This is a genomic window from Sphaerobacter thermophilus DSM 20745 (assembly GCF_000024985.1).
GTDB classification, from domain to species: domain Bacteria; phylum Chloroflexota; class Chloroflexia; order Thermomicrobiales; family Thermomicrobiaceae; genus Sphaerobacter; species Sphaerobacter thermophilus.
In genome coordinates this window covers 802,212-1,032,897 of sequence record NC_013523.1, presented here as the reverse complement: position 1 = coordinate 1,032,897, position 230,686 = coordinate 802,212, and the positions used below count along the sequence as shown (strand labels likewise).

The 230,686-nt window shown below is 67.9% G+C and carries 208 protein-coding genes, 10 tRNA genes, 1 pseudogene, 1 riboswitch and 1 other annotated feature (1 of these 221 running past the window's edge); of the genes and pseudogenes, 83 read left to right on the top strand and 136 right to left on the bottom strand.

All coding sequences use genetic code 11. The features are described from left to right. The 4 genes from carB to STHE_RS04685 all read right to left on the bottom strand — a co-directional run. A protein-coding gene (carB, locus tag STHE_RS04700) for a carbamoyl-phosphate synthase large subunit (RefSeq protein ID WP_012871420.1) crosses the window boundary here: on the bottom strand, nt 1-2,822 show its 5' portion. The gene continues 421 nt to the left of window position 1, outside the view; 2,822 of the gene's 3,243 nt are visible here — the first part of the coding sequence; it begins with the start codon at nt 2,820-2,822; its stop codon lies beyond the left edge, outside the window. 8 nt (nt 2,823-2,830) lie between these two features. Continuing rightward, nucleotides 2,831-3,991: a glutamine-hydrolyzing carbamoyl-phosphate synthase small subunit gene (gene carA / locus STHE_RS04695; RefSeq protein WP_012871419.1), complete on the bottom strand. Its 1,161-nt coding sequence runs from the start codon at nt 3,989-3,991 to the stop codon at nt 2,831-2,833. Beyond that, entirely contained in the window at nt 3,984-5,270 is a 1,287-nt protein-coding gene (locus STHE_RS04690; RefSeq protein ID WP_245534881.1) for a dihydroorotase, read from the bottom strand. The genes carA and STHE_RS04690 overlap by 8 nt, the downstream gene beginning before the upstream one ends. Nucleotides 5,271-5,971: 701 nt before the next feature. Next, a complete protein-coding gene (locus STHE_RS04685) occupies nt 5,972-7,351 on the bottom strand; it encodes a hypothetical protein (protein WP_041398817.1) in 1,380 nt (459 codons plus the stop codon). A gap of 409 nt (nt 7,352-7,760) precedes the next feature. Between STHE_RS04685 and STHE_RS04680 the strand changes: the two genes are divergently transcribed. Further along, complete coding sequence (locus STHE_RS04680; RefSeq protein ID WP_012871416.1) at nt 7,761-8,576, top strand: N-acyl homoserine lactonase family protein; 816 nt, start codon at nt 7,761-7,763, stop codon at nt 8,574-8,576. Nucleotides 8,577-8,613: 37 nt separating this feature from the next. After that, complete coding sequence (locus STHE_RS04675; RefSeq protein ID WP_012871415.1) at nt 8,614-9,909, top strand: hydroxyacid-oxoacid transhydrogenase; 1,296 nt, start codon at nt 8,614-8,616, stop codon at nt 9,907-9,909. Here STHE_RS04675 and STHE_RS04670 read toward each other — a convergent pair. Continuing rightward, nucleotides 9,900-12,239, bottom strand: a complete 2,340-nt coding sequence (locus STHE_RS04670) for a DEAD/DEAH box helicase (protein ID WP_012871414.1) — start codon at nt 12,237-12,239, stop codon at nt 9,900-9,902. The two genes, STHE_RS04675 and STHE_RS04670, sit on opposite strands and share 10 nt — an antisense overlap. A 195-nt stretch (nt 12,240-12,434) precedes the next feature. Continuing rightward, nucleotides 12,435-12,580, top strand: a riboswitch (cobalamin riboswitch). 134 nt (nt 12,581-12,714) lie between these two features. Here STHE_RS04670 and STHE_RS17820 point away from each other — a divergent pair. The 6 genes from STHE_RS17820 to recA all read left to right on the top strand — a co-directional run bounded on the left by STHE_RS17820 (nt 12,715) and on the right by recA (nt 19,221). Next, nucleotides 12,715-14,238: a prenyltransferase/squalene oxidase repeat-containing protein gene (locus tag STHE_RS17820; protein WP_012871413.1), complete on the top strand. Its 1,524-nt coding sequence runs from the start codon at nt 12,715-12,717 to the stop codon at nt 14,236-14,238. Next, nucleotides 14,238-14,987: a hypothetical protein gene (locus STHE_RS17815; RefSeq protein ID WP_012871412.1), complete on the top strand. Its 750-nt coding sequence runs from the start codon at nt 14,238-14,240 to the stop codon at nt 14,985-14,987. Before STHE_RS17820 ends, STHE_RS17815 begins: the two co-directional genes overlap by 1 nt. Further along, on the top strand, nt 14,984-15,991 hold the full coding sequence (locus tag STHE_RS04655) for a CbiQ family ECF transporter T component (RefSeq protein ID WP_012871411.1): 1,008 nt from the start codon (nt 14,984-14,986) through the stop codon (nt 15,989-15,991). The genes STHE_RS17815 and STHE_RS04655 overlap by 4 nt, the downstream gene beginning before the upstream one ends. Further along, the gene (locus STHE_RS04650; protein ID WP_012871410.1) at nt 15,988-17,628 is read left to right on the top strand and encodes an ABC transporter ATP-binding protein; all 1,641 of its coding nucleotides are present in this window, start codon (nt 15,988-15,990) and stop codon (nt 17,626-17,628) included. The genes STHE_RS04655 and STHE_RS04650 overlap by 4 nt, the downstream gene beginning before the upstream one ends. Nucleotides 17,629-17,718: 90 nt before the next feature. Beyond that, nucleotides 17,719-18,048 (top strand): cyclic-di-AMP receptor, encoded by a 330-nt coding sequence (locus STHE_RS04645; protein ID WP_012871409.1) that lies wholly within the window; start codon nt 17,719-17,721, stop codon nt 18,046-18,048. Between the two features lie 114 nt (nt 18,049-18,162). Further along, on the top strand, nt 18,163-19,221 hold the full coding sequence (recA, locus tag STHE_RS04640) for a recombinase RecA (RefSeq protein WP_012871408.1): 1,059 nt from the start codon (nt 18,163-18,165) through the stop codon (nt 19,219-19,221). A gap of 536 nt (nt 19,222-19,757) precedes the next feature. Here the strand turns inward: recA and STHE_RS04630 are convergent. The 17 genes from STHE_RS04630 to STHE_RS04550 form a co-directional block, all read right to left on the bottom strand. Continuing rightward, a complete protein-coding gene (locus tag STHE_RS04630) occupies nt 19,758-21,041 on the bottom strand; it encodes a C40 family peptidase (protein ID WP_012871407.1) in 1,284 nt (427 codons plus the stop codon). Between the two features lie 425 nt (nt 21,042-21,466). Then, the gene (hisF, locus tag STHE_RS04625) at nt 21,467-22,231 is read right to left on the bottom strand and encodes an imidazole glycerol phosphate synthase subunit HisF (protein WP_012871406.1); all 765 of its coding nucleotides are present in this window, start codon (nt 22,229-22,231) and stop codon (nt 21,467-21,469) included. Nucleotides 22,232-22,237: 6 nt separating this feature from the next. Then, a complete protein-coding gene (locus tag STHE_RS04620) occupies nt 22,238-23,365 on the bottom strand; it encodes a coiled-coil domain-containing protein (RefSeq protein ID WP_012871405.1) in 1,128 nt (375 codons plus the stop codon). Further along, nucleotides 23,349-24,113, bottom strand: coding sequence for a 1-(5-phosphoribosyl)-5-[(5-phosphoribosylamino)methylideneamino]imidazole-4-carboxamide isomerase (gene hisA, locus STHE_RS04615; RefSeq protein WP_012871404.1), 765 nt, complete (start codon nt 24,111-24,113; stop codon nt 23,349-23,351). The genes STHE_RS04620 and hisA overlap by 17 nt, the downstream gene beginning before the upstream one ends. 13 nt (nt 24,114-24,126) lie before the next feature. After that, nucleotides 24,127-24,741, bottom strand: coding sequence for an imidazole glycerol phosphate synthase subunit HisH (hisH, locus tag STHE_RS04610; protein ID WP_012871403.1), 615 nt, complete (start codon nt 24,739-24,741; stop codon nt 24,127-24,129). Continuing rightward, complete coding sequence (locus STHE_RS04605; protein ID WP_012871402.1) at nt 24,738-25,703, bottom strand: histone deacetylase family protein; 966 nt, start codon at nt 25,701-25,703, stop codon at nt 24,738-24,740. The genes hisH and STHE_RS04605 overlap by 4 nt, the downstream gene beginning before the upstream one ends. A 52-nt stretch (nt 25,704-25,755) precedes the next feature. Next, on the bottom strand, nt 25,756-25,986 hold the full coding sequence (locus STHE_RS18970) for an Lrp/AsnC ligand binding domain-containing protein (protein ID WP_012871401.1): 231 nt from the start codon (nt 25,984-25,986) through the stop codon (nt 25,756-25,758). Between the two features lie 62 nt (nt 25,987-26,048). Next, nucleotides 26,049-26,855, bottom strand: a complete 807-nt coding sequence (locus STHE_RS04595) for an inositol monophosphatase family protein (RefSeq protein WP_012871400.1) — start codon at nt 26,853-26,855, stop codon at nt 26,049-26,051. Between the two features lie 44 nt (nt 26,856-26,899). Next, nucleotides 26,900-28,015 (bottom strand): tRNA (adenosine(37)-N6)-threonylcarbamoyltransferase complex transferase subunit TsaD, encoded by a 1,116-nt coding sequence (tsaD, locus tag STHE_RS04590; RefSeq protein WP_012871399.1) that lies wholly within the window; start codon nt 28,013-28,015, stop codon nt 26,900-26,902. Beyond that, complete coding sequence (gene rimI / locus STHE_RS04585) at nt 27,978-28,667, bottom strand: ribosomal protein S18-alanine N-acetyltransferase (RefSeq protein ID WP_012871398.1); 690 nt, start codon at nt 28,665-28,667, stop codon at nt 27,978-27,980. The genes tsaD and rimI overlap by 38 nt, the downstream gene beginning before the upstream one ends. A 57-nt stretch (nt 28,668-28,724) precedes the next feature. Next, nucleotides 28,725-29,432 (bottom strand): tRNA (adenosine(37)-N6)-threonylcarbamoyltransferase complex dimerization subunit type 1 TsaB, encoded by a 708-nt coding sequence (gene tsaB, locus STHE_RS04580; protein ID WP_012871397.1) that lies wholly within the window; start codon nt 29,430-29,432, stop codon nt 28,725-28,727. Next, complete coding sequence (tsaE, locus tag STHE_RS04575) at nt 29,398-29,934, bottom strand: tRNA (adenosine(37)-N6)-threonylcarbamoyltransferase complex ATPase subunit type 1 TsaE (RefSeq protein WP_012871396.1); 537 nt, start codon at nt 29,932-29,934, stop codon at nt 29,398-29,400. Before tsaE ends, tsaB begins: the two co-directional genes overlap by 35 nt. Nucleotides 29,935-30,046: 112 nt before the next feature. Further along, nucleotides 30,047-31,678, bottom strand: coding sequence for a sensor histidine kinase (locus STHE_RS17810; protein WP_012871395.1), 1,632 nt, complete (start codon nt 31,676-31,678; stop codon nt 30,047-30,049). Beyond that, complete coding sequence (locus STHE_RS04565) at nt 31,678-32,400, bottom strand: response regulator transcription factor (RefSeq protein WP_012871394.1); 723 nt, start codon at nt 32,398-32,400, stop codon at nt 31,678-31,680. Before STHE_RS04565 ends, STHE_RS17810 begins: the two co-directional genes overlap by 1 nt. Nucleotides 32,401-32,546: 146 nt before the next feature. Continuing rightward, nucleotides 32,547-33,431, bottom strand: a complete 885-nt coding sequence (locus STHE_RS04560) for an ABC transporter permease (protein ID WP_012871393.1) — start codon at nt 33,429-33,431, stop codon at nt 32,547-32,549. Then, nucleotides 33,424-34,398 (bottom strand): ABC transporter ATP-binding protein, encoded by a 975-nt coding sequence (locus STHE_RS04555; RefSeq protein ID WP_012871392.1) that lies wholly within the window; start codon nt 34,396-34,398, stop codon nt 33,424-33,426. Before STHE_RS04555 ends, STHE_RS04560 begins: the two co-directional genes overlap by 8 nt. A 267-nt stretch (nt 34,399-34,665) precedes the next feature. Next, the gene (locus STHE_RS04550; RefSeq protein ID WP_012871391.1) at nt 34,666-36,075 is read right to left on the bottom strand and encodes an amidase; all 1,410 of its coding nucleotides are present in this window, start codon (nt 36,073-36,075) and stop codon (nt 34,666-34,668) included. 197 nt (nt 36,076-36,272) lie between these two features. Between STHE_RS04550 and STHE_RS04545 the strand changes: the two genes are divergently transcribed. After that, on the top strand, nt 36,273-36,512 hold the full coding sequence (locus STHE_RS04545) for a hypothetical protein (protein ID WP_012871390.1): 240 nt from the start codon (nt 36,273-36,275) through the stop codon (nt 36,510-36,512). A gap of 60 nt (nt 36,513-36,572) precedes the next feature. Here the strand turns inward: STHE_RS04545 and thiL are convergent, their stop codons facing one another. Beyond that, nucleotides 36,573-37,601, bottom strand: a complete 1,029-nt coding sequence (gene thiL / locus STHE_RS04540) for a thiamine-phosphate kinase (protein WP_012871389.1) — start codon at nt 37,599-37,601, stop codon at nt 36,573-36,575. Nucleotides 37,602-37,603: 2 nt separating this feature from the next. Further along, nucleotides 37,604-38,767 carry a glycosyltransferase family 4 protein gene (locus STHE_RS04535; RefSeq protein WP_012871388.1) on the bottom strand — a complete coding sequence of 388 codons (1,164 nt, stop codon included), beginning with the start codon at nt 38,765-38,767 and terminating at the stop codon, nt 37,604-37,606. 213 nt (nt 38,768-38,980) lie between these two features. Here STHE_RS04535 and STHE_RS04530 point away from each other — a divergent pair, with 213 nt between their 5' ends. Next, the gene (locus tag STHE_RS04530; RefSeq protein WP_012871387.1) at nt 38,981-41,869 is read left to right on the top strand and encodes a DEAD/DEAH box helicase; all 2,889 of its coding nucleotides are present in this window, start codon (nt 38,981-38,983) and stop codon (nt 41,867-41,869) included. A gap of 54 nt (nt 41,870-41,923) precedes the next feature. On the opposite strand, the gene STHE_RS04525 is transcribed toward STHE_RS04530, so the two are convergent. The 5 genes from STHE_RS04525 to STHE_RS17805 form a co-directional block, all read right to left on the bottom strand. After that, a complete protein-coding gene (locus STHE_RS04525; RefSeq protein ID WP_012871386.1) occupies nt 41,924-42,334 on the bottom strand; it encodes a carboxymuconolactone decarboxylase family protein in 411 nt (136 codons plus the stop codon). A gap of 140 nt (nt 42,335-42,474) precedes the next feature. Continuing rightward, nucleotides 42,475-42,945: a GNAT family N-acetyltransferase gene (locus STHE_RS04520; RefSeq protein ID WP_041398810.1), complete on the bottom strand. Its 471-nt coding sequence runs from the start codon at nt 42,943-42,945 to the stop codon at nt 42,475-42,477. Next, entirely contained in the window at nt 42,902-44,416 is a 1,515-nt protein-coding gene (gene argH, locus STHE_RS04515; RefSeq protein WP_012871384.1) for an argininosuccinate lyase, read from the bottom strand. The genes STHE_RS04520 and argH overlap by 44 nt, the downstream gene beginning before the upstream one ends. Before the next feature lie 49 nt (nt 44,417-44,465). Further along, nucleotides 44,466-45,479: a DUF1385 domain-containing protein gene (locus STHE_RS04510; protein WP_012871383.1), complete on the bottom strand. Its 1,014-nt coding sequence runs from the start codon at nt 45,477-45,479 to the stop codon at nt 44,466-44,468. A gap of 86 nt (nt 45,480-45,565) precedes the next feature. Then, complete coding sequence (locus STHE_RS17805; RefSeq protein WP_012871382.1) at nt 45,566-46,201, bottom strand: DUF1707 SHOCT-like domain-containing protein; 636 nt, start codon at nt 46,199-46,201, stop codon at nt 45,566-45,568. A 197-nt stretch (nt 46,202-46,398) separates the two neighbouring features. Between STHE_RS17805 and gcvPB the strand changes: the two genes are divergently transcribed. After that, nucleotides 46,399-47,868, top strand: a complete 1,470-nt coding sequence (gcvPB, locus tag STHE_RS04500; RefSeq protein ID WP_012871381.1) for an aminomethyl-transferring glycine dehydrogenase subunit GcvPB — start codon at nt 46,399-46,401, stop codon at nt 47,866-47,868. Nucleotides 47,869-47,989: 121 nt separating this feature from the next. On the opposite strand, the gene STHE_RS04495 is transcribed toward gcvPB, so the two are convergent. Continuing rightward, nucleotides 47,990-49,201 (bottom strand): MFS transporter, encoded by a 1,212-nt coding sequence (locus STHE_RS04495; RefSeq protein WP_012871380.1) that lies wholly within the window; start codon nt 49,199-49,201, stop codon nt 47,990-47,992. Between the two features lie 170 nt (nt 49,202-49,371). Between STHE_RS04495 and STHE_RS04490 the strand changes: the two genes are divergently transcribed. Further along, nucleotides 49,372-49,803, top strand: a complete 432-nt coding sequence (locus STHE_RS04490) for a ferritin-like domain-containing protein (protein WP_012871379.1) — start codon at nt 49,372-49,374, stop codon at nt 49,801-49,803. Between the two features lie 66 nt (nt 49,804-49,869). On the opposite strand, the gene STHE_RS19525 is transcribed toward STHE_RS04490, so the two are convergent. From STHE_RS19525 to STHE_RS04475, 3 genes are all read right to left on the bottom strand, one after another. Then, nucleotides 49,870-52,110: a transglycosylase SLT domain-containing protein gene (locus STHE_RS19525; protein ID WP_012871378.1), complete on the bottom strand. Its 2,241-nt coding sequence runs from the start codon at nt 52,108-52,110 to the stop codon at nt 49,870-49,872. Between the two features lie 96 nt (nt 52,111-52,206). Further along, the gene (locus tag STHE_RS04480; protein ID WP_012871377.1) at nt 52,207-52,875 is read right to left on the bottom strand and encodes a translin family protein; all 669 of its coding nucleotides are present in this window, start codon (nt 52,873-52,875) and stop codon (nt 52,207-52,209) included. A gap of 52 nt (nt 52,876-52,927) precedes the next feature. Beyond that, nucleotides 52,928-53,254, bottom strand: a complete 327-nt coding sequence (locus STHE_RS04475) for a hypothetical protein (protein ID WP_012871376.1) — start codon at nt 53,252-53,254, stop codon at nt 52,928-52,930. A 154-nt stretch (nt 53,255-53,408) separates the two neighbouring features. Here STHE_RS04475 and STHE_RS04470 point away from each other — a divergent pair. Both STHE_RS04470 and STHE_RS04465 read left to right on the top strand, forming a co-directional pair. Further along, nucleotides 53,409-53,481 (top strand) — tRNA-Arg (locus tag STHE_RS04470). 120 nt (nt 53,482-53,601) lie between these two features. Beyond that, a complete protein-coding gene (locus STHE_RS04465) occupies nt 53,602-54,834 on the top strand; it encodes a CinA family nicotinamide mononucleotide deamidase-related protein (RefSeq protein ID WP_012871375.1) in 1,233 nt (410 codons plus the stop codon). Here the strand turns inward: STHE_RS04465 and STHE_RS04460 are convergent. The 4 genes from STHE_RS04460 to STHE_RS04445 form a co-directional block, all read right to left on the bottom strand. Further along, nucleotides 54,811-55,839: a glycosyltransferase gene (locus STHE_RS04460; protein ID WP_012871374.1), complete on the bottom strand. Its 1,029-nt coding sequence runs from the start codon at nt 55,837-55,839 to the stop codon at nt 54,811-54,813. The genes STHE_RS04465 and STHE_RS04460 overlap by 24 nt on opposite strands. Next, nucleotides 55,826-56,287 carry an rRNA maturation RNase YbeY gene (gene ybeY, locus STHE_RS04455; protein ID WP_012871373.1) on the bottom strand — a complete coding sequence of 154 codons (462 nt, stop codon included), beginning with the start codon at nt 56,285-56,287 and terminating at the stop codon, nt 55,826-55,828. Before ybeY ends, STHE_RS04460 begins: the two co-directional genes overlap by 14 nt. Nucleotides 56,288-56,290: 3 nt before the next feature. Next, a complete protein-coding gene (locus STHE_RS04450; protein ID WP_012871372.1) occupies nt 56,291-58,387 on the bottom strand; it encodes an HD family phosphohydrolase in 2,097 nt (698 codons plus the stop codon). A gap of 183 nt (nt 58,388-58,570) precedes the next feature. Further along, nucleotides 58,571-59,044, bottom strand: coding sequence for a GatB/YqeY domain-containing protein (locus STHE_RS04445; RefSeq protein WP_012871371.1), 474 nt, complete (start codon nt 59,042-59,044; stop codon nt 58,571-58,573). A 293-nt stretch (nt 59,045-59,337) separates the two neighbouring features. Here STHE_RS04445 and STHE_RS04440 point away from each other — a divergent pair. Both STHE_RS04440 and STHE_RS04435 read left to right on the top strand, forming a co-directional pair. Further along, nucleotides 59,338-59,413 (top strand) — tRNA-Gly (locus STHE_RS04440). Nucleotides 59,414-59,460: 47 nt separating this feature from the next. Further along, a tRNA-Leu gene (locus STHE_RS04435) sits at nt 59,461-59,543 on the top strand. Nucleotides 59,544-59,784: 241 nt separating this feature from the next. On the opposite strand, the gene STHE_RS04430 is transcribed toward STHE_RS04435, so the two are convergent. From STHE_RS04430 to STHE_RS04360, 15 genes and pseudogenes are all read right to left on the bottom strand, one after another. Then, on the bottom strand, nt 59,785-60,345 hold the full coding sequence (locus tag STHE_RS04430; RefSeq protein WP_012871370.1) for a hypothetical protein: 561 nt from the start codon (nt 60,343-60,345) through the stop codon (nt 59,785-59,787). Nucleotides 60,346-60,669: 324 nt separating this feature from the next. Continuing rightward, the gene (locus STHE_RS04425; RefSeq protein WP_012871369.1) at nt 60,670-61,221 is read right to left on the bottom strand and encodes a hypothetical protein; all 552 of its coding nucleotides are present in this window, start codon (nt 61,219-61,221) and stop codon (nt 60,670-60,672) included. A gap of 175 nt (nt 61,222-61,396) precedes the next feature. Continuing rightward, a complete protein-coding gene (locus STHE_RS18965) occupies nt 61,397-62,497 on the bottom strand; it encodes a hypothetical protein (protein ID WP_012871368.1) in 1,101 nt (366 codons plus the stop codon). A gap of 73 nt (nt 62,498-62,570) precedes the next feature. Next, nucleotides 62,571-63,167, bottom strand: coding sequence for a hypothetical protein (locus STHE_RS04415; protein WP_012871367.1), 597 nt, complete (start codon nt 63,165-63,167; stop codon nt 62,571-62,573). Nucleotides 63,168-63,285: 118 nt separating this feature from the next. Continuing rightward, a complete protein-coding gene (locus tag STHE_RS04410; RefSeq protein ID WP_012871366.1) occupies nt 63,286-63,705 on the bottom strand; it encodes a gas vesicle protein in 420 nt (139 codons plus the stop codon). Nucleotides 63,706-63,773: 68 nt separating this feature from the next. Next, complete coding sequence (locus STHE_RS18425; RefSeq protein ID WP_012871365.1) at nt 63,774-64,241, bottom strand: gas vesicle protein K; 468 nt, start codon at nt 64,239-64,241, stop codon at nt 63,774-63,776. After that, a complete protein-coding gene (locus STHE_RS04400; protein WP_012871364.1) occupies nt 64,238-64,717 on the bottom strand; it encodes a hypothetical protein in 480 nt (159 codons plus the stop codon). Before STHE_RS04400 ends, STHE_RS18425 begins: the two co-directional genes overlap by 4 nt. Nucleotides 64,718-64,811: 94 nt before the next feature. Next, nucleotides 64,812-65,570 (bottom strand): GvpL/GvpF family gas vesicle protein, encoded by a 759-nt coding sequence (locus STHE_RS04395; RefSeq protein WP_012871363.1) that lies wholly within the window; start codon nt 65,568-65,570, stop codon nt 64,812-64,814. Then, on the bottom strand, nt 65,563-65,784 hold the full coding sequence (locus tag STHE_RS04390) for a gas vesicle protein (protein WP_012871362.1): 222 nt from the start codon (nt 65,782-65,784) through the stop codon (nt 65,563-65,565). The genes STHE_RS04395 and STHE_RS04390 overlap by 8 nt, the downstream gene beginning before the upstream one ends. After that, nucleotides 65,784-66,653 (bottom strand): GvpL/GvpF family gas vesicle protein, encoded by an 870-nt coding sequence (locus STHE_RS04385; protein WP_012871361.1) that lies wholly within the window; start codon nt 66,651-66,653, stop codon nt 65,784-65,786. Before STHE_RS04385 ends, STHE_RS04390 begins: the two co-directional genes overlap by 1 nt. Continuing rightward, the gene (locus STHE_RS04380) at nt 66,647-66,931 is read right to left on the bottom strand and encodes a gas vesicle protein GvpG (RefSeq protein WP_012871360.1); all 285 of its coding nucleotides are present in this window, start codon (nt 66,929-66,931) and stop codon (nt 66,647-66,649) included. Before STHE_RS04380 ends, STHE_RS04385 begins: the two co-directional genes overlap by 7 nt. Before the next feature lie 4 nt (nt 66,932-66,935). Continuing rightward, complete coding sequence (locus tag STHE_RS04375; protein ID WP_012871359.1) at nt 66,936-67,709, bottom strand: GvpL/GvpF family gas vesicle protein; 774 nt, start codon at nt 67,707-67,709, stop codon at nt 66,936-66,938. Nucleotides 67,710-68,139: 430 nt separating this feature from the next. Next, nucleotides 68,140-68,394: pseudogene (gvpJ, locus tag STHE_RS19645) on the bottom strand (gas vesicle protein GvpJ); the annotation flags it as partial. A gap of 921 nt (nt 68,395-69,315) precedes the next feature. Next, nucleotides 69,316-70,152 (bottom strand): ABC transporter permease, encoded by an 837-nt coding sequence (locus tag STHE_RS04365; RefSeq protein ID WP_012871357.1) that lies wholly within the window; start codon nt 70,150-70,152, stop codon nt 69,316-69,318. Then, nucleotides 70,149-71,132: a daunorubicin resistance protein DrrA family ABC transporter ATP-binding protein gene (locus STHE_RS04360; protein ID WP_012871356.1), complete on the bottom strand. Its 984-nt coding sequence runs from the start codon at nt 71,130-71,132 to the stop codon at nt 70,149-70,151. Before STHE_RS04360 ends, STHE_RS04365 begins: the two co-directional genes overlap by 4 nt. Nucleotides 71,133-71,716: 584 nt before the next feature. Here STHE_RS04360 and STHE_RS04350 point away from each other — a divergent pair. From STHE_RS04350 to STHE_RS04340, 3 genes are all read left to right on the top strand, one after another. Continuing rightward, nucleotides 71,717-73,273: an SLC13 family permease gene (locus tag STHE_RS04350; protein WP_052295336.1), complete on the top strand. Its 1,557-nt coding sequence runs from the start codon at nt 71,717-71,719 to the stop codon at nt 73,271-73,273. A 208-nt stretch (nt 73,274-73,481) separates the two neighbouring features. Further along, nucleotides 73,482-74,363: a cytochrome c oxidase assembly protein gene (locus STHE_RS04345; RefSeq protein WP_012871353.1), complete on the top strand. Its 882-nt coding sequence runs from the start codon at nt 73,482-73,484 to the stop codon at nt 74,361-74,363. 224 nt (nt 74,364-74,587) lie between these two features. Beyond that, entirely contained in the window at nt 74,588-74,776 is a 189-nt protein-coding gene (locus tag STHE_RS04340; protein ID WP_012871352.1) for a hypothetical protein, read from the top strand. A gap of 97 nt (nt 74,777-74,873) precedes the next feature. Here STHE_RS04340 and STHE_RS04335 read toward each other — a convergent pair whose 3' ends face one another. The 3 genes from STHE_RS04335 to STHE_RS04325 form a co-directional block, all read right to left on the bottom strand. Beyond that, on the bottom strand, nt 74,874-75,602 hold the full coding sequence (locus tag STHE_RS04335; RefSeq protein WP_012871351.1) for a response regulator: 729 nt from the start codon (nt 75,600-75,602) through the stop codon (nt 74,874-74,876). A gap of 244 nt (nt 75,603-75,846) precedes the next feature. Beyond that, on the bottom strand, nt 75,847-76,440 hold the full coding sequence (locus tag STHE_RS04330; protein WP_012871350.1) for a GNAT family N-acetyltransferase: 594 nt from the start codon (nt 76,438-76,440) through the stop codon (nt 75,847-75,849). A 96-nt stretch (nt 76,441-76,536) separates the two neighbouring features. Next, on the bottom strand, nt 76,537-76,980 hold the full coding sequence (locus STHE_RS04325) for a PPC domain-containing DNA-binding protein (protein ID WP_012871349.1): 444 nt from the start codon (nt 76,978-76,980) through the stop codon (nt 76,537-76,539). A gap of 164 nt (nt 76,981-77,144) precedes the next feature. Here STHE_RS04325 and STHE_RS04320 point away from each other — a divergent pair, with 164 nt between their 5' ends. Next, on the top strand, nt 77,145-77,528 hold the full coding sequence (locus STHE_RS04320; RefSeq protein WP_012871348.1) for a PRC-barrel domain-containing protein: 384 nt from the start codon (nt 77,145-77,147) through the stop codon (nt 77,526-77,528). Between the two features lie 48 nt (nt 77,529-77,576). Here STHE_RS04320 and nadA read toward each other — a convergent pair whose 3' ends face one another. Both nadA and STHE_RS04310 read right to left on the bottom strand, forming a co-directional pair. After that, on the bottom strand, nt 77,577-78,587 hold the full coding sequence (nadA, locus tag STHE_RS04315; protein WP_012871347.1) for a quinolinate synthase NadA: 1,011 nt from the start codon (nt 78,585-78,587) through the stop codon (nt 77,577-77,579). An 85-nt stretch (nt 78,588-78,672) separates the two neighbouring features. Then, nucleotides 78,673-79,371 carry an NUDIX hydrolase gene (locus STHE_RS04310; protein WP_041398802.1) on the bottom strand — a complete coding sequence of 233 codons (699 nt, stop codon included), beginning with the start codon at nt 79,369-79,371 and terminating at the stop codon, nt 78,673-78,675. A gap of 187 nt (nt 79,372-79,558) precedes the next feature. Here STHE_RS04310 and STHE_RS04305 point away from each other — a divergent pair, with 187 nt between their 5' ends. Next, nucleotides 79,559-80,584: a methyltransferase gene (locus tag STHE_RS04305; RefSeq protein WP_012871345.1), complete on the top strand. Its 1,026-nt coding sequence runs from the start codon at nt 79,559-79,561 to the stop codon at nt 80,582-80,584. Here the strand turns inward: STHE_RS04305 and STHE_RS04300 are convergent. Next, a complete protein-coding gene (locus STHE_RS04300; protein WP_012871344.1) occupies nt 80,581-81,753 on the bottom strand; it encodes a glycosyltransferase family 2 protein in 1,173 nt (390 codons plus the stop codon). The genes STHE_RS04305 and STHE_RS04300 overlap by 4 nt on opposite strands. A gap of 137 nt (nt 81,754-81,890) precedes the next feature. Between STHE_RS04300 and STHE_RS04295 the strand changes: the two genes are divergently transcribed. From STHE_RS04295 to STHE_RS04280, 4 genes are read left to right on the top strand one after another with little or no spacing between them, the layout of a single operon-like run. Continuing rightward, on the top strand, nt 81,891-82,955 hold the full coding sequence (locus tag STHE_RS04295) for a glycosyltransferase family 2 protein (RefSeq protein ID WP_012871343.1): 1,065 nt from the start codon (nt 81,891-81,893) through the stop codon (nt 82,953-82,955). Continuing rightward, nucleotides 82,948-83,931 carry a class I SAM-dependent methyltransferase gene (locus tag STHE_RS04290; RefSeq protein WP_012871342.1) on the top strand — a complete coding sequence of 328 codons (984 nt, stop codon included), beginning with the start codon at nt 82,948-82,950 and terminating at the stop codon, nt 83,929-83,931. The genes STHE_RS04295 and STHE_RS04290 overlap by 8 nt, the downstream gene beginning before the upstream one ends. Before the next feature lie 60 nt (nt 83,932-83,991). Continuing rightward, on the top strand, nt 83,992-84,690 hold the full coding sequence (locus tag STHE_RS04285; protein ID WP_012871341.1) for an iron-sulfur cluster assembly protein: 699 nt from the start codon (nt 83,992-83,994) through the stop codon (nt 84,688-84,690). 3 nt (nt 84,691-84,693) lie between these two features. After that, a complete protein-coding gene (locus tag STHE_RS04280; protein WP_012871340.1) occupies nt 84,694-85,692 on the top strand; it encodes an amidohydrolase family protein in 999 nt (332 codons plus the stop codon). A 64-nt stretch (nt 85,693-85,756) separates the two neighbouring features. Here the strand turns inward: STHE_RS04280 and STHE_RS04275 are convergent, their stop codons facing one another. Next, a complete protein-coding gene (locus STHE_RS04275; protein WP_012871339.1) occupies nt 85,757-86,266 on the bottom strand; it encodes a helix-hairpin-helix domain-containing protein in 510 nt (169 codons plus the stop codon). Between the two features lie 158 nt (nt 86,267-86,424). Here STHE_RS04275 and STHE_RS04270 point away from each other — a divergent pair. Then, nucleotides 86,425-86,498: transfer RNA gene (locus tag STHE_RS04270), tRNA-Glu, on the top strand. A 266-nt stretch (nt 86,499-86,764) separates the two neighbouring features. Here STHE_RS04270 and ggt read toward each other — a convergent pair. The 7 genes from ggt to STHE_RS04235 form a co-directional block, all read right to left on the bottom strand. Then, nucleotides 86,765-88,396: a gamma-glutamyltransferase gene (gene ggt, locus STHE_RS04265; RefSeq protein WP_012871338.1), complete on the bottom strand. Its 1,632-nt coding sequence runs from the start codon at nt 88,394-88,396 to the stop codon at nt 86,765-86,767. Nucleotides 88,397-88,478: 82 nt separating this feature from the next. Then, the gene (locus STHE_RS04260; RefSeq protein ID WP_012871337.1) at nt 88,479-89,279 is read right to left on the bottom strand and encodes a class I SAM-dependent methyltransferase; all 801 of its coding nucleotides are present in this window, start codon (nt 89,277-89,279) and stop codon (nt 88,479-88,481) included. Then, the gene (locus tag STHE_RS04255; RefSeq protein WP_245534880.1) at nt 89,269-90,606 is read right to left on the bottom strand and encodes an SH3 domain-containing protein; all 1,338 of its coding nucleotides are present in this window, start codon (nt 90,604-90,606) and stop codon (nt 89,269-89,271) included. The genes STHE_RS04260 and STHE_RS04255 overlap by 11 nt, the downstream gene beginning before the upstream one ends. A gap of 64 nt (nt 90,607-90,670) precedes the next feature. Further along, nucleotides 90,671-92,005: a glycosyltransferase 87 family protein gene (locus tag STHE_RS04250; protein ID WP_245534879.1), complete on the bottom strand. Its 1,335-nt coding sequence runs from the start codon at nt 92,003-92,005 to the stop codon at nt 90,671-90,673. After that, entirely contained in the window at nt 92,002-92,967 is a 966-nt protein-coding gene (locus STHE_RS04245; RefSeq protein WP_012871334.1) for a lysylphosphatidylglycerol synthase transmembrane domain-containing protein, read from the bottom strand. The genes STHE_RS04250 and STHE_RS04245 overlap by 4 nt, the downstream gene beginning before the upstream one ends. Beyond that, nucleotides 92,964-94,145 carry a glycosyltransferase family 4 protein gene (locus STHE_RS04240; protein WP_012871333.1) on the bottom strand — a complete coding sequence of 394 codons (1,182 nt, stop codon included), beginning with the start codon at nt 94,143-94,145 and terminating at the stop codon, nt 92,964-92,966. The genes STHE_RS04245 and STHE_RS04240 overlap by 4 nt, the downstream gene beginning before the upstream one ends. Nucleotides 94,146-94,241: 96 nt before the next feature. Further along, a complete protein-coding gene (locus STHE_RS04235) occupies nt 94,242-95,582 on the bottom strand; it encodes an aspartate aminotransferase family protein (protein WP_012871332.1) in 1,341 nt (446 codons plus the stop codon). A gap of 207 nt (nt 95,583-95,789) precedes the next feature. On the opposite strand from STHE_RS04235, the gene STHE_RS04230 reads away from it, so the two are divergent. Beyond that, complete coding sequence (locus STHE_RS04230) at nt 95,790-96,077, top strand: hypothetical protein (protein ID WP_012871331.1); 288 nt, start codon at nt 95,790-95,792, stop codon at nt 96,075-96,077. Nucleotides 96,078-96,475: 398 nt separating this feature from the next. Here the strand turns inward: STHE_RS04230 and groL are convergent, their stop codons facing one another. Both groL and groES read right to left on the bottom strand, forming a co-directional pair. Further along, the gene (gene groL / locus STHE_RS04220; RefSeq protein ID WP_012871329.1) at nt 96,476-98,101 is read right to left on the bottom strand and encodes a chaperonin GroEL; all 1,626 of its coding nucleotides are present in this window, start codon (nt 98,099-98,101) and stop codon (nt 96,476-96,478) included. 59 nt (nt 98,102-98,160) lie between these two features. Beyond that, a complete protein-coding gene (gene groES, locus STHE_RS04215; protein ID WP_012871328.1) occupies nt 98,161-98,466 on the bottom strand; it encodes a co-chaperone GroES in 306 nt (101 codons plus the stop codon). A 378-nt stretch (nt 98,467-98,844) separates the two neighbouring features. Here groES and STHE_RS04210 point away from each other — a divergent pair, with 378 nt between their 5' ends. From STHE_RS04210 to STHE_RS04200, 3 genes are all read left to right on the top strand, one after another. Then, nucleotides 98,845-100,014, top strand: coding sequence for a pyridoxal phosphate-dependent aminotransferase (locus STHE_RS04210; protein ID WP_012871327.1), 1,170 nt, complete (start codon nt 98,845-98,847; stop codon nt 100,012-100,014). Nucleotides 100,015-100,196: 182 nt separating this feature from the next. Then, entirely contained in the window at nt 100,197-100,925 is a 729-nt protein-coding gene (locus STHE_RS04205) for an MBL fold metallo-hydrolase (protein WP_012871326.1), read from the top strand. Beyond that, nucleotides 100,915-101,487 carry a TetR/AcrR family transcriptional regulator gene (locus STHE_RS04200; RefSeq protein ID WP_012871325.1) on the top strand — a complete coding sequence of 191 codons (573 nt, stop codon included), beginning with the start codon at nt 100,915-100,917 and terminating at the stop codon, nt 101,485-101,487. Before STHE_RS04205 ends, STHE_RS04200 begins: the two co-directional genes overlap by 11 nt. A gap of 115 nt (nt 101,488-101,602) precedes the next feature. Here the strand turns inward: STHE_RS04200 and STHE_RS04195 are convergent, their stop codons facing one another. Next, the gene (locus STHE_RS04195) at nt 101,603-102,430 is read right to left on the bottom strand and encodes a hypothetical protein (protein WP_012871324.1); all 828 of its coding nucleotides are present in this window, start codon (nt 102,428-102,430) and stop codon (nt 101,603-101,605) included. A 140-nt stretch (nt 102,431-102,570) separates the two neighbouring features. Further along, a complete protein-coding gene (locus STHE_RS04190; RefSeq protein ID WP_012871323.1) occupies nt 102,571-102,876 on the bottom strand; it encodes an antibiotic biosynthesis monooxygenase family protein in 306 nt (101 codons plus the stop codon). Nucleotides 102,877-103,089: 213 nt separating this feature from the next. On the opposite strand from STHE_RS04190, the gene selD reads away from it, so the two are divergent. The 4 genes from selD to STHE_RS04170 all read left to right on the top strand — a co-directional run bounded on the left by selD (nt 103,090) and on the right by STHE_RS04170 (nt 107,050). Further along, entirely contained in the window at nt 103,090-104,142 is a 1,053-nt protein-coding gene (selD, locus tag STHE_RS04185; RefSeq protein WP_012871322.1) for a selenide, water dikinase SelD, read from the top strand. A 17-nt stretch (nt 104,143-104,159) separates the two neighbouring features. Beyond that, nucleotides 104,160-105,041 carry a 16S rRNA (adenine(1518)-N(6)/adenine(1519)-N(6))-dimethyltransferase RsmA gene (gene rsmA, locus STHE_RS04180; RefSeq protein ID WP_012871321.1) on the top strand — a complete coding sequence of 294 codons (882 nt, stop codon included), beginning with the start codon at nt 104,160-104,162 and terminating at the stop codon, nt 105,039-105,041. Next, on the top strand, nt 105,028-105,924 hold the full coding sequence (gene ispE / locus STHE_RS04175; protein WP_012871320.1) for a 4-(cytidine 5'-diphospho)-2-C-methyl-D-erythritol kinase: 897 nt from the start codon (nt 105,028-105,030) through the stop codon (nt 105,922-105,924). Before rsmA ends, ispE begins: the two co-directional genes overlap by 14 nt. 118 nt (nt 105,925-106,042) lie before the next feature. Next, nucleotides 106,043-107,050, top strand: a complete 1,008-nt coding sequence (locus STHE_RS04170) for a 3'-5' exoribonuclease YhaM family protein (RefSeq protein WP_012871319.1) — start codon at nt 106,043-106,045, stop codon at nt 107,048-107,050. Here STHE_RS04170 and STHE_RS04165 read toward each other — a convergent pair. Beyond that, on the bottom strand, nt 107,013-107,492 hold the full coding sequence (locus tag STHE_RS04165) for a PaaI family thioesterase (protein ID WP_012871318.1): 480 nt from the start codon (nt 107,490-107,492) through the stop codon (nt 107,013-107,015). The two genes, STHE_RS04170 and STHE_RS04165, sit on opposite strands and share 38 nt — an antisense overlap. A 317-nt stretch (nt 107,493-107,809) precedes the next feature. Here STHE_RS04165 and STHE_RS04160 point away from each other — a divergent pair, with 317 nt between their 5' ends. After that, nucleotides 107,810-109,687: a protein kinase domain-containing protein gene (locus STHE_RS04160; protein WP_012871317.1), complete on the top strand. Its 1,878-nt coding sequence runs from the start codon at nt 107,810-107,812 to the stop codon at nt 109,685-109,687. 678 nt (nt 109,688-110,365) lie between these two features. Further along, nucleotides 110,366-110,593: a hypothetical protein gene (locus tag STHE_RS04155; protein ID WP_041398799.1), complete on the top strand. Its 228-nt coding sequence runs from the start codon at nt 110,366-110,368 to the stop codon at nt 110,591-110,593. Here STHE_RS04155 and STHE_RS04150 read toward each other — a convergent pair. Further along, entirely contained in the window at nt 110,566-111,315 is a 750-nt protein-coding gene (locus STHE_RS04150) for a dienelactone hydrolase family protein (RefSeq protein WP_012871315.1), read from the bottom strand. The two genes, STHE_RS04155 and STHE_RS04150, sit on opposite strands and share 28 nt — an antisense overlap. A gap of 120 nt (nt 111,316-111,435) precedes the next feature. Further along, nucleotides 111,436-112,650, bottom strand: coding sequence for a M20 family metallopeptidase (locus STHE_RS04145; protein WP_012871314.1), 1,215 nt, complete (start codon nt 112,648-112,650; stop codon nt 111,436-111,438). Between the two features lie 242 nt (nt 112,651-112,892). On the opposite strand from STHE_RS04145, the gene STHE_RS17800 reads away from it, so the two are divergent. Next, nucleotides 112,893-113,387 carry a GNAT family N-acetyltransferase gene (locus STHE_RS17800; RefSeq protein WP_012871313.1) on the top strand — a complete coding sequence of 165 codons (495 nt, stop codon included), beginning with the start codon at nt 112,893-112,895 and terminating at the stop codon, nt 113,385-113,387. A gap of 13 nt (nt 113,388-113,400) precedes the next feature. Here the strand turns inward: STHE_RS17800 and STHE_RS04135 are convergent, their stop codons facing one another. Continuing rightward, nucleotides 113,401-114,312, bottom strand: a complete 912-nt coding sequence (locus STHE_RS04135; RefSeq protein ID WP_012871312.1) for a CvpA family protein — start codon at nt 114,310-114,312, stop codon at nt 113,401-113,403. A gap of 371 nt (nt 114,313-114,683) precedes the next feature. On the opposite strand from STHE_RS04135, the gene STHE_RS04130 reads away from it, so the two are divergent. Further along, nucleotides 114,684-116,423 carry an RNA-binding domain-containing protein gene (locus tag STHE_RS04130; RefSeq protein ID WP_012871311.1) on the top strand — a complete coding sequence of 580 codons (1,740 nt, stop codon included), beginning with the start codon at nt 114,684-114,686 and terminating at the stop codon, nt 116,421-116,423. A gap of 106 nt (nt 116,424-116,529) precedes the next feature. On the opposite strand, the gene STHE_RS04125 is transcribed toward STHE_RS04130, so the two are convergent. From STHE_RS04125 to STHE_RS04105, 5 genes are all read right to left on the bottom strand, one after another. Continuing rightward, nucleotides 116,530-117,828 carry an FAD-dependent oxidoreductase gene (locus STHE_RS04125; protein ID WP_012871310.1) on the bottom strand — a complete coding sequence of 433 codons (1,299 nt, stop codon included), beginning with the start codon at nt 117,826-117,828 and terminating at the stop codon, nt 116,530-116,532. A 65-nt stretch (nt 117,829-117,893) separates the two neighbouring features. After that, nucleotides 117,894-118,892, bottom strand: a complete 999-nt coding sequence (locus STHE_RS04120; RefSeq protein ID WP_012871309.1) for an electron transfer flavoprotein subunit alpha/FixB family protein — start codon at nt 118,890-118,892, stop codon at nt 117,894-117,896. Nucleotides 118,893-118,925: 33 nt separating this feature from the next. Further along, entirely contained in the window at nt 118,926-119,684 is a 759-nt protein-coding gene (locus tag STHE_RS04115) for an electron transfer flavoprotein subunit beta/FixA family protein (RefSeq protein ID WP_245534895.1), read from the bottom strand. A gap of 80 nt (nt 119,685-119,764) precedes the next feature. Beyond that, nucleotides 119,765-120,538 (bottom strand): enoyl-CoA hydratase-related protein, encoded by a 774-nt coding sequence (locus STHE_RS04110; RefSeq protein WP_012871307.1) that lies wholly within the window; start codon nt 120,536-120,538, stop codon nt 119,765-119,767. A gap of 159 nt (nt 120,539-120,697) precedes the next feature. Beyond that, nucleotides 120,698-121,909 carry an acyl-CoA dehydrogenase family protein gene (locus STHE_RS04105; protein WP_012871305.1) on the bottom strand — a complete coding sequence of 404 codons (1,212 nt, stop codon included), beginning with the start codon at nt 121,907-121,909 and terminating at the stop codon, nt 120,698-120,700. Between the two features lie 282 nt (nt 121,910-122,191). Here STHE_RS04105 and STHE_RS04100 point away from each other — a divergent pair, with 282 nt between their 5' ends. After that, nucleotides 122,192-122,470, top strand: a complete 279-nt coding sequence (locus tag STHE_RS04100) for a hypothetical protein (RefSeq protein ID WP_012871304.1) — start codon at nt 122,192-122,194, stop codon at nt 122,468-122,470. 270 nt (nt 122,471-122,740) lie between these two features. On the opposite strand, the gene STHE_RS04095 is transcribed toward STHE_RS04100, so the two are convergent. The 8 genes from STHE_RS04095 to STHE_RS04060 form a co-directional block, all read right to left on the bottom strand. Continuing rightward, nucleotides 122,741-123,034 carry a GYD domain-containing protein gene (locus STHE_RS04095; RefSeq protein WP_012871303.1) on the bottom strand — a complete coding sequence of 98 codons (294 nt, stop codon included), beginning with the start codon at nt 123,032-123,034 and terminating at the stop codon, nt 122,741-122,743. 158 nt (nt 123,035-123,192) lie between these two features. After that, complete coding sequence (gene mutL / locus STHE_RS04090) at nt 123,193-124,929, bottom strand: DNA mismatch repair endonuclease MutL (protein WP_012871302.1); 1,737 nt, start codon at nt 124,927-124,929, stop codon at nt 123,193-123,195. Nucleotides 124,930-124,951: 22 nt separating this feature from the next. Then, nucleotides 124,952-127,555, bottom strand: a complete 2,604-nt coding sequence (gene mutS, locus STHE_RS04085; RefSeq protein WP_245534878.1) for a DNA mismatch repair protein MutS — start codon at nt 127,553-127,555, stop codon at nt 124,952-124,954. Between the two features lie 237 nt (nt 127,556-127,792). Next, complete coding sequence (locus tag STHE_RS04080) at nt 127,793-128,329, bottom strand: biotin--[acetyl-CoA-carboxylase] ligase (protein WP_012871300.1); 537 nt, start codon at nt 128,327-128,329, stop codon at nt 127,793-127,795. A gap of 1 nt (nt 128,330) precedes the next feature. Next, nucleotides 128,331-129,605: a hemolysin family protein gene (locus tag STHE_RS04075; protein ID WP_012871299.1), complete on the bottom strand. Its 1,275-nt coding sequence runs from the start codon at nt 129,603-129,605 to the stop codon at nt 128,331-128,333. 120 nt (nt 129,606-129,725) lie between these two features. Continuing rightward, on the bottom strand, nt 129,726-130,664 hold the full coding sequence (locus STHE_RS04070) for a ribose-phosphate diphosphokinase (protein WP_012871298.1): 939 nt from the start codon (nt 130,662-130,664) through the stop codon (nt 129,726-129,728). Nucleotides 130,665-130,670: 6 nt separating this feature from the next. Beyond that, nucleotides 130,671-132,065 (bottom strand): bifunctional UDP-N-acetylglucosamine diphosphorylase/glucosamine-1-phosphate N-acetyltransferase GlmU, encoded by a 1,395-nt coding sequence (gene glmU, locus STHE_RS04065; protein ID WP_012871297.1) that lies wholly within the window; start codon nt 132,063-132,065, stop codon nt 130,671-130,673. A gap of 59 nt (nt 132,066-132,124) precedes the next feature. Next, nucleotides 132,125-132,195 (bottom strand) — tRNA-Gln (locus STHE_RS04060). A 305-nt stretch (nt 132,196-132,500) separates the two neighbouring features. On the opposite strand from STHE_RS04060, the gene STHE_RS04055 reads away from it, so the two are divergent. The 4 genes from STHE_RS04055 (at nt 132,501) to STHE_RS18700 (ending at nt 136,190) form a co-directional block, all read left to right on the top strand. Next, the gene (locus tag STHE_RS04055) at nt 132,501-134,057 is read left to right on the top strand and encodes a DUF2207 family protein (RefSeq protein ID WP_012871296.1); all 1,557 of its coding nucleotides are present in this window, start codon (nt 132,501-132,503) and stop codon (nt 134,055-134,057) included. A gap of 310 nt (nt 134,058-134,367) precedes the next feature. Further along, complete coding sequence (locus STHE_RS04050) at nt 134,368-135,456, top strand: sensor histidine kinase (RefSeq protein ID WP_012871295.1); 1,089 nt, start codon at nt 134,368-134,370, stop codon at nt 135,454-135,456. A 269-nt stretch (nt 135,457-135,725) separates the two neighbouring features. Beyond that, on the top strand, nt 135,726-135,917 hold the full coding sequence (locus STHE_RS04045) for a Flp family type IVb pilin (protein ID WP_012871294.1): 192 nt from the start codon (nt 135,726-135,728) through the stop codon (nt 135,915-135,917). Nucleotides 135,918-136,016: 99 nt separating this feature from the next. Beyond that, nucleotides 136,017-136,190 carry a Flp family type IVb pilin gene (locus STHE_RS18700; RefSeq protein WP_012871293.1) on the top strand — a complete coding sequence of 58 codons (174 nt, stop codon included), beginning with the start codon at nt 136,017-136,019 and terminating at the stop codon, nt 136,188-136,190. Nucleotides 136,191-136,276: 86 nt separating this feature from the next. Here STHE_RS18700 and STHE_RS04040 read toward each other — a convergent pair whose 3' ends face one another. Together STHE_RS04040 and STHE_RS04035 are read right to left on the bottom strand one after the other, a co-directional pair. Beyond that, nucleotides 136,277-137,860, bottom strand: a complete 1,584-nt coding sequence (locus STHE_RS04040) for a glycosyltransferase family protein (protein ID WP_012871292.1) — start codon at nt 137,858-137,860, stop codon at nt 136,277-136,279. A 91-nt stretch (nt 137,861-137,951) separates the two neighbouring features. Next, complete coding sequence (locus STHE_RS04035) at nt 137,952-139,289, bottom strand: glycosyltransferase family 87 protein (RefSeq protein WP_012871291.1); 1,338 nt, start codon at nt 139,287-139,289, stop codon at nt 137,952-137,954. 297 nt (nt 139,290-139,586) lie between these two features. Here STHE_RS04035 and STHE_RS04030 point away from each other — a divergent pair, with 297 nt between their 5' ends. Beyond that, the gene (locus tag STHE_RS04030; RefSeq protein WP_012871290.1) at nt 139,587-140,918 is read left to right on the top strand and encodes a glycosyltransferase family 87 protein; all 1,332 of its coding nucleotides are present in this window, start codon (nt 139,587-139,589) and stop codon (nt 140,916-140,918) included. A gap of 68 nt (nt 140,919-140,986) precedes the next feature. On the opposite strand, the gene STHE_RS04025 is transcribed toward STHE_RS04030, so the two are convergent. Next, nucleotides 140,987-142,465 carry an aldehyde dehydrogenase family protein gene (locus tag STHE_RS04025; RefSeq protein ID WP_012871289.1) on the bottom strand — a complete coding sequence of 493 codons (1,479 nt, stop codon included), beginning with the start codon at nt 142,463-142,465 and terminating at the stop codon, nt 140,987-140,989. Between the two features lie 274 nt (nt 142,466-142,739). On the opposite strand from STHE_RS04025, the gene STHE_RS04020 reads away from it, so the two are divergent. Both STHE_RS04020 and STHE_RS04015 read left to right on the top strand, forming a co-directional pair. Further along, the gene (locus STHE_RS04020) at nt 142,740-143,156 is read left to right on the top strand and encodes an SH3 domain-containing protein (protein ID WP_148219894.1); all 417 of its coding nucleotides are present in this window, start codon (nt 142,740-142,742) and stop codon (nt 143,154-143,156) included. Between the two features lie 243 nt (nt 143,157-143,399). Further along, complete coding sequence (locus tag STHE_RS04015) at nt 143,400-144,449, top strand: prephenate dehydrogenase (protein WP_012871287.1); 1,050 nt, start codon at nt 143,400-143,402, stop codon at nt 144,447-144,449. 14 nt (nt 144,450-144,463) lie between these two features. Here the strand turns inward: STHE_RS04015 and STHE_RS04010 are convergent, their stop codons facing one another. Next, nucleotides 144,464-144,946 (bottom strand): hypothetical protein, encoded by a 483-nt coding sequence (locus tag STHE_RS04010; protein ID WP_012871286.1) that lies wholly within the window; start codon nt 144,944-144,946, stop codon nt 144,464-144,466. A gap of 191 nt (nt 144,947-145,137) precedes the next feature. On the opposite strand from STHE_RS04010, the gene STHE_RS04005 reads away from it, so the two are divergent. From STHE_RS04005 to xseB, 14 genes are all read left to right on the top strand, one after another. Continuing rightward, a complete protein-coding gene (locus STHE_RS04005) occupies nt 145,138-146,184 on the top strand; it encodes a ThiF family adenylyltransferase (protein WP_052295258.1) in 1,047 nt (348 codons plus the stop codon). 8 nt (nt 146,185-146,192) lie between these two features. Next, on the top strand, nt 146,193-147,356 hold the full coding sequence (locus STHE_RS04000) for an aminotransferase class V-fold PLP-dependent enzyme (protein ID WP_012871284.1): 1,164 nt from the start codon (nt 146,193-146,195) through the stop codon (nt 147,354-147,356). 9 nt (nt 147,357-147,365) lie between these two features. Next, nucleotides 147,366-147,773: a hypothetical protein gene (locus STHE_RS03995; RefSeq protein WP_012871283.1), complete on the top strand. Its 408-nt coding sequence runs from the start codon at nt 147,366-147,368 to the stop codon at nt 147,771-147,773. A 255-nt stretch (nt 147,774-148,028) separates the two neighbouring features. Next, nucleotides 148,029-148,490: an NUDIX hydrolase gene (locus STHE_RS03990; protein WP_012871282.1), complete on the top strand. Its 462-nt coding sequence runs from the start codon at nt 148,029-148,031 to the stop codon at nt 148,488-148,490. A gap of 150 nt (nt 148,491-148,640) precedes the next feature. Further along, entirely contained in the window at nt 148,641-150,242 is a 1,602-nt protein-coding gene (locus STHE_RS03985) for a thiamine pyrophosphate-dependent enzyme (protein ID WP_012871281.1), read from the top strand. 93 nt (nt 150,243-150,335) lie between these two features. Continuing rightward, nucleotides 150,336-152,330, top strand: coding sequence for an excinuclease ABC subunit UvrB (gene uvrB, locus STHE_RS03980; protein ID WP_012871280.1), 1,995 nt, complete (start codon nt 150,336-150,338; stop codon nt 152,328-152,330). Nucleotides 152,331-152,456: 126 nt separating this feature from the next. Beyond that, nucleotides 152,457-153,623, top strand: coding sequence for a hypothetical protein (locus tag STHE_RS03975; RefSeq protein ID WP_012871279.1), 1,167 nt, complete (start codon nt 152,457-152,459; stop codon nt 153,621-153,623). Nucleotides 153,624-153,691: 68 nt separating this feature from the next. After that, nucleotides 153,692-155,374, top strand: a complete 1,683-nt coding sequence (locus tag STHE_RS03970; protein ID WP_012871278.1) for a glycosyl hydrolase family 18 protein — start codon at nt 153,692-153,694, stop codon at nt 155,372-155,374. After that, a complete protein-coding gene (gene aroQ / locus STHE_RS03965; RefSeq protein WP_012871277.1) occupies nt 155,371-155,856 on the top strand; it encodes a type II 3-dehydroquinate dehydratase in 486 nt (161 codons plus the stop codon). Before STHE_RS03970 ends, aroQ begins: the two co-directional genes overlap by 4 nt. After that, entirely contained in the window at nt 155,849-156,937 is a 1,089-nt protein-coding gene (locus tag STHE_RS03960; protein ID WP_012871276.1) for a M24 family metallopeptidase, read from the top strand. The genes aroQ and STHE_RS03960 overlap by 8 nt, the downstream gene beginning before the upstream one ends. Before the next feature lie 41 nt (nt 156,938-156,978). After that, entirely contained in the window at nt 156,979-157,539 is a 561-nt protein-coding gene (efp, locus tag STHE_RS03955) for an elongation factor P (RefSeq protein WP_012871275.1), read from the top strand. 32 nt (nt 157,540-157,571) lie between these two features. Next, nucleotides 157,572-158,072, top strand: coding sequence for an acetyl-CoA carboxylase biotin carboxyl carrier protein (accB, locus tag STHE_RS03950; protein WP_012871274.1), 501 nt, complete (start codon nt 157,572-157,574; stop codon nt 158,070-158,072). A gap of 17 nt (nt 158,073-158,089) precedes the next feature. Continuing rightward, nucleotides 158,090-159,334: an exodeoxyribonuclease VII large subunit gene (gene xseA / locus STHE_RS03945; protein WP_012871273.1), complete on the top strand. Its 1,245-nt coding sequence runs from the start codon at nt 158,090-158,092 to the stop codon at nt 159,332-159,334. Then, nucleotides 159,303-159,641 carry an exodeoxyribonuclease VII small subunit gene (gene xseB, locus STHE_RS03940; protein ID WP_012871272.1) on the top strand — a complete coding sequence of 113 codons (339 nt, stop codon included), beginning with the start codon at nt 159,303-159,305 and terminating at the stop codon, nt 159,639-159,641. Before xseA ends, xseB begins: the two co-directional genes overlap by 32 nt. Nucleotides 159,642-159,647: 6 nt before the next feature. Here xseB and STHE_RS03935 read toward each other — a convergent pair whose 3' ends face one another. Continuing rightward, nucleotides 159,648-160,385: a hypothetical protein gene (locus tag STHE_RS03935; protein ID WP_012871271.1), complete on the bottom strand. Its 738-nt coding sequence runs from the start codon at nt 160,383-160,385 to the stop codon at nt 159,648-159,650. Nucleotides 160,386-160,579: 194 nt separating this feature from the next. Continuing rightward, nucleotides 160,580-160,927, bottom strand: a complete 348-nt coding sequence (locus tag STHE_RS03930) for a histidine triad nucleotide-binding protein (protein WP_012871270.1) — start codon at nt 160,925-160,927, stop codon at nt 160,580-160,582. A gap of 65 nt (nt 160,928-160,992) precedes the next feature. On the opposite strand from STHE_RS03930, the gene mutM reads away from it, so the two are divergent. Beyond that, entirely contained in the window at nt 160,993-161,829 is an 837-nt protein-coding gene (gene mutM, locus STHE_RS03925; RefSeq protein ID WP_012871269.1) for a bifunctional DNA-formamidopyrimidine glycosylase/DNA-(apurinic or apyrimidinic site) lyase, read from the top strand. On the opposite strand, the gene STHE_RS03920 is transcribed toward mutM, so the two are convergent. Continuing rightward, nucleotides 161,819-163,066, bottom strand: coding sequence for a threonine synthase (locus STHE_RS03920; RefSeq protein WP_012871268.1), 1,248 nt, complete (start codon nt 163,064-163,066; stop codon nt 161,819-161,821). The genes mutM and STHE_RS03920 overlap by 11 nt on opposite strands. 162 nt (nt 163,067-163,228) lie before the next feature. Next, complete coding sequence (locus tag STHE_RS03915) at nt 163,229-163,735, bottom strand: dirigent protein (RefSeq protein WP_148219893.1); 507 nt, start codon at nt 163,733-163,735, stop codon at nt 163,229-163,231. 243 nt (nt 163,736-163,978) lie between these two features. On the opposite strand from STHE_RS03915, the gene STHE_RS03910 reads away from it, so the two are divergent. Both STHE_RS03910 and STHE_RS03905 read left to right on the top strand, forming a co-directional pair. Next, nucleotides 163,979-164,051 (top strand) — tRNA-Gly (locus tag STHE_RS03910). Nucleotides 164,052-164,440: 389 nt separating this feature from the next. Continuing rightward, entirely contained in the window at nt 164,441-165,859 is a 1,419-nt protein-coding gene (locus STHE_RS03905) for an aminomethyltransferase family protein (protein WP_012871266.1), read from the top strand. 178 nt (nt 165,860-166,037) lie between these two features. On the opposite strand, the gene STHE_RS03900 is transcribed toward STHE_RS03905, so the two are convergent. The 3 genes from STHE_RS03900 to STHE_RS18955 form a co-directional block, all read right to left on the bottom strand. Then, complete coding sequence (locus STHE_RS03900; RefSeq protein ID WP_012871265.1) at nt 166,038-166,484, bottom strand: nuclear transport factor 2 family protein; 447 nt, start codon at nt 166,482-166,484, stop codon at nt 166,038-166,040. Nucleotides 166,485-166,725: 241 nt separating this feature from the next. After that, a complete protein-coding gene (sugE, locus tag STHE_RS03895; protein WP_012871264.1) occupies nt 166,726-167,046 on the bottom strand; it encodes a quaternary ammonium compound efflux SMR transporter SugE in 321 nt (106 codons plus the stop codon). Nucleotides 167,047-167,186: 140 nt separating this feature from the next. Further along, a complete protein-coding gene (locus STHE_RS18955; protein WP_012871263.1) occupies nt 167,187-167,360 on the bottom strand; it encodes a hypothetical protein in 174 nt (57 codons plus the stop codon). Nucleotides 167,361-167,864: 504 nt separating this feature from the next. Here STHE_RS18955 and STHE_RS03890 point away from each other — a divergent pair. Continuing rightward, nucleotides 167,865-167,937 (top strand) — tRNA-Ala (locus STHE_RS03890). A gap of 181 nt (nt 167,938-168,118) precedes the next feature. Continuing rightward, nucleotides 168,119-168,382: a hypothetical protein gene (locus STHE_RS03885; protein ID WP_012871262.1), complete on the top strand. Its 264-nt coding sequence runs from the start codon at nt 168,119-168,121 to the stop codon at nt 168,380-168,382. 124 nt (nt 168,383-168,506) lie between these two features. On the opposite strand, the gene ftsH is transcribed toward STHE_RS03885, so the two are convergent. From ftsH to tilS, 3 genes are all read right to left on the bottom strand, one after another. Continuing rightward, nucleotides 168,507-170,468 carry an ATP-dependent zinc metalloprotease FtsH gene (gene ftsH / locus STHE_RS03880; protein WP_012871261.1) on the bottom strand — a complete coding sequence of 654 codons (1,962 nt, stop codon included), beginning with the start codon at nt 170,466-170,468 and terminating at the stop codon, nt 168,507-168,509. A gap of 130 nt (nt 170,469-170,598) precedes the next feature. Next, a complete protein-coding gene (gene hpt / locus STHE_RS03875) occupies nt 170,599-171,156 on the bottom strand; it encodes a hypoxanthine phosphoribosyltransferase (protein ID WP_217155849.1) in 558 nt (185 codons plus the stop codon). 15 nt (nt 171,157-171,171) lie between these two features. After that, a complete protein-coding gene (gene tilS / locus STHE_RS17795) occupies nt 171,172-172,578 on the bottom strand; it encodes a tRNA lysidine(34) synthetase TilS (protein WP_012871259.1) in 1,407 nt (468 codons plus the stop codon). A gap of 178 nt (nt 172,579-172,756) precedes the next feature. On the opposite strand from tilS, the gene STHE_RS03865 reads away from it, so the two are divergent. Then, nucleotides 172,757-173,251, top strand: coding sequence for a TspO/MBR family protein (locus tag STHE_RS03865; RefSeq protein WP_012871258.1), 495 nt, complete (start codon nt 172,757-172,759; stop codon nt 173,249-173,251). A 37-nt stretch (nt 173,252-173,288) separates the two neighbouring features. On the opposite strand, the gene STHE_RS17790 is transcribed toward STHE_RS03865, so the two are convergent. After that, entirely contained in the window at nt 173,289-173,636 is a 348-nt protein-coding gene (locus STHE_RS17790; RefSeq protein ID WP_012871257.1) for a recombinase family protein, read from the bottom strand. Nucleotides 173,637-173,861: 225 nt separating this feature from the next. Here STHE_RS17790 and STHE_RS03855 point away from each other — a divergent pair, with 225 nt between their 5' ends. After that, nucleotides 173,862-174,872, top strand: a complete 1,011-nt coding sequence (locus STHE_RS03855) for an SDR family oxidoreductase (protein ID WP_012871256.1) — start codon at nt 173,862-173,864, stop codon at nt 174,870-174,872. Between the two features lie 136 nt (nt 174,873-175,008). On the opposite strand, the gene STHE_RS03850 is transcribed toward STHE_RS03855, so the two are convergent. Then, nucleotides 175,009-175,080, bottom strand: a tRNA-Met gene (locus tag STHE_RS03850). A 159-nt stretch (nt 175,081-175,239) separates the two neighbouring features. Between STHE_RS03850 and STHE_RS03845 the strand changes: the two genes are divergently transcribed. The 3 genes from STHE_RS03845 (at nt 175,240) to STHE_RS19335 (ending at nt 182,331) form a co-directional block, all read left to right on the top strand. Further along, entirely contained in the window at nt 175,240-177,453 is a 2,214-nt protein-coding gene (locus STHE_RS03845) for an ATP-dependent helicase (RefSeq protein ID WP_148219891.1), read from the top strand. 98 nt (nt 177,454-177,551) lie between these two features. Further along, complete coding sequence (gene ppdK / locus STHE_RS03840; protein ID WP_012871254.1) at nt 177,552-180,185, top strand: pyruvate, phosphate dikinase; 2,634 nt, start codon at nt 177,552-177,554, stop codon at nt 180,183-180,185. Between the two features lie 496 nt (nt 180,186-180,681). Beyond that, nucleotides 180,682-182,331, top strand: coding sequence for a hypothetical protein (locus tag STHE_RS19335; protein WP_012871253.1), 1,650 nt, complete (start codon nt 180,682-180,684; stop codon nt 182,329-182,331). Nucleotides 182,332-182,447: 116 nt separating this feature from the next. Here STHE_RS19335 and STHE_RS03830 read toward each other — a convergent pair. Beyond that, nucleotides 182,448-182,529: transfer RNA gene (locus STHE_RS03830), tRNA-Leu, on the bottom strand. A 229-nt stretch (nt 182,530-182,758) separates the two neighbouring features. On the opposite strand from STHE_RS03830, the gene STHE_RS03825 reads away from it, so the two are divergent. Further along, on the top strand, nt 182,759-182,992 hold the full coding sequence (locus tag STHE_RS03825) for a hypothetical protein (RefSeq protein WP_041398791.1): 234 nt from the start codon (nt 182,759-182,761) through the stop codon (nt 182,990-182,992). Between the two features lie 112 nt (nt 182,993-183,104). On the opposite strand, the gene erpA is transcribed toward STHE_RS03825, so the two are convergent. From erpA to STHE_RS03780, 9 genes are all read right to left on the bottom strand, one after another. Further along, complete coding sequence (gene erpA, locus STHE_RS03820) at nt 183,105-183,470, bottom strand: iron-sulfur cluster insertion protein ErpA (RefSeq protein WP_012871251.1); 366 nt, start codon at nt 183,468-183,470, stop codon at nt 183,105-183,107. Between the two features lie 164 nt (nt 183,471-183,634). Beyond that, nucleotides 183,635-184,750 (bottom strand): 3-isopropylmalate dehydrogenase, encoded by a 1,116-nt coding sequence (leuB, locus tag STHE_RS03815; RefSeq protein ID WP_012871250.1) that lies wholly within the window; start codon nt 184,748-184,750, stop codon nt 183,635-183,637. After that, a complete protein-coding gene (locus STHE_RS03810; RefSeq protein WP_012871249.1) occupies nt 184,747-185,265 on the bottom strand; it encodes a 3-isopropylmalate dehydratase small subunit in 519 nt (172 codons plus the stop codon). The genes leuB and STHE_RS03810 overlap by 4 nt, the downstream gene beginning before the upstream one ends. A gap of 59 nt (nt 185,266-185,324) precedes the next feature. Next, on the bottom strand, nt 185,325-186,581 hold the full coding sequence (gene leuC / locus STHE_RS03805) for a 3-isopropylmalate dehydratase large subunit (RefSeq protein ID WP_012871248.1): 1,257 nt from the start codon (nt 186,579-186,581) through the stop codon (nt 185,325-185,327). Between the two features lie 2 nt (nt 186,582-186,583). Then, a complete protein-coding gene (locus tag STHE_RS03800; RefSeq protein WP_012871247.1) occupies nt 186,584-188,110 on the bottom strand; it encodes a 2-isopropylmalate synthase in 1,527 nt (508 codons plus the stop codon). Nucleotides 188,111-188,381: 271 nt separating this feature from the next. Continuing rightward, nucleotides 188,382-188,609: a binding site (T-box leader), on the bottom strand. 142 nt (nt 188,610-188,751) lie between these two features. Continuing rightward, complete coding sequence (locus STHE_RS03795) at nt 188,752-189,399, bottom strand: MarR family winged helix-turn-helix transcriptional regulator (RefSeq protein ID WP_012871246.1); 648 nt, start codon at nt 189,397-189,399, stop codon at nt 188,752-188,754. A gap of 3 nt (nt 189,400-189,402) precedes the next feature. Continuing rightward, entirely contained in the window at nt 189,403-189,990 is a 588-nt protein-coding gene (locus tag STHE_RS03790) for a protoglobin domain-containing protein (RefSeq protein WP_012871245.1), read from the bottom strand. Nucleotides 189,991-190,134: 144 nt separating this feature from the next. Next, nucleotides 190,135-190,437 (bottom strand): hypothetical protein, encoded by a 303-nt coding sequence (locus tag STHE_RS03785; protein WP_012871244.1) that lies wholly within the window; start codon nt 190,435-190,437, stop codon nt 190,135-190,137. A 179-nt stretch (nt 190,438-190,616) separates the two neighbouring features. Continuing rightward, on the bottom strand, nt 190,617-190,910 hold the full coding sequence (locus STHE_RS03780) for a hypothetical protein (protein ID WP_012871243.1): 294 nt from the start codon (nt 190,908-190,910) through the stop codon (nt 190,617-190,619). Between the two features lie 405 nt (nt 190,911-191,315). On the opposite strand from STHE_RS03780, the gene STHE_RS19640 reads away from it, so the two are divergent. The 3 genes from STHE_RS19640 to STHE_RS03765 all read left to right on the top strand — a co-directional run bounded on the left by STHE_RS19640 (nt 191,316) and on the right by STHE_RS03765 (nt 193,638). Continuing rightward, entirely contained in the window at nt 191,316-191,879 is a 564-nt protein-coding gene (locus STHE_RS19640; protein WP_012871242.1) for a hypothetical protein, read from the top strand. After that, nucleotides 191,852-193,453, top strand: coding sequence for an FAD-dependent monooxygenase (locus STHE_RS03770; protein WP_012871241.1), 1,602 nt, complete (start codon nt 191,852-191,854; stop codon nt 193,451-193,453). The genes STHE_RS19640 and STHE_RS03770 overlap by 28 nt, the downstream gene beginning before the upstream one ends. Before the next feature lie 109 nt (nt 193,454-193,562). After that, a tRNA-Arg gene (locus tag STHE_RS03765) sits at nt 193,563-193,638 on the top strand. Between the two features lie 221 nt (nt 193,639-193,859). Here the strand turns inward: STHE_RS03765 and STHE_RS17785 are convergent. From STHE_RS17785 to STHE_RS03740, 5 genes are read right to left on the bottom strand one after another with little or no spacing between them, the layout of a single operon-like run. After that, nucleotides 193,860-195,035, bottom strand: a complete 1,176-nt coding sequence (locus STHE_RS17785; protein ID WP_012871240.1) for a ferric reductase-like transmembrane domain-containing protein — start codon at nt 195,033-195,035, stop codon at nt 193,860-193,862. A gap of 1 nt (nt 195,036) precedes the next feature. Continuing rightward, nucleotides 195,037-195,978 carry an FAD:protein FMN transferase gene (locus tag STHE_RS03755; RefSeq protein WP_012871239.1) on the bottom strand — a complete coding sequence of 314 codons (942 nt, stop codon included), beginning with the start codon at nt 195,976-195,978 and terminating at the stop codon, nt 195,037-195,039. Between the two features lie 14 nt (nt 195,979-195,992). Further along, on the bottom strand, nt 195,993-196,352 hold the full coding sequence (locus STHE_RS03750; protein ID WP_012871238.1) for a hypothetical protein: 360 nt from the start codon (nt 196,350-196,352) through the stop codon (nt 195,993-195,995). A gap of 19 nt (nt 196,353-196,371) precedes the next feature. Further along, nucleotides 196,372-196,650 carry a ferredoxin gene (locus STHE_RS17780; RefSeq protein WP_012871237.1) on the bottom strand — a complete coding sequence of 93 codons (279 nt, stop codon included), beginning with the start codon at nt 196,648-196,650 and terminating at the stop codon, nt 196,372-196,374. Then, the gene (locus tag STHE_RS03740; RefSeq protein WP_012871236.1) at nt 196,637-197,965 is read right to left on the bottom strand and encodes an NADH-ubiquinone oxidoreductase-F iron-sulfur binding region domain-containing protein; all 1,329 of its coding nucleotides are present in this window, start codon (nt 197,963-197,965) and stop codon (nt 196,637-196,639) included. Before STHE_RS03740 ends, STHE_RS17780 begins: the two co-directional genes overlap by 14 nt. Before the next feature lie 288 nt (nt 197,966-198,253). Between STHE_RS03740 and STHE_RS03735 the strand changes: the two genes are divergently transcribed. Together STHE_RS03735 and STHE_RS17775 are read left to right on the top strand one after the other, a co-directional pair. Next, nucleotides 198,254-198,928 carry a response regulator transcription factor gene (locus STHE_RS03735; protein ID WP_012871235.1) on the top strand — a complete coding sequence of 225 codons (675 nt, stop codon included), beginning with the start codon at nt 198,254-198,256 and terminating at the stop codon, nt 198,926-198,928. Between the two features lie 11 nt (nt 198,929-198,939). Then, nucleotides 198,940-200,328 (top strand): sensor histidine kinase, encoded by a 1,389-nt coding sequence (locus STHE_RS17775; protein WP_148219890.1) that lies wholly within the window; start codon nt 198,940-198,942, stop codon nt 200,326-200,328. 130 nt (nt 200,329-200,458) lie between these two features. On the opposite strand, the gene STHE_RS03725 is transcribed toward STHE_RS17775, so the two are convergent. Next, a complete protein-coding gene (locus STHE_RS03725) occupies nt 200,459-201,178 on the bottom strand; it encodes a hypothetical protein (protein ID WP_012871233.1) in 720 nt (239 codons plus the stop codon). A gap of 182 nt (nt 201,179-201,360) precedes the next feature. On the opposite strand from STHE_RS03725, the gene STHE_RS03720 reads away from it, so the two are divergent. Further along, nucleotides 201,361-202,059, top strand: coding sequence for a molybdenum cofactor biosynthesis protein (locus STHE_RS03720; protein WP_012871232.1), 699 nt, complete (start codon nt 201,361-201,363; stop codon nt 202,057-202,059). Nucleotides 202,060-202,402: 343 nt separating this feature from the next. Here STHE_RS03720 and STHE_RS03715 read toward each other — a convergent pair whose 3' ends face one another. Further along, nucleotides 202,403-202,753: a cupin domain-containing protein gene (locus STHE_RS03715; RefSeq protein ID WP_041398786.1), complete on the bottom strand. Its 351-nt coding sequence runs from the start codon at nt 202,751-202,753 to the stop codon at nt 202,403-202,405. A 68-nt stretch (nt 202,754-202,821) separates the two neighbouring features. Further along, complete coding sequence (locus STHE_RS18695) at nt 202,822-203,571, bottom strand: CBS domain-containing protein (protein ID WP_012871230.1); 750 nt, start codon at nt 203,569-203,571, stop codon at nt 202,822-202,824. Nucleotides 203,572-203,815: 244 nt separating this feature from the next. On the opposite strand from STHE_RS18695, the gene STHE_RS03705 reads away from it, so the two are divergent. After that, on the top strand, nt 203,816-205,180 hold the full coding sequence (locus STHE_RS03705; protein WP_012871229.1) for a M20 family metallopeptidase: 1,365 nt from the start codon (nt 203,816-203,818) through the stop codon (nt 205,178-205,180). Nucleotides 205,181-205,333: 153 nt separating this feature from the next. On the opposite strand, the gene STHE_RS17770 is transcribed toward STHE_RS03705, so the two are convergent. The 10 genes from STHE_RS17770 to nosZ all read right to left on the bottom strand — a co-directional run bounded on the left by STHE_RS17770 (nt 205,334) and on the right by nosZ (nt 216,783). Continuing rightward, nucleotides 205,334-205,894, bottom strand: coding sequence for a phosphate-starvation-inducible PsiE family protein (locus STHE_RS17770; RefSeq protein WP_012871228.1), 561 nt, complete (start codon nt 205,892-205,894; stop codon nt 205,334-205,336). Nucleotides 205,895-206,136: 242 nt separating this feature from the next. Beyond that, on the bottom strand, nt 206,137-208,104 hold the full coding sequence (locus STHE_RS03695) for a S9 family peptidase (protein ID WP_012871227.1): 1,968 nt from the start codon (nt 208,102-208,104) through the stop codon (nt 206,137-206,139). Between the two features lie 42 nt (nt 208,105-208,146). After that, on the bottom strand, nt 208,147-208,572 hold the full coding sequence (locus STHE_RS03690) for a hypothetical protein (RefSeq protein ID WP_012871226.1): 426 nt from the start codon (nt 208,570-208,572) through the stop codon (nt 208,147-208,149). Further along, nucleotides 208,562-209,047 carry a hypothetical protein gene (locus tag STHE_RS03685; RefSeq protein WP_012871225.1) on the bottom strand — a complete coding sequence of 162 codons (486 nt, stop codon included), beginning with the start codon at nt 209,045-209,047 and terminating at the stop codon, nt 208,562-208,564. Before STHE_RS03685 ends, STHE_RS03690 begins: the two co-directional genes overlap by 11 nt. Continuing rightward, complete coding sequence (locus STHE_RS03680) at nt 209,044-210,282, bottom strand: molybdopterin molybdotransferase MoeA (RefSeq protein WP_012871224.1); 1,239 nt, start codon at nt 210,280-210,282, stop codon at nt 209,044-209,046. The genes STHE_RS03685 and STHE_RS03680 overlap by 4 nt, the downstream gene beginning before the upstream one ends. 105 nt (nt 210,283-210,387) lie before the next feature. Further along, nucleotides 210,388-210,846: a nitrous oxide reductase accessory protein NosL gene (locus STHE_RS03675; RefSeq protein WP_012871223.1), complete on the bottom strand. Its 459-nt coding sequence runs from the start codon at nt 210,844-210,846 to the stop codon at nt 210,388-210,390. Beyond that, the gene (locus STHE_RS03670) at nt 210,846-211,676 is read right to left on the bottom strand and encodes an ABC transporter permease (RefSeq protein WP_012871222.1); all 831 of its coding nucleotides are present in this window, start codon (nt 211,674-211,676) and stop codon (nt 210,846-210,848) included. The genes STHE_RS03675 and STHE_RS03670 overlap by 1 nt, the downstream gene beginning before the upstream one ends. Next, complete coding sequence (gene nosD / locus STHE_RS17765) at nt 211,658-214,051, bottom strand: nitrous oxide reductase family maturation protein NosD (RefSeq protein ID WP_012871221.1); 2,394 nt, start codon at nt 214,049-214,051, stop codon at nt 211,658-211,660. Before nosD ends, STHE_RS03670 begins: the two co-directional genes overlap by 19 nt. Continuing rightward, on the bottom strand, nt 214,038-214,697 hold the full coding sequence (locus tag STHE_RS18950) for a hypothetical protein (RefSeq protein WP_012871220.1): 660 nt from the start codon (nt 214,695-214,697) through the stop codon (nt 214,038-214,040). The genes nosD and STHE_RS18950 overlap by 14 nt, the downstream gene beginning before the upstream one ends. Nucleotides 214,698-214,764: 67 nt before the next feature. Beyond that, nucleotides 214,765-216,783 (bottom strand): Sec-dependent nitrous-oxide reductase, encoded by a 2,019-nt coding sequence (gene nosZ / locus STHE_RS03650; protein WP_012871219.1) that lies wholly within the window; start codon nt 216,781-216,783, stop codon nt 214,765-214,767. 395 nt (nt 216,784-217,178) lie between these two features. On the opposite strand from nosZ, the gene STHE_RS03645 reads away from it, so the two are divergent. The 3 genes from STHE_RS03645 (at nt 217,179) to STHE_RS03635 (ending at nt 220,973) form a co-directional block, all read left to right on the top strand. Next, nucleotides 217,179-219,425 (top strand): RelA/SpoT family protein, encoded by a 2,247-nt coding sequence (locus STHE_RS03645; RefSeq protein ID WP_012871218.1) that lies wholly within the window; start codon nt 217,179-217,181, stop codon nt 219,423-219,425. Between the two features lie 5 nt (nt 219,426-219,430). Further along, a complete protein-coding gene (locus STHE_RS03640; protein ID WP_012871217.1) occupies nt 219,431-220,417 on the top strand; it encodes a carbohydrate kinase family protein in 987 nt (328 codons plus the stop codon). Between the two features lie 172 nt (nt 220,418-220,589). Then, complete coding sequence (locus STHE_RS03635) at nt 220,590-220,973, top strand: rhodanese-like domain-containing protein (RefSeq protein ID WP_012871216.1); 384 nt, start codon at nt 220,590-220,592, stop codon at nt 220,971-220,973. Nucleotides 220,974-221,068: 95 nt separating this feature from the next. On the opposite strand, the gene STHE_RS03630 is transcribed toward STHE_RS03635, so the two are convergent. From STHE_RS03630 to lysA, 4 genes are all read right to left on the bottom strand, one after another. Next, nucleotides 221,069-221,674: a GyrI-like domain-containing protein gene (locus tag STHE_RS03630; protein WP_012871215.1), complete on the bottom strand. Its 606-nt coding sequence runs from the start codon at nt 221,672-221,674 to the stop codon at nt 221,069-221,071. A gap of 23 nt (nt 221,675-221,697) precedes the next feature. After that, nucleotides 221,698-223,098, bottom strand: coding sequence for a GTPase ObgE (gene obgE, locus STHE_RS03625; protein WP_012871214.1), 1,401 nt, complete (start codon nt 223,096-223,098; stop codon nt 221,698-221,700). 310 nt (nt 223,099-223,408) lie between these two features. Next, a complete protein-coding gene (rpoD, locus tag STHE_RS19610; RefSeq protein ID WP_083776024.1) occupies nt 223,409-224,959 on the bottom strand; it encodes an RNA polymerase sigma factor RpoD in 1,551 nt (516 codons plus the stop codon). A 159-nt stretch (nt 224,960-225,118) separates the two neighbouring features. Beyond that, entirely contained in the window at nt 225,119-226,444 is a 1,326-nt protein-coding gene (lysA, locus tag STHE_RS03615) for a diaminopimelate decarboxylase (protein WP_012871212.1), read from the bottom strand. Nucleotides 226,445-226,852: 408 nt separating this feature from the next. Here lysA and STHE_RS03610 point away from each other — a divergent pair, with 408 nt between their 5' ends. After that, nucleotides 226,853-228,817 (top strand): ABC-F family ATP-binding cassette domain-containing protein, encoded by a 1,965-nt coding sequence (locus STHE_RS03610; RefSeq protein WP_012871211.1) that lies wholly within the window; start codon nt 226,853-226,855, stop codon nt 228,815-228,817. Then, nucleotides 228,814-229,434 (top strand): dephospho-CoA kinase, encoded by a 621-nt coding sequence (gene coaE / locus STHE_RS03605; RefSeq protein ID WP_012871210.1) that lies wholly within the window; start codon nt 228,814-228,816, stop codon nt 229,432-229,434. The genes STHE_RS03610 and coaE overlap by 4 nt, the downstream gene beginning before the upstream one ends. A gap of 234 nt (nt 229,435-229,668) precedes the next feature. Here the strand turns inward: coaE and STHE_RS03600 are convergent, their stop codons facing one another. Further along, complete coding sequence (locus STHE_RS03600) at nt 229,669-230,439, bottom strand: enoyl-CoA hydratase/isomerase family protein (RefSeq protein ID WP_012871209.1); 771 nt, start codon at nt 230,437-230,439, stop codon at nt 229,669-229,671. Nucleotides 230,440-230,686 lie beyond the last annotated feature (247 nt).

The window sequence follows — 230,686 nt, the reverse complement described above, 5'->3', positions numbered from 1 at the left end:
GGCAGCGCCATCCCGGCCGCGAGCAGCGCCTTGTAGAACGCCGGGGCAAACGACCGGTCGATCCCCATCGCTTCTCCGGTGGACTTCATCTCCGGACCGAGATGCACCTCGACGCCGCGGAGCTTGGCCATCGAGAAGACCGGCGCCTTGACCGCCACCAGCGGCTGCCGCGGCCACAGCCCGCCCTCGTATCCCTGCTCGCGGAGGCTGCGGCCCAGCATGGCGTTCGTTGCCAGCCGGATCATCGGCACGCCGGTCGCCTTGCTCAGGAACGGCACGGTGCGGCTGGCACGCGGGTTCACCTCCAGCACGTAGATCCGCCCGGCGTGGATCACGTACTGGATGTTGATCAGCCCGACCGCCCCGAGCGCGAGGGCGATCTGGGTCGTGTGCTCGACGATCTTGTCCACCTCGCGCGGGTAGAGGTTCAGACCTGGGTACACGGCGAAGCTGTCCCCGGAGTGGACCCCGGCGCGCTCGATGTGCTCCATGATGCCGGGGATCAGGACCTCCTTGCCGTCGCAGATGGCGTCGACCTCGACCTCCTTGCCCTGGAGGTACTTGTCGATCAGCACCGGGTGGCCGGTGTCGAAGGTCACCGACGTCTCCAGATAGCGCGCCAGGTACTCCCTGGAGTGGACGACCTCCATGGCGCGCCCACCCAGCACGTACGACGGCCGGACCAGCACGGGATAGCCGATCCGCTCCGCCACCTCGATCGCGGCCTCCAGCGAGGTCACCGCATCGCCCGGGGGCTGCGGGATCCCCAGATTGGCCAGGAAGCGCTCGAACCGCTTGCGGTCCTCCGCGATGTCGATGGCCTCGCGCGCGCTGCCGAGGATCGGTACCCCACGCGCTGCCAGCGGCTCGGAGAGGTTGATCGCCGTCTGTCCGCCGAACTGGAGGATGACCGGCACATCGGGCGCGCGACCGTCGCTGCCCGACTCGTGGCGCAGCACCTCGAAGACGCTCTCCTCGTCCAGCGGCTCGAAGTAGAGCCGGTCGGAGGTATCGAAGTCGGTGGAGACCGTCTCCGGGTTGCTGTTGATCATGATCGAGGCATGACCCGACTCCCCGAGCGAGGTCGCCGCCTGGACGCTGCAGTAGTCGAACTCGATCCCCTGCCCGATCCGGATCGGGCCGGAGCCGACCACCACCGCCTTGGCGCCTGGGAGCGGCTCAGCCTCATCTTCTTCCTCGTAGGTGCCGTAGAAGTAGGGGGTGGCCGCCTCGAACTCCGCCGCGCAGGTGTCGACCATCTTGTAGACCGGCTCGATCCCCGCCTCGCGGCGGCGAGCCGTGACCTCGTCAGGAGTCAGGTTGGCCAGCGCCGCGATCCGCGCGTCGGAGAAGCCCATACGCTTGGCCGTCCAGAGGAGTTGTGGAGTCAACTCCTCCTCGGCCAGCCGCCGCTCCATCGCCACCAGACCGGCCAGCTTCCGCGTGAACCAGGGATCGATACCGCTCAACCGGCTGACGGTCTCCGGGGTCCACCCGCGACGCAGCGCCGCCATCATGGCCCAGAGGCGCAGGTCGTTCGGCCGCTGGATCTGATCCTCGAGCGCGGACTCGTTTTCGGACCACAGTGGGTCTTCCCAGCCCAGGTCCTCCTGGTCGGTCTCCAAGGAGCGGACTGCCTTCTGCAGCGCCCCCTCGAACGACCGATCGATGGCCATGACCTCACCGGTGGCCTTCATCTGGGTGCCGATGGTGCGCTCGGCCCGGCGGAACTTGTCGAAAGGCCAGCGCGGAATCTTCACCACGCAGTAGTCCAACGCCGGCTCGAACGCCGCCGTCGTCTGGCGTGTTACCGAGTTCATCAGCTCATCGAGCCGCCGGCCGACCGCGATCTTGGCGGAGACTCGGGCGATCGGATAGCCGGTCGCCTTGGACGCGAGCGCCGAGCTGCGGCTGACCCGCGGGTTGACCTCGATGACGTAGTACTGCTCCGAGTTGGGGTCGAGCGCGAACTGCACGTTGCAGCCACCCTCGATCCCGAGTGCGCGGATGATCTTGAGCGCCGCGTTGCGGAGCATCTGGTACTCGCGGTCGGTGAGCGTCTGGCTCGGCGCGACGACGATGCTGTCGCCGGTGTGGACCCCCATCGGGTCCATGTTTTCCATGTTGCAGATGGTGATGCAGGTGTCGCTCGCGTCCCGCATCACCTCATACTCGATCTCTTTCCAGCCGAGCAGGGAGCGCTCAAGTAGCACCTGATTGATCGGGCTGGCGGCCAACCCCGCGACGACGATGCGGTCCAATTCCTCCGGTGTGGTGGCAATGCCGCCGCCGGTGCCGCCCAGGGTGTAGGCGGGGCGGATGATCAGGGGCAGCGGAACTTCCCGCGCGAACTCCCGCGCTTCGGTGAGGCTGTGGACGATCGTGCTCTCGATGACCGGCTCGCCGATGTCGAGCAGGAGCTGCTTGAACAACTCCCGGTCCTCGGCCTTGCGGATGGCATCGAGGGGCGTCCCGAGTAGCCGCACGCCGTAACGGTCCAGGATGCCCGCCTCAGCCAGCTCCACCGCCAGGTTGAGGCCGGTCTGACCGCCCAGTGTCGGCAGCAGTCCATCGGGCTGCTCCCGGATGATGACCCGGCGCAGGACGTCGAGTGTCAACGGCTCGATGTAGACCACGTCGGCCACATCTTCATCGGTCATGATCGTGGCCGGATTGGAGTTGACCAGGACGGATTGAATCCCCTCCTCGCGCAGCGCCCGGAGCGCCTGCGTCCCGGCGTAGTCGAACTCCGCCGCCTGGCCGATGACGATCGGTCCGGAGCCGATCACCAGCACCTTCGAGATTGGCTTGGTCGATTGCACGTCGTCCGCTACTCCTGCACCCCGCCGATCCGCGTCCCCGTCGTCACCGGCGCCTCCCGCCGGGAGCCCGCGGCGCGAACGCGGTCGAGAAATCGATCGAAGACACCCTGACTATCGAGCGGCCCGGGCGACCCCTCCGGGTGGTACTGGATGGAGAAGAACGGCAGTGAGACGTGCTCCAGCCCCTCCACGGTCCCGTCGTTCAGGCTCACCTGGGACACACGCCAGCCTTGTGCGACCGGCACACTGCCGGCATCTACGTAGTAGCCGTGGTTCTGCGAGGTGATGCGCACCACCCCGGTTTGGAGATCCTTCACCGGATGGTTGCCGCCCCGGTGGCCGAACTTCAACCGTCGCGTCTCGGCGCCGATGGCACGTGCCAGCAACTGGTGGCCGAGGCAGATCCCGAGGAACGGGACTCCCGCCCCGAGAATGCCCTGCACGGTCTCCATCGCCGCCTCTGCCTGTGCCGGATCGCCCGGTCCTGGCGAGGTCACCACGCCATCCGGTGCCAGCGCCAGAATCTCGGATACCGGCGTCGTTACCGGAACGACCGTAATACGAGCACCACGCCGCTTCAGCGACGAGATGATGCCCTCCTTCAGACCACAGTCGAGCACGACGACGTGCGGGCCAGGGCCGTCGATCACCTGCGGCTCTGGCGTCGTGACGGTCGAGACAACTTCATGTTCGCCCGGCGTCCATGCCCGCCGTGCCCGCTCGATCAGCTCCTCATCGCTTCGTCCCGCGCGGTCGGAGACGAGCAGCGCACGCATCGCCCCGTGCCGGCGGATATGCCGGGTCAGGGCACGGGTGTCGACCGAGTGGAGCGCGGGAATGCCGTGCCGGCGCAGGTACTCCGCCAGCGTGCCGGTCGCACGCCAGTGGCTCGGTTCGTCGCAGTACTCACGCACGATCAGCCCGGCCACCCACGGCCGGCGCGACTGGTCATCCTCAGCGTTGACGCCGTAGTTACCGATGAGCGGGTAGGTCAGGCAGACGAGCTGCCCGTAGAAGGACGGATCGGTCGCGATCTCCTGGTAACCCACCATGCTGGTCGTGAAGACGGCCTCCCCCTCGGCATCGACTTCGGCGCCGAAGGGCTCGCCACGGAAGATCCGACCGTCTTCGAGCACGAGTGCCCCCCGGGAGGCGAGAAACTCAGCCACGATACCGCACCTCCCCTGCGATCATGGTCATGCGAACCGCACCCCGCAGCGTCATCCCGACCAGCGGGGTGTTCTTGCTCTTCGACGCGATGGTCTCCGGGCTTACGACCCACTCAGCGGCCGGGTCGAAGACGGTGAGGTCAGCCACGCCGCCCGGGCGGAGGCTCCCGCCCGGGAGGCCGAAGAGCCGTGCCGGAGCGGTCGAGAGCCGGTCGATCACCGTTATGAGCGGCAGCCGCCCAGCCTCGACGAGACGCAGTAGCAGCGGCAATGCCACCTCGAGACCGATCATCCCCGACGCCGCCCGCCGCAGGTCGGCCGGCTTGTCCGACGCAGCGTGCGGCGCGTGGTCGGTCGCAATGATGTCGAACGTTCCATCCGTCACGCCATCCAGCAGCGCACGAGCATCGGCCTCTGGCCGGAGCGGCGGATTCACTTTGGCGTTCGGGTCCGGGCACGGACCTGACACGACGGTATCCTCCCAGACGAAGCGACGCCGCCCGGCGACCCACTCGTAGCTCAGCAGCAGGTGGTGTGGCATCACCTCAGCGGTGACCCGTAGCCCATCGCGCTTCGCCGCCCGGACCATGTCGAGCGCATGCGCCGTGCTGACGTGCAGCACGTGCAGCCAGCCGCCGGTGAGCCGCGCGAGTTCGATGTCGCGCCCGGTGATGATCTCCTCGGCCGCAGCCGGGATGCCGGGCAGGTCAAGCTCTCGCGAGACGTCGCCCTCGTGCATCACCCCACTAGGCGCCAACGTCCAGTCCTCGGCGTGCACCATGATCGGCAGACCGGAGTCGGCCGACCACGCCAGCGCCTGGCGCATGACCGCACTGCTCCGTGTGCTGTCGCCGTCGTCGGAGAACCCGATCGCCCCCGCTGCGGCCATGCCTGCCCAGTCCGCCGGCTCCGTTCCGGCACGGCCGATCGAGATGGCACCGATCGGGTAGATACGAACCGGCAACCCGGCTGCCCGCTCGACCACGTCGGCGATCCGCTCCGGGGTATCGAGCGCCGGATTGGTATTGGGCATGCAGCACACCGTGGTGAAGCCGCCCCGCACCGCCGCGGCCGCTCCCGTTTCCAGCGTCTCCTTCTCCGGGAAGCCTGGATCACGCAAGTGGACGTGCACGTCGATCAAGCCGGGAGTCACCACCAGGCCACTCGCATCGACCACCTCGGCGCCCGCCGGGGCAGCCAGGCCCACGCCGACCGCAGCAATCTGCTCGCCGACCACCAACACGTCGGCGACCGCGTCCAGCCCCTGCGACGGGTCCACAACGCGACCACCCCGGATCAGGATCGGGCGGCCTCCACGGTGTCCGTGTACCTCATACGAAAAAAGCCTTTGGGTTCGGCCGGAACCCAAAGGCCTTGAACGATCAACTTCAGATGGCAGGAAGCCCTCGAATTGTTCTGCGGACTGGCGCAATCTGACCGTTCCCTGTGTTCGTACAACCCCGCCAGTTCTCAATCCGGCGAAGTATACCCCGCCGCACCCCCCTGGTCAAGCACAGGCGCTACCAGCATGTCACCCCGCGAGGCATCTGCACCAGAGAGAAGCGCTCCACGTATCGCGTGTCCCACGGGTGATTGGGTTGAACTTACACGAAGGAACTACGGTAGCAGCACGTGCCCGGGGTTCACCCCCGGGCTGACAAACGAAGCCCGCTTTAGCGGGCTGGAGCCGCGGCGTCCGGTAGAAGGCCGGATCGGATACGCCTGCGGGTAGGCACCACAGCCCCTTAAGTGGGCTCGCCCTTATTCAGCCCGGCGGCTCTAGCCCCGGGCACGGACCACAACGCGGGACCAGTATCAACCTCCATCAACCACCGAGCACGCGCCGATTCATGTATGACGTATGACGCATGACGCATCACCCCTACCGCCGTGCGAGCTGCCACGCACGCCCCGCCAGCGCAGCGGCGGTTCCGAGCAGCAACGCCGGGACGAGCAGCACGAGGTCCCCGTGGGTGCGCGTCAATCGCACCCAGAGATTGTCGACAGAGCCCCAGTCGATCTCAGCCCGTGGGCTCCATCGCTCCAGGAACTGCCATGCGCCGTAGGGCGGGAAGGCATCGATCCGCCAACTACCGTGCGGCCCGTCCGCCAGCAGGCCGTACCCCCGAGCAGATCGGTGACGATACCGGGTGCCGCCCAGGCGATCCCGGCGAGCAAGAGGAGCCCCGGCATCCAACGGCGCGTGCGCGGCCCGAGCGCTGAGGCGCCGAACCCGGCGAGCACTGCCAGCAAAGGGATGGCTGGACCGAAGAGGCGCAGGCCCCAGTTCCAGCCGCCCCACCACATCAACCAGGTCGCCACGTTGGCCAATTGCACGCCCGCCAGCGCGACCATCGCCACCGCGACCCAGCGGGCAGAGGTACGCCACAGTGCCCGGAAACCGAGCGGGGCCAACACCAGCGCCGGGAACTCCCAGATGATCCCCCTGGCCGGGCTGACCAGCACGCCGAGGACACGCGTCGTGTCCGGCATCCGCCACCCCTCTTGCGGCTCGTAGCCGGTCACGAACGGGGATCCGAAGCGTGCCCAGTTCACCAGCAGGGTGATGGCGAAAGCCAGTCCGTAGAGCCCGACGACGGGCAGTGCCGTTCGGATGCGGATCGACGGCCGCTCGCCCGGCCGCAGGTCGAGGGCAACGAGGGCGAGCACCGCAGGAACCAGCAGGCTTCCCTCGACTGGGCGGGTAAGCACCGCATACCAGACCGCCGCGGACGCAAGCCACACGTCCCGCCGCGCCCCGGTCTGCCGGAACCGCGCCGCAGCCAGGAATGCCGCGACCCAGCACAATCCCTCCAGCGGCTGAGCGAAGTCCCCTTTGGCGTAGACGAAGGCGGAAGAGCCGAGGCCGTAGAAGAGCATCGCCCAGACGCCAGCCCGCCGCGAGCCGCCCAACTCCGCGACGAGCCGCGCCAGGAGGTAGGCGGTCACGGCGACGACAACGGCGTGCACCCAGGCCCCGCCCACGGTGTAAAGCCGGTCGAGGTACAGCTCGCTCCAGTAGAACTGGTCGAGCGGCTCCGGCCGGGTGAGCGACACGGGAGTGCTGTCGCCGAACCAGCGCCGGAAGAGCAGGATGCCCGGGAGGTACAACAGCGACAGCCCGATACCGTACTTGCTGTTCCAGACCGGGTCCGGCTTCCAGATCCAGACCGGAGTCTCAAACCGGATCGAGTGGTCGAAGGCGATGGCCCACGCCTGCCGGTACATGAACAGGCCGTCCATGCTGTAGAGCCGCCCGCTCATGACCGCGAAGTAGACGCACATGAGAGCCACCGCGACCAGCAGCTCGACTCGCCGCCGCGAGGTACGCTCTGGCGACGCTTGGCCTCGCTCCTCCACCCTCTCCTGCAGACCCGTCAACGTCGTCCCGCTTCCGTGCTCACCGACAGTGCGCATCGCCTTGGCTCAGACTTGGCGCCACTCGCCCGTCTCGACGGTCTCCCAACCGTCCGTGCGGGAGGCTACCACGACCACGGCCGCGTTAGCTGGGTAGCAGCGATGGAGCTCGTCTGCCGCTATGCGCGACTCCGCCGGGCCGGTGCCCTCCATGATGTCACCACGCGGGCAGTGGTGACTTGGAGGCACAAGAACCCTTTTCGCGGCCTCCGAGGCTTTACTTCCTGTGTCGTTAGCATATACTGGGATCAAGGGCACAACCCAATAACACCGGGGCAGAGCGGAACGCCGGCACCGCTTGAGCCTTGCCTGCTTGTCGACACGTCGCATCCGTGCAGGAAGGAGCTCGGCCGTGAAACTCTTCATCCTCGACAACGGCACGCTCGACCTCGACCTCGCCTGGCTGGTGCTCAACCCGCACACCGGTACCGTCGACAATCCCAACCCGCCCGCGGAGTGGGTCACAATCCCCACGTACACCGTCCTGATCGAGCACCCGAAGCTCGGATGGGTCCTCTACGACGCCACCTGCCACCCCGAGTGGGAGCAGCGCTGGCCTGAAGCCTTGCGACCCGTCTTCCCCTACCGAGCCAGCCCGAAGCAGCTCCTGCCTGCGCAGTTGGAGCAACTCGGCCTCCGCATGAGCGACATCGACATCGTTGTCATCTCGCACCTGCATGTGGACCACTGCGGCTGCCTTGACTTCTTCCGCGGGACCAAGGCCGGTAGCCGGGGGATTATCGTCCACGAGGACGAGCTGGCGCACGCCCTGAAGGTGACCCACACCGGCCCGCTCGATTTCGCCGGCGCCTATGCCAAGGTCGAGTTTGACCTGCCGAATCTGAACTACGACGTCATGATGAGTAACCACCTCGAACTGGCGCCGGATCTGCACCTCTTCCATTGGCCGGGCCATACCCCTGGTCTGATCGGTATGGTCGCCCATACCCAGCACTCGGGCACCTTCATCTTCACCTCGGACGCCATCTACCTGGAGCGCAACCTCAACGAGTGGCGGCTGTCGGGTATCGTCTACGACACGGTTGCCTACTATCGGTCGATGTACGCCATCAAGCAGATCGCGCGGAAGTACGAGGCCACAATAGGCTTCGGGCACGACATGGAGGCGTTCCAGCGGCTCAAGAAGGCGCCCGAGTACTACGAGTAACCGCCCGCCACACGCCAGACAGGAGAGGAGGCACGCGGTGGCGACCGAGCGTCTCATCCCCACCGAGACGATCATCGCGCTCGACACGGTCCCGATCCGCTTCGGGCTCGGCGCGACCGAGGAGCTGGGATACGAGTTGGATCGGCTCGGCATCCGCCGCGCCATGCTGGTCACCGACCGCAACCTCCGGCAGTTCGGTCTCGTCGAAAAGGTGGAGGGCATCGCCCGCGACGCCGGGGTCGAGCTGGAGATCTTCGACCACATCCATGTCGAGCCAACCGATGTCTCGCTGCGCGAGGCGATCGAGGTGGCACGCAAGAGCAGGCCGGAAGCGTTCATCTCGCTCGGCGGCGGCAGCACGATCGACACCGCCAAGGCGATGAACCTCTTCAGCACCCACGAGGGGGAGCTGCTCGACTACATCAACAAGCCGATCGGGGCCGGCAAGCCGGTCCCCGGCCCCCTCAAGCCCCACATCGCGCTCCCGACCACAGCCGGGACCGGCAGTGAGACGACTCCGGTTATCGTCCTCGACCTGCTGGACCAGAAGGTGAAGACGGGCATCTCGCACCGCTACATCCGTCCGACCGTGGCCGTGATCGATCCGCTCAATACGCTGCACTGCCCACCGATGGTGACCGCCTCGGTCGGCTGCGATGTGATCTGCCACGCGGCCGAGTCGTTCACCGCCCGCCCGTACGACACCCGGCCACGGATTCCCAACCCGGCGGAGCGCCCGGCTTACATCGGCTCGAACCCGATCGCTGACCTGTGGAGCCAGCAGGCGATCCGGTGGTGTGCCACCTACCTGCGGCGGGCGACCTACAACCCCCTCGACATCGAGGCACGCAGCTACATGCTGCTCGCCAGTACCTTCGCCGGGATCGGCTTCGGCAACGCCGGTGTCCACATCCCGCACGCCATGGCCTACCCGGTCGCCGGGATGGTCAAGGAGTACTGGCCGCCCGACTACGACGTCGATGAGCCGCTGGTGCCCCACGGGCTGTCGGTCATCATCAATGCGCCGGCCGCCTTCCGCTACACCGCGGCGGCGTGGCCGGAGCGCCACGCCGAGCTGGCAGAGCTGCTCGGGGTCGACACCCGCGGCATGCCTGTGCGGGCCGCCGCCGAGGCAGCCGCCGACGCAATCCAGCAACTGATGCGGGACGTGGGAATCCCCAACGGACTAGAGGAGCTGGGCTATGGCGAGGCCGACATCCCCGGTCTGGTCGAAGGTGCCATGAAGCAGCAGAGGCTGCTGGTCGGCTCCCCCCGGCCGGTCGACGCCGATGCTCTTGCCGGCATCTTCCGGGACGCGATGCGCTACTGGTAGCCATCCGCGCGCTCCACGCCGCGTCCGCGCCCGTTGGCGCCGGACGCGGCACCCCGCATGATGCGGAGGAGCGCCAGCGTGTTGGCCTTCCCGGATTCTCCGACCTCCGTCATCGGCCCGACGCACGACGGGCAGCCCGACTGGCAGCCGCAGCCACGCACGAGGTCGTAGGCCGCCCTGAGCAGTTCGTGGTGCAGGTCGTACAGCTTCGGGCTGAAGCCGATCCCGCCAGGGATCTGGTCGTAGACGAAGATGGTGGACCGCTGGGTGAAGGGCGAGCGCACCTGCGGATAGACGCCGATGTCGCGCGGGTCGCACATGAGGAAGAGCGGCGCCACGTTCCCGACCACGTTCGCCAGGCCGACTAGCGCGCCCTGCAGGTCGGCCGAGCGCATGCGCGCAGTCGCATGCTCCGGCAGCGAGAACCAGTAGGCAGACGTGTGCATCTGTTGCTCGGGCAGGTGGACCCGACCCCAGCCGATGTTCTCGTGGGTGTACAGTTTGATCTTCTTGTACTGGGTCACGATGGCCCCCACCAGCACCTCGCCGTGGTGCCGCTCGGCCCAGGGCTCGCCCTCCGAGAACTGTTCGATGACCTGCACCCGGACCGACATGCTCGCGTCGGTGTAGTAGTCCACATCAACAGGGTGGACGTAGGCTTTCTTCTCGTCCCAATCCAGCCGGTCGACGTGGTACTGCTGCCCCTCGTGCATGTAGATGGCTTCTGTGTGGACCAGCATCGGCGCCGCGAAGCTGTCTACCTCGCCGATCACCCGCGGCTTTCCCGGCTCTCCGGTGTCGATGATGACCACGTTGTCGCGCGCCGCCGTGCGCAGGCTAATCTCCTCTGCCGGGTAGGTGTCGGCTGTCCAGTACCAGGTGTCGCCCGCATGGTGGAGCACACGCTCCTCTTCGAGGTACTCCAGCACCTCCGTGGGGTCCACGTTCCCGAAGCGCTGCCCGTCCTTGAACGGCAACTCGAACGCGGCGCACTTCAGGTGGTCCACCAACACGAGCAGGTTGTCCGGGTTGATCAATCCGTGCTCGGGCGGGCGTTGGAAGAAGTAGTCCGGGTTCTGCACGATGAACTGGTCCAGTGGGTTGGACGATGCAACCAGCACCGCCAGCGACGGCGCATCCCGTCGCCCGGCGCGCCCCGCCTGCTGCCAGGTGCTCGCCACCGTACCGGGGTAGCCGGTCATGACGCAGGCGTCGAGCGAGCCGATGTCGACCCCCAGCTCCAGCGCATTGGTCGACACTACGGCGCGGACGCGCCCTTCACGCAGGCCGCGCTCGATCTCCCGCCGCTGCCGCGGCAGATAGCCGCCGCGGTATCCCCGGATGCTCTCCTCGGTGCCGATTCCCGAGGGCAGTGCCTGACGCAGGTAGGTCAGCATCACCTCCGCCGTGGCCCGCGCCCGTGCGAACACGATGGTGTGGACACCGGCCCGCACCAGTTCGCTGGCGATCCTGGTCGCCTCCAGCACCACCGACCGACGGATGCCCAACTGCTGATTCACCACCGGCGGATTGAAGAAGGCGAACTCCCGCCGTCCGTGGGGTGCGCCGTCCCGATCAATGACGTGCACGTCCTCCTCGATGAGCCGCCGCGCAAGCTCCTCCGGGTTGGCGATCGTCGCCGACGCCAGGATGAAGACCGGGCTTGACCCGTAGTGCTGGCAGATTCGCTTCAGCCGCCGGATCACGTTGGCAACGTGCGAGCCGAAGACGCCCCGGTAGCCGTGCATCTCGTCGATCACCACGAAGCGCAGGTTCTCGAAAAGGTTGTGCCACTTGGTGTGGTGCGGCAGGATGCCCGAGTGCAGCATGTCGGGGTTGGTGATGACGACGTGGCCCGCCGTACGGATGATCCGCCGGATGTTCGCCGGGGTGTCGCCGTCGTAGGTGTGGGTCTTGATGTCCGCCCCCGCAGCCTCGATCAGGGAGTGAAGGTTGGCGTACTGATCCTGCGCCAGGGCCTTGGTCGGGAAGAGATACAGCGCACGCGCCGTCGGGTCCCGCAGGATCGCGTCGAGCACTGGCAGCGTGTAGCACAATGTCTTGCCCGAGGCCGTACCGGTGACGACGGCGGTGTGCCGCCCCTGGCGCACGCTGGCGAACGCCTCGGCCTGGTGGGAATAGAGCTGCTGGATCCCCCGCGCCCGCAGCGCCTCCGCGAGACGCGGCTCAAGGTCCTCCGGGAGCGGCACTGTCTCCGCCGGGCGTTCAGGGATCGTGCGCCAGGCGGTGATGCATGAGGCAAAGCGTGGGTCGGTCCGGAACCGCTCGATGACGGCGGCAATCCCACCACTCTCCCGCTGCACCGGCATCCCCTTCCTGCCCCTGCTGCGGCCCGTCCCAGGCACACGAACATGTATTCTAACGCCGCCGCGATTATAGCACCCGGTTCCGGTCGTCCTCGTCGGCTCCGTCCCCAAAGGGCTGGCTGAACTGGCCACGCGGCGCTTGACGTGGCCGCAAAACGGTGCCATATTAACGGGAGTCCACATCGTGGACAGCAATGGAGAATCCCCGACGGCAGCGGGTACCGGCCTAAGCCTGGCCGGTCCACCCGGGGGAACACCGGTGAAAGTCCGGGGCTGTGCCGCAACTGTGACGCCGCGCCTCGCCGCGGCGAAGCCAGATTACCCGCCGCTGCCGTGTCCGAACCGCCTCGAGCCAAGGAGGGAGGACACCATGGTGCCCACGCTACGCCGAACCTAGCCCCCCAATCGCTCACCTCTGAGCGGCCTCATCGTGAGGACGCAGACGGCCCATTGTCTGCCGTACACTGGGGGGACCTCCATGCAACGAACGATTCCGACCCTGGTGCTGGCGAGCCCGCTCTGGCTCGGTCTGGCACCGCCAGCGCGCGGGAGTCCCAGCCTGCCGGTGACCCGCGCGGTTGACTGGCTGCGTACCCAGCAGCAGCCGGATGGCGGGTTTGCCAGCCAGTCGGGTGACAGCGAGCCGGGGATCACCGCCGACGCCGCCCTCGCCTTCGCCGCGGCCGGGGTTGACCCGGATCTCGTGGCAGCGGGCGGTCCGTCGATCATCGACTACCTGCGCGCCGTGGCCGGCGACTATGCCGACACGCCGGTCGGCGCTGCGAAGTTGACGCTGGTTGCGGTCGCCAGCGGCGTAGACCCGCGCGACTTCGGCGGGATAGATCTGCTCGCGCGCCTCACGGCGAACTTTGACCCCGCGACCGGCCTGTTCGACCCGCAGATCGTCAACCATGCCTTCGCCGTCATGGCGCTGGCGGCGGCAAGGCAACCGGTCCCGGCTGCCGCAGTCAACGCGCTGATCGATGCTCAAGCGATCGACGGGGGCTGGTCTTCCCTCCCGGAACAAGGATCCCGCCGGAGCGACAGCCGCACGACGGCGCTCACGATCCAGGCGCTTGTTGCGGCCGGGGAGCGGGGCACCACCGCGGTCGATCGCGGCATCGGATACCTCCTGGCTGCGCAGACCGACGATGGTTCGTTCGTCGCCCAGGTCGGAGCCCAGGTCCCGGCCGTGGGCGACGCCACGTCGAGTGCGTTCGCGATCCAGGCGATGCTCGCAGCGGGCGAGCGCGCCACGTTGGACACCGTGGCGGTCGGAATGGCCGCGCTGGAGCGCCTGCAGAACGACAGCGGCGCGCTGCGCGCCTGGGCTGACGAGCCCGGCGACAACCTGCCCGTGACGGCCCAGGCAGTCCCGGCGCTGGCCCTCCAGCCGCTCCCGGTGCCGCCTCACACAGGTTTCGGGCGCACCACTGCCATTGAGCGCGCGATGCAACCGGCCTCGCCGAAGGAGAGCTGCGCCTACTACGCGGCGACGGGCCACAACCTGTGCGCCGGGTTCCTCTCCTACTGGCTCGCGTACGGCGGGCTCGCCGTCTACGGCTATCCGATCACCGAGGAATTCATCGAGGACGGCCGCACGGTCCCGTACTTCGAGCGTGCCCGTTTCGAGTGGCATCCCGGCGTCGCTCCGGAGCGCTTCGACGTGCTACTCGGGCGAATCGGCTCCGAGCACACCGCGGGCCGCGCCAGCTCGCCACCATTCGCTCCGGCTGAGCCGATCGAGCAACCTGACTGCCTCTACTTCCCCCAGACCCAACACAACCTCTGTGGCGGGTTCAACGACTACTGGCAGCGCTACGGCGCGCTCTCGGTCTACGGCTATCCCATCAGCGAGGAGGTCGTCGAAGACGGCCGCACGGTTCAGTACTTCGAGCGGGCACGGCTGGAGTGGCATCCAGGTGCCGCATGGTCGCACTATGACGTTCTGGTCGGGCGACTGGGTGTTGAGCTGCTGACCCGCTCACGTGAGGTGAACTGATGAGTACCGACACCATTCTCCCACCCGGCCGCCGCGGTTCGGGGCGCCCGGGGGTGATGCTTTCAACCCGCGTGCTCGGCGCGCTGGCGGCGCTCGCCATGCTCGCCGCACTTGTGTTCTCCCCTAGAGCCGCCGCCGCTGACACGAACGCGGCGGGACTGGTGGTCCGCCACGGTGACGGGCGCCTGGTCTACGTCTACGTCGAGTTCACCGAGCCCGAGCTGACAGGGATGGAGCTCCTCACCCGATCCGGGCTCGCAACGGAGGTGACCACCTTCAGCGGCCTTGGCAGCGCTGTCTGCTCACTCGACGGCGAAGGCTGTCCCTCCGATGACTGCTTCTGCCAGAGCGACGACAACCCCTCCTACTACTGGCAGTACTTGAGCCTGACACCGGACGGGACGTGGAACCTCCAGATGAACGGCCCGGATAACCGTACCGTCCGCGACGGGGATGTCGACGGGTGGTCCTGGGCCGCTGACGACCCCCAACTGCCTGCCATATCGATCGACGAGATCGCTCGACTGAACGGCGTCGACGGACAGGGTGCCGGGGACGGGGCAGAGCCGAGGGTGCTGGCCGTCGAGGTCGACCCCAGCGGTCAGGTCACCACCCGCACCGCCCAGCCGGAGGAGGACGACGGGTCGATGCCGACAACCTACCTGGCCTTCGGTGCGCTGCTGATCGCAGCCGCAGGTGTGGCGATGGTCACCGTGCTCCGGCGGCGACGGAGCGGGAGCCAGGCATGAGCCAGCGCGTGAACCCCGTTTCCTGGCTCGCGTGGGCGGGCGCATCTGCCCTGCTGGTGGTGACCACCCGCAACCCGCTCTACCTCATGCTCGCCACGGCGGCCCTGGCGGCGGTTCTGCTCTCACTGGACCGCCGCTCCGTGGCCCAGGCTGCATGGGGGACTGTGCTCCGCTTCGGAGCCGTGGTCGCTGCGATCAGCGTGCTCTTCAACATCCTGACCGTGCACACTGGGGACCGGGTGCTCGCGCGCCTGCCCGACTCGATCCCCATCGTGGGCGGCCCGGTGACACTCAACGCCTTGGTCTACGGCCTCGTCTCGGCGCTAGCGATCTTCGATCTCCTGCTGCTGGCGGCAGCGTTCAGCGCGGCGGTCGATCGGGCGGCGCTCCTCCGGCTGGTTCCTGGTCCGCTGGCGGCCGTCGGGGTCGCCGCCATCATCGGCCTGAGCATCTTCCCGCAGACGCTTCGCGCGGTTCGGGAGGTCCGCGAGGCCCAGATGGCTCGCGGGTTCCGTATCCGCTCGATCCGCGACGTGCCGCCGCTCCTGGTTCCCGTCCTGACCCTCGGGCTGGAGCACGCCTTCGACTTGGCCGAGACAATGGAGAGCCGCGCCTTCGGCGCCGGGCGCACAGCGCGCATCCCGGCACACTGGGCAATCCCGGCGGTCGCAATCGCGGCCGCATCAGCCGTGGCGGTCGGGCTGGGGTACCGCCTCGCCGCGGCGGTGTTCCTCATCCCCATCGTCGGACTGGTCGTGGCCGCGCGGCGGGGAACGCACGGGCGCGGCCGCTATCGTCGCTTGAGTTGGGACTGGTGTGATGCCGCGATCCTGGCGACAGCGACGCTGGGCGTGCTCCTGGTCGTCGCCTCGATCGCAACTGCCGCCCTGAACTACTCCCCCTATCCGCGCCTTACCTGGCCACCGTTTGCGCTGGCCCCTGGCGTGGCCGGCCTCCTGATTGCAGCGCCCGCGCTGCTCTCAGAGGGACGGCGGCCAGCATGATCCACCTCGATCGGCTGACCTACCGCTACCCACGGCGCTCGACGCCGGCGCTCAGCGCCATCACCGAGGAGATGGCCCCCGGCTCTTACACCGTCGTGGCCGGACCTTCCGGCGCGGGGAAGTCGACCCTGCTGCGCGCGCTCAACGGGCTGGTGCCCCACTTCTACGGCGGTGTCTTCGGCGGCCGGGTGCTCGTGCAGGGGATCGATACCCGCCGAGTGCAGCCGGCCGACCTCGGCCGGATCGTGGGCTTCGTCGGCCAGGACCCGGAGCGCCAGACGGTCATGGACCGGGTCGAGGATGAGATCGCCTTCGGGCCGGAAAATTACGGGCTGCCACGCCACGAGATCCGCCTGCGCGTCGAGGAGGCGCTAGACCTGCTCGGGATCGCGCCGCTCCGCGACCGGGAGATCGCGTCCCTCTCCGGCGGTGAGCGCCAGCGCGTCGTGATCGCCGCGGCGATGGCGATGCGTCCTCCGGTACTGGCGCTGGACGAGCCGACCTCGCAGCTCGACCCCTGGAGCGCTGAAGCGGTCCTTTCCGTCCTCGACCGCCTGCACGCCGACCTCGGGACGACGGTCGTGATCGCCGAGCACCGCCTTGATCGCGTCCTGCCCTCCGCCGAACGCGTCCTGTTGCTCGGCTCGGACGGGAGCATCGTCGCGAGCGGTCCGCCTCGCAGCGTGGCCGCGGCACTTCAGTATCCTCCCCCGCTCGTGCGGCTGGGCCTGGCACTCGGCTGGGACCCGCTCCCGCTCACGGTGCGGGAGGGGCGCCGCCTGGCGCAGAGCATGCCGCCCCCGGTCACCCCACTGAACGACCCATCGGCCGGTGGCGACGTCGTCCTTGAGGTGCAGGGGGTCACATTCCGCTACGGCGAGCGCACCACGCTGCGGGACGTCTCCGCTGTCTTCCGTGAGGGCACCGTCACCGCCCTGATGGGCAGAAACGGCGCCGGAAAAACCACCCTGCTCAAGCATCTCAACGGGCTCTTGCGTCCGGCGGCGGGACGCATCCTCCTGCGCGGCCAGGACATCGCCGGCACCGCGACGCCAGACCTGGCACGCACCGTGGCCTACCTGCCCCAGAACCCCAGCGCCATGCTGTTCAACGAGACGGTCGCGGCCGAGGTGCGTTTCACCCTGCGAGCGCTCGGACTTCCGGGAGATGTCGGCCCCGCACTGGAGATGGCAGGAGTCGCCCACCTCGCAGCGCGCAACCCGCGCGACCTCAGCACCGGGGAACGCCAGCGTGTCGCCCTGGCCGCAGTGCTGGCTAGCGCGCCCGCAGTCCTCCTGCTCGACGAGCCGACGCGCGGGCTCGACGGCGAGGCGCGTGAGCGGCTGATCGCGCTGCTGCGACGCCTTGCTGGTATCGGTACCTGCGTCGTGATGGCCACCCACGATGTAGAGCTGGCGGCTGTCTGCGCCGACCGCGTGCTGCTCCTGGGTGACGGGGAGGTCGTGGCCGACGGCCCGCCGCGACAGGTCCTGACCGGCTCCCTCACCTACGCCACACAGATCAACCGGATCTTCGGCGGCCGTGCGCTCGTCCTCGAAGATATACCCGGCTTCGAGGCGCATCAGCACGCCGTAAGCGATCCGGAGCGCGTCGCGCCGCCCGTTGCCGGTAGTTGAAGCCTCCCGTATACTGCGAGCGGTTGGCCCCCGAGAAACGCAGGCCGTGCTGAGGGCGAATCTCCCGCAGCCCGATCGAGGGGAGCCGAGATGAAGCTCATCGTGGCGGTCGTCCAGGACGAAGACGCCGACAACCTCGTCGACGAACTGGTGGCGTCCCAGTACCGCGTGACTCGCATCAGCAGCACCGGCAGCCTGTTGCGCACTGGAAACACGAGCCTGCTGATCGGCGTTGAGGACTCCGAGGTGCCGCGGGTGCTGGGGATTATCAGCCAGGTCTGCCGCCGCCGCACGCAGGTCGCTGTGCCGTACACCCCTGCGCTAGAACCCGGCCTCCTCTTCCTCAGCGACAGCTTCGAGGTGGAGGTCGGCGGCGCAGTCGTTTTCGTCTTGGATGTGGAGCGGTTCGAGCGACTCTGACCCTGTACGGCCGTTGACGCGGGTCCCTTCGGTTTCGTATGATTAGGGCCGGAATAGAACATTTTTTCTAGGCTGGCGAGCACGCAACCCGACGCGGAAGAGAGGCAGCGGCGAATGTCCGAACGAGACCGAGCGATCGAACTCGCCATGGCGCAGATCGAGCGCCAGTTCGGCAAGGGGTCGATCATGCGCATGGGCGAGGCAGAATCGCGTCTCCAGATTGAGGCGATCCCGACCGGTTCGATCGCCCTCGACCTCGCGCTGGGGGTCGGCGGCATCCCGCGCGGCCGGATCACGGAAATCTACGGCCCGGAGTCGAGCGGTAAGACGACGCTGGCCCAGCACATCATCGCCGAAGCGCAGAAGCTGGGGGGTGTCGCCGCGTACATCGACGCCGAGCACGCCTTCGACCCGGTCTATGCCGAACGCTGCGGCATCAAGCTCGACGACCTCCTGATTTCCCAACCCGACACCGGCGAGCAGGCGCTGGAGATTTGCGAAACGCTAGTGCGCAGCGGCGCCCTCGACGTGATCGTCATCGACTCGGTCGCGGCCCTGGTCCCGCGGGCGGAGATTGACGGCGACATGGGTGACGCCCACGTCGGCCTACAGGCGCGGCTCATGAGCCAGGCACTCCGCAAGCTCACCGGCGCCATCAGCCGGTCGCGCACCGCGGTCATCTTCATCAACCAGCTCCGGATGAAGATCGGCGTGATGTTCGGCAACCCGGAGACGACGACCGGCGGTAACGCGCTGAAGTTCTATTCGTCGGTCCGGCTCGACATCCGCCGGATCGAGACGATCAAGCAGGGCCAGGAGAGCATCGGCATCCGGGCGCGGGTCCGCGTCGTCAAGAACAAGGTGGCGCCCCCGTTCCGCCAGGCCGAGTTCGACATCATGTACAACGAGGGCATCTCGGCCATCGGCAGCATCATCGACGTCGGGACCGACCTCGGTATCATCCGGAAGTCGGGCGCCTGGTTCTACCTGGGCGAGGAGCGGCTCGGCCAGGGCCGGGAGAACGTCAAGGAATTCCTCAAGGCGAATCCGGACATCCTGCGGGATATCGAGCAGCAGATCCGGGCTGCCTCGCCCGAACTGCGCTCGCGCATTAACTACGACGGCACGTCCGCCGAGGCCGAGGAGCTGGCCGAGGACGAAGTTCTCTCCTAGCCTGCGCCGGGCACGTCCAACGCCCTCGAGCGTTTAAGCGGCCGCCTAAGCGCCCGCCCGGGTAGCCATGAAGGCGAGCGGCACCCGCGAAGCCGTGGTGAGCCTGGGCGGGCGTTGTAGTGCCTGCCTCCGGAGCATCCTCGACAGGCGGCCAGGCAACGTACCCATCAGGCGGGACGATCACGTCCCGACCCAAGAATCCGTCCGCCGATCGCTGAAAGGCCATGCCGGGGGAAACAACGCACCCACGCCAACCACGACGTCAGAACCGTGTCATTCCAACTGCACCCGTACCCACCATCCGATGTCATCCTGAGCGAAGCCGGCCGCAGCGGCGCGACGGGCGGCAGAGTCGAAGGATCTGGCTTCAGAGCCACCGTGCAGCGGCGCGAAGGATGACACCCGCGAAACGGGGTTCCTGGACCCGTGAGTCCGGTAGCGCCCAGGCGACGAGTCCCCCATTTCCCTCACAAACACGAACGGACCCGCCTCTCGGGGCGGGTCCGTCACAATGCCCGTTGGGATAGTCGCTCAGGCTAGCCGATGCGGCGTGCCGTGTAGTAGCGGGAGCCCCAGTAGGAGTCCCACAGATTGCTGATGATCACGCCGGTGCTGGCATCGGCCGCGTGGATGAACTTCCCATCGCCGATGTAGATCCCGGTGTGCGACAGCCCCCACTGGTAGGTGTTCTGCTGGAAGACGATGTCTCCCGGTCGCAGATCGTTCGGGTCCACGTAGGTGCCCGAGACCACCTGGCTCTCCATGGCCCGCGGGAAACCGCCTCCCAGAACCTTATTGACGACGTAGTAGGTGAATCCGGAGCAGTCGAAGCCAGCCGGCGTCGTCCCGCCCCAGACGTAGGGGTAGCCCAGGTACTTCATCGCCTCGGCAACGATGGCCGCGCCGATGTCGCTGGCCGGTGCCGATGCCGCCGGCTGCTCATTGCTGCCAGCCAACGCGGGAGCTGGAGCCAGGGTCGGCTCCCGGTCGGTCGGCGCGAGGTACGCGCCCATCATCCAGCCGCGAATGCCCTTATAGTCGACGCCCCACCAGGGGTCACCCGCGGCGTCGTAGCGCGGTCCGTCGATGACGTGGACCACCTCACCCTCGGCGGCCACCGTCGCGATGCCCGCACCGTAGCCCACGTCGTGCCGCAGGTTCAGGCCGGCACCACCGGTGTTCACGACTTCGGCGTTCCCACCGACCACGATCCCCGACGGGGCAGCCTCGGGAGCCGGGTTCGACACCGGCACCGCCTGGACGGCACCGCCAGTGCCGCCCACCGACAGGTAACTCCGGGCAGCGTACCCCGTGAGGCCGCCGTAGCTCACGTGGGCCCAGGTCATGCCCTGATCGTCGGTCTGTTCTGGACCCGCCACACTCACCTCAGCACCTTCGGGCATCACGGTGAGCGTGGCCGCGCTCAGGCTCGGGGCCTCGCGCAGCCGGAGCCCGTGTCCGTCAGTCCCGGACACGATGGCAACCTGCCCGGCCGCAAGCGGCGGCAGCGTCAGGTAATCGCTGACAATCCAGCCCAGGGTGCCGTTGACCTCCACGTTGTACCAGACGGAACCATCCGGCGCGGTGTTCGGCCCCCCGATAACATTGATTGTCGTTGCTTCGGAGACAGTGAACAGGATTGGGGCATCGTACCCGACGGCGCCTCGCAGGTTGACGCCGACACCCTCTGTATTCGCTACGATTGCCTGTCCACCGATTACGAGGTTGGTATCCGCGGCGACTGGCGAAACCCCCGTCACAGCCACCGCCGCAGCGAGAGCGACACCACCGAGCAGGTGGCGTCTCTTTCGAACGCCCAATCGTCCTTCCCTCCTGGAGTCCGTGTGGCCGGCAATACCAGTTGTCCCACTGGAGGTGGGAAACCAGTGCCTGAACCCTCCTCCAATCTCGCGGTGCGCCGCGGGTGGTTGTGCATCGAGATCCCCTCTCGATGCGCCCGCTGCGCCCGGACCGGTGCGCCGCCACAGGCCTCACACACCACATCCCGCCGCGCCCGCTGGCTGCGGGCTTGCGCTCCCGGATCCCCGGGCCGGATGATCGCTTCAGACAGGATGTCGTGCGTCGGCGCCGGCAGCCACTCCGCTGGCTGCGCTCCCCCGAGTGCGGCCAGCCGGACTGCCGTATAGGTCGCAGGCTAGCACATGCGCTTGTTCCTGTCAATCATGTGACAGCGCGTCAGCACGGAGATCGCAACGAATGGGGCGAACGTACGCACCGAGTGAGGTCACTGCCCTTGCCGCACCGGCACGCCACGGGCAGCCAAATAGGCTTTCGCCTCTGCGATTGTGTACGTTCCGTAATGAAAGATCGACGCGGCCAGGACTGCCTGCGCCTTCCCCTCGGTCAATGCCTGATAGAGGTGTTCGAGGGTACCGGCACCCCCCGAGGCAATCACCGGCACGCCGGTCGCTTCGGCCACCGCGCGGGTCAACTCCAGGTCATACCCGTCCTGGGTGCCGTCTGCATCCATGCTGGTCAGCAGGATCTCCCCTGCTCCCAGTTCCACGCCGCGGCGCGCCCACTCCACGGCGTCGAGGCCGGTTGGCACCTGACCACCTCGGGTGTAGACCTCCCAGCCACCTTCCGGCCGCCGCCGGGCATCGATGGCCAGCACGACGCACTGGCAGCCGAAGCGCCGGGCGCACGTCGCGATCAACTCGGGGTTCGCCACAGCCGCGCTGTTCACGCTGACCTTGTCGGCGCCCGCCCGCAGCAGCCGCTGCATGTCGTCCGCGCTGCGCACCCCCCCCCCGACGGTGAGCGGGATGAAGACCTGGCGCGCCGTCTCCCGCACCACGTCCACGATGGTGTCGCGGTCCTCGCTACTGGCCGTTATGTCGAGGAAGACCAGTTCGTCCGCACCGGCCTCGTCGTAGCGCCGTGCCAGCTCGACCGGGTCGCCCGCGTCGCGCAACCCCTGGAACTGGACGCCCTTGACCACCCGCCCCGCCTTCACATCGAGGCAGGGAATAATGCGCCGCGTGAGCATCTGAATCTACTCCCCGGTCCGGTCCTGCGGCCGGCCACCGGCGTCTTCTCGCTCGATGTCGCGCCGGGCCTCCACCACTGCTTCCAGTTCCTGCTGTGCCTGCTCGAACCGCAGCCGCGCCCGCTGCTCGTGGAGGTACCACAATTCCCGCCGCAGCCGACGGTCTACTTGATGCAGCTCTTCCAGCCGGATCTCAATCATCTGCATCCGGTAGGCCAGGTCGCGGTCGACCTCCTCCATCTGGTCGGCACGCTGGACGGCACGCTCGAAGCGCATGTCGTGCCGTTCCTGGATATCGCGGAGCTGCGCGTCGAACTGCTGGCGCAGTTCCTCGATCCGCTCCGCCATGAGCTCGTCGCGCTCCACGGCCTGGGTATGGAACCGATCGATCTCGCTCTCCAGGCGCTCCAGAATGTTCCCGATTGCTTCGAACTGCGGGTCGATCTCCTTCATCGCCTCGCGCAGCTCCTGGAGCTGCGCCTGCACCGCGGCGACCCCGGCCGCCTCCTCGGCGATCCGCGCTTCCAGGTTGGAAACCTCCTGGACAATCTCCGCCACCCGACGCCGCAACTCTTGCTCAACGATCCGAACCGCGTCGTCCGTGCGCATCAGATCCCGCTGGAGGCGCTCAACCTCGGTGCGCAGCGCGTCCACCGAGTCGCGCAAGCCCTGGGAGACAGCCACCTGCCGCTCCCCGTGGGCGCTGAGGTGATCGATCAGGGCGCGGAGCTCGTCGAAGCGCTTGGTGTCGTGACCCACATCCTCCCGCTGGCGGCGCACCGTCTCCAGCAACTCGCTCACGTGGGCCTGCAAGGAGCGGATCGGACGCGCAACGTCGTCGATGCGCTGGTTGAGGTCAGTCAGTTGCTGCCGGAAACGTGCCTCCTCGACCTGGCGCGCCTGGGCCGCCTGGGCGACCTCATGGCGGTGCTGCTCGAGGGCGAGACGATGCTGCGCCAGAGCCGTCTCGGTGGCCTTGATCTGCTCTTCCTCGCGGAGCTGGCGGCTCAGCAACTCGCGGGTGATCTGCCGCAACTCGTCGATCTGTGCCTGCAGCCCCTGGATCTTGGCCTCTTCGCGCTTCCGCCGATCGTCCTCGCGGACACTGTCGGCCAGATCAGTGCGCGCGCTCATGGTCCTCCCCCATACCCGGCAACGACGTGGCAGGCTCCACCCACCAGTCTTCGGCACTTCCGATCGTCAACGCCCCGGTGTACAGTGCCTGCCCGACGATAGCGGCCTCCACCCCCGCGATGGCGGCCAGACGCTCCAGATGGTCTCGGCGGGCCACCCCGCCCGAGGCGATGACCGGCAGACCGACACGCGCGATCGCGGCGATCGCCGCGAAGTTTGGCGCGGTCAGCGTGCCGTCTCGCTCGATGTCCGTGTAGATCACCCGCGGGACCCCCGCATCCCGTGCCTGGGCGATCACATCCTCGGCAGCCAGATCGGACGTCTCCGCCCACCCGCGCACCGCGACCCGGCCACCACGCGCGTCCACCCCGAGCACCACGCGCTCCGGCCCGAACTGCGCGACCGCTTCTCCCATCAGCGAGGGGCGTTCGACCGCAGCAGTACCCAGCACCGCGCGGCTGACTCCGGCAGTGAACGCCGCATCCAGGTCGGCCAGACTGCGCAGCCCGCCGCCCAGCTCGACCGGTACCCCGACCTCCGCGATCGCACGCACCAGATCGAGCTGCATCGGCTTGCCGGCGCGCGCGCCGTCGAGGTCCACCACATGGATCCAGCGCGCACCCAGGTCCGCCCATCGCCGCGCCACCCGCACCGGGTCGTCGTCGTACGCGGTCTCGCGAGCGAAGTCCCCCTGCACTAAGCGTACGCATCGCCCGCCGCGCAGGTCGATCGCGGGAATAATCAGCATTTCGGGCCACCGTTCATCGACCGGCGCCGGCCATCCGCGTGAAGTTCTGGAGCAGTTTCAGCCCCCACCGGCCGCTCTTCTCGGGATGGAACTGAGTCCCCATCACGTTATCGCGCGCGATCGCGCTGGTGAAGCGCAAGCCGTAGTCCGTTGTCGCCGCTGTCCAGCCCTCCACCGCCGGGTCGACGTAGTAGGAGTGGACGAAGTAGAAGTCGGCGCCGTCCGGGATACCGTGGAAGAGCGGGCTCGATCCGACTTGGCACACCTGGTTCCAGCCCACGTGTGGGAGCGGTTGACCACCGGGAAGGCGTCGCACCGCGCCCGGGATCACGCCCAGGCATGGATGCTCCCCGTCCTCATAGCTCACGCTGAAGAGCACCTGCATCCCCATGCAGATGCCGAGGTACGGGGTGCCCGCCGCGATTGTCTCCCGTAGCACGTCGACCAGCCCGTGGCCGGTCAGGTGGGACATCACGTCCGCGGCAGCGCCCACGCCGGGTACGATGACCCCCGCGGCGGTCCTGATAACGTCCGGGTCGCGCGTGACGCATGCATCCGCGCCGACCCGGCTCAGTGCGTTGATGACGCTGGCGACATTGCCAGCGCCGTAGTCGACGACCGCGATCATTCTGCACACTCTTCCGGCGCCGGGAGCGCGTCCAGCGCCCGGATCGTCGCTTCCACGCTCCGGACCAGCGCGCGTTGATTGTAACCGCCCTCAAGCAGCAGGACCAAACGCCCCTCGCTCAGTTGGTCCGCCCACTCGCGTACCCGGCGCGCAATCCCGTAGAAGCCACGCTCAGTCACCTCCATGAGGGCAAGCGGGTCGTCCCGGTGCGCGTCAAACCCTGCCGAGACCAGGATCAGGTCGGGTGCGTACTCGATAAGGCGCGGTCCGATAACGTCGTCGAAGACGCGAGCGTAGTCGGCATCGTCCGAGCCGGGAGGCAGAGGGAGGTTGACGGTGTAGCTCTGGCCGTACGCGACTCCCTCCTCGTCCCGATGCCCGGTGCCCGGAAAGAGGGGCCACTGGTGCACCGAGAAGAAGAGGACCTCGTCGGTGTCGTAGAAGGCCTCCTGCGTTCCGTTCCCGTGGTGGACGTCCCAGTCGATGATCGCCACCCGGCGGAGACCACGGCGCTCGAGCGCATGGCGCGCCGCAACCGCGATGTTGTTGAAGATGCAGAAGCCCATGCCCTGCCGGCGCAAGGCGTGGTGCCCGGGCGGCCGGGGAAAGACGAATACCCGCGGAGCCGCACCGTCGAGGACATAGTCCACAGCCTGGATCGCGGCGCCAGCCGCGAGCATCGCCGTCTCGTAGGTCAGCGGGGAGACATAGGTATCGCTGTCGAGGTAGGCTCCTCCAGCATGGGCGATGTGCTCGATGAACCGGATGTACTCCGGGTCATGCACCAGCGCAATGTCCTCGGGGGTAGCCGGCTCCGGATCGAGCACGGCCCGCTCGTTCATCAGCCCGCACTCGTGCAGGTGACGCTCAATCGCCACCAGGCGCTGGGCATTTTCCGGATGTGCCCCGGTGTCGTGGAGGCGAAATCGATCCGAAAGGATCAGCGCGGTCGGGATGTCCATGCGCCACAGTATATGCCGCCCGGCAATGCGACGGCAATGGCGCCCTGGCCTCCTAGCGGATAGCCATGAGCGTGACCGTGCTCATCACCCCATCGATCTTCTGGATCGGGCCCATGACAAGGCGTCCGATCTCCCGCGCGTCCGCCGCCTCCAGAACGGCGACCACATCGTAGGTTCCAGCCACGATGTTGACGGCGGATACTCCCTCGATGCGCGACAGGGCTTCATAGACGTCGTCGCCTTTGCCGATCTCGGTGGTGATGAGGACATACGCCTTGGTCACGACGCACCTCCGGCCACGCCCGGCATCGAACCAGCTCGATGCCACCGCACGAGCGGCGCCCGTCAATCCGGCAGCGCCGCCATACCCTGCGCCAACACCCGCAGCATCGCCGCGTGAATGACTCCGTTCGATGCAACGCAGTTGGGCCCGTCCAGACGGAACGGCTCCCCGTCGTAGCCCGTAACCGTGCCGCCCGCCTCAGTGACCATCAGCGAGCCGGCTGCCGAGTCCCAGGACGCCAGCCCCTCTTCCCAGTAGCCGTCCAGGCGCCCCGCCGCGACGTGGCATAGGTCGATCGCGGCGGAACCGCTGCGCCGCACCCCCTGCGTCGCGTGGATGAAGTTCTCCCAGTGCGGAAGATTCCGTCCGCGCGTATCCACATCATACAGGAATCCCGTGGCAAGGAGCGACGCGAGCAGGGTGTCCGTCCGGGAGACGCGCAGCGGCTGGCCGTTGAGCCAGGCGCCCCGCCCGCGCTCCGCGACATACAACTCGTCGAGCGTCGGGACGTAGACGACACCGAGGACCACTTCGGCCGCGACTTCGAAGGCAATCGACACGGCGTAGAGCGGGTACCCGTGCGCGTAATTCGTGGTGCCGTCGAGCGGGTCGATCAGCCAGCGGGGCGCGTCGTCGGCACCGCTGAGGGCACCGCTCTCCTCGGAAAGGATCGCGTGTTCGGGAAAGCGGGCGCGAATGGCCTCCAGAATCAGTCGCTCGCTCGCCCGATCGGCTTCCGTGACGAGATCGACCGGGCCCTTGTGCCGCACGTCGTTGACCTGCCCGGCCATCCGCCGTAGCAGCGCCCCGGCCTGGAGCGCCGCGTCGGTCGCTACCGCCCGGGCCGCCTCCAACGTCTCCGTTGTCACCGTGTGCTCCTCACTGCCCGCCTCGACGCACGGCGGGTCTGCGCTCAGTCATCCGGGAATGCGGTCGCCGTGACCAGCGGCAACTGCGGGTGGGCATCGAGGTCCAACCCTGCCTTCACCCCACGCCGCTGCACATAGTAGGCCGCGCCGGCGATCATCGCCGCGTTGTCGGTGCAGAGGATCGGAGGAGGATAGCGGACCGGAATGTCGAGCGCCCCGGTGAGCCGGCGCCGCAGCAGAGTGTTCGCCGCCACCCCGCCGGCGAGCAACACCGTCGCCGCACCCGTCTCGCGGGCGGCGCGGATTGTCTTTTCGGCCAGGACGTCAACGATCGCGTCCTGATAGTCGGCAGCCAGGTCGTTGACCGGCATGTTCGGCGCATACTCCGGCGGCTCGTGGGTGAGGAACGGCTGGTCCCCCTTCTGCCGGCGCTTCCGCGGGCCGGGTCGCCGGTACTTTTCCACCTCCCGCAGGAGCGCGGTCTTCAGGCCGCTGAAACTAAAGTCGTAACTGTCGCCGAGCCATGCCCGCGGGAAGGTGAAGCGCCCGAGCCGCCCTTTCTCAGCCGCCCGCTGGATCGCCGGGCCACCCGGATAGCCCAATCCCAGAATACGCGCACCCTTGTCGAATGCCTCCCCGGCCGCGTCGTCGATCGTACGACCCAGCAACTCGTACTCGCCATGCCCACGCATGAAGACGAGCTCCGTGTGCCCTCCGGAGACGACCAGGCACACGAGCGGAAATTCAGGCGGTGGCACCGGCTCCTCGCCCGGCAGCGACAGCCAGTTAGCGTAGATGTGACCCTCCAGGTGGTTGACCGGCACCAGCGGCAGGCCCCACGTCAGCGCCAGCGTCTTCGCCACGTTGACCCCAACCAGGAGCGACCCCGCCAGACCCGGCCCTTCGGTCACCGCGATGGCGTCGATGTCGTCCCGCGTCACCCCCGCCTGCTCCAGCGCCAGGTCGATGGCTGGGATGATAGTCGTGATGTGACGGCGTGATGCCAACTCCGGCACGACCCCGCCGTAGCGCTGGTGCAGGTCGATCTGCGAGTGGATGACATTGGAGAGGACCTCTCGCCCGTCACGGACGACGGCGGCGGATGTCTCGTCGCAGGACGTCTCAATGCCCAGAATGATTCTGCCCGTGCTCGTCGCCATGCTGACCCGTCACGATCCCTTCTGCCGCGAGGCGCGCGAACAACCGCTCGCGGAGTTCGTCGTAGCGCTGCCGGGACGCCTTGTCGCGCAGCGACGGCGACCACATGATGTAGGCGTCCTCGCCGTTGTCGCTGTAGTAGCGTCGCCGCAGCCCCTGGCGCGTGAACCCGTACTTCTCATACAGCGCCTGCGCCGTCTGGTTCGATACCCGCACCTCAAGCGTCACCCACTCGGCACTCCGCCGGATCGCCTCGTCGAACAGGCTGACAAGCAACAACTCACCGAGCCCACGACCCCGATGGTCGGGATCCACCCCGATCGTCGTGATGTGTGCCTCATCGTAGAGCACCCACATCCCGGCGAATCCGACGATTGGGTCGGTCACCTGCGGCTCCGACCGCTGGATCAGCGGCAGCAGTGCCAGGCGGCCCCGCGGCTCGGGCGCTCCGGCCCCTTCGACGCGCTCACCGCGGTGCCAGCGCAGGACGATGTAGTGGTTGTTGGCAGGGTTGCGAAGCTCGCGCCGGTAAGCCGATTCCGGCCACGGGTTGGTGAAGCAGCGCCGCTCAACGCGGGACACCTCGGGCACGTCTTCGACGCGCATCGGCTGCACGTAGTACCGGCGAGGCCCTGCGGTCGTCTCGTTGTTCACGATGCCTGTCTCTCTCCACCGGTGCCCGCGACACCGTCTCCAGCCTGTAGCGCTGCGTCACCCTGTGGACGCGCGCGGCTCGGGCGCCGCAGCCGTGCTCGCGCTGCCGTGCACATAGACCGGCTCAAGCGTCTCCAATGGGTCGGTATCCCCCTCCAGCCAGCGCCGGTGCGCAACCTCCGCCAGGTACGCCGGTCGCCGCACCCGCAGCGCGGGAGGCGGCACGATGACGAGCGGAGATTCCTCCAGTTTGGCCGCCAGGTCCGCCGGCAACTCTCCAGCAATGATAGTCTTCTCGACCAGCTCGTCCGCCAACTGGTCCATCCGCTCGTTGCGAAGGTCGCTCAGCCGCACCCACCGCCCATTCCGGTACCGGTAGTCAGCATAGACCACCCGGCCCCGCCCGGCCGGGACGACCGCGCGGATCGGGTGGCGCGACCGCACGTGCGGGTAGGCGATCGTATCCAGCGTGCCGATCCCGATGAGCGGCAACCCGAGGCCGTAGCACAGCCCCTTGGCCACGCTCATCCCCACGCGCAGGCCGTTGAACGTGCCCGGCCCGATCGCCACGGCGACGGCGCCGACCTCCGTCAGGTCACGCCCGTTAATGTCGAGCAGGTGCCGGATCTGGGTGAGGAGGGACGCGGTTTGGTTCCGCCCGGCATACCAGGTCAGCTCGCTGACCGTCGCGCCGTCGTAGAGCGCCAGCCCCGCGACCTCGGTCGACGTGTCAATAGCCAGAAGCAGCCGGTCCTCGGCGGGCACCAAACACCTCCACGCGAAAGGCCTCCACCAGCGCCTCGTAGCGCTCGCCCCGTGGGTAAAGGGCGAGCCGGCGCTTCGCATCGGCAATGTATTCGAGGTTAACGAGCAGGTACTCCTCGGGCAGCTCGGCGCTGAGCCGCTCCGGCCACTCAACCACCGTAATCCCCGCCGGGTCGGCAAAGTAGTCCTCGTAGCCGAACGTGACCAGCTCCTCGTTACCCTCCAGGCGGTAGAGGTCGAGGTGGTAGAGCGTCACCGGCCGCCCGTCGGCAGTCCGCCCGGGATGCTCGTGGACCAGGGTGAAGGTCGGGCTCTGCACGTAGCCGGTCACGCCCAATCCCCGCGCAATACCCTGCACCAGCGTCGTCTTGCCCGAACCGATGATGCCGGTGAGCAGGATCACGTCCCCTGGCCGGACGAGCCGGCCGAGCCGAGAGCCGAGCCACCGCGTCTGATCCGGGCTGTGGCTGATCACGTCGAGCGCCGGGCGCTGGGTCACCATCGGGGCAGTGTCCTCCGTCGTGTTGCGCGCCGCAGCGTGCAGGCCTACGCCGGAGTCGCTGAGGCGTGACCCCATCATAGCCAGCACCCGACTGAACCGGCAAGCGCAAGCGTCAGCCGCGCCCCTTGGTCGCCACCGGCAACGTGAAGCGGAACACCGTCCCCTCGCCGGGGACGCTCTCCACGCAGATGGACCCGTCCTGCGCCTCAACCAGTTGCTTGACGATGGCGAGCCCCAGCCCACTCGATTCGCCGAAGCCGGCGCCGTCGCCCAGCCGGTAGTGGCGCTGGAACACGGCGTCCAACTCCTCCTCCGGGATGCCCCCACCGGTGTCGCGGACCGAGACCTCGACCACCCCGTCGCGTTGCTCGGCGCCGACGACGATCAGGCCGCCCTCCGGGGTGTGGCGCAGAGCGTTGTAGAGGAGGTTTCCGAAGATCTGCTGCAGGCGCGTGCGATCCGCCAGCACCGGCGGCAGGCCCGGCGGGAGCATCGCCTCGACCGCGACCTTCCGCTGATCCCACGCCATGGGGCGGACGCCTTCGACCGCGGCTCGCGCCACCTCGTCGATCGCCACCGGAGCCGGCTCGATGTGCAGCGTGGCCTCCTCAATCCGGGCCAGTGTGAAGAGGTCGTTGATAAGGCGCTCCAGGGTGAGCACCTCCTGGTGAACCACAGCGAGCGACCGCGTTTCTTCGTCGTCCAGCTCGCCCAGCGAACCGGAGATCGGGTCAGCGCCCCGGCTCGCCAGCAGCCGTTCAATGTGGCCCCGCACGATCGCGACCGGTGTCCGCAGGTCGTGCGACACGTTAGCCACGAACGCCTTGCGTGCGCGGTCGGTGCGGTCCACGCTGGCGATCATCTCGTTGAAGCGCTCGGCCAGCCGCGCGATCTCGTCTTCCCCCTTGACCGCGACACGGCGCCCGAGATCGCCCTGCGCCATGGCATCGGCCGCCTCGGCCAGGTGCGATACGCGCTTCGATACGCGCCGCGCTCGGAGGATCCCCACCGGCACCGCCACGATGAGCGCCGGGGCGATGAGGACCGCCAGCGTCATGACGATGATGTAGACCAGCCCTGCCGCGAGCGTCGGCGCCGGCAACGACGTCGGGCCCGGTGACGGGTCGAACCGCTCGAGCACGACCAGCCCCTGGAAAACGTCGCCGTCAGACAGGATGGGGTGGACTACGACCGTCTCATTCTCATCGCCGTCCGTGACCCAGAGGTTGCCGTGACCCGACGGCGCGCCGGCCAGTTCCAGACCACGCCGGGCGATACGCACCGTGAGCGGGTTCGGGATTACGTCGACGGTCTGACCAGGCGGCGCCCAGCCTGGGTCGGAAGTGGCCACGATCCGACCGTCGGCGTCCGTGATCGCAATCCGGCGATCACCTCGCCCAGGGTTCCCAACCTCGACTTGGCCTGCCACGAACGCGAGGCGCTGCTGGATGGAATCCAACCGTTCCATGTCCCCGAGCGCCTCCGCGGCGACCGCGTCGGGCCCCGTCGTCCGGGCCACCGTGGTCGCCGTGTTGATCGCAAACGCGTCGATGCCCGAACTCAGTGGAAGCAACCCGGCGTTATAGGCGCCGAGAAAGACCCCGGCCACGGCAAGCTCGATCACCAGGGCCGTCAGCAACACCACCAGGACGTGGGAGACGATGAGTTGGACGCTCAGCCGCTGGCGATAGGCCCGGAAGAACCACCGCACCGCTCGCCACGGCGCGGTGAACACCCGACGCATCACGCCCCTCCGTCACGCGGTCGTTCGTACTTGTAGCCGACGCCCCACAAGGTAACGATCCGCTCGGCCGGGCTACCCGGTCCGCCCAGCTTCTTGCGCAGCCGGAGGATATGCGTGTCCACCGTTCGATCGACGCCGACGTAGTCCTCACCCCAGACGCGATGCAGGAGGTAGTCGCGGCTGAAGACCCGCCCGGGGTTGGCCGCCAGGAGGTGCAAGAGGTCGAACTCTTTGGCCGTCAGGTGCACCGGTTGCCCGCGCGACGTCACTTCCCGCGAGAGGGGATCGATCGTCAGGTCGCCGTGATCGATCCGCGTCGTGCCGTCCTCGGTGCGCGAGAGCGCCCGCATCATCTCCACCCGGCGCAGGATCGCCGAGACGCGCGCCTGCAGCTCCCGCAGCGAGAAGGGCTTGGTCAGATAGTCATCCGCGCCGAGCTCCAGACCGAGCACACGGTCCAGCTCCGTCGACCGGGCCGTCAGCATCAGGATCGGCGTGATCTTCGACTGCCGCACACGGCGGCAGATCTCCAGCCCGTCAACGTTGGGGAGCATCAGATCGAGCACGATCAGGTCCGGCTCCGGCTGGCCAGGACCGGTCAGCCGCTCAAGCGCCGCAGCCCCATCGCGGATGACCTCGACCCGGTGCCCCTCCTCACGCAGCGCCCGCTCAACCAGGGTCGCCAACTCCCGCTCGTCCTCGACGACGACAATATCCGCCACGTCCCCTCAGAACCTCGCATCTAACAACCGTGCAACGCGCAAACAACGCATCCAAGTCAGTATACCAACGCACCGTCCCCGACCCGCGGCGACGGGACGGGCCGCCACTGGATGGTGTCGACCCGTCCGACCGAATCCGCGCGTCCCTAGTCACCGGAGGGGACATCACGCCGCCAGAACACGAGTGCCGCAACGCCGAGGATCAGCACGCTGTAGCCGACGAGCGTCGCGATCGCCCGCTCAGGGCTGAGCAAGCCTTCCGCCGGCGCGGGATCAAATCCGGCCCGCATCGCTAGCGCCTGGAAGCTCGTGTTCGGAAAGAAGTCGACCATCAGCTCGCCCAATCGGCCGAAGACCGCCGGAGCGATCACGGCAGCGATCTGCTGCGCGATCGGCAAGCCAATCCCGACCGCGATTCCGGCCGCCATCGAGCGTCCGAGCATAGCCACACCAAACGCCACGATGACGAGGAAGAAGAGCAGCCCGGTGGTCGTCGCGAAAAGTTGCACGGCATCCGCCACCCAGGCACCGTCGATGACGCTCAGGTCCTGCTCGTATCCGCCGAGCCACCCGCTGCATGCGGCCTCCACGCAGATGAGCACCGCCATCATCAGGACGAAGAGCAGGTCGACCACCAGGAGCGCCAGCAACTTCGCCGCGAACAGGGGGCCACGTCCCACGCCCGTCGCCAGGAGAAGGCGCATCGTGCCCCAGCCGTACTCGGACCCGGCAATGGCTGCACCGATCACCGGGAGGGTCATGTTCCCCATGAGCTGAATCAGTTGGAAGCTGTCCTCAACGATGTTGGGGAAGACGAACGCCTCACGCGAGCCGTCGGTCCCGGCGACGAGCACGAGCACCATAAAGCCCACCGCCGCCAGGATCCCGAGACCGAACGTCACCTTGGTCATGGGACGCTTCCGGAGCTTCCCTAGCTCCATCCGCGTCAGTGCGGCGACGCCCGGGCGGCCACGGATCGCGTCGCTTGCGCTCAGCGTCGCCGCGGTCAGGGTATTGGTTCCACTAGCCACGCCGCACCTCGCTCCCCAGTTCTCCTGTAATCTCGAGGAACGCTTCCTCGAGGGTATTTCCGACCGGCCGGACCTCCTCAACCGCGACACCGGCCTGCACCAACGCGGCCGTCAACGCGGCCCGCTCGCCATCCGTCGCTCGCACGATCAGCGCACCGTCCCGCTCCTCCACGTGCTGCACCACGGGGAGATTCCGCAGGATGTCCGTGGCCCGAAGAGGATCGTCCACCCGCACCAGCGTCTGCTGACCCCGTGCGGTCAACTCGGCCACCGACCCTTCCAGGACCACCTCGCCGCGGCGGAGGATCGCCACCCGGTCGCATACCTGCTCGACTTCGTTTAGCAAGTGGGACGAGAGAAAGATGGTCTTGCCCGCCTCGGACAGCCGGAGGATGAGGTGACGCACCTCCATCATCCCGGCCGGATCGAGACCGTTGGTCGGCTCGTCGAGGATGATCAACTCCGGATCGTGGATCAATGTCCAGGCGATCCCGAGCCGCTGCTTCATGCCGAGGGAGTACTTGCCGAACGGCTTCTTGCCCGCCTCGGAAAGGCCGACCAGTTCCAGCACCTCATGGATCCGCCGGGAAGGGATTCCGCCGCGCAGCGCCGCCAGCACCGACAGGTTGTCGAACCCGGACAGATACGGATAGAAGGTCGGCCGCTCGATGATCGCCCCGACGCGCGACAACGCCTCGCCCCGCCGCTCCGGCCCGAGCCCGAAGAGGTCGATCGTGCCCTCAGTCGGCTCGACCAGCCCCAGGATCATCGCGATGGTGGTCGACTTCCCCGAGCCGTTCGGTCCCAGGAAGCCGTAGACCTCTCCAGCATGAACCGTGAAGCTGACACCGCGCACTGCATCGTGGTTGCCGTAGCGCTTGCGGAGGCCGGTAGCGCGCAGCACCGGCGGGCGCTCGGCCACGGATGCCGAGCTTCGCGTGCGGTCCGGCGCAACTGCTTGCACCATAGATGAACCTCCCCGATACACCGTCGTGACGTGCGGGCCGGAGCGCCTATTGCTCCAGCCACCATCACGAGGGTACGGGGAGGCCGCTACGAAGCTTTGACGGGAATGTCACGGAATTGTGAACGACGAGCTCGGACGCAGCGAATCCGCCGGCACGGGTCATCCCTGCAACGGTCAGCATCCGCTCAGGTCAGGGCCGAACCCCGGTCGCGGTCGCTCGGGTTTGGCGGCCGCGACCGGGGAGGGCGACCTCAAGTAAGCGGATGCTCAGTCGACCGGTGGACGCCGGTCTGCCCACGGGCGCGCTTCCTCAAACGCCGCGGCCGCGCGCAGGACCGTCGCGTCGTCCCGCAGGCGGCCGACGATCTGTAGCCCGACCGGCAGCCCCGCCTCGGTAAATCCGGCGGGCACCGTCGCCGCAGGCTGCCCCGTGAGATTGAACGGGTAGGTAAACGGCGTCCAGCTCAGACGGGTCACCGGCTGCCCGGCGATCTCGCCCGGATTATCGTCACCGGCCCGGAACGCAGCGAGGGGCATGGTCGGGGTCAGGAGCAGGTCATAGCGCTCCATGAACCGCCGCACCTGATCCACGAACTGGCTACGCCGCTGCATCGCCGCGGCGAGGTCCACCCCGCTCACCTGGCGCCCGGCCTCGATCACCCGCACCAGGCCGGGGTCGAGCTGGTCGCGCACCTGCTCGAAGTTGTCACGGAACACGCCCGCCATCGCGGTGCTCCAGATCGCGTCGAGGATCTGGAAGGGATCATCCCATCCGGGATTCACTTCCTCGACCTCGCAGCCGAGGTCCCTGAAGACCGCCGCCGCCCTGGCTGCGATGTCGCCGATCTCCGGGTCAACCACGGCGTAGCCCATGTCCCGGCTCCAGGCGACGCGCAGCCCGGCCACACCGCCGTCACAGGCCGCCACGAAGCTGGGAATCTTGGGATCGAGAGACAGCCGGTCGCGCGGGTCGAAGCCCGCCATCACGTCGAGCATCAGCGCGGCATCGCGCACGGTGCGCGTCATCGGTCCGATGTGCGACAACGACTCGACTGCACTCGGCGGGTAAGAGGGGATCAGGCCGAAGGATGGCTTGAGGCCGAAGATCCCGCAGAAGGCCGAAGGGATGCGGATCGACCCGGCGCCGTCGCTGCCCTGCGCGAGCGGACCCAACCCGGCCGCCACGGCTGCCCCGGCGCCTCCACTGGAGCCCCCCGCCGTCCGACCGTGCTTCCACGGGTTGTGCGTGGGGCCGATCACCCGGTTCCCCGAGTCACCCTTCCATCCCAGCTCGGGAGTGTTGGTCTTGCCGAGCATGACGCCTCCGGCAGCGTAGAGGCGTTCGACAAACGGGGCGTCGAAGTCGGGCACCCAGTCTTTCCATACCAGTGAGCCGCGCGTGGTCCGAATCCCACGGGTCACGGACAGGTCCTTGATCGAAATCGGCACGCCGAGGAGCGGTCTGTCGGCCCGCCCTGCGGCGTAGTCTCGCTCGGCCGCCAGTGCCTGGTCCATCGCCAGGTCAGGCGTGACGGTAATGAACGCGTTCAGGGTCGGGTTGAGTCGCTCGATGCGCTCCAGCACCGCTCGGGTCACCTCGACCGGTGACAGCGCACGCTCCGCGTACAGTCGCCGCAGTTCCGTCGCCGGCAGGTAGCACAGATCGATCGCGTCCACCGTCGCACATCCCTTCCACGCGCCACCGCGCGCCGACTGCCCTGTTCCCCTGATGCTTCGGCCGCATGGTAGCACACCCGGGAGCCATTCCGGCCCACGACTGCGACCGCGGACGCGTTCACGAACTGGCATGTGCTAGGATCGGCAACGAGGGCGACCACACGTGCGGTCAGCCCTACCACGGAGGGAGACGGCCCGTGTCCGACGAGCTCATCGCCGGGGTTCTCTGGACCATTCTGGGGGTATCGGTCCTGCTCGCCCTCGGCGCGCTGGTTCAGCGCTCCTGGACAATGATGCTGATTGCCGGCGTGCTCGCGTTCGTCTTCGCGATCCCCGCACTCCCCAGCATCGGCCTGTTCATCCTCGTGATCGCGGTCGTGGAGATCACCGTGGCGCTCGTCATGCGCCGTCGGGAAGACGAATCCACGACCCCGTAGGGACAAACGATTCGGCCGTCGCCACCGGACGGTGGCGGACGAACCGATCGCCGTCCACCGCTAGCCCCAGTGGGTGTACGCTCCTGATTCGACCTCTTCGACCTTGCCGCTCGCCTCGCGGATCTTCACCTCGGGGCCCTTCGCACCGGCCTTGACGATCTCGCCGATGCGCCACGGTCCATGCAGCCCGGCAAGGCGGAACGCCCGGCACACCCGCGCGAACACCGCCGGCGGCGCGGTGAAGAGCAACTCGTAGTCCTCGCCGCCGCGCAGGGCCAGGTCGAACCAGTCATCGAAGTTCCACTTGATCGCGTTCGGAATGGGCACACGCGCGATGTCAATCACGGCTGAGACGCCGCTGGCCTGGCACATCTTCGGCAGGTCGCCCAACAGTCCGTCGCTGAGGTCCATCGCAGCTCGCACACCGGCGCGGGCCAGGAGCCGCCCCTCGCGAACGCGCGGCTTCGGCCGGCTGTACGCCTCTCGCATGGCCGGGTTACCGTCGAGCGTCAGGAGTTGCTGCTGGAACACCCGCAGCCCGGCTGCGGCCATCCCCAGCGGCCCGGTGACGCCGATGATGTCCCCGGGCCTCGCTCCGTCGCGCGTCATCACCGCGCGACGGCCGGCGGACGTCTCCCCGATGACGGTGACCGACACGATCACGCCGTTCGGGGACGCGCTCAAGTCCCCACCCGCCACCACGACGCCGTGCCGCCTTCCGAGCGCGTTCATGCCCCGGAACAGATCCGTCACCTCACGGTCGCGCTCCGAGCCCGTCAGTGCGAGCGAGACGAGAGCCAGTCTTGGCTGGGCGCCCATGGCCGCCACGTCGCTGAGATTGACCGCCAGTGCCTTGTGCCCCACCGCCTGCCAGTCCATCCAGTCGAGGCGGAAGTGGACGTTCTGCACGAGGATGTCGGTGGTGAAGACGAGGTCGCGGCCCGGCCGTGGGCGCCAGACGGCTGCGTCGTCGCCGATGCCCATCCGAAGCCGCCGCGGCAGTGTGGCGCTGACGACACCGTCGATCATGTCGATGAGGGGAAACTCGCCGACCTCCTTGACCGGCCGGCCGCCGGACGGCACGCGCATCCCTACACCTCGCTCCTCTCCTCCACCCGACCCGCGTCGCACGCGGCGCGGTACACCGCCGCGGTCTCCCGCGCCGTCCGTTCCCAGGAGAACTCCCGCGCCCGCGCCAGCCCGCGCTCCCGCAGCTCAGCCCGCAGCGTAGCATCTCCCATGAGCCGCTCGATCGCCGCCGCCAGCGCATCGACATCGCGCGGGTCGACCAGCAGCGCCGCATCACCCGCCACCTCGGGCAGCGACGACGTGCCCGACGTGATCACGGGCGCGCCGCAGGCCATGGCCTCGAGCACCGGCAGGCCAAAGCCCTCGTACAGGGAAGGGTAAACGAAGACCGTGGCGGCGCTGTACCAGAGCGGCAGATCCTCCGGGTCGGCGTACCCCGCGAAGATGACCCGGTCCTCGACGCCGAGCGCCCGGACCTCGGCGAATACCGGCTCGTACATCCACCCCTTGCCGCCGGCCACTACCAACGGCGCATCGAGCCTCGCCTGCACCCGCGCATAGGCCCGGAGCAAGCCCACCAGATTCTTGCGCGGCTGGAGCGTGCCGAGGAACAGAATGAACTGGTCGGGCAGGCCGTGCTCCTGTCGGAACGCCGCCAGCCGTTCTTCGTCGGTCACCGGCGCGAGCGACGGGTCGACGCCGTTCGGCACCGTCACGACCCGTTCCGGATCGACGCGGTAGAACCGCAGCACGTCGCGGCGCGTGCTCTCCGAGACCGTGATGACCCGCGCGGCACGGCGCACCGACAGGCCGGTGAGCAGGTCGAGATAGCGCTGCTTCGCCCGCGGATACTGCTCCGGGTAGATGCGGAACGCCAGATCGTGCACCGTCACCACGCCCGGCAGGCCATCCAGCAACGGCATTACGTTCACCGGCCCGTGGACCAGATCGACGCCCGCTCGCCGCAGCACCAGAGGCCCGGCCACCTGCTCCCAGAGGATGCGCACCTCCGGCCTCCCGGTCGGCACGCGGCTTGGCCGCCACTGTAGCGACGCAGGGAAGCTCTCGCGGCAATCTCCCGCCTGCGGCCCGGTGAATACCACCGCCTCGATATCCGGCGCGGCCGCCGGGAGCGCTCGCAGCAGGAACTCGATGTAGCGGCTCACGCCCGCCTGCCGATACCCCGGGGCAAACGAGAGGAGATGTCCAAGGACTCCAACCCGCACTCAGCGCCTCCACCGTGGCGGTCCCCGCCACTCTGCCCGGTCCCCCGTGGTCGCCTCGCCTGACCGCCCGGCGCGCGGAAATCGTAGCACAGGGTGGGGTCCCCGACGGCTCTCCCCCGCAGGGACGGGCAGGCCGGGTGCTATAATCACCCGGTGGCCGCGGCTCGGACAGGCTCCGGTACTACGCGGGAAACGATCGAGGACAGGACCTGCATGCACCAGACCAGCGACGTCGCGGGCATCATCGAGCAGTTTTCCGTCTTCTATCCCTTCACGCTCGACCCCTTCCAGCGCGAGGCCATCGAGACCTTCCTGGCTGGCGACTCCGTGATGGTCGCCGCCCCGACCGGCACCGGCAAGACGGTCGTCGCGGAGTTCGGCGTCTACGAGGCGTTCCGCCGCGGCGGCCGGGTGATGTACACGACCCCGATCAAAGCGCTGAGCAATCAGAAGTTCCGCGACCTGCGGGTCATCTACGGCGACAACGTCGGGCTGCTCACCGGCGACATCACCGAGAACGCCGACGCACCGATCGTCGTGATGACTACGGAAGTCCTCCGCAACATGCTGCTGCAGACCCCGTGGGAACTCGACGCGGTCGACTGCATCATCTTCGACGAGGTCCACTACATCGCCGACCCGGAGCGGGGCACCACCTGGGAAGAGGCGATCATCCTCTGCCCGGAGCACATTCAGCTCATTTGCCTCTCGGCCACCGTCTCTAACGCCGACGAGATCGCCCAGTGGATCAGCCGCACCCATCGCCCGATCCATTTGGTGACCCACTACGAGCGTGCGGTACCACTCTCGCTCTATTACTTCCTCGACAAGAAGTTGCACCTGGTCATCGACGAGCACGGGCGCCAGGTGGCGGACTTCCCCAACACCGGCGGCGAGTTGCGGCGCCAGATGATGCGCGGCGGGCTCTCCTCCGAGCAGCGGCGCCAGGCCGAGCAGGCCGAGCCGCCGCCCTGGGAGATCATCCGGGCGCTTCAGACTCAGGACATGCTCCCGGCGATCTATTTCCTCTTCAGCCGGCGCGACTGCGAGGACTATGCGCAGCGCTTCGCCCTGATGCGACCTAACCTGGTCAAAGACGACAAGATCCGGCAGGAGATCAACACGGTCGTCGAGAACTACCTCAGCCAGATGCGCCTTGAGGACCGCGAGCTGGCGCAGGTCCAGCAGATCGCGTCGTTGGCGCAGCTCGGCATCGGCTTCCACCACGCCGGGCTCCTGCCGATCCTGAAGCAGCTCGTTGAGGTGCTCTTCAGCCGGGGATTGATGCAGGTCGTCTTCGCAACGGACACCCTCGCCCTCGGCGTGAACATGCCGGCCCGCAGCGTGGTCATCGGCCGGATGACCAAGTGGGACGGCCGTCGCCGTCGCCCGCTCACCCCCAATGAGTTCCAGCAGATGGCCGGGCGAGCAGGCCGGCGTGGCATGGACGAGCGCGGCTCGGTCGTGGTCCCCTACAGTCCCTGGATGAGCTTCCGCGAGATGCTGGAGATCGCCACCGGCGAGCTGGAGCCGGTGCGAAGCTCGTTCGCCATCCGCTACAACACGGTCCTCAACCTGTGGGACCCGCCGCACGGCACCCGCGTGCGGCACATGCTCCAGCAGAGCCTGTCGCAGTTCCAGACGGCGCGGCGGGTGCGCGAGATCGAGGACCTCATCATCGAGGTCGGCCGCGAGATCGATGCGGTGCCCCAGGGGTGCCTCATCGGCCTCGACGGCGGGGACGAGCTGCTTGACGAATACCGCGGCCTAAACGCCACGATCAATGCTCTCCGCGGGCGCGAGCGGCGCCTCCAGCGCGAGGTGCACGCACTGCGGCTCAACCTGGATCAGCGCCCCTGGCCTGAGCCGGGACGGCAGGCGCTGCGTCGCGCCTTCCGCGAACTCCCGGCCGGGGTCATCGTCCACCTTCGCCGAGGCGGCTGGGCCGTCTACCTTGGCCGTGCCGCGAGCGGCGGGGTTGGTCTCTTCCTCACCGGCCACGAGGTGGTGCTCCTCGCCGAGTACCGCCAGATCGACTACCTCGCGGCGGGAGAGCCGGCCGTCGAGGTGCCCTCACAGTTGACTGAGCTTGAAGAGCCGGTCGAGGACGTTCGGCCGCTGATCGGTCAGGCGGCCCTCGACGAGATCTGGCGGCAGGTCGCCGACCTCGAACTCCCCGACCTGGATGCCCTGCTCGCGGAGCATCGCGCGCAGCAGGAGGCGCGACTTGCGTCGGAGCGCGCCCGGCTGGAGCAGGAGCTGCGCGAGCATCGCGAGCAGCTCCAGGCCATCAACACGGAACGCCGAAACCACCCGTGCCACACCTGCCCGCGCCGCAAGGAGCACCAGAACAACCTGAAGCGCGTGGCGCAGCTTGAACGCGAGCGCGCCGCGCTCCAGGCCGAGCTCGGCCGCGAGCTAACCAACGAAGAAGAGCGGGTACGCCGACTCATCCGCGGCATCCGCGACGTGCTCCACCGGTTCGGGTACCTCTACCGCGGTTACCCGACGGCCAAGGCGGACACGCTCGCCAACGTCTTCGACACCAACGGCCTGGTCATTTGCGAGATGATCGACCGCGGCTTCCTCGACAAGCTCAACCCGGCCGACGTCGCCGAGGTCTTCTCCTGGTTCGCCTACGACCGCGATTTCCGCTTCGCCAACACCTACTCACTGCCGAACCGCCTCGTCCTGCTCCGGCGCCGCCTGGACGACCTTGAGCGCGAGATCCTGATGGCCGAGCGCCAGAACAACCTCTTCATCACGACCGGTCACAACGACGGTTTCTACGGAGCGGTTCGCGCGTGGTGCCATGGCGCCACCGTGTCGCGCATCCTGGAGCAGATCGAGTTGAGCGAGGGCGACCTCGTTCTCACCTTCAACAAGACGCTCGACCTGATGCGCCAGGTCCGTGAGATGCTCGCCCACGCCATGCCCGAACACCCGCTGCGCGACGTGCTGGAGCGTGCCGAGGCGCTGGTCAAGCGCGACATCGTCGAGCAGTCGCTCGCGATCGGCTTCCTGCCGCTCTCTCAGTCGATGTCCGGATCGGTCGACGACGACATCGCCGCCGACGAGGCAGAGATCGACCGAGGCGACTGACACCGACCCCGATGACACCGCTGCATGCACGCGGGCGATGCGGAATCCGGCTCCCTACCCCAGCGCCGCCAGCACCTCCGGGTCCACGTCGTCATCCATCGCCAGCCCGTTTATTACGGCGCTGATGCCAGTGAAGTACTGCAGCACCGACAGGCCCTCGATGATCTGCGCGTCGGTCACCCCGAGCTTCTTCAACCGCGCGGTGTGCACCTTCACTCCGAAAGCGTTGTTCGCGAGCGTGACCGTGGCCCAGGCCAGCCACTCCTTCAGGACGGGATCCAACTCCCCCTCGTCCATGATCCGCGCTCGGTTCTCCACCGCCGCCGCGAGCAGCCGCGGGTTGTTCGCCAGCACCTTGTAGATCGCGGGCACCCGCCCGGCACCGAAGCCAGCCTTGATCTGCTCGTACGCCGCGCGCACCTCCTCTGGGGCTTGCTCCTCCGGCACCATCTTCAGCGTCGCCATCACACCCTCCCCTCGAACTGAACGACTTGCCACCACTCTACCCATAGACAGGCAGCACCCGTCCATACCCAAGCCACACACCCCCTCTCCCCTTGTGGGCTCCGTCCGAGAGGGGGTTGGGGGGTGAGGGGTACGCCCCCTCACATCTCCTTGGCCATGTACTGATGCTCGATGTTGGACATGAAGAAGCGGCGTCCGATGGGGCGGAACCCGAGGGCCTCGTAGAAGGTGAGTGCGTGGGTTTGGGCGTTGAGGGTAACGATACGGCTCCCCTGGTCCCGGGCGAGACGCAGCAGATGCTCCATGATCGCGCGGCCCACGCCCCGCCCACGGTACGGCTTCCGCACCGCGACCCAGACGATCTGCGCCTCGTCACCGTAGAAGGTGATCCGGCCGGTACCCGCCGTCTGCCCGCCCACCGCGCCGAGCACGTGGACACTGTAGCGATCGTCCGGGTCATCGCGCACGCTGCGCGTCAGGTGCTGCTCCTCGACGAAGACCTCATGGCGGATCGCGTAGACCTCGGCCATCTCCGCCAGCGAGGTCACAACCCAGGTGCGCACCTCGTCATCGCGGATTCCGGTCTCCTGGTCCCCCTTCAGGGCCGTCATCAGTGTCCTCCAGCCCGAGACGCCGGGAGACGGCGGCCAGCGCCTCAGCGCGGCCGTCGACCCAGCGGACCCATTCGTCGCGCGCCGCGGCCGCCGCGATCCGGGCGTCGGCCACATGGCGCGCACCCGTCCCGCCGAGCATCTCCCGTGCCGCGATGGCATCGGCCGGCGTCAGCGGCGGGGGACTTTCGACCAAGAGCGGAGAGAAGCGACCCCACTCCTCGGGCGTAAGATCTGGGAGGTCCTTCCCCTGCTCGACACAGTAGGCCACCACCCGACCGACGATCTCGTGCGCCTCACGGAACGGCAGCCCATGCCGCACGAGGTGGTCCGCCACGTCGGTGGCGAGCGTGAAGCCCTCCCCTGCCGCAGTCAGCATGCGGTCGGTGCGGAACCGGGTCGTGCGCAGCATCGGCGGTAGCACGCGGAGGATGAGCAGCACCGTGTCGACCGTGTCGAACGCGCCTTCTTTATCCTCCTGTAGGTCCTTGTTGTAGGCGAGCGGCAGACCCTTGCCGACGGTCAGCATTCCCATCAGGTGACCGTAGACCCGGCCCGTCTTGCCCCGGATCAACTCCGCCACATCCGGGTTCTTCTTCTGCGGCATGATGCTGCTGCCGGTGGCGAAGGCGTCGTCGAGTTCGATGAAACCGAACTCGCTGCTCGACCAGAGGATGATCTCTTCAGCCAGCCGCGACAGGTGCAGCATGATCTGCGCGCAGGCGCTCAGCAGGTCCACCACGAAGTCGCGGTCGGAGACGGCATCGAGGCTGTTGGCGCAGACCCCGTCGAACCCGAGCAGGTCGGCGACGAACTGCCGGTCGATCGGGTAGGTGACTCCTGCCAGCGCGCCGGCCCCGAGCGGCGACAGGTTGACGCGGCGGTAGGCGTCGCGCAGCCGGTCCAGATCGCGGAAGAGCATCTCGACGTAGGCGAGCATGTGGTGCGCCAGCAGCACGGGCTGGGCGCGCTGGACGTGCGTGTAACCCGGCATGATTGCGTCCGGATGGCGCTCCGCGATTTCCAGCAGCGCGCCGATGGTGTCGGTGAGTCCCGCCGCAAGACGAATCAGGGCCTCCCGCGTCCAGAGGCGAAAGTCAAGCGCGACCTGATCGTTTCGGCTCCGCCCGGTATGGAGCCGCCCGGCAGCGGGCCCGATGATCTCGCGCAGCCGCCGTTCGACGCTGAGGTGAATGTCCTCGTCCGCCAGCCGGAACTCGTGCTCCCCGCGTCGGATCTCGTCGTAGATCTGACGCAGGCCCTGCTCGATCTTCGCCGCGTCGTCCTTGGGGATGATCCCCTGGCGGGCGAGCATGCGCACGTGGGCGATCGAGCCCATGATGTCCTGCCGGTAGAGGCGCCGATCGAAGCCGATCGAGGCATTCAACTCATCGACCAGCGCATCGGTCGGGCGGCTGAAGCGCCCGCCCCAGAGCTTGCCTGCCGCGCCACCGGGCTGCGACTCGGTCACCGAAACCCTCCCCACCTCGCGCCGGCCGTGCGGCGGCCGGTCGTCACGCTCACGAACTCGCCTCGATCGCGGGCTCGGCCGCCACCGGGATCCGCTCCGGTTCCAGCACCCGCCCCGTCTCATCCACCGGGACCACGCCAGGGCCGTACACCTCGTCTGCGGAGATCTTCCCTTCGGCCAGGAGCACCCGCTTGAGCGACACGATCGCGGCGACGATCATTCCGTCGTCCGGCTCGCGTGTCGTCAGCCGCTGCAGCGCCATGCTGGGGCTGACCAGCAGCCGCACGAGCCGGTTGTCCATGTGGTTCGCCGTCCACTTGATGAACTCGTAGGCGAGCGCTGCGATGAACGGCACCAGCGCGATGCGGGAGACGACGCGCCAAAACATCGGCGGCCTCCCCAGCAGCGCGAACACCAGGATCGAGAGAAGCACGACGATCAGCAGGAACCCGGTGCCGCACCGCGGGTGGCTGATGCTGTGCCGCCGCACGTGCTCAACGTCGAGCGGGTCACCCGCCTCGTAGGCGTTGATCGCCTTGTGCTCGGCACCGTGGAAGCCGAAGACCCGGCGGATGTCCTTGAGCTGGCCGATGAACAGCATGTAGCCGATCAGCAGCCCGAGGCGGATCAAGCCCTCGATCAGGTTGCTGAGCACGCTACTGCTGATGTAGCGGTCGACGAACCCGACGACCGCCAGGGGAGCCACGAAGAACAACCCAATGGAAAAGAGGAGCGAAACCGCCACCGTCCCCCAGAGGGCGACCCCGGTCAACGTCCCGGCGTCGTCCCGCTCCTGCTCCGCCAGCTTCCCCTCGGTGAGGCTGACGTTGGCCGAGAAGACGAGGGCGCGCATCCCCAGGACCATCGTGTCCCAGAGCATGAACACACCTCGGATGAGCGGGAGTGGGCGCACTCGTTGGGTCCAACTACTACCGGACAACGGCTCGTGGTAAACGGCGATCTCGCCGCTGGGGGCCCGAACGGCAATAGCCATGTCGCGACGGCCTCGCATCATGACGCCTTCCATGACCGCCTGACCGCCGTAGGATGTTCGATCCGACATGGCTCTTCCCCATCAGTTCCGCGTGAGCACGGGCCGACATGCCCGGTGATTGTACCAGAGGGAGGGAGATTGCTCGGAGTCGCGATTCAGCGGTCGAGTCGCTGGGTGGTACGCGCCGCCCGGCGCCGCGCTCGCCGCTGCTCGCGCCCGTACAACATGTCGTTCAGCCGGTCCATGAGTGGCAGATCTTCATCGAGAACCTGGAGCGAGCTCATGAGGGCAAAGCCGGTGATGCGGATGGTCGGCGCGTCGGAGGTCGGGACGACATCCCGTCGGTTCTCCTTGACGCTGCTCATGACCGTCGCCGCCTCCAGCACGACCGGGACGTCCTCGGGCACGTAGATCTTCACATCCGCCATGATCGCATTGACCTGGAGCACCAACTCGCCGCCGACGATCTCGGCGTCGAGAAGGTCGACCTTGCAGTCGGCCATGACCGCGAGCACGTCGACCTGTCCCTCGGCGCGCCAGTGCCCAGCCTGCTTGGTTTCTCCGAGGATCGCCTGGATTCGCCTCGTTGCAGGCAGACTGGTCGCCGGCAGGACGCTCCGGCCGAGGTCACGGGTGACCGCCGCAAGGTCCCCTCGGGTTTGGGCGGTGAGCGCCGCCTCGGTGCGCTCAAGGAGTTCCTCGGTCGTCAGGCGCCCGTCGACGGCCGCTTGGCGAAGGACGATAAGGGCACGCTCCCGTTCCGCGTCGCTGACTCGCGCATGGTCGTCCATGAGCCGCTCCCGTGGCCAGTCTGTCCTGCTTGGGGCAGGGTACGCGACTTCCGGCTGCAGCCGAGTATACCCCGCCACACCGCCCTCCGCGTCTCGTCCGAGGGCACCCGCTTGCCCACCCCGAAGCGCAGTGCTATCCTGGCCCCGCGCCGTCGAGGACAACCGATGCCCGGCGCGGGGTGACATGGAGGATGGGGATGCGAACGGAGCCATTGATCTTCGAGTTGAGCAAGTCGGGCCGGCAGGGCGTGTCGATGCCGCCGCTGGACGTGCCGGAAGCCGAGCTGCCCGCTGACCTGTGCCGCGACAGCTTGCCCCTGCCGGAAGTCAGCGAGGTCGACGTGATTCGGCACTACACGCGCCTCTCGCAGTTCAACCACGCCGTCGACACCGGCTTCTATCCCCTCGGCTCCTGCACGATGAAGTACAACCCCAAGATCAATGAGCTGGCAGCGCGGCTGCCCGGGTTCGCCCAGATCCACCCGCTCCAGGATGAGGAGACGGTGCAGGGCGCGCTGGAGCTGATGTACGGGCTGCAAAGCTACCTGGCCGAGATCAGCGGGTTCGACGCCGTGACGCTCCAGCCCGCTGCCGGCGCCCACGGCGAGCTGACCGGTATTCTGATCGCCCGTGCCTACTTCGAGAGCATCGGCGACACCGGCCGGACCACCGTCCTCGTCCCCGACTCGGCGCACGGCACCAACCCGGCGACCGCCGCCATGGCCGGCTACAAGGTGGTCACCGTGCCCTCGGACAAGAGCGGCAACGTGGACATCGACAAGCTGCGCGAGCTGGTCGGCCCCGACACCGCGGCCCTGATGATCACCAACCCGAACACGCTGGGCCTCTGGGATGAGAACATCGACGAGGCCATCCGCCTGGTCCACAAGGCGGGCGGTCTGGTCTACAACGACGGCGCCAACTTCAACGCCATTCTGGGCATCGCCCGGCCCGGCGACCTCGGCGTGGACATCATGCACTTCAACCTGCACAAGACCTTCTCCACCCCGCACGGTGGGGGCGGCCCCGGCGCCGGCCCGGTCGGTGTGAAATCGCACCTTATCCCGTTCATGCCGGGCCCGGTGGTGGAACGGGTTGAGGGCGAGGAGCCGACTTTCCGCTGGAAGTGGCCGGAAAAGTCGATCGGCAAGATCCACTCGTTCCACGGCAACTTCGGCATGCACGTGCGCGCCTACACCTACATCCGGATGCACGGCGCAGAGGGACTCCGGCAGATCAGCGAGGACGCGGTGCTCGCTGCCAACTACCTCCAGGCACGCCTCAAGGACCGCTACGAGGTGCCGTACGACCGGCGGTGCATGCACGAGTTCGTCGCCAGCGCCAACCGGCAGAAGAAGCGCGGGGTGCGCGCGCTCGATATCGCGAAGCGCCTACTCGACTTCGGCGTGCACCCGCCGACGGTCTACTTCCCGCTGATCGTCGACGAGGCCCTGATGATCGAGCCGACCGAGACGGAGAGCATCGAGACGCTCGACTACTTCATCGACGTCATGCGCCAGATCGCGGACGAGGCCGAGCAGAAGCCGGAGTTCGTGCACGCGGCGCCGCACAACACGTTCTTCAAGCGGCTCGATGAGGTGCGCGCCAACCGGCAACTGAATCTGCGCTGGGTGCCGGAGGAGTCGACACCCGCCGCGGCCGACTAGCCAGCTCACTGGAATCGCATCGCAAGCAGCGGGAGGGCGATGTGCCCTCCCGTTTGCGTGCGTGGTGGTTTGGACCGCAGCCCTACTTGTCCTCACCATGCAGGTGCCCCGAGGCACCGTACTACCCGGGCCGCTCCTCGACCCAGAGCGCCGTCATGGTCCCGCCGACCAGGAGGAGCAGGGCGCCGCTCAAGCCGATGAGGCCGAACCCACCGAGTGGCAGCAACAGGGCATTCCCAATTGAACCGATCACGTACCCCGCCTGCACCACCGCTGCGCGGAGCGCCATCAACGTTCCTCGGTGCGTCGGCGATTGCTGGAGACCGAGGGAGCTCGACGTAGCTCCCCGAACGCCCTGACTGAGCCCAAACGCGACCAGCAGCACGACGGTCAGCGCTAGTGACATCGGCCGCCCCAAGGCAACCACCAGCAGCGCGCCGGACAGCACCGCGGAGACCAGCACAACGAGCGGCAGCCGCCGCCCCTGGCTGACCCGGTGGGCAACCAGACTTCCGCCCACGAAGCCGAGCGCCGTCAGCGACAGCAGCGGGCTCGTCAACCCCGCGCTCAGGTCGTACTGCGAGATGTAGAAGGCGCCGAGGAACGTGAGCGTGCCGGCCCACCCCGTGTACGCACTCAACTCTGCGATGACCCAGATGACGGCCGAGCGGTCACGGATCAGGCTCCCCAGCGCTCCGCCGTGCCCTCGCCGCGTTCCTGGCTCGCGCTCCGCCGCGCGTCGCGGTGCCGGGAGTCGCAGCGCGAAGGCGAGGCCCACAAGGCTGAACGCCATCGGCACCCCGAGAAAGCTCGCCCGCCAGGAGAACGTGTCAGCCAGGAAGCCGATCAGCGGCAGGCCCACGACCCAGGCCAGCGGCTGCCCGACCGTGACCATGCCGATCGCCCAGGCCCGCCGCCCCGGTGGGAAGTAGTCCCCGACCGCGGCGTAGCCCATCGACAGGAGGGCGGCAATGCCCAGGCCGCCCGCAGCCTGCACCGCCAGGAGGACGCCGAATGTGGGAGCCAGCGCACTCCCCAGGCCGGCCAGCCCGACGCCGAACAGGCCGCCGATGATCAGCGGGCGGCTGCCGAGTCGCTCAGAGGCGATTCCCACGAACGGCGCCAGGACCGCCGACACCAGCGCCGACGCAGTCCGAAGCTGCGCGGCTGCCGATACCGATACGTTGAACGCCTCGGCGATGTCCACAACCAGCGGACTGATGATCACCACGCCCGTCTGGTTGACGATCATCGTGACGATCAACGCTCGGAGGACCGACCACTCGCTCGCAACCCGGCCTGCGTCCGTCCCCTGACCTGTGTCGAGCTTCACCCGCGCACCTCACCCCATCTCTGCCGGGCAGAGTATGACACACCCTGCACCGGAACCCCTTGGGTGGCACGGATCATGCCTGTAAGCCTCATAGAGCGATCTGCATTTGGCGTGCGAAAGCCGAGAGCATCAGCACGCAGAGTTGTTCGTAGTATGAAGGGGAGACGCGTATGGATAAGCAGAAGTTGATTGACGGGCTGAACCACGACCTTGCCGGCGAGCTCGCCGCGATCATCCAGTACCTGCACTTCAGCGCCACCGTCACCGGGCTGGATCGGCCGCAACTGAGCGAGTTCTTCGAGAGCGAGATCCCGGATGAGCTGGGGCACGCCAAGTTCCTGGCGAACAAGATCGCCGCGCTTGGCGGGCAGCCGACCACTGAGCCGGGCCCGGTCAAGACGGCCACCGACAGCCGTGGGATGCTGGAGGCGGTGCTCGAGGCCGAGAAGCAAGCTATTGCCAACTATAACGAGCGGATCAAGCAGGCGGAGGAGTTCGGCGACACCGGCCTGAAGGTGCAGCTCGAAGACATCGTGTCCGATGAGACCGGACACAAAGAAGAGGTCGAGAAGCTCCTGGCCAAGCAGCCGGCCGTCGTCTAGCACCTCACTCCGACGATCGCACCGATCCGGCGGGTACGGCGCGGTATGCCGTACCCGCCGTCGCCTTCACCGCTCTCCCGCATCCGGCTGAGCGTACACCCGCAGGAAATGCTGGTAGTTGACGTAGACGCGGCGCACGTAGTCGTACGTTTCCGGGTACGGGATGGACTCGGCGAAGACGTCCGGATCCTCCGCTCCCGGAGCAGCAAGCCACTCGTTGACCGGACTGTCCCCAGCGTTGTAGGCCGCGAGCGCGGCGAACAGGTATCCGTTGTACCGTTCCATCCGCTCGGCCAGATAGCGTGCACCAAACTCCAGGCTCACCTCCGGCCGCAGCAGATCCCGCGGGTTGAAGTCCTGCCATCCCAGGCGGCGGGCGATCTCTCGTCCGGTCTCCGGCATGATCTGCGCAAGCCCGAGCGCTCCCGCCGAGGAGCGTGCCTGCGGGTTGAACCCGCTCTCCTGCCGCACCAACGCTGCCAGCAGCAACGGATCAGCCCCGTGGCGCTCCGCGGCCTCGGATAGCAGATCCAGATACGGGATGGGATAGCTCAACCGCTCTAGGATCGGGGGCAGGCTCCGCTCCTGTCCCTCCTCGACGTTGACCAGCGGAGCCACTGCTTCCGCGGCCGCAGTCGTCTCTCCCCTCTCCGCCAGCACACCGCCGAGTGTCACGAGGCGCTCCACATCCCCGGCGTGCTCCTCAGCCAGCGCGTCGATCTCCCACCCGGCTTCCTGCATCATCCCGGCATCGAGCAAGATCATCGCGCGCCGTAAGCCAGGCTCTGCCTCCAGCGCCTCCCGAGCCGCATTCGGGTCTACCCCTCGCTCCGGGAACCATGATGCGAGCTCACGCCAGACCGCATCCCCAATGACCGCACCAACCAGTGCCTGCCCGGTGCTCGGGACGGGCTCACCGCCGAGCAGATCAGCGGCGCGCAGACCGTAGTAGCCATCGGGTTCCAACCGCGCCGCTTCCTCCCACGCGGCGCGGGCACCCGCGTCGTCCCCCGCGATCTCCCGTGCTTTTCCCAACCAGAAGTGAACGCGGGCGTCTCCGCCATCCGCCCAGATCGTCAGCGCCGCCCCGAAATCGCGCTCCAGGTAACTCATGAAGCCCAGGCGGAACCGAGCCGATGCGGCAGCCCCGGTGTTCCCGTACCGCGCGAGCACCTCCTGATAGACGGCCCGTGCCCCGGCCGTATCGCCGGCGCTCTCCAGCCACCTCGCCGCCTGCTCAAGCGCCCGCCCCGCCAGCTCGCGATCCGACGCGGTGCGTGCCACCTCGCGGAGGTCCTCCACCCCCCCAGGCACGTTCCCCGCGCGGGCACGGCTGAGTCCACGGTAGTAGCGCGCTTCGTGGTTGGTTGGATCGTTCTCCAGCGCAGCGGTGAACGCGACGATCGCGTCTTGATCTCGCCCGGCGTGATAGAGCACCAGCCCGCGTTGATACGGTTCAACAGCATCCGCCGCGTCTTGTGCGATGAGCGCGTCCAGCGCTGCTACCGCATGCGCGCTGTCCGGCGCCGCACTGACCGCAGCCTGCAGGTCGCGGATCGCCGCTTCCCGCTGGCCGATCTGGAGTTCGAACTGCCCGGCCTGGAACGCCAACTGTGCCCGATAGTGGGGGAGCGTCGCTACGTCGAGGAGGCGATGCGTCGTCGCGAGGTACCCATTGCCGTCGTCCAGCTCCGACTGGATCTCCCGCAGCGCTTCCAGCACAGCTACGTGGGTCCGCCGGATCGCCGGGAGCCCCGCCGCGGCCTCAGCAGCATCCTGCGCCGCCTCAAGCTGCCCGCTATCGCGGAGCACTTCGATGCGGCGCAGCGCAGCGTACACTTCGACGCTCGGGTCCCGCTCCGCGGCTCGCCGGTAGGCCGCGAGGGCCTCCGCTGTCTGACCCATTGCCGCGTGCACCCTGCCCAGCAGGAGATCCGCGGCTGCCGCGATTGCCGGCGACCGGTCTCCGTCGCGCAGCGCGGTCAGGACTACCAGCGCCTCGCCCGCCTCCCCCACCGCCAGAAGCGACCGGGCCAGCACGAGCCGCGCCGCGGCGTCCAGCTCCGGAGACGCATCGCCCACGAGCTGCCGCGCCGACGCGGCCGCAGCCTCGGCGTCCCCTTCGGCCAGCATCCGGCGCGCCGGAGCCAGTTCCGCCGCTCCCGGACCGGGGTCCCAGCCCTGCACGCCCTCGCGCACCATCGGGGTCGGCTCACCGTTCCGTTCGGGCAACGCGGTCGTCGCAGCGACCGCCAGGGCGACGAGCAGGACGAAGACCGAGACGAGTTTGACGGGAGCTCGGACCATCAACGCTCCGCGTTTATGTATCCGAATCGCGTTCTAGAGGCTAACAAACCGGCTCTCCTAGTACAACCATGACACTCCGGTCGAGCCGCCAGAGTATCAGGCGCCTTCCCTGTCTCGCTGCTGCTCGCGGAGAAGCGTCTCGGCGCGCCCCAACGCCTCGGTGAGCGCCTGCTGCTGGAGAGCCAGGGTCAGGTCACCGCGCGTGCGCTCGAGGACGCCCCGGACCATGTCGGTCGTGCGTCGCAACCCACCAGTGACCGCATCCGGATAGTCCACCGAGACAAGCAATCCGTAGATCTCGTCCATCACCTGGAGGAGCGCTTCCGCGCGTGAAAGGTCGCCACGACGCATCGCGTCCAGGCAGTAGCGCCGGAACTCCCCTGCCGCTTCCCCCAGACCATTCAGGTAGACCGCATCCTCCACCCCGAGCTGCGCCGGATCGGGGATCGCTCGGCCGCCGATCACCCCTAGCGTGATCCGCGCCTCCGCATATTCCTTGTGCGCGTCCTGCACGTAGCCAGACCAATAGATGCTCGGGTAATCGGCCAGATGGCTCACGAGCGCGTCCTTGAGCTCCTGCGCCTGCCGCAGCAGCTCTTCCGCAACATCAAACTCGTTGCGGTGAACCGCACGCACCGCGTTCGCGCTGAGCCGAATGATCTGGCGGCTCTCCGCCAGCGCCCGCTCGCGGGCGGCGTTGATCCCCTCCAGGCGAACGATCACCGCCTCCCCGATCGACGCGATGCGGTTGATATCTATTTCCACGTTTCGCTATCCCTCCCCTCCAGCCGGCGCACACCGCCTGATCCATGGCCCATCAGCGGGTCAGCCGCGCGATGGTGCGATACAGTTCGCCGAAGCGCTTGAGGTGCTTCTCGATGTCCTGGGGTTTGCCATCCGACATTCCCCCGAGCCGCTCGGCCAGGCGCCAGGCGATGAACATCCGCACCACGTCTGGGTTGTCCGTCTCCGGGAACTCGTCGAACAGATCGGCGAGCAAGTTGGTGTCATCCGAACGCTCGACCTCAGGCTCTGGGTCGACGTCAGCACCGACGCCGGCGATACCACGGCGTACCACCAGCCAGCCGACCGCCGCGAGCACCACTGCGGCCAACACGGGAACAAACCGTCGATCTGGGGTCATGTCGTACCTCCCTGCACCCATCACACGGGTCGAAGCGAGCAGTCGCCTCTCACGACGCTCCACAGCGGGATCGATGCCGCGGACCCGGTGCGCCCGCCTCGCTATGCTATACTTTCCTGAGACATCGCGACAGCGCCGCTGTGCGCGGTCTCATGCCCTCGTAGCTCAACGGACAGAGCACTTGGCTTCGGACCAAGGGGTTGGGGGTTCGAATCCCTCCGAGGGTACGATGAGCGGAGGGGTACCGACCCCTCCGCTATTGCTTCTCCCATCCCTGATCACCCAGCCGGCGCCGACGTGCTATCATGCCGTTCGCAAGCTCGGGCGCGTCAGACGCGGAGGGACGCATGCGCGCGGTGGTTATCTCTGTCGGGTCGGAGTTGCTCGACGGCTTCCTCACGGACACCAACGCGACCTTCCTGGCGCAGGAGATGGCTGCGCTGGGCATTGAGCTCGTCGGCGTGAGCCAGGTCGGCGACTCGCTATCGCGTATCCTCACGACCCTGCGCCGAGCCTGGGACGACGCCGACCTGATCGTCACCACCGGCGGCATCGGGCCGACCGAGGACGACCTGACGCGTGAGGGTGTTGCCGCGCTGCTCGACGAGACGGTGGAGGTCGACCCCGACCTACTACGCGGGATCTCCGAATACTTCGCGGCTCGCGGCCTGGTCATGCCCGAGCAAAACGCCAAGCAAGCCTGGCTCATCCCCTCGGCGAAGGCGCTGCCGAACCCGATGGGGACAGCGCCGGGCTGGTTCGTCGAGCGAGACGGCCACGTGATCGTCAGCATGCCCGGTGTGCCGCGGGAGATGATGCGCATGTGGCGCGAGCAGGTCGTCCCGCGCCTCCTCCCCTACCTCGGTGACCGGGCCGTTGTGTCACGCACCCTGAAGACCATCGGGATCGGGGAATCCGCCGCAGAGCGCCTGATCGTGGACATCATCCAGCGGGGATATCCGATCATCGCGACCTATGCCAAGAACGACGGCGTCCACGTGCGCATCACCGCCAGCGCGCCCGACCGTGCCCGGGCCGAGGCCGCGGTCCAGGCGACGGAGCGGGAGATCCGTGAGGTGCTGGGCGAGTACATCTATGGGGAGGACGACACCAGTCTCGGCGCCGCCCTCCTGGCACCGCTGGCCGCCAAGGGACACTCGCTGGCGATCGCGGAGGATGGGAGCGGCGGCCGGATGACCGGGCTCCTCGCCGAGGAACCGGCGGCCATCGTGGCCTACGACGGTGGGGTCGTCCGCGCCTTCGAACACGCGGCGGCAGAGGCCGGGATCGATGCCAACGCCCCCGGCAGCCCCGCGGCGCTCGCCGACCGGGAAGCACGCCTGATCCGCGAACGCCTGCATGCGGACTACGGCCTCGCGATCGCGGTGCGCCTCATCTCCGGCCAGACCTTGGACGACACACGCGGCGAAATCGCGCTTGCCCTCGACGGCCCATTCGGTAGCCATCACCGTGAACATCAGGTCAAGGGCATCCCGCGGGAGATCCGTCGTCGCGCCGGGCTGTGGGCCGCCGAGTTCCTGTGGGTCGTGCTCCGCTCAGAGCTTGGCGGGACTGCCTGAGGTCGGCTCCTCGGGGATGTCTCGCCAGGTGGCACGCAACCCGTACCGGCGCGCCCGCCAGACGAGTCCTACCGGGTACCCAGCCATTTTCGCCACATCGCCGATGAAGCGCAGCAGTGGCGCCAGCGCCGCCGCGGCCACCAGATCCCGCGCTCGCAGATCCCGGCGCCGGCGCCAGAGGCGCAGCCAGGGTTGGCGCATGTACCACAGCGCCCCGGCCGCCGCAGCTTGTGTCACACGCGGCCACCTGCCGGAAAGGGCGAGCGGAACCAGCAGGCCATACGTCAGGTATCGCGCGGCGTGCCGTCGGGCGAACAGACCGGCCTTCCCGTCGCCCCGCGCGTAGCGGAAGTACTGGTGCCAGAAGGCGCGCACGGAGGGCCGTGGCCGGAACCAGACGAACGCCGAAGGCTGGAAGACGAAGCGCGCCCCGGCCCGCCGGAGGCGCAGATCAAAGATCAGATCCTCGCAGTAGTCCAGCCACTCCGGGTAGCGAATCCCGGCCAGGTACCAGGACCGGCGAAACGCGACCGACCGGCTCGACGGCAGGAACCGTGTCCCGTCGATCTCCTCTTCGTCGGGGAGCGTGGTCACACCGAGGGCCAGCTCGAACAGCGTCCGTGGGTCGGCCCGAAAAAAGCCGGAAACCACGTCGGGCTGCTCACCCTCCCGGGAGAAGGGTTCAACCAGCCGCTCCAGCCATGCCGGGTCGAGCCGCACCCCGGCGTCGGTCACGGCCACGATATCCCCCGTTGCCCGCGACAGCGCCACGTTACGGCCCTGGGAGATGGTCGCGCCGGGAGCCTCGATCACCTGCAGCGGCAGCCGGCCCTCCCATGCGCGGAGCCGCGCCACGGTGCCGTCGGTCGACCCGCCGTCCACGACGATGACCTCATCGGGAAGGTGGGTCTGCCTGGCGATCGACGCCATGAGGTCGTCAATGTTGTCCGCCTCGTCCTTCACCGTCAGGATCAGGCTGACCGACAACCGTTTAGCCCCACTCACCCGGTTCCTCCCGTTCGAACGCGGCAATGAGCTCATCCTGGCGCCGCAGCATCGTGTCCCGCTCGTCGGGCGTGAGGTCGTCGTATCCCGCCAGGTGCAGGAGACCGTGCAGCGCCAAGTACGCGATCTCCCGCTGCGGCGAGTGCCCAGCATCGGCCGCCTGATCCGCCGCGGTGTCGAAGGAGACCGCGATATCTCCCAGGTACGGGCCGTCGGTATTCGTGATGTCAGCGGGGAACGTCAAGACGTCGGTGGGGTCAGGGATGTTCATGAACCGGAGGTGCAGGTCCGCGATCTCCGCGTCGGTGCAGATCCAGACGCCCACGGTCCCGCTGAGCCCCTCGTGGCGGGCGGCGAAGGCCAACACCGCTCGCAGCCGCCCCTGGTCTAAGGACGGCGCTCCCGGGCTGATGGTGAGCTCGACCGATAGACCCCCGTGCTCCGGCATGACCTACGACGGCGCCTCCGTCGCGGTAGCCTCGGGGGCGAGCGATGTACCGGCTACGCGCTTGAGTTCCGGGTATTCGATGCGCGGGTGGTAGATCCCCTCGAGGATCGAGATGAACGTCTGGCGTACCAGTTCGATCTGCTTCAGGGTCAGGTCGCACTCGTCGAGTTGGCCGTCGTCCAGTCGCTCGCGGATCACGCTGTCGACGATCTCCGCCAGCTTTCCGGTTCGCCGCTCCCCACCGGTGCCGTTCCCCTCGGCGCCCTCCTCGAACAGCCGCCCTGCCTGCGCCGCAGCGCGCACCGCCGCCTCAACGCTGTCGGCCAGCATGATGATCCCGGCCTCCCGCGTCTGCGGCCGCGGACCGGGATAGCGGAATTCCGACTCCTCCACGTCCTCTCCCGAGTTGAGGGCGCGGTTGTAGAAGTACTTGATCAACGTCGTCCCGTGGTGCTGCTGGATCACGTCGATGATCGGCTGGGGCAGGCGGGCCTTACGCGCCAGCCGCACACCATCCGAAACGTGCTCCTGGATGATCCGAGCACTGGTGCGTGGGTCGAGCGCCTCGTGGACATTCGCTCGGTTCGCCTGGTTCTCCACGAAGAAACTGGGGCGCAGCACCTTTCCGATGTCATGGTAGAGCACGGCCACGCGTGCGAAGAGCGGATCACCCCCGACGACCTCCACGGCGCTTTCGGCCAGGTTGCTCACCACAATGCTGTGGTGGTACGTCCCGGGGGCCTCACGAGCCAAACGGTAGAGCAGCGGCTGATTCGGGTGCGCCAGCTCCAGCAACTGGAGATGTGTGGTGATCCCGAACACGCGGCCGAACAAGCTGAAGGAGAGAAACGTGAGGCTCGCCGCGAGCGCACCGTTCACCGCTCCGTCGACCATCAGGCTGCCGAACCGCATCATGTCGAGGTTGCCTGATACCAGCGCGAAGAGCGTCGCACTCGCGCCGGTCGCCAGCGCCACGGCGCCGCCGGCCCAGAGGAAGGTCATTGTCCGGTCGGCCCGCCAGATCACCGCCGAGCCCGCCACGCTGGCGACGAAGGTGATGAAGGCGATCTCGTACGACGTACCCGAGATGATGCCCAGGTAGAGCCCGATAACTCCGCCGATCACCGCCGCGATCTGGAAGTCGATCAGGATCGCCAAGAGCATCGCGGCGGCCGCCGCCGGGAACATGTAGCGCAGATCCGGGTGGCCCAGCACGAACCGGCCCACCACCACCGGGACCAGGATCACCAACCCGACCAGGATCAGATGCCGCGCCTGCCAATCCGCGGGAGCGACACGGTAGAGATAGAGCACCAGCGCGGAGGTAAGCAACAGCAGCAGGCTGACGACGCCGAAGAACTGGTCCCACGTCTCGCTGGGAGACAGGAGCTCGAAGTACTCCAGCTTCTCCATCGCTTCGCGGGTCACCGGATCCCCGTCACGGACGATGACCTCGCCCTCCTGCACCGTGACGTAGACCGGCTCGACGGCCTGCGCGGCCGCCTCCCGCGCCGCCTGCGTTCGCTCCTCGTCCACGTGCACATTCGCCTGGACGAACGGCCGGCTCAAGGCCGCGGCGAGCTGCCGCTCCGGGTTGGACAGGAAGAGGCTAGCGCGGCTGAGCATCTGCTCCTTGACCTCAGCCACGTCCTCCGCGCGGATCTGGTTCATCAGGGCGGTGTCGAGCAGCCGCTCCGCCTCAGAACGGACCCGTGCCCAGCTCTCGTCGGAGAGCGACAGGATCGCCTGAGCCTCCTCGGCGGTCAATCCCTCGACCGTACCCCGAATCCGGTCTACCGCACGGGTGCGCTCTTGATTCCGATCGGAGCGCACGGTATCGATCGCCGTGAGCGCCTGGCGCAGCGCGGCGGTCTGGTTGGGAGCCACGGCGGGATCGGTGCGCAGGACGATGTTCCGGACATCGTCGTACGCTTCCTGGCGCTTGGCCTCCGTCCTGGTTTCGCTCACGAAGGTCGCCGTGCGGGGCGCCTTCAAGGTGCGGTCAGCGATCTGCCCGACCTTGAGCGTGAGGGCATCGGACTCCCAGGTGGCATAGAGGACAAGTACGAGGATGGCTAGCAGCGCCAACCCGAATGCCACGAGTTGGAGCGCCTGCCGTCGACGCGAGGCATCGGCGCCGCCTCGACGTGCCAACCAGCCGCCGCGTGCAAGGCTATTGTCGGGCGGGAGAGATGATGTAGTCATAGCTCCGCCAGGAACACGCTGGGCGATAGCCACCAGGCGTCGCGGTCCAGCGACCGTCGCGCCACTCTCACCCAGCGCTTAGGATGCGGCGGATGAGCCCCCTTCGGCCGCCAGCACCTCTCGGACGGCGGTGGCGATGTCGCGGCCTTCGGCACGGGCGCCTACGCGTTCGCGCACCACGGGCATCACGCGCCCCATGTCCTTCGGGCCGGACGCGCCAAGTTCCCCGGCAACCTCCCGCGCCAGGGCCAGCAGCTCCTCCCGCGTGAGGGGCGGCGGGAGGTACTCTTGCAAGATCTCGATCTGACGTGTCTCCGCCTCGACCAGATCCTGCCGATTGCCTTTCGCGAACTGCTCAATGGCGTCGCGCCGCTGCTTGATCTGCCGCTGGATGACGCTCACGATCTCCTCGTCTGTCAGCGGCCGGCCGCGCTCGATCTCCACGTTGTGTACCTCGGCTCGGAGATAGCGCAGCACTTCCCGGCGCGTCGTGTCGGACGCGCGGACAGCCGCCTTGAGATCGTCGAGGAGCCGGGTAGCAAGCTCACTCATCGTCTATTGACACCACTGCTGATCGCGTTACGGTGCGCGCGGAGCGATCCACAACACGCGGGCACTCAGGACGCACCGTCAAGGCCATGCCAATGTCATCGGTCTGGCCCGCGGTTCATGGCATTATAGTCGAGTTGTCAAGGGCCCGTCAACGTGACCAGACCGCGTCCGAACGCACCCTCGCTGCCCCGCCCCGTCCCGTCCCCTTCTGCATGGACGCCGACTATCCTTGACGCTCCCACGCGAGCGGGGTACAATATGGGCGATCCGGCGGCGGGATGACCGCCGCGCAAGCGGAAGTGGCTCAGTTGGTAGAGCATCTCCTTGCCAAGGAGAAGGTCGCGGGTTCGAGTCCCGTCTTCCGCTCCACGGAGTCAGCCGGGCCTCAGGATCGAGGTCCGGTTTCTTGCATTCAGGCGGAAATGGCGGAACGGCAGACGCTGCGGTCTTAAAAACCGCTGGGCTTTCGCCCGTGTGGGTTCGAATCCCACTTTCCGCACCCCGCAGATTCCGCATATAGACGCGGAGAACACCACCGCCCCGGTCCGTACTGCCGGGGCGGTGCGTCGCACCTGACAGTTATCTAAAGGACCAAAGTCGACGCTGTCGACGCCGCGACCAGGTTGCACACAAGGCGTCCACCGTGCTCGCAGCCTCGACGGGGATCGGGTAGCTGTCGGTCACCGAATCCGCCGGCGAGGATACAGGGGTCATCAGGGTGGCTGGGCCGGGGATGCCGGTTAGGGCACGTGGGCCCCGTGGTCGCGGGCGACCAGCCTGGCCAGTCCTGGCCTGATGGCAACCTCGCGGACCGACGCGCTGAATTCCAACGGTACGTTCTGGGCTCGTAGCTGCTCGCCGATGTCGATCTCAAAGGCGAGATCGTCGACTTTGTAGAACCCTGGACGCTCCGCGAGCTGCTCGACAAGCGGAATCAGCAGCAGTGTGAACGGTACCGGTCCTGCCTTCGCCCGCCTAAGGCGCACGAGCAGGCGCCCAGAGGGCGTTGCCTCCAGCGAGGCATGGATGGTGACCGTGGCAGGCATGGGTCCGGCCTTCAGCCGAAGGCTGATCAAGGCACCGCCGTCCACCCACTGGGCGTCGTGGAAGCGGAGCGTCCCGACCGGGGTGGCCCGCTCTTGCCCGAGGATGGTTGCGACAATGGCACGGAACACCTGATCCGTCACTTCGAGTGTGGCAGACCGGATGATCGGCCTCGTTGGCGCGCCATCCTCACCAGTGCTCACGCTGAGGATGAGGTCCGTCAACGTGATCCGTTGGTTGGTCTCGTCCTGCTTCATCACCATGCGCTCCACTTATTGCTGACGCCAAGGACACGGACACGGGCTCCACGATGGTGGGGCCAGCGTGCATCGTGGCTGGCGGTGCACGGTTTGGGCGAGTATCGCGCCGTCCATGACAAGCGGGTCCTGGCAGCGTCCGGCCCCCGGGAAAGGTACCTTCCCTGGGGGCCGGATGCGCGGCAATGCGTCGACGCATCTATGACGAACCAGTCTCCAGGCCGTATTCCTCGCCCACTCGTGCGGTCGTCACGTTGAAAGAAGAGAAGCACATCGCGGCCGACTGAATCGCGGTGCCCCCGGCAGGTCCTTGGATCGCCCGTGTCACCGCCCTGCTTGAAATGAGGTGCGCACCGCTTCCTCCACCTGGCGCAGCAGCTCCTGCCGCAAGGGCTCGAGAGCCTGATCGACTTGCTCCTGTACCTGCTTCCGGACCGGTTCCAGGGCCTGGTCGACTTGCTGCTCGACCTGTTGGAGGATTGCTTGCCGGACCGGCTCCAGCGCCTGGTCGACTTGCTGCTGCAACTCCTGCCGAACCGGTTCCAGCGCCTGGTCGACCTGCTGCTGCACTGCCTCCAAGACGAGCGCTTGAGCCTGCTCTAGCGCCGGCTGAACGGCTTGCGAAATCTGGTCCTGCAACCCTTGACCAAGGTCCTGGTCACTCTGCGGCGACGTCGCAGCCTCAGGCTCCGGCTGAGCCTCAGCGCGCTCTTCTGCCTCAGGCTGGGCCGACTTCGTCTTCTTCTGGTTGCTCTTCCGCTTGCGGCTGGTCCCGCTCTTCCGCTCCGCCTTTGCGTCGCTGGACTGCTCCTCCGCGTTGCCTTCGAGTTGCTGTTGCTCCTGGGGCTCCTGCTCCGACTGGGTCTGCTCGGGCATCGGCCTCTCCTTTCATTCAGCCGCTCCGAACATGATGACGCCGTGTGCGGCATCTGTCTGGGCACCTCGCGCAGTCAGTCCCCGCTGGTACGAACGGGCATACACTCTAGTCACGAGCATCCCGAGCGGTTGTCCTGGGCATGCAAGAGGCCAGAGCCACGCGTCAATCCGACGATCACCGTGATGGTGGGGCGATCGCTCGTGGCCCCCTTGGAGCGCGCCCGGACGGTGGCCTTCCCGAGGGTGGCCGGCCGGACGGTGGCCGGCCGGAGGGAGGATGACCGAAGCCGCCTCGTGGACGCCCCTGGCCGGTGACTGACGAGCGTACTGATTCCTGAATACGCTCCTGCAGTTCCTCCGTGCCCTCTTCGATGAGCTCGCGTAAGGCTTCGACAGCGCGCTTGAGTTCGTCCCGGAGCTCCTCACCCTTCTCCTGCAGCCGATCCTGCACACTATCCGCTTGTTCAGCCAGCTCTTCAGCGGGCTCAGCCACGACGGACTCAAGTCCTTTCTTGATCGCTGAGGTGACGACTTCCTGCAGCGCCGCTGTGACGACCCTAAGGAGGAGTCGCAGCACCTGGTGCCAGTGCTCCTGCAGTACGGCGGAGAAATCGTGGACCAGCGTCAGGACGACGAGCTTGCTCTGCCGGACGGCCTCGGCACTGTCACCGGCGACCAAGGCATCGATGGCACGCTCTGCATGGCCCTCTATGTCGGCTCGCAGCGGACCTGAGAAGATCTGGTCCAGCGTCTCCTGTAATAGCTCATCGAGCGTCCGCTGCAAGTGCATCCTGAGATCATCCCGACTCTCCGTATCCGGAATGACCTCGAGGGTGATGTCGACCAGCTCGCGGAGCGTCGATTCGGCATCGTGCTGGAACCTCGCACGTACCGAGTCAGAGAAGATCGTGTCCAGCGCATCGAGAACCAGCGAGCGCAGTGGCTGCTCCCCTTGCTCACGCAGGACCTCGGGAATGGTCGACACGAGCGGTCGAACGATGGTCCCGACCGTCCCGGTGCCATTTCCGTTGTCGGCGGGTTTCTGTTCGCTAGGCGTGGTGCCGGGCTGAAAGGACTCCTGGAGCTGAGCATGCAATGCCTGAACCGCCTGCTCCTGCACACGTGGCAGGACCGGCTGGATCGCCTCGGCAATCCGCTGCTCAAGCCGTTTGTCGCTCGCTGGAGCGCCCTCCGACTGGTCACCGGGATTCGTCCCTGGCGCCTGGACGTGCCGACGTCGCGGCTCCTGCGATTGTTTGTCCAGGCCACCGATCACAGCATTCTCCTCGCAGAAAGGGGGTTACAACAGCGGACGAACGTCCACTGCTACCGGACCGACGGACCCTGGACTAGCCTGCGGCCGTCGCCTGCTCGGCGTCGGGCCGTCGCTGGCGCAGCGCTTCCAGCCGCTGCTTGCCTTGGTCCTGGACCATTCCAGCACCCTTGTTCACAGCCGTCTTCAAGAGCGGTTTGGCCGCAGCCTTGATGCCCTGCGCCACTGCCGACAGGGCGAGACGGCGAATGGCTGCGATGACCTTCTCGATCCACTCACGTACGGTTTCGATGATGGTCGTTGCCATCTGCCGCACCCAGGCGAACGCCTGCTGTATCGCCTGAGCCGTCTGCGCGAGCGCAGCCTGTAGTCCACCGCCAGCCTGTTCCCCAGGCTCCTGCCCTTGCTCCGACGGCTGTTGCATCTGCTGTTGCAGGGTCTGAGCAATCTGCTGGCGGAGGTCGGTCACTATCGGCTGGATCGCCTGAGCGATCTGCTCCTGAAGCGACGGGCTCACGCCCGTCTCAGCGGTTGCGCCTGTCTGTCCGTCTGATCGTCCCACATCCGCGCTCTCTTCATGCTCATCCGGGCCGTCTGTGCGTTGCGCACTGCTCGACGATGCCTGCGACTCACCATCGCTTCGGGGTTGCTCGTCGATCTCCACGTCTTCCATGTCCCGTACTCCTCGAGCGACTCGACCAGCCGAGGTCCTCCGCACCAGGATCGAGAAAGCGGTCTAGCGAGCGCTCTGCGGATATCTTGGCTGGCAACTGCTACGCAAAACGCACGTTTCATGCCTCGCCGGGACCCGCGTTTCGCGATTCGGCGGGCTCTTCGCTCGGTTGTCGTGCGAGCGCGGCGAGCTGCGCTTCGATGCGGTCGAGCCGTTCGCCCAGCCCATTGGCCTCGAGTTCGGGTGTCCTGGCGTTCGAGGAAAGTGCAGGATCAAACTGCCACCAGTTGATGCCGATCTCCTGGGCCTTGTCGATCGACGCAATCAGCAGTCGGATCTTGAGCGAGAGGACCTCGACGGTACCAAGAGACAGCGTGATGTCACCGGCGACCACGATTCCCTTGTCCAGCACGCGCTCGAGGAGATCGGCCAGGTTGGTCGGTTGGACGCCGGCAGCAGCCCGTGGACTGCCAGGGCGTGGACGATAGGGTGAGTCCTGGTGTCGAGTGATGGCTGGGCGATCGCCGCTGCTACTCATCGGTTACTCCTCTGACGGCTGAACCTCGCAATGCCTCCGGCACCGATGTGCTCCGACACGCGGACCGATTACGGTTCCGACAGCAGGTCCCGGATCGGACCGAGATTCAGCCTGAGATCGTCATCTTCGAGTCCGAACGCGGCCTTGAGCTCGTCCAGCTTCTGGTTGAGCCTCAGGAACGTCTCACCCAACCGCTCGATCTCCGCCTCGCTGAGCGATCCGGCCTCCATGCGTCGAATCGCCTGCTTTTCGAGCACCTGACGGAGGATGTCGACTAAGGTAAGGACGAGCTTTGCCAGGCCCTGCTCAGCGGTTTCGGGGTCCGCATCGATCCGATCCGGCATCATCCCTGCGCCGCTGACCTGTCGATCAGTGCTCGGAACGGTTTGAGCCCGTCCTGAAGTCCTGAGCTGCGACAGCTCGCGAGCGAAATGGTCCAGCGCTTCAAGGTCCCCGCTCAACCGCTCGTCGATCGGCGGCAGAGGCTCGCGCGTGACCGAGTCCACGTCGTCACTCTTCCCGGAGTGGAGCGTCATGCCAGCTCCTCGAGCCGATTGAAGATGCCGAGGGCGGTGTAGTACCGATCCTCGTCGAGCTGTTCCTTCGCCATTTCCAGGAGTTCCTCGGCGGCGGCTCTGGAGGCACCTGTGCACGGATAGCGTTCCATGACCTGGCTGTAGGCGTAGATCGCCGAGTATGTGAGCCCAGCCTCTCTCCAGCGCCGTACGAGCCGCAGACGCTCGACTTTGATTGCGGCACTCGGATCAAAGACCTGCCCATTCGCGACAGGTCGGCGACCAGCCTGAGTGGACCGACGATCGTCGTTGCCGGCTGCTTGCTCTTCCCGCTGACGCTCGTCCGCCGCCTTCCCAGTCCGCTGTTTGGTCTCCTGGGTTTGGCGCTTCGATGCAGCCCGGCTCTGACGGCGGCCTGACGCCTGGGACGCCGAAGACTCGCGATCGGCCTTCTCATCATTCGCGCGTTGGTTGCGTTCCTTGTCCGATGAACTCATAAAAGTCGCTCCTCATCGTCTGCCACGATGGACTCCAGCGTGCGTCGCCCAAGGTGCAAAGGTGTAGCCGCCGTCTCCCACACGGCTCGACACGTCACATGGGCTCTGCCCTCCGGCCTCGTCTCGTCGGGTGCACCTGGTCAGCCTCGCTGGGTTGCGAGACGAAGCTGTACGGAGGCCAGGGACCGCTCAGCAGGAAGCGCAGCTCAGGGTGGTTCGCGCGCAGCGTTCCAAGCGTGTCCTGAAACGACCCGATTCGCGCGGGGTCCACAAGATACGCCGCGCGCAGCAGCAGCCGGGGAGTTGGAAGAATTGTGCTGTGCTGCTCCAGCACATGGGGGTCGAGCGCAGTTTCCAGTTCCCTCACGACTTTCCCGGCGTTGCGCCGTAGCACTGCCTCACGGCGCTGCTCGACGAGCCGCGCCTGGAGATAGCGCGTTCCATCGCCGCTCCCAGCATGGCGCTCGCTCGCGACTTCCTCGCTGGTCACGTCGGGCGGATCCCACAACACCGTGAGGCCGAGCTCGATCTTGGAGCCCAACCGCTCCAGATCGGCGACCAGCACGTGACAGCGCTGGGCAAGCGCCTCCTTGACCGCGTCACCATCGCGGAGCACGGTCCCAAAACGTACAGGCAGGATTGGCCCGACCTCGCGCAGTCGCTCGACGATTGCCGCGTGGCGCAGCACGTTGTCCGGTGTCGGCTGCGGTTCGCCCGGGCTGACGGCGCTCGTCATCCCCGCGAGGTCGCACCAGGTCACAGTGGTCAGAGGAGTGCCGCCCCATCCGGTCAGCCCGGCCGGCGGATGCGCATCGCGTGGGAGAATGGCGTACACGTAGCGAGCGCTAGACATCAGTCACCTTGCCTGCGGTCAACGGCACCGCGCTGCGACGTAACTCATCGGCTCGTTCGACTGAGGAGAGCATGACCCGGAGCCCGAGGTAGACGAGGTCGACCTCAGCCACCGAGATGGTGATGTCCCCGACCAGGATGACCCCGTGATCGAGGACACGGTCCAGTAGTTCAACCAGGCCCACCTCGCGCGTGTCGGATACGACGTTACTCATCACGGTACCTCGTCCCTGGGGGCTGCAAAGCTGTAGGGTGGCCACGGGCCGCTGTACTCACAGCGCACGCCCGTGCCTGAATCCGTGATACTGTCTGCCTCGGACAGGAAGGCCGGCAGATGATGACGCCTGACCAGGAAGGCCGCGCGCAGGATCTCGGCGTCGGGGTCATCGGCACGCACCGGAGAGGTGGTCTCACCGGCAACCGCGTGCCGTTGCAGACGCTCGAAAGCCGCCAGGGCCACGTCGCTCAGCATCGCGTCGGTGGCCGACGCGAGTTCTGCATCGAGTTGACGCTGGAGCAGGTATGCACGGCCCGGACGTGCCGTTTCCACGTCCTCCCTGAGCCGCTGTAGTTCCGGATACGTTTCGCCGACGCGTTGCTCCACCACATCCCGATCAACGTAGAGATGAATGGCCCACTCGTCGCATTCGGTCAGGCGGTCGAGCTGCCGGACGAGGGCGTCGTGTGCCTCCGTCAGTGCCGCTCGGAGATCCTCCTGCGAGCGGAAGACAGATCCGAACTTGGCGGGCAGGATGGCTCGGCCGCGATGGAAGACAGCGATGACATCGTTGTGCGCCCGGACGACCGCCTCCAGCCACGCGACATCCTGGAGGTGCTTCTCAAGTGGCTCGGGGCCGAACTCCTCCGACGACACCGGTCGGACGATCGCCGCCAGGTCGCCGCAGATCAACGCCTGCAGGGCTTCTCCTGCATCCCTCACGTCTGCACGTGTCCGCTCGAGCAGGTCGTGGATCAAGGAGTCAGACCGGGTGACGCCATAGAGATACCAGGCACGGTCGCCACCCACCGTCGCTCCTGCTTCTGGTGTCGGCTGCGGTGCGTTCTGAGACCTCTCCGTCACCATGCGTCACCCTCCCAATATTCGTCTCCTTCTCCACGGCCCTCGTTGGACGCACGGATGGCGTTCAAGTAGTCGAACAGCTCGGCCTCACGTGCTTCGTACTCCTCGTCGGAGATCTCGCCCTGCCTGTAGAGGAGGTCGAGGCTCATCAGCTCCGCCTGTACGGCGTTCTCGTCGAACAACTGCGCGTCCGCCTCCTCACGAATCTGCTCCAGCACGAACCGAAGCCCACGAACGGGCCCGGCAATGGGAAAGAGCAACAGGCCGGAGAGCAGGCCCATTGGGCTAGTCCTCCCAATTCACGCTGGCATCGACGAAATTGAAGGGCGGCAGCGGGCCGACGTACTGGAAGCTCAGGCGCTCAGCATGAGATGCACCGATCTCCTGAACGGCCACGTCGAACTCGGGAACCCTTGTCCGCTCCACCAGGAACGCTGCATTCAGGATCATCATCTCCGTGACGATCGGGTTCAGGACCGTGTCCACGGCAATCGGCTGCAGCTCGCCGAGTATCGCTTCGGCTTCCACGTCGCTCTTCGCGTTGATGACCCACTCAGTCAGCTCGCCCAGCCGAATGCGATCGAACTCCGTAGCCGCCTCCGGGTAGCTGGCGATGCCGTCACGCAGCGCGCGGATCTCGTCGTCTTCAGCGACGATCTCCTCGAAGAGACGCTCGGGCTGCCAGAGTGCGCGGAGCGCGAGCTCGACGCAGCCTCGGATGTAGTCGAGATTCGCGTGCAGGTGGTCGGCCTCGCGCCGGAGGAGCGCCTCACGCACTTCGTCGTCGTTCGCTGCGACAGTGCCGAACGCGACGGGGAGGATATCCGACTGCGCCATCGCCTCTTCAAGCACCCGCTGGTGCGCCAGGAGATTCTCCCGGCTGACGTCGTAGTGCACCGCCGCCGAATCACTCACGACTGCCGCCAGGTCTCCCTCCGCGATGATGCGCACCACCGCGCCATGACCTCCGATGCCTGGTGTCGTGAACGTTGGGCTGCCTTGGCCGAACGACTGGGCAGAGCTGACGCAGTAGACGTAGGTGCCAGCAACGACGTTCACTCATGTCCTCCACATCGCTACCGCCGAGCACCGGTCCATCCAACTGCCGCCACGGCAACGCGGGCACCAAACCGGCATCGTCGCGGGAAGGGGCCGTGTTTCGGCGGGTCGCGCCTCTCACGTCCTCTGCGCAACGCGCTGTGGTGCCCGGCCATTGTTCCCGTCGACCCTAGTCGCTACCACCTGCCTCGATCTGACTCTCTTCGGCAACGTAGTAGAGCCGACGCTCCTCGTCCCGTTGCAGTCGATTTTCCTCAGTCAGGCGGTCGACGATGTCCTCCAGTTCCTGCCGTGATACGTCGAAGTAGGCCTCCAGCTCGCCCAGCCTCACACCACCCCGGTTTTCAGCGACGAATGCGTACACCTCGTCCTCGGATGGGCGCTCTCCTCCTGGGCCGCGTCCATTCTGCTGCCATTGGGCTCCATGCTCCGCAGGAGCCGCCGCGAGCGCCGTGAGGCCGATCGCCTCCGCATAGCGCAGGTACGTATCGATCGACGCCACGACCACACGCGCTTCGATCGTCAGGATCTCAATCCCGACCACCGACACGCGCGCCCAGGCATCGATCACGATGCCCTTGTCGAGGATCACATTGAGCACGTCCGCCAGGCTGGAGGAGCTGCTGGTGCGCTGAACGGGGCGTCCTCGCTGCGCCGGTGCTACTGCGTTGCGTGGCACGGTCATCTGTGCTAGTCCCTTCCAAGGTTTTCCCGATGATGCTCGGGCCCGGCCACTCAGACCATTAGCGGCCGACGCGCCTCTAATACCGTCGTTCACACACCCTAAGGGCAAGTAGCGTGCCGCGGACTATGCTAGAGACGTAATATTACGACGCCTATATTACCTATCTGCGCAAGTGAGCCACGCATCGTGCTGCAGATCGATGCAGCCGTGTCTGTAGAGGTGTCGTCCATGCCGTAAGAGCGGATCAGTCCACGGCCGACGAGCGCGATGGCGCCAGAGGGACGCTCACGGAGGCGACCGACGACGTGCAGGAGGGCGTCGGAAAGATGGCACGCGATGAGAGGCGTGAGGCCGAACGTGGACGGGGCCGGACGACAGGCCACGGGCGTCGAGCGGTCGCCGGGGGTCAGGGCTGAGACGGTGCCTGGGGCGCCGGAGGGTCACTGACCGTCGCGGATCGTACCGGACCATTGCCACGTCAGAGTGCGGATTTTCGTCCGCCTCGGACCACCAGTGTCCAGCCCCGCGAAACGGCAGGACCGCTGCCCCGAACTATGTGGGTTGAAATCTCACTTCCCGCCCCCCGAGATCGCGGCACGGACACGAGATTTGAGGCAGCCCGGCGGCGCGGGTCAATCCCGGCCTCGCGATTTCCCCCAACCGTGGCCCCAACTCGGCCCGCCGTCGAGCACGGAGGCAGGATCTCCCAGGTGCGCGCTATGCTCGCGCGTGAAGGGTAAGGACGCAGCATGCAACCGCGCGGATCGCGCCCATCCCGCATCCCCAAGGCGGAGCACCGACGTCCGCCGCCTACCAGGACGATGACGGCGTGAGAGGCTGCATCGGGGAGCTTTCGACGAGGTAGACACAACCGGCCGGCGCCATTGCGCCGGCCGGCTCTTAGTCACGGGTGCGCCGGCATTAGGTCTGGTTGCGGTAGCGGTACATGGTGATCGGCGCGAAGATCGCCACGATCACGGCGCTCACTGCGAGAACCGCGCCGACCTGACCTGCCGTCGCCGTGCCTGACATCAGGCCGCGCGCCGCCGTCACCATCAAGGTGATGGGGTTGACGTCAACAAAGCGCTGGAGCCACCACGGCATCGTCCGCGGGTCAACGAAAATGTTGCTCGCGAACGTGAGCGGGAACAACACCATCATGCTCGACATCATGACCCCGTTCGGTGTGCGCATGACCAGGCCGAAGAGGGTCCAGATCCAGCCGAGACTGAAGGCGAACACGAGCAGGAGCCCTACGGCCGCCACCACACCAAGCACGCCGCCATCCGGACGGAAGCCGAGTATCAGACCCAGCCCAATGACCATCATCGAGGCGATCGTGTAGCGCACTGCGTCGCCCAGCAGGGACCCGACAAGGGGCGCCGGTCGCCAGATCGGCAAGGACCGAAACCGGTCAAAGATCCCTTTCGAGATGTCGGTGTTCAGGCCGACCGCGGTGTACATGGTGATGAAGACCACGGTCTGGACCACGATCCCCGGGAGGAGGAACTGCAGGTAGGCGCGGGTGGATCCCGCGATCGCACCGCCGAACAGGTAGGTGAACATCAGCGTGAACATGATCGGGAAGGCGGTGACGTCGAACAGTTGCTCGGGGACGTGCCTGATCTTCAGGAGCGCTCGCCATGCGAATGTGAGCGACACAGCGAGCGCGCTCGGGCGCCGCGGCCGGTCACTCGAGAGCGCCGAGCGAACGCGTTCGTCGATCCCGGGGGGTCGGAGGGGCGCCTGTACGGTCATGCGGTAACCTCCTCGGCAGCGTCGTCAGCGGTGGGGTGACCCGTCAGGGCCAGGAAGACCTCATCGAGACTCGGTTGCCCGAATGAGAACGTGGTGACCGGGATGCCGTGGCTGGAAAGCACGGCGAGCGCGCGTGCAACCTCCTCCCCCTCGGACACGCGGGCTGACAGCCTTGCCGGGTCGCCTTCCGAATAGGTCGTCAGATCGAGTGAGCGCGCCAGCACGGCTTCCGCCTCCGGCCGGCGCGCAGGATCGCCCAGGCGAATATGGAGGACGCCTGAACCCACCGACGCCTTGATCTCGTCGACGGTGCCCTCGGCGATGACCCGACCTCGGTCGATGATGGCGAGGCGCTCGGCGAGCTGGTCGGCCTCATCGAGGTACTGGGTTGTCAGCAAGACGGTCGTCCCCTCGGCCACCAACGCACGGACGATATCCCAGAGCTGATTCCGACTCCGTGGGTCGAGCCCGGCCGTCGGCTCGTCGAGGAAGAGGAGGTCCGGGGTCACCACGATGCTGGCGGCGATGTCGAGCCGCCGACGCATGCCCCCGGAGTAGGTCTTCACCTGGCGATCGGCAGCCTCGGCCAGGTCAAAGGCATCCAACAGCGCAGCCGCGCGTTCCCTGGCCCGGGCGCGGGAGTATCCGAGGAGACGCCCGAGCAGCACGAGATTCTCTGCACCGGTGAGGTCGTCGTCGACCGAGGCGAACTGGCCGGTCAGGCTCACCCTCCCGCGCACCGCGTCCGCTTCCCGCACGATGTCGTGTCCGAGGACCCGCGCCGTTCCGGCATCGGGGATGAGCAGGGTGGCGAGCATGCGCAGGGTCGTGGTCTTGCCGGCGCCGTTCGGTCCGAGCACACCGTAGACAGTGCCCGTCCGTACAGTCAGGTCGACCCCATCCACGGCTCGGGTTTCGCCGAAGGACTTGACCAGGCCCGATGCCTCGATCGCGACGGCCGGGGAGGAGCGGATCACCATGAGCTGTACCTCCTATCGCGCACTACACCGCGCGGTGCAGTCGAATGGCACCCATCCCCTAACCGAGACGGAACCGCCGCCTCGGACGGAGGTGGTGGTCATCCGATGTTCGGCTGGTCGTGCGGGTCTAACTGGCGCTAGGCGGCGAGGTCTGCCCGCCGTGTGCGGTACTGGAGCACCAGGTGCAATCCGCCGAGTATAGCATCTCGGGCGGTTGGGTAGTGACCCTGAACGATCCCCAGCTCACTGCAGACCGCGCTCCAGCAGCGGGCACCCATGGGGACGGCCAGAATGGTGTAGACGTGGCCTCGGTAGGCCAGCTCGATCGACTCGTGGGCTCCGGCCTGCATCGGGGGCTCCTCTCGCGGTTCCGACCTGCTCGTGGGACCGGCCGGCGGAACCACTACCATCGGGTGCGAAGAGGCGAACAAATGTTCTATTCCAATGATACTAGTCGGCGCTCTTCCTGTCAACCCCGGCTCCGGTAGACTAGGCCGTGCTGGAACACTGCTCGGCCGGCCTGTCGCCGGGAAATCGTCGGCAGTGCAGTGGTGGCCAACGCGGCGCTGAAGGGTCTGGATGCCATGGCCGAGGAGGAGCGAGAACGATCCCTACGCCTCACCTGGAGCGGACGGTTCCTCGCGCCGATCGTGGCGATAGCCGTCTACGCTACCCTGCATGCACTGGCGCCCGATCTGGGTGAGGAGGGTCGGGCAACCGCCGCCATCGGCGCGTTGATGGCGGTGCTCTGGATCACCGAAGCACTGCCGCTGCCGGTCACCGCGCTCATTCCGGTGGCGCTCTTCCCCCTGGCAGGGGTGCTCTCGATCAGCGAGGCCACCGCGCCCTACGCCAGCGACGTTATCTTTCTCTTCCTGGGCGGGTTCATCATCGCGCTCGCCATCGAGCGGTGGGGGCTGCACCGGCGGATCGCGTGGTGGATCATCCGCATGGTCGGCACGCGGCCGACCCAGATCACTGCCGGCGTCATGGCTGCTACGGGATTCATCAGCATGTGGATCAGCAACACCGCCACGACGCTGATGATGCTCCCCATCGCGACGAGCGTTATCAACCTGGTGGCAACACAGCTTGCACACCGGGGGAATGGCAATCCGGTCTCGACCGCCGACGCTCCGTCCGGCGCGACCACCTCCTTCGCGCCACGCTTTGCGACCGGTCTAATGCTGGGCACCGGCTACGCCGCCAGCATCGGCTCAGTCGGCACCCTGATCGGCACACCGCCGAACCTCCTCATGCGAGGCTACCTCGAGGAGACGTACGGGATCGTCATCGGCTTCGGCGAGTGGATGCTCGTCGGCGTGCCGCTGGCCGTTGTGTTCATGGTCCTCACCTGGCTCTTGCTGACGCAGGTCTTCTTCCGGCCGGAGATCGACCGCATCCCTGGCGGGCGAGAACTCATCGCGGAGGAACTGCGGCGCATGGGCCCGATGTCCCGCGGCGAGCGCGTGGCGGCTACCGTCTTCGTCATCACTGCGGCACTGTGGATCGGTCGCGAGCCGCTTCAGAACTGGGACTGGCTCGTCGCGAGGGTCCCGGCCATCACCGGCCTCACCGACGCCGGCATCGCCGTCATCGCCGCGATCGCCCTCTTCGCCATCCCGGTCGATGTGCGAAACGGGGTGCAGGCCATGGACTGGGAGACGGCCCGCCGGGTGCCGTGGAACGTCCTGCTCCTCTTCGGCGGCGGGCTGAGCCTGGCGGAAGGGATGCAGGCAAGCGGTCTCGATATCTGGATCGGCGAGCGGGTCGCGGGACTTGGGACGTTGCCGCCGGTTGTACTCGTCGCCATCGTCTGCCTGGTCGTGACCTTCCTGTCGGAGCTGATGAGCAATACGGCCCTCGCCGCGACGTTCTTCCCCGTCGTCGGCGGGATCGCCGTCGCGAGTGACATCGAGCCACTGCTGCTGGTCGTGCCCGCCGCGCTGGCCGCAACCTTCGCCTTCATGATGCCGGTCGGAACCCCGCCGAACGCGATCGTCTTCAGTTCTGGGTACGTCACCATCAAGCAGATGGCGACGATCGGGATCTGGTTGAACGTGCTGGGAACGGCCCTGATCACCCTGACGACGGTCACCCTCGCAGCCTGGCTGCTCGGCGGCACCGGTGGCACCCCGTAGCTCGCCGCGGCTCGGCGCCGGCGAGCGCAGATTCGCAGCGCCATCCGGCCCGGCAGGTGTGGCGCGAGTGCCGAAACGGTCTCGCCTGGGCGGGCTGACGCCCGAATGCTATGCTCATGGATGAGGAGAGGAGTCCCGGCCGTGCTCGCTCACTGCTGAACGGCAGGCACGAGCCCTGGCCGCGTCGCACGATCTGAGGATGCCGCGCATGCTGCTACCCGTGCTCGACACCGCCCCCGGCACATCGCTCTGGACCGCCTGGGTCGCCCGACCGCAGGTGATGGCGCCGCTCCTGCTGCTGATCGCGGCCTACACCATCGCCCTGGTCCGGCTCCAGCGGGCAGGCGCGCGCAGACCCGCCGGGTGGCGGATCGGCTCCTACTACGCGGGCATGGCGCTGCTGATCGTGGCGCTGCTTGGGCCGCTCGATGTCTTCAACGACACCGTCTTCTTCCTGCACATGCTGCAGCACATGGTGTTGATTCAGATCGCGGCGCCGCTGATCGCGCTCGGCCAGCCGCTCCAGGTGGTCGTGCGCGCGCTGCCCCCGCGGCAGAGCCGTCGATTGGCGAAGATCGTGGCCGGTCATGGGACGGTGCGACGCTGGGCTGATCGGCTGCTGCACCCAGTGCCCGCGTTCCTGCTCTTCAACATCGTGCATGGGCTGTGGCACATCCCGACCCTGTACCAGGCAGTCCTGGACAATGAGCTGCTCCACGACGTTCAGCACCTGTCGTTCTTCATCACCTCGTATCTCTGCTGGTGGTTGATCGTCGACCCGATGCCGCGGCACCGGAGAGTGCCAATCCCATGGGCGCTCGGTCCCGTGTTTCTGACGTCCATGGCCGCCAGCGCGATCGGCGCCGTCCTGACGCTGGCCGACAACGTTGTCTACCCGCGGTACCAGGCACCGGACAGCCTCTGGGGGCTCTCGGGAGTAGTCGACCAGCAAATCGGCGGGCTGATCATGTGGGTGGGCGGCGGCCTCCTCTACTTCGCCGTGCTGCTCATCATGGTGGGTCGGGCACTCGGCTCCGCAGCCGATGAGCCTAAGCGGGACGACAGCCGCTACCAGCCGAGCGTTCACTGAGCACCCCGATACCGCCCTGCCGGCGTGGGCGAGGCGGGGATCCCCGCTCCCGATGCCACGCTCCAGCCTTCCTCTCCCGGTCAGACGCGCCGGAGCTGTTAGGGTCTTGTAACGCCGTCGGGGCCAACGGCCGCGCGGTTGTGGCGCGCCCCATGGTTACCTGATCAGTGGAGCGTAGGGCAGTTCGCCCGCGCAACCGCGTCACGGTAAGGGGATAGCGATCAATGAACCGGCGTTCACGACAGATCCTGGCACTGACCGCGGCGGCACTGGCCACCTGGACCTTCCCGTTCAACCAGGTGGCGGCCATCGGCTGGCTCACCGTCGCGATCCTCATCCTCCCAACCCCACGCCTGAAACCTGAGGTGGTCCCGCGCCAACGACTGCGCAACTTCCTGCGACGCTTCCGCTAGCGATCGGCGGGTTCGCCTTCTCGTAAGACACTGAGGGCCCGGAGGGGATCACCCCTCCGGGCCCTGGTTCGTTCCGGTGCGGCGCGGCCGGCCGGGACTAGACAGCCGTGGACCTGGCCGATCCGATCTGAACCCACCCCCGTCGGACCGCGCACGTGAGTGCCTGCACCCGGTCCTGCACGTGGAGCTTCTTGTAGACGGCCGTGATGTGGTTCTTGACGGTCTGCTCGGTGATGTAGAGGGTGTTGGCGATCTCCTTGTTCGAGAGCCCCTGTGCCACGCAGTCGAGCACTTCCATCTCGCGCGGCGAGAGCGGCAACAGGCCCGGCGCCAGCGGTGCAGAGGCGCGATCGCCCGGCGCAACGGCGCGCAGCTCCAGGAGCAGCCGACGCGCCAAAGCCGGCCGGCTCACGATGAGCACATCGATCGGGCGCTCGCCCTGGAGAATTCGCTGGATCGTGTCGAGCAGCAGCTCCGGCGCTACGTCTTTGGTCACGAACGCTGCGGCGCCTGCCTGAACCGCGGTGAGGATCAGATCGTCGTCGAGGTCCGCCGAGAGCACGATTGCCGGCATACGTGGGTACTCGTCCTTGAGCGCTCGAACCACGTTGATCCCGGTCACCCCCGTCAGTTGCACATCCACCAGCGCCAGCGCCGGACGGTGCGTGTAGGCCTCCTGCATAGCCTGGTAACCGGTGGATGCCTCAGCCACCACGTGCAGCCCGGCTTCCTCCTCGATGAGGCGGCGCAGCCCGTGCCGGAACAACGGATGGTCATCGACGATGAGCACCCCATTCGAGTCGACGTCGCGGGACGACCGGGCCATTGAGATTCCCTCTCCACGAGCGCTATGTCATCGATATCGCGTACGGGCACCATATGGATTGCCCATCCCCAAAATATTATGACTGAACCCATGTGCGATGCGTAGCATCTGCCGACGATCCGTAACAGATTCGTTGCAAGAAGTCGGTGCACGGTCGAGTGGGCGACTCAGGAGAGGATTGGTCCGATTGCGCATGGGGACCGGGGGACGGCGACGGCGTGCTCAGCGGCTGCGCGTCGCCGGGCTAGAGGATCGGGATGCCGAGGAGGGCAGCGGCCACCGGGCCGCGCTCGATGAGACCTCGCGGGACAAATCCAAGGCCCGCATTGCGCAGCCGCGTGACCTCGCCCACTGTATAGAAACCCGCCTTGAGGATGCCACGCGCTGAGGCCACATTATCGAGGTCGTGGCCCACCCAGAAGCGCGCTGCCGTCGCCTCGCTCCGCAGGATCTTCTGCAGGATGCGGGGGTAGATCCCACGCCCCCGCCAGGGCGGGAGCGTCACGAAGTCCCAGAGGTAGCGGTTGCCGCGTGGCAGCGCGAAGACCAGACCGAGCTCACCGATTGCTGCCTCGCGCGTCGCTGACCAGCCACTCGCCACCGGCGTCCCGTCGAGCCACGCCAGGTACGGCGTATGGCCCTCCTCCATCCGAGCGCGGAGCACCGCAGGGCTGCGCTCCGCAACTGCCGCGAGCGCCGCAAGGTCGGTCGCCGGTTCGATGACTAGCCCCGGAACCGGCGGGAGGTCGGGCAGAGGATCACCCCGCCACCAGGTATAGAGGCGCCCGATTGGGGTTCCCACAGGCTGTAGATCGACCCGATCGTCGGTCACCGGCATGCCCGATCTTCCGCGCGGCCTACGAACAGATGCACGCGTGAGGAACCCTGCGGTGGCGGTGCTCGCCCGCCCTCGCGTCGAGCAGCTCCGCAGCGCTCACGGGAGGTCGATCAGGGTGAGCCCGGTCGTCGGGTCAGGCTTGCGGCGGAGGTGCCCTGGCGCCTCCTCAACGATCACTTCGAGTGTCGGCCGCACGTGCCCGCCGAGAAGATGCCCGCCGTAGGCCGTGCCGTCCCGCTTCCCGACAACGACATGGGCATGGACTTTCGGTCCGCCACCCTCTACAGGGTCAAGTGCGATGTCCCCGACCAGGGAGAGGACTTCGACCTGCTCCTCAATCGGGATCTGCTCGTAGTCCTTCTTGTCCAGGTCGAAGAAGCCCAGCACCACGTCACTGAACGCGCCGACGCCGGTGAAGTGGGCTGCGGTCAAACCCTGCTCGCGGGCGAACTCGGTCAACCCCTCGAATACCTCGTCCCCGCTGTCGAAGATCACCGCGTAGGTCTTCCCGCCGTCCTCCTGGATCAACTGTGCCTTCACCCCGACCTCCTTCGCGTCCACCCTGTCCGGGCTGCTCCCGGGTTCAAAGCGCCAACCGCAGGACCGGCGCCACGTACCGGCGCCGCTGAGGGTCGGCCTGGCACCGGACGTGCCTCAGAGATCGGGCATCGGCTCGGCAGGGAACCGGGGAAGGACTGGAACCCGTGGATCACCTACCCGGCAGCGAGAACGACTGGCAGCAGATCCAGCGGGAGATGGAAGCACACGCCCACCGCTGGGATGCGGACTTCATCCTCTTCGACCCCGACCAGCTCACGGCGCAGCTCCAGCCCGGAATGCGCGTGGTCACCCGGACCGGGGAAAAGCTAGGGACAGTCAGACGGGTTTACCAACCGGTCGGCCTCAACCAGGACGAACCGTATCACTGGGAGATCTTCGTCCACGTCGACCGCGGCCCGTTCCGCGGCGACCTCTTTCTTCCCTCACGCCTGATCGGCGATATCGAGGCCGAGACGGTACGGCTGACGGCCTCGCGCCACGAACTCGACGGCATGGTGCTGGATCGACCGGAGTTCGTGCCGGAGTAACGCGGTTTCGGGGCCGTCGGCCGGCCGACGGCCCCGGATCCGTCAGCGTTAGCGCCCGACCGCGATCATGCGGTCGATGGCGACGCGAGCGCGCTCCGCGATTTCCGGCGGGACGGTGATCGGGTAGACCATGTCGCGCAGCGAGCGGTACACCTTCTCCAGCGTGATCATCTTCATGTAGTTGCACACGGCAGCCTCACGCACCGGATAGAACTGCTTGCCCGGTGCCAGCCGGCGGAGCCGGTGCAGCACCCCGGTCTCAGTCGCGACCAGGAACGAGCCGGCATCGGAGGCCGCGGCGTGGCGCACCATGCCCTCGGTCGAGAGGACGTGGGTCCGCCGGGAGTCGAGCCGCCCCGCCTGGAGATCGAGGAGGCAACGCGAGCCGCAGGCGCACTCGGGGTGCACCAACAGTTCCGCATCCGGATGGGCCTCGCGTGCCCGCTCCACGTCCTCGGCCATGATCCCGGCATGAACGTGGCACTCGCCGAGCCACAGGTGGATGTTGTCTCGGCCGGTGGCGCGCCGCACCCATTCGCCGAGGAACAGATCGGGAAGGAACAGGATCTCCTGGTCCTCCGGGATGCTCCGGACGATGTCGACCGCGTTCGCTGAGGTGCAGCAGTAGTCGCTCTCGGCCTTCACCTCGGCGGTCGTGTTCACGTAGGAGACGACCACTGCGCCCGGGTGCTCGGCCTTCCAGGCGCGCAGTTGGTCTGCGGTGATGCTGGCAGCCAGCGAGCAGCCGGCTTCGAGATCGGGCAGCAGCACTGTCTTGTCCGGGCTGAGGATCGCCGCGGTCTCGGCCATGAAGTGCACGCCACAGAAGACGATCACCTCGGCGTCCGTCGTCGCCGCCTGGCGCGACAGGCCGAGCGAGTCGCCCACAAAGTCGGCCAGGTCCTGGATCTCGGGAATCTGGTAACTGTGTGCCAGGATGACGGCGTTTCGCTCCCGGCGCAGCCGGTCGATCTCGGCCACCAGCGCGGACGTGTCCGACGGAGATTCCGTGCCGTTGCCCGCGATCACGGGGCTGTCAACGAGGCTCAGGGTGCTCATCAAGTATTTCCTTCCGGTGCCGGCGGCGTTCCGCTCCCGGCACCCCACTCACCACGAATCACGTCCACGCCGGGCACCCCGGCGCTCACGCATCCTTTCCATCCTGTTTGTCCGGCGGCCCGGGGATCTCCCGGGCGCCGATGTAGTGGAAGAGCCGCGCCGGCCGTCGCGAGCGTCGGTCGCGCACGCCCGGCAAGGGCGCAAGATCCCAGCGAGCCAGCATCTGTCGCGCGAAGTTGCTGGGATCGTACCGCTCGCCCGCCACCGCCTCGTGCACGGCACGCAGGTCGGCCATCGTGAACCGCTCGGGCAGCAGGTAGAAGGCGAGCGGCGTGTAGTTGATCTTCTGCGCCAGACGCCAACGGGCGTAGGAGGCGATACGCCCGTGGTCGAGGGCAAGCGGGCCCGGCAGCGCGTCGATTGGGAACCAGGCGGCCTCCGCAACCCCCTTGCCCGGTCGCGTTGCCCGGCGCGGCGGGTGCCCCGCGGCCCCCGGTTGGAGGATCGCGTAGTACGCCACTGAGATGGCCCGGCCGCGTGGGTCGCGGCCCGGGTCGCCGAAGGTGTAGAGCTGCTCCAGGTACACGCCCCAGAGCCCGGTGGTGTCGACCAGAATGCGCTGCGCGGCTTCATCCAGCGGCTCGTCCGCCCGCACCGGCCCGCCCGGGAGCGCCCAGGCACCGGCGAAGGGCGCCTCCAACCGCCGGACCAGCAGGATCTGCAACTCCCGCTCGACCAGGGCAAAGCAAGCGATGTCCACCGTCAGTAACAGGTCGCCGCGCATGTCGACCGCGCCCTCCCTCAGGCCGTCCCGCGTATAATAGTCACAAGTACCAAAGACTGTCAACCATCGGTGCTTCCAGGTGCCACGATTCATACGCCGCCCGCCCGCCGTGCGAGTACACTAGCCGCAGGCCGGCTCACCCGGCCCGAGGGCAGGCGGGGTGGCACCCGTACGAGGGGAGGCACCGATGGAGCAGGCGACACCCTTCGACCATTCGCGCCGCATCATGGATCTGCTGCGCGGCTACCGCGAGGCTCGCGTCCTCATCAGCTTCGCCGAACTGGGGATCGGCGACGCGCTGGCCGACGGCCCGCTGTCAGCCGAAGCCGTAGCCGACGCCATCGGCGCCGATCCGGGCGCCACCGCACGTTTCCTGAACGCCGCCCGCTTCCTCGGACTCGTTGAACAAGACGGCGATACGTACCGCCTGACACCGCTGGCCGCCGACACACTGACCAGCGGCGGCGCGTCCTCGGTGCTCAACTTCGCTCGCCGTGAGGCGGCTTTCTACCGCCGATGGGCGCACCTGACCGACGCCGTGAAAATCGGTGGCCGTCCCGCAGCCAGCCTGCAGGAAGAGCAAGACCCGAACTGGGTGCGCGACTTCACCCTGGCCCTCTACGACACCGCCCGCATCGCGGCACCCGGGATCACTGCCGCGCTAACCCCGTTCATCGAAGGGCTCGGCCGTCCGGCCCGGGTGATCGACGTCGGCGGTGGCCACGGCGGCTACAGCATCGACCTCGCCCGCCGCTTCCCTGATCTCGAAGCCACGGTCTTCGACCTGCCGCCGGTCATCGAGGTAACGCGCGAGATCGTCGCCGCATCAGGCGTTGGCGACCGCGTCTCCGTCGTCGCGGGCGACTTCCACCAGGACCCGCTCGGCACCGGCTACGACCTGGCACTCGTCTTCGGCGTGCTCGTTGGGGAGGACCGTGAGGGAAGCGTCCGGCTTCTCCGGACGGTGCGGGACGCCCTCGCACCGGGTGGTGTCGCCGCTGTGCGCAGCCACCACGCCGGCCGCCGCGGCGAGCCGTCGCTCAACGGCGCGCTTTTCGACCTGCAGATGCTCCTGTCGACGCGCGGCGGCGCTGCCCACGAGGTGGCGGACACGGCCGACTGGCTGCGCGAGGCCGGGTTCACGGAGGTCGAGACGCTGGACCTGCCCGCACCCGCCACCGGGATTCTGCTCATCGCCCGGGCACCGGCCTAGGACGCCCCGGCATCCTCATCCACCACCGGCCGGGCGGCGAGGCCGAGGAGCGCGAGCAGCACGTCGGCGATCACCTCCCGGTTGAAGCGGTCCTGCGCCTCCAGTACCGCGACGACCGCCTCGTTGAAGGCCTGCTGCGCCCGCGCGCGTTCTCTGTCGCCCGACCGCCGCCAGGAGCGCGGTGCCGAACCCTCCAGGGCTGTGGACGCCGCGCGCAGCGCCTCGAGCGCCCGCGCATACGCGGCCAGCGGCTCACCATCCAACAGCCCGCGCGGCCGCCCGGGCGGCCGCGCGCCTGCCCGTGCCAGCGCCTCGATCGCCCCGGCGCCGGTCACCGCGGGCCAATCCGGCTCCACCGTCCCGCGCAGCGCGCCGCGCAGCCGCTCGATCTCGGCCGGTACGAACCGCCCCCACCACGCCTCACCGTGCAAGTGCTTGACCGCAAAGCGCAGGCGCCCGCGGTGCCAGTCCTCCACTTGCCCCGATGTCGTGGGAGTGTCGGGCGGCAATCCGCTCGCCCGCAGGGAGGGGTCGTAGCGCACACGCCACCCGGCCTCGCGCAGACGGTAGCACAGGTCGACGTCGGCGTAGGCGCCAGGCGGGAACGCTTCGTCGAAGCCACCCACTTCCTCGACCGCGCGACGCCGGAGCACCATCAGGCTCGCCGGTGCGTAGGCGACCTCCCCCGGCGTGTCCCACCGGCCCTCGACCGGCTGCCCGCGGCCACGATGGCGCGCCATCATGGTCGGCTCGTCGACAGCCCCGCCCGCGCTCACCAGCGTTTGGCCGTCCGGCGCCATGATCTTCCCAGCCGCCGCGCCCAGATTCGGCTGCGCCTCGAAAAGCGTGGCCAGCGCCTCCCCGAACCCGGCTTCAACCACCACCTCAGGCGCGAGGACCGCCACCACCGGCGCCTCGGTCACCGCCAACCCCCGGTTCGCGGCGACTGCCGTCCCCAGGTCGCGACCGATGACCTCCACCATCACCTGGGGCCACCCGGCAAGCTCCGACACGGAATCGTCGGTCGAACCGGTATCGACCACCACGACTTCGGTGGGAGGACATGCGCCGTCGTAGAGCGCCCGAAGGCAGCCATCAAGGAAGACCGCGGCATCGCGGTTCACCACCACCGCGGCCCAAGCGTTCGCCCTGTCCGCAGCCCCGGCCACCGCTGCCCTCCGCTTGCCCCGTGCGACCGTGCTACACTCCACCCGGTGAGTGTATACCGGCACTGCTGGGGGACGCACCGCTCGCGGCAGGCTCCCGCCGCCAAGACCGGGGATTGGGTCGTCCTGGGGGCGCGCTGATGCAGATTCCAGCCAGTCGAACCGAGGAGATCAGGCGACCACGGGTGGCCGTCGAGGCGGACAGCCCTGCCCTGGTCATCGACGACGACCCGCCGATCAACTCAGTCTCAGTCGTCGTCCCGCTCCTGGACGAGGCCGAGAGCCTGCGGCCCCTCTACCAGGAAATCGTGGACGCGCTCGACCCGCTGGGGCTGCCCTACGAGATCATCTTCGTTGACGACGGCAGCACCGACGGCTCCAGCCGGGTGCTCCGCGCGCTCCACGCAGCCGACGAGCGCGTGCAGGTGATCCAGTTCCGACGCAACTTCGGCAAGTCCGCCGCGCTCGCCGCCGGGTTCGCCGCGGCGCGTGGCGACGCCGTCGTAACCCTGGACGCCGACCTCCAGGACGTACCGGCGGAGATCCCGCACCTGCTCGCGACGCTGGAGGAGGGCGCCGACCTGGTGAGCGGCTGGAAGTACCCGCGCCACGACCCACCCAGCAAGCGCCTGCCGTCGGCCGTCTTCAACCGCGTGGTCAGGGCCATGACCGGGGTCCGACTCCACGACTTCAACTGCGGTCTGAAGGCCTACCGCGCCGAGGTCCTGGACGAGATCCACCTCTACGGTGAGCTGCACCGCTATATCCCGGTGCTGGCCCACTTCCGGGGATTCCGGGTGCGCGAGGTGCAGGTGCGGCATCGGCCGCGACAGTTCGGCCGCTCCAAGTTCGGTGCCGCCCGCTTCTTCCGTGGCTTCTTCGACCTGCTTACGGTTCTGTTCCTGACGCAGTACCGGCGCCGCCCGCTCCACTTCTTCGGCTGGTTCGGCCTGATCACGCTGCTGGTCGGTTTCTGCATCAACGCCTACCTGGCCACGCTCTGGTTCCTGGGCAACCCCATCGGCCACCGGCCGCTTCTGACGCTGGGCGTGCTGCTGATGATCATCGGCGCGCAGTTCGTTGTCTTCGGGCTCCTGGCCGAGATGATCGCCCACACCTCGGCCCAGCGCGAGTTCAGCATCCGTCGTCACCTGCGCCACGACACCCCGCTCGACCCGGCACGGAGAGACATCCCTCGTGACTGACCACGTCACCGTCCCGGTCCGGCTGGAACAGGTCGCTTGCGACCTCTGCGGCGCTGACGACGCCGAGCCCCTGCTCGATCTCGACGACATCCTGGCGGGAACCACGCCCGACCGTTTCCGCCTGGTCCGCTGCCGGCGCTGCGGCCTGCGCTACCTCAATCCCCGTCCTGTGGCTGAGGAGCTGGCGCGCTTCTACCCGGAGGATTACGCGCCCTTCACCCGGCGCGGGATCGCGGCCCGCGTGCGCGACTGGCAGCGCCGGCGCGATGTGGCTTCTCTGTGGCGCTACCTGGGGCCGCCGGCACGGGTGCTGGACGTGGGCTGCGGCACCGGCGACCTCCTGCGCGCCATCCGAGACCGTGGGAATCCGGAGGTGCTCGGCATCGAGCCGAGCCCACAGGCGGTACGGATCGCCCGCGAGCGCTGGGATCTCGACGTACGCCAGGGCGACCTCCACACCGTCCAGCTTCCTGCAGCGAGCGTGGACGCGGTCCTGCTCTCCCACGTCATCGAGCATCTCCCCTCTCCCTCGGCCACGCTCGCGGAGATCACCCGCGTGCTCCGGCCCGGAGGCGCGCTCATCCTGTGGCTCCCGAATGCGGCCTCCTGGGCAGCGCGGTTCTGGAGGGAGAATTGGATCGGCTACGACGTTCCCCGCCACCTGTACGCGTTCACGCCCGCAACCCTGGGCGCGCTCCTTGCCCGCCATGGCTTCACCGTGACTGAGATTCGCCACGAGTGGCTCGGCCTGGAGTGGTCCTGGGGGCTGCGCCTGTGGGCGCGTCGCCGCTGGGGTCGCGGCCGGCTCGACCGCGCCTTCGCGGCCTTCCACCCTGCGCTCACCGCGCTGCTCACCCCGTTCTCCGCCGCGGCCGCGCTCACCGGCCATGCCGGCCGAATCCTCGTCGTTGCGCACCGAACAGGCGAGTGTTCGGCACGGGATCTTGACAAACTGATGGCAACAGGCAGACAATAGGTCCACACATCCGAGTGCCGCAAAACGCCGCGCCCTTCGATCACCGGAAGGGACAGACCCGTGGCTGCCATCGACGCTGAGCAGATCCGCCAGCAGCTCGCGGCGCGCATCCGCGACCCCGCCGTCAACCTCACCATCGGCGAGCTCGGGATCATCCGAGACGTCACACTCGCCGGGGACCGCCTGACGGTTCGGATCCAGCCGTGTACCCCGGACTGCTGGCCGCTGGCCATGGCGGGCATCGCCCGCAGCATCCGTCGCTTCGCCGCCGACCACGGCCTCCAGGCCGAGATCGAGCTGGAGCCGGTCATGCTGTTGCCGGAGGCGGAGCTGCGGGAGATGGTCGGGGACGACGTCGAGCAAGACCCCACCCGCCTCCGTGAATTGTGGACCCGGAGCTACACCGTCAGCCTGCTCACCGTCCTCAGCCAGCTTGAGGCAAGCGGGCTTGCCGAGGAAGAGATCGCCACGCTCGACATGGCCGATCTGGCCGCGCGGGTCAACAGCGGGTCATTCTCCAGCCGGATGCTCGACGCGCTTCGCCACTGGCGACGCGATATTGGGCTCCCGGAGTCCGGCCCGGTGCTCGTCGACGCCGCCGGCGAACCGATCACCGACCTGCCCCGCTGGCGCCGCGCCGCTCGCCTGGCCCTGCTCAGTCAGCGGACCTATGGCGCCATCTGTCGGGACACCCGCGACGCTTACCATGCGCCCCCGGTTGCTCCGTCCGACTCGTCCGTGCCGCACGACGGGAGGTGAGCCATGCGCCGAGGCTACCTGGTCATCGACAACCACGTCCACTTCTGGGACGCCAGCCGGGAAAACGCCAACGATCTCGGCGAGCGCTGGATCAAGTGCTTCCACGCCTACCACACCGCCCTGACTCCGACGGCTGAGTACGAGTGGGATCTCGAGTTCTTCCGCAAGCCGGAGCCGGACTGGTATCGCCGCACCCTCTTCGAGGAGAGCGGCGTGGACATCGCCATCCTGCAGCCGACCTACCTCTACGACTTCTACAAGCACGGCTTCAACACGGTCGAGCAGAACGCAGCGATGGCCAAGTCCGCTCCGGGACGGTTCATCCTCAACGGCCGCGTCGATCCACGCGACGGGAGCAAGGCCATCGAGGAGCTGCACCGGCAAAAGGAGGAGTACGGGATCCAGGGGCTGAAGCTCTACACCGCGGAATGGTGGAACGGCATACCGCATGGCTGGCGCGCGGACGACGACATGGCGATGCGGGTCTATGCGGAGTGCGTCAAGCTCGGGATCAAGAACATCCACTTCCACAAGGGCCCGGGCATCGACCCGCTGACGCTCGACGGCTTCGACGTCGGCGACGTCGACGCGGTCGCGATCGCCTTCCCGGAGCTGAACATCATCGTCGACCACGTCGGATTGCCGAAGCTGGACAAGTTCTGCTGGATCGCCGTCAAGCAGCCCAACGTCTACGCCGGGCTCTCGGTGGCCGTCGCCTTCGCCGGGAAGCGGAAGCGCTTCTTCGCCGAGATCATGGCCAACTTGCTGGCGTGGCTCGGGGAAGACCGTATCATGTTCGGCTCCGACTTCAACATCTGGCACCCGGCCTGGGAGATCGATGCCATCATCGACTTCGAGATGCCGGAGGATCTGGCTCGCGACTACGGCGTCAGCGTGACGGACACGACCAAGCGCAAAATCCTGGCTGAGAACGCGGCCAAGCTGTACGGGATCGACCTGGAGACGCTGCGCACGACCCCGCCTCAGCCACTTGTCGCCTAGAAGGACAGGGAGCGGCTCGACGAATCGAGCCGCTCCCTCCCCGTCGCGTGGTGGACGTTTGGAACTAGGCAGCCTGGGGTAGTGCCACGGGCTCAGTGCGCCGCGCGGCGATCGCCGCTCGCGCAGCCTCAGCGAGGTTCGCCTCCAGCTTCTCCCCGAAGCGGTATAGCTTCCGGATGCGGCCTGCCTCTGCCGCCTGGACCACGTCCTCCGGCGAGCCGAGCCCCAGTTCGACATGGAGCCGCAGCGCCCGGCGCGGCCCGATCCCCTCCACTTCCATCAGCCGCAGCAGCTCCTCCGGCAGGCTGTGGTAGAGGTCGCGGTAGAACCGCATCTCGCCCTCGGTGAAGAGTTCGCCCAGCTTACGCCGCAGCCGCGTCCCCAGCCCCGGCAACGCCAGTTCCCCTGAAGGGGTCAGATACTCGGTCGCTGGCTCTCGCAGCGCCAGCAGCCGGCGAGCGGCACGCCGATACGCTCGCACGCGGTAGGGGTTCCCGGCGGTCATCTCCAGGATGGTGGCGATGTTGAGGAGGATCAGCGCCGCCTCATGGTTGGTCACGGTCGATCGGTTCATGATGCTCTCCAGTGCGTCGATTCCGTCAACTCAATTGTACCACCTGGATCTATGTTATGGTAAGTTTTTGCCGCTTGAGGGGGGCATGGGCGCCGATCCTTCGCTCGCCTTGACACCCCGCGGGAAATGGGGTATTCTCTGGCCGACAATCGAAACGTGGCGCATTCGTCTAGTGGCCTAGGACACCGCCCTCTCAAGGCGGAGATCACGGGTTCGAATCCCGTATGCGCTACAACGACACAGGCCCCGGATTGCACCGGGGCTTGTTGTATTCGGCAGCAGCCAGAGCCCGGGGGTGAACCCCCGGGCTCACAACGAAAGCCGGCTAGAGCCGGCTTGGGAGTGCGGCGGTCGCGACCGCCGCATCTCCGCGTGGTCATTCTTCCGCCGGCCAATCGGGAGAGGGTCGGGGGCGCCAGGTCGCGCTCCGCCCTCCCCGTTAGGCCCGAGGCCCCACGCGCAACCGCAACCAGTTGCGACGATCGGCTGTCGCGCCCCCTAGTACCCCAGCGCCAGGCCTTCAGTGCGCGGGTCCGAGCCGCCGAAGAGCGTCCCGGTTTCGGGGTCCACCTCGATGACTTGTGCCGCCCCGCCGGCAGCCCAGTCGCCCAGCACCTCGACGCGGTGACCACGCCGCCGCAAGTCCTCAATCACCTCGGCCCCAGCCCGGCCCTCGATGCGGAGCACGAAGTCGTTCGGCAGGTTGGCCGGGTCGGTGCCGGGGAAGCTCAGCCAGCGCGGGGCCTCGATCGCCTCCTGCACGTTCATGCCGAAGTCGATCAGGTTCGTGATCACCTGCATGTTCCACTGCGGCTGGCCGTCGCCGCCCGGCGTGCCGCCGACCCAGCGCAGCTTCCCGCCCTGGGTGACGAGGTAGCAGTTGAGCGTGTGCATCGTCCGCTTGCCGGGGGCGATGACGTTCGGGTGGCCTTCCTCCAGGGTGAAGCCACGGCCCGCCCGGTTGTTCAGCAGGATGCCGGTGTTCCCCGCCACCACCTGGCTCCCGAAGGCGGCCGAGAGGCTGTGGATGAGCGAGACGGCGTTGCCGTCGCGGTCCACCACGCAGAGGTAGGTCGTGTCGCCCACTTGCTCGGGGATGATCCCGGCATCGCACCGCTCCATCGCCCGGCTCATGTCGATCGCCTTGAAGCGCTCGCGGGCGAATTCAGGGCTTAGCAGGGTTTCCAGCGGCACCTGGATGAACTTCGGGTCGCCGCAGTAGGCCAGCCGGTCGGCAAAGGCGAGCTTTTTGGTCTCGACCATCAGGTGGATGGTGTCGGCGCTGCCTGCACCCATGGCAGCCAGGTCGGCGTTAGAGAGGATGTTGAGTTCCTCCAGCATGATGATGCCCTGGCTTGGGAGACTGGTCTGGTAGACGGTGTAGCCGCGGTACTCGGTCTGGAGCGGCTGGTACACCACCGACTCGTGGCCCGCCAGATCCTCGACGGTCATCAGCCCGCCGTTCTCGGCCATGAACCGGGCGATCTCCTCCGCGATCTCGCCCTGGTAGAAGACCTCCGGTCCGCCCTCGACGATCAGGCGCATCGACCGCGCCAGATTGGGGTTGCGCAGCAGGTGCCCCGGCTTGGGCGGCGCGCCGCCGGGCAGGTAGATCTCAGCCGATGTCGGGAAGCGGCTCATCCCCTCCGCGTAGGCGGCGATCGTCTGGTTGCCTTCGGTCGTGAGGGGGAAGCCCTCCTCGGCATAGCGGATGGCCGGGGCGAAGAGGTCGGCCGGCTCCATCGTGCCGAAGCGCTCCATGGCGGTGAAGTAGGCGTGCACCGCGCCAGGCACCGCGACCGAGAGCAGCCCCGTGAACGGCATCTTCTCGTAGCCCCGCTCCACGAAGTACTCGCGGCTGGCCGCCTGTGGGGCGATGCCCGAGCCGTTGATCGCCGTCACCTCGCCAGTGCGGCCGTCATAGTAGATCATGAAAGCGTCGCCGCCGAGCCCGCACATCGCCGGGAGCGTCACCCCGGTCACGAGCGCCGCGGCGATCGCCGCGTCCATGGCGTTGCCGCCCCGTCGCAGGACGTCCAGCCCCGCCGCCGTCGCCAGCGGGTGGGCCGTCGCCACCATCCCCTCGCGCGCCATCACCACGGCGCGCCGCGTTCCCTCGCCTCGCGTCACGAAACGACCTCCTCCTCGTGCGTTCACCGGTCTCGCGTTCGGGCGCTGCCAGCATAGCCGTTGAACCCTGGCCGCGCCACTCTCACCGCCGCGTCGCCACTACCTCCAGGTGCGGCCGCAGTCCGTTAGGCAGCCAGCCGATCGGTACCTGCGCTGCCAGGGGGCGCAGGCGCGCCACGGGGATCTTCCGCACCTGCGCCTGCGTGAGCCTCGCGGGCGACACGAAGGTGCATTCAAACCCCTGCCGCGCCAGCCTGCGCTCCAACTCGCCCGGCGTGCACATCGACGGGTGCCAGAAGTGGTAGTCGTACAGCCCCCGCAGGCGGTAGTACGCCTCGGCTGGACGGCGGTTCGGCGTCTTGATCAGGTAGTGGCCACCCGGCCGCAGCACCCGCGCGACCTCGGCCAGGTGCCCGTCCACATCTGGCAGGTGCTCTAGCAGGTCACTCGACAGCACCACGTCCACGCTGCCGTCCCCCAGCGGCAGCCGCTCGGCGTCGGCCGCGATCAACCGCGCGCCCGGCACACGCCGCCGGGCCTCAGCAAGGCTGGTCGCTGTGAGGTCCAGCCCGACCAGCCGTCTGAACCCCATCCGCTCCATGGCCCGCAGCGCGAAGCCGCCTCCGGCTCCGATCTCCAGCACCCGCACCGTCCGCGGCAGCGTCGCCAGGAACGCGAGCAGCCCGACGGGAGGGTTGTACTCCTCATAGGTATTCGACCAGGTGGGGTAGACACGGTCGATCGCCTCGTAGAAGCGCCGCCGTACCTCCGCCGGGATCGGTCCGTGGCGGTAGGCGTCGGCGCAGCTTCGGCAGAGGAAGGCGCGGCCGGTAAACCGGGCACCGCAGAGCAGGCACGACCGCTCAGACCGATCAACGACCATCCCGCCACCTCCATGCCGCCCAGCCGAGCCAGCCGCCGGTCCCCACCAGCGCAACGCCGTACAGTGCGAAGAAGGCTGGATCGTGCCGCGCTGCCCGTCCGACGTGGTGCACGACCCCGGCTACCAGCGCCCCCACGTCGAGGTCGGCCCGGTACCCGACGTTGAACACCAGGGCACCCGGCGGTCCTTCCTGGCCGCCCGAGAGCTGCAATTGGTGGCCCCCCTCGGGGAGCTGCTCCGTCCAGGTCACGGGCAAGGGCGCGTGCCCCGCCCGGACGACCAGCCGCAGGGCGCGGCTCGCGGTGTCCGGCACCGGCGCGAATGAAGCCTCCAGCGCCTGCGTCTGCCCGGACAGCACCGCGCGGTCGAGGTCGACCTGGACGAGCGGCTCGCCCTCTGAGTACGCCGGGCGGAAGATCAGGTCGCCTTCGACCGGATCGCCACCTTCGAGGCGCGTCCCATCCGGATAGACATCTCCATCCGCATAGCGGAAGGTGACGGCGTTTCCCGGCGTGGACTCGGGCGACGCGACGGTAAAGCGGTAACGGACGCCCATGGAGTCTGGCAGCGGCTCGAAGCGGAAGGTCACGTGACTGTTGTCGTGCATCTCACTGGCGTTGATCGTCGCCGTCCGGATCGGTTCCGCCTCTCCCTCACGGTACAGGTGTAGCACCACGTCACGGTCATTAACGCGGCTGGGTGCCGGGAGCCGGCTGAACTGGGACAGCTCAACGTAGCCCACCTGCCCGTCCTCCAGCCGTACCTGCGCCCAGCCCTCGGCGCTCCCTTCGACCCGCACGGTGCTCCCACCCGGCAACTCGATGATCCGCTCGCCGTCGACCGGTAGGCGCCGCACCGGCACCGCCGGGCCCTCCCGCAGTTGCCCCTCGCCCGGACTCAGGTCGGCACCAAAGGTGGCCACCCTCAGCGTGATCCCATCCAGGTTCGGGTAGCGCGACACAAACGTCTGCCCGATCTCCCGATCGCCCACCAGCTCTCCGAGCCAGGCGTGTTCGGCGGGCCAGTCATGGAAGTGCCCGTCGGGGTACCCCGGATCGGCCTCCGGCGCGTAGTGAATCTCCAGCGTCGCGCCGCTGGCGAGGCTGTCCACCGCACGGCGGACCGTGGGGCCCGGCGGCACTACGCCCAGGCTGACCCGATCCAGGCCGTCGCTCGGCGACAGGAACACCTGGCTCACCGTGCCTCCGACCATCAGGCTTCCCGCCGCGCCGGGCAACTCGGCCGTCAGCAGGTGCTCGACCCGGCACCCCGCGAGGAGCCAAGACATGAGCAGCAGCACCGCGCCCGCAGCACACCGCCGGAGCATGTCCCGCCCGGTGGCTGTGGCCCGAGGCACCTGCCACCGCGGCAAGCGAGAATGCACGCTCCACCTACGCGCCATGACCGCCCGCCTCCCCGTCAGGACCGAGCGACACCTCCTGCTCAGCCCTGCACAGCCGCTCGCGGACGATGCGGTACGCCATCCACAGCGCGAGCGCGTCGAACAGGCTGCGCACGACGCCCAGGAAGAGTGGCACCGGCACCTGCGCTGCCAACACCGTCCGCGGGTTCGGCAGCGTGGCCACGCCGTCCGGGTCGAGCGGCAGGAACAGGTCGGTCGTCATCTGGGTGTCCCAGTGCAGTGCGAACAGGATCAAGAGAGTCGCCTGCGCCAGGTGGTAGGCGATCAGCCGGCCATCACGGTCGATCGTCAGCGCCAGGAAGGGCACGAGCCAGATTGCGTACGGCGGATGGAAGAACGTGAGCGCGAACATCCCCAGAAACATGGCTGCCCCGGCCGCGACGTAGGCGTCCGTGCCCCGCGCGCCGCGGTCGCTGCGCTCGAAGAACCAGAGCAGGAAGAGCCCGTACGCCAGCGGGAAGACGAAGAGCCGGTCGCCGAAGCGGAGTGGCAGGACGAGATCGGTCAGGTAGTCGACATGCTGGTAGCGCGACAGCAGGGTCAGCGTCGGGCTGCTACCGGTGGCGGCCAGCGCGGTCACCTCGACCGCCAGCCAGACTCCAGCCAGCCCACCCGCGAAGAGCGCAAGGTCGCGCTTCGACCGCCGATAGGCCAGGACAAAGAACGGCGCCAGAAAGAACGGGAAGAAGCGGGTCACAGCGCCCAGCCCCAGCAGTCCCAGGCCGAGGTAGCGCCTCCCCTGGGCCGCCGCGACGAGCGACGCGACGACCAGGAGCACGGCGATGCTGTCATGCCGCCCGAAGACCGCGCTGGTGTAGAGCACGATCGGGTTGAGCAGCCAGAGCGCCAGCACACGCCGTCGGCGCTCAGGCACCACCAGGCGGGTCAGGAGATAACCGGTCCCAAGGTCCGCGACGAGATACGGCAGCTTGAGAAGCAGGAGCGCCCGGAACAGGTGCGGATACCCCAGAAACAGATCACGGAACTCCGAGGGTTGCGCCCCGAGTCCGAACACCGCCGCGGTGGGCGACCAGATCGTCTCGGCCCCCGGCAGCAGCGGCTTGACGAGGAAGAGCCAGATGTTGTGCACCGTCTGGATGGCGAGCTGGCTCGTCCAGACGAACCACTCGCCATGGTAGGCCGCCTGAGCCGCGCGCGAGTAGACGTGGTACAGGTCCAAGTGCACCGTGAACGGCGCCAGCACCAGGCGAATGAGGATGCCCGCCGCCCAGATCGCGGCCAGTCCGGGGGCGATCTGCCGGGTCGCCGGGCGCGGCAGCCGGCGCCACGCGCTCGCCGTCACCGCCACCGTCCATACCCCCGTGCCAGCCGGGCGCCCCCGAGCGCGAGCGGCAGCGCCGCCACCAGCACCCCCCGGTGCAGCACCGCCGCCGCCACGATGGCCGCCACCGGTACCCCGATCACTCCTGCGATTCCCGCCATCGCCCCCTCACGTAGGCCGAGGCCGCCCGGCAGCGGCGAGGCCAGCCCGACCAGGAGTGGCACGTTCGCCAGAAGCAGCAGCGCCACCGGGCCAAGCGTCAGCCCGACCGCCCGAGCACCGAGCCACACCGCGGCGATGTTCAGGCCCCAGTAAGCCACCGTCAGCAATAGCACCGGCACCCAGCGGCCACGGTCGGCGGCGAGCATCCGCCCGCTCGCCAACACGCGCTCCACGAACCGCGCGGCGTAGCGGCGCACGACCAGGACAGCGGCTCCCACTCCGCCCAGCGCGACCGCTCCACCCGTAAGCACCGCCGGCCACGACGGGCCGTCCAGCTCACCGACCCAGGCGAGCGCGGATGGACCCGCCAGTGCCAGCCCGGCCGCCGCGCCGAGTGTCAGCGCCGCCGCGTCCAACACCTGCTCCGCGGCCAGCGTCGGCAACGAGCGACCGAAACCGACGTCGTGGAGCTGGCGGGCGAGCACTCCCTTGACCGGCGAGCCGGCGTAGCCGGGCACTGCATAGTTCACCAGCGAAGCGGTCACGGTCATCTCCACTGCGTGGGGCAGCGGGACTTCGGCCGCAACGGAGCGTAGCATCGTCTGCCAGCGTCTCGCGTGGACGACCGGGAGTGCCACTCCTACCACCAACAGCGCCAGCAGCGGCCCGACCCGGGCGTCGCCGATGGCCCGTGCGACGGCCCCCGCCTGCCCGCTGGCCACCAGAGCCAGGAGCGCCACAGTGAGCGGGCCCCACACCAGCAAAAGCGATCGCCAGCGCGGGCGCGGCCCACCGGCTGCCCGCGTTGCCTCACCGCTCATGCCTCCCGCTCCCGCACCACCGCCCGCGGCTTCCGCTGGGCCAACACCGGTCGCAGCATCGCACGCAGGCGATCCGCCAGCGCATCGATGCTCCCCGTGGCCAGGAACGCGGCCCGCGCACCCGCGCCGATGGTTCGTCGCCGACCCGGATCGCGCAGTGTGCGGATCGCGTCGGCCAACGCCTCGGGATCGGCGGGAGGGACGAGCAGCGCGGATACGTCGTGCTGCAATACCTCGCGAACAGCCGGGCTGTCCCGCGTCACGATCGCGGCACCCATCGCCATCGCCTGAAAGACTTTGTTCGGCACCACCCGCGCGGCCTTGTCGGTGTCTCCGAAGATCCCGAGGACCACGTCCGCTGCCGCGATGCGCTCGGGCAGCTCTGCAAACGGCACCCAGTCGTGGAAGTCGATCGAGTCCAATCCCAGGCGCTTGGCCAACGCTCGCGTCTCGGCTGCGAGCTGTCCGACGCCGATCATCTCGAACCGAACGTCCTCGCCGCGCAACCGCGCCGCTGCTTCGACAATCGTGGGGACGCCGTGCAGCGGCGTGTACTTCCCGTAGAACAACACACGGAGCGGACCAGCAGGCGTCCCAGCCATCTCGCGCGGCTGGAAGAGCCGGTCGTCGGCGCCCACCGGCACCACCGTGACCCGCGCCGGGGACACGCCGAATCGGCTGACGAGGTAGTCCGCGTTCTGCGGCGTATCGACGAGTATCAGGTCGGCGCATCGCAGTGCGGCCCAATCCAGCGCGGCGATCGCCCGCGCCGGAAGGGTTCCGGCCCGCACCAGTTCGCGATCCTCGACCAGCGTGTCGGTTAGCGTCACCAGAGGGTTGAATACGACGGGGCGCCCGCGGAACCGCGTCAGCGGCGCCAGCGCCAGCACGTCGCCCTGTCCGATGTACCCGAAGATCGCCGCATCAGCGTGCGGAAGTCGTCGTATCAGCCGCAGCGCGAGCCGCGTGTAGGCCAGCACCAACCGCGCCCCGAGCCGGACCAGCGAGCCTGGCCGGAGAAATCCCCCGGTCTTGTCGCGCGTCCGCTCGAAGACCGGGACGTGAATCTCCTCCACGTCGAACCCCGCCCGGCGCAGCGCCGCGATCGTCAGCGCGTTGCGCGGATAGTCTCGCTCGTAGGTGCCGACGTAGAGCAGCCGCGCCGCAGGCTGGCTCATTGCGCTCCTTCCCCTCCAGCGGCCGCCGCGATTATACGGCCCTGGCGGAGGCTGGTCAGGAGCGCTCTACGGAGGAGGCTGAGTCGGCGGCCGGTGTTACCCCCGCGCGTCCTGGAGTGCGGCGGCGAAGGCGTCCACGAACGCCTCCACCTCCGGCACGCCCATCGGCGTCGAGAGGCAACCGAACAGCGCCGGGGTGATGAAGATGCCGCGTCCCATCAGCGCCTCGTGGACGCGCCCGACGAAAGCGCGCTCCTGTGCCGAGAGGACGCTGTTGCGGTAATCCGCGAGCGGTCGCTGGTGCAGGTGGATGTGGAAGAGCGAGCCGTATCCCGTCACCTGTCCCGGCACGCCAGCCTCGCGCAGCACCTCCTCGACGCCCGCCCGTAACTGTTGCCCCAGGGTAGCGAGCCGGTCGAACTCGGCAGGTGTCAGCTTGCGCATCGCCGTCAACCCGGCGACCATCGTCACAGGGTTGGCATTGAACGTCCCCCCGTGCGGCGCCCGCGGCGGTCCGCCGGTTGGGTCGAAGACCGACATCACCTCGGCCGAGCCTCCTACTGCCCCAACCGGGAAGCCACCGCCGATGATCTTCCCCATCGCCGTCAGGTCCGGAGTCACCCCGAGCACCGACTGCATCCCGCCGTAGTCCGAGCGGAGCGAGATGACCTCGTCGAAGATCAGCACGATGCCGTAGGCACGAGTGATCTCTCGCAGCCGCTGGAGGAATGCCGGTTCGGCCGGGTACAGCCCGAGGCTGCGCGGGTTCGGGTCGATCAGCACCGCCGCCAGCTCGTCCCGGTGCTGCTCGATCAGCCGCTCGGTCCCGTCGATGTCGTTGAAGGGGAGGACCACCACCGAGTCCAGCACTGCCTGAGGTGTGCCGCCGGTGTACGGCGTCGCCACAGGGAACCCGTCTTCCCCGGGTTTCCCACTGGACTGCGTGCTCACCTCTGCGAAGTCGTAGGAACCGTGGTAGCAGCCGTCGAACTTCGCGATCCGCGGCCGACCCGTGTAAGCGCGCGCCGCCTTGATCGCCATCATCACCGCCTCGGTACCAGAGTTGGTGAAGCGCACCTGCTGCAGCGACGGCACGCGCTCCGTGAGCAGCTCCGCGAGGGCGATCTCGTGTTCGGTCGGCATCGCGAAGGCCACGCCGTCCGCGAGCTGGCGGATGACCGCCTCGTTGATGTCCGGGTCGGCGTGGCCGTGGATGAGCGCGGTGTAGTTATTGACGAAGTCGAGCCGTTCCTCCCCGTCGGCATCGACGATAACCGCGCCACGGCCCCGGGCCGCGTAGGGCGGGTAGGGCGCGCTGTAGACGGTTGTGCGGGTGTTGCCTCCAGGGAGCACCCGGCGTGCTCGCTCGAACAGGTCCGCCGCGGCCGACCCCGGCTCCCGGTAAACGTTCCCACCTCGTCGGCTGCCGCTGCTCATCGCGACCTCCCCCGTAAGCCTCTCGCCACTCTCACGGTCCTGCGTGCGCGCCATGCTACGCCGGAGCGGCGGTTCGGTCAACGGGTCCAGACCGGATGACCGCCCCGCGACTTTCGGAACCCATGGCTCACTCGTCTCCCTCACGCCGACTCGTAGTATCGGGGTAGCCCATCGACGACCGGCACGGAGAGGCAAAGGGCGCACAGCATGACCGACACCGCCCTGGCGCAGGGTATGGTTGGCCTCAGCGAGCGACCGGTGGCACGGGCGCGGACCGCCGGGGGCCTGGTGGTCGCGGCTTTCGGCGGTGTGATTCTGCTCGGCGCCGGGCTCATCTTCTTCGTCGAGCCGATGATCGCCAAGATGGCACTCTCACGCTACGGGGGAAGTCCATCGGTCTGGAATACCTCGGTCGTCGTCTTTCAGACGCTCCTGTTGCTCGGCTATTCCTACGCGTGGCCTTCTCACGGCACGGCCCCGCCGCAGCACGCGTGAGCGGTCTGGCCCTCCCACCCCTCCTCGCCCTGGCGCTCGTCACGCAGGCGCAAGACGCCGTGAGCCACGTGGCGCGCGGGATGCTGGGCGGACTGTTCAACAAGCTGGTCGCGCCGCTCGTCTTCACCTCGGTGATCGAGTACCCCGCCGTTCTGATCCTGGCCCACTGGCGACCGACCCTCGCTGGCAACCGCTTCCTGCCCAGCCGGGTACCCGCGTCTGGACCGACGACTACTCCGACGTCGTCCGGGCGCTGCGTTGGATCCGGTGACGCAGGTGACGAACGCATCACCTGGATACGGGAAGCTGCCGGATGCGCATCAGAGGCAAGCACAAAGCGGGGGCGCGAATGATCGCGCCCCCGCTCTTATTGCCTGACGTTGCCGTGGGGCAGGCGACTAGTAGTCCATGCCGCCCGGCATCGCCGGCGCCTTCTGCTCCTCCGGCTTGTCCGTGATCAGCGCCTCGGTGGTCAGGATCATCGAGGCGATCGAGGCCGCGTTCTCCACCGCGGAGCGCGTCACCTTGACCGGGTCGATGATGCCCCACTCGAGCATGTCGCCGTAGTCGTTGCGGATCACGTCGTAGCCGATGGTCGGAGAGTTCTTCTCCTGCTGCAGCCGGCGGACGTTCTGGACGACGACCGAGCCGTCGAGCCCAGCGTTCGCCACGATGCCGCGCAGCGGCTCCTCCAGCGCCCGCTTGACGATCTTGACGCCGGTGAGGACGTCACCCTCGGCCTCGATGCTGTCGAGCGCCTCGGCCGCCTTGAGGAGCGCCACACCGCCACCCGGGACGATGCCCTCCTCGACCGCGGCGCGGGTCGCGCTGAGCGCGTCCTCGACCCGATGCTTCTTCTCCTTCAGCTCGGTCTCGGTCGCGGCACCGACCTTGATGACGGCCACGCCACCGGCCAGCTTCGCCAGCCGCTCCTGGAGCTTCTCGCGGTCGAAGTCGCTGGTGGTCTGCTCGATCTGGGCCTTGATCTGCTCGATGCGGCCCTTGATGTCCTCTTCCTTGCCGTGACCCTCGACGATCGTCGTCTCGTCCTTGGTGGCCACGACGCGGCGAGCGCGACCCAGATCCTGGACCGTGGTGCTGTCGAGTCGCCGGCCGACCTCCTCGGAGATCACCTGGCCGCCGGTCAGGATCGCGATGTCGCGCAGCATCTCCTTGCGGCGATCACCGAAGCCCGGCGCCTTGACCGCGAGGCAGTTGATGGTGCCGCGCAGCTTGTTGACGACCAGGGTCGCCAGCGCCTCACCATCGACATCCTCGGCGATGATCATGAAGTTCTTGGTGACCTGCAGCGCCTGCTCCAGCACCGGCAGGATGTCGGAGACCGCCGAGATCTTCTTATCGGTGATGAGGATGTACGGATCCTCGAGCACGGCCTCCATCCGCTCGGTGTTGGTGACGAAGTAGGGCGAGATGTAGCCGCGGTCGATCTGCATGCCTTCGGTGTACTCGGTCTCGAAGGCAAGGCCCTTGGACTCCTCGACGGTGATGACACCGTCCTTGCCGACCTTCTCCATCACGTCGGCGATCAGGTTACCGATCTCCTGATCCGCCGCGGAGATGGACGCGACCTGGGCGATGTCCTCCTTGCCGCGGACCTCCTTGGCCATGCCCTTCAGGGCCTCGACGACCTTCTCGGACGCCAGGTCGATGCCCTGCTTGAGCATCATGGCGTTGGCACCAGCAGCGACGTTCCGCAGACCCTCGTGGACGATCGCCTGCGCCAGCACGGTCGCGGTGGTGGTTCCGTCACCGGCCACGTCGTTGGTCTTGGTGGCCGCTTCCTTCAGGAGCTGGGCACCCATGTTGGCGAAGGGATCTTCCAGCTCGATCTCTTTGGCGACGGTCACGCCGTCGTGGGTAACGGTCGGGGCGCCGAACTTCTTGTCAAGCGCTACGTTGCGGCCCTTGGGGCCAAGCGTCGTCTTGACGGCGTTGGCAAGCGTGTCGATCCCCTCTTTCAGGGACTGACGCGCCTGCTCGTTGAACTCAAGAATCTTGGCCACGTCTCTTACCCTCCCTCGCGGATTGCCGCGAAAGCTACTCACGCCGATCAGGCAGCCCGTTACTCAACGACCGCCAGGATGTCCTTCTCGCTGAGGATCAGCAGTTCCTCGTCGTCGATCTTCAGCTCAGTGCCCGCATACTTCGCGAACAGGACGTGGTCGCCGACCTTGACGTCCAACGGAATGCGCTTCTCGCCGTCCTCGTCGAACCGGCCCGGACCCACCGCCAGCACCTCACCGCGCTGCGGCTTCTCCTTGGCCGTATCCGGAAGGACGATCCCACTCTTGGTCACTTCCTCACGCTGCACCGGGCGCACAAGGACCCGGTCCCCGAGCGGCCGGACCTGCGTTTTCACACTCGCCATCCTCGAGGTACCTCCCTCTGACGAACGCGGCGGGTCGCGCCGCCGCCCTGTTCCTGCGTCTCCAGTTTAGCACTCTCGACTCTTGAGTGCTAACTGAGCGTATCTTAGCCAAGACGTGTGCAACCTGCAAGGGGCAATGTGTCGTCCACGCCGACACCCGGGTCAATCCCTCGGAGAAACGCCACCCCACCTGATCTCGCCCTCCGCGCGCACCTCGGGAAACGGGGTTGTGATCGGCCGTCAGCACTCCTTGATCTTAGCCCGGAAGGAGGGTACGCACCGGCCCCCAATGCGGCATAATCGACGCGTTCCAGTGCCTGTGCCGGTGCCGGACGCAGTGGACGCCGGCCGTGCTTTGAACCTGGAGGAGGATCGAGCGTGACGTACCACTTCGCAGCCCGTGTCACCAGTATGCAGCCCTCACCGACGATCGCCGTCTCCGATCGCGTCCGAGCGCTCCGGCAGGAGGGCCACGATGTCCTCGACCTGGGCGGCGGTGACCCGGACTTCGCCACCCCCGAACACATCTGCCGCGCCGCGGCCGAAGCCATGGCTCGCGGCGAGACGCACTACGTCGCCAGCGCCGGCATCCTCCCGCTGCGCCAGGCCATCGCCCGTAAGCTCCGCGACGAGAACGGCATCGACGTCGACCCCAGCCAGATCATTGTCACGCCGGGTGGGAAGTCCGCCCTCTTCTCCGCCATCCTCGCCCTGGTCGGACCCGGCGACGATGTGGTCATGTTCGACCCCGGCTGGGTTTCCTATGAACCGATGACCACGATCGCCGGCGCCGGGATCGCCCGCATCCCGCTCGATCCCGCCGACAACTACCGCATCACCCGCGAGGTCATCGAGCCGCACCTCACGCCGAACGCCCGGGTGCTCATCGTGAACAGCCCCAACAACCCGACCGGGCGCGTCCTGACCCGCGAGGAGCTGGAAGTGGTGGCCGCCATCGCGCAGGAGCGCGACCTGATCGTCATCTCGGATGAGATCTACGAGAAGATCGTCTACGACCACCACCAGCACATCAGCATCGCGACACTGCCGGGGATGGCCGAGCGTACCATCACCGTCAACGGCTTCTCTAAGGCCTACGCGATGACCGGCTGGCGACTCGGCTATCTGGCCGCGCCCGCACCCATCATCAAGCAGGTGGCGAAGATCCACAGCCATTCGGTCACCTGCGCCACGTCGTTCGCCCAGTACGGCGCCGTCGCGGCACTGGAGGGCCCGCAGGGTTTCATCGACACGATGGTCGAGGCCTGGGACCGCCGTCGCCGCCTGATCTCCTCCGGCCTGAGCGCGATCAAGGGCGTGCACTGCCCGCTGCCGGAGGGCGCCTTCTACGCCTTCGCCGACGTGAGCGGCACCGGGATGACCGGCCAGGAAGTGGCGCGCCTGCTGATCGACGAGGCGCGGGTCGGCGTGACCCCAGGCGATGCGTTCGGCGAGGTCAGCGCAAACCACATCCGCCTGAGCTTCGCCAACTCCGACGACATCATCGAGCGCTCCCTGGAGCGCATCACGCGCGTCCTGGGAGGTTAGCCGAGCCAGCCACCTGGCCACAGGTACGAGCTAGGAGACCACGACAGAGGCGGGCGTCACTGCGACGCCCGCTTCTGTCGTCCCCGGGGGTTGCAAAACTAATCTCATTAGTTTATGATGGATGCATATTAGCCCCGTAGCGGGAGCGAGGCGTCCCGCCTATCCCCCGGAAGGGAACGAGCATGAAGGTCACAACCCATGGCGACTACCTCATCCAGGTGACCCGCTGGCCTCTCCTGTTCCCGGTCAACGTTTATCTGGTCCGCGAGGACGACGGCTTCACACTGATCGATACCGGAGCAAACGGCAGTGGACCGGGCATCCTGGCCGCCGCGACCGCGCTTGGCGCGACCATCCGCCGCATCGTGCTCACGCACGCGCACTCCGACCACGTGGGCGCGCTCGACCAGCTCCGCGGCGCGCTGCCCGCTGCCGAGGTGCTGATGACCGACCGCAGCGCCCGGCTGCTCCGCGGCGAAAGGACACTCGAAATCGACGGTGAACACGTCACCATCCCCGGCAGGTGGCCGCGCCGCGTGACCCGGCCGACGCACACCATCGAGCCGGGAGACCGGGTGGGCTCGCTGCAGGTGGTCGCCGCCCCAGGGCACGCGCCGGATCAGGTCGCGTTCCTTGACACGCGGGACCATACCCTCATCGCCGGTGACGCCTTCCAGACGAGGGGCGATGTCGCGGTCGCGGGCACGATCGTCCCGACGTTTCCGTTCCCTTCGCTCTTTACCTGGGACAAGGAGGCGGCCCTTGACTCGGCGCGGCTCCTGCGCTCGCTGGAGCCGTCGCGGCTGGCGACCGGACACGGTCCCGTGCTGGAAGACCCCCTGGCGGCCATGGACCGCGCAATCGCGGTAGCCCAGCGCAAACTGGCGGGCGGGGTTCCGCATGGCGCCTAGACCCGGACTGAGCCGCGGCCTCATCGTCCGAACCGCCGCCGACCTGCTGGACGAAGCGGACGGGCGGGAGGTGACGCTCAGCCAGATCGCCGCGGCGCTAGGGGTACGCACGCCGTCCCTCTACAACCACATCGACGGTCAGGACGACCTGCGCCGCGGACTGGCCGTCTTCGCAGTACGAGAGCTCGGCGCCCGCATTGCGCGCGCGGCGATCGGCCGCACCGGGGAGGATGCCATCCTTGCCATCGGGCACGCCTACCGGCTGTTCGCGCACGAGCATCCCCGGCTCTACCAGGCCTCGCTGCGCGCACCGGACCCGGATCATCAGGCGCTGATCGATGCCAGCGAGGAGATCCTGGATGTCCTGAGACTGGTGCTCGAGCCATACCAGCTCTCACCCGAGGACCAGATCCACGCCATACGCGGGCTGCGGAGCCTTATGCACGGCTTCGTCTCGCTGGAACTGGCCGGTGGCTTCGGCCTCCCGGTGAACGTCGACGAGTCCTACCACCGGCTCCTCACGGCGTTCATCCGCGGACTCCAGCGCGAGCGGGATGAGTGAAGCGTAGTGCGTGTTCCGTGTTGCGTGGTCCGTGTCGCGCAGTCGGTAGCGGGTGAATCACCGCTGCGACGGGCCACGGAGCACGGACCACGCAACACGGAACACGCACCACGTCTCACAGCCCGCTCATGCGCACGACTTCGACGCCCCGCTCCTCCAGCGCCTGGACGTAGCGGTTGATGCCGACGAGGTCGCTGGCGATGTGACCGGTGACGATGAGGTTCCCGCCCCCTTCGCGGCGCAGGCGCTCCGCCTCTTCGGGGGCGATATGGATGTAGAGGACAGTCCGCACGCCGTGGTCAAAGTAGGCGCGGGCCACGGCGTACCCGCCGTTGGTCCCCGCCCCGTGCACAACCGCGATCTTCCCCAGCGGCTGATCCACCGCGCCGACCGGGACCATGATCCGCGTCGCCGCACCGGCGAATTCCGGCAGCGTCATCAGCGCGTCGATCGCGTCCTGCACCCGCGCCTCGTCCCCCAGCGGCTCCACCGCCTCCTGGATGGTCTTGACCATGATCCGCCGTCCGACCTCGTCCAGCGGCAGGTGGATGTTGAGGAACGGCATCTCCAGGAGACGGGCGACCGACGGCGTGTGATCGTGGTTGGCGCTCTGCGCGCGGAGCAGCGAGCGGGTGAGCAGCCCTTGGATGGCGTCCCGCGCCGCGGTGGCCGGCACGCCGTGCTCCACCATCAGTTCGACATGACGCGTGAGGACCTCAGGGAAGTTGAGCGTTGCGCTGCCGCCGGCCGGGTGATGGGCGATCACCCCATCGCAGCCCAACTGCCGCGCCAGGAGCAGCTCGGCCGGGCCGATGTCGATGCCCATCATCACGCGCTTGAGGTCAGTGCTCTCGACGTAGACCGCGCTGTCGGCGGGCAAGGTCCGCATCTCCGCCATTTCCAGCGCGATATCGACCAGCTCCGCGGTGCTCAACCCGGCCATCCACGCCTCCGCTCTGTTCACCCCGATGCACAGGCCGCGCCGGCTCCGGCGCGGCGCGCGCCATTCTACGCAGGTGCAGCGACGGGGGCAATCGACGGCGCCCGGCTCACACTGGATAGCGGCTGGGGGAAGCGGCTGGCTCAGGCCTCCATCGCCTCGCGCGCCCGGACCTGGTGCCACTCCGGTCGGCCGTCATCGGCGGTCGATCGGTTCATGGGCTCGCGCGTCTGCTGGAAGGTCGATGTCTGGTGCCAGCGCTCCCAGTCGTCGCGGGAACGCCAGGTGCCGACCACGATGCGCTTGTTCGGCTCATCCTCGGGGATGAGCAACTGCGCGTCGATCCAGCCCGGCTGGCTCTTCGCGGCGCCTATCCGTTCCTCGAAAGCTCGGTCCCATTCCTGCTCCTGGCCCGGCTTGAGGGTTGTCTCGGTGATCACGGTCATCATGGTCCACCCACCTCCGTTGCCAGAACGTTCGGACCGGTCCCGGCCACTGCCGGGTGTCGCTGCCAGGCCAGCACGATCGGTACCACTCCACGACGACGGCCGGGAAGGTTGAGCCGGTCACGCGCGTTGGCTATGATCGGGCCATGCGGTTCGGCACCGTGCCGAACACCGGGCGATGACCCGCGTTGTCAGGGTCCTGGAAGGAAAGCGACAGTGCAGTCTCGCGATGAGATTCGCCTCACGACACTGGCGAGCTGCGCTGGTTGAGCGTCCAAAATGGGCCCAGAGGCCCTGGCGCAGGTGCTGCGTCCGCTCACTCAGCTCAGTGACCCCAATCTGATCGTCGGGCTCCAGACCAGCGATGACGCGGCCGTCTATCGCCTGAGCGACGACCTTGCCTTGATCCAGACGGTCGACTTCTTCACGCCGGTGGTCGACGACCCGTACGTGTACGGCGCTATCGCTGCAGCCAACTCCATGAGCGACGTCTACGCCATGGGGGGTACGCCGCTGTTCGCGCTGAACATCGCAGGTTTCCCCGACAACCTGCCGCTGGACGTCCTGCAGCGCATCTTCCAGGGGGGCGCCGACAAAGCTGCCGAGGCCGGGGTGGTCATCGCCGGAGGGCACACCGTTACCGACAATGAGCCGAAGTACGGCCTCGTCGTTACCGGCACCATCCATCCCGATCGGGTCGTAACTAAGGCCGGCGCCCGACCGGGCGATGTGCTCTACCTCACCAAGCCGCTCGGTACCGGCGTCATCACCACTGCGCTCAAGGCCGGTGCGGCCGACCCTGCCGACGTGGAGGCGGCCGTGGCGTCGATGCTGAAGCTCAATCGAACCGCCGCTGCCTTGATGCAGGAGGTTGGGGTCAACGCCTGCACCGACATCACCGGCTTCGGGATGATCGGCCACGCAACCGAGGTCGCGCAGAAGAGCGGCGTGCGCCTTGTCCTGTCGGCGGGGCAGATGCCGTGGCTCCCCGGCGCCGAGCGCTACGCCGCGGAGGGCCGCCTCCCTGGCGGGGCCCGGCGCAACCAGGCCTTCTACGGCGACGGGCCGGAGAGCATTCTCGAGGTCACGCCAGGCATCCCGCAGACGACGCTCGACCTCCTGTTCGACCCTGAGACATCGGGCGGTCTGCTGATCGCGGTTCCGAGCGACCGGGCGCAGGCACTGGAGCAGGCGTTCGCCGCGGCCGGTGAGCCGCTCTGGCGGGTGGGCTCGGTCGAGGAGGGGCAAGGGCTCGTCCTGCAACCCTGAGTGGGATGGAGGGGCGTGTGCGGCGACGGGAGCGCTCCCGGCAGCGGAGAGAGCGTGAGCGCACGGAGCCCACGTTCCGCGACCTGCTGGAGGAGATCGGCGTCCGGCCAAGCAAGGCGCTCGGCCAGAACTTCCTGCACGACACCCGGATCGTCCAGCGCATCGCGGAGGTTGCCGACCTTGGTCCCGACGACCTCGTGGTCGAGGTCGGCCCCGGCCTTGGCATCCTCACCCGTGAGCTGGCGCGCCGCGCGGGCACGGTGATCGCCGTTGAACTCGACACGCGCCTCGCGGACCACCTGCGCGAGTCGCTCGAACTAGAGAACGTGCGCATCGTCGAGGGCGACATCCTCGACCTGAATCTCGCCGAACTCGCCGGGAAGCGACCCTACCACGTGGTCGCCAACCTCCCGTACTCGGTCGCGGCGGCGGTCATCGAGCACGTCCTCGAAAGCGACCACCGCCCCGGACGCATGGTCGTCATGGTGCAGCGTGAGGTGGCGGAGCGGATCGTCGCCCGCCCTCCAGAGATGAGTGTCCTCGCGGTCGCCGTGCAGTTCTATGCGGTGCCCCGCATCGCCTTCCGCGTCGGCCCGGGCGCATTCGTGCCGCGCCCGCGCGTCGACTCCGCCGTGCTTCGCCTCGATATTAATCCGAATCCGCCCCTGTCCGGCGCCGAACGTGCTGCCTTCTTCACCCTCGTCCGGGCCGGGTTCTCCCAGCGCCGCAAGCGGCTCGCGAATGCCCTGGCCGATGCGCTGGACCTCCCGAAGAGCGTGGTTGGGGAGCGACTGACGGCCGCGGGGATCGATCCGGATCGCCGCGCTGAAACGCTCTCGGTGGAGGAGTGGCTCGCCATGCAGCGGAGCTTTGGAGCGCATCCGAGTGAAGTCGATTGAGCTGGCCGCCCCGCTCCGCCTGCGCGCACCGGCCAAGGTGAACCTCGGGCTGGAGGTCGTGGCCCGGCGGCCCGACGGCTATCACGAAGTTGTCACGATCCTGCAAAGTGTGAGCCTCTTCGACACCATCGACCTGCTGCCCGCCCCGGCGCTCCGCTACACGCCGCCCGCAGGCCTGGAGCGCGAGTCGGACCTGCTCTGGCGGGCGGTCCGGCTGGCTGAGGAGAGGTTCGGCGTGCGCCTGCGGGCGCAGATTCGGCTGGAGAAGCACATCCCGCTGGCAGCGGGCCTGGGTGGCGGCAGCAGCGACGCCGGCACCTTGCTCGGCGCCCTCGCCGCCCTGGCCGGCATTCCGCTCGATGAGGTCGAACGCGCCGCCGCGGCACTTGGCAGCGACGTCCCCTTCTTCGTCCGCGGCGGGACGGCACTGGCCACCGGGACCGGCACCGACCTGGCCCCCCTGAGCACGCCGCCGAACGTCTGGTTCGTCGTTGTCGCCCCGGATCTCGTCATCCCGGCGAAGACGGCAGCCCTCTACGGCGCGCTGACGCCGGACCATTTCACCGACGGCGTGGCGACGCGACGCCTGGCCGCAGCGCTGGAGCGCGGCGACACCCTCGATCCCGACCTCATGCACAACACCTTCACGCCCGTGCTCCGTGAATGGGATGCGGTGAGCCGGGCCATCGACGCGCTTCACGCGGCGGGCGCGCAGGTCGTCCTGCCGAGCGGCGCCGGGCCGTCGGTGTTCACCGTCGTCCCGTCCCAGGCGGTCGCGAACGCCATCGCCGACCGCCTCCCGGCTGGGATCGGTCGTGTCTACGTCTGCACGACGGTAGCCCGGGACTCCAACGCTTCCGCCCTGCAAGCCGCCGTGGGGTGACTCGCCACCGACGCGCCAGCGCGCGGCATCCCTCGCCTTGAGTGCGAGATTGACGATTGCCACGTCAACGCATATCCTACCTACACCGACTGTGGGACAAGTGGAGCGGTAGACGTCAGTGCAACATTACGCGCTGGACTTCGCCACCCTTGTGGTGGGGCAGGTCGTCGAGGGCATCGCGCTCGCCTTCCGTGTGGAACGGCGACACAAGAAATCCGGCGAACCGTTCCTGGAGTTCGGGCTGCGCGACCTAGAGCGCCGTGAGGTACGCGCCGTCAAGTGGGACGTCGTGGACGGCGAGGAGTACTCCTGCCCACGGTTGCTGTATCTAACGGCCACCGTCAGGGAATATCAGGGGAAACGCGAACTGCACGTCACCGAGTGCGCTGAGCACGATGGCGACATCACCCCTTACCTGCCCGGCCCCTATCGGGACGACAACCGCGCGGTGTTCTATGCTCTTGCGGACAGCATCCGCGACCCCGGCTTAGCCGCCTTGGTGAAGCGTGCGGTCAACACGTTCCCCGGTTTCCTGATGTCACCAGCCAGCGCCAGGAATCACGGCGCCTACCGCGAGGGCCTGCTCGAGCACAGCGTCAACGTCGCGCGTATCAGCGATACGGCCGCATCGTTGTACAACGGCGCAGTCGATCGCGACCTGCTCATCGCCGGGGCGTTGCTCCACGACATCGGCAAGGTCGGCCTGCACCCGGTCGACGCGCCGGATCAGGTGCACCCGGACGCAAGACTCCTCGGTCACGTTGTCCGTGGCATCCGCATGGTCGAACAACTCCTCTCGACGGCGGATGACATCGACGAGGAACGGCGAGCAGGGCTCCTGCACCTCATCGCGAGCCACCACGGCCAGCCCGAGTGGGGTGCCGCCGTGCGCCCGGCCACGATCGAAGCCTGGATCCTGCACTATGCCGACCAGTTGGACGCAAGCGTTACAGGCGCCCGCGATGTGCTGCGCGCGGCCAGCCCGAACGAAGCGTGGGTGTGGTTCCCGATGCGAGAGTCCCGGCTTCGGGTTCCTCCCACCAACGGAGCGTCCGACCCAGACGGACAAGACGAGCCGGACACGGCGCTCAGCTATCTGGACGATTCTGAGGACGTTCCGTTCTGAAGTACACGGCTTCCCACTCGGCCTGCTGCTCGTCGGAGACGCGGATGAAAGCTCCCGTGGCACTGACGAGCACCGTACCCTCACCGTCCCTGATTTCACCGCGTGTCTCGACCACGCGGCCCCGGTCGCGCACCACTTCGGCGACCACCTCTACCGGCTGCTCGACCGGCACCGGACGACGGAAACGCACCTCCATCCGCATCGTCACCGCCAACCGGCCATCGGCCAGCACGGCCCAGCTCATCGCCTCGTCCAGGACGGTCGAGAGAATGCCTCCGTGAGTCATGCCGAGGTAGCCCTCGTGCTCGCGCGCCGGGGTGAAGGTACCCCGTACGCCTGCCTCTCCGTGCCGGTAGAAGGCGAGCCGCAGACCAATGGGGTTCTTCTCCCCACAACCGAAGCATCCATGGTCGACGACTGAATTGACCCGCTCGGACTGCACCAGTCCTCCTCTACTGCCCCTACACCATCCGCGCGAACCCGCATTCCCCGGCCGCTGGCCTCGTGGGGAACCGGGACGGACCCGAGCGGGCGGTCGACACCGCCCGCGCTGCGGGGATTCTACTGACGCTCCACGAATCTGCGTCCCGATCGCGGTACGAGCCAGAAGGAACCCGTGACGGCCCTGTAATCCACGGGCCAGGGGTAGTACGATTGCCGCGCCAGCGGCACGCACCCCCGTGCCGCTCATGCTGATCCGACGAATTGACAGGTGTGCGACATGCTTCTTAGAATTGGCCGCCGGGGAGGTTCCATCTGGTGCAAGCACGGGCCTTGAATGGGCGCTACCGCCTCGACGAACGCATCGGCGAGGGCGGGATGGCGGTCGTCTACCGCGGCTACGACCTGGTCCTCAACCGGGTGGTGGCCGTCAAGGTGCTGCGCGACCAGTACATCTCTGACAGCAACTTCCTCCGGCGGTTCGAGCGCGAAGCGCAGTCGGCGGCGCGTCTCTCTCATCCCCACATCGCCAACGTCTACGACGTCGGGCAGGACGGTCACACGCGCTACATCGTCATGGAGTACGTCGACGGCCCCAACCTCAAGGAGCTTATCCGCCGCCAGGGGCCCTTCTCCGTCGACGGCGCCGCTTTCATCATTCGCCAGGTAGCCGAAGCGCTCGACTACGCCCATGCCCACGGCCTCGTCCACCGCGACATCAAGCCCCAGAACATCCTCGTCGACCAGAACGGCCACGTGAAGGTGGTCGACTTCGGTATCGCCAAGGGCTTGAGCGACGCCAACTTGACCGAGGACGGGACCGGCATGGGCACCGTCCACTACGTGTCTCCCGAGCAGGCGCGCGGCGCTCAGGCGACCCCGGCCTCCGACGTTTACGCCACCGGCGTCGTCCTCTACGAAATGCTCACCAAGCGTCTCCCGTTCGAAGCCGACACGCCGGTCGGCGTCGCGATGCAGCACGTGAGCGCCAACCCGCCGCCGCCGAGCCAGTTCAACCCGGCGATCCCGCCAGAAGTCGAAGCGATCGTGCTGCGAGCGCTGGCCAAGAACCCGGCCGACCGCTATCCGAGCGCCGGTGCACTGGCCGACGCACTCGACAACTGGGAACGGGCAGCCACGGCCGACAGTCAGGCGACACGCGTGATCAGTGCGGCACCTGCCGCGGTCGACCGGCCGCCCCGCCGGAGCACCGCTGCCGCCCCTCCCGGCCGGGCCGGTCGTGGAGCGCCGCCCCCGCCGTCTGCACGGACCCAGGTATTTCGCGACGATGTGGGATGCGTCACCTGGCTCATCGGCTCAGCCATCTTGATCGGTCTCGTCGGGCTCGTAGTCCTGGTCTTCAATGTCGGCGATTTCGGGTTCTTTGACCCGTCCAACCGGCCGACACCCACCGCCACCGCTACCGTGCCCGCGGCAGCCGCCAGCCCGACGGCTGAGCCATCGCCAACGAGCACCGCCACGGCGACAACCCCTGCCACGCCAAGCCCGGCGGGGACGCCCGGTACGGCCACTCCGACGCCCTCGCCGACGCCGGAGATGGCGACCGTGCCCTGGCTGATCGGCTCCACCCTCGACCAGGTGGAGGAGACGGTCAGCGGCCTCGGGTTCACGCTGGTCGAGGAGCGGGTCTACCACAACGTCGAGCCGCCCGGCACGATCGTCGATCAGGAGCCACGGGCTGGGGAATCGGTCCCGAAGGGGTCCGAGATCCTGGTCAAGATTAGCATCGGCCCGGAGTTCATCTCGCTCCAGGGCATCCCCGGTCTGCCACGGGCCCAGGCCCGCCAGCAACTGGAGCAGCTCGGGTTGACAGTGAACGAGGTCGAGGAGGGCAGCGCGACCGTACCGCGCGGAAACGTCATCCGCACCGAACCGACGTCGCAGGTCGCGAACGGCGGCACGGTCACGCTCTATATCAGCGTCGGCGACCAGATCCAGGTGCCCAACGCCTTCGGGCAGCCCTACCCGCAGGTCGTCGCCGCCCTGGAGAACGCGGGATTCGTCGTCGAGTCGGTGGTCCCGCAGACGTGCGAGCAGATCCAGCAGTCGGCCCCCGATTTCGACTGCGAGAACTTCGCCGACGGCGGTGTGGTCAGCGCGACGCTGGCCTGGGGCTCTTGGGTGCCGCGCGGATCCAGCATCGCCATCGCCTACTACGACGCCGGCGACGACTAGCCATGGCCGCGTCGCCGCCCGCCACACCGCCAGCAGCGCGAGTGCCACATGCCGGATGGCTGAGCGCTCCCGTGTCCTGGCGCACAGCGGCACTCGTCCTCGTGCTGGCGATCATGGCTGGTGTCGGCATCGGCTGGGCCGGAGCCGGGTGGGACGGCGGCAACCGCCTGACCGTCGGCAATACCGGGGACGGCCTCAGCACCCTCATACGCGTGGACGGCCGGACCGTGGTGGTCGGCGGCAGCGAGTGGCAGGACGAGCTGACCGAGTTTGTCGACCGTTCAACGCTGCCGTGGCAGCGGTACGTGCACCTGCTCGTCGTGCCAGCCGCAGAGGACCGCCTGGCACTCGGTGCACTCACGCTCGTGGAGCGCGGCGATGTCGGGTCGGTCGCCGTATTAGGCACGCCCGGTGAGGCCCCGGTCTGGACCCGGCTGGAGCGCGCCGCTCGCGACCATGGGATCGAGCACCGCTACCTCACCGGCACCCAGCGCATCAGCCTGGGGAACAACGGGGAGATCCTGCTCGCGGTCGGGTCCGGGCCTAACAAAGACCTGGACAGCTATGCGGTGTTCTTGCGCTACGGAGATGTCCGCGTGCTCATCGCCCACGGCGGCAGGGCGGGCGCAGACACCGCCCGGGCCTGGCTCCCGGTGGGGGGGAGAGATCGCCGCCGTCGTGCAGGTCGGAGACGACGCAGCGAGTCCGAGCCAGCGGGCTGCGGTCCTGCTGCGTCCCCGCCCTCAGCACACCGGAGACGTGGCCGAGGATCCACCGCAGGTGCGCTATGTCGCGGAAATCGATCGCGGAGCACGCCTCACGGTCGACCTCGGGCCCAACAGCCTGCGCCTGCCGCTCGACCTGCTCACCCCGGTGGCTCAGGCGACATCGCCCACAGGCAGGTAGCGCACGAACCAATCACGAGCAAGGCATGCGACCGTCTCCAGCGCGCCCGGCTCCTCGAAGAGATGGGTGGCGCCGGGCACGGTCTCAAGCCGCTTCACCCCCGGCAAGGACGCTAGCGCCGCCTCGTTGAGTGGGATGACGGCCGTATCCTGCCCGCCCACGATCAGCAGCGTCGGCGCGATGACCCTCCGCAGGGCATCCCGGGCGAGGTCCGGCCTGCCGCCGCGCGAGACGACCGCCCCGACTGCGCTCGGCAACTGCGCCGCGGCGACCAGCGCGGCCGCGGCGCCGGTGCTGGCGCCGAAGTAGCCAATCGGGAGACCGCGCGTCTCCCGCTGCTCCCCGAGCCACGCGGTCGCGGCGGCGACCCGCTCAGCCAACAAGCCGATGTCGAAGCGCAGCGCGCGCGTGCGCTGGTCGATCGCCTCCTCCTCCGGGGTCAGCAGGTCGATCAGCAGCGTGCCCAGCCGTGCCGCGTGCAGCTCCCCGGCAACGAAGCGGTTACGCGGGCTGAACCGGCTACTGCCACTCCCGTGGGCGAACAGCACTACGCCCCGCGCCCGATCAGGGAGCGTGATAGTCCCGGCCAGCGCCACGGCCCTGAACGGCACCATGACCTCGCGGCTCCCAGCCACGGGATCAGAGGGACTCACCTCACCGCTCGGCTCCCCCGCACGACGCTCGTCCTGGTGTTCCTGGTCGTGCAGCGGCTCGTCGCTCACGATTGCTCCATCCCCATAGCCGTTCACTGCACCCGGGATGGGGCATGCAATGGATGTACCCGCAACAATGAAGGCCCCGGCGGCGAACCACCGGGGCCTGAGGTCTGGCGAGCGGTCGGATCAGGCGCGGGCGGCGCGCTCGCGCTCAAAGGCGAGCCCGATCTCGGCGCGCAGTGCCGCGTCGGTCAGCACATCCAGTCCGGCCAGCGCCAGTGCCTTGGCCACCGTCAGCGTGTTGGCGTAGCCCAGCTCGCTGTCGGCTGCCTCGACAACCTCCTTCGAGTGCCAGGTGATGACCCGGTCGACGATCGGGTAGCTCGTCTCCACCGAGGGCACCTCATAGCTCACATTCCCCCAGTCGGTCGAGCCCTTACCCGGCTCCACCTTCGGGTCGGGGAGCTGAAGACCCAGGTCGTCCAGGTGCTTCTTGATCCGCCGCGCCAGGGGGTAGTTGGTGATCATGTCGTAGTACGGCTCCTCCGAGCGCTCGAAGGTGAGCCGCGCACCGGTCATCGAGGCCGCGCCCTCGGCGATGGCGCGGACCTTGTCAACCAGCTCCTGCATGTAGGCGCGGGTCGAGGCCCGCACCAGGAACGACCCCTCGGCGTAGTCAGGCACGACGTTCGGTGCCTGCCCGCCCTGGGTGATGATCCCGTGGATGCGGGCCTCGTCCTTGATGTGCTGGCGCAGCGCGTTGATCCCGTTGAAGGTCTCGATCAGGGCGTTGAGGGCGTTGATGCCGTTGTGCGGATCGGCCGCCGCGTGCGCCGCCTTCCCGTGGAAGGCGATCCGCACGCCCTGGCAGGCCAGTGCCTGCCCACTTCCCTCCAGGTACGGCACCGCTGCTTCACTGGTGCCCGGGTGCGCCCCCATGGCCGCGTCCAGCCCGGAGAAGACACCCGCGCGGGCCATGATGACCTTGCCGCCGATCGCTTCTTCGGCCGGGGTGCCGAAGACCGACACCCGCCCGCCGACATGCGGCAACGCGGCAGCCAGCCCAATCCCGGCTCCAATCCCGGCAATCGCAATCAGGTTATGCCCGCAGCCGTGCCCGACACCCGGCAGGGCGTCGTATTCCGACAGATAACCCACGTGGGGGCGCCCGTCACCCTTGCTGGCGTGGAAGGCGGTCGGCAGGTCGGCCACGCCACGTTCGACCGAGAACCCGCGCTCGGCCAGGAAATCGGCACAGGCCGCGCTCGACTTGACCTCTTGCAGCGCCACCTCCGGGTTGGCGTGGATAAACTTCGACAGCGCGATCAGGTTGTCCCGCTCCGCGTCGATCGCCGCGAGGACCGCTTCGCGTGCGGCCTCCAAGTTACCGGTCGTGCTCACGCACTCCCCTCCCGTCCATCGGACATTCCAACCGCTGATCCTCCCGGAACTATACGCGGGATGGCGCGTCTGTGCACTATCCAGTCCGGTCCCACCGGTTGGAGCGACGGATACGGCAGTGCAGCCCTTCCCGATATACCGACACGCCGCACGGTGTCTGGTTTCGGACCATGCCGGTAGAATGAGCCGCACCGCCGGGCGCGCAGGGCGCCAGGGTTGTGAGCGAGAGGGGGTCGGGACCGATGACGACACCAACCGTGACGGTGCGGCCGGGCCGGATCGAAGACGCCGCGACCGAGGCGGCGCTCAACCGGGAGGCCGGATGGTGCTGGGACGAGGAGAACCTGATCGTCGAGTACCACGACGACGCCTACGAACCCAGCTCAGTCCTGGTCGCTGAGGTCGACGGCCGCGTGGTGGGAAAGCTGGAGCTGTTCATTGGAGCGAAGGCCAAGCACGGGCGCTTCGGCGTGATCCGGCGCTTCGTGGTACACCCCGACTTCCGCGGCCAGGGGATCGGGCGGACCCTGCTCAATGCCGCCACCGAACACGCGCGCGCCCAGGGCTGCTCCTTCATCGAGTTGAGCGTCGACGTCACGAACCCGATCGCGCACGCCTTCTACGCCCGCGAGGGATTCGTCGAGGACCGCGTCGAGGTGCTGATGCGGAAATCGCTCGACGGCAAGCCCCACGCGTCGCTCTATGCGGCGCAGCGGACCGAGTGGGAACAGGGTTAGCGCGGGGATCCTGCTACAGGATCCGCCCACAGCGCGGACAGTAGACCTCCGCCTCGCTGACGTCGGCGTGGCAGTAGGGGCACGTGCCGTCCGACACCGGCACGTGTGCCTCCTCGCGCGGCGTGGTTTGGATCTGGATCGTTTCATGCGCGTCCCGCAGCAGCGCGGTCGCTTCCGCATCGAGCCGGGCGCCGCCTGAGCGTGACGCGTCGTCCTCCGACTCCGAGATCCGCACCGGCCGGGTCTCTTCCGCGGCACGCACCGGGACCGTGGGCGGCTCGGTCTTGTACACGGCCGTCGCATCGTCATTGAGCGACGAGGGCACGCGCGGAGGGAAGGCCCGTGTCGTCGGCGGCTCGATCTCCGGATACGGCTCTGGCGCCTCCTCTTCCTCAACCTCGACGTAGCCGCCCCGGCCGAACAACGCCAGGACGATCACGATCGGGAGGAAGACCGCGGCTGCCACGAGCAACACCCAGCCGATGCCGGTCGCGAGGAACTGCGCCACCACCGCACGCTCCAGGAACGCCGGATTCTCAGCCGAGAGCAGGTAGAAGCGGATATCGCGCAGCGCGTAGCTCAGCAACAGCGTGCCGTTCGCCCCTGCCACCAGGGCCCCGAAGACGCGGGCGACCCATCCCGGACGCGGCATGGGCAGCGCCGCGCCCGCGCCGTAACCCAGCAAGAAGGTGCTGCCGATCAGGAACAAGACGGCCACCATGAAGGCACCACCGGACTCGCGCAGGCCGGTCAGGTTCGCCAGGTCGGCGCCCCACGGGCCAGCCCACGACTCGGCCAGCGCGGCGCCGAAGAGAATGCCAAGGGTGACCAGCACCTCGCGCTGCACCCCGCGCCAGAACCCGATCGGCACGAACAGCGCGATCAGGATGAGCAAGAGAATGTCGAGCAACAGGTATACGTTCACCGTCTTGGCTCCCTGGTTCGCGGCGGAGAGTTCTGTCGATGAGCAGGGCTTGGGGAATGAGAGCGGGCCGGATTTTTCCCCAGACCGCGAGCGCTGTCGCTCTGCGGTCGCGGCGGCCCTGCGCCGCCCGTCCGGTACCGGATACCGCCGCTAGATTTTAGCACGCGGACTTTCGGGCGGTGCGGGGTGCATGCCCCTATGATATGCTTTCCTTGCGGGGTCAGGCCGTGGCGCGGACGATTCCACCACGGCCTGTCGTATATCAACACATTGTCAGGAAGGGGGTGCCAGTATCACCCTTGGCTAGAAGTAGACGTCCTCGCCAGCGTCCCGCGGAACCTCAAGAACGCCAGGATCTCGCCTGGCGGACGATGGATCTCCACATCCATACCCCCGCCTCTGCTGACTATCAGGAGCAGGGTGTCAGTTTCGTCCACCTCTTGCAGCGGGCCGAGGCTCGCGGCATCGATATCCTCGCGTTCACCGATCACAACACAGTCCGCGGCTGGGCGCGCATGTGGCGAGAAATCGAGGACCTGGAACTCCTCGAAGCCCTCGGGCGACTTGAGCCGGAGGAAGAAGCGCTCCTCGCCGAGTACCGCCGGCTCCTGAACAAGATGCTCGTTCTCCCGGGCTTCGAGTTCACCGCAACCTTCGGGTTTCACATCCTGGCCATCTTCCCGCCCGACACCTCGATTCGGAAGATGGAGCACATCCTGCTGACCCTCGGCATCCCGGAAGAGAAGCTCGACCTGGGGAGCAGCGAGGTCGGCGCAACCACCGAGGTCCTCCAGGCCTACGAGATCCTGCACGAGGCCGGCGCGCTGGTAATCGGCGCGCACGTCAATTCGACCCACGGCATCGCGATGCAGGGCTTCCCCTTCGGAGGCCAGACCAAGATCGCCTATACCCAGAGCCCGTACCTGCACGCGCTTGAGGCAACCGACCTGGACAGCACTTCGCGGCGGAGCACGGCGCGATTCTTCAACGGTACCAAGCCGGAGTACCCGCGCCGGATGCACGTCATTCAAGGGTCTGACGCGCATCGCCTCACCCGCGACCCGGAGCGCGAGACCAACCTGGGCATCGGCGATCGCATGACCGAGGTCCTCTTGGGAGAACTGAGCTTCGAGGCTCTCAAGGCCGTCTTCGAAGGCGACGACTTCTCCCTGCTCCGTCCCCACCGCCCGTCGGAGGCCCCGTACGACTTCGTGCTGGCCGCCCGGGAGGAGGGGAACAACATCGTCCAGGCGTTCCACCCGCGCCTGGCCAGCCGGCGCTCTAAGTCGAACGCTGTGCTGAAGGATGTGGTGGCCTTCGCCAACACCAACGGCGGCACGATCTTCATCGGGCTGGACGCCAAGCCGGACAGCGAGATCATCGGCGTCGCCAATGCCAAGCAAGCCGCCGAGCAGCTCCGCAACGACATCGCCCGGTTCATCACACCGCCCCCGGCTGCCACGGTCGACATCCACACGATCGAGGACAAGGATGTCCTCGTGGTCACCGTGCCGCAGGGTCAGGACAAGCCCTACGCACTCCTCACCGGCGAGATCCTGCTCCGGCAAGAGTCGGAGACGAGCGTGGCTATGCGCGACGAGATCATTCAGATGGTGCGCGCCGCGCTGGAGGCACGACGGGAAGCGGCGGCCGAGGCCGCCGGTGCGGGCGACTCGGTGTCGTCTGCCGGTGAGCCCGCATTGCCGTCTGAGTTGAGCGATGACGAGGCGGAGGCGCGACTCCCACGGACGGGGGTCGAGATTGTCGCGTCCGAGACCCGCGACGGCGTTGTCTACCACTCGATGCGCGACCTGCGCAACCGCAAGGTCGTGCAGAACGTGACGAGGGACTCGGCGCGGCGGCTCTGGCGCTATGCCATTACACAGAAGGAGTCGAACCCGATCGATCCCGAGAAGATCCGCTGGCACGGGCCGCTCGGCTTCATCAAGGCGCACAAGCAGCGTGACGGCAGCGTGCGCTACGACCTGGCCTACCGGCAGAACGGCAACGTGCGCATCTTCTACGGCGTGACCGAGGAGGGTATCGACGACGACTGGCGCGTGGCGATTCAAACCGCCACCGGGAAACCGGTGGAGGCCGCGACGGCCTGACCCGCACGCCCCGGCGACGGGGCGACCACGTGGAATCGACAGCGAGGCCGGCCCTGATGGGCCGGCCTCGTTGTTTCCTTTGGGAACACCGGGAGCTCTTTGTCCCCTACCGCAGGAGGCGCAGCGCGCCGACCGCGTCGCCGAGCGTCCGCCCCACGGGGAACCCGTCGCGGAGGATGCGCAGGATCTTCCCCTGCTTCACCCGCTTCGGGTCGTCATCGACGGTGAGGTACTCGCGCATCGCCCGCGACAGCACCTCCGGCACCTCGTTCAGCAGCCAGGGACGCGCGTGCGCGAACGGCGTCACGTTGCGGATGGTGTAGAGGTCCTGCAGGACGAAACTCTCTTCGAGCAGCTCCTGGTAGCGGCTCAACCCCACCGCGGAGAAGTCCCCGGCGGCCTTCGCCTCGATGATCGCCTCAGCCGCCAGCTTGCCGGAGATCATGGCGAAGTTCGACCCCTCGCGGTTGATCGGGTTGAGCAGCCCGGCAGCATCCCCGACCACCAGCGCGCCGTCGGTGAAGAGGCGCGGCATCGCGTGCCAGCCGCCCTCCGGGATCAGGTGCGCCGAATACTCGACCAGCTCCCCGCCTTCGAGCATCGGCGCGATGCAGGGGTGGGCCTTGAAGTCGTTCAGCATGTCGCTGACATTCCGCCCGGTCTCGATCAGGTCGGAGAGGAGCGCACCGGTGCCGATCGAGATCGTGTCCTTGTTGGTGTAGATAAACCCGTAGCCGAGGAGACCCTTCGTCGACTGGCCGAAGATCTCCATCGCGACGCCCTGGCCGCTCGGGACATTGAAGCGGCGCTCGATCTCCTCTTCGGACAGCCGGATCAACTCCTTGGCGACCAGCGCCTGCTCATTCGGCTTCCACTCGCGGTGCAACCCTGCCTTCTGTGCTAGGAGTGAGTTGGCACCGTCGGCCAGCACGACGACGTCGGCCCGGAGATCACCCTCCTCCTCCCCGGTGCGCACGCCGTCGATCTTGCCGTCCTCCCAGATGAGGTCCTCAACCACCATCTGGGTGATGATGAAAGCGCCCGCCTCTTCAGCTTTGGAGGCGAACCACTGGTCGAACTCGCCGCGCATCACGCTGAAGGAGTTGTACGGCTCTTTCGCGAATTCCTGCGTGCGGTAGGTGACGCCGAGGAGGCTGTCCTCAGTCAGGAGCATGTAGCGCTGCTCGATGATCGCCCGCTCCAGGGGCGCCTCGCGCCAGAACTCGGGCACCAGCTCCTCGGTGGGCTGGCGGTAGAGGATGCCGCCCATGACGTTCTTCGCGCCAGGGTACGCGCCGCGCTCGATGACCACGACCTCCAAACCGGCGCGCGCCAGCGTCAGCGCGGCCGCCGTGCCGGCCGGCCCCGCCCCGACGACGATGACGTCGACCCGCTCGTCCTGCATCGCTCCTCCGCCCTACGTTCCCTTCTGGTCGGGGCGGGTTGGGAACCCGCCCTTGCCGGTCGCCCTTAGCCGCCGCGGACCGCTCGCAGCTTCTCCGTCAGCTTCGGTACGATCTCCTGCACGTCGCCCACGATGCCGAAGTCCGCCATCTTGAAGATGGGCGCGTCGGGGTCGCGGTTGATCGCCACGATCGTCTCCGACCCGCGGATCCCGACCGTGTGCTGGACCGCGCCAGAGACACCCAGGCCGATGTACAGCTTCGGCGCGATGGTCTTGCCGGTCTGGCCGACCTGTTCGTAGTGCGGGCGCCACCCGAGGTCGGTCACCGCGCGCGTCGCGCCAACCGCACCGCCGAGCACCGAAGCCAGATCCTCGGCCAGCTTGAAGTTGGCGGCCTCGCCCAGACCACGGCCACCGACAACAACCACCTCGGCCTGCTCCAGGTTGCTCGGTCCGGCCTCCGCCTGCACCAGATCCTTGACCGTCACCCGGATCTCACCCGGCGCGAAGTTCAGCTCAAGCGCCGTCGTCTCCGCCGTCCGGCCGGCGTCCGGCTCGGGCGCAACGAAGGCCCCGGCATGGATCGTGGCGAAGGTCAGCCCGTCCCCGGCTGCCCGCACCTCGGTGAGCACCTTGCCCTGATAGACCGGCCGAGTTCCGACCCAGGAGCCGTCCTGCCGCGCAAGCCGGACGCAGTCGACCAGGTAGGCCACGTCGCGCCGCGTCGCCAGGAACGGCGCCAGATCCCGCCCGCCGGTCGTCCCGGCCAGGAGCACGATTGCCGGGCTCGTGGCGTCGATCGCGGCATCAACGGCCTTGGCGTAGGCATCGACCGTGAAGGCCGCCAACTCCGGCGCGTCGGCGACCAGCACCCGATCCGCGCCCAGCGCCGCCGCCTCGCTCGCGGCTGCGTCGAGCCCGCTCCCCAACACCACCGCCGCGAGCGACCCGCCGGTCTCGCTCGCCAGCGTCCGACCGATCCCGAACAATTCCCGAGACGTCTCCCGGATGGCGCCATCCCGCGTCTCGACCACCAGGAGGACGCCGCTCGCTCCGTTCGTCACCGCTGTTCCTCTCTCCGCTCCTCGAGCCGGACGTCAGACCAGCTTGCGCTCCTGCAGGAAGGCCACCAACTGATCTACGGCACTGTCGGCGTCCACATCCTTGAGGATGATGCCCTCGGCCGTCTCCTCCTCGACGAAGAGCGCCCCCCAGCTCACCCGCGACTGCACCGCGTCAGCCTCGAGCCCCAGGTCGGCCGCGCTCTTCGCCTCCGTCGGCTTGCGCCGTGCTGCCATGATGCCCTTGAGCGAGGGGTAGCGCGGCTCGTTCAACCCGCTGAGGGCGCAGAGGATTGCCGGCGGCGCAAGGTCGATCACCTGCCGCCCGTCCTCGATCTCCCGCTGCACCGTGAGCCGCCCGTCCTGCTGCTCGAGCGCCACCACATTGCTCACCACCGGCACGTCGAGCAGCGCCGCCAGCGCCGGGCCGACCGACCCCGTGCCGCCGTCGCTCGTCTCCTGGCCGACCAGGATCAGGTCAAACCCTTCGGCGCGCAGAACCGCCGCCAGCGCCTTCGCGGTAACGGCGCTATCCCCGGACGCCAGAGCCGCGTCTTCGACGACGATGGCCCGGTCCGCCCCCATCGCCAGACAGCGGTTCAGCGTCTCCCGCGCCTGCCCGAGGCTCACCGCGACGATCTCGACGTCGCCCTGCTGCTCCTTGATCCGGATGGCCGCCTCCATCGCGTGCAGGTCGTACTCGTTAGCGACCTGCGGCGTGCCGGACTGGATATCGCCCGCGCGCGGGTCGAAGCGGACCGCATTCGGGTCCGGCACCTGCTTCACCAGGACCACGATCTTCAAGCGCCTACCTCCACCTAGTCATTAGGCCACCGTCGTTCGTCAGACGGGGCAACGGCTCCCGCCCCGTACCCCTACTGTCCCGTGAAGTCGGGCTTGCGCCGCTCCAGGAAGGCGCCCATGCCCTCCTTCTGGTCGCGCGTGTCAAAGGCGAGGGCGAACAGGTGCGCCTCGTAGGCCAGCGCGGTCTCGAGGTCCGTCTCCGTCCCCCGATTGATCGCCTCTTTGGCGTAGTACACCGCGACCGGCGCGTTGGCGGCGATCCGCTCAGCCAGCTCCCGCGCCCGGGGCATCAACTCTTCGGCCGGGTAGACCGCGCTCACCAGGCCCAGCCGCAGCGCCTCCTCGGCGCCGATCCGCCGGCCGGTCAAGATCAATTCCTTGGCTGCCGCGCGCCCGATCACCCGCGCCAGCCGCTGAGTCCCGCCCCAGCCGGGCGGGATGCCGAGCGTGACCTCGGGCTGGCCGAGCTGGGCATTCTCTGAGCAGATGCGGATGTCGCACGCCAGCGCCAGCTCGCAGCCGCCGCCCAGTGCGAACCCATTGATCGCGGCGATGGTCGGCTGCGGCGCGTTCTCCAGCATCGAACAGACCGACTGGCCCAGCCGGGCAAAGATGAGCGCCTGGCTCGGGCCTTTGTCCCGCATCTCGGCGATGTCCGCGCCGGCAGCGAATGCTCGATCTCCGGCGCCGGTAATGATGATCGCCCGCACCTCGGGGTCGCGGGTCACCCCGGCCAGCGCATCCCGCAGGGCTTCCAACTGCTCTGTGTTGAACGCATTGAGGACGTCCGGGCGATTCAGCGTCAGCGTCGCCACATGCCCGTCGCGCGCCACATCAACCGCCATCGTCGCTCGCCTCCCGTCCTGCGGCGGCTTGCGCCGCCGCCACAAGGTCGCAGTCGATCGCGCCACGCGCAGCGCAGGCTGCCGCGCGCTCGAGCACGTCCCGCGCCCACAGGCGAGAGGGGCGCGGCATCGCGCCAGCGCCCCTCCCCGTCCGACCTACTACCGCGCCGCGACTTCGCTCTCCCAGGCCTGGGCCGGAGGCTGTGGGCAGCGCAGCGGCCGGTCGGTCCGGTAGCCGAGCGCGTAGCCCGCCTGAATGAGCTGGTGGATCTCCCGCGTGCCCTCGTAGATGACGGCGCCGCGAGCGTTGCGCATGTAGCGCTCGACCGGGTACTCGTTCGAGTACCCGTAGGCGCCGTGGATCTGGATGGCGTCGTTGGCGGCCTCGAAGGCCCGGTCACAGGCGAACCACTTGGCGAGCGACGTCTCGCGGGTGTTGCGGATGCCGCGGTTCTTCAACTCTGCCGCCCGCATCACCAGCAGGCGCGAAGCTTCCTCGCCCGCCACCATGTTGGCGATCATCTGCTGCACGAGCTGGAACTTCCCGATCGGCTCGCCGAACGCCTCCCGCTCGTGGCAGTACTTGATGCTGGCCTCCTTGGCGGCGCGAATCAAACCGACCGCACCGGCGGCGACGGTGAAGCGACCCTGGTCGATGGCGCTCATGGCGATCTTGAAGCCTTCACCTTCCTCGCCGATCCGGTTCTCGACCGGAACACGCACGTTCTGGAAGTTGATCCACCCGGTATCCCCGGCGCGCACGCCGAGCTTGCCCTTGATGGACCCGGTGGTCAGGCCCTCCATACCGCGCTCGACGACCAGCGCGATCAGACCGTGGTGCTTCTTGCTCGGATCGAGCGTGGCGAAGACGAGGAAGTGGTCGGCGGTATTGGCGAGCGAGATCCACATCTTCTCGCCGTTGAGGATGTAGTAGTCGCCGTCGCGCACCGCACGGGTCTGGATATTCCCGGCGTCGGAGCCCGCGCCAGGCTCGGTCAGGCCGAAGGTCGCGAGCTTCTCACCCTTCGCCTGCGGCACCAGCCAGCGCTGCTTCTGCTCCTCGGTGGCCCACTGGTGCAGCGTCAGGCTGTTGAGCCCGACGTGGACGCTCATCACCACCCGGAGGAACGTGTCGACCGCCTCGAGCTCCTCGCAGGCCAGCGCGAAGCTCACGTAGTCAAACCCGCCGCCGCCGTACCGCTCGGGGATCGGCAGTCCGAGGATGCCGAGGCTTCCCATCTTATAGAGCACTTCCGGGTGGTACTCGCCCTTGGCGTCCCACTCCTGAATGTAGGGCGCGACCTCCCGCTGTGCGAACTCGCGCACCATGTCGCGCACCTGGATCTGCTCGCTGGTGTATTCGAAGTCCATCAACGCCTCCCGGCACTGCCTACGCGCATCGCACACGCGCGCCCCCGCGCGCGTCCCTTCCCCCACAACCGGCCGCAGTATAGGGAACGCCATACAAATGGGTCAAGCACAGGACCTCCGAGGCCGCGAGCACCGCACCTGTGCAAACAGGCCCGGCATCGGTATCATTGCCGCCGCCCTCCGACGGACGTTGTGAGGGTTTTCGCATGTTTGGAGGCGCGGGTACCTGCACACGACGGGTTAGCCGTGCGTCGCACCCGATAGCACGAGTGATAGGGGATCATGGGTCAACCGGAATCACGCAACACGCTCACACGCTACTGCAAGTCCTGCGGCGAACTCGTCCAGGTGGAAGGCTTCGTGGACGACCGGCTTGTTCTCTGCGCCCGCTGCGAGATCTGGGCAGCCGGGCGTGGGTTGGATCAGTACCGCGCGAGCGCGACACAGTTCGTCGATGAACCCTACGAGCCGAGCGACCGCGAGCGGCAATGGTGGCAGTTCCTCTCCTGGCTGATCGCCACCGGACGCCTGACCGTCGGCCCCAACGAGGGGGCACGCTAGACTCGTCGAACACCCCACCGGCCTTACCGATCCAACTCAGGCGCGACACCGAGGAGCCGGGCCTGATGCACGGCCCGGCTCCGCACTCCGTACGCTTCGGCCTACCCGCTTGCCCCGGGGATTCCGGAAACGGCGAGCGGTCGGCGTCGAGGCTCCTGTTACGCGGCCACGACGCCGCGTACGTATGGAACCGGCGACTCTCGCATGCCTCTCCCACAATCCTTGGCGGGATCGAGCCACTCGCCCACCTCGCCGCACGGGCGGCGACGGTTACGGGACCTGCTGCAGGATCCGCTCCATTTCGTCGGCAGAGAAGGCGCGCAGCGTCTCCGTGCGCACATTCCCCTGCGACGCAATCGCCACCGCGAGCGCCGTCACGCTCTCGTCGTCAGGCATCTCCGCGACACCCACGATGTCGTAACTGCCGAGAGTCCAGTAGAGCGTGCTCAGATTGCCGCCCATGCGCTGGGCGAGTTGCTGCGAGTACTGTGCACGTTCGACCGTGGCCTTGGCGCTCTTCACGCCCTGCTCGGTCCAGCTAATCAGCAGCACGTAGGTCGGCATGGGACCACCCTTCTGACGTTGCAAGCCTGGGATGCGGGTGATCGGTGAGGTGCGCGAGTCGTCAGTTATGTTTAGTTTAGCGCGGCGACCCGCGCGGTGGAACACACGCGACGGCAGCCGACGCGGCCAGGGCCGGACGTGTCGGAGGCCTCGTCGCGTCAGCGCCAGCCGAACTGACGCTCCAGCAGCGTGTCGCTGACGTGAATCAGGAGCGGCGATCCATGGGGACAGACGGCGGGAGCACGGGTGTGACCCAGTGCCTCGACGAGCGCGCGCATGGCGGGGCGCTCAAGATGCCGCCCACGGCGCACGGCACTGCGGCAGGCCAGCCGCACGAGCAACTCCTGGCGCCAGCCCTCGCCCTCCCCTGGCTCGCTGTCGGCCAGCGCCACCAACTCCGCCACCAGCCCGTCAGTCTCGCCGACGCCGGCGAGCGCCGTATCGCCGGGCGTGGTGAACACGCCGGGCAGCGCTGGAGCCGCCCGCAGGAGGAACATCCGCCCGCCAAAGGACTCGCACTGGAAGCCCAACGCCGCCAGATCATCCAGCCGCCGGGCGAAACGGGCCACCTGGGCCGGACGCAGTTCCAGCAGCAACGGCTCCGGCAGCGCCACCGGCTCCGGTCCACCGTCGCCGTGACGGGCGACTAGATGCTCGAAGATCACCCGCTCATGGGCGCGGTGCTGATCGACGAGGTACAACCCATCGTCACCCTCGAGGAGGAGAAGCCGCCCCTGCACCTGGTCGATCAGCCGGAGCGGCGGCAGGCCCGGCGTGATGATCGGAGCGTCGTCGTCCCAGACAGGCCGTGCCTCGGCCAGATGCGCCAGCGTCGGGGCCAGCGCGGCCACGCCGACCGCGGGCTCCGCACGAAGCGGCAGCGGTTGCCGCCCCAGCGCATCACGGATCATTTCGCCGATCGCCGCGCCGATCTCGCGCTCGGCGCGCAGCCGGACCTCCAGCTTGGCCGGGTGGATATTGATGTCTACCAATCCCGGGGGCACGTCGATCGTCACCGCCAGCACCGGGTGCCGCCCGCGCGGGAGCACCGGGCGGTAAGCGGTCTCGACCTGCGCCAGCAGGCCCCGCGGCTGGACCGCGCGGCCGTTGACGATGAACGTGATCTGGCCGCGCCCCGGTCGCGTGACCTCCGGCCCAGCCACAACCCCGGCGATGCGCGCGCTTGCCACCTCGATCGGCCCGAGTGGGATTAGGCGTCCGGACAGCGCGGCGCCGTAGACCGCGACCAACGCCTCGCCCAGGTCGCCACCTCCGTCGGTGTGGAGCGTCAGCCGACCGTCAATGTAGAGGCTCATTCGGACGTGCGGCGCCGCCAGCGCAAGCCTTCGGACGGTCTGGGAGATCTCTCTGATTTCAGTTTGAGGTCGACCGCAGGAAGCCAGGCGGGCGGGTACGTTCTGGAACAGGTGGCGCACGGTCACGGTCGTGCCGCGGGAACGGGGCGCGGGCTCGGAAACGGCTACCGAACCCCCGCGCAGGACGAGCCGATGACCCACGCCACTGTTGTCGGTGGCGCTGACCAGCGTCAACTCCGCCACGGTCGCGATGCTAGGCAGCGCTTCACCGCGGAAGCCGAGGGTGCGCACCTGCTCCAGGTCGTCGTCTGGAAGTTTGCTCGTCGCGTGGCGCGCGCAGGCCAGCGGCATCTGGTCCGCCGGGATGCCGCAACCGTCGTCGCTGACTCGGATGAGCGCGAGTCCGCCACCCTGGACATCGATCCGGATCTGCCGCGCCCCGGCGTCGAGCGCGTTCTCGACCAGCTCCTTCACCACCGACGCCGGCCGCTCGATGACTTCCCCGGCGGCGATGCGGGCCACGACCGGGGCCGGCAGCACTCTGATCGGCCGGAGAACGGTCGCCGGGTGGTCCGGCATGCTCCCCTCCCGCCCTGCGGTTTCAGTGACGCGGGTTTCCGCCACGGAGCCGCGCCTGCTGCTCGAACAGCCAGTCGAGCGCTTCCCGCGGCGTCAGCGCCGTCAGGTCCAGCGAGTCGAGCGCGCGAGCCAGACGCTCGGCCTCCGACGGCGCAGGCGTGAAGCCGTCGAGCGTAAGCTGGTACGGCGCACCATCCTCTGCCACCCGGGGAGCCGAAAGCTCCCGCTCAGCGGGAGCAGGAGGCGGTGCCGATCGCATCTCCGTCAATCCCCGCAACACCGACGCAGCCCGGTCGGCCACCCAGGGCGGTAGCCCTGCCAGCCGCGCCACCTGGATGCCGTACGCCCGGTCGGCCGGCCCTGGCCGCACCGCGTAGAGGAATATCACGCGCTCGTCCGTCTCCAGCGCCGCCAGGTGGACATTGGCCACGTCCGCCAGCCGCTCAGCAAGCGCGGTCAACTCCAGGTAGTGGGTGGCGAAGAGCGTGCGCGCCCGCACCCGGTCGTGGAGATCCTCCAGCACCGCCTGGGCGATCGCCAGCCCGTCCTGCGTACCGGTGCCGCGCCCGACTTCGTCGAGGATGACCAGACTGCGCTCGGTCGCCTGGCGCAGGATGGTGGCCGTCTCCAGCATCTCGACCATGAAGGTACTCGAGCCGCCCGCCAGGTCGTCCTGCGCGCCAACGCGGGTGAAGATCCGGTCGACCAGACCGATCCGCGCCCGCTCCGCAGGGACGAACGAGCCGATCTGCGCCAGGAGCACGATGAGGGCGACCTGTCGCAGGTAGGTGCTCTTCCCGCCCATGTTCGGCCCGGTGACGACCAGCACCCGCGGCGCCTCGCCACCCAGACGGCAGTCGTTCGCGATGAACGCCTCGCCCTCCAGGCTCGCTTCCACCACCGGGTGGCGCCCGCCGATGATCTCCAGCGTCGCACTGTCCTCCAGCACCGGCCGCGTCCACCCGCCCCGGTCGGCGACCACTGCCAGGGACAGAAGCGCGTCGAGCAGCGCCAGCCGGTTCGCCGCTGTCAGCAGCCGGCCGGTCGCCGCGGTCACGTCGCGCGTCAGCCGCGCCAGCGCCGCGCGCTCGAGGGCGGCAATCTCCTCATCCGCGGCGAGGATGCGTGCCTCCGCCTCCTTCAAGGCTGCCGTCACGTATCGCTCGCCCGTCGCCACCGTTTGCTTGCGGACGTAGTCGCCGGGCACCCGCGCGAGGTTGGGCCGCGTCACCTCGATGTAGTAGCCGAAGACCTTGTTGTAGCCGACCTTCAGCGACTTGATCCCGGTCCGCTCCCGCTCGCGCCGCTCCAGTCCGGCCAGCCAGCGGCGCGTCGACATGGCGCCTTCACGAGCGGCGTCCAGCTCGGGCGAGAAACCGGCGCGGATGCGGGCCCCGTCCTCCGGATCATCTTCGACCGCTGCTTCGACCAGCGTCAGCACGTCGGTGCACGGGTCGATCTCGTCCGCGAAGGCAGCCAGCGCGGGGTCGCCGCTGACGCGGAGCGAAGCCAGGATCGGCGAGATGGCGCGCAACGCCCCGCCAAGGGTCACGAAGTCCCGCGCGGTGCCCAGCCCCTGCGTTACCCGCCCGACGAGCCGCTCCAGGTCGCCCACACCACCAAGGGACGACGTGATCGCGGCCCGCAGGGTGGGGCGCGCGACCAGCCCGGCGACCACCGCCTGCCGCCGCTGCAGCTCGGACAGATCCCGCAGCGGCTGGCCGACCAGGCGGCGCAAGGTGCGGGCGCCCATCGCGGTCCGGGTCTCATCGAGCATCCCGAGCAGGCTCCCGCGCGTGCCACCGGTTCGCAGGCTCCGGGTCAACTCGAGGTTCCTGCGCGTCGCCGCGTCGAGCCCTACCCATCCGTCGATGGACTCCGTCCGCAACCCGGTCAACAGCGGCAAGAGCGCCGGGTTGGTCCGCTCCAGGTACGCTAGGATCGCCCCAGCAGCGGCTGTCGCCGCAGGCAGATCCTCGCAGCCGAACGGCACCAGCGAGCGTACGCCAAGGTGTCGGGTGAGTTCCGCCCGCGCACGTTCCGGCTCGAAGCGCCAGTGCTCCATCCGCGTGCGATGCGCCACCTCGACGTCGTCGGCACGCCCGTCATCCGGAACGAGGCACTCGGCCGGGTTCAGCCGTGCCAGCTCCTCGGCAAGCTGGTCGCGCGCTCGCGGCCCGGATAGCTCCGTCACCGCAAACTCGCCGGTACTCACGTCTGCCCACGCCAGTCCAATCCGATCGCCGAACGGGCAGATCGACGCCAGGTACCGGTTCTCGCCCTCCGGGAGGAGCGCCGCCTCGCCGACCGTTCCCGGGCTCAGCACGCGCGTGATAGCCCGCTCGACCAGCCCCCGGCCTGGCTCACTCACCTGCTCGGCAATCGCGATGGTGTGCCCGTGCGCCAGGAGTCGTGCCAGATAGTGGTTCAGCGCATGGTACGGGATGCCGGCCATCGGCACCCGACCGTTCCGGCCGAAGCTACGCGAAGTCAGCGTGATGCGCGCGTCGCGGGCCACCACGCGCGCGTCGTCGTCGAACGCCTCGTAGAAGTCCCCCATGCGGTAGAGGAGGATAGCGTGGGGATGCTGTGCCTTCAGGTCGAGGTATTGCCGCCGCGACGGCACGAGGTCGGACGCGCCGGACCGTCCCCTCCCCGCACGGCTGCGAACCGTCTTCCCTTGCCTCGCCGTACCCTGTGCCATGCAGGCATTATACGCAAGCGCACCGACACGTCATCCGGGGAGTGTTGCGTGGTGCGTGTTCCGCGTTGCGTCCGTTTCCCCTCTCCCCTTGTGGGCTCCGTCCGAGAGGGGCCGGGGGTGAGGGGGACGCAACACGGAACACGCAATACGACACGCGCCTTACCCTGCCAGCCCCGGCACCTCTTCCAGGCGTCGCAGGATCGCGTGTAGCAGCGCGTCGCGGTCATGTTCACGTCCGGTGGCAATGAGAAGACTGGTGGCAGTCGGGACCGGGAGGAGGTCCTCAGGGAGGTTGACGTTCAGTCCGATGCCGACCAGAAGGTAGTCGAGGTGGTCACCACGGATGCTGGTCTGGACCAGGATCCCGGCGACCTTCCTGCCGTCGATGAGGAGGTCGTTCGGCTCCTTGATGGTGGGCTGGACACCGGTCGTCTCCGCGACGGCCGCCGCCACGCGCTCGCCGATGTCCCGAAGCAGCGTAGGTGACTGGGCCACGGCGAGGGGCGGGCGGAAGAGCGCGGTGAAGAGCAGGCAGGTGCCGGCTGGCGCCAGCCAGACCCGGCCGAGGCGGCCGCGACCGGCCGTCTGCTCGTCAGCGACGACGACCGTTCCAGCCGGGGCGCCTCGTCCTGCAAGATCCGCAGCCACGTCCATCGTTGAGGTGACCGAGTTCCGTCGCTCGATGCGCCACTTCACGTCAGGCTGCCCCGGCTTCTTCGCTCACCGCGGTCCCGTCCTCACGCACGCGCACCACCCGGAGCTTGCGAATCCGGTGGTGCTCCACGGCCTGCACCTCGATGAGCAGGCCATCGGCTCGCAATGATTCCCCGGCCTTCGGGATCCGGCCAAGCCGCTTCTGCACGAACCCGCCGATCGTGCCGGTCTCCCCTTCGGCGAACTCGGTCTCAAAGATGTCGGCGATCTCGTCCACCGCGATCCTGCCGTCGACGATCACCTCTTCGGCCCCCAGCCGCTCGATCAGCGGTGTCTCGCGGTCGTACTCGTCCTGAATCTCGCCGACGATCTCCTCAAGGATGTCCTCGATCGTCACCAGGCCGGCCGTCCCACCGTACTCGTCGACGACGATGGCGATGTGCACCTTCGCCTGCCGCATGTCGCGCAGCAGCTCATCCACATGCTTCGACTCCGGCACGAAGTACGCCGGGCGCAGCAGGTCGAGCAGCTTGACCCCGGTCGCCTGCTCGTTCACGAACCGGAGCAGGTCCTTGGCGTAGATCACGCCGACGATCGAGTCGATTGAGTCGCGGTAGACCGGGATACGTGAGTGGCCGGCCGAGCGAGCCAGATCCACCACCTCCGAGATCGACATGTCCTGCGGCGCCGCCACGATGTCGAGCCGGGGAACCATGATCTCGCGGACCGTCGCCTCCTCGAGGCCGAGCACCCCGCTGATCATCTCCTGCTCGTCCTCTTCGATGTCCAGGTCGCCGTTCCCACCCTCGTGCGCCTCGCCGGCGTCCTCGCCGTTGCCGGCCTCGCCCGGCGCACCACGCCGGACCAGGCGGATAATGAGGTCGGCTACCGTCGTCAGCGGCCAAACCGCACCCGCGAGCACCGCGCTGAGCCGGTTCAGGCGGCGCGACTCTTCCCGCTGCTCACTGGCGGTCAGCGCGCCCGGCAGCACCCGACCGGCGACCACCAGGGCGATCGTCCCGACGACGAGCGCCAGCAACAGGCCGTAGCTGGGGAACTCGCGGGTGAAGACACGCGTGAGCATCGCCCCGGCGACGAGCGCCGCGAGCAACTGGACAAGGATCATCGTCGAGCGGATCAACTGGGGATGCTCGATGAAGGACTGGACGCGGTGGGGACTGGTTCGCTCCTCGATCATCTCGCGGAGCGTGACGCGATTCACCGCCGCGAGGCTTGCTTCAACGAAGGCAGCCAGGGTTAGCACCAGGAGCGCCACAGCCGCGACGGCTAACTCTATCCAACTACTATCGGTACTCAAACCCCCTCAACTCCTGGGATCCCCTCCAGCCGGAGCCCCCATAGCTCTCCGGGCTCCGGGCTCCGATCGGTCTGCCCGATCGGTGGCGGGGTTGCCCCGCAGGGTGTCGCCCGGCGCGCTCTAGGTGAACAGCGCGCTGATGCTGAGGTCCTTATGGATCCGCATGATCGCCTCGGCGATCAACGGCGCTACGGTCAGAACCTCAACCTTGTCGGACGACACCCCTTCCGGTAACGGTAGTGTGTCAGTGACAAAGACCTTCTCGATCGGTGACTCCTGGATCAGCCGCATCGCCTCACCGGCGAAGACCCCGTGCACGGCCGCCGCACGCACGCTCCGCGCGCCGCGCGCCAGGAGCGCCTCGGCAGCCTTCACCAGCGTCCAACCGGAGGAGATCATATCGTCGACGATAACCGCGTGGCGGCCCTCGACGTCGCCGACCATCTCCAGCACCTCGGCCCGCTCCGGCCCTGGCCGCTGCTTCGAGATGATGGCCAGCGACCCACCTGTGCGCCGCCGGAACTCTTCGGCGCGGGCCACGCTGCCCGAATCCGGGCTCACTACGACCAGATCGTCCAGCCCGAGCCGCCGGAAGTGCGCCGCCAGGATCGGCGTTGCGCGAAGGTGATCGACCTGGATGTCGAAAAAGCCTTCGATCGCCGGGGAGTGCAGGTCCATGGTCAGGATCCGGTCCGCGCCGGCTGTCACCAGCAGGTTGGCGACCAGCTTGGCACTGATCGGCTCACGCCCGGACGTCTTCTTTTCCTGCCGCGCATAGGCGTAGTACGGGATCACGGCCGTGATCCGCGCGGCCGAGGCACGCCGCAGCGCGTCCAGGATGACCAGCAACTCCATCAAGTTCTGGTTTACCGGCCGGCTCATCGTCTGGATGACGAAGACATCCGAGCCGCGGACGTTCTCCTCCAGCTTGACCCGCGTCTCGCCGTCTTTCCACGCCCCAACGATCGCCCGCCCCAGCGGCGCCTCAAGCTCGCTCACGATCCGGTTTGCAAGCGCTGGGCTGGAATTCCCGGCGAAAACCTGCAGCCGGCCGTCCATCCCTGTCTACCTCTCCCCCGCGTCCTGTGTCCGGCGCGGTAGCGGCCGCGCCGGAACACCTGCCACCGTCTCCCCAGGCGCGACATCCCGGAGCACCACAGCCCCCGCTCCGGTCCGCGCCCCGGGACCCACCGTAACCGGCGCCCGCAGCATCGTATCCACCCCGATGAAGGCGCTGTCCCCGATCACCGTTCGGTGCTTGTCTCGTCCGTCGTAGTTCGCCGTGATCGTCCCCGCACCGATGTTCACATCTCGCCCGAGTTCGGCGTCGCCCAGGTAGGAGACATGTCCGACGTGCGTCCCGGAGCCGACCACAGTGTTCTTCATCTCCACGTAGTTACCGATGTGGACATCATCCGCCACCCGCGTGCCAGGCCGCAGGTGGGTGAAGGGCCCGACATGGACCCGCGCCCCGATCTCCGACTCCTCGATCACCGAGGCCAGCACCTCGCTCTCCGGCCCCACCCGAGCGTCGCGGAGGATGGCCTGCGGGCCGATGCGCGCTCCCTCACCGATCACGGAAGCACCGCTGATCGTCGTGAACGGCTCGATCCGCGCGTCTGGTGCAATCTCCACGGTGTCGTCGATGAAGGTGGTCGCCGGATCGACGATCGCCACTCCGGCACGCATCAACCGCTCATTGATCCGCCGCCGGATGATCGCCTCGGCCGCCGCCAGCTCTACACGGTCATTCACGCCGTGTGCGACGTCTGGGGATGCGACGACTGAGACAACCGGTGGGTCCGGCTCGGATGCACTCGCGGCCATCGCCACGAGCGACGTCAGGTAGTATTCCCCCACCGCACTCCGCGGCACCTGGGGCAGCGCTTCCTCGAGCCAGTCGCGCCGGTAGCAGGAGATGCCGCTGTTGATCTCGACCGGGCCGTCGTAACGGCTGTCGTCCTCCTTGGCCTCGATCACCCCCACGATGCGGCCTCCCTCGCGCCGCAGTCGGCCGTAGCCCGCCGGGTCATCCACCAGCGCGGTGAGCAGCGTCACGAGCGCACGCGTTTGGACGGCGGTATCGACGAGTTCCTTCACCGTGTCTGGCGAGAGAAGGGGATGATCGCCGAAGAGGATCACCACCTGGCGGACCTCCGGACGCAGCAGCGGCAGCGCCTGCGCCGCGGCGTGGCCGGTACCCAGCGGCTCGTGTTGCCAGGCCACCTCGCACTCAGGCGGCAGGCGTTCGGCCAGCCCCGCCTTGGCGGGACTCAACACCACGATCGTCTGCAAGGGAGCGAGGGGTTGGATCGCACGGAGGACGTAGTCGATCACGGGGCGCCCGGCGAGGGGCTGCAGCTCCTTCGGGATACGCGACTTCATGCGCGTACCCAAGCCCGCGGCGAGGATGACCGCGGCAACTTGTGACTGCGCTCTACCAGTTTCGTCCGAGTTCACTGCCGCCCGACGCCTGACGATGCAGGGCGGTACGGTTCCGCCCCGGCGCCTAAATCCGGTTGGCGGGCCAGGATTCGAACCTGGAACAAAGGCTCCAAAGGCCCTTGTGATACCATTTCACCACCCGCCAACAGCCGCTAGCGCACGTCTAATGGTACCGGCTTGCAACGCGCCGTGTCAAGGAAGTCCGCGTGCCGACGGGCCACGCGGCGAATACAGCCGTGGCTGTTGCACCAGCCTGGAGGATGCGTCGACGCGCCAGGGCCGCGCGCCACGAATCTCGTCAACCGCGACGAGCCGCCGACCCCTTGCACTGTCCCTTCGGGCGCACCCATCCTGTCCCATTGATCTAGACCCTTCCCATCGTGTCCGCCTATGCTTTACGTAGACCTTTCACGGTCCCGTGGACCGGCTCTTAGGGACAAGGGGGTCCTTATGCGCACCATCGCCCGAGCTATCCGGCGCCTCACCTGGGCAACCATGATCGTGGTTCTGATGCTGCTCCTCGCCAGCCCGGCCATAGGGGCGACCGAGTACGGTGAGCCGGTGCCCGGGCAACGCGTCTACGACACCACCGGTCTGCTCACCGCCGACGAGCTCGCCGACCTGGAGGCCCGCGCCGCCGCCGTCGAAGCCGCCGGTGCCCCGGTCATCGTCTACCTCCAGGCCCGCGACGCCTCCCAGCGGGAGACGGAAGCCGACGCCCGTGCCTTGATGGACGCCTGGGATGTGCAGTCCGCTCCCGGTGCCCGCGACGGCGTCGTCATGTTCTTCAACCTCCAGCCCGACAATCTCCGCCGCGGCGAGGTGTTCATCTACGCCGGGGAAAAGCACTTCGATGGCGGGAACCTGCCCCAATCGGAGCTGCAGCGCATCATCGATGAGGAGATGATTCCGCTGCTCCGGGCAGACCAGACGGCGGCCGGGATCGGCGCCGGGCTCGACGCCATCGCCCACGCGCTCACCTACGGCCCGCCGCCGCCTCCGCCGCCATCCCGGTTCGAGCAAATCGCGGAGGATCTGACGGCGGGAGTCTTCAGCATTGTCAATCTCGTCTCGTCAGCGATCGCGGCCTTGGTCTTCGCCATCGGCCTGCGCCGCTTCCGGGAGCGGCCGGTCGCGCATGGCACGGCCACTCCTACCACGATGCCACCATCCACGCGGCCGCCCGCGGTGGCCGGAGCCCTCGTCGACGGGCACATCATGGACCGGCACCTTGAGGCCACCCTCATCGACCTGGCGAATCGCGGGGCACTCGCCATCGAGCCGGCCGGCGAGAAGAAGGTACAGGTCCGTCTGCTCGATCGGACCCTTCTCCGCACGCCGTTCGAAGTCGCGCTGTGGGAAGCCCTCGAGGGGAGCAGCGCCGGGGCAGGCCTCGTCACCTCCAAGGAACTCCGCGCCTCGCGCTCGAAGTGGAGCCGGACACGGGAGGAGCTCCGCAAGCACCTGGAACACGAGGGCCTCTACGCGCCGAACCCGGGTTCGCGACGGCGCCCCGCCTACCTGGCCGCTGCAGTCGGGTTCCTCGTCACCGTCATCGCCGCTGTGCTCGCGGGTGGAGCCGAACAGCCGCTGGCAGGGATCGGTCCCTTGCTCCTCGGCATCGCGTCGCTCGTCACCCTCATCCTCGCCGCGAGTATCCGTGACACCACCCAGTTTGGTGAGGCCGAGGCCGTCGCCTGGCGCGGCTACAAGGAAGGCATCACCTCCGCTCGGAACGACCTCGCCGCCGTCCTCGACCTTGACGAGGTACTCCCCTACGCAGTCGCCTTCGGCGTGGTCGACTCGCTCGACGACCGCCTGAAGGAGGCCAGTGAAGCCGGCTACCAGCCTGCCTGGTTCAACGCCACCATGCAGCCTGGCTCGTCCATGGGCTTCTACCCATACTGGGTAGGGTTCCACACTGCCGTCTCACCGCCGTCCTCATCCTCCGGCGGCAGCGTCGGCGGCGCATCCGCCGGTGGCGGCGGCGCGGGCGGGAGTTTCTAGGCGACGTACAGCGGCGGCAGCCCTCGCTCGCCACTCTCGTGACACAACCTCGAAGACAAACCACCCGGGGCAGCCGACGTCCCGGGTGGTTCGGTCTTGACGTGAACAAAGCGTCCAGGTGCGGAACGGTGCCCTGGCCGTGCAGCACAGGCGAGCCGCTGCCACGCGCGTCCCCTTTGCCCTCCCCCACCCACACTTCAGGACCTGTGTACCATTCTCCCCACCGACGACTGGCCGTACGCTCCACACACGACGCGCCTGGCAGGCGCGTCCGTCGAGCGCTCGCGTCGTCGATCTCGGGAGTTGTGCCATGTCGTTGCCGCCACCTCAGACCAAAGAGTTCGCCCTCCGCCTCGAGACCCTGGCCGCCGAGTGCCGCGCGGAACTGGAGGAGGGCTCCAAGGCGTTGCAGGAGATCGCCCTCCTCGTCAGCCAGACGGCAAGCGAGGTGGATCGCCTCAGCCAGCGCGAGTTGCAACTCGCGAATCGCGTTCGCGAGATGGACGCCAACCTGGAATCCTACGCCCGCTCCGACATCCGCGACATGCTCCGCGCCGCCCATGAAGTGGAGTTGCGCCTGCTCATGATGCGCAGCCAGCTCGAACAACTCCAGGAGCGGGAGCGCACCATCCGCGACCATCAGGAGCGACTGCGCACCCTGGTGGATCTGGCCGAAACCTACCTGACGATCCAGGGCGCTAGGTCGGGGGCGGGCGACATGCGCACCCGTGGCCTCCGCCACGGCGCCACCGTCGCGCTCCCGAGTGTCCCCTTCGCCGACATCATCCAGGCCCAGGAGGACGAGCGTCTGCGCCTGGCCCAGCGCGTGGTCGACGGTCCAGCCCAGGCGCTTGCCAACATCCTGTTGGAGGCCGAAGTCTGCGAACGCCTGATGGAACGGGACCCGGAGCAGGCCCGCACCGAGCTGGGAGAACTGCGCCGCGTAGCCGCGGACGCCCTGTCCGAGTCCCGCCGCATGCTGCTGGAACTGCGCCCGGTGGTGCTGCGCGAACTGGGCGTCGTGCCGACCCTGCGCCGCTACCTGACCCAGGTCAGTCGCAACCGGCCGATCGAGGGCCACATCGACGGTCCCGACCACGACGGGGACCTGGCGGAGCCGGTACGCCTCGCCCTCTACCGCCTCCTGCAGGAGGCGATCGCCGCGGCCGTGGCGGACGACGGCGTCCAGGCGATCGACATCGACGTCCGCTACGAAGACGCCCAGGTGACCGCCCGCATCGAGGTCCGCGGTCAGGGGCTGGAGCGCAACCAAACCCTGCCGCGGTTGCGCACCGACGAGACGGTCCAGCGCCGCCTCGACCACCTCGGCGCCGAACTACATTTCGAGCCGGTCGACGACACCGCAACTCGCCTGGCGCTGGTCATCCCCCTTGCGTAGTTGCGGGAATGGTACAAACGACCGCGCCGATGAGGACCAACGGTTCATTGTGCTACAGCTTCCCATCCCCTAATGTTGCACCTAGATAGTTCGGATCCATTCTCGTGGTACCGAGCATGAAGGCAGGAATTCCCGATAGGGAATTTCCGCACACGAAGGGAGGGAGACAATAGACTTCCGGTCAGGTTTCCGGATCTAGATCTCGTGTCCCTGAGTGCATCAGTTCGGGTCGTTTCATCCGGTAGTCATTCATCAATAGGAGGGATGAAATGGTCGAGTACATCAAGTCCCTGTACGGCCTCTACGTCGACGAGGATCAGTTCGAGGGCCAGGGCCTCGTCGAGTATGCCCTGATCCTGGTGCTCATCTCCGTCGTCGCGATCGTCGCCATGCAGGCGCTGGGTGTTAAAATCAGCGAGGTCTTCACCGATGTCACGGGCACCCTCAGCGATCGACCCTAGCGCGGGCAGTAGACTCCCTGACTGACCGGAGTGAGCGGCCCCGTACCTGCTGGACGGGGCCGCTTTCGTACCGAGCAGGCACCGGAAGGACGGACGCCGATGGATCACAACCCAGAGCGGCAACCCGGTGCGCACGACGGCCAGGGGCTCGTCGAGTACTCGTTGATTCTCATCACGGTCGCGCTGGTGGTCATCGGTGCCATGATCGCGCTCGGTCCGATGCTCCAGGCCGCGTACCAGACGGGGATCGACGCCCTCAACTACACGCAGTAGGGCGTCGGCTCTCGCTCACACTTCGTTCTTACCGTGGCGCGGCGGCTGCGGCCGTCGCGTCGCCATCTCGGCCTCCGCATCCCGGATCAACACCCAGACGCGTCGCCCGCGACCACCGCAATCGTTCCACGTGAGAGATCGACGACGGTCGCCCCCGGCGGCACGTCGCGCAGCAGCAGCGGCTCCCCCCCAGGCAGCGCGATCGATTCCCATCCGGTGAGATCCGGCACCCATCCGACCAGCAGATCGTCCAACACCGCCACCCGCCGCGCACCGTCCAGCGGCACAAGCCGGCAGGCGATCGCCTCCTTGTCGACCCGGTACGACCAGTCCCCGCCCCGGGCTTCGTAGAGCGCCCCGCGCGCCGCGGACTCGCTTCCGGTCAACCCCACCACCCGGTACTCGCGCAGAACCCAGACGGCCGTCTGGAACGATCCGCCCTCCGACACCCGCGCCAGCACAACCGTCTCCGCGGGCGGTCGCGTCGCTAGCTCAGCCCGGACCATTCGCCACGCCGCCTCGTTGTCGTGCAGTCTCGCCAGGCCGGCCCAGGAGAGCACCAGGCTCACAATGACGCACGTCACCAGCACCGGCGCTGGCCGACGGCTCGCCACCACATCCGGCCACGCACCGGCGACCGCGAACAGCGACAGCAGCAGCAACGGCGGTACAACCAACAGGATGTAGCCGATTTGGCCGAAGTGGACCAGCGCGAAGGTGAGCGCCGCCGGGGCGACCCACAGCCACAGCATCACGGCCCGGGCCGAGATGCGCCGCGGCCGCCGCCGAACCAGCGCGACCAGGGCGACCAGGAGCACCAAGTGTATTGCTGCCAGCAACGTGGTGAGGAAGAGCCCGAAGTTCTCCACCCACCCGTCCACCGCCCCACCGAGGAGCGCCGTCTTCCCGCCCGCGATCTCCCCTTGCCGCCGGACGAGCTCGAGGTAGGTTCCGACCCCGCCGCTCAGCACCACCAGCGGGACGAGCCAGGTTAGCACTGCGAGCCCGGTAACACCGAGCGCCAGCGCGCGATCCCGCCAGCCGAGCCGGAGGAGGCCGAAGAGGAAGACGGGCGCCAGCAGCGTGAGGACCGTCGGCCGGAATCCGCCCGCCACCGCGACGGCAAGCGCCAGCCAGACCGCGGCGCGAGCGCGGAGCCGGGTGTAGCTCTCCCAGGCGGCCAGCGCGACAAGCACCGCCCCCGCGGCTTCGATCGCATACGGCAGCGCCAACTCACCGTGGAGCCAGAACATCGGGTTCACGGCCAGGAGCACTCCGGCCCAGAGCCCGACCGCCGGGCTCCCCATGACCGCGCCCAGCCGGACAACACCCCACACCGCCACCACGCTCGCCAGCACGCTCAGCAGCACCAGCGCCTGGTGCGGGTCACCCACAACCAAACGCGCCGCCTTCCCCGACAGCACGTAGAGTGGATACCCCGGCGGGTGGGGCCGCGCCTGCGCCGGGTCGAATGCCTCCATGGCCAACAGGTAGTGCACGCTGTCGCCGTTGAAGGGGACCGTAGAGAGGAAGGGGAGGCGAGAGAGGAAGGTGCCCAGCAGCAGCGCGAGCAGCGCGAGCCGCCACGCGCGATCGGCCGGCTTCCGCGGCAGCGCTGCAGCACCCCGCTCCCGATCGACCAGAGCACCGCTCGAGAAGCGCGGTCGCACTAATGCCCTCCCAAGCGGTCCAGCAGGAGTCGTTGGGCTCCGTCGGCTGACCGGCGCGCCAGGATGCGCCCGGATCCAGACGCATCCGAGCTCACGACGGCCCTGCTTCCGAGCTCACGCGCGCCTCCCGCCTCGGGACTGCCAGCGCCGTGCGCCGCTCGGGGCTGCTCCGCCGGAACGCACTGAGGCCGACCATAAGCAGACCGCCACAGACAGCGACGAAGAGCACAGCCACGGCAGGTCTCCATACGATCTCCTGCCAGGCCAGCAGGATGACGAGTGCCGACGAAACAAGGAGGCCGAGGATTACAAGGACCTGGGCGCTCCTGGGAAGGACGCCCGAGGCTGCCGCGGCGAGCAGTGGGACCACCAGGAGTGCTGCCCCGTGCGTGTGACTGTGGTAGCTCACCAGCAACCCTGCAGCCGTTGTGGCGAGCATCTGTAAAGCGAAGCGTGGGCTGCCGGGGAGCCAGGCACCGCGCCATACCGGGACCATGGCAACAGCGGTGAGCGCAGTCAGGAGCACGACCACACCACCAGCGACGATGTCCGGAGCGTCTGGCGCGAGGTGAACCACCAGGCCGCGCCAGGTCATCATCGCCTCCGGGTTGATCCCCAACACGTCACTGTCTATCGCCCCGGTCCCGCCGAGCAGGTGCAGGTATGCCCGCACACCGTCGAGCCCCGCGGCGAGCACTGACATGAGCGCCAGCCCCGCTCCGCTTATGGCGAACCCGCCCAGCACACGCCAGCGCCGCTTCAGCGCGAGCACGAGCGTGAGGAGCACGACGTACTGCGGCTTGAACAGCAAGAGCCCACCCCACAGCCCCGCCCGCCCGTCCCGGCCGGACTCCAGACTACGGTAGAGGCCAGACATTCCAAGGAGGAGGAGTGCGATCGGTTGCCCCACCAACAGGCCGTCGAGGACCGGGAGCGAGAGCACGCTGAGCAGCACCATCTTGCGTCGATGGGAGGTGAATCGCGCCGCCAGCGAGTGGAGGCTGTAGAGCGCGCCGGCCAGATTTATGAGGAACCAGACGAAGAAGCCCTGAATGAAGGGAAGCAACCCAAACGGGGCAAGGAGGAGCAGAAACGCTGGCGGGTACGGCGCCACCGGGATCGTGGCGTCATCGCTCCCCACTAGCTCCCGCCCGACGCGGGTCAGAGTCGGCAGATCGTAGGCCCCAACCGCGCCATGCTCGATGAACGCCCGGCCCGCCGCGGCAAACGCCCGGTAGTCGAACGCCGGCCAGCCGATCCATCCATGCACCAGGGACTGGAGCATCATGGTCACCGCCATGATCGACACCAGCACCGTCAGCATCGCGGGGAGGAGCGCACCAGCGGTCTCGGCCAGCCGCCTCGTGGGAGTACGGAATCGCGCCGTACCCTCGGCATCACCTTCGGGGTGGGTGATGGTTACCTTCAAGATCGTCTCCCCCGAGATCCACCGACCTGGCTATGACCACGTGCGAGTGACCGAAGCACCGATATGAGAAGAGGATAGGTCGCGGACCTCCGCAGAGGAGAGTGACCAAAGTCCTGAACTGGTCGAGCCGAACCATGACCGTCACGACGCGGTGGCGCAGCCCGGCCCACATGATGGTGGTCGTGGGCCGCCTCGCGAGAGGATGTCCGCCACTGCCGGTGAGCCGGCGCCGGGGCATCACTGCATCTGGTACTGATGGGCCTTTGCTACGGACCGTTTTCCCCGCACAGTTTACCCATGCTGAGTAAGGACGATGCTGCTCCAATCACCACTCTATCGCGCCAGTCACTCATTCGTGCTATACGCACGGCTGCGCGCTGGCTCGCACTCCTGCTGCTCACCAGCCAGCCCGTCATCATCGTGATAGCCCACCTGTACTACACCGGGCTCTTCTTCTATCTCGGGATCGACTGGGCCATGTTCTGGGCCGCGGCGCGGGCGTTCGTCAGCGACGGACCGGCCTCGGTCTACAACCTCGAGGTGCTGCATCGGCACCTCATGCCCACCTACGCCTACTACGGCGAGGGGGTAACGCTTGAGCAAGTGAACCCGGTGCCCTACCCACCGCTGTTCCAACTGCTCGTGCTGCCGTTCAGCCTCGCGGGGCCAGTCGGGGGCTTCGTGCTCTGGACCCTGGCCAATGTCGCGCTGCTCGGGGTTGCGATCGCAGGACTCGCCCGGCGCGTGCAGGGGAGTTCCCGAGCGATCACGGTAGCAGCACTCCTCCTGTGGTGGCCGGTTCCCAGTGGGCTCCTGGTTGGACAACCGATCGGGCTGCTCGTCTTCGCCTTCTACCGGGGCTACCTCGCCCTGGAACGACGGGATGACCTGCGCGCCGGGTGCTGGCTGGGCGTCCTCCTCCTGAAGCCACAGTACCTGGCGCCTCTGGTACTGGTGCTCCTGTTCAAGCGTCGTTGGGCGACACTCGGGGGACTCACCGCGGCCGGGTGCGTGATCCTCGCCTCTTCGTTCCTCATCATGGGCCTAGACGGGGTCGTTGCCTACGTCTCGACAGTGCTCGGCTACGCGGACGGCTTCGTCCTCACCCGGTACAAGATGACCCCCGAGACCATGATCAGTTGGCGGGGGCTGCTCGCGGCGACAGTGCCCGGGCTCGGTGAACGGGAGGGACAGGCCCTCCTCGCACTCCTCTCGCTCGCGACGCTCGCACTGCTCCCCCGCATCTGGCGCGGCCACTGGGCACCCGAGTCGCCACGGTTTGCCGCACAAGTGCTAGCCACCATGTTCGTCACGCTGCTGGTGGGCTACGACGTTCACCCCCACGGCGCCGCCTTCCTGCTCGTCCCCGGCATCGCCGTCTATGCGCAACAACCCCGCACCTGGTGGGTCACGGTCGGGGCGGGGCTGATGCTCTTCCTCCCGCCGATAACCACCTTCTTCCCTCCGCCGATATCCACCGCGCCAGGGCCATCCACGTTCGCTTGGTGCGTCATCCTGTCCCTCGCCTTCCTCGTCTGGCACCTCGGACGGGAGCAAGCAGCAACTGAGTCAACGCGTGACCCAGTCCGCTACGACAGCCCGGCTGCCAGCATCCCCCCGGCGACCTAGCCGGATCCAAAACAATGCCCCCTCTCCCCTGGTGGGAGAGGGGGGTGGGGGTGAGGGGTCCTCGCCCCCTACGTGTCTATCTGCGCGCGCTGCAGGCGGCCGCTGTAGTCGACGTAGATGCTCTGCCATTCAGTGAACACATCCAGCGCGGCCTGGCCGGCCTCGCGGTGGCCGTTGCCGGTCGCCTTGGTGCCGCCGAACGGCAGGTGGATCTCCGCGCCGATCGTCCCGGCGTTGACGTACAGGATGCCGGTGAAGATGTCCTGCATCGCCCGGAACGCCTTGTTCACGTCCCGGGTGTAGATCGCGGCGGACAGCCCGTACTTCACGCCGTTGGCCACCTCGATCGCTTCATCCAGGCCGTCCACCGGGATGACCGCCGTGACCGGGCCGAAGATCTCCTCCTGCGCGATGCGCATCGTCGGCTTGACGTTGTTGAAGATCGTCGACTCGTGGAAGTGGCCGCGGGCCAGCTCACCGTCGCGGGCGATCTTGCCGCCCACCACCAGTTCGGCCCCCTCGTCCTGGCCGATGGCGACGTAGGAGTGGACCCGCTCCAGCTGCGAGGCGCTGACCACCGGCCCGATGTCGGTCGTCTCCTCCAGGCCGTAGCCGAGGCGCATCCCGCCGGCACGCGCGGCCAACTTCTCGACCAGCTCCTGCTGGATCGCGCGATGGGCGATGACCCGGCTGGCGGCCGTGCAGCGCTGGCCGGAGGTGCCGAAGGCGCTCCAGAGGATCCCGTCGACCGCCAGGTCGATGTCAGCGTCGTCCATGACGATAATCGCGTTCTTGCCGCCCAGCTCCAGCGAGACCCGCTTGCCCAGGCGTGCGCCTTCGACCGAGACGTGGGTGCCGGTGTCGGTCGAGCCGGTGAAGGAGATGAGCGCGACGTCCGGATGGCGCAGGATGGCATTACCGACTGTCTCGCCGCTGCCCATGACCAGGTTGATCACACCGTCGGGCAGGCCGGCCTCCTGGAAGATCTCCACCAGCCGCACGGCCATGCGCGAGGTGTAGCTCGCGGGCTTGAAGACGACGGTGTTCCCGGCGATGAGGGCGGGCATGATCTTCCAGGTCGGGATCGCCAGCGGGAAGTTCCACGGGGTAATCACGCCGACCACGCCGAGCGGCTTGCGCACCGACATGTTCCACTTGTTGGGAAGCTCGGACGGCGTCGTCTGACCCCACAGGCGGCGACCTTCGCCCGCCATGTAGAAGGTCATGTCGATGCCTTCCTGCACGTCCCCACGTGCCTCGGTGAGGACCTTGCCCATCTCCTCCGTCATTTCCCGGGCAAGTTGCTCCTTACGCTCGATCAGGAGCTGGCCGACCCGGTAGAGGATCTCACCCCGCTTCGGCGCCGGGTAGAGCCGCCAGCGATTGAAGGCTTCGCGCGCCGCCTCGACTGCAGCCTGAACGTCCTCCTCCGTGCTCTTGGGAAACGTCCCGATCAGCTCACCGGTGGCCGGGTTGGTGCGTTCGAACTCCTCGCCGCTGCGTGAGTCCACCCACTTGCCACCGATGAAGTTCTTGAACTGCGCCATCAGGTCCCTCCGTCCCTGCGATGACCGATCCCACCGGGTCGTGCTGCTCGTCACGCCCCGTCTTGGGCTTCCCGACTGCGCGCCGACGCACCGCAGCACGGCGGCGGCCGGTTCCGAGCGTAGTATAATCGCCCGGAAACGGGATACCGGCAGGATGCACACGCCGCGGTGGCCGGGCGTGTGTCAGGCGATGCGGGGGACAATGGTCGAGCCGAGTCTGACTTCACGGTTGCGTCAACGCTCGCGCCGGTCGGGGATGCTGATCGGTCTGAGCATGGCAATCAGCATCCTCATCATCATCGCGGGCTTTATTTGGATCTACGTCCGGCTCGGTCCCTACCTGAGCGACTTCATCCCGAGCGGCGCCGCCGACGCGACGCCGTCCCCGACGGAGGTGGCCGCCGTTGCCACGCCGGCGGCGACGCCGGCACCGGCCGAGCCGACCCCGGCGCCACCGCCGCCGACGCCGACCTGGCAGGCAACGCACCGGGTGAGCGCCAACACCGACGTGAACTTCCGCTCGGGACCCAACACGATCTCGCCGCCGATACGCACCCTCGCACCGGGCACCCTCCTGCAGTTCCTGGGCGAGGAGCAGCAGACGGGCAACACCACCTGGATGCGCTGTCGCCTGGAAGACGGCACCGAGGGCTGGATCGCCGCCACACTGGTGGCACCCTACGAGCCGTAAACGGGAGCGGCGCGGGCACGCGGGTGGTGTCGGGGCCACCGTGCGATGCCGCTAGCGTGGTGGCACCCGCAGAGGTCGTGCGTACCCCCCGGGAATGAACCGTCCGCCACCAACTGCACGTAGATAAGCCAAACGCGGCGTGCGGTAGGGTGCCGTTCCGCATCGCCCTACCCACGCTGTTTGATATACTCACAGCGGGGTTTTCCCCACGACCACGCGCGGCAGTCACGCGAAGGGTGAGCAATGCAGAGGGTCTCGATCATCGGGCTCGGCTTAATCGGCGCATCCATTGGATTGGGGCTCAAGCGCTGGGCAACTGACAACGGCCGACGCGAGCCGGTTCTGGAGATCTCCGGCTTCGATGTCAGCCTCGACGTGCAGAACTACGCCAAGAAGCTGGGCGCGGTGGACCGCACGGAGTGGAACCTCCCCAGCGCGATCGAGCGTGCCGATTTCATCGTCATCGCCACTCCCGTCGGGGCAGTGCGTGAGGTACTGCAGTCGATTGCCGAGCACGGCCGGGACGGCGTGGTCGTCACTGACACGGGAAGCACCAAGGCTGAGGTCCTCTCCTGGGCAGCCGAGATCCTCCCGCCTACGATCCACTTCGTCGGCGGGCATCCGATGGCCGGGAAGACCCAGAGCGTGGAGGGCGCCGAGGCCGACCTGTTCAAGCAGGCGACCTGGGCGGTTTGCCCCACCGTCAACGCGAGCGAGGAGGCGGTCCAGACCGTCCTGGGCATGATCTCGGCGCTGGATGCGGAGCCGCTCTTCGTCGACGCGCACGAGCACGACGGGTTCGTGGCCGCCATCAGCCACCTCCCGATGCTCCTGTCCGTCTCGCTCATGCGCACCGTGCGGAAGGACTCCCAGTGGCGGGACATCCGCCAGCTCTCGTCCAGCGGCTTCCGCGACGTGTCGCGCCTGGCGGGTGGAAGCCCGGAGATGTACCGGGACATCTGCGCCACCAACCGTGAGAACATCGTGCGCTGGGTCGACACCGCCATTGAAGACTTGCAGTACCTGCGCGACCTGATCGCCACCGGCAGCGAGGAGACGTTGGAGACGCTGCGAGCGGTCTTCGAAGAGGCGCGCGATGCCCGGGCCGACTGGGTCACCACCGAGCGACGCAGCGGGGGACTGGTGCAGGACGCCGATAAGGAACTGACGCCCTTCTCGATGGGCGAGCAGATGCAGCAGATGCTGTTCGGTAGCCTGTTCCGCCGCAAGCCGCGCACCGGCCGGGACCCGCGCGGCGGAGATAAGCGCGGCGTGCGACCCGAGCGGGAGTAGGCGCCCGGCCCGGGTCAGGGCACGATGCGCCAGTCTGCCGGGAGGCTGTAGTGGTAGAGCATCGACGTCGGTCGTCCTCCGTGGCGAACCCGACCACGGCCTGTGCGCTCCACATCGGCGTAGCTGTTCTGCACCTGAATAATCCGGCGCTGAGATAGGTTGATAATGATGAGCCCCGTTGCGGCCGGTTCCAGGCTCGCCTTGCGGGTCGCGGCGTCGAGTACACGGAACGGTGGGAGTTCCGACGTCGGCACCTCGTCCATGAGCCGGTGGAACGCTTCGGGATGCTCCGGCGTATTGTGCTCGTCGAAGATCGCCAGCCCGGAGCGAACGCTATCGACGAAGTCGGCGTCGTACGGCCGGGTGTAGTGGAGCAGTTCATTCAAATTGCGTGGCTGGCGGCTGCACGCTGCAGCAATCATCTTGATCGCGTGGCACGGACCGACGAAGCTCACTGCACCGGAGTCGTCGTTGATCGTAAACCGGATAACATACACCGTTGGTGAACCCTTCAAGGCAGAGCGAACCCAGCCTGGGGCTGGGTACAGAACCGCGGTGAGATACGGCACGGGGCATGCGGGAGCGGGATACTGAGCCGACGCGTGCCGCGCGACGCTGGCGCCGGGCGGCCGCCCGGAATCAGCAATGCAACCTTACCACACCCGCCCGCGTCCCTTGACCAGAACGGATGGGTCACGTGATCGAGACACGCACCACGCCCGCGCGCTACCAGCGCCAAGCCATCTTCGCGCCGATCGGACCCGAGGGCCAGCAGCGCATCCAGCGGGCGCGCGTCTGCGTCATCGGCGTCGGCGCGCTGGGCACCCACGTGGCCGATACGCTGGCCCGCGCCGGCGTTGGCTTCCTCCGCATCGTCGACCGCGACGTTCCGGAGCTCACCAATCTGCAGCGGCAGATCCTCTTCGACGAGTCGGATCTCGACGCCGGCCTGCCCAAGGCGATCGCCGCCGCCCGGCGCCTAAGCGCGATCAACTCTGAGATTGAGATCGACGCCCGCGCCATCGATGTCAACCAGACCAACATCGAGAGCCTGATCACCGACGTCGACTTCGTCATCGACGGTACCGACAACTTCGAGATCCGCTACCTGCTCAACGATGCCTGCGTCAAGCTCGGTAAGCCGTGGATCTACGGCGGGGTCATCGGCAGCTACGGTATGTCCATGACGATCCTGCCGGGCGAGACGCCCTGCCTGCGCTGCGTCTTCCCCGACCCGCCGCCACCCGGGGAGGCTCCGACGTGTGACACCGCGGGTGTCATCGGCCCGGCGGTGGCCGCCGTCGCCGCGATTGAGTCCGCCGAGGCGCTGAAACTGGCCACCGGCGCACGCGAGAACCTGAACCGCACCCTGCTCTCGCTCGACATTTGGGATCTCAGCTTCGACCGCATCCCGCTCGGTGCACCAAACCCCGAGTGTCCGTGCTGCGGTCGGCGCCAGTTCGAGTTCCTGAACCGCGAGGCGCCGAGCCACACGACCCAGCTCTGCGGCCGCGACGCGGTTCAGGTGCTGGTCCATCCGCCTGCCCGCATCACGCTGGCGAGCCTCGCCGAGCGGCTCAAGCCCGTGGGCGAGGTGGGGTACAATGCGTACCTGCTGCGCTTCCGCACCGACGGGTATGACCTGACCGTCTTCCCCGACGGACGCGCGATCATCAAGGGCACCACCGACCCCGTGGAGGCGCGCTCCGTCTACGCCCGCTACATCGGTATGTGAGGCACGCGATGATCTACCTCGACAACGCTGCCACCAGTTGGCCAAAACCGGAGCCGGTCTACGAGACGCTTGGGTCGTTCCTGCGTGAGGCCGGAGCCAACCCGGGCCGTTCCGGCCACCGGATGGCGGTGCGCGCTGCGGCTGCAGTCGAAGGAACCCGCGCGGCACTCGCGCGCCTCTTCGGGGTGGACGACCCGCGCCGGGTCATCTTCGCCGCCAACGCCACCGACGCGCTGAACCTGGCGATCAAGGGCATCCTCTCGGCCGGCGACCACGTCGTGACGACGGTGATGGAGCACAACTCAGTGCGCCGGCCGCTCCGCGCGCTCGAGGTGATCGGCGTCTCAACCACCAAGGTCCCTGCCGATGCCGAGGGCTTCGTCACGCCCGACGCAGTGCGGGCTGCGCTCCAGCCCAACACCCGTCTGGTGGCGATTACCCACGCCTCGAACGTGAACGGCGCCATCCAGCCGATCGCCGAGATCGCCGAGGTGCTGGCAGACCACGGCGCCTTCCTGCTCGTCGATGCCGCGCAGACGGCGGGGACACTGCCCTTCACGCTGGACGAGATCGGCGCCGATCTGCTCGCCTTTCCGGGCCACAAGGGGCTGATGGGTCCGCCGGGGACCGGGGGCCTGATCCTCGGCCCGCGGGTGGAGATCGACGACCTGACCCCGGTGCGCGAGGGCGGCACCGGCGGCAATTCCGAGGAGGATTTCCAGCCGCGCTCGCTCCCCGCGCGCTACGAGGCAGGCACCGTCAACACGGTCGGCATCGCCGCCCTCGGCGCGGCGCTGGAGGTCATCGCGGAGACGGGCGTCGCCGCGATCGGCGCCCATGAGCGCGAAATGACCACCCGGCTCATCGAGGGACTGCGCGAGATCCCGGGCGTCCGCGTCCTCTCGCCGAGCGACCCCGAGCGGCGCGTGGCCGTGGTCTCGATCACCGTCGACGGCTGGGAGCCGACCGACTTCGGCGCGGCCCTTGACGACGCATTCCAGATCGCCTGCCGCACCGGGTTGCACTGCGCGCCCGAGGCGTGCCAGGCGCTCGGCGCCTTCCCGGGGGGCACGGTGCGGTTCAGTCCCGGATTCTTCACCACCGCCGACGAGATCGACCGGACCATCGAGGCGGTGCGCGAGTTGGCCAAAGCCTCGCTCCAGATGGTGTGACGGGTCATCATGGCAAAGAAGCGCTACACCCGGGTCGAAGAGGAAATCATTCAGATTCTGGACAAGGTCGACCGGGAGCCAGCCTGGAAGCGCCTGCGGCCGCGGCGGGGACCCAGTCGCCGCCCACCCGGTCCGCGCCGCCCACGGGTGACTGCACCAGACTGGATCTGGATCGGCGTCGCCTTCGGACTGGCGCTCATCGCCATCGTCGCGCGGGATCTGTCAGCTACCCTCGCCCTGATTCTGGCCATCGCCAGCATCCTGGCATTCTTCGCCCCGATCGTCCTCCGCTGGCGCGCTCCCTCGCCGCCGCCGATCCAGCGTTGGCGCGGCAAGGACATCGATCTGCCACCCCGTCGGGCCGGCATCATGGGCGAGATCCGCTACCAGCTCTGGCGCCTGCGAAATCGCGACTAGGGACAGGCCCGGTGCGTCGCCTCCCTCTCCCAACGTTGGGAGAAGGGGCAGGGTGAGGGCCACTCCCACACGTTGGGCGACGCTCCATTCGACGCCTACGCTCCTGCTCTTCGACCTCGCGAGTCAGTGCAGGATTGGCGCATTGGACCGGTGGCGTCCTACCCGTTGATGTGCTATTCTGCCGGTCGACGCACTGTCATGCTGGCCGGTCGGCACGTGGGCGCCTACCGGCGTGCCCCCGACTAGAGGAAGCTTATGCCGCGGATCGTCAGCGATATCGTAGACGTCTACGTCTTTCGCCGGACCAAGCATGGCGCCCAGTTCCTCGTCGTTCGCCGCCGTCCTGACCTCGTGCTGGGCGATACCTGGCAGTCCGTCCACGGCAAGATCGAGCCGGGCGAGAGCGCCGTCGAGGCGGCCCGCCGCGAGGTGCAGGAGCACACCGGCCTGACCCCGACCAAGCTCTACTCCGCCGACTACATCAACCAGTTCTACGACCACAAGACCGACAGCGTGGTGCTCGCACCAGCCTTCGCCGTTCAGGTCGAGCCGCGAGCACAGCCACGTCTCTCCCAGGAGTACTGCGACTACGCGTGGTGCGACCTGGAGGAAACGGTCGCCCGCTTGCCGCTCGCCAGCCAGCGCTGGGCCGCCCGGCACATCTACGATGTCATCGCCATGGGCGGCGAGGAGGCCGAATTCTACGCCCTCCCCTAACAGTTCCGTGCCGTGGTAGCATTGCCGCAGAGCCGGTGCCGGACGCACGGCGAAGACCCCTCCTAGTCTTCGGGAATGGTTCCTGCGACGCGAGCCGCAGCGCCCGCATGAGCAACCCGAACTTCCGACCCTGACGCTCTGCGGACGGGGGTGATTCCCATCGACACGGCGCTCTACCTGTCTGACTATCTCCTGCGCAACGGCACCCAGCGCGTCTCGGTGGCTCCGGACCCCGAGGTAGCCACGATCCTCAATGCCTGCCGGCTGCGGGGGATATCGACCATCATCACCCCCGACGCTACGGGTGGCGCGATGCTCGCCGCCGCTGAGAGCGCCGTTCACGGCGGGACCGGCGTGATCGTCACCGGCAGCGGCCCGAGCGCCGCCGCGGTGGCCACTGCCGCGGCGCAGGCTCAGATCGAGCGGCGCTCCCTCATCGCCATCACCGTCGAGCCGGATGGAGACGAAACCCGCGTCGCCGCCCGGCGCACCCTCGACCTGCGGGCGCTCTTCGCCAGCGTGAGCAAGGGGTCCTACCGCCTGCGCGCCGACAACGCGCGGGAGTTGGTCCCCCTGGCGTGGCACCTCGCCACCACGCCGCCGCGCGGGGTCGTTCACCTGCGGGTCTACAGCGACGAGTTGACCAGGCCGGCTGCCCCGGTGCGCGGTCAGGCACATCCCCCCGCGCCGCCTCCCAGCGAGGAGTACGAGACACTTCGCCGCCGCGCGGCCGACCTGATCAGCGCCGCGCAGCGCATCGTCGTCCTGGTCGGACCGGACGCGGTCGAGGGCCGCGCCGAAACGGCCGCGCGGCTCCTTGCCGAGCAGTGGGGCGCGGCGCTGATCGTGACGCCGATGGCCAAGGGCGCGGTGCCTGAGACCGACCCCGCCTTCGCCGGGGTATACGGCGCACTGGGCGACTACCCAATCGTCGAGTTGATTGAGCACAGCGACCTCGTCGTCGCGTTCGGTGCCACCAGCGCCGACTTTGTCCGGCCCTGGCGCACCTCGGTCCCGACGATCCTGCTCACCCCCAACGGGCCGGACCCCGGCCTCACGGCCGAGGTCACCCTGGTCGGTCCCCTCAACGCGCTCGCCAACAACCTCCCACGCCAGGCAGGCGCATATGGAGACGGGGAGCAGCGGGCGAGCGCCGCTCGCCGCGGCATTCAGGACGCCCTCGGGCACCCGGCTCCCGACGCACAGCCGATCACTCCCCAGCACGTCATCGCCGAGCTACGGCGGTTGGCGTCCGCCGACGTCCCGCTCGCGGTGGAGACCGACCTGGTGGGGCTGGTCGCAGCCCAGCTCTGGACCACCACCCAGCCGCGTACGTTCCTCATGAGCAACGGCCTCGGGTTGCCCGGTGCCGGGCTGGCACTCGCCCTCGCGGCCGCGCTCCACCGGGACGGCGCGCCGGTCATCTGGCTGGGGACGGATACCCCGCTTGCGATCCGCTCCTCACTGCTGGCCCACGTTCGCGACGTGCGGGTTCCCTTGCCCCTTGTGGTCATCAACCAGGGTGTGCACCTCGACCTGCTGCGGGTGCAGGAGCACGCCGGGTACCCGGGAGTGGGCAGCGAGTACGCGCCACTGAACCTGGAGGCGCTCGCGGCCCTCCACGGTCTGGCCTATTCCCGCGTCGAGTCCCCCGACAACCTCACCGGCACCATCGCTGCCGCCTTCACGGCAGGCCGGCCCTCTTTGGTCGAGGTCGTCACCGAGCGCGACTACTGGTGGCGCCGCGGCTAGGCACCCGCGCCGCCTCCCGGTCGTCTCTCCCCCTTGGGTATACTTCGAGATGCCGTGTTCGCCGGCAGTTCGACAGCGGGGCGAGGAGATGCCATGCCCGAATTCCAACTAGTCACCGATCTCCGACCGACCGGCGACCAGCCGAAGGCCATCGCCCAACTGGTCGAGGGGCTCCAGCGCGGCTACGACCAGCAGACCTTGCTCGGTGTGACCGGCTCGGGCAAGACGTTCACCATGGCCAACGTGATCCAGGCAGTCCAACGCCCGACTCTGGTCCTCGCGCCCAACAAGACCCTGGCCGCGCAGCTCTACAGCGAGTTCAAGGAGTTCTTTCCGCACAACGCAGTCGAGTACTTCGTCAGCTACTACGACTACTACCAGCCGGAGGCCTACGTCCCGCGGACCGACACCTACATCGAGAAGGACGCGGACATCAACGACGAGATTGACAAGCTGCGCCACGCTGCGACGCGGGCACTGCTGACCCGGCGAGACGTCATCATCGTCGCCAGCGTCTCCTGCATCTACGGCATCGGCTCACCCGAGGAGTACGGGAAGACGATCGTCTCCCTGCGCCGCGGCGCCACCGTCCGGCGCGACAAGGTGCTGCGCCATCTGGTCGAACTCCAGTACGAGCGCAACGACCTGACCCTGATGCGCGGCACCTTCCGCGTGCGCGGCGACACGCTCGACATCTTCCCGGCGTACGAGGAGATCGCGGTCCGGATCGAGTTCTGGGGCGACGAGATCGAGCGCATCGTCGACATCGACCCGCTCACCGGTGAGATCCTGGCCGAGCGCAACGAGATCGACATCTACCCCGCCAAGCACTTCGTCACCAGCCAGGAGAAGCTCCAGCGCGCTATCAAGAGCATCCAGGAAGAGCTGGAGGAGTGGCTCAAGCACCTGGAGGCGGAGGGGAAGATCCTGGAGGCGGCGCGCCTCAAGCAGCGCACCCTGTACGACCTGGAGATGCTGCAGGAAGCCGGCTACTGCTCGGGCATCGAGAACTACTCCCGGCACCTCTCCGGTCGCAAGGAAGGCGAGCCGCCCTGGACGCTGCTCGATTACTTCCCGGACGACTATCTGATGTTCATCGACGAGTCCCACATGTCGATCCCGCAGGTCCGGGGGATGTACGGCGGTGACCGCTCGCGCAAGGACATCCTCGTCGAGTTCGGCTTCCGCCTGCCGTCGGCGCGGGACAACCGGCCGCTGACCTTCGACGAGTTCATGCAGCACATCAACCAGGTGATCTACGTCTCGGCGACGCCCGGCGAATTCGAGCTGCAGAACAGCAAGCAGGTTGTCGAGCAGGTCATCCGGCCGACGGGCCTGTTGGACCCGGAGATCAGCGTCCGGCCGACCAAGGGCCAGATCGATGACCTCATCGACGAGATCCACCGTCGCGTGGCGCGCGGTGAGCGAGCGCTGGTCACGACCCTGACCAAGAAGATGGCGGAGGATCTGGCCGACTACCTCAAGGAGATCGGCATCCGCACACACTACCTGCACAGCGAAATCGACACGCTGGAGCGGATTGAGATCCTTCGCGACTTGCGGCTCGGCGTCTACGACGTGGTGGTGGGGATCAACCTGTTGCGGGAGGGTCTGGACCTGCCCGAGGTGTCGCTGGTCGCCATCCTCGACGCCGACAAGGAGGGCTACCTGCGCTCCGAGAGTTCGCTCATCCAGACGATCGGCCGGGCGGCCCGCCATGTCGACGGCAAGGTCATCATGTACGCCGACACCATCACCCGGTCGATGGAGGCCGCGATCAACGAGACCTACCGGCGCCGCGCCATCCAGATCGCTTACAATGAGGAGCACGGCATCGAGCCGCGCGGCATCGTCAAGGAGGTCCGCGACCTGACTGACCGCGTGCGCGCGGTGGCCGAAGAGGCGAGCCCCTATCGGGCCGAGTCGAAGGCCGGGGCTATCGCCGAGTTGCCGCCCGACGAGCTGGTGCGGATGATCAAGGACCTGGAGCGGCAGATGAAGGAAGCGGCCAAGATGCTCGAGTTCGAGAAGGCCGCACTGCTCCGGGACCAGATCATCGAGTTGCGACGCATCCAGGAAGTCGTCTGAGGCCGGCACATCACGCACCCGGGGGCCGTCGCTCTTCACACCCCAGCCGTCAGACCCCGGCGACACAGGTAAAGCATCGGCAGCGGCGCGGGCGCCGCTGCCGTCCGCGTCTGGGAAGTGGGGGAAATGGCACAGGGACCGAATCGGCGAGGGTCGCGCCGCGGCGCAGCATCCCGGCTCAATCTGATTCTGTCCGTCATCCTCATCGTGATCGTCGTCGCCATCGTCGGCGTCCTTATCCTGAACAGCCGCGCGGAGGCCGAACCGCCGGCCGCGTCACCGACCGCAGCGGCTGTCGACGCGTCGCCAACCACCGCCCTCGGCATCGCGACGCCGACCGCGGCGCCGAGCGAGGAGCCGACAGCCGAGGAGGGGACCGAGGTTCCGGAAACCCCGACGCCGGAGCCGCCCACGCCGACTATCGAGCCGACGCCGACTCCGCTGGTCGGGGATTTCGGCGACCTCCCGGCGCCGGACATGCCCAGCGGCAACTCGGCGCGGCGGCCGATTACCCTGGACTATCGCCTCGATCTGAGCCTGCAACTCGTCCCGACTGAGGCGCCTGTCTACGCACTCCAGCACCGCGCCTGGACGCTCGAGGAAGTCGAGGCCGTCGCCGCCGCGCTCGGCATCGAGAGCGAGGTGGTCGATCAGGGCGGCGGGAGCTTCCGCACTGCCGACGGTAGCCTCTACATCTCCGGCGACCTGGTCCGCTACATCAACAGCGCGCCGGACGCGTCCGGGGAAGCCGAGCTGCCCGGCGATGATGCCCTCATTCAGATGGCCCGAAACTGGCTGATCGAGCATCGCCTAGTCGGGGCCGACGCCGGGCCGGGCAGCGTGCGGCTGCGCGATGAGGACGCCGGGCGAGCCATCGTCGCTATCAAGCCCGTGGAACCGGAGTCGATCCTCTCTGCCGCGCCGGAAGCTGCGGTGACCCTCACCGCTGACGGCACCGTGCTCCAGGCGGATGTACAGTGGCCGGCTGCCCTGAACCGGTCGGATTACGGCCTGCGTTCCGCAGAAGACCTGTGGAACGACATCCGCGCCGGGCGCGGCTACCTCGAGATCGACCCCGCTGCGCTGCCCGCGTCCGACGGGGCGCTCACCGGGTCGGCCAATCTGACCTCGGTGTCGCTCGCCTATTCGCTGGCCGGGTCGCCGGCGACGCAACAATTCCTCGTCCCACTCGTCGTCTTTGCAGGGCAAGCAGAGATCGAGGGGGCGGACGGGCCCATCCCGATCAAGGTCTACGTCCCCGCGGTCAGCGCACAGGTTGCCCCACGCGGATAAGGCGGGCTCGGCGCCGGCCGTGAGCCAGAGGGTGTCGGGTGCCCACACGGGAAGGGGAACGTGGCGACATGGCCAAGCACGGCTCATTCCGAGCGGCACGGACGGGCGCAGTACTGCTCCTCCTGGTAGCGACACTCGCAGCCGCGATTGCTCCTGCGCCGCGAGAGGCGGAGGCACGCACCGCGACCGTACGCTGGGGTTACTACATCACGTATGACCCGACCTCGCTGGCCACACTCAAGGCCCACGTCGACAAACTCGACATTGTCTCGCCCTACTTCTACCACCTGAACGCCGACGGCACGATCGAGGACTTCTCCCAGCCAGAGGCGCTGAGCGTGATGCGCAAGGCCGGGGTCACCATCGTCCCGATGATCAAGAACGTGCCCCGCTGGGACGACTTCCGCGACACGATCGCCACGCCGGAGAAGCGCGATGCCATCGTCGAGCGGCTGGTCGACCTCGTGATGGAGAACAACTACGACGGCATCCACATCGACTTCGAGGCGGTCAACGCCAGCGACGCCGCGCTGCTGACCGACTTCCAGCAGCGGCTGGCCAAGCGCTTCCGTCCGCTAGGCAAGCTGGTCACCCAGGCCATCGCCGCCCGCACCTCGGACGCGCCGACGGCCTGGGGCGGCGCCTACGACTACGCGGCGCTCGGCGCGATCAACGACTATGTCGTCGTGATGGCGTATGACTACCACTATGCCGGCGGCAACCCCGGCCCTGTCGCGCCGCTCCCCTGGGTGCGCAACGTCGTGACCTACACCAAGAGCCGGATGCCTGCCGCGACCATCCTGCTGGGGATGCCCCTCTACGGCTACAACTGGAATGTGACGGAGAAGCAGACGGCGACCTCGGTCCGCTACGACCAGGCGCAGGCGCTCCTGGCCCGGCCCGGTGCTCAGGGCGGCTACGACACGACCCAGCAGACCCCGTGGCTGCGCTACACGGACGACGCCGGGCACGAGCACGAGGTCTGGTACGAGAACGCCACCAGCATCCGCGCCAAGCTCGACCTGATGCTGGACGAGGGCGTCGGCGGGTTCGCATTCTGGCGGCTCGGTCACGAGGATCCGGCTGTCTGGGATGAGGTCGCACGCCTGGCGACGCCCGCCACGCGCGTGCCGCCCTTCCCGGCGACGCCCGACCGCGTCTACTTCCCGGAAACCGGCCACTCCCTCGCCTACGGCTTCAAGCACTACTGGGAGCGCAACGGCGGTCTGCCGGTCTTCGGTTTTCCGTGGACCGAGGAGTTCAGCGAGCCGAATCCGGACACGGGTGAGGTCTACACCGTGCAGTACTTCGAGCGGCAGCGCTTCGAGTACCACCCTGAGAACGCCGGTACCGTCTACGAGGTGCTGCTTGGCCGCCTGGGTGCAGCCGAGGCCGAGCGCCGTGGCCTGCTCGGCACCGAGCCGTTCCTCCCGCTCCCGGCGTCGACCCAGCCCGACGCGAACTGCGACTACTTCCCGGTGACCGGCCATCGCCTCTGCTTCGGCTTCCGGGAGTACTGGAGCAGCCACGGGCTGGAGTTCGGGGATCCCGGCATCTCCTTCCGTGAGTCGCTGGCGCTCTTCGGCTACCCGATCTCGGAGGAGTTCACCGACCCGGTCACCGGGCGAACGGTGCAGTATTTCGAGCGCGCCCGCTTTGAGTACCATCCGGAGAACGCGGGCACTCCCTACGTCGTGCTGCTCGGCCTGCTCGGCACCGATGAGGTGCGCAACAAGGGGTGGATCCGGTGACAGACACGCCCGCGCCGACCGCGCGCAAGGTCATCCTGGTCCTGCACGGACCCAACCTCAACATGCTCGGCCAGCGTGAGCCGGAGATCTACGGCCGGGTCACGCTGGCCGAGATCGACCAGCGGATCCGCGAAGCTGCCGCCGAGCGCGGCTTCGAGACGATCATTGTGCAGTCCAACTACGAAGGTGCACTGATCGATCAGATCCAACGCAACGCCTCGGTGGCCTGTGGTATCATCGTCAATCCAGGGGCTCTGACCCACTACAGCATCGCCCTGCGCGATGCCCTGGCGGCGGTGGCCGTTCCCGCCGTCGAGGTGCACCTCAGCAATGTGTACCGCCGTGAGGAGTTCCGCCACCGATCGGTCATCGCCCCCGTCGTCACCGGGCAGATCGCGGGACTGGGCGCCGAGGGCTACCTGCTCGCCCTGCGGTACCTCATGGACCGGTACGAAGCAGAAGGGACCTCGCCTGATGCCTGACCGCCTTGCCGTGCTCCGTGAGCGGATTGCGGAGCTCGGCCTCGACGCGATTGTCATCACCCACCCGTCAAATCGTTACTACCTGACGGGTTACACCGGAGATGACATCCCTCCAAACGAGTCAGGCGGGCACGTCATCATTACTCCCGACCGCGCCGTTCTCGTCACCAGTTCCGTCAACTCCGAGCAGGCGCGCCAGCAGGCGTCCGGCTTCGAGGTCTTCGACCGCGTGTATGGCCTGGCCGAGGCGGACGCGGCGGTGCTCCAGGAGATCGGCGTGCGGCGGGTCGGCTTCGAAGACAAGGCAATCCTCTACCAGGACTACCGAACGCTCACCGAGCGGCTGGGCGACGAGGTCGAGTTGGTTCCCGTCGGGACGCTCGTCGACGACCTGCGGCTGATCAAGACCCAGGAGGAGATCGCGAAGATCGCCCGCGCGATCGAGGTGACCGACCGCGCTTTCGAGCAGGTCGCACCGACGATCAAGGCGGGAGACCGCGAGCGCGACATCGCCTTGCGCCTTGAGGTCGCGATGCGCGAACTCGGTGCCAGCGGCCCATCCTTCCCGACCATCGTCGCGTCGGGCCCCAACGCGGCGCTGCCCCACCACGACCCCGGCGACCGCCAGATCCAGCCGGGTGAGCCCATCGTGATCGACATGGGCGCCCGCGTCGACGGCTACTGCGCCGATCTCACCCGCACCGTCTGGGTGGGCGAACCGGACCCCCGCCTTCGGGAGATCTACCCGATCGTGCTCCGCGCGCTCGAAACGGCCGAGGCTGGTCTCAAGGCGGGGCTGACCGGCCGCGAAGCGGACGCGCTGGCGCGCGGCGTGATCGAGCAGGCCGGCTACGGCGAGGCGTTCGGGCACTCTCTGGGCCATGGGGTCGGCGTGCGGGTCCACGAGGGCCCGGCGCTCTCCAAGCGCAACGAGGAACCGCTCCCGGCCGGCAGCGTGGTCACCATCGAGCCCGGCATCTACATTCCCGGGTGGGGTGGTGTCCGCATCGAAGACGTCGGGGTTCTGGAAGAAGACGGCGTCCGCATCCTGACCCGCGCGGCCAAGCGGAGCATCGACTGAAGTTCGTCAACGGCATCCAAACGGCATCCATTGGAGGCAGCATGATCGATACGGGAGATCTTCGGAAGGGCCTGACGCTGGAGATGAACGGCGAGCTGGTGCGCGTCGTCGACTTCCAGCACGTCAAGCAGGGCCGCGGCAGCGCCTTCGTCCGCCTCAGCCTGCGCAACCTGCGCACCGGCACCATCACCCAGCAGACGTTCCAGGCGGGTTCGAAGTTCACACCGGTGCGGCTGGAGCGCCAGCGCGTCCAGTACCTGTACAACGACGAGGGCCAGTACCACTTCATGGACGTGGACACGTTCGAGCAGTTCGCCCTCGACAAGGAGACGCTCGGGGACGCGGTGAACTACCTGATCGAGAACGAGACGATCGACCTGCTTACCCACAACGGCCAACCGATTGATGTTGAACTGCCTGTGACGGTGAACCTGCGCGTGGAGCAGACCGAGCCGGGTGTGCGGGGCGACACCGCCGCCGGTGGCTCCAAGCCCGCGCGACTGGAGACCGGCCTGACGATCAACGTCCCCCTCTTCATCAACGAGGGCGACGTGGTGACGGTCGATACCCGGACCGGCGAGTACTTGGGGCGCGTGAACTAGGCACACTGCGCACGAGTGGAGCGGCCTGAACGATGACGAGAAATCCCGACACGCCGGACGGGGCCCGGCCCGAATTGCCGGAGGACTACGCGGCGCTCACCGCCACCGTCCGCGAACTGGTCAAGGTGATGCGCGAGGGCGGCATCGGCTGGCTCGAAGTCAGGCGTGGCGACTTGAGGATCGAGTTGGCCGCCCGCGAGGAGCCAGCGGTTACCTTTTCGGCCCCGACCGAGGCGCCCGTCCAGGCGACGTCCACTCAGCCGACGGCAGATCCGGCCCAGGACGAGGAAGGCCACATCATCACCTCGCCGATGATCGGCACCTTCTACGCGGCGCCGGCCCCGGGCGAGCGCCCCTTCGTCCAGGTGGGCGATACGGTTGAGGTCGGGCAGACCGTGGCCATCATCGAGGCCATGAAGATCATGAACGAGATCGTGGCCGACGTGGCCGGGACCGTCGTGGAGATCATGGTGCGCGACGCCGAGCCGGTCGAGTACGGCCATCCGCTGATGCGCATCAAGCCGCACGCCTAGCCGTAGAGGGGCGAGCCGTGCGCATTCTCGACGTCGCTGACGTCACCGCTTACATCAAGGATCTGCTCGACGCGGACCCGATCCTCAGCGACGTCTGGATCCGCGGGGAAGTCTCCAACTTCGTGCGCTCGGCGGCCGGGCACATTTACTTCACGCTCAAGTCGGAGCGCGCCCAGCTCCGCTGCGTGCTCTTCCGCGGGAATGCCCGCTGGCTCACCTTCCAACCCGAGAACGGCGACGCCATCCTGGCCCATGGTCGGGTCTCGGTCTACGAGGCCGGCGGGCAGTACCAGCTCTACGTCGACCTGATCCAGCCAGAGGGGACCGGGCTCCTGCATCTCCAGTTCGAGGAACTGCGGCGCCGGCTGGAGATGGAGGGCCTGTTCGACCCGTCGCGCAAGCGACCCCTTCCCCGCCTGCCGCGCCGCATCGGCGTCGTCACGTCGCCGACCGGCGCCGTCTGGCACGACATCCAAACGGTGCTGCGACGCCGCTACCCGCTCGCGGAGTTGGTCCTTGCTCCGGCCCAGGTGCAGGGCGAAGACGCGCCACCCACCATCATCCGCGCACTGGAGGCGCTGCAGCTCGACGGGAACGTCGACGTCATCATCATCGCGCGCGGCGGTGGCTCGATGGAAGACCTCTGGTGCTTCAATGACGAGGCGCTCGCCCGCGCCGTCTTTGCCAGCCGCATCCCGGTCATCTCCGCCGTCGGCCACGAAACCGACTACACGATCTGTGACTTCGTCGCCGACGTGCGCGCCCCGACCCCCTCTGCCGCGGCCGAGATCGTGGCACCGCACATCAACGAGCTGGCGGCCGAGGTGACCGGCCTGCTGGCCCGAGCCAACAATGCGCTCTGGGAGATCCTCCGCGACTGCCGCGAAACGGTCGACGGGCTGGCGCTGCGGCTCCAGCGGCACGGACCTGAGAATCTGATCCGCCAGGAGCGCCTGCGGCTCGACAACCGCGCCGAGATCATGCACCAGCACCTTCGCCGCCGCATCGCCAGCCAGCGCGCAGCGATCGAGGCCATCCAGCGACAACTCGACCTGTTGCATCCCTTGGGCGTCATGCGGCGCGGCTACGCGATTGTGCTCGACCGCGCAACGGGCGAGCGACTACGCAGCGTCAAAGGACTAACGGTCGACCAGGAGGTGACGCTGGAGTTCCACGACGGAGAGGCCGGCGCCGTCGTGCGCAGTGTCGAAACGTCGAGAGGAGCGGAGCATGTCCACACCCCCGCAGAGACCCAACGATGAATGGCTCGCCGATGTCGTCCCGCCCGACGCCGGGTACGAGGATCTGGTAGCCGTCCTGAACGAAGTGGTCGAGCGGTTGGAGCAGGGTGACCTGTCGCTCGATCAGGCCTTGCAGGAGTACGAGCGTGGGGTGGCGCTCGTCCGTCGCTGCAACGATCTGCTCGACCAGGCCGAACTCCGCGTCAGCGAGCTCTCGAGCGGTCTGACCCCCAGCCACGACGCGGACCGTGGCCCCGGCGAGCGGCCCCTCAGCCTCTTCGGGGATGACTTCGACGATGAATTCGACGACGAGTTCGAGGACGAGTAGCGGCTCCTACCCCACCGACTCCGGGTTGGTCGGGGGGCCGGTCTCGCCACCCGCAGCGGCAGGATCGTGCAGCGCCCGCGCCTTACGGTGGAAGACCTGGTAGACCGGCGCCTCCTGCTCGACCCGCCCGCGCGTCGCCAGCCAGTAGACCAGGCGCACCGGTAGGGCAACCCCGGCAAAGAGCAGCGCCGCCCCGGCCGCGAGCAACCCGGTGATCAGCGCGTACAACCCCGTCGCCCAGAACAGGATAAACCCGACGTCAATCGGCTGCGGGTCGGCCAGCGACGCCTGGGTGCCGTAGAGATAGACATCGAGCCGGATGCGGATCGGGTTCAGGAAGTAGATGCAAGCAAGACCAATCGCGGCCCACATCACCGCCAGCGGGATACTCCCCCGGTGCCGGGAGTAGAGCAGCGCGCAGCCGAGCAGTCCCGCCGCCAGCAACACCAGCGTGATATCCCGAATCGGCGCGGCCGTCAGCACGGTGTCGAACGGGTCGCTCTGCCAGCGCTTCGCCGGTGACAGCGCGTACCCCAGAAGCTGTCGCCAGTTGTCGAACAGCGTAACCCACACCGGAAAGGCCAGGACGATCCCGAGCGTGACCCGCCCGATCCAGTTCCAGACCGGCGTGTCATGCACCGCTACCTGCCGCAGCAGCGACACCCGCCCTCGTGCCCAGAGCCAGAACACGAGGTACAGCATGATCATGATGGGGACATCGCCCGAGACGAAGCGGTATAGCATCTTCCCACCAGCCACCCCGGACGCCCGGGAAATCGAACTCCAGTCGTACGCCTAAGTGTACTCTCCAGACGCCCTCACCGACGATGCCGCACGTCTCAAAGGAGCGCCGGCATCCTTCCGTCCCGTGCTGTCGTCACGTGGGAACGACGGGAGCCGGTAAGACGCCGGCGCTCCTGTGCTACCGGCCGCTCCGATCACCCGAGCGGCAGGCGCAGCGGGTTGCCACCGAGCACGTGGAAGTGCAGGTGGAAGACCGTCTGCCCGGAGTCAGGTCCGGTGTTGGTGACCACCCGGTAGCCTGACTCGGCCAGCCCGGCATCGCGCGCGACCTTGGCGGCCACCTGGAGCAGTCGGCCGAGGAGCGCTGGGTCCGTCTCCTCCGCGTCGTTGAGTGATGTGATGTGCTGATTGGGGATCACCAGGACGTGGGTCGACGCCTGGGGGTTGATATCGTTGAACGCCGTCACCTCGTCGTCCTGGTAGACGATTGTGGCCGGGAGTTCACCCGCCACGATCCGGCAGAAGATGCAATCGTTCGCCATTCCACCTCCCTCTCCGCGCGCCCTGTGGGCGCTATACTTATGCGAACACGAGTTCGGAGTGGACTGTGCCAGAGCTACCGGAAGTTGAAAACGTCCGCCGCAGCCTCACGGCCGCCGTTGACGGTACCACCATCGCCGCCGTCCGGCTGGGTGCGTTCACCGGCTGCATCGCCGCACCCGAACCCGACGCGTTCGTCGCGCGCGTGACCGGCCGCCGGATCACCGACTTTGGGCGGCGCGGCAAGTACCTGCTCATCGCGCTCGACAGCGGCGACACCATCGCCGTGCACCTGCGCATGACCGGGGAATTGACAGTCACGTCCCCCGACACTCCCACCGGTAAGCACCACCACCTGACCTTCGTCCTCGACGACGGACGTGAGTTGCGCTTCTCCGATACCCGCAAGTTCGGACGGCTCACGCTCCTGACTCCCGACGAGGCGGCCGCACTCGATCGCAGCCTCGGCCCCGAGCCGCTTGACGACCGGTTCACCGCCGAGCGGTTCGCCGCCATGCTCGCCGCCCGTTCGCGCGCCGTCAAGCCGCTCCTGCTCGACCAGACGTTTCTGGCGGGCGTCGGCAACATCTACGCAGACGAGGCGCTCTTTGCCGCCCGCATCCACCCACTGCGCCCGGCCAATTCCCTCACACTCGACGAGGCCGCCCGCCTGCTGGATTCCATACGCGTGACCCTCGCCGCCGCTATCGAGCGCGGAGGCACGACGCTGCGCGACTACCGGGACGGCCTGGGCCGCCCCGGAAACAACCAGCACTATCTCAACATCTACCACCGGGCCGAGGGCGACCCGTGCCCACGGTGCGGTGAGCCGATCGCCCGCCTTGTCGTGGTCCAGCGCGGCACCCGCTTCTGTCCCCGCTGCCAGCCCCTGCCTATGCCGTAGGTTCTCCGTACGCGCGGTCGATCGCGGCCAGCAGGTCCGGATCGTCCGGGTTCAGCACCGGGTATTCCCCGGTGACCAGATCCGTATGCTTGAGCCCTGCTCCTGTGGCGAACAGCACCACCTCATCGTCCTGGCCCAGCACGCCGCGCTCACGCAGCAGCCGGGCAGCCGCGACGACCGCGCCCGCCTCCGGCGACACGAACAGCCCCTCGTGCGTGGCTGCGAGGCGCATGCCCTCCAGCAGTTCCTCGTCCGACACCGTGATCGCCGTGCCGCCGCTCTGGCGCACCGCGTCCAGGATCAGGTAGTCACCGATCGCCACCGGAACCCGGATGCCGGGCGCCACCGTCGCTGCTCCCTCCCAGAGCTGCGCATGACGCTCTCCCTGCTCGAATGCCCGCACGATTGGCGCACAGCCCTCGGACTGGACCACGATCATCCGCGGGCGCTCCGACCCGATCAAGCCCAACTGCTCCAGCTCGTCGAACGCCTTCCACATCCCGACGATGCCGGTGCCGCCGCCGGTGGGATAGACGATGGCATCGGGCAGGCGCCAGCCGAGCTGCTCGGCCAGCTCCAGCCCCATCGTCTTCTTCCCCTCGGCCCGGTACGGCTCCTTGAGCGTCGAGACGTCGAACCAGCCCCGTGCCTCGGCGCCCGCACGCACGACCCGTCCGCAGTCATTGATCAGGCCGATGACCAGGAAGACCCGGGCACCGTACGCGCGGCACTCGGCCTTCATTGGCTCCGGCGTGTCGGCCGGCATGAACACATAGGCGTCCAACCCGGCGCGCGCCGCGTAGGCCGACATTGCCGCCGCCGCGTTCCCGGCCGAGGGAATCGCCACCGCGCTCGCTCCCAGTTCCTTTGCGCGCGACACCGCGGCGCACAACCCCCGCGCCTTGAAGCTACCGGTCGGGTTCTGCCCGTCATCTTTTACCAGCAGCCGATTGTAGCCGAGCGCCTTCCCGAGCCGGGAAGCCGGCAGCAGCGGCGTGCCCCCCTCACCCAACGTGAGTGCATAACGAGCATCCTGCACCGGCATGATCTCCGCGTAGCGCCACAGGTTCCACGGCCGGCTGGCTAACGATTCTCGCGTCAGCGTCTTGGCCGCCGCTTCGAGGTCGTAGCGCGCAAAGAGCACCTTGCCGCATGCCGGGCAGGTCGTCATCAACCGGTCGGCGGGATAGGTCTCCCCACAGGCCGTGCACTCCAGATGGGTGAGGTGGCTACGCATCAACACTCCTCGCTCTCAGTTCGGCACCCCTCGGGCCCTTGCCCCTCACGGGATTGTAACGAGGAATGCCCCGATGCGCGCCTCCAACACGGACGCCGCCTCACACGGCATACCAGCTAGGCGAGGCGGCGTCAGGCCGCGTTGGAAGAGGTGGATTGATACCTAGCGCTCGATGTAGCAGGTGAAGCGCCCGCGACGAGAGGCGACCATCTCCTCAGTGCACTCCCCGCGCGCCATCGCGAAGGCACCAGTACCGCCCGTGATGGAGAGGTGGCTCGTGCCCCGGAACGTGACGGTCCCCATCACGTCGATGCTCCCCTGACCCCAGAGCTCAAAGCGCGCCACCTCGAAGAGATGGTTGGCCGCGGTCTCGAAGTACTCGGGAGCGGACGTGCCGACGCCGATGAAGTAGAACTCGCCGATCTGCTCCGTGGCCTCCAGATCGCCGTCGAAGATCTTGCCGCCGCCGGAGGACACCTCCCCACGCGCGGGCCACGCCCCGGCCGGCGCTTCCGCCAGGCGGTGGATGTTCGGCTGGTCGAACGCGACATCGATGACGATCGTCTGGCCCTGCTGCCCGGCCACGCGCGGCACGACCAGAAGCGAGGTGATCGCCAGCACTGCGGCGACCGCCCCGACGAGCGCCACCCAGCGTCCGGTCATCCTCATCAGCGCAACTCTCACAATACTCCTCCCCTTCCGGGCTCTGCACCGCCTCCGGCGGCGCTGGCACCAACAACCCACCCCAACAAGGTAGCCTGTCATCAAGGATCCCGCGCGGGAGAATCGTCCCATTGAAACCCTCCTCGGCGCGGGACCACGGTACCGACCGACGGCACGCCGGCCCCCCCGGGAGCACCTCTAGACGACGTGCCGAACCATCTGCTATACTGTGAGTCGGCAGGTACTGATGCGGGTGTAACTCAGTTGGCAGAGTGCCTGCTTCCCAAGCAGGATGTCGTGGGTTCGAATCCCATCACCCGCTCCCTTGGTCCGGATTCCGTATGAATCCGGGCTTTTTTTGTGCTCGGCGACGGCGCTTGGCTTCATGCGTGATTCCCACAGCGCACAGAGCCAGCCTGATTGCTTGAGAAGCGGACCCCGTCTGGCTGAGCCAGACGGGTTTTTTGTGTCCACCGCAGCCAGCCCACCGCCACGACGCGTAACCGCTCGCGCTGTGATGGGCTGTGACGTGACAACTTCGATCTGCCGAACCCGGCCCAGCAGCGCATCCGCACCTACGTCCCCGGCACGGCGACCTGCCGCCCGCCCGAAAGTGAGGTGCACACGTTCAACCAGCCTCTGGCATGGATCTTCCTGTCATTGCGCCGGTACCGCACAGGTCCGGGAGCCGTGAAGAGACGGAGGCTGTGTATGCAGACACCTCGTTCCCTTCAGGACATTTTCGACTCTGGGACAAATATCGTTGATCATCTCTTTCGGAACCCCAAGGGCACGCTCGCCATATGGACCGCGACCCTTCAGCCGGCACCACACGTCCTCCCTGAGTTCACCAACTGGCAGGATGAACAGCGTGCCAGCGTCGAGTCCGTGGCCCTCGCCGATCAGAGTTTCCACATGGTCAACTTCTATGTCCGCGGCCGGGACGCCGTGCGCCTCCTCGAGCGACTGGGGGTGAACAGCTTCAAGAACTTCGGCCCGGGCAAGGCCAAGCAGTTCGTTGCCTGCGCCCCGAGCGGGCACATGGTTGGAGACCAGATCCTCTACTGCCTCGAGCCCGAGACGCTGCTCCTGGTCGGCCTCGGCGTCGATAACTGGGTCGAGTATCACGCGGTCACGGGCGGCTACGACGTGACGGTGGAGCGCGACCCGATCTATGTGCTGAATCCATCAGGCCGCCGCACCCTCTACCGGTTCCAGATCGAAGGACCGAACGCAACCGCGCTCCTCGAAGCCGTAACCGGTGGCCCTCTGCCGGAGATCAAGTTCTTCAACTTCGTGGAGCTGAAGATCGCCAACTGCCCAGTGTGGGTCCTGCGCCACAGCATGACGGGCACGCCGGGCTTCGAACTGTCAGGACCGTGGGACGATCGCGAGCGTGTGCTGGGAGCGCTCCTCGACGCGGGAGAGCGGTTCGACCTCAAGCGAGTGGGATCGCTGGCGTACTTCCCAGGCGGGCTGCCGTCGGGTTGGTTCGCCGTCCCGTTGCCGGCGATCTATACGGGAGAAGAGCTGCGGCCGTATCGCGAGTGGTTGCCGGCGACCGCCATGGAAGCCACGTTGTCGCTTGGCGGCAGCTTCTACTCCCCGAAGATCGAGGACTACTACGTGACGCCCTATGAACTGGGGTACGAACGGATCGTGAAGTTCGATCACGACTTCATCGGCCGGGAAGCGCTCGAGCGGATGGCTGGACAGCCGCACCGGCGGAAGGTGACGCTGGTCTGGAACACGGACGACGTGCTCGAGCTCCAACGGGCAGCCTTCTTCGACAGCGACATGCCGGCGAAGCGTCTCGACTTCCCGATGGCAGACTACGCCATGTGGAAGTACGACCGGGTGCAGGACCCGCACGGGAACATCATCGGCGTGTCGAAGTACACCGGCTACCTCGCCACGGAGAAGGCCGTGGTCTCGCTCGCGTTGGTTCCCGAGGAGTACGCAACACCCGGGTCGGAAGTCGTGGTTGTGTGGGGTGACAACGGTGGCGGCAGCCGAAGCGGTCCGTGGATCGAACGGCATCGCGAGTTCGAAGTGCGTGCGCGAGTGGCGCCGGTCCCGTTGAGCCGGGTCGCGCAGGAGTACTGGGCGACAGTCAAACCGGGACGTTGAGGGAGCTCCTTAGATCCCCTGAGCCGCCTCCCAACCGGACCCCGCCTGGACTGGCCTGGCGGGGTCCTTCCTGCTCGGCACGCCGGTCACTCGGGGTACAGCGGGCACCCGTGGGGATCGTGCGGGTGTCACGTCTCGACCGCTCCGGGCTCGCCCCTGGGTCTCTGAACGCAGCGCACTACGGCGTGATCCGGTTCCAGAGGTCCGTGAATGCAATCGTGTCGAAGAAGGCGACGGCTTCGACGATGCGGCCGTCCCGCAGCCGCAGGTACCACGAGTACGTGTTGCGATACGGCTTGCCGTCGCGCGCGGTCCCTGCGGCGTCGAACAGGGCGATAACCCAGTCGTTCTCAGCGTAGAGCGAGGGAACCGTCGGCACGAGTGGCGACGCCATCCGAGCGTTGAACGGATGAATCACCGCGTCCATGAATTCCTGGCGACTCTCGTACCGCCGCGACACCGGGCTGTTCCCGACGATCGTCCACGAGACGTCGTGAGCCAACAGCGCGAAGGGGCCGCCCGTTCCCGCTGCCCACTCCTCGAAGGCGCCGGCGATGATGGCCTTGTTCGCCTCCTCAAGCTGCCGGTCCCGTGGTGTCCCAGGCGCGCTCTGTTCGTCCGTCATCACCCCCCTCGTCTCGTCGCGGCCCCGGCTGCCGGCACCCGTCCGGCTCACTTTGGCTGGCCTGTCGAGCCGATACAACGGCGGGTGCGCCCAAGTCTCGCGCTCCCGGTTCGGTTGGTTCGGAGGTCCTGGTTGCTGTGGTTCCGGCTGCAAGGGACGCACCCCCGTCGTCCGTCGCGAGTGTGACGGCAGCGCTGGAGGGTGTGGGCCAGGGAATGACCTTCGAGCCGCGGGAAGCGGGCTACGCGGGCGTTGCCAGCCGCAGCCCGATGATCCCGGCGACAATGAGAGAGATCGACACCAGCCGCAATGCGGAGGCCGGCTCCTTGAACAGGAAGATGCCAGCGACTGCGGCGCCGACGGCACCGATCCCGGTCCAGATGGCGTAGGCGGTCCCCAGCGGGAGCGACTTCACTGCCTGCGCCAGGAAGACGTAGCTCAGAATCATCGCAGCGATGGTCCAGACGGACGGCCACAGCTTGGTAAAGCCATCAGACAGCTTCAGCCCCACCGCCCAGGTGACCTCGAGCGCGCCGGCGATCAAGAGAAAGACCCACGCCATACGCCCTCCCCTCTCCGCCCCTATTCTGGACGAGGCCGCGCAACCGGGCCAGATGTGACTCGGGGATCGGTCGACACGACAGAGCCGGGTCCACGAACGGACCCGGCTCCGTGCCGACCTCAGCGTGTTTGGTACCTGGACTAGTGCTCGCCCGCGATCCAGGCTCCGAGGCGCACGATGCGGCCCCCGATCGACGACCGCACGCTCCGGCGCTGCCCGCGTTCCACCTCGACGATCCGCCGCCCTCGCTCGGACTCGAGCAGCAAGGCCTGGCGCCTCGCCTCGGCATGAACCTCCATCATCGGTCCGATCACCGTCGTGCTCCTCTCGGCTGCTCCCGGCTCCATCGCCGGTCGTGGACCACATCGTCCTTCACGAGCACCAGGGTAGACGCACGGCGTGGTGCGCGATATCGGATCTTGGGTCAGGCCGGGAGCGGCACACCGGCCAGCCACTCACCCTGCACCAATGGACAGCACCCGGACCCTCCTCGCCCAAGCCAACAAGCCAAAAAGAGGGAACCCGGCGCTGGTGCGCCGGGGAGACGATCTTGGGGGTCAACAGAGGAAACATGGGGAAGTTGGGGGTGCTTGCTCGGGCCTTGTCACGGGCCTCGTCTCAAGCCCGTACGTACGCGGCCTTGGTGAGTGTATAGTAGACAAGCCAGGGCAACAGCGTCATCCTGATCTCCAGGACCATCGTCACAATTTCGTGACAGCGACGGGGAAAACGGCGGTTCTCGCTCGCCCTGGTGACGGTTTGACAATGACCCTGCATCCCTCGTATACTTCTCCAGGCTCCGGAACGGGGCCGACCGTGGGGGCATAGCTCAGCTGGGAGAGCGCTACAATCGCACTGTAGAGGTCGGGGGTTCGAATCCCCCTGCCTCCACCCACGATCCTTCACATATGCAATCCGTCGCACGCCTCGCGACGGTTCCATATTCAGACGCGACCGCACCAGGGTCGAACAACCGGATCGCACAATCCGCGGAGGTGCGCCGGCTCAGCGTATCTTGAACCCCACCTTCCACCGCTTCACCGCTCGACGCACCGGAGAGGGAGGGTGCGCCATGGAATCCCGGGGCTACCAGGTGATCGGCCGGCGGCTCAGCCAACCCCAAACCCTGATCTTTCGCGACCCCGACGGCCGCCATTTCCTGCGCGCGGGCTGCGGGACACGACTGGTCCGTGTCACGGCACGCGACGCGATGCGGCTCATGCGCAGCCGCGACTACCACAGTGTTCTCGACCGCTCCTGGCGGAGCGAGATCGACGCTATCGTGATGGATTGTCCGCTCCCGGACACCGCCGCGCCCGAGGTCGCCGGCTCGTAGCATCTCGCGCAGCGGCACGCAACCGTTGAGGTGCGCCGTCGCCTCCGGAAGCACGTCCCGGAGACGAAGCCACCCGGGCCGTTGTCGTGCCCGGGTGGCTGTGGTGTCTCTATTGTGCTGCCGGTCAGGACGCCGGCTGTGGCCGCATCGTCGGCGACGGATGCGGCTGCGGATGCGGCGACCGCTCGCCTCCCCGATCCGCTTCCTCCGTCTTGTGGGCGAGAGCCGCGGGACGCGTCACCGGCGGGCCAACCAACTGCGGCCGCGGGCGCGGCTCGTCGAACAGCGCCTCCAACTCGTGCCCGTCGATCGTCTCCGCCTCCATCAGGAGCATCGCGATCGCTTCCAGCTTGTCCATGTGCTGGCTCAGGATCTCGTGGGCCCGCTTGTAGGCGGTGTCGATCAGGCTGCGGATCTCCTGGTCGATCATGTAGGCGACTTCGTCGCTGTAGTTCCGCTGCTCGTTGATCTCCCGGCCCAGGAAGACCAGCTCCTCCTTGCGGCCGAACGCCAGCGGCCCGAGCGTCTTGCTCATGCCGTACTCGGTGACCATCCGGCGAGCCAGGTTGGTGGCCCGCTCGATGTCGTTGGCCGCCCCGGTGGAGATTTCCTGGAACACCAGCTCCTCGGCCACGTGTCCGCCCATGAAGACAGCAAGCTGGTCCTCGAACTGCTTCTTCGTCCAGAAGAAGCGATCCTCCTCAGGCAGGACGCGGGTGTATCCACCCATCATGCCGCGCGCGACGATTGACACCTTGTGCACCGGGTCGGCGTGCGGCAACATGCGCGCCACCAGGGCGTGCCCCGCCTCGTGGTACGCCGTCATCAGCTTCTCGCGCTCGCTGAGCACCCGGCTCTTGCGCTCCGGCCCGGCGATGACCCGATCGATGGCCTCGGTCAGCTCTCGGCGTCCAATCGTCTTCTTGTTGCGCCGCGCCGCCAGGATGGCCGCCTCGTTGACCAGGTTCTCCAGATCGGCGCCCGAGAAGCCCGGCGTCTGACGCGCCAGTTCCTCCAGGTCGACATCGCTCTCCAGCGGCTTGCCGCGCGAGTGGACTTCGAGGATCGCACGGCGCCCGGCGATGTCCGGCCGGTCGAGCACGACCTGGCGGTCGAAGCGGCCCGGGCGGAGCAGTGCCGGGTCGAGCACGTCCGGTCGGTTGGTGGCCGCGATCACGATCACGTTGGTCGTGCTGTCGAAGCCATCCATCTCGACCAGGATCTGGTTCAGCGTCTGCTCGCGCTCGTCATGACTGCCGCCCAGACCGGCGCCGCGCTGGCGGCCGACCGCGTCGATCTCGTCGATGAAGACGATGCAGGGAGCATTGCGCTTCGCCTGGTCGAACAGGTCGCGCACGCGACTGGCGCCGACGCCTACGAACATCTCGACGAATTCGGAGCCGCTGATGCTGAAGAACGGGACGCCCGCCTCACCGGCCACAGCCCGCGACAAGAGTGTCTTGCCCGTGCCCGGCGGGCCAACCAGCAGGACCCCGCGCGGGATGCGCGCACCCAGCGAGGCGAACTTGTCCGGGTACTTGAGGAACTCGACGACCTCGACCAGCTCCTCCTTGGCCTCCTCAACACCGGCCACGTCCGCGAACGTCACCGTCGGCTTGTTGCCAGTGAACATCCGCGCGCGGCTCTTCCCGAAGGAGATGGCCTGGTTGTTCGTCCCCTGGGCCTGCCGCATCATGAAAATGACGATACCTATGAGGAACAGCGTCGGCAGGATGAATGTGAGCGCGCTTAGCCAGTTACCCCACTGGCTCGCGGGATTCACCCGGATCTCGACGTCTGCCCCCGACAGGCCATACTGCTCGAGTGCCTGGTAGATGTTGACATCCGGTGGAAGCCGGCTGCTACGCGGCTCCTCCTCACCGATGTACTGCACCTGGATGTCGTTGGAGCCCTCGGTCATCACGATCCGCGCGACGCGGCCCTGGCGGATGTCCGCGGCGACATCGGCGAAGTTCTCTTCCCTCGCGCTGCCCCCGTCCTTCATGAACGTGACCCACAGCGCGACGACCGCGATGATCAGGACGATCCAGACGAACCCATTACGTAGCCACTTGTTTTCGGCCATTCAGTGCCCTCCGACCGCGCCATGCGCATCGATTGGTCCCTGTGCTTGCGCCACGGTCACGCGGGCTAAACAGGGTAGCTTGATTATAACAGACAGGACGCGACGCCTCGGCAGCCGGGTGATCGGCACCCTATTTGCCCAGCACGGCATCGGGCTTGACCACGGCGACGAACGGGAGGTTCCGGTAGCGGCCGGCAACGTCCAGCCCGTAGCCGACGACGAACTCGTCGGGGATCTCGAAGCCCACCCAGTCGGCCCGCGCGGGCACGCTGCGCGGCTTGTTCTTGCGCAGCAAGGCCACGAGTCGCAGCGAGGCCGGGTTGCGCCGCTGCAGGACATCGATGAGATATTCCAGCGTCAACCCACTGTCGATAATGTCCTCGACCAGCAGCACATGCTCACCTTCAATAGGCCGATCGAGATCCTTCAGGATCCGCACGACACCCGATGTCTGGGTCGCCTGTCCATAGCTCGACACCGCCATGAATTCGACGCGGAGCGGCATCGCCATCGCCCGTGCCAGGTCGGCCATGAAGACGAACGCCCCGGTCAGCACCCCAACCAGGAGGGGACTGCGGTCGCCGTAGTACTCGCTGATCTCCCGCCCCAGTTCCCTGACGCGCGCCTGCAGGGTCTCCTCGTCGATCAGAATCCGGTCCAGACCCCGGTGCAGGGGAATGTCCCTCAAACCCTCCGCCACGGCTCAGTCGCCCTCCAACCGCTCGCACCGGAGCGTCGTCCCTGCGTCGTCGAACGACAGGGACGGCACACCGGCCACCCACACAATCAGTCCATCCCGCTCCAGCAGCGGCAGCCAATCTCGCAGGTATGCCGCCACCTTGGCGTCGACCAGAAAGTCCTGCAACGATCGGTGCCGTCCGCGTGACACGGCGACCCGGTCTCCCGCCCTGCGCGTGCGCAGGCACCAGTCGCCGGGTCCAACGCGGCCCCGCAGCCGCCAACCATTGAGCAGCGGGAGATCGATCTCCGTCCCTGCCCGAAGCGGCTCCACGGAGCCTGCCGGCATCAGCGGCCGGCCGGATGCCCGGCGCAGATCCTCCTCCAGACTCTCCAGCGGCCCGAGGGCAAGCGACGCGTAGTCCACCCACGCACCGACGCCCCCACCGACCTCGATCACGCGGCCGACCGCGCCCTCGACCGCCGCCCGCCGTAGTGCCTCGACCCGTTCCGCCGTCGGCCCAGCCGGGTCGACGCCAGCCTCCCGCGCCGCCAGGATCAGCACGCGCCGCTGCAACGCCGGGTGCAGATTGCGCAGGGGCTCGCGCGCGACTGTCACCAGCCGCCCGGCCCGCCCTACGATGTCCGCACCCGCCGCCTCAGCCGCCGCCTGGAGATACGCCGCGTCGTCCGCCAGCAACGTCGCCGTACGGGCGATGGTCTCGATCACCCCCGGCGCGACCCGCTCCAACTCCGGCAGGACCGAGTGCCGCACGAGGTTGCGCCGGTAGACCGGCGATACATTTGACGCGTCCTCGATCGGCACCAGACCTCGCGCCCGGACGTAGCGTTCCACCTGCGCCCGGGTCAGTCCCAACAGCGGGCGCAGCAGCCACAGCGGCACCACCTCGCTCTCGTCGGGGTCGAGCGGCACCGGCCGGTGGCTCTGCTCCCGCATCCCCGCCAGCCCGTCGAGCCCGGCTCCGCGGGCGAGCCGCAGCAGTACCGTCTCCGCCTGGTCGTTGGCCGTGTGCGCCACTGCAACCCAGCGCACCCCCCACTCCCGAGCCGCCGACGCCAGCGCCGCGTAGCGGGCCGCCCGCGCCGCCGATTCGGTCCCCTCCCGCAGCACCCGGTCCCACGCGCCGACATCGACCGGGACGACGGTGACGGGCACCCCCATGGCCTCCCCGAGCGCGACCGCGCGCTCCGCGTCTGCGTCTGCCTCCGGCCGGAGCCGGTGGTTGACGTGCAGTGCCAGCGGACGGGGACCCCGGCCCGCCGCGTGGATCGCCTGAAGCGAGGCGGTCAGGGCCAGCGAGTCGGCCCCGCCGGAAAATCCGATCAGCACGCAGTCGTCCGGGCCAAGTCCGGCCCGCTCCACAGCCGCTTGGACGTGTCGCTCGAAGGACGCCACCACGACTGCCGCCACCGCTCAGTCCACCGGGCCAGGCCCGGCATCCCGTCGCCGCGAGTGTATCACCGGACGGACCGGACCACGCGCGGCCCGCCGCGTGCGTAGGCGATGCACAGGAAAGGCTGCGCGCCGGTCACGGACACCGGGGAACCGCGGCTGCACCGACATTCAGAATTCGGGGAGGTTGGAAAATATGGAAGAGACTCGAAGAGGCACCGGACTGATCAAGCCGGCGATCGTCGCGGTTCTCATCTGCGAAGGCGCCGGCCTTATCGGCTCCTTCTTCACCCGAGCCGGACTCAACGGTTGGTTCCAAACACTGAACAAGCCAAGTTTCAACCCACCGGGTTGGGTCTTCGGCCCCGTCTGGACCGTGCTCTACGCCCTCATGGGCATCGCCGCCGCGATGATCTGGCAACACCGCGACACCGACCCGGAGGCACGCCCCGCGCTCCGGCTCTTCGGCGTCCAGCTCGGGCTGAACGTGCTCTGGTCGGCCGCCTTCTTCGGGGCCCGCTCGCCCTTCGCGGCGCTGATCAACATCGTTGCCCTCTGGATCGCGGTCGTCGCGACGACCCTGCGCTTCTCGCGCATCTCCGGTCGGGCGGCGGGGCTGATGCTCCCCTACCTGGCCTGGACCACCTTCGCGACCGTGCTCAACGCCGCCATCTGGCGCCTGAACCGATAATTCCCCGAGACGCCGCAGCGGGCACTCCGCTCGGCGATCACTCCTCGGGGAGGATGAACGGCTGCTCCAGGAACTCCAGCCGTACGCCCATCAGCCGGGCCTCGTTGCTAAGGCGCGTGAGGCGGTTCAGGTCGACGTAGACTCGGTCCGGGCGGGTCGCGATGATGACGTCCAGTCCACGCCGCCAAAGGAGCGTCCGGAGTCGCTTCAGCTCCGGACGCTCGTCGCCCGGCTCCGACGCCGTCTCCCGGAACACGTCGACCACCCGGTAGCCCTGGGCGAGCGCGTAGGCCCGGCACCGCTCCTCCTGAGAGTCGAGGTCGTCTTCCGGGTCAGGATGTTGCTCCCCGCGGAACCACGTGTAGATTGCGGCTCGCTCCGGCATGATCGACACCTCCAGTCCAACCGGCATCCGGCACCGACCGCGCCCGTCGCGCTGCCAACATGGTACTCGGCCCGGCTCAACGACGCACGCCGCTCCACGCCCTACCGACGACCCACGTCGCCCTCACCGCAAGATGTCCGGCGCGAGTGGCATCGCGCGTGCACTGGTGCCGGCAGTCGCCCCCGCGTACGCGACGCGCAAACGCCCTGGAAGGGAGGAGGAACCATGCCCCGCCCGCTGCGTGAGCAGGTGGTTGTCATCACCGGAGCATCATCCGGCATCGGCCGTGAGACCGCGCTCCGCCTCGGCGAGCGTGGCGCCTCACTGGTCCTTGCCGCCCGCAACGAGGAAGCGCTCGCCTCGCTGGCGCGGGAGATCCAGCAGGCCGGCGGCAAAGCCCACGTGGTCCCGACCGACGTCGCCGACTGGCAGCAGGTCGAGCGCCTCGCCGAGGCTGCCGTCGACCGCTTCGGCCGTATCGACACCTGGATCAACAACGCCGGACTCTACCTGGCTTCCCGCGTCGAAGACATGACCGTGGACGACGCGGCGCGACTGATGCAGGTCAACGTGATGGGGACGATCTACGGGACCAAGGCCGCCCTACCGCATCTCATCCGCCATGGGCAGGGCACCATCATCAACGTCGGATCCGCCGTCGGCGCTCGCGGCATCCCGCTCCTCGCCGCCTACTCGGCCTCGAAGTTCGCGGTGAAGGGCTTCACCGAGGCCCTGCGCGTGGAGCTGGCGCGAGATCACCCTGGGATCAAGGTCGTCCTGATCATGCCGCTCTCAATCAACACGCCCCTGTTCACCCACCACGCCCGCTCGCGGCTCGGTTTCGCGCCGCACCCCATCCCCCCGACCTACGAGCCGGGCGCCGTGGCTGAGGCCATCCTGTTCGCCATCGAACACCCCCGGGCCGAGATCTACATCGGCCCCGGCCGCCCGCTCGCGATCATCAACGCCGCGATGCCCGGCCTCCTCGACCGCCTCATGCTCGTCGGCGACCTCGTGTACCGAATGCAGCGCACCGACCAACCCGACGACGGCCTCGACAACTTCGCCGCCCCAATGCCCGCCGACACCTACACCACCACCGGCCAGTTCACCGCCAAGGCCAAGCCCAACAGCCTCTACACTCGCGTGTTCGAGCACTACCCCGCCACCCGCCTCGCCGTCCTCGGGGCGGTCCTTGCAGGCGTCTGGTCCCTAGCTCGTCGCCTGGCACGTTAGCCCCCGGTTCCCTACCCCGGATGAGCTCGTCCCTAGCGCGTGCGGCGTCGACCCAACCGAGCGGGACACGAAAAACCGAGCCGCTCCCGGTTCTCCGGTTGGCTCGGTTTCCTGCGTCGCGTCTTGCTATTCTCGGTGCCGGTGGGCGGATTCGAACCACCGACCAAGGGCTTATGAGTCCCCTGCTCTACCGCTGAGCTACACCGGCGCTCAGAGCGCAAATAAGTGTAGCAGGCGCTCCCCTCGACGTCAAACCCGGTTCCGACAGCGCGCATCGAGACGGTGTCCGAACACACCGTACGTCCGCGCATCGGGTGGTACAATCGGCCTCAGGAATCTGAATCGCAGGGAGGGACGAGCCGGTTTGGTGTGGGAGCCGTCTTCCGGGGGCGTGGATCTGCTCCGCGGGTTGAACGAGGCGCAGCAGCGCGCCGTGACGATCACTGAGGGCCCGGTCCTGGTCGTCGCCGGGCCGGGTAGCGGCAAGACACGGGTGCTGACCCACCGTGTCGCCTACCTCATCGACCAGCGGGGCGTCTCGCCGTGGAACATCCTGGCCGTCACCTTCACCAACAAGGCCGCGCGCGAGATGCGCGATCGCCTCGAGGTGCTGGTCGGTCCCGAGCGCGCCCGGCAGCTCACCGTCGGCACCTTCCACGCGCTCTGCGTCCGCATCCTCCGGCGCGACGGCCACCTCATCGGCCTCGACCCGCGTTTCACCATCTACGACGACGCCGACCAGATCGACGCGGTGCGGCAGGCGCTCAAGGCGCTCAACCTCGACCCGAAGCAGTTTCCCCCGCGGCCGATCTTGAGCCGCATCTCCGCCGCTAAGAGTCAGGTGGTCGACCCGGCGCGCTTCGCCGAGCAGGTCGAAACCTACTGGGAAGAGATTGTCAGCCGCGTCTACCCGCGGTACCAGGAGATCCTGCGCCGCAACCGCGCGCTCGACTTCGACGACCTCCTGGTGGAGACGGTCCGGCTATTCGACGAGCAGCCCGATGTGCTTCGTCGCTATCAGGACTGGTACCGCTACATCCTGGTCGATGAGTACCAGGACACCAACCACGTCCAGTACCTGCTCGTCCATGCCCTGGCGGCCGGGCACCGGAACCTCTGCGTCGTCGGCGACCCCGACCAGTCGATCTACGGCTGGCGGCAGGCCGACATCCGCAACATCCTGGAGTTCAAGCGCGACTTCCCTGACGCCGCCGAGGTGCACCTGGAGCTGAACTACCGCTCCACCGGCGTGATCGTCGAGGCCGCCGACCAGGTGATCCGCGCCAACACCCAGCGCATCCGCCGCCAGCTCCGGACCGAGAACCCGCGCGGCGATCGCCTGGTCGTGCGCGAAGCGTACGACGAAACCCAGGAGGCGCAGTTCGTCGTCGGCGAGATCCGCCGCCTCGTCCAGTCGGGTCGCTACCGCTACCGTGACATCGCGGTGCTCTACCGCACCAACGCGCAGAGCCGGCCGCTGGAGGATACGCTCATCCGCGCCGATATCCCGTACCAGCTTGTTGGCGGCACCCGGTTCTACGAGCGCCGGGAGATTAAGGACGCCCTGGCGCTCCTGCGCCTGATTGCCAACCCGCGCGACGCGGTGAGCCTGCAGCGGGTCCTCGCCAACACCCCGCTCGGCAAGGGGATCGGCGCGCGCACGCTGCAGGAGCTGGAGCGCTGGTCCTCCGAGACCGGCCTCCCGGTCTACACCGGCCTGGCCGCGCTCGCGGGCGAGAGCGGCGCCCCGGCGCCGCCCGTCGGCACCCGCCCTGCCAGGCTGCTCGCCGATGTCTACCGCACCATCGCCGGCCTGGAGGTCAAGAGCCGCTCAATGCCCCTCTCGGCTCTGTTCGACGCGGCCGTTGAGCAGACCGGCTTCGCCGCCCAGTTCCAGGAGGGCGGCGATCCGGAGGCGCTGGAGCGCTGGGAGAACGTGCTCCAGCTCCGCAACGTGCTCATGACGTACGACGAACTGCCCGAGTCGGAGGCCCTCGAGATCTTCCTGGAGGAGTCAGCCCTGATCGCCGACGCCGACACGATTGACGAGAGCGGCGATCAGGTCACCCTCATCACCCTCCACGCGGCGAAGGGGCTCGAGTTCCCCGTCGTGTTCCTGGTCGGAGCTGAGGAGGGCATCCTGCCCCATGCCCGGTCGATGGAGAGTGAGGCGCAGGTCGAGGAGGAACGCCGCCTCTTCTATGTCGGGATCACCCGCGCCAAGGAGCGCCTGTACATCACCCACACCTTCCGCCGCACCGTCTGGGGGCGCGACGACGTCAGCATCCGCTCGCGCTTCGTCGACGCCATCCCGCCGGAGTTGATCGAAACGACCGCGCTGCGCACCGCTACCCCGCGGCCCAGCACGCGCCCCACGGTCGTGGCCAGCAATGGGCCGGCCGCCCCGCCGGCGGCGGTCCCCGAATTCCGACCCGGGATGCGCGTGTTCCACCCGCGCTTCGGCGACGGCATTGTTACTGCGGTGCGTGCATCACGAGGTGACCAAGAGGTAACCGTCGAGTTCAAGCGCCACGGGCAGAAGCGCCTGCTGGCGAGCTTGGCCAATCTGACCGTAGATTAACGCGGTCAGCACGGAGTTGCGTGCGCGAGCGGGCGCAACTCCCCGTAGGCCGCAGCGGAACCGTTGGGGAATCCTCCCCGAGCATCAGGAGGTATCCGATGGCAGCGCACCGCTGGGTGTACCTCTTCCGGGACGGGAACGCACAGCAACGAGACCTGCTGGGCGGCAAGGGTGCCAACCTCGCGGAGATGACCAACGTCGGTCTGCCCGTGCCACCCGGCTTCACGGTCACCACCGAAGCCTGCAACGCCTATTTCGAGGACGGCGCGAGCCTGCCAGAGGGACTCTGGGAACAGGTGCTCGACGGCCTCGCTGATATCGAGCGGCAGATGGGCCGCACCTTCGGTAGCCCCGACCGCCCGCTGCTGGTGTCGGTTCGCTCCGGCGCCAAGTTCTCCATGCCGGGCATGATGGACACCATCCTCAACCTCGGCCTCAACGACGTCACTGTCCGGGGTCTCGCCGCCGAGGCCGACGAGCGCTTCGCCTATGACTGCTATCGGCGCCTGATCCAGATGTTCGCCAAGGTCGTCCTCGACGTGAACGCCGACCTCTTCGAGGACGTCATCGACGAGCACAAGCGCGCCCTCGGCGTACGCAACGATTTCGAGCTCCCGGCCCATGACCTGCGCCGCATGGTCGCCGAGTTTCAGGAGATCGTCCGGCGCGAGACGGGCCAGGACTTCCCGGACGACCCCCACGACCAGCTCCGCGCGGCCATCATCGCCGTCTTCGAGTCCTGGAACAACCGCCGCGCCATCGACTACCGCAACGCGAACAACATTCCCCACAACCTCGGCACCGCCGTCAACGTCCAGGCGATGGTCTACGGCAACATGGGGCCCGACTGCGCCACCGGCGTCGCCTTTACCCGCAACCCGAGCACGGGCGAGAAGCGCCTCTTCGGCGAGTACCTGACCAACGCCCAGGGAGAGGATGTCGTCGCCGGGGTCCGGACGCCGCAGCCGATCGAGCAGATGGCCGATGACCCGCACGTCGGCCCGGCGTACCAGCAACTCCAGGAGATCGCCCAGCGGCTGGAGCAGCACTACCGCGACATGCAAGACCTCGAGTTCACGATCCAGAACGGCAAGCTTTACATGCTCCAGACCCGCACCGGCAAGCGCACCGGCGCGGCGGCGGTCAAGATCGCGGTCGACATGGTCAAGGAGGGGCTGATCAGCAAGGAGGAGGCCGTCCAGCGCGTCTTGCCCAGCCAGCTCGACCAACTCCTCCACCCGACCATCGACCCCGGCCACACGGGTGAGGTTCTGGCCAACGGCCTGCCCGCCAGCCCCGGCGCCGCGACCGGCCAGGTCGTGTTCGACGCCGACGAGGCCAAGGCGCTGGCCGAGGACGGCCACGACGTCATCCTCGTTCGGCTGGAGACCTCGCCCGAGGACTTCCACGGCATGCTGGCTGCCCGCGCGGTGCTCACCGCCCGCGGCGGAATGACCTCGCACGCCGCGGTCGTCGCCCGCGGCATGGGCAAGCCCGCCGTCGTCGGCTGCACTGCCCTGCAGGTCGACTACGACCGCCAGCAGATCACTATCAACGGCACGGTCATCCCGAAGGGGGACTACATCACGCTCGACGGCTCGACCGGCGCCGTGATGCTCGGGAAGGTGCCGACCATCGAGCCCCAGGTCCACGGCGACCTCGCGACGCTCCTCGGCTGGGCCGACGAGATCCGCAAGCTCGGCGTACGCGCGAACGCCGACACGCCGGAGGACGCCGCCAAGGCCCGCGAGCTGGGCGCCCAGGGCATCGGCCTCTGCCGCACCGAGCACATGTTCTTCCAGGGCGACCGTATCTGGGCCGTCCGCGAGATGATCATTGCTACCACCGAGGAAGAGCGCCGCGCCGCCCTGGCCAAGCTCGAACCCATGCAGCGGGAGGACTTCGCCGGAATCTTCCGCGCGATGGACGGGTTCCCCGTCACCATCCGCACGCTCGACCCGCCGCTCCACGAGTTCCTCCCGCACACCGACGCGGAGATCGAGGAGCTGGCGCGGACGATGAGCATCGACCCGGAAATCGTCAAGAGCAAGGTCGTCGCGCTCCGGGAGGCCAACCCGATGCTCGGCCACCGCGGCTGCCGTCTCGGCATCACCGCGCCCGAGATCACCGAGATGCAGGCCCGTGCCATCTTCGGCGCCGCCCTGGATGTCGCCGCCGAGGGGGTCGACGTGCGCCCGGAGATCATGATCCCGCTCGTGGGCGATGTCGAGGAACTCCGGCTCCAGCGGGAGGTCGTCGACCGAGTCGCGCGGGAGATGTTCGCCGAGGCCGGGCGCAGCATCCCCTATCTGGTCGGCACGATGATCGAACTCCCGCGCGCGGCGCTCCTGGCGGACAAGATCGCCGAACAGGCCGAGTTCTTCAGCTTCGGCACCAACGACCTCACCCAGACCACGCTCGGCCTCAGCCGGGACGACTCCGGCCGCTTCCTGCCGTACTATGTCGAGCACGGCATCTTCAAGCACGACCCCTTCCAAGTTCTGGACCGTGAGGGCGTCGGCGAGCTGATCCGCATCGCCGTCGAGCGCGGCCGCAAGACGCGCCCGGACATCAAGCTCGGCATCTGCGGCGAGCACGGCGGCGACCCGAGCAGCGTCGAGTTCTGTCATCAGGCCGGCCTCGACTACGTGAGCGCGTCGCCGTTCCGCGTCCCCATCGCCCGGCTCGCCGCTGCCCAGGCCGCCCTCGAGCAATCCGAGCGCGACGTGTAGCCACGACACGACGCACCCACCCAGACCCGAAGCGCCGGCTCTTCGCCGGCGCTTCGCATTCCTCTGTGCTGCTCTACGGTTGGTGGCGCTCTGGACTCACGAACACCGCCGGGGGAATTGCATGACACGTCGACGGCGGCGGTTGGTGACCACGCAACGCTCGTCGCAGCGTCTCCCCGCCAGGCCCCGGCTCTTTGCGCGGACCGATCCCCGGCCACCGCCGTGGCACCGCGATCCCCGGATCGACCACCCGGTCGTAAGGAACCACCCGCGATCACGACGCACCAATCACGCATCGGTCACGCCCCTCGGGCATCCAGGCGCATGAGCACTTTATCAAGGAGACCCCTCGAACATACGGATAGTTACGCCCGACGGGGAACCACAAGGGAACCGGCTGGCACTACCATGGGCAAGGGATACGAAACGGTCAAAACGGAGAGGGGATGTTGTGGGGATCGGACATCGACAAACCCGGAAGGAGGACTCGGGTTGGATGCGTCGCCACTGGCGACTCCGAATCATCACGCTCGCCTTGCTGTTGATGAGCCTCAGCGCTGAGGGTGTGCGCGCGGCGCCAAGTCCCGGTGAATTCGTCGCCACGGGCTATGCCCCAGCCACAGACGGCACCACGGTCGTGTGGCTCTCTTCGGAGGATCCGGCAGGCGTGTATGCCATGAGAGAGGGCGACCACGAGCCATTCCTGGTCTACGCCCCGCCGCCCCAGATTGGCATCGACAAGGTCGGAATCTCGGGTGACCTGGTGGTTTGGCAGCAATATGGAGGCGACGGAATCCCTGCTGTTCGGGGGAAGAATCTCGCCACGGGGCATGAGTTCGACGTCGCGATCACAGAGTCATTTGAATACCTCCGCGGGATCTTCGGGACGACCGTGCTATGGCAAGAGGCCCAAGGGGCAAGCACTTCGCTGAAGGCCCGCGACCTAGCGACGATGGCACCGCCCGTAACCATCCGCACCATTCCCGCGGACAGGTTGCTGTTGGATGCGGCTATTTGGGAGGATAGAGTCGCCTGGGTCGAGCGAGAAAACTATGAGCGCGGACTCATTTACGTGGCTACGATAGGGGACGAGCCCATTCTGGTGCAGGAGGGAATCGCCTTCGGACTTGGCGGCCTCGATCTGGTCGAGAATCTCCTGGTTTACACCATGTCGGACGCGCGCGTTGTCGTGCACGACCTGGTGACCGAACAGTCACAAGTTCTCTTTGTTGGTGACCAAGTGTCGGTGAGGAATCCCCGGACGAACGGCCGTTACATCTTCGTGGATACCTCAGGGTGCCACGGGTACCGCTGTTCGGTGCGGGAGTTCGTAGGATACGACCGCGAAACCGACAGCCGTTTCACCGTGCCGACGGGGAATACCCTCACCGAACTCGTGCTCATGGCCCGCGGTGACATGCTCGTCTGGGGTCAATGGGGTGGTGTCTGGGGTGCCGGTGGTTCCGAGTCGTCCGCGGTCCCAGAGATCCACGCTGTACCCATCAGCAGCGTTCTCCCCTCGGCGCCCCGCCCGGCGCCAAGCGACTCCAGTACCGCATGGCGCTACTTCCCGGAGACGGGTCACTATCTGAGCAACGGCTTTAAGGAGTATTGGGAGGAGTCAGGGGGACTTCCGGTTTTCGGTTTCCCCCTCACCGAGGAGTTCTCACAGATACAGGTGAATCCCTTCACGATCCGCACGGTCCAGTACCTGGAGCGGCAACGCTTCGAGTACCACCCTGAGCACGCCGGCACCCCGTATGAGGTGGAGCTGGGACGGCTCGGGGCCGAGGATGCTGCTCGCCGCGGCCTGCTGGACAACCTGGCCTTCGCACCCCTCCCGGGCGACACACCCAACGACGCCAACTGCACCTTCTTCCCGCAAACCGGCCACCGACTCTGCTTCGGCTTCAAGGAGTACTGGGAGAGCCACGGATTGGAGTTCGGAGATCCCGGTGTGTCCTACCGCGAGAGCCTCGCACTCTTCGGCTACCCCATCTCCGAGGAGTTCACCGACCCCGACACCGGGCTGACAGTGCAGTACTTCGAGCGCGCGCGCTTCGAGTTCCACCCGGACAACCCGGAGCCGCACCGGGTGCTCCTCGGGCGCCTCGGTGCAGATCTCGTCACGGCCCGTGGCTGGTAAGCGTCATGCTGACAGCAGCGCATCTGCTGCGCTGCTGTCAGCCACCCCTGTCTGCGGACAGAGCAACCCCCGCAGACGCGAGCCGTCCCTTGATCCCAAGTGAACTCTCACGAGGGTGGGGGAAGTGGGACTCGAACCCACACGCCTTGCGGCACATGATCCTAAGTCATGCTCGTCTGCCAGTTCCGACATTCCCCCAGGGATGTCCGCGGCCGGGATCGGCGCGGACACTACGATTGTACCAGGACAACCCCGCTTGGGCCGAGGATTCGTCGGTGATGACGTGCCCCACCCCAGCGGAGCAGGTTTTCCCCTGACAGATCAGCAATCAGAGACCAGTAAACGGCCGGTATGGGGACCATGTGGCACGGAACGTGCATTAGTTAAAGTTATGGTGACAGGGAGGACTCTAGAAAGCAGCGCCGAGATGGAACACTATCGCGTCATCGCTGAAAGTGCAATCCACCCTGGGCGCAGGTTACTCATGAACCGGCGAGGGGAAGGGTTCCTGCAGCTCGAATCCGACAGCACACCGCAGCCGGTCCCCCCGGCAGATTTCGCGCGGCTGCGCCGAATGAGCCACTATCAGCCCATCCAGACGCGGATGCGTCGCCGGAAGGCGGCCATGGCCGCCACCCCGGCACCGGTCGCGGTGGTCTGATCGCACCAAGCCGTTCCTGACAACAGGACGAAACGTAGCACGCGCCGGTTTCCCGGCGCGTGCTCTTGCTTGCTGTCGTTGCGATCGCGGGTACGGAGAGCGCGGTCGGCGCCTAGGCGCCGCAGCCGCAGCCCTGGACAGTCCCGGCGTTGTCGCCCGTATCGAAGGAGTGGCCGCAGGCGCAGGTCGCAACCGCGTTCGGGTTGCGCACGGTGAAGCCGCCGCCCATCAGGCTGTTGACGTAGTCGATCTCGGCACCCTCAAGGTACATCGCGCTGAACTGGTCGACCAGCAGCTTGATGCCGTCCTGCTCGATGATCTGGTCGTCCTCTTCAGCGACCTCTTCGACCGACATACCGTACTGCAGCCCGGAGCACCCACCCGGAGCCACGAAGACGCGCAGCATCGCGTCCTCAAACCCCTCGTCTACCAGGTACTCCTTCAGGCGCTCCACCGCCTCCGGCGTGATGGTGATCATGAGTCACTTCCTCCACGTTCGCCCCGTACCCGTCGCGCGGGCGTCGCCGGCGTTTCGCAACCAATCATTACCAAAATCATACCGGCTCAGCACCATGTGTCAAGGCGCCGCGCGGCGCGACCGCGAATCGGACACCTGCGCATATTCTACCACCCGCGGTGACCTCACCCGCCGAGGCGCGCCAGCGCCCGCTCGCGGACCTGCGCGCCCAACTCGGCGGTGGTCGCGGTGCCCCCGATGTCGCGGGTGCGATAGCCCGCCGCCAGGGCATCCTCCACGGCTGCCTCGATCGCGTCGGCTGCGTCGGCCAGTCCGAATGAGAAGCGCAGCATCATCGACACGCTGAGGATGGCGCCGAGCGGGTTCGCCAAGCCCTGACCGGCGATGTCCGGCGCGCTGCCGTGGACGGGCTCGTACAGACCGAACATCGGCGCGACCGTCCCGGGACGAGTGGGCGGCTCACCGTGGAGGCTCGCTGAGGGCAACATCCCGAGCGACCCGGCCAGCACCCCGGCCTCGTCGCTGAGGATGTCGCCGAACAGGTTCTCGGTCACCAGCACGTCGAAGTCGCGCGGCCGTGCGATCAGGCGCATCGAGCCGGCGTCGACCAGCATGTGCTCCAGGGTGACGTCGGGGTAGCGCTCGCCCACCTCGGTCGCAACCTCCCGCCAGAGCTGGGAGGTCGCGAGGACGTTGGCTTTGTCGATGCTGGTCACCTTGCGGCGGCGTTGCCGTGCCAGGCGGAAGGCCAGGTCGACGATCCGCTCGATCTCATGGTCGGTATAGGGAAGCGTGTCGATCGCGCGGCGACCCGCCTCGTCCGTCCGCCGCTCGGAGGGGCGGCCGAAGTAGAGCCCGCCGGTCAGCTCGCGGACGACCAGCAGATCGGCCCCGCGGGCGATCTGCGGCTTGAGCGGGGACGCGTCCACCAGCGCGTCGAAGACACGCACCGGCCGCAGGTTGGCGAAGAGCCCCAGCGCCTTGCGCAGGCGCAGCAGACCCGACTCCGGGCGGGCTTCCCCGCGCAGGTTGTCCCAGGCCGGGCCGCCGACCGCGCCGAGGAAGACCGCATCGCTCGCCAGCGCCGCATCGATCTCCTCGTCCCGCAGCGGAGTGCCGTACGCGTCGATCGCGGCGCCGCCGATCAGTCCCTCGTTGAAGACGAAGCGCGCCCCGACGGCAGGCCCGACCGCTTCCAGCAGTGCCCGAGCCTCGGCGGTCACCTCCGGTCCGACCCCGTCGCCCGGCAGGAGGAGAATGTGGAAGGTGCGGTCGCTCATGAGGGCTGCTGCTCCCCCCGCCGCTCCTGGACTCGCCGCGTGACCGCCTCCATCAGACCACCGGCGTTGATGATGTCCTGGATGAAGTCGTCGTAGCGCGCGGCCCGGTAGGTCTTGCCGGTGCGGGTGTTGAGGATCTCGCCCTCTTCGGTGTCGATCTCCAGGATGTCACCCTCCTCCGCCTCGCGAGCCGCCTCTGCCGCGTCGATCACCGGCAGGCCGATGTTGATCGCGTTGCGGAAGAAGATGCGCGCGTACGACTCGGCGACCACCGCCGCGACCCCCGCGCCCTTGATCGCGATCGGCGCGTGCTCGCGCGAGGAGCCGCAGCCGAAGTTCTTGCCGGCGACGATGATGTCGCCCGGCTGGACCTTGCTGGCGAAGGTCGGGTCGATGTCCTCCATGACGTGCTTGGCGAGCTCTTCCGGCTCGAACGTGACCAGATAGCGCGCGGGGATGATCACATCGGTGTCGATGTCATCCCCGAACTTCCAGACCTTGCCTCGAATCAGCATTCGCGTGCGCTCCCTGCGCAGGCCGCCCGCTCTCAGCGGGCGGCCCCGTCGTTACCCGATTAGTTCAACGCGGCGGGCGAGGCGACACGGCCGAGCACGGCGCTGGCGGCCGCCACCTGCGGACCGGCCAGGATGATCTCGGCCTCCCGGTGCCCCATGCGCCCGCGGAAGTTGCGGTTGGTGGTCGAGACGCAGCGCTCGCCCTTGGCCAGGACACCCATGTAGCCGCCCAGGCACGGGCCGCAGGTGGAGGTGGAGAAGATCGCACCCGCCTCCAGGAAGATGTCGGCCAGCCCCTCGCGCGTGGCCTGCTTGGCCACCTCCTGGCTGCCCGGGATGACGATGCAGCGCACGTTCGGGTGCACCTGGCGGCCCTTGAGGATCTTGGCCACCTCACGCAGATCGCTAATGCGGCCATTCGTGCAGGAGCCGATGACGACCTGATGGATCGGCATGTCGCCTACCTCATCGGCCGGGTACACGTTCGACGGCAGGTGCGGCAGCGCCACCACCGGCTTGAGATTGGACACGTCGAACTCGATGACCTTCAGGTACTCGGCATCCGGGTCGCTCTCCACCGGCTCGTACGGCCGATCGGTGACGCGGGCCAGCCACTCGCGGGTCTTGTCGTCGCAGGCGAAGATGCCGGTCTTGGCACCCGCCTCGATGGCCATGTTGGCCATGGCGATGCGGCCGTCCATGTCGAGGGCGTCGATCACCTCGCCGGTGAACTCCATGACCGCGTAGAGCGCACCGTCCACCCCGATCTGGCCGATGGTGTAGAGGATCAGGTCCTTGCCGCCGACCCCCTCGGGCAGCGTGCCGTTGTAGACGAACTTGATCGTCGGCGGCACACGCACCCAGGTGGTGCCAAGCGCCATCGCCGCGGCGATGTCGGTCGAGCCCATACCGGTCGCGAACGCATTGAACGCGCCGTAGGTGCAGGTGTGGGAGTCCCCGCCGATGATCACCTGGCCCGGCAACGTGAGGCCGTTCTCCGGCAAGACAACGTGCTCGATGCCGGCGCGGCCAACCTCGAAGTACACCGCCCCCTGCTCGACGGCGAACTCGCGCATGACCTTCGCCTGCTCGGCCGCCTTGATATCCTTGGCGGGGACGAAATGATCCGGCACGAAGACGACCTTGTTCGGGTCGAAAACCTTCTCCAGCCCGGTCTTCTTGAACTCCTTGATCGCCAGCGGCGCGGTGATGTCGTTGGTCATCACCAGATCCACCGCGACTTCGGCGATCTCGCCGGGCTCCACCCGGCGGCCCGCCGCGCGCGAGAGGATCTTTTCGGTCATCGTCTGGCCCATGCTTAGACCGTCACCTCCGTTGCTACCCCTGCCCGGTTCAGCGCCATCAGGTAGGCGCGTACTCCAGCCTCCACAATATCGGTCGCCACGCCCCGGCCGTTGTAGATGTTCGCGCCACAGCGCACGCGCACCGTCACCTCTCCCTGCGCATCCTCGCCCGGGGTGACCGCGTCGATATGGAACGCCTCCAGCGTACAACCACTGTTCACCAGCCGGTCGATCGCCTTGAAGAGCGCGTCGATCTGCCCGTTCCCGACCGCCGACGCCTCCCGCTCGACGCCGTCGATGACCATCTTGACCCAGGCCTCGGCCTGGCCGTCGGACCCGGAGTGCGCCCGCCAGCCGGACAGCACGTAGCGCTCCGGGCCGTGCTGCAGGTCCTCTTCGACGATCGCGATCAGGTCCGCGTTGGTGACGGTCTTCTTCCGGTCGGTCAGGTCGATGAATCGCCGGTATAGCTCCTCGATCTGCTCCCGGCTCAGATCGCCGTAGCCCAGCTCCTTGAGTCGGGCGGTGAACCCGGCACGTCCGGAGTGCTTGCCGAGCACCAACCGGCTCGACTCCCAGCCGACCGACTGCGGCGTCATGATCTCGTAGGTGTCGCGATGCTTCAACATGCCGTCCTGGTGGATGCCGGCCTCGTGAGCGAACGCGTTGGCACCGACGATCGCCTTGTTCGGCTGCACCACGATCCCGGTTGTCCGGCTTACCAGCCGCGACGCCGGGACCAGCATCTGGGTCTCGATGCGCGGCATGATCCCGCCGTAGAAGTCCTTGCGAGTGTGGAGCGCCATGACGACCTCTTCCAGCGAGGTGTTGCCCGCGCGCTCCCCGATCCCGTTGATCGTGACCTCCGCCTGCCGCGCGCCTGCCTGGATCGCGGCCAGGGTGTTGGCCGTCGCCATCCCCAGGTCATCGTGGCAGTGGACGCTGACCACGACGTTCTCGATACCGGGCGTGTTCTCCATCAGGTAGGTGATGAGCCGCGCGTACTCGGCCGGCGTGGTGTAGCCGACCGTGTCCGGCACGTTAATCGTCGTCGCCCCGGCCTCAATCGCCACCGCAAAGATGCGGCAGAGGAAGTCCCAGTCGCTGCGGGTCGCATCCTCGGCCGAGAATTCGACGTTGGAGACGTAGCCACGGGCCCGCGTCACAGCCCGGCGGGCCGCCTCAACGACCTGGTCCGGCGTCATGCGGAGCTTGTACTCCATGTGGACCGGCGAGGTCGCGATGAACGTGTGGATGCGCGCCTCCTCCGCCGGGCGTATCCCTTCCCAGGCGGCGTCGATGTCCTGGTCATTGGCCCGCGCCAGGGCGCAGATCACGCTCCCCTTGACCTCGCGCGCGATGGTCCGCACGGCCTCCAGATCGCCGGGCGACGCGGCCGGGAAGCCGGCCTCGATCACGTCGACGCCCATGCGGGCGAGCATTCGGGCGACTTCCAGCTTCTCCGGGGTCGCCATCGTCGCACCCGGCGACTGCTCGCCGTCACGCAGCGTCGTGTCGAAGATGATCAACCTGTCGCTCATCGGGTACCTCCGCTCCTCTCCAGTCCGACGTGATGACAAGTGCCGGATAAACGAACCGGCCTCCCGTGCTGGGAGGCCGGTGAGTGTTCCGGTCTGATACGTATGCCCGCGTTACGGGCAGCCTCCCAGCGCGCCTCTCGCCCCGCCAAGGGGCCGAAGAAGGGAAAGAAGGAAAAGCCCGAGAAGGTCGAGGTTGCGCGCTGCCATCTGCCCGATCACCATGTCGTCCTACCGCTCGTGCCGCTCTCGGCAATCAAAAAACCCGTCCCACTGAAGGGACGGGCTTCACCCGCGGTACCACCCTACTTGGCACTGCTCCCGCTCGGAGCGGTGCCCACTCTGCGCGTGCTAACGGACGCGACCCGGTCGGAGCTAGACCTACCGGCTTCACCCCGACGGCTCAGGGACGAGTTCGCGCGCTCTGCTCGCGCCGGGCTCACACCTGTCCCCGGCTCGCTGTGCGCCGAAACGCGCTACTACTTCCCCTCATCGCCAGATGAGATTGTGAGCAATGTATCAGACCCCGCTCCCAGTGTCAAGGCAGGCTTCCGGTTCCGCACCCGGAGGGCAGGCGACCTGGAGCGTCCGGTTCGTCCCGAGCGCGGTCATCGGCACTAGTCTGGCCACGGCACCTGCGCCCCCTACCGGGGGTTCGCTGGGCTGTCCCGACCCACGAGGGCGGCGGGCGTGAAATCGGGGCAGGCGAGCCGAGCGTCCGCTTCCGACAGGTAGCGGTCGATCAGCACACAGCGGTGCGGCTCGGGCGTGCCCGGTGCGGCGTTCTCTCGGAAATGCACGCAGCCGCGGCACGGCTCGCTTACCTGCAGGGCACCCGCCTCACGCAGGCTCCACACCAGGGCGCCCAGGTGTCGCTCCAGGCTCATCAGATCATCGGAGTCGAGGCGCCCGAGCGCCTCCGCCAGCGTTTGGCCCCACCCATCGAGGTTTCGGCACACGGCCTCACCCTGCGGGGTGAGTCGGAGGAGCGTCACCCGCCGGTCGGATGGACTGGGCTCCTTCGCCACCAGCCCGCGCCGTATCAGGCCATCCACCACACCGATCGCCGTCGCGTGGGTGGTCCCCAACTCCGCTGCGAGCCGCCCGACCGACGCGAGGAACGGCTTAGTGTGCCGGATGAACAGGAGCGTCTGAGCCTGCACCGGCGTGAGCCCCTGCTCCTCCGCCTCGGCGAGGGAAAGTTTCTTCACCGCCTGGGCCATGCGGAGCAGCGCCATCCCGACGCGAGCTGCCGGGTCGTTCCGCCGGCGTTCAGGGTCGTAGAGGCTCACCCGTCAGAACGCTCCCTCTCGCAGGTACGGCTGGCTCCAGAGGGTCACCTGCAGGAGCACCGCCTTCAGCCACGCTTGATGCATCCGCTCGACCTCCGCCGGGTCCGACTCCCCCTTCTCCAGGAAGGGACGGATGGTCGCGAAGATAGGGTAGATCAGGGCGTTGACGTAGCGAAAGTGGATGAACGGGGGCGCGCCCTGCACGCCGTCCGTCTTGTTCTTGTCCTGATAGTGCCGGCGGGCGATCTCCTCCTGGTAGGCCAGCCAGGACTCATCGTACTCGGCCCGGCACGTGTCCAGGATCCACTGGCCGAATCGGGCGCGGACCCGAGCGAGATAATCCGCATCCGGCCCATCCGGCGTCGAGAAGTAGGCCAGCAGGAAGTCATGGTTGCCGACGAACCCGTACCAGACGTCGAGGATGTCGGAGACCTGTGGCGCCAGGATCTCGCCCGCGCGACGCAGAGCCCGGACATCGTCCTCGGTGAAGAGAAGAGCCTGCTGGATCCGGTGCAGATCGTCCAGCGAGATCGACGAGGGTGGGAGCGACGGGTCGCCGTAGCGATAGCCGGGGATCTGACTCACTGCCATGCGCGGCCTCCTTTCGCTAGAAGATATGTAGGATACCTACATAGTAGCGAGGTGGGCCGCGCTGTCAAGCGGTGGCTCCGCCACGCGGCACAAAAAAAATCGCACCCGGCACCACACGGTGCCGGGTGCGTGATCGCGTGCGAATCAGCGGGAGCGACCCCCGAGCGCGGCAACGAGCCGCCGCGCGCCGGTGCGCTCACTCTCGGGCTGTCCCGAGGCGTAGCGCTGTCGCAATTCCTCCAGTGAGTACCACCGGTCGTCGTCGATCGGCTCCCAGCGGTCGCTGCGCAGCAGCGCCGCCACAAAGTCGGGGTTGAGCGTCCCCCGGCTCAGCGTGCCGGTGGAACCGATGAACAGTCGCCGCTCGCCGTGCCGATCTTCGACGACGAGGTCGCCCGGCTTGCTCGGCGAGGCAGCGATGATTCGCAGCAACTCTCGTTCGGTCACTCTAATCCTCCGTCATGCCACGGGCACCGCCCGTGGGGCGCATCACCGTTGATGCGCCTATTGATGAGACGCCGCGATAGCAGGGGAAGTTCCCGAGCGCACGACCCGATCCAGTCACGCGGCACCAATCCCCGGCGCGTGCAGCAGGAACCGTGCCCTGGGATCAACTTCCGGCGTCACTACCAGGTCTGACGAAGGTGCGCGAGGGGGAAGATCGGGAGGCCCGGCTGCGACCCGATCAGTTGCACGGCAGCCTCCTCATCGCAGGGCCGGACGTAGAGGAGGTAGACAACCTCGCGCGGCTGCCCCGGCTGGCTGACGCTGATCGTCTGGGTGCGGACTGGCATGTTCGCCCGCTCCAGCTTTTCCCTCCAGCGCGCCACCTGGGCAGGATCCCGCGTGGTCGCTACACAGACGACTTCCGGTGGATCGAGGAGCGTGACGCCGGCCGCGTCGCCGGAAACAACCTCCACGGCACCACTCCCGTCACCTTCGGCCTCAGAGCGCCTCGTTGCGCTCCCGGCGTACCATACCAGGCGAGGCCGGTCGTTCCCACCTGTCCGACTAGCCCACCAGACCTGTCCAAACCGTACCCGATCTGGTGGTCGGGTGGAATGTTTATTCCGTCACAATCTCTGTGCCAGCCATGGCATGGTCGCAACGCGGACCAAGACATTGCCGCAATCCTATCCTCGCCATGGCAACGCATCTGACACGTTGCGACAGTGACTGTTGCGACCACGTGATCCTACGGCGGTTATCGTATCCCTAGCACGACGTATGACCCGCATAACAGCGATGTGACCCTGCCTCACTCGCGCCGCGCGCAACGCGATCCATCGTCCTACTAGAGCGGCTGAACTGGTTGCGAGGACACCATGAACGCACAGGCTCCTTTGCCGGCCAGGACCGCGGCGTGGTCCGAGGTTCGCTGCGTCGCCAGCACCATCTCTCTGGCAGCACGGCGCCGAATACATCTTCGGCACGAGCACGTTGGGTTGTGCCTGCATTTCGCCGACGGGACGTCCGCACCGGTCTACCGAGAGACGGTCGTCGACCGGGTGCCAACGGATCCCTGCGTCCTGGTGGTAGCCTTCAGGCTGCGGGCCGTGCGCGGCCGGGGCCATACCCTTTTCCGCCGGGAAAGCCTGCTCAACACCCCGCTGTTCGTCGGTTTCCCCGGCTTCATCTCCAAGCTATGGCTCGCCAACGACGAGCACGGGGTCTATCGCGGGGTCTACGAGTGGGACGGACCCGAGCGCGCTCAGCACTACGCCCGCAGCCTCTGGCAGGTGCTCGCAGTCGTGTGCGTTCCGGGCTCGATTCACTACCAGGTGCTACCCGGTCTGCGGCGGGACGACCTGCTCGCGGCTCCCGAGCGGCTCGAAGCCACCGCACCCAAGGACTTCGAGGCATGGTGGCGGTTGGTGGCGACGTCATGAGCCGGACGGCCGACGTTCTGGTGGTGGGCGCCGGACCGACCGGTCTCACCCTGGCGCTCCAGGCACACGCCCTCGGCGCGCGGGTCAAGATCATCGACCGGCGCCCCGATGCATGGCGGCCGTCCCGTGCCCTGATCCTGCACCCCCGCACCTTGGAGGTCCTGCGCCCGCTGGGTGTCACCGAGGCGATCCTGGACCGGGCGGACACCGCACCCGAGGTGCACCTGCGCCTGGGCTCACGGGTGGTCCGTGTCTCCCTCGCCGGGTTCGCGCTGCCGGACACCCCCTTCCCGCACCTGACGCTGGTGCGGCAGACGGACGTCGAGGAGGTCCTCGATCGAGCACTTGCGGCGCGCGGGGTCGTGGTGGAGCGAGGAACCGAACTCGTCGACCTGGAACACGGGCCATCGAGGGTCCGGGCCACCCTCCGGTCACCCGCCGGGCTCCAGCACGTCGACTGCACCTACGTCGCCGGGTGCGACGGTCCGGAGAGCACCGTGCGCCGCCTTGCCGGCATCGGGTGGCAGGGAAAGCCGTACGCCGAAGACGTCGTGATCGCCGACGCGGAACTCGATGCCGATCTCACCCCCGGCGTCGCCCACGTCGCCGCGGGGCGCGACGGCTTGGCGTTCGTCTTCGCCCTTGGTGAGCGGGCAACCTGGCGCATCCTGGCGACCTATCCTGCCGGACGCGACCCGATCCCCTACGGCCAGCCGGGGCCACCGATCTCCCGCAGCGAGCTGCAGGCACTCCTCGACGCGGCGGGTCTCGACGCTCGGATCACCAGTCTGGCGTGGTCGGCGCGTTACGCGCTGCAGCTCCGGCTGGCGTCCCGTTTCCGCCAGGGGCGCCTGTTCCTCGCGGGCGACGCCGCCCACACGTCCTCCCCTGGAGGCGGCCAGGGGATGAACGCCGGCATCCAGGACGCCGTCAACCTCGGCTGGAAACTCGCCTGCGCCGCCGCTTCCGACGACCCGGCCACGTTGCTCGACTCCTACGACCTCGAGCGCCGACCCGTCGTGCGGCAGATCCTTCGAATGACCCACCTGATCTTCTGGGCCGAGGCGGCCACCGGCCCACTCCCCTCCTTGCTCCGTGGGGTGTTTGCCCCGCTCGGCGCGCCTCTCATCCCCGCCATCCTGGGCCGGCGCCGGCTGGTCGCGGAGGGCGTCCGCTTGGTTTCCCAGTTGCGGGTTGCCTACCCGGATAGCCCCCTCTCGGTGGAGGGTTCTCCCGCCCTCCCAGGAGGCCCGAGCGCAGGCCGACGCCTTCCGGACGCGACCGTCACCACCGACGGCGGACAGCACACCCGGCTGCACGCCCTCCTCGCCCAACCGGGGTTCCACGTGCTGCTGCACCGCAACGCCGCACCCATCGAGCACACGTCCTTTGGCCCCCACGTCGCTGTCCACCGGCTGTCGAGCATCCCCGGCACTGGCATGGTCGTCGTCCGCCCCGACGGCTACATCGGCTTACGCTGCGGCATCGCCGATTCGGCCCAGCTCCGGTCCTGGCTCACGCTCGCCGGCGCCAGTGTGCCGGCTCTGACAGCGACCTCGGACGAGCGCTCCTGACCGTCGCTTCGCGGCACTCGGCTCGCGGCCGGACACTGCGACTTCGGGTACAATAGGCGTATAGAGGCATGGGTACCGGCGCGGGACGACTGCCGGACTCGTGTGTCTCGCCCCCGTAGTTCAGCGGATAGAACGGCGGCCTTCTAAGCCGCATGTCGCAGGTTCGAGTCCTGCCGGGGGTACCACCGACAACCGCATGCAGAAGTGGAAACCAGAGTCCGGGGCGGCGTCGCCCCGGACTCTCCATTTGCTCCCCACATTGAGGCAGATGGGCGCAGGTTGCGCAGCCGACCCAGTGACGTTGGTGAAGAATCCAATCATCGGCCCGGTACCGATGTTGCTTCTCTGGAACAGATGGGGCCAGGACTGTACCCAGGAGCCCAACGCCTAAAGGGCCACGCAGGCACTAGTCGTCATCATCATCATCGTCGTCGTGGTCGGCCGCGCGATCACGATCGTGGTCGTCGTCCCAGTGCTCGCGCTCGCCGTGGTCGTCCTCGTCGTCATCGACGTACCCGCGTGCGTTCGCTTCGACCTCGGCGAGCGCAGGGCCGGGGCCCGCCCAGCGCAGTACGCCGCTGAACCCCGCGTCGTCGAGCCGATCGAGCGTGACCACCAATCGATCAGAGCGCCCATGACCCGCGCAGATGGCCGTGAGCGCAGCCCCGTCGAAGCGATCAACCGGTCCCGAGCAGAGCGGCACGTGGTCAACGGTCCGGAGCTGAATCTCGCCCACACCTTGACGGCGCGCCAGGCCGATCGCGACGTCGAGCGGCATCGTGCCCGTGCCGGTACCGCGTAGGAGGATGCGGTCCCCCTTCCCGGTCAAGGTCTCCCCGCTGATCCGCACGTCGAGGTTCGTCGGGAGCGCCGGCACCGGCACGTCGGCCACCGTCAGGCTCGCTGACTGCTCAGCCGGAGCGTCGAGCAGGCGATCGGGCGTTCCGGCCGCGACAGCCCAGCCCGGCGCGTAGGGACCAGTCACGGCCCAGAACAGGACGCCGACAGCGACCAGGCTGGTCGCGGCGACCGCGGGGCGCCCCCAGCGGGCGAGGCTCCGGGCGCGCCAGGCGATCGCCGCGACCACCAGGAGCACGCTGCCAACGTAGATCGCGGTCGCCCACAGCGTGCGGGTGTCAGTCCCGGTTCCGAGCCCGTGGAGAAGGGCCAGCGGGAAGAGCAGATACGTCAGCGCGTGGAGCGCGTGCCAGGTGCGATAGCTGATCCACCGGCGCACCAGGACGCTCGCGCCGACCGCCAGACCCAGCTCCACGGCGATGATGCCGAGGCTCAGCCAGAGTGGGCGATAGTCGCTGGCGAACGGCACCAGGACGTCACGGAGCCCGAAGCGCGTGAACGGATCGAGCAGGAGCGTCGCGGCGTGGACGACGACGAAGGCAAAGAAGCCGAGCGTCAGCCAGCGGTGCGCTGCGTCGAGCAGGAGCCGGGGCACCCGCCGGCCCGCGGCACGGCGATTCAGGGCGATGCCGAGCACGACCGCGCCCGTGAGCAGGAGGTAGGCCACCATCCCGCTCCCCCGCGCAACGTACCAGGTCAGGCTCAGATCAAAGTTCGTATCCATCTCATGCTCCTTCACCGGCTGAGGACTCAGCCGGCCATCCACCGACGGTGACCACCGCCCCCGCCCGATCGCGGAAGCGGCCGGCCAGGCCGCGGCGCACCACCCACGCCGGTCCGTCGTCGTCGAGCAGCCAGGCGACCTTCGCCGCCACCTCGGCGACGACGCAGCTCCCCGCCGCGACGGTGACGACCTGCCACCGACTGACGCCGGGTCGCCCAGTCCGTGGATCGATCAGGTGGTGGAGCACCTGGCCCTCACGCGTCCACTGGCGACGCCCCAGGCCGGAAGTCGCGAGCGCGCCGGCCGTAAGCCGCACCACCGCCTCGTCCGGTGCGTCGGGAGTGAGCGCGATGCCGCAGCGCCAGCCGCCTTGAGGCGGTGGGCCAGTCACCGCCAGATCGCCACCCGCGCTCACCAGCATCCCGCAGGTCAGGTTGCCGAGGGTGCGAAGCGCTAAGTCGACGAGGAGCCCCTTGCCGATGCCACCGAAGTCGAGCCGGACACCGGGCGGCAACGTCACCGTGCGATTCGCGCGGTCGACGCGGATGCCTGTCCAGCCGCCTCCTGGTCTGGGCAGCCGTGCGGGCCCCGGCCCCTCGGCTTCGATCCGCTCGATACTCCGGTCGTAGCCCGCGGCTTCCAGCGCGTCCCGAATCGTCGGGTCGAAGAGGCCATTCGACGCGGCGGCAGCCATGATCGAGCGCTCCAGTGCCTCGATGAAGAGCGCCGAAGCCGGTTGGGGCTCGCCGGGCCGGCGCTCCAGCCGCCGAAGCTCGCTGTCCGGCCGGAAGCGGCTCAGCGTGCGATCGACCAAGTCGACGCACGCGCGGACGTGCCCCACCACCTGGTCGAGCCGGGCCGGTTCGGTCACTGCCACGGTGATCTCGCTGCCGAGCGCGGGAAAGCTGGTGCTTGCCACGGTCTCCTGAGTAACGACTGTCATGATGCGGCTCCCCACTACGAGGTCGACGATCGAGCATGCGGCTGCGTGATGATCTGTCCCCCCACGCGGGGCGAGTCGGGCGAGAGCGAGAACCCGCGCAGCCCCTCGGTGAAGAGCGACTGGCTCGGCATGTCACCGGCAATGACCTGCGCCGGCAGCACAGGCGTCGGCTGCTCCGCCGCGGCTTCTGAGGTGTCGCGCATCGCGAGTGTCGAGAACGCGACAGTCGCAGCGGTGCCGACGAGCAGCACGCCCCACCGGATCGCACGAAGCTGCCGGGAGAGCCGCGCTCTCTGGGCATAGCCGGGTCGCGGCCCGGACTCCGAGTGTGTGGTGTTGCCTTGCACGTGACGCAGTGGCTCGTCGTTGTTCATGGTCACCGCCTCCTCGCAGTTACCGTTGACGTGGATGGACGTTGGGTGCCGAGCGCTCCGTCCCCGTGGGCTCTCGCTCGGCGTCCACGGTCACGGTCTCGACCGAAATGGCCCCGGTCGGGCAGAGCCGCGCCGCTTCGCGGGCCAGCGACTCAAGTTCGGCCGGGAGTTCTTTGGCCTGGAGCCAGGCATAGCCCCAGTCGTCCAGCGCGAAGGCCTCAGGGAGGAACTCCGCACAGAACCCGAAAGCCGTACAGCGGGTCGGGTCGACCCGGACGCGCACCTTACGCTGCGGCATTGAGATCACCTTCCTCGTAACCGGGCAGGATCACCGTCTCCGGCCGACCGCAGCCGCCGCCGAGCGCGTGTCGCCTGATGTCGTCCGCGAACACCTCCAGCGCGGTACGCGCGGCGATCGCGGCCCCGTCCAGGTGACCGCAGGCACCCCGGCCCGGCAGCATGCGCTCCGCCCACAGGTGCAGGCGGTCACGCTCACTCGGGCTGGCCGTGCCCCGCAGGAGCCGGGCGAAGACGTCCGCCATCGCTCGTGTCCCGTAGAGACAGGTCCCACACTGTTGGGCCGACTCATCCGCGAAGAAGCGCATGAGCCAGGCGGCTTGCGCCAGGCCACAGATCCAGTTGGGCACAACGACGATGGCCCCCGCGCCGAGGGAGACGCCCCAGGCTCGCAGCGACTCCGGTTCCAGCCGTGCGCCCTGCTCCAATGCGTCGGGTCCCAGCCATCCGGCGAAGTAGCCGCCCACGAGCATCGCCTGGATCGATGCACCGCCAATGACTCCGCCCCCCAGCTCCTCGACGATGTGTCGGAGCGGCACGCCGCTGGGCACCTCATAGACACCGGGCCGGTTGACGGCGCCGGAGAGCGTCACGAGGAGCGTCCCGGGAAGGTTCGGCGCCCCGACCTCGCGCAGCCAGTTCGCGCCGTGGCGGGCGATCAGCGGGACGTTGCCGAGCGTCTCCACGTTCTGCACCAGTGTCGGCCGCTTCCCCACGCCCCGTTCCGACGGGCGAGGCGGCTTGAATGTCGGCTTCGCCGGCCCACCGTTGGCCCGGCGGACGGCCGCGGAGGACTCGCCCGCCACGTAACCCGGCGGCGCGGTCACGATGCGGAAGTGCGGCGTCTGCACCCCATCGGCCCGCAGTTCCCGCAGCGCCAGCTCGAGCGACGCCCGAACCTCGGTGGCCGTGGCGTGGAGGTAGAGCACGATCTCCCGGGCGTCGATCGCCCGGGCTGCGAGCAAGGCCCCTTCGAGCACCAGGTGTGGCCGGCGCAACAGCAGGGTGCGATCCTTCGCACTCGCTGGTTCAGACTCCGCCGCGTTCACCAGCACCACGCGCGGTGCAGGCTGCGCCGCCACCCCGTGCCATTTCCGCCCGGTCGGGAAGGCTGCACCACCCCGACCGCGAAGCCCGCTCGCGGCGATGAGGTTCCGCAGCTCCTCAGGCGACCATGCCCATCCCTCGGGTGCATATCCTCCCTGGGCGCGGTACTCCATCAGCGACTCGCGCCGGGTCACCCCGGGGATGAGGAGTCGGTGGGTCTCACCGACCGGGTGGTGAAGCGTCGCACGCTGCCGCTGTTCAACTGCCATGGTGCCCTCCTGCCGTGCTCTCCCTCGTCGCGCGGACGTCCGCCGAGGCACTGCGTGCGCCGTGGCGAACGTGCCTGTCACCCTGAGCCTAGACGGCGCCAATGAGAGGTCGATGAGGACTGGATGAGAGAATTCCCATGGACCAGGGATGGCAGCGTGGGGAGACCGCGGTGGGCCGCCCGTCGGGCCAATGGCGGGCGGCCTCTTTCCGCGCTCTCATCAAGTTCCAATCTTGGTACGCTAGGCTTGGGCCGGTGACGGACCGGACTGGAGGAGAACGGCGCAGCGATGGCCATCCTGGTAGTCGAAGACGAGCAACGCCTGGCGCGCCTGCTGCAGCGCGTGCTCCAGGACGAGGGGCACACGGTCCATCTCGCGTACGACGGTGTCACCGGCCTCGACATGGCGCTGCGCGGCGACTATGACCTCGCGATCCTTGACCTCATGCTCCCGGACCTGGACGGCGTCGAGATCTGCCGCCACTTGCGCGCCGCTCGGGTGCGGACACCCATCCTCATGCTCACGGCTCGGGGCGCGGTCGAGGATCGGGTCACGGGGTTGAACGCCGGGGCGGACGACTACCTGGTAAAGCCGTTCGCCATGGCGGAGCTGGTGGCGAGAGTCAACGCACTGCTCCGGCGCGCCCGGGGCACGGACGGCCCGCCGACGATCCTGCAGGTTGCCGACCTCACGCTCGATCTCCTCCGGCATGAGGCGCGCCGCGGCGGGCAGGTGATCGAACTCACACCGAAAGAGTTCGCCCTGCTCGAGTACCTCATGCGCAACCCCGGGCGGGCGCTCACCCGCTCGCAGATCATCGATCGAGTCTGGCAGTACGACCTCGACTCGCTCTCGAACGTGGTCGATATCTACATCCACTACCTGCGCGACAAGATTGACCGTGGCTTCGACCGCCCGCTCATCAAGACGGTGCGCGGCGTCGGCTACAAGATCGAGGGCTAGCAGCAGTGCGGTTGGCAACCCGGGCAATGCGGGAGCGGCTCGCCTTGCCGCAGCAATTCCGTCGCTGGCGATCACGGCATCGCGACCCAGCCACGGCGCTGTTCCGTGGACTCCGCCTACGGCTGACTCTTTGGTACAGCGGGGTCCTGACCGTCTCCCTGCTGCTGGCAGGGATCGGACTCTACTTCGGAGTGGAGCGGCTCGTCCTTCGGCCCATCACACAGGACGTGGATCGGCAGGTCGCTCAGATGGCACGGGACTGGGCACGTGAGGGGCGTCCGCCCTGTCCCCTCCCCGGAGCCTCGCGGTCCGTGTCGTTCTACGCCGTCTGCTTCGAAGTCGACGACGACGACCTCGAACCGACCGACGACGTCAAGGAGCTTGAGCCCGAGCCGCCCCACGAGTTCCTCGACGACGACCTGGCCCACCGCGCGCTCGCGCAGGGCACCGCGTCCGACGTCATGGACGGCGGCCACGAGGTTGGGGCGCTCTATCGCACGGCCCAGGTGGTGCGCGATCGCTCGTCGGGGTCGGTGCTCGGCGTCGTCCAGGGCGGGCGCTCAATCGCCGAGCAGCGCTCGGCTCTCGCTGCCCTGCGGACCATCCTGCTGGCACTCGGTGGGGTGGCACTGCTCGTCGCGACTCTCGGCGGGCTTTTCCTCTCCGGACGGGCGCTGGCTCCTGCGCGCCTCGCCTTTGCCCGCCAGCAGGCGTTCATCGCCGACGCATCACACGAGCTCCGGACCCCACTCACCCTGCTCCGGGCAAACGCCGAGGTTCTCCTACGCCGCCGCGACCGATTCGACCCGGAGGACGCGGCGCTCCTGGAGGATATCGTCGCCGAGACGGCACATATGGATCACCTCGCCTCCAACCTCCTCACCCTCGCGCGCCTCGATGCCAATCGGCTGCAACTGGAGTACGACGTCGTGGACCTCAGCGAGCTAGTCGCGGCGATCGCGCGCCGCGTGGCCGCGCTCGCCGCGGAGCGGCAGATCGTGGTGGAGGTAGCTGCGGACAGGCGCGTCGTCATCGTCGGCGACCGGCAGGCACTGGAGCAGGCCGCGCTCATCCTGGTTGACAACGCCTTGAAGTACACGCCGCCGGGCGGCCGCGTCACGCTGCGAACCGACACCAGCGACGGCGAGGCGCACCTGGTGGTCGCAGACACCGGCGTGGGGATCGATCCCGCCCACCTGCCGCGGCTGGGCGAGCGCTTCTACCGCGTGGACAAAGCGCGCTCCCGGGAGACGGGCGGCGTCGGCCTTGGTCTGGCGATCGCGCGCGGGATCGCCACGGCACACGGCGGAACTCTGCGATTGGAGAGCCAACCGGGCCGGGGGACGACCGCCACGCTCACCTTCCCCGCCAAAGGGCCCGGCCGCGCCCCTGAGAACTAGCCCGGTTGCGTGCCGCCGTGTCGGGCGGGACTTCGGCGCACCGCGCGGGGCCGTTCAATTCCGGGTTCGGGTGCGGCCCGTTGGAGCAGTAGGCCCAGTTGTCCCGGATCCGGCCCGCCGCTGAGGTGTCTCACGCCGCGCGGCGGCGTCGCAGGATCAACCAGCCGGCTCCGCCGCCCGCTGCGACGAGGGCAAGCGCTCCCGCGGCGGTCGCCAAATCCGCACCAGCGCGGGACCGTAGCGATTCGCCCGGAGGGGTCCTGATCGGCCGCACATCTCCGACCGCACCCGCGTCCCCGCTCTCCAGTGGCGTGTCCTCCCCGACTCCAGGGTCGCGGATAATATGTCCCGCGGCAACCTCGTCCGGGCCGACACCCCCGGCCTTGAACGGGTCCGGCGGGATGACCTCCACATCAGGCGGGACCGGGGTTCCCGGCCCGAGCGCGGCGATGTCTGCCGAAACGGCCACCCGCCCTGTACCGTCGCAGACGCTGGTGCTCAGGACGCCGCCTGGATTACCCGTCGCGAAGACGATGTACCGCTCGCCGACCTCGAACGCAACCGTGCAGTCGCCCAGGCCGTTCCCGCCCTCCACGTCGAAGTGGGTCTGCGCCGGGCCCTTCCATATGGTCTCGGCCGCGAGCGTCACCCGGGTGCTTCCGAAGACCTGAGCAATCGGCCGTTCGACCTTTTGGACCTGCCCGACGAACACCACGTCGGCTCGCTCAAACCGCTCCTCCGTCGTCATCGCGAGGCAGGAGCACGCAAGCGCACGCATCGGCAGCAGCGCCACCACTGCAACCGCGACCACTACTAACAGTGATCCAATGCGGGGCCGCGTTATCGCCACCTAATCGCCTCCTCAGCATATGACACGCGACGGCCGTTATGTCGCCTGCCTGACTAACGTCACGGGGCCGGGACAAGTTCCCGTCACCGCGAGCGCGCCGGGGCGACGTGCTAGAATCCGGGAGGAGCGAGCAACGCGCGCCGTGGCAGGACCGGCCGGAGTGGCCTGGAGAGGGAACCAACATGCGTGTGACGATCCGCTACTTCGCGGTGCTGCGCGAGGCAGCCGGGCGCAGCGCGGAGGAACGGGTACTCTCACCCGGCACCTCGGTTGGTGACCTCCTCGACCGACTCGCCGAGGATTACCCCATCGTCGACCGTCTCCGGGCGTACTCACGGGTCATGGTTAACCAGGAGTACGTCCCCCTCGACCATCCGCTCTCCGACGGCGACGAGTTCGTCATCATCCCGCCGGTGTCGGGCGGCGCCGGTCCTTTCCGCGTCGTTCAAGAGCCGATCGACCCGGACGAGGTGACCGCCGCGGTCGCCGCGCCGGACGCCGGCGCGATCGTCACCTTCCAGGGCACCGTGCGCGACAACGCGCGTGGCCGCCGGGTCCTCTACCTGGAGTATGACGCGTACCCCGCCGCGGCTGAGAAGACCCTGGCGCAGATCGGCGACGAAATCCGCGAGCGCTGGGGCATCGACCGCGTCGCCATCACGCACCGGATCGGCCGCGTCGAGATCGGGGAGCCCAGCGTCGTCATTGCAGTCGCCTCACCCCACCGCGCCGAAGCATTCGACGCCTGCCGCTACGCGATCGACCGCATCAAAGAGATCGTCCCGATCTGGAAGAAAGAGGCATACGAGGGCGGCGAGACCTGGATCGGCAGCGAGGCGGCCTACCAGGAGAAGTTCGGCCACTCGACATCCCGCAAGTGACGCCGCGCCAATCGAATACGCCGAGCGCTGGGACGGCATCCACCGGTGCGGACCGTACCCAGGATGAGTTGTGTGAGGAATTTCGCGTCGTGCTTAGGGCCCGAGGGAAACCCTCGGGGCTCACCAAGAAAGCCCGTTGAAGCGGGCTGGGGACGCAAGGCCCAATTGGTTGCCGGATCGATTCAGCCCAGATGTAGACAAGGGAGCCCCTCCAGGGGGCTTTTCTTTTTCAGCCCGGGGTGAACCCCGGGCACGGGCCACAGCGCGGGAACCATCGCGCCATCGGTACCGGAAACGGACGGCGTCACCGGATCGCTCAGACGACCAGTCCACCACACTGCAACTAGGCACGGCTCCCGACGGCATCGTCCCACCGATGCCCTTCGAGGCACACGACGCCCTCCGGGCCGACCACGGCGCTGTGTTCGACGCCGGCCGGGAGATCTAGCCGATCGCCTGCATGCATCTCGATCGAGCCGTGGGGCCGCAGGTCGAAGCGGATCGACCCTTCGACCACGTAAATCACCTTGTGGTACGGGTGGGAATGCACCGAGTAACGGTCACCCGGCCCGTTGCTCCAGCGGTAGGGGCGCAACCCCTCCGCAGCGAAGCGCGACAGGATCGCCTCCTCGCTGGCGGGTTGGGTGCTGTTCCAGGGCGTGTGAGTCGCCCCCGTCCGTTGCGCCTGCGTCATCCAACGCTCCCCTTCCCCGGCGGGGTGGGCGCTCGGCGCGCGGGCCAGCCTGCGCGCCACGGCGGGCATCACCCCTCGTCCTCGACGTCGGGAAGCATATTGAACTCCGTGCCGGAGATCGACAAGACCACCGCGTCGTCCTCAACCTGCCCGACCAGATCGGCCGGGATGCGCTTGTGCTTGCGCCCGAAGAGGCCGTGCTGAACCGTGAACGCGGTCAGTTCCCCGTTGGGATCGACGATCACCTGATCGACCGTGCCCAATTTTCGGCCGTTCGATCCCTTGACCGTCATTCCCGCTCCGATGGTCGGGAACGCTACCGCGTCCAACTCCTCCTCGACGTCCACCTCGGTACCCCGCCCCGTCGTGACCGTAACCTCTTCACGGACGGTCGTCCACGCTTCGGGCGAGGCACCCTCCTCGGCAGTCGGGGCCGACTCCATCACCTCGCCTGCCTGCGCGAGTGCGGTGCGCGGCACCTCGCCGATCAGGTGCCCGCTCTCGTCCACGACCGGCAGCCGGTCGAAGTCAATCTCTTCCCCGAGCTGGGACCTCGCCTGCTCCAGCGGCAGGTTCGGGTCGAGGACCGGGAACTCGCGCACCATGTAGTCGGCCACCGTGGCATCTGCCGGCACCTCGTTCTCGCGCATGATATCGCGCCACTGGATCACGCCGACCGGGCGGTCTTCCTCCACCACGATGAGCGACCGGATTGTTTGCGCTTCCATGCGGCGGCGAGCGGTGCGCACCGTCTCGTCCGGCCCGATGGTATCCACCTCGGGGACGATGACGTCGGAGACGCGCATCTCTTCCACCATCTATCACCACTCCTTCCAAGAGCCCATCGTGCCGGAGCCTCCCGGCATCGGGGCCTGCCAGGGCTTTCGCAATGCCTGTACCACCCAGGGGCCCCTCATACGTTCGCCGGAATCGCATCGCTCGATCCCGGCACGGACTCCTTGCGGCGCCGCATGGACACGGCTACCATGGCGGCGACCCGCAGGGGTGGGAATGAGTTCGGCGCCGGTTCGGCGCCCCCAAGAGAGCAAAGGAAAGAGCGAGATGACTGCGGAGATCTCCCGGCTCATGGAGTTGGTCGACGCCGCGGCGGATGAGGTGGTCCGCCTCACTCAGGATCTGGTGCGTATCCCGACCGTCAACTTCGGCACGCCCGAAAGCGGGGACGAGATGGCCGCCGCCACCTTCCTCCGCGACAAACTGGCCGAGGACGGAATCGACGCCACCATCTACGCCGCGTCGGAGAACCGCGGCAATCTCGTCGCCACCCTGGGTGACGGTAACGGCCCACGCCTGCTCTTCATGTCGCACACCGACGTGGTGCCGGTCGAAGATCCGGACCAGTGGACCTACCCGCCATTCAGCGGGGAGATCGCTGACGGGCGCATCTGGGGTCGTGGTGCGTCCGACATGAAGGGCACTGTCGCGGCGCAGGCAATGGCGTTGATCCTCCTCAAGCGGGCCGGTGTTCCCCTCAAGGGGACGCTCACCTTCGCCACCTGCGCTGACGAAGAGGCGGGCGGCGCCTACGGGTTCGGCTGGATGGCCAAGCACCACCCCGACGTGCTCCGCGCCGACTTCGCGGTCAACGAGGGCGGCGGCGGCCCGGTGCGGCACGACGGTCGTCTGATCTACCCGATCTCTACCGGGGAAAAGGGCCGGCTGGAGATCCATATCCGCATCCGTGGCCGGGGCTGGCACGCCTCTCAGCCCTGGCGGGCCGACAACGCCATTTACAAGGCTGAGGAGGTCATCCGCCGCATCCGCGCCTGGCGCCCCGAGGTCTCGACCCGGGCCGAGATCTTCCAGCACCTGGACACCCTTGCGGGCATCACGGAGCCGGTGACCGACGAGAACATCGATCAGGTGCTCGCCGAGTTGGAGAAGCGGAATCCGAACCTGGCCTCAATGCTCCGCGCCGCCTCGCGGATGACGCTGGTCGCCACCATGATTCAGGCCGGGGTGAAGTCGAACAGCGTGGCCGAGGCCTGCACCATCATCTGCGATGTGCGCAGCCTGCCGTGGCAGGACGTCGAGTATGTCCGGAGCCAGGTGGCAGGTATCCTGGAGGGGCTCGACGGGGTCAGCTTCGAGGTGATCGAGACGGCGGTGAGCAACGCATCGCCGTACGACTCCCCCTTTCGGGAGGCCGTGGAGGCCGCCACGCGCGACGCCATCGGCGTCGACGACATTGCCTTTGTGCCCGGCATCTCGGTCGGGTTCACCGACTCGCGCTTCGTGCGACCGCTCGGGAACGTCACGTACGGCTTTGTCCCGTCGGCGCCCACCGACGACCCCTCCCGCTCCGGTGCACACAACATCAACGAGTCGATTGGCATCGACAGCGTCATCGCCGCTACCAAGTTCCATGTGGCGCTCGCCTATCGTCTCCTAACCCGCACGTCGTAGGTCGAGTGCGCGGCCGGGATACCGGCCGGCATCTATCGGCCGACATCCCGGTCCTGCGGCACGCGCACGATCGCGCGCATGGTCTACGTGGATGGTGAGGAGAGACAACCCCGGGGACGAGTCAGGCCCATCGCCCGGCCAGCACCGGCAACGCTACTCGCCGCGGGTGGGCTGGGTCGTCTCCACCGTCTCGCTGTTGTGACCGATTCGGACACGGGTCCGGCTGAGGAGGAACAGCGCCAGAGTGAGCGCGACGATGATGCCAGCGTTGACTCCCAGGTCGATCACCGCCTGCCGGAACTCCTCGGCATCAAGCCGCTCCACACTCATAGCCGCGCCCACCGCCAGGATGCGGCGTGTGGCGCTGATTGCCGCGATGAACAGAAAGGGCAGGAGGGTGAACGCCTGATCGCGCAGGTAGGACAAAACCGTCGCCAACACCTCCATGATGATGAGTACCAGGAGGAGGTCGTTGATCAGCGTGACCATGGTCACCGGAAACTCCTGCCTGGTGGTAGCGGTGACCGTCTCCAAGAAGGCGATCACGCTGTAGCCGAGCATGACGACCGCAGCGGCCAGAAAGAGGAACGCGGTCGCGCTGTAGACCAGCCCCTGCGCGTACTGGGAGATGCGGAGGAACCGCTGCCCAGCCGGTCCGGTGAAGGAAACCGCCGCGGTATGCACCTCCGGATGCCGGACCTCAGACTTCGTCATCTCGCTGACCATCCCTTCGCCCGACGTCGGCTGCTCCTGAGAGCGCCTGGGGCGGAGGCTGGCACAGCTCGTGCCAGCGGCGGTGCGTCAGATGAACGTCACGGTGTTCAAACAAGGGGGAACACGGCTCGACCATGCTCCCCTTTGTTCCCCGATGTTGCACCTGACCCGCCGCGCTACCGAACCTTAGGCAGCTCGGTCCTCACTGGGGTGCAACGCGACGCTGGATCAGCGTCACTCGCCTACAGCCACCGCTGGAACCACCCGGCGATCGCTTCGAGGCGCTCGAGCCGGTGCCGCGGCTGCCCACCGCGCGACAGACCGTGGCTCTCGTTCGGGAAGCGCACGAACTCAACTGGGCGCCGCAGCACCTTGAGCGACACGAAGAGCTGCTCGGCCTGCTCGATCGGGCAGCGGTAGTCCTCCTCGCTGTGGATGATAAGCAACGGCGTCTTGATGTTCTCGACGTAGGTAATCGGCGACAGGCGCCAGTACAGCCCCGGGTCCTCCCATACCTCGGCACCGAACGTCATGGCGCTGGTGGAATAGCTGATGTCGTCGGTGCCGTACATGCTGACGTAGTTCGAGCAGCAGCGCTGGGTGACGGCGGCCTTGAAGCGATCGGTGTGGCCGATGACCCAGTTGGTCATGATCCCGCCGTAGGACCCGCCGGTCACGCCGAGCCGCTGCTCGTCGATCCCGCCCAGGCGGATCGCTTCGTCGACGATGGCCATGAGGTCCGGCATGTCGGCCTCGCCCCACGCCGCGTGCAGCTTGGCCGCAAACTCCTCGCCGTAGCCCGTGCCGCCGCGCGGGTTGCTGTAAAGGACCGCGTAGCCCAGCCCGGCCAGCATCTGGAACTCGTGCATGAACCCGTTGCCGTACTGGAGGTGCGGCCCGCCATGGATCTGCAGGATCATCGGGTAGCGCACACCGGGCCGCGCACCGGGCGGGCGCAGCAGCCAGCCCTGGATCCGTGTGCCATCCGGACTGGTCGCCCAGATCTCCTCCGGCTCCGCCAGCTCGACCTCCTCCAGCCACTCGCGGTTGACGTCGGTCAACTGCCGCTCATTGCCGCCGTCCGGCCCGCAGGCGTAGATCTCACCCGGGCTCGTCGGGGTCGACGCGGCGAAGACGAACCCGGCATCGCCCGGTATCGGCACCACCATGCCGACCCGGCGCTGTCCGCCGATGACCCGCTCGATCCGGTTGTCCGCCAGTGACACCCGGAACAGGTGTGTGTTGCCGTGGTCGCTGGCCAGGAAGTGAATGGCCTCCCCACGGCTGTCCCAGGCCACCGGGGAGGAGGAGAAGCGCGGGATGTCGCCCAGGGTTGTGTCGCCGGCAGAGCGGTCGAGCGCGGCCGTGCGCGGTACCGGCGCACCGCCTCCGGCCAGCACCGTCCACACCAGGACGTTTGCGTGATCGGCACGGCGATAGTCACTTGGGCCGAGGAGGGCGATTGTCGTCCCGTCAGGCGACCAGACCGGCTCGGACCAGGCACCCGGCGCGCAGGTGATCTTTCGCGGCGGACCACCCGCCGCCGAGACGGCCCAGATGTCCTGCAGGACGCCGAGCTCCCAGTCCGGGTGACGCGCCGCGGTGAAGGCGATCTCGTGCCCAGTCGGCGACCACGCGGGATCACGGTGCTCGTACGGCCCGTCGGTGATCTGTCTGGCCTCGGGCATTGACGGGTTGCTGGGGTCAAACGGGACGACCCAGATCTGGCGGTACTTGTCGTCGAGGAATCCTTCGCCGTCGAAGCGGTAGCGGATCGTGCGGATCACCCGCACATCCGAATCGGACTGCTTCTCCGGCCCGACTTTGCTGACGAACGCCAGCGCATCGCCGCGCGGCGACCACACGGGCTGCTCCACGCCCTCCGGAAGGTTGGTGAGCTGTCGCGCCTCCCCGCCGTCGGCCGGCAAGTACCAAAGTTGAGGCTTGTCCCCGCCGCGTGTGGAGAGGAAGGCCAGCCAGCGCCCGTCGGGTGACCAACGGGGCGTGCTGTCGCGCGCCGTCCCGGCGGTCAGTGGCCTCGGCTCCCCGCCGGCCACCGGCACCGTCCAGATCCCGCTCCGGTAACAGTTCTCCTTGCGGTACATCCGGGTGACGACGAAGGCCACCAGTGTTCCGTCGGGCGAGACCTGCGGGTCGCTGACCATCGCGATGCGGAACAGGTCGTCAGCCCGGATCGGTCGTTTCTGCACCCTTCCCTCCTCCACAAACGACCCACACCGCGCGACCGGTCATCACAACTCATACCCGCGCGCGGCGGTATTGACCAGCGTCCCCACGAGGGCGCCGATCAGGGTCAGGAACAGCGAGAGGAAGAAGACCGGCACCATCTGGATCGACGCGAAATTCGTCAGACGCGCCGCGAAGTCCGGTGCCACCAACGCGGGCCCCGCCAGCAGCAGCCAGTAGAAGACAGCCGCCGCGCCGGACGCGAGCGCCGCCTCGATGAGCACCCGCCGCAGTTCGATCACGAGTAGGGCCAGGATCACCCCGACCCCGACGTCGCCCAGCGCCGTCAGCCAGTAGGGCAGCCGCACCAGCGCACCCGGGCCGATACTACTGGCCGCCGCGGCGTAGAGGGCACAGAGCACCCACCCCGCCAGCAACACCTCCACGGCCGCCCGCCAGCGACCTCGCTGGCTCGCCACCTCAGTGCCCATCGACGATGCCTCGGTAGGGGATGAGGACCTCCTCGGCCACGTCCCCGCTCTGGACTGCCACCCGCATCTGGCCGCTCACCGTCCACTCGACGGAGGGGGCACCGATCTGCTCCTCGAAGGTCTGCCGCGTGTTGGCGAACACCTCGCCCACAACGACCTGGGAGTGGCGCTCGCCACCGAGCAGGGTCAGCCCGTCGAGCGAGAGCCGCCCGGCCGCCACTGAATGCCCGTTTGCCTGGATGGTCGCGGTGATGTCGATGACGCGCACCGGCACGTCGGAGTCGTTCCAAAGGAGCAGATCCACTTCCAGACCTTGCCGGTCTGGCCGGACCCGAACCGCCTCCAATTGCAGCCCGAGCGACTGGAACGCCCGCCAGGAGCGATTCCACCCCGCGACGCCGGGGAGGACGTTGACCGCCGTCAGCACCGCCACCAGCGCCAGCGTGCCCAAGAGGAGGCGGTCGGTACGGCTCATTCGGCGGGCGTCTCCGGTGCTGGTCCGATCGGCCCGCGGATGACCGCCATCACCCGCTCGCCCGCACGGTACGGCGCCTCTCGCGGCGGAATGAGGAGGAAGGCGTTGGCGCCGACTAGGGAGAGCAGTCGCGCCGACGCCTGGGGACCGGTGTTGCGCGCATGAAGGACGCCCGACTCGTCCGCCCACACCAGGCCGCGCTGGAACTCCAGCCGATCGCCGCTCTGGACATCGTGGGTCAGCACCACCGGCACTGGCCGCGGCTGCACGTCGCGCCGCCCGGCCATCACCCGTAGCGCGGCATTCACAAACACCTCGAAGCCGACGAGGGCCGATACCGGGTTGCCCGGTAGGCCGAATACGAGCGTGTCACCCACCGTCGCGAAGTTCAGCGGCTTACCCGGCTTCATGAAGAGCCGCCTGAAGTGCACCGTACCCAGGTCGTCGAGAATCTCTTTGACGAAGTCCTTGTCCCCGACAGATACGCCCCCCGACGTCAGGACGATGTCGCTGGCCGCGATCCGCTCCTCCAGCAGGCGGCGGAGGGCTGCCGGGTCGTCGGGTCCGCGGCCGGACCACACCACGTCAGCTCCGGCGCGCCGGGCGGCCAGCACCAGCGAGAAGCGGTTCGAGTCGCGGATCTGCCCCGGTCCCGGCTCCTGAGCGGGATCGACCAGCTCATCCCCGGTCGACAGCACGCTCATTCGCGGCCGCCGGAAGACGGGCACCTCCACCTTGCCCAGGCTGGCGAGCAGCCCGATCTCGGCCGGGCCGATCGGCGTCCCCGCTTCGACGAGCACCTGATCCCGCCGCAGATCGGCGCCCACCGGCCTCACGTTCTCCCCGACCTCCACCTGCTCCTGGTGGATGACCACGTGGTCGTCGCGCAGTTCCGTGTTCTCGACTGGTACCACCGCGTCGGCGCCGGGCGGCAGCGGCGCCCCGGTGGTGATGCGCACAGCCGTTCCCGGCGTCACCTCGACTGAGGTCTGGGACCCCGCGAACTGCTCACCGATGATCTCGCGCCAGGGTGAGACGTCTCCCGCGATCACGGCGAAACCATCCATCGTGGCAGCCGGGAAGGGCGGCAGGTCCTGGTCGGCGATCAGCGGCTCTGCCAGCACCCGATCCCCGGCCTCCTCGAGCGGCACCCGCTCGACCGGCAGTGGCCGCACATGGCGCAGGATGATCTCGAGGGCCTCGTGCGGCGGCAGCAGGCGATCGCCCATCGGCATCAGACCAGACCTCCTCCAGATGCGGGAGCACCAACCGGCCGTATCTTAGCACGCGCCCGGCGCAGGCGCGCCGGGCGCGGCAGCACGGTGGGGGATGGGGGAGGCTCAGTGATCTATTGGCGGGGTCCAGGAGTTCAGGACCTCGTCCCAGGTCATGACCGTGCCCGCATGTTGGCTGCTGTACGCCTCGGCGGCCTCTCGCGTGGCGAAGGCCACCAGGCCGGTCGCCATCGGGGTCGTCGTATCGGGACTGGCGACGTAATAGGCGGTTGTGCCGTCAATCCACTCCAGGCTCTCGAAGTCGTGCACCCAGACCCGCCGGTCACCCAGTCCCTCCTCCTGGACGAAGGCGACCATCTCCCCGGCGTCATCAAACACGTCCTGCTCGCCGCTGGCGTCCACCAGTCCGGCGGCATGGCGCTCCTCGGAGATGATCATGCCGCAGCGGGCACAGGTGTCGCGGCCGTAAGCAATCTCGGGCGGTTTGTCGGGGTCGTTCCCGCCGCACCCCACGAGCAGCACGCTGCCCAGGAACAGCAGCACGAGCCAGTGCAGCCGGCGCATCAGTGCACGTCCGTTCGTTTGAAGAGCCAGTAGCCGATCGGCAGCGGGAGCACGACCCAGACCGCCTCAATGGCGAGGAGGACCGGAGTCAACCGTGCGCCGAAGCGGTCGATCGCGTACACGCCCGCCGGGCCGAGAACCTCGAGCGAGGTCTGGAGGATCTGCACGCTGACCAGCTTGTAGGTGTCGAGCGGGTTCACCAGCGTTAGCGCCAGGAGCGAATCGGGCCGCAGCCCCATCACGAGTGCGCTCCCCATCAGCCCCAGGTCACCGACGATCACCAGAACCAGCCAGAGGGTCACCACGATGCCGAGCGCCGCCGAGGTCTGGCGTGTCACGCTGGAGACGAGGTAGCCGACACTGAGCATCCCCAGCGCCAGCAACGTGGTGAGGAGGATCAGCACCCCGAAGTTGCCCAGGCTGCCCCCGGCGCCCCGCAGCGCCAGCGCCGCGCCCGCCCAGCCGAAGCCGATAGCGAGGATCAGCGCCATTAGCGCGGCCGCCCCAAGGTACTTCCCGACGAAGACTTCGGCGGCCGACACCGGCTGCGCCAGCAGGTAGTCGAGCGTGCGATCCTGCCGCTCGGCCACGAGCGTCTGCGCGCCGATGGTGAGGCCGATCAGCGGCACCATCAGCAGCAGCAGGTTGAGCAGCCCGGCCGCCGTCCGGCCGAAACCGGCCTGCCCGGCCACATTGCTCCCCGCCAGCGCCACCCAGGCGAAGGCGACGATCAGCACCACGAAGGCCGCGGCGTAGAGCAGGAACCAGCGATTGCGGAGGCCGCCGCGCGCCTCTCGCACCGCGATCGCCATCACGACGCTTCGGTCCATGACCCCCGCTCCATCTCGAAGTCCTCAATCGCCACGCCGGCCCGCGCCAGCGCCCCAACTACGCGGCCCTTCGGCTGACCACCCAGGACGACCTCGACCACGTCGCCCCGCGCCGTGGCCTGGTAACCGAGCCGGTCGAGCGCCGCCAGCGCCGTGGCGGCCTCCCCCTCGGCGAGGTGAAGGACCAGCCGCGCGTCCCGCTCCAGCCGTTCCAGGAACTGCTCGGGAGTGATCTCGCCCCGCAGCGCTCCCCGCTCGATCAGGAGGATCCGGTCGGCCAGCATCAGCACGTCCTCCGGCCGGTGAGACGAGAAGATCATCGTCATCCCCTGGCGCTTGAGCCCGCGCAGCAACTCCAGCAACTCGGCCCGACCGCGGGCATCGAGGTTGGCCGTCGGCTCGTCCAGCAGCAAGAGTGCCGGGTCGCCGATGAGTGCCAGCGCCAGGGCCAGCCGCTGCCGCATCCCGCCCGAGAGTGCCCCAACGTCCTTCGCCGTCTGATCGCCGATGCCGAGCAGCTCCAGCCGCTCGAACGCGGCGCTAGCGGGCACGCCCTTGAGTTCGGCGATGAAGTGCGCGAACTCACCGACCGTCATTCCCGGGATCGGCAGTTCCTGCGGCACGAAGCCGATGCGCCGCCGGGTCTCTCTACCGTCGCGTCGCGGGTCCAGACCCGCCACCCGCACCTCGCCCTCGAAGCGAGCGATACCGAGCAAGCAGCGCAGGATGGTCGTCTTGCCCGCGCCGTTCGGCCCCCAGAGCGCGATCGCCTCTCCGCCGCGCACGTCGAAGTTGACGCCGTCCACCGCCGCCACGCGCCCGTACCGCTTGGTCAGGCCGCGCACCGCCACCGCAGCCGGGGGAGCAGCCCCGTTCGTCGCGTGAGCCAGCCCTTGCGCTCCAGCCGACATCGCGCCGGCCACGGCGGGCGCGGGTTGCGCCGTGGCGACCGTCGGCCGCCGCCGAAGTGCTCCAATCATGACCACCCCTCCAATGGCGACCACCACCCCGGCGGCACCGGTCACCACCCGTGCTTGCGTGCTCAGCCCGTTCTCGGTCGGGGGCAGACCCTCCGGCATCACCGGCCGCATCAGCGGCGCCGCGTCTTCGAGCTTCACCTGCGGCCGGACCTCCGGGAACGCCCGGGCGGCAAAGTCGATCGCCGTCTCGGCCGGGCTGAACTGGAAGAGCCGCAGCGCCTCGTTCCGGTCGATCAGCGACTCAAACAGCCGCTGGCTGCGGTAGGGCACGTCGCCGATGCCGTCCCCGTCGGCGTCGTAGCCGACGTAGTCGCTCCAGTAGTTGCCCCGTCCGTTCTCGCTCCAGGTGATGTCCCGCAGGCTGCCGCCGCCCAGGATGCCGACCTGCTCGATGTTGTCGATGAAGTCGTTACCGGTGACCGTGTTCCGCTGCGCACTGGGCAGGAAGCCGATCCCGATGCCGTTGTAGGCGAAGACATTGCCTCGGATGACGATGCTGGACGTCATCTCCCGCGCCGACTCGTCGATCTGGGCCCCGATGCGGTTCGACACCAACCGGTTCCCCTCGACGAGGACGTCGTCGCTCCCCTTGATCCCCAATCCCATCCCGCTGGGGCCGTGGTTGTCGTTCATCAGGTTCCCGGTCACCACCACCTCGCGGCTGTACATCACATACAGCCCCACAGCATTGGCCCGCAGGGAGTTGCGCTCGATGGTGGCACGGTCGCTGTACATCAGATGCAGCCCGTAGCGGTTGCGGTCGAACAGGTTGTCGCGCACGACGCCGTCGTGGGAGAACCAGAGGATCACGTCGCGGCCGTCGCGCGCAATGTTGCGCTCGATCGTGGTGTTGTTGCTGTACCAGATGCGGATGCCGTCGCCGCGCAACGAGATCGGGAGCGGCTTGGCCAGCACCACGTTGTCCCGCACGACGCTGCCGTGCGCGCTCTTGAGGTAGATCCCGAAGAGCGCATCCTCGACCCGGTTGTTCGCCACCACCACCGGGCCCGTGGTGGCGAGAATGCCGCTGTCCTCACGGTTGAGGTCGGTGCCGCTGCCGCGGACGATGAACCCCTCGATCGTCACGTCGGGCGCCGTGATGGTGACGACGGTGCCCTGCCCGTTCCCCTGGATCACCGGCTGTCCCTCGCCCACCAGGGTCACCGGCCGGTCGATGACCACCTGTTCGGCGTAGGTGCCTGCGCGCACGACCACCCGCGCACCGGGCGGAGCCTGGGCCAACGCCTCGCCGATGGTCCGCACGCCGCATTCGGGGCAGACGACGATCTCCGGCGCTGCGGCGCTCACGCCGCGCGGCACCAGGAGCGACAGGCCAAGCAACAGGGCGGCAACGGCGAAGGCGGCGAGCCACTGCCCGCGGCTAGGTGCGTCCATGGTCCCATCTCCGCGAGAGGACGGTTGCCACCACGGTGAGAACCGCCCCAAGCACCGCCGCGTAGAACCCGACCAGGAACTTGGAGACGGTCGAGAACTGGCCGATCTTGCCCTCGCCGACCACGGGCGGGGTAAACGGCTGGATCGAGCTGCTGAGCGGCGCATGCGGGTCGAGCGTGTGTCCCGCGTAGTAGAGCCAGGCGGCCAGATCCACCGCGAAGATGATCGGGAAGAGGATCGCCGGCAGGACCAGCAGCCACTTCCACCGGCCGCGCAGCCAGAACGAACCGACCGCCAGCACAGCCACGGCGACGATGGCGTAGCGGGAGATCTGCCGCTCCAGCTTCGCGGCCTCGTTGAGCGCCATCATGCCGATGTAGTGGTTCAACCCGTCGACCTCGCGGACATCGCCGCTCAGGTGGGACACGTATGCCACCACCGTCAGCCCCTTGGGGTACTGTGGCGCGCGCAGCTCCACCTCCCAGTACGGGAGGAAGATCGAGCCGACCAACAGCGCCGCGGCGAGGACCAGGAGACCTAGCGGGAGCATCTGGCGCACTGTCACCCGCCGCGCCTCGGCGCGCTCCCTGGTCCGCGCCGCCGAGCGGCCGAACGTTCGACTGGTTGCCTGCTCTGAGGAGACCATCGCTCCGTCCTTCCCCGGCCGGGGTGACGGGGCGGGGTCAAACCGCCCCACCCCGCCGCGCCCGGCGCTAGCTGGGCTCGACGATGAGGTAGCCCATCATCTCGACGTGCAGCGCGGCGCAGAACTCCGTGCAGTAGAAGGGGTAGACGCCCGGATGTTCGGCGGTGAAGGTGAACGAGTTCGCCTCACCCGGCTCCAGGCTCAGACTGACGTTCACACCGGGCAGCACGAAGCCGTGCGTCGCGTCGTGCGCGTTCTCGACGTTGGTGATGTGCCAGGTGACCGTGTCGCCCTGCTTCACCCGCACGATGTCCGGGGTGAAGTGGCTACGCAGCGCGGTCATGCGCACCGTCACCTGCGACCCGTTGCGCTCGACGCCCTCGTTGCCGAGCTGGGCCGCCTGGGCGTCCACCGCCTGGATCCCCGGCTCCCAGCCGGTCTCCGGGTAGACCTCCCACGGCTGCAGCAGGCTCACCGGGATGATCTGGGCGTAGTGCGGCTCACCGATGCCGATCGGCATGTCGTAGAGCAACTGCATCGTCTCGCCCGAGATGTCGATCAACTGGAGGTTTTGCGGCAGGAGCGGCCCGACCGGAGCGAAGCGGTCGACCGACCACTTGTTGAGCGCAACCAGGAACTTGCCGCCAGGCTGGATGGTGTCACCCTGGACCGCCGCGATGTGGCCGACGTTGTAGTGGACCGGGATCTTGTCGACGAACTTCCAGCCGTCGGACTTGCCCTCGCCTCCGAGCGTCCAGCGCGCCACCGCGCTGTCGATAAAGAGGCTGGTGTAGGCATAGCCCTTGTCGTCGAACTGGGTGTGGAGCGGCCCCAGGCCCAGCTCAACCTGTGCCTCCATGCACCCAGCGAAGTCGAGGACGGGGATGCCGAAGCTGTCCGTCTCGTAGTTCCCCTTGGCGATCTGCTCCTCGATCTTCTTCATGCTGTAGACGGTGACGTGCGGGTCCAGCTTGCCGGAGACCACGATGTAGGCGCCGTCGGGCGACACATCGACGCCGTGCGGGCTCTTCGGCTCGGGGACCTGGAACAGGATCCCTTCCTCGACTGCGGTCTTGATCGTGATGACCGGGAACCCGTTGATCAGCTCCACTTTGCCGGCGCGGGCCACCTCCTCGGCCTTCTTCCAGTTCACGACCGAGAGATAGTCCATCTCCCGCTGCGAGGCGCCGATCTCCAGCGGAGGCTTGCCCTCCTGGATGCCGCCAGTCGCCATCTCGGTGTTGAGCGAGTTGAGGAAGACCCAGCCGTCGCTCACACCGCGGCCGGCGTCACCCAGATCCTGGAAGTACGGCGGCAACTCAACTGCGAACGACTCATCCGGGACGATACGGCCGCGCTCCCTGTTGAACTTCCAGAAGGTGATCGCGCCCCGGTACTTCTCCTCAAACTCCTCCAGCGGCGCGTAGGCGCCTCCGAGCGGAGTGGCGTATTGGCACCCCTCCACGACGTACTCGGTGTTCGGGGTGACGAAGCAGGCGTGGTTGCTGAGCGTCAAGGGGTTCTTGACGATCTGCTTCGTCTCGAAGTCCCGCAGGTCGATCACCGCCACTCGGCCGTGGATCTTCTCGTTGATGAAGACGAACTGGCCATCGTACTGCGCGTTCGTCTCGCTCAACGCAGGGTGGTGGGTATCGCCGACGGTTAGGGTCTTGCCCTGGAAGCCGCCCTCCTCCAGCACCTTCCGGCTGGCGTCGGAGTATCCCCAGCCCTGCCACGGTTCGGGCGCGAACACGCCGATGACCCGCAGCAGCCGCATCGACGGGATACCGATCACGAGGAGCTGGCCGGAGTGTCCCCCGGAGGTGAACATCAGGTACTCGTCGTGACGGCCGCTCGGCACATACGTCTTCAGCGCCGCCGCGACGTCTTCCGGGGTCAGGCCGCGTTCCTTGGCGATGTCATTCGCCGAGGCGGGCGCCCCAGTTCCGCCACCGCCGTTCCCGTTGCCACCGATGCTGCACGACGAGAAGAGCGCACCCGCCGCTGGTCCCAGGACTGCGGCGGCACCGACGCCCTTGAGGACGGTGCGACGATTGAAGCGTCGCGTCTGATGCGCTTTGTCCATAGCTCGACTTCCTTGTCTGCCGGTTGGTGCCGGCCCACTCCACGCGCCATCCCCGGCCGGCGGCCAGGCGTCGCCCCTGTTCCGAGCCGCCGGCCGCGGTGGACACCCACCCGCTACTTGTTGTGTGTGAGGCTATGGATGGGCGGTGGACCCGACCACGCCCGGCAGGGTGGTTCGCTGCCTACCCCGCGGGGTAAACCCGGACCTACCTTCCCGGGTAGGGGCGGCACGTGGGTTGCATCAACGCAACATGCCGGAATCGCACACTAGCGGGATCGACAATCGCCGATCCCGCCGGTAGCCGGCCCGCGTGTCGTCGTTTTGACAGTGAGCACCTGAGAACGTATAGTTACAGCGTATTGACCCACATCCTTGCACGTGCGGGTTCCGAGAACATGTCTGCACCACAGATCGACGACCGGTCAGAGCGCGAGGCGGCCGTCGCGTCGCCCCATCCCAGCGAAGCGGGAGAAAGGGTCGCGACCTGGGCCGACCTGGAGCAGGTCATCCGGGAGCGGATGCCCGGTATGGACCTGACCCTCGTGCGCAAGGCGTACGAGTTCGCGGATCAGGCCCATGCCGGGAAGCTCCGGCGCTCTGGCGATCCCTACATCTCACACCCGCTTGCGGTAGCCATCATCCTGGCCGAAATGCAGCTCGACCAGGAGACGCTGTGCGCTGCCCTGCTCCACGACGTCATCGAGGACACCGATACCTCCGTCGAGGAGTTGACGACGATCTTCGGGGAGCGGATCGCCCGGCTCGTCGACGGCGTCACCAAGCTAGGACGTATCCGGTGGGCGACCGAGGAGGACTCGGTCACCCGGGAGAAGGAGCGGCAGGCCGAGAGCCTGCGCAAGATGTTCCTGGCGATGGTGGACGACGTCCGCGTGGTGCTGATCAAGCTGGCCGACCGGCTCCACAACATGCGTACGCTCGAGCACATGCCGCGTGCCAAGCAGCTCCGCAGCGCCCAGGAGACGATGGAGATCTATGCGCCGCTCGCCAACCGGCTCGGCATCTGGCAGCTCAAGTCGGAGCTGGAAGACCTGGCGCTGCGCTATCTCGACCCGCAGACCTATTTCTCGATCAAGCGGGCGCTCGACCGGCGCGGCACCGATCGCGAGCGGTATCTGCAGCGCGTCATCAACGATCTGACGAAGGCCCTGGCCGAGGCCGGGATTCGAGCCGAGATCTCCGCGCGCGAAAAGCACATCACGTCGATCGCCCGGAAGATGGAGCGCAAGGGCCGGAGCTTCGACGAGATCTACGACGTCCTCGGCGTCCGCGTCATCGTCGACGAGAAGAAGGATTGCTACGGCGCCCTCGGCGTCATCCACACGATGTGGCACCCGATCCCGGGTGAGTTCGACGACTACATCGCGACGCCGAAGGAGAGCATGTACCAGTCGATCCACACCGCGGTCCTGGGTCCGGACGGCCACCCGCTCGAGATCCAGATCCGCACGGCCGAGATGCACCACGTCGCCGAGTACGGCATCGCGGCCCACTGGCGTTACAAGGAGGGTGCCCGACCCGACCCGAACGTAGAGGCGAAGATCGCCTGGCTCCGGCAACTGATGGACTGGCGCGACGAGGTGGTCGACGCGCAGGAGTTCGTCGAGTCGCTCAAGTCGGACGTCTTCCAGGAGATGATCTACGTCTTCACGCCGAAGGGCGACATCATCGAGCTGCCTGCGGGCGCGACCCCGGTCGACTTCGCCTACCGCATCCACACCGAGGTGGGCCACCAGTGCGTCGGCGCCAAGGTGAACAACCAGCTCGTGCCGCTCAACTACCGGCTGCAGAACGGCCAGGTCGTCCAGATCATGACGTCGAAGACGAAGGTCGGCCCCAGCCGGGACTGGCTGATGTCCAGCAGCGGCTACATCACCACCGCATCGGCGCGCGAGAAGGTGCGGCAGTGGTTCCGTCGCCAGGAGCGTGAGGAGAACATCGCCCAGGGACGCGAAATCCTCGATCGCGAGTTGCGGCGGCTGGGCATCGACGCCAAGCTGGAGGACATCGCCAAGCAGTTCCCGCGCTACCAGAAGGTCGAGGACTTCCTGGCCGCGATCGGGTACGGCGCTATCACGCCGCAGCAGATCGCGTCCCGGCTGGCCGAGCATGCCGAGCCGCAGGTACTCACACACTCGAGCAAGGCGAGCGCGCAGCCGGCCCTCCCGGGTTTGCGGGTCCAGGGTGTGGGTGACCTCTACACCCGGTTGGCGGCCTGCTGCAAGCCCGTGTACGGCGACCCGATCATCGGCTACGTCACGCGCGGGCGGGGCATCACCGTACACCGCACCGATTGCCACAACGTGGCGCACGTCGACGAGCCCGGCCGGCTGGTGCAGGTGAGTTGGGGGAACGACCAGCGGCAAACCTACCCGGTGAACGTCCGCCTGGAAGCGTGGGACCGTGTTGGCCTGCTGCGCGACATCACCACCCTCGTCGCCGAAGAGAAGGTCAACATGCTCTCGGTGCTGACCGGCGTGAATGACGACCGGACGGTCACCGTGCTGATGACCCTCGAAGTCGAGAGCGTACAGCAGCTCAGCCGGGTGCTGCAGAAGCTGGAGACCATCCGCGACGTTTACGACGTACGGCGCGAGGCAGCACCCGGACCACGTCCCGCCTGAGCGCCGTGACCACCCCCGCCCCTGTCCTCTGCCTCGGAGAGATCCTGATCGACCTGATCGGCCACCCGCCCGGTCCCGCGGCGGCCGTCGAGAGCTTCGTGCCGCGAGTTGGCGGCGCCCCGGCCAACGTCGCGGTTGCGCTAGCGCGGCTCGGCGTCCCGTCGGCGTTCGTCGGGGCCGTCGCCGCGGACGATCCATTCGCCCCAGTGCTCCTCGACCGGCTGGCGACGGAGGGTGTCGACACCCGCTGGGTTAGGCGCGTTTCCGCGGCCCAGACGCGCCTTGCCGTCGTGACCGGGCCCGCAGGGCAGCGCGGGTTCACCTTCTACGGACACCCGCCGGCCGACAGCCTCCTGAGCCCGGACGACCTCCCGGCCGAAGCGATCGCCGGCGCCGCCGCGCTCTATCTCGGCGCGCTGCCTCTCACGACTGAGCCTTCCCGCAGCGCGGCCCTGCGGGCGGTCGACCTAGCGATTGCCGCGGGCGTCCCCGTCTGCTTCGACCCGAATCCCCGGCCGCAGTTCCTCGCCGCCGGGGCTGCGGCACGCGAGGCGTGTTGGCGGATCGCCCGCGCGGTTACGGTGCTGAAGGTCAGCGCGGAGGACATGACGATCCTCGGCATCACGACCGACGACCTGCCCGATGTCGCACCGCGGGCACGCCTCCGCGTACTCTCCCACGGCGCAGCGGGCTGCGACTACTGGACGCCTGAGATGAGCGGGCATCAGCCCGCGTTCGTGGTGCAGACCGTCGACGAGACCGGCGCCGGGGACGCCTTCACGGCCGCACTTATCGCCCGCGGGGTCGCCACCGGCTTCCACTACTCGGCGGACGACATCGCCTTCGCCGCGGCCGTCGGCGCTCTCGCGACGACGCGCCACGGCGCCATCGACGCACTCCCGACCACCGCGGACGTCGCCGCATTCCTTGCTCGCACGGCAAGGGATCACGCCTCGCGCCAGGATTGCGGCACTCATCCTGCTGGAAGTTGATCTTCAAGCACGCGGAACGGCTCGAACAGCGCATACGCACCCGCGGCGCTTGCTACGTGAACCATACCCGGCGGCGTCTCACCCGGTCGGCAGTCGCCGGCACGGGCACAACGAGACACCCGGACGATCGCCGATGCTACCGCCGCGGGCCGCGAAGAGAGGAGTGCCGAGCGTGGCGAAGAAGACCGCAGCGGAGATGGTAGCCGAGGCCAAGTCCCGCATCAGGAACCTCTCGCCCGACGAGGTAGCCGCCGAGCTCAAGCGGGGCAACGTCGTCCTGGTCGACCTGCGCGAGCCGGAGGAGCGCGAGGAGAACGGCGCGATCCCGGGGTCGGTTTCAGCGCCGCGGGGGATGCTGGAGTTCTACGCCGATCCCACCACGTCCTATCACCGGGAGGAGTTCGACCCCGAGCAGGACATCATCCTGTACTGCAGCGCAGGCGGTCGCTCAGCCCTGGCCGCCGACACGCTTCAGCAGATGGGCTACCGCCGGGTCGCCCACCTCGAAGGCGGGTTCACCGCGTGGCGCGATCAGGGACTTCCGGTCGAGCCTTAGCACCCAAGCCGATTCGCGGTGCGGCCTGCAAGGTCAGAGCGCGGGCGATGAATTGATCATCGCCCGCGCTCCTGGTATCGCCTGCGATCCGCCGCTCAGACGAACGGCTGGCGCAGGATCGTCTTCAACTTCTCCGGCGCAGTGCGGCTGGGGTCGTTGAGGTAGATCTCGTGGTGCTTGCCGGTCAGCGAACCACCGCGGTCGGCGATGAACTGGTGCAAACGCTGGATCGTCGGCCCTTCGTCAGCGTACGGGCCAACGTACAGGATCTGCGCGGCCCGTCCCTCCTCAAAGGTCTCGAAACGCACCTGATCGAGCGCGGGTAGCTTTTTCTTGGCCGCGACCTGTTCCCGCACCTGCTCGACAAGTTCGGCCGTCACCGGCTCAGGCTGCATGATCATCGCCGTCCAGCGCCAGGACTCCCGGTCACCCGTCAGGAAGACCGAGTAGTCGTCCGCCCACCAGAGGCACTCGAGCGGCATGACCCGGAAGTCGACCGACGCCTGGCGTTTCACGGCGAACTTGACGCCGTAGGCAAGAGCGAAGAGGCTCTCGACCGCCTCGCGATAGGCCGCGCTGTCCGGTCCCCCGTCCCCGTCGATCATCAGGAAGCGTAGCGGCGGGACGACCACCTCGGTCACGTCCTTGGCCGAGGGTGCATAGAGCTCCTTGAGCGACTGTCGCGGGTCGATCTTCTCCATCCCACAGCCCTTCCCTACGCCGCTCAGCGCTCCAGAAGCTCGTCCGGGTCGATCCCCAGGCGAGCAGCCATCCGCTCCCGTCGAGTCTTCCGGCGTCGCTGTGCAGCCGCCTCCTGTCGTTCGGCCTCCAGGGCCGCCTCATCCCAGATCAGTTCCACATCGGCCACATGCACGACGTCACCCGGCTGGATCCCGAGTTCCTCCAGCTTGGCGGAGATGCCCGACGCCTCGAGGACCCGCTGGTAGCGCTCGGCAGCCTCCTCGTTGCCGAAATCGGTCATCCGGGTAATCCGCTCAATCTTCGGTCCCCGCACGACGAAGTGGTGCCGTGAGATGCGTTCGGCCTCCCACCAATCCTCCTGCGTCTCCTCCAGGGTGTAGACGCGGCGCTCCTGCGGCGCCACCACCTGAGGCGAGGGAAGCTCGCGCAGGCGCTCCAGCACGCGGGCCAGCAGCGCCGGCACTCCCTCGGTCGTCGCCGCCGAGATCGGGAAGACCTCATAGCCCTCTCTGGTCAGCGCCTCAGTCAGCCGCGGCAGGTTGGCCTGCGTCTCGGGGAGATCGATCTTGTTGATCGCGACGATCTGCGGCCGCTCCGCCAGCTCCGGTGCGTAGGCTGCCAGTTCCTCATTGATCGTGCGAAAGTCCTCCAGGGGATCGCGTCCCTCGAGACCCCCCGAACCATCCAGTACGTGGATCAGCAGCCGGGTCCGCTCGATATGGCGCAGAAACTCGTGGCCCAGCCCGACGCCCTCGGCCGCCCCCTCGATCAGGCCGGGAATATCGGCCATGACGAACGTTTCCCCGCCGGGACCGCCGATCTCCACCACGCCGAGCATCGGCGTGATTGTCGTGAAGGGGTAGTCCGCGATCTTCGGCCGGGCGGAACTGGATGCAGCCAGCAGGGTCGACTTCCCCGCGTTGGGCAGCCCCACCAGCCCCACGTCGGCGATCAGCTTCATCTCCAGCCGGATCCACCGCTCCTCACCCGGCTCGCCCTTCTCGGCCATCCGCGGGGCCTGCCGAGTCGCGGTTGCAAAGCGCGCGTTACCGAGTCCGCCCTTGCCGCCGCGCGCTACCCGAACAACCTCACCGGGGTGTACGAGGTCCGCCAGCACCCGCCCGGTCTCGTCGTCCATCACCACCGTGCCCGGTGGGACGTCGATGTAGAGGTGGGCACCGCGCTTACCGGTCTTCTTGGCTCCCTGGCCCGACTCGCCGCGCTCGGCCCGGAAGTGCTGCTTGTACTTGAAGGCGATCAGCGTGTTGAGGTGCGGGTCCACGCGGAGGTAGACATCGCCGCCGTCCCCGCCATCGCCGCCGTCCGGCCCGCCGAAGGGCACGTACTTCTCTCGCCGGAAACTGATCGCCCCGTTGCCGCCATCGCCGGCTTTGACGTAGATCTTCGCCCGGTCGTAGAACATGGCACCTTCCATGTCGGATTATGCTCGCGCGTACCGTGTTGCCCCTGCGGACCCCGCACTGGCGATGCCGCGCGCTTGCAGTGTCCGTATCTTAGCCCAACACCTCACGGAAACACCGCCAGACCGCGCCCAGTGGACCACGCGCGGCTACAGGCCCCCGCTTCCATTGTGGGGGAGGGGCTTTCAGTGAGGGAGATGGATGACGCATGACGCGTGACGTATGACGCAATGCGATGCCGAGTCATCCGTCGGCGCGCCAGGAGACCGCGCCAGCGCGGTGCAAGATCGATCAAACGCGGGGAATGGACACCTACTCCAGGTAGTCGCGCAGCTTCTTGCTGCGGCTGGGATGGCGTAGCTTCCGAAGCGCCTTCGCCTCGATCTGCCGGATGCGCTCCCGCGTGACGCCGAACTCGCGCCCGACCTCTTCCAGCGTCCGGGTGCGGCCGTCGTCCAGCCCGAACCGCAGCTCAAGCACCCGCCGCTCCCGGTCGCCCAGGGAGCCAAGCACGTCGTCCACCTGCTCCTTGAGCAGCTTGAGCGAGGCCGCGTCCGACGGCGCCAGCGCCTTGGAGTCCTCGATGAAGTCGCCCAGGTTGCTGTCTTCTTCTTCGCCGATGGGCATCTCCAGTGACACCGGTTCCTGGGAGATCTTCAGGATCTCGCGGACCTTGTCCGGCGGCAGGCCCATCTCGGCCGCGATCTCCTCGGAGGTCGGCTCGCGCCCCAACTCCTGCTGCAACCGGCGCGAGGTCCGGATCAACCGGTTGATCTGCTCTACCATGTGGACCGGGATCCGAATCGTGCGGGCCTGGTCGGCGATCGCCCGGGTGATAGCCTGGCGAATCCACCAGGTGGCGTAGGTCGAGAACTTGAACCCCTTGTGGTGCTGGAACTTCTCGACGGCGCGGATCAGACCGAGGTTACCCTCCTGCACCAGATCCAGCATCGACATGCCGCGCCCGCCGTACTTCTTGGCGACACTCACCACCAATCGCAGGTTGGCCTCAGTCAGCTTCTTGCGCGCGATGTCCCCACGGACCACGAACTCTTCCCACCGCGCCTGGAGCGCCGCTTCGTCGCGGCGGAGGAGCTCCCACACTTCCTCGTCGGTCGGGAACGCGTCGACCGGCCGGATCAACTCCTGGATCGGCGACGGGAGCAGGTCGTACTCAATTCGTCGCCGCCGCAGGCTCTCCTCCAGCTCCTCGCGGCTGACACCAAACTCCTCGCCGACCGCCTGGATCGCGGGCTCCATCTCCTCGGTCAGCGGCAGGACAGCCGCCAGAACCCGTGTCTTGGTGGTGGCCGGTTGATCCGGGAACGCGGCGCGATAGAAGGCGATGGTCAGCGGCCAGCCCTCGCGCAGCGTGCGGTAGACCGTCCAGCCGATCCCCGCCGCGCTCGGCCGGTCGCCGTTGCCTCCCTGGAGCTCCTGCTGCAGGCGGAAGATGTAGTCGCCGCGCTCCATCGCCTGCGCCAGCGCCACCTCCTGCTCGCCGGTGAGGAGCTGCACCCGCCCGATCTCGCGCAGGTAAATCCGGACCGGGTCGTCGAGGCTGACTCCGCTGAGATCGACATCGGAGAGCTCGGTGGAGAAGAGGTCGTTATCGGCTTCGACAGCCGCGACGTCGGGCAAGTCCGGCGCGTCCTCGGCCGGGTCGAGCACGGGTACGTTCATCTCCGCGAGCTGGGACGTGATGGCATCGACCGCGGCTGCCCCACCCGGCGCGGAGGCTACATCCGCCAGTTCCTCGGCCGAGAGGTAGCCCTGCTCGCGGGCACGCTCGATGATCCTCCGGATGGCCAGCTCATCGGCACGGTCATCGCCGGAGATACCGTCGGCACCCTCGCCGCTCATAGACACCGGGTCCACGGGGTCTTCAAATCCGTCAGCCGAATAGCGGAATCTCATCGCCTCAGCCACGCTAGACGCTCTCCCCAGTCCACGGGACGAGCACTGGTCTGGAGCGGTGTCGCAGTGATACTACGCCGAATACCAAAATGCAAACGCCCACGCTCATTCACCGGTCTGATTCGGGACCACCACCACCTCCCGCGCCAGCAGGTCCTCGTAGCGCTCGCGCCGCTGCACGAGCCGCGCCCGGCCATCCGCGACGGCCACCACGGCCGGCCGGAGCGCCAGGTTGTAGTTGCTCGCCATCGCCAGGCAGTAGGCGCCCGCCGCTGGGAGCGCGAGCAGATCGCCCGGCTCCACGGTCGGCAGCTCCACATCCCGGATGAGCACGTCGCCCGACTCGCAGTACTTCCCGGCGATGGTCACCACGGCGTGGTCGCTTCCGGCGCCATCCCGGTTGGCCAGAGCCGCGGTGTAGCGCGCCCCGTAGAGCGGGGGTCGGATGTTGTCTGCCATCCCGCCGTCGACGCAAACGTAGCGGCGCACGCCCGGAATATCCTTGATCGCCCCGACGCGGTAGACCGCCACCCCGGCAGGGCCGACGATCGAGCGCCCCGGTTCGACCGTGAGCACCGGCGGGTCGAACCCCCAACGTTCGGCTGCCTGCAGCGCGCTCCCCGCCACGGCGGCGGCGTAGGGCTCGATCGCGGCGTCGGGATCGTCGCTCTCGTACGGGATCGCCCACCCACCGCCAGGGCTGATCTGATCCGGCACCACGCCGAAACGGTCCCGCATCTCGGCAGCAAAGGCGAAGAGCACGTTGATCGTCGTCGCGAACGGCTCCGTCTCCGCGATTTGCGAGCCGATGTGCGCGTGGTAGCCACGCAGGCGCAGGCCCGGCACCGCGCGGATCCGTTCAACCGCTCGCGCCGCGTCACCCGACTGGATCAACAGCCCGAACTTCGAATCGACGATGCCGGTCTTCCGGTACTCGTGGGTGTGGGCATCCACTCCCGGGTTCACCCGGAGCAGGACGTCGAGCGCGACCTGGCGCTCGGCGGTCAACTGGGCCAGCAACTCGATTTCGTAGTGGTTGTCGATGACCACCTCGCCGACGCCCAGCTCGAGCGCCAGTGCCAGTTCCTCCGGCGTCTTGTTGTTGCCGTGGAAGACGATACGCTCGGCCGGGAACCCGCCGCGCACGGCCAGGTAGAGTTCCCCACCCGACACCACGTCCAGCCACAGCCCCGCCTCGTCGAGGAGCGGCAGCAGCCACGTCGCCAGATACGCCTTTCCGGCGTACACGACGCGCGCCCGCGGGTAGTGGCGCTCGAAGGCCTGGCGATAGGCATCCGCACGCTGGCGCAGGGTCGCCTCATCGTAGATGTAGAGCGGGGTTCCATATTCATCGGCTAGCTGGGATACCGGTACCCCGCCGATGATCAACTGACCCGAGCCATCGCGCTCGGTCGTGACCGGCCAGACCATCGACTTCCCTTCCGCTTCGGACCGCCGGGGCGCGCTGCACTCCTACACCATACTGATCGCTCCGGGATTATACGGTGCCAGCACGCGCCGACAAAGAGGGCCACAACTCCCGGATACCGCCACCATCCAACGGTAGAACGCCCACCTTGGCATGTCGGTGACGACCGTGTAAGCTATCGGCATGATCGCGTACGAATCGAACCGGTACGATGGATCATGTGTGGCAGGCGCACCGCCGTGGGGTGCGTCCGTCCGCGCGTTCCCCTGCCACGGCCGCGACCCGTACCTTCCAGTGAACCGGCCGCTGATCCTCAGAACCGCGGTCTAGCCGGGCGAAGGGGTTATTGTGCCCCGCGCCCTGGAAAGTGAACACTAGACACGCGGGATCGAGTATGAGGAAGAAGCAGCATGCCGGTTACAATTCTGTCAGTTCACGATCTGACCAAGAACTACGGCTCCGAGCAAATCTTCAGCGGGGTCACATTCCAGGTAGAAGAGCGCCAGCGCGTTGCACTGGTGGGCGTCAACGGCGCCGGGAAGAGCACGCTCTTGCGCGTGCTCGCCGGTAAAGAGGAACCGGACGCCGGGACCATCACCACCCTCTCCGGCCTGCGCATCACCTACCAGGCACAGGAGGCGACGTTCGACCCCGACCACACCGTGCGCGAGGCAGCCCTGGACGCTTTCCGCGAGGCGCGCCGTCTGGCCGAGGAGATGGCCGCGATCGAGGCGCGCATGAGCGACGCCCAAGGGGAGGAGCTCGACGAGCTCCTGGAGCAGTACGGGGAGTTGAGCACCCGGTTCGAGGCCGCTGGTGGCTACGAGATGGAATATCGCACCGAGCAGGTGCTGACCGGGCTCGGCTTCGCCGAAGAGGACTTCGCGACGCCGGTGACGCACCTGAGCGGCGGCCAGAAGACACGACTGGCTCTGGCCTGCGCGCTGCTGAGCGACCCGGATCTGCTCCTGCTCGACGAGCCGACGAACCACCTCGACCTGGCTGCCCTGGAGTGGCTTGAAGGCTTCCTGCGCTCCTGGAACCGTGCGGTCATTGTCGTGTCACACGACCGCTACTTCCTCGACCGGGTCACCGAGCGCACGCTCGACCTGAGCTTCGGCACGCTGGAGGACTACCCGGCGCCCTACAGCCGCTACCTCGTCCTGCGTGAAGAGCGCCGCGCTCGCCAGCTCAAGGAGTACGAGGCGCAGCAGGAGTTCATCGCCCGCACGGAGGAGTTCATCCGACGTTACAAGGCGGGGCAGCGTGCGAAAGAGGCCCGCGGGCGGGAGACCCGTCTGGCCCGGCTCGAGCGCATCGAGAAGCCGCGAGAGCACGAGACGCTCAACGTCCGGCTGACCGCCGGGCTGCGCAGCGGCCGCATCGTGCTCAGCACCCATCGACTCCAGGTCGGCTATCCCCCGCGGGACGGGAGCAAGGAGCCGGAGGTCCTGCTGACCGTTCCGGACCTGACGATCGAGCGCGGGGACCGGGTCGCACTCATCGGCCCGAACGGCATCGGCAAGACGAGTCTGCTCCGTACCATCGTCGGCGAGATCAAACCGCTCGCCGGGCGGATCGAGTTCGGCGTGAACGTCAAGCCCGCCTACTACGCTCAGGGGCACGAGGGGCTAGACCCCCGCAAGACGGTCCTTGCTACGCTCGTGGAGAAATACCCGATGAGCGAGGAGGGCGCCCGTACCCTGCTCGGCCGCTTCCTCTTCAGCGGGGACGATGTGTTCAAGACCGTCGGTTCGCTGTCCGGCGGCGAGCGGAGCCGCCTGGCGCTGGCGACGCTGACACTGGAGCGGGCCAACTTCCTGGTCCTCGACGAGCCGACCAACCACCTCGACATCTCCTCGCGCGAGGCGCTGGAAGGGGTGCTGAGCGACTATGAGGGCGCGATCCTCTTCGTGTCCCACGACCGCTACCTGATCGACCGGCTGGCGACCCGCGTCTGGGCCGTCGAGGACGGGACCATCAAGGTCTACCAGGGCAACTACGGCGACTACCTGCGCCAGCGGGAGCGCGCCATCCCGCAGCCGGAAGCGGTCGAACCGGCGCAGCCCGCCAAGTCCGCGCGTGCGAGCACGCCCTCCCCGGCGCCGCGCCAGGGTGACCGTCTCTCCGACCGGGAGCGGCGTCGCCTGCAGCAGGAGCTGTCGGCTGCCGAGCGCACGATCAGCCGGCTGGAGCAACGGCTGAACGAATTGAACGACGACCTGGCGCTCGCGACGATTGAGCAGGACATCGAGGCCATTACCCGGCTCGGCAACGAGTACGAAGCCGTACAGGCAGAGTTGGACGCGGCCTACGCCGAGTGGGAGAACCTCGGCAGGCGACTGGATGAAGCGACGGAGGCGGTGCGCTCATGAGCCGGCGACCATACGTCATCGGGGTGACCGGGAACATCGCCTGTGGCAAGTCCCTCGTGCTCGACACCCTGGCCAAGCTGGGAGCCGAGACGATCGACGCGGACCGCGTCGCCCATGAGGTCATGGCGCCGGGCACCCCGACGGCGGAGCGGGTCATCGCCGCGTTCGGTGAGGAGATCCGCGGGCCGGACGGTGGCATCAACCGGCGCGCGCTCGGCGCGATCGTCTTCCGCGACCCGGACAAGCTCGCGCTGCTGGATTCACTGGCGCACCCGCCCACAGTGGCCGCCATCCGCGAGCGCGTGGCCGCCTCCACGGCCGCCGTGGTCGCCATCGATGCGATCAAGCTCTTCGAGGCTGGCGTCGCCGAGGACTGCGACGAGGTCTGGGTCGTGACCTGCACGCCGGAGCAGCAGGTCGAGCGCCTGATGCGGCGAAACGGCTTCGACCGCGAGGAAGCCTTGCGCCGCATCCAGGCCCAGCCACCGCAGGAGGAGAAGGTCCGCCGGGCCGACCGCGTCATCGACAACAGCGGGACCGTCGAGGACACCGTGGCCCAGGTCAAGGCCGCCTGGGACGCTCTCCCCGCCGAGGTGCGGCAGCGGATCACCTCTTGACTTGAATAAAGCTTGACGAATTGCCGTGCTACACCGGCGCCGACCTGTTGCCCGGTTGCTGTCATCCTGAGCGGAGCTGGGGGCAGCGAGAGCCGCCCTCGGCGGAGCGAAGGATCTCCCCGGTGCACGACCGGTCCGACGCGATGGATATCGCGTCGCCCAGGTTGACACCAGCATGAGGGATCACAAGTGTCTGGAGGAGCCGCCACGCCCCCGGTGACGCTCGCCCAGGCCCTACCTTCCGACAAACCGTGGCTCCCGCTTCTCGGCGAAGGCCGCGAGCGCCTCGTGACCGTCTTCGGTCTGCCTGGCCGCAACAACTGCGTCGACGTGATGCTGGGCCGCGGCTACGGTGCCCTGATTCAGCGAGAGGGCGATGTTGCGCTTGGTCTCGACCACTGCCAGCGGCGCGAGCGCCGCGATCTGCTCCGCCACCTCCCCGGCCGAAGCTTCCGCGTCCTCAGCCACCCGACTTACCAGGCCGAGCGCGAGCGCCTCTTCAGCGTCGACCCAGCGCGCGGTCAGGAGCAGGTCCTGTGCGCGGGCAAGGCCCACCACCTGGATCAGGTGCCAGGCGGGTGAGGGGACGGCGACCGCCGGCTCGCGGTAGCTGAATCGCGCCGTCGGTGCCGCTATCCGGAGATCGGCCGAGATGGCCAGCTCCACGCCGAGCCCGACGCACGCCCCCTGAATCACGGCGACGACGGGCACCGTCAACGCCCGCAGGTCGCTCAGCGCCCGGTGCATCGTCGCGATCAGGTGCCGGGTCGCGGCAGGTGTGTCGGCCGCTTGCATCGCTCGCAAGTCGATCCCGGCGCAGAAGGCGGGTCCGGCGCCGCGCAGCAATACCACACGCGGGCGTTCCCGCTCGAGACGTTCCGCCGCCTCGATGAGCGCCTCAAGCAAGGCCAGGTCGGCGGCGTTGCGGTAGCGCGGGCGGTTGAGCGTGAGCGTGGCAGTGTCGCCGTCGAACGCGAGCAGGACCGGAGCGTCGTCGAGGCTCATGGGCGCTCTCCCCTCGTGCGGTTGGTCCGGTGGGCTACACTGTTTGAGAGGTATCATACCAACGGAGGGACCAGGCACCGTGCTGTCGGCACAGGGTTTGCACACCCGGACCCAACACGCCGTGCTCGCGCCGGGTGCATGAGACATGTTGGCCGAGACTCCAATCGTGACGCGGTTGATACGCTGCACCCCGGCCGTGTAACGCCGTTGGGGCCGTTCCGCTGGTAGCGTAGCGGTGACCTGCGGG

Bases quoted from the DNA above. Each gene is read 5' to 3' on its own strand.
- STHE_RS04345 (WP_012871353.1), top strand. From the start codon at position 73,482: ATGCTGCTACCCGTGCTCGACACCGCCCCCGGCACATCGCTCTGGACC.
- uvrB (WP_012871280.1), top strand. From the start codon at position 150,336: ATGCCCGAATTCCAACTAGTCACCGATCTCCGACCGACCGGCGACCAG.
- STHE_RS17820 (WP_012871413.1), top strand. From the start codon at position 12,715: ATGCAACGAACGATTCCGACCCTGGTGCTGGCGAGCCCGCTCTGGCTC.
- STHE_RS19335 (WP_012871253.1), top strand. From the start codon at position 180,682: ATGCGTCGCCACTGGCGACTCCGAATCATCACGCTCGCCTTGCTGTTG.
- STHE_RS04015 (WP_012871287.1), top strand. From the start codon at position 143,400: ATGCAGAGGGTCTCGATCATCGGGCTCGGCTTAATCGGCGCATCCATT.
- STHE_RS04255 (WP_245534880.1), bottom strand. From the start codon at position 90,606: ATGCTCCGGCGGTGTGCTGCGGGCGCGGTGCTGCTGCTCATGTCTTGG.
- ftsH (WP_012871261.1), bottom strand. From the start codon at position 170,468: ATGGCCGAAAACAAGTGGCTACGTAATGGGTTCGTCTGGATCGTCCTG.
- STHE_RS18700 (WP_012871293.1), top strand. From the start codon at position 136,017: ATGGATCACAACCCAGAGCGGCAACCCGGTGCGCACGACGGCCAGGGG.
- STHE_RS03920 (WP_012871268.1), bottom strand. From the start codon at position 163,066: ATGCGTAGCCACCTCACCCATCTGGAGTGCACGGCCTGTGGGGAGACC.
- STHE_RS04050 (WP_012871295.1), top strand. From the start codon at position 134,368: ATGTCGTTGCCGCCACCTCAGACCAAAGAGTTCGCCCTCCGCCTCGAG.
- STHE_RS04360 (WP_012871356.1), bottom strand. From the start codon at position 71,132: ATGGTGATCCGCTCCTCCCCGGCCGTCGCGATCGAGGCATCGGGCCTG.
- STHE_RS03935 (WP_012871271.1), bottom strand. From the start codon at position 160,385: ATGCTATACCGCTTCGTCTCGGGCGATGTCCCCATCATGATCATGCTG.
- tsaE (WP_012871396.1), bottom strand. From the start codon at position 29,934: ATGGTGACCCAGCGCCCGGCGCTCGACGTGATCAGCCACAGCCCGGAT.
- STHE_RS04620 (WP_012871405.1), bottom strand. From the start codon at position 23,365: ATGAGCGCGCGCACTGATCTGGCCGACAGTGTCCGCGAGGACGATCGG.
- STHE_RS03685 (WP_012871225.1), bottom strand. From the start codon at position 209,047: ATGAGCCGTACCGACCGCCTCCTCTTGGGCACGCTGGCGCTGGTGGCG.
- STHE_RS04390 (WP_012871362.1), bottom strand. From the start codon at position 65,784: ATGAGTAACGTCGTATCCGACACGCGCGAGGTGGGCCTGGTTGAACTA.
- hisF (WP_012871406.1), bottom strand. From the start codon at position 22,231: ATGCTCACGCGGCGCATTATTCCCTGCCTCGATGTGAAGGCGGGGCGG.
- STHE_RS03690 (WP_012871226.1), bottom strand. From the start codon at position 208,572: ATGGGCACTGAGGTGGCGAGCCAGCGAGGTCGCTGGCGGGCGGCCGTG.
- tsaD (WP_012871399.1), bottom strand. From the start codon at position 28,015: ATGGCGACGAGCACGGGCAGAATCATTCTGGGCATTGAGACGTCCTGC.
- STHE_RS04445 (WP_012871371.1), bottom strand. From the start codon at position 59,044: ATGAGTGAGCTTGCTACCCGGCTCCTCGACGATCTCAAGGCGGCTGTC.
- leuB (WP_012871250.1), bottom strand. From the start codon at position 184,750: ATGAGCGACCGCACCTTCCACATTCTCCTCCTGCCGGGCGACGGGGTC.
- leuC (WP_012871248.1), bottom strand. From the start codon at position 186,581: ATGGGCCAGACGATGACCGAAAAGATCCTCTCGCGCGCGGCGGGCCGC.
- STHE_RS04400 (WP_012871364.1), bottom strand. From the start codon at position 64,717: ATGAGTTCATCGGACAAGGAACGCAACCAACGCGCGAATGATGAGAAG.
- ppdK (WP_012871254.1), top strand. From the start codon at position 177,552: ATGGCAGCGCACCGCTGGGTGTACCTCTTCCGGGACGGGAACGCACAG.
- coaE (WP_012871210.1), top strand. From the start codon at position 228,814: ATGAGCCGGCGACCATACGTCATCGGGGTGACCGGGAACATCGCCTGT.
- STHE_RS03770 (WP_012871241.1), top strand. From the start codon at position 191,852: ATGGTGGCGGTTGGTGGCGACGTCATGAGCCGGACGGCCGACGTTCTG.
- STHE_RS04070 (WP_012871298.1), bottom strand. From the start codon at position 130,664: ATGGACGGCCGGCTGCAGGTTTTCGCCGGGAATTCCAGCCCAGCGCTT.
- STHE_RS03810 (WP_012871249.1), bottom strand. From the start codon at position 185,265: ATGCTGATTCGAGGCAAGGTCTGGAAGTTCGGGGATGACATCGACACC.
- STHE_RS04380 (WP_012871360.1), bottom strand. From the start codon at position 66,931: ATGGGCCTGCTCTCCGGCCTGTTGCTCTTTCCCATTGCCGGGCCCGTT.
- nosZ (WP_012871219.1), bottom strand. From the start codon at position 216,783: ATGGACAAAGCGCATCAGACGCGACGCTTCAATCGTCGCACCGTCCTC.
- STHE_RS03750 (WP_012871238.1), bottom strand. From the start codon at position 196,352: ATGAACAACGACGAGCCACTGCGTCACGTGCAAGGCAACACCACACAC.
- STHE_RS04275 (WP_012871339.1), bottom strand. From the start codon at position 86,266: ATGAACCGATCGACCGTGACCAACCATGAGGCGGCGCTGATCCTCCTC.
- STHE_RS04230 (WP_012871331.1), top strand. From the start codon at position 95,790: ATGACCGACACCGCCCTGGCGCAGGGTATGGTTGGCCTCAGCGAGCGA.
- STHE_RS04055 (WP_012871296.1), top strand. From the start codon at position 132,501: ATGCGCACCATCGCCCGAGCTATCCGGCGCCTCACCTGGGCAACCATG.
- STHE_RS04110 (WP_012871307.1), bottom strand. From the start codon at position 120,538: ATGGCGGTTGATGTGGCGCGCGACGGGCATGTGGCGACGCTGACGCTG.
- hisA (WP_012871404.1), bottom strand. From the start codon at position 24,113: ATGCTGATTATTCCCGCGATCGACCTGCGCGGCGGGCGATGCGTACGC.
- STHE_RS03680 (WP_012871224.1), bottom strand. From the start codon at position 210,282: ATGCCGATGGGCGATCGCCTGCTGCCGCCGCACGAGGCCCTCGAGATC.
- STHE_RS04025 (WP_012871289.1), bottom strand. From the start codon at position 142,465: ATGGCGCAGTTCAAGAACTTCATCGGTGGCAAGTGGGTGGACTCACGC.
- STHE_RS03990 (WP_012871282.1), top strand. From the start codon at position 148,029: ATGCCGCGGATCGTCAGCGATATCGTAGACGTCTACGTCTTTCGCCGG.
- STHE_RS04530 (WP_012871387.1), top strand. From the start codon at position 38,981: ATGCACCAGACCAGCGACGTCGCGGGCATCATCGAGCAGTTTTCCGTC.
- STHE_RS03800 (WP_012871247.1), bottom strand. From the start codon at position 188,110: ATGAGCGACAGGTTGATCATCTTCGACACGACGCTGCGTGACGGCGAG.
- STHE_RS19640 (WP_012871242.1), top strand. From the start codon at position 191,316: ATGAACGCACAGGCTCCTTTGCCGGCCAGGACCGCGGCGTGGTCCGAG.
- STHE_RS03960 (WP_012871276.1), top strand. From the start codon at position 155,849: ATGCCTGACCGCCTTGCCGTGCTCCGTGAGCGGATTGCGGAGCTCGGC.
- STHE_RS03855 (WP_012871256.1), top strand. From the start codon at position 173,862: ATGCCCCGCCCGCTGCGTGAGCAGGTGGTTGTCATCACCGGAGCATCA.
- STHE_RS03970 (WP_012871278.1), top strand. From the start codon at position 153,692: ATGGCCAAGCACGGCTCATTCCGAGCGGCACGGACGGGCGCAGTACTG.
- STHE_RS04410 (WP_012871366.1), bottom strand. From the start codon at position 63,705: ATGAGTAGCAGCGGCGATCGCCCAGCCATCACTCGACACCAGGACTCA.
- STHE_RS04650 (WP_012871410.1), top strand. From the start codon at position 15,988: ATGATCCACCTCGATCGGCTGACCTACCGCTACCCACGGCGCTCGACG.
- STHE_RS04280 (WP_012871340.1), top strand. From the start codon at position 84,694: ATGCGCCGAGGCTACCTGGTCATCGACAACCACGTCCACTTCTGGGAC.
- nosD (WP_012871221.1), bottom strand. From the start codon at position 214,051: ATGGACGCACCTAGCCGCGGGCAGTGGCTCGCCGCCTTCGCCGTTGCC.
- efp (WP_012871275.1), top strand. From the start codon at position 156,979: ATGATCGATACGGGAGATCTTCGGAAGGGCCTGACGCTGGAGATGAAC.
- STHE_RS04525 (WP_012871386.1), bottom strand. From the start codon at position 42,334: ATGGCGACGCTGAAGATGGTGCCGGAGGAGCAAGCCCCAGAGGAGGTG.
- STHE_RS03670 (WP_012871222.1), bottom strand. From the start codon at position 211,676: ATGGACCGAAGCGTCGTGATGGCGATCGCGGTGCGAGAGGCGCGCGGC.
- STHE_RS04195 (WP_012871324.1), bottom strand. From the start codon at position 102,430: ATGGCCGGGTTGAGCACCGCGGAGCTGGTCGATATCGCGCTGGAAATG.
- mutL (WP_012871302.1), bottom strand. From the start codon at position 124,929: ATGCCGGACCACCCGGCGACCGTTCTCCGGCCGATCAGAGTGCTGCCG.
- STHE_RS04490 (WP_012871379.1), top strand. From the start codon at position 49,372: ATGGATAAGCAGAAGTTGATTGACGGGCTGAACCACGACCTTGCCGGC.
- STHE_RS03755 (WP_012871239.1), bottom strand. From the start codon at position 195,978: ATGACAGTCGTTACTCAGGAGACCGTGGCAAGCACCAGCTTTCCCGCG.
- rpoD (WP_083776024.1), bottom strand. From the start codon at position 224,959: ATGAGCGGCGAGGGTGCCGACGGTATCTCCGGCGATGACCGTGCCGAT.
- STHE_RS17805 (WP_012871382.1), bottom strand. From the start codon at position 46,201: ATGGACGACCATGCGCGAGTCAGCGACGCGGAACGGGAGCGTGCCCTT.
- STHE_RS04245 (WP_012871334.1), bottom strand. From the start codon at position 92,967: ATGAGCGGTGAGGCAACGCGGGCAGCCGGTGGGCCGCGCCCGCGCTGG.
- STHE_RS03675 (WP_012871223.1), bottom strand. From the start codon at position 210,846: ATGCGCCGGCTGCACTGGCTCGTGCTGCTGTTCCTGGGCAGCGTGCTG.
- obgE (WP_012871214.1), bottom strand. From the start codon at position 223,098: ATGTTCTACGACCGGGCGAAGATCTACGTCAAAGCCGGCGATGGCGGC.
- STHE_RS03930 (WP_012871270.1), bottom strand. From the start codon at position 160,927: ATGGCGAACGATTGCATCTTCTGCCGGATCGTGGCGGGTGAACTCCCG.
- STHE_RS04100 (WP_012871304.1), top strand. From the start codon at position 122,192: ATGGGTCAACCGGAATCACGCAACACGCTCACACGCTACTGCAAGTCC.
- xseB (WP_012871272.1), top strand. From the start codon at position 159,303: ATGTCCACACCCCCGCAGAGACCCAACGATGAATGGCTCGCCGATGTC.
- ybeY (WP_012871373.1), bottom strand. From the start codon at position 56,287: ATGCCGGAGCACGGGGGTCTATCGGTCGAGCTCACCATCAGCCCGGGA.
- STHE_RS04330 (WP_012871350.1), bottom strand. From the start codon at position 76,440: ATGCCGGTGACCGACGATCGGGTCGATCTACAGCCTGTGGGAACCCCA.
- STHE_RS04200 (WP_012871325.1), top strand. From the start codon at position 100,915: ATGGCGCCTAGACCCGGACTGAGCCGCGGCCTCATCGTCCGAACCGCC.
- STHE_RS04310 (WP_041398802.1), bottom strand. From the start codon at position 79,371: ATGCGCGGCGACCTGTTACTGACGGTGGACATCGCTTGCTTTGCCCTG.
- STHE_RS04655 (WP_012871411.1), top strand. From the start codon at position 14,984: ATGAGCCAGCGCGTGAACCCCGTTTCCTGGCTCGCGTGGGCGGGCGCA.
- STHE_RS04425 (WP_012871369.1), bottom strand. From the start codon at position 61,221: ATGCCCGAGCAGACCCAGTCGGAGCAGGAGCCCCAGGAGCAACAGCAA.
- STHE_RS04190 (WP_012871323.1), bottom strand. From the start codon at position 102,876: ATGATGACCGTGATCACCGAGACAACCCTCAAGCCGGGCCAGGAGCAG.
- STHE_RS04335 (WP_012871351.1), bottom strand. From the start codon at position 75,602: ATGGCCCGGTCGTCCCGCGACGTCGACTCGAATGGGGTGCTCATCGTC.
- sugE (WP_012871264.1), bottom strand. From the start codon at position 167,046: ATGGCGTGGGTCTTTCTCTTGATCGCCGGCGCGCTCGAGGTCACCTGG.
- STHE_RS04395 (WP_012871363.1), bottom strand. From the start codon at position 65,570: ATGTCTAGCGCTCGCTACGTGTACGCCATTCTCCCACGCGATGCGCAT.
- STHE_RS04260 (WP_012871337.1), bottom strand. From the start codon at position 89,279: ATGGTCGTTGATCGGTCTGAGCGGTCGTGCCTGCTCTGCGGTGCCCGG.
- STHE_RS04365 (WP_012871357.1), bottom strand. From the start codon at position 70,152: ATGACCGTACAGGCGCCCCTCCGACCCCCCGGGATCGACGAACGCGTT.
- STHE_RS04340 (WP_012871352.1), top strand. From the start codon at position 74,588: ATGAACCGGCGTTCACGACAGATCCTGGCACTGACCGCGGCGGCACTG.
- STHE_RS17800 (WP_012871313.1), top strand. From the start codon at position 112,893: ATGACGACACCAACCGTGACGGTGCGGCCGGGCCGGATCGAAGACGCC.
- STHE_RS04415 (WP_012871367.1), bottom strand. From the start codon at position 63,167: ATGGAAGACGTGGAGATCGACGAGCAACCCCGAAGCGATGGTGAGTCG.
- STHE_RS03975 (WP_012871279.1), top strand. From the start codon at position 152,457: ATGGCACAGGGACCGAATCGGCGAGGGTCGCGCCGCGGCGCAGCATCC.
- STHE_RS03720 (WP_012871232.1), top strand. From the start codon at position 201,361: ATGCGTGTGACGATCCGCTACTTCGCGGTGCTGCGCGAGGCAGCCGGG.
- STHE_RS17815 (WP_012871412.1), top strand. From the start codon at position 14,238: ATGAGTACCGACACCATTCTCCCACCCGGCCGCCGCGGTTCGGGGCGC.
- STHE_RS03825 (WP_041398791.1), top strand. From the start codon at position 182,759: ATGGAACACTATCGCGTCATCGCTGAAAGTGCAATCCACCCTGGGCGC.
- STHE_RS03790 (WP_012871245.1), bottom strand. From the start codon at position 189,990: ATGGCAGTGAGTCAGATCCCCGGCTATCGCTACGGCGACCCGTCGCTC.
- lysA (WP_012871212.1), bottom strand. From the start codon at position 226,444: ATGGTCTGGCCGGTCACGACCGAGCGCGATGGCTCGGGTCAGTTGATC.
- STHE_RS04020 (WP_148219894.1), top strand. From the start codon at position 142,740: ATGGCAATCAGCATCCTCATCATCATCGCGGGCTTTATTTGGATCTAC.
- STHE_RS04510 (WP_012871383.1), bottom strand. From the start codon at position 45,479: ATGTCGGATCGAACATCCTACGGCGGTCAGGCGGTCATGGAAGGCGTC.
- STHE_RS04235 (WP_012871332.1), bottom strand. From the start codon at position 95,582: ATGAGCAGCGGCAGCCGACGAGGTGGGAACGTTTACCGGGAGCCGGGG.
- STHE_RS04350 (WP_052295336.1), top strand. From the start codon at position 71,717: ATGGCCGAGGAGGAGCGAGAACGATCCCTACGCCTCACCTGGAGCGGA.
- STHE_RS04105 (WP_012871305.1), bottom strand. From the start codon at position 121,909: ATGGACTTCGAATACACCAGCGAGCAGATCCAGGTGCGCGACATGGTG.
- STHE_RS04000 (WP_012871284.1), top strand. From the start codon at position 146,193: ATGATCTACCTCGACAACGCTGCCACCAGTTGGCCAAAACCGGAGCCG.
- STHE_RS04555 (WP_012871392.1), bottom strand. From the start codon at position 34,398: ATGGTGCAAGCAGTTGCGCCGGACCGCACGCGAAGCTCGGCATCCGTG.
- STHE_RS04240 (WP_012871333.1), bottom strand. From the start codon at position 94,145: ATGAGCCAGCCTGCGGCGCGGCTGCTCTACGTCGGCACCTACGAGCGA.
- STHE_RS19525 (WP_012871378.1), bottom strand. From the start codon at position 52,110: ATGGTCCGAGCTCCCGTCAAACTCGTCTCGGTCTTCGTCCTGCTCGTC.
- hisH (WP_012871403.1), bottom strand. From the start codon at position 24,741: ATGATCGCGGTCGTCGACTACGGCGCTGGCAATGTCGCCAGCGTCATC.
- STHE_RS04095 (WP_012871303.1), bottom strand. From the start codon at position 123,034: ATGCCGACCTACGTGCTGCTGATTAGCTGGACCGAGCAGGGCGTGAAG.
- STHE_RS04385 (WP_012871361.1), bottom strand. From the start codon at position 66,653: ATGGTGACGGAGAGGTCTCAGAACGCACCGCAGCCGACACCAGAAGCA.
- erpA (WP_012871251.1), bottom strand. From the start codon at position 183,470: ATGATCACCATCACGCCGGAGGCGGTGGAGCGCCTGAAGGAGTACCTG.
- STHE_RS17770 (WP_012871228.1), bottom strand. From the start codon at position 205,894: ATGACGAAGTCTGAGGTCCGGCATCCGGAGGTGCATACCGCGGCGGTT.
- STHE_RS04670 (WP_012871414.1), bottom strand. From the start codon at position 12,239: ATGCCGGTGCAGCGGGAGAGTGGTGGGATTGCCGCCGTCATCGAGCGG.
- STHE_RS18695 (WP_012871230.1), bottom strand. From the start codon at position 203,571: ATGGTGGAAGAGATGCGCGTCTCCGACGTCATCGTCCCCGAGGTGGAT.
- STHE_RS03740 (WP_012871236.1), bottom strand. From the start codon at position 197,965: ATGGCAGTTGAACAGCGGCAGCGTGCGACGCTTCACCACCCGGTCGGT.
- STHE_RS03600 (WP_012871209.1), bottom strand. From the start codon at position 230,439: ATGAGCCTCGACGACGCTCCGGTCCTGCTCGCGTTCGACGGCGACACT.
- STHE_RS04005 (WP_052295258.1), top strand. From the start codon at position 145,138: ATGGGTCACGTGATCGAGACACGCACCACGCCCGCGCGCTACCAGCGC.
- STHE_RS17785 (WP_012871240.1), bottom strand. From the start codon at position 195,035: ATGGATACGAACTTTGATCTGAGCCTGACCTGGTACGTTGCGCGGGGG.
- STHE_RS03610 (WP_012871211.1), top strand. From the start codon at position 226,853: ATGCCGGTTACAATTCTGTCAGTTCACGATCTGACCAAGAACTACGGC.
- STHE_RS04130 (WP_012871311.1), top strand. From the start codon at position 114,684: ATGGATCTCCACATCCATACCCCCGCCTCTGCTGACTATCAGGAGCAG.
- STHE_RS03900 (WP_012871265.1), bottom strand. From the start codon at position 166,484: ATGACGGACGAACAGAGCGCGCCTGGGACACCACGGGACCGGCAGCTT.
- STHE_RS03995 (WP_012871283.1), top strand. From the start codon at position 147,366: ATGGCAAAGAAGCGCTACACCCGGGTCGAAGAGGAAATCATTCAGATT.
- groES (WP_012871328.1), bottom strand. From the start codon at position 98,466: ATGGCGAGTGTGAAAACGCAGGTCCGGCCGCTCGGGGACCGGGTCCTT.
- STHE_RS04295 (WP_012871343.1), top strand. From the start codon at position 81,891: ATGCAGATTCCAGCCAGTCGAACCGAGGAGATCAGGCGACCACGGGTG.
- nadA (WP_012871347.1), bottom strand. From the start codon at position 78,587: ATGAGCACCCTGAGCCTCGTTGACAGCCCCGTGATCGCGGGCAACGGC.
- STHE_RS04645 (WP_012871409.1), top strand. From the start codon at position 17,719: ATGAAGCTCATCGTGGCGGTCGTCCAGGACGAAGACGCCGACAACCTC.
- STHE_RS04605 (WP_012871402.1), bottom strand. From the start codon at position 25,703: ATGGACATCCCGACCGCGCTGATCCTTTCGGATCGATTTCGCCTCCAC.
- STHE_RS17810 (WP_012871395.1), bottom strand. From the start codon at position 31,678: ATGCGTCGGGTGTTCACCGCGCCGTGGCGAGCGGTGCGGTGGTTCTTC.
- STHE_RS04030 (WP_012871290.1), top strand. From the start codon at position 139,587: ATGCTGAGTAAGGACGATGCTGCTCCAATCACCACTCTATCGCGCCAG.
- STHE_RS04045 (WP_012871294.1), top strand. From the start codon at position 135,726: ATGGTCGAGTACATCAAGTCCCTGTACGGCCTCTACGTCGACGAGGAT.
- STHE_RS03905 (WP_012871266.1), top strand. From the start codon at position 164,441: ATGCAGACACCTCGTTCCCTTCAGGACATTTTCGACTCTGGGACAAAT.
- STHE_RS04125 (WP_012871310.1), bottom strand. From the start codon at position 117,828: ATGCAGGACGAGCGGGTCGACGTCATCGTCGTCGGGGCGGGGCCGGCC.
- STHE_RS03735 (WP_012871235.1), top strand. From the start codon at position 198,254: ATGGCCATCCTGGTAGTCGAAGACGAGCAACGCCTGGCGCGCCTGCTG.
- STHE_RS04465 (WP_012871375.1), top strand. From the start codon at position 53,602: ATGCGCGCGGTGGTTATCTCTGTCGGGTCGGAGTTGCTCGACGGCTTC.
- STHE_RS03645 (WP_012871218.1), top strand. From the start codon at position 217,179: ATGTCTGCACCACAGATCGACGACCGGTCAGAGCGCGAGGCGGCCGTC.
- STHE_RS18425 (WP_012871365.1), bottom strand. From the start codon at position 64,241: ATGACGCTCCACTCCGGGAAGAGTGACGACGTGGACTCGGTCACGCGC.
- STHE_RS04520 (WP_041398810.1), bottom strand. From the start codon at position 42,945: ATGACGGCCCTGAAGGGGGACCAGGAGACCGGAATCCGCGATGACGAG.
- STHE_RS03705 (WP_012871229.1), top strand. From the start codon at position 203,816: ATGACTGCGGAGATCTCCCGGCTCATGGAGTTGGTCGACGCCGCGGCG.
- STHE_RS04475 (WP_012871376.1), bottom strand. From the start codon at position 53,254: ATGACCCCAGATCGACGGTTTGTTCCCGTGTTGGCCGCAGTGGTGCTC.
- gcvPB (WP_012871381.1), top strand. From the start codon at position 46,399: ATGCGAACGGAGCCATTGATCTTCGAGTTGAGCAAGTCGGGCCGGCAG.
- accB (WP_012871274.1), top strand. From the start codon at position 157,572: ATGACGAGAAATCCCGACACGCCGGACGGGGCCCGGCCCGAATTGCCG.
- STHE_RS03915 (WP_148219893.1), bottom strand. From the start codon at position 163,735: ATGAGGATGACCGGACGCTGGGTGGCGCTCGTCGGGGCGGTCGCCGCA.
- STHE_RS17790 (WP_012871257.1), bottom strand. From the start codon at position 173,636: ATGCCGGAGCGAGCCGCAATCTACACGTGGTTCCGCGGGGAGCAACAT.
- recA (WP_012871408.1), top strand. From the start codon at position 18,163: ATGTCCGAACGAGACCGAGCGATCGAACTCGCCATGGCGCAGATCGAG.
- STHE_RS18950 (WP_012871220.1), bottom strand. From the start codon at position 214,697: ATGGTCTCCTCAGAGCAGGCAACCAGTCGAACGTTCGGCCGCTCGGCG.
- STHE_RS03715 (WP_041398786.1), bottom strand. From the start codon at position 202,753: ATGACGCAGGCGCAACGGACGGGGGCGACTCACACGCCCTGGAACAGC.
- STHE_RS04205 (WP_012871326.1), top strand. From the start codon at position 100,197: ATGAAGGTCACAACCCATGGCGACTACCTCATCCAGGTGACCCGCTGG.
- STHE_RS04305 (WP_012871345.1), top strand. From the start codon at position 79,559: ATGGAGCAGGCGACACCCTTCGACCATTCGCGCCGCATCATGGATCTG.
- STHE_RS04430 (WP_012871370.1), bottom strand. From the start codon at position 60,345: ATGAAGCAGGACGAGACCAACCAACGGATCACGTTGACGGACCTCATC.
- STHE_RS17780 (WP_012871237.1), bottom strand. From the start codon at position 196,650: ATGCCGCAGCGTAAGGTGCGCGTCCGGGTCGACCCGACCCGCTGTACG.
- STHE_RS03865 (WP_012871258.1), top strand. From the start codon at position 172,757: ATGGAAGAGACTCGAAGAGGCACCGGACTGATCAAGCCGGCGATCGTC.
- thiL (WP_012871389.1), bottom strand. From the start codon at position 37,601: ATGCGCGTGCCGTCCGGCGGCCGGCCGGTCAAGGAGGTCGGCGAGTTT.
- STHE_RS03630 (WP_012871215.1), bottom strand. From the start codon at position 221,674: ATGGAGAAGATCGACCCGCGACAGTCGCTCAAGGAGCTCTATGCACCC.
- STHE_RS03885 (WP_012871262.1), top strand. From the start codon at position 168,119: ATGGAATCCCGGGGCTACCAGGTGATCGGCCGGCGGCTCAGCCAACCC.